The following is a 182376-nucleotide window of genomic DNA, read 5'->3' as shown; positions in this document are numbered from 1 at the left end:
ATCTTGGGGCTTATATAGGATGTTCTAGGTTCCGGCAAAAATTCAATGTTATAAATAATTGCTGGGAGTTGGTTGTACATAATTAAAAGACGAACGTTTACATCTTTAATTGTTTTCTGTAGTACCTCGAGTTCAACAAGAGACAAGTTCAACTGATTTGTTTGTACATTGAAGTTAAAAAGAATACAACCAACTCCAAAAAGAAACATTAACAATGTGTTGATCGTGTATCCTAGAGGGCGATACCATTCTAACCCAAATAAATGAGGGAAAGTAATTCTTTGGAGAGTGAGTAATAAACAAACTGTGATAAAGAAAAAACGAAATGCTTTTGGGTATGTGTTTAGCCGGAACACCGTTAATCCAAAAACAAGTAAGGCTCCCGCGTGGAACATTGCCGAAGGCATTGCCTTCCATAAAAATGATAGATCCGTTAACAATAAGGAAGCAAATATAATAAAAATAACATAATAAGATATATAGATTAGAGTAGGGCTAATTCTTTTGCTGAGAATTGGTAAAACCGCAGAAATGAGTAGATACGAAGAAATTAATGAAAATGTCTCAGCGAAAAAAAAGTATAATGTTTGGTTTGAATCTCCAAATAAAAATAAGGTTAGATTCCTTAATACGAGAACAGCCAAAAAAAAAGCCGTATAGGCTAATTTGACTTCCGATCTAGAGTGTTTGGAAAGGTAATAGATAATAATCGCCATCGAAGTATTGAATACTACCGAGATGACGGTAACGGCAAATATTACATTCATTTCAAATGGAAACATCGTTTTCGAATAACTCCGCTACCTGCTTTATCAATTGTTCGTTGTTAAATGGCTTTACCATCCAAGCATCGGCACCATTAAACAATGCGTTGGAAATAATATCTGGTTTGTCTTCTCCAGATAAAACAATGATCTTAAATTCTTTGTTTTTAATGATTTTTTTTGATTCTCGGATTAGGTTGACTCCACTTAATCCGGGCATATTGAAATCGAAAATTCCTAATCGAATGGAAGGATCAGAATTTAGAATTTCAATAGCCTTTTCTCCTGTGTCACAAGCTTGTACGGAATGTCCTTGACTGCTCAATGCCAGCCTAACAACATTTAAAACTGTAGGAGAATCATCTACGACTAGGATCGATAGCATTTTTATTATATAAGCTGGGAAATTAATTTAAGCAACGATTCATTTGCAAATGGTTTTACAAGCCATCCGATAGCACCAGCTTCCTTACCTTTGTTTTTCATTTCGTCACTAGATTCCGTGGTCAACATAACGATTTTCATGGATTTTCCATTTTCCGTTTTTAAAGCTTTTTCTGTCAGTTCAATGCCTGTCATACCCGGCATGTTCACATCAAAAATTCCGATGTCGAATCCTATGGTTTCTATCTTTTGAAGAGCTTCCATTCCGTTGTTAGCGGATGTGACTTCGTGACCTTCCGTTGTTAACACCAAGTTTAAAATTTTCAAAACTGCTGGTGCATCATCTACCGTTAATATTCTAGCCATTTTATTTCTCCTCTTCTATTAATGGGAATCGAATTGTTAAACATATATCTTTTGTGTTTTCGTTTCTGAAATTATTTTCAATATTATAGATCTGCACATTTGCCTGGTGTTGATCCATGATTTTTTTGACTAAAGGCAATCCAAGTCCAAATCGGAACTGTTCGAATTTAGCATAACTATCGTCGACGACAGATGAAATTCTGAAAAATGGTTCGAAAACAAAGGATTCTAATTTCTCTGGAATCCCGCTTGTTCCATCGTTATTTTGATAAGCGGGGTTAATTATTTTTAATTCCAGAAAATTTTCTTTATGAAAGAAAATTAAATAGATAACATCTTTATCTCTTGAGTATTTGATCGCATTAAGAAAAATTTCGCGAATTACATAAGAAAGTTTGATTTCATCAAAATGAATTTTTTTTCCAGAAACAGAACTTGGAATTTGGCTTAAGTTTATCTTTTGCGATTTGATTAAAAGAGCTTCGGCTAGAATTTCTGCTTCCTTTTGAATGATGGAAAGTAATTTTGTAGGAGATTCTTTTGTTTCGACAATATTCTCATCATCAATGACCGATTGAGATATGGACATACTATCAAACATACTCTTGGCAGCTTCATAGTTTTCCGATAACAAATCCATTACGGGTTTTGGTACAAAATAAATTTTGCCTTCCGAATCCAATTTACTTTTTGAAATAAGAATGCTGACAACACTCATCAAAGTTCCAATCCCACTACCTTGGAATAAACTGATATTCATTTGATGGATGATATCAGCTGCAATGTTTTCATTTTCTTTGTGAGATAATGACTTTTTCCAATCAAAGATATCCACCATTCGTTTATACAGATGGTTTTCTGCTTCGTTAATGAATTGAGATTTTTGTTTTGTCAGTAAAAATTGAAGGGAACGATCTAACGTAAATTGTAAATGGCTTATGTCAATGGGGGTTTGGATAAAATCATAAACCTTGTGTTGTTTTAATAAGGAAGCTGTAATATCCCATTTTGTAGTATCTGTAATGAGAATAATCAGTGTGTGAGGAAAATGTTTACTAAATTCTGAAAGTTTTTCTTTCGTTCCTTCATCCTCTACATCCGAAATATGAAAAATCAAAAAATGAAACTTTCCTTGCTCTAAGGCATGACGTATTTCTTGGAAATGACTGACTCTTTCGAATGTATATCCAATTTCTATTAGTGAATCTACAAGCGAATTCGTATGAATACTTTCGAGTAATAAACAATGCGGAATCATATGGACGCAATTTCCTTTATTTTATCAACGATCTCACCCAATGGCACTTGGTAAGTAACTGCACCGAGCTCAAAGGCTACCTTAGGCATTCCATAAACTACACAAGTTTCTTTGTTTTGCCCAATGGTTAGGCATCCTTGTGTTTTTAGTTGTAATAATCCTTTGGCTCCATCGCTCCCCATACCTGTTAGAATGATACCGATACTGTTTTCGGCTATGTCTTGTTCGGCGACGGATTCAAACAAAACATCTACAGAAGGTCTGTGCCCGTTTTTTTTATCGGTTTGAGAAACACGTGTGTAATAGTCGGGGCCGATTTTTTGAATCCCTAAATGGTAATTACCTGGCGCAATGTAAACATGTCCGACCTGGAGGAGTTCTTTATCTTTGGCTTCTTTCACTCGGACTTTCAATTCCGAATTGAGTCTTTGTGCGAATAGAGCTGTGAAATTTTCTGGCATATGTTGTGCCACAAGAATTGGTGGGAATGTTTCGTCCACATCATCTAATAACTTTCGTAAAGCGGTTGTCCCGCCCGTGGATGATCCAATAAAAATAAACTTTCTTTTGAAGTTTGTTTTTTGTTTTGCTTTGGTTTCGGTGGGAGTGAAAGTTTTGAATGAAGCACTGAGATTGGCAGTGTTAAAGTTTAAACATTCATAAAGTTTGGAAAGTAAGTCTTCTTTGGCCTCGATCAAACTTTCAGGAGTTCCAATCGGTTTGGTCACATAGTCAAAGGCACCTGCCTCTAATGCTTCTAAAGTGATACTGGCTCCTTCTGTTGTGGAAGAACTAAACATAATCACTGGCATTGGATATTGGGGGAGTAATTTTTTTAAAAAAGCAATACCATCCATACCTGGCATATGGACATCCAAAGTCATCACTTCTGGTTGTTTTTCGACAATCAAATCCCTGGCTTCGAAAGGATCGGCCGCTTCGCCGATGACTTCCCATTTTGGATCTGATTCAATCCAACGTTTGATCATACTTCTGACAGATCTTTGGTCATCTACAACGATTACAGTATGTTTTTTCATGTGTTAACCGATGTTAAGTGTTGGCTAATCAATTTTCTGACATCTAAAATAAGTCCTGCATGGCCGTTTCCAAGGATAGTGCAACCAGCAAGTCCATTGATGTTTTTAAAAATAGGAGATATGGGTTTGATTACAATCGACTGGCTTCCGAGAATTTCATCAAATACAATGCCCATTTGTTTTTCGTGTGATTCGGTAACGATGACATATTTTTCTTTTAATGTCCTTTGTTCGTTTAAATCAGAATCTTTTCCGAATAACAAGTTAATATCTACGATGGATATTTGGTTAGTTCTGTATTGGATGCTATGATTGTTTTTGTACAGTTCATTGATAGGTTCATTAGAAACATACATGGATTCTTTTACATCTACGGATGGTAAGATAAAATATGTATCTGATTTGCGAACCACAAGACCTTCGATAATGGCGAGTGTCAACGGAACACGAATGAGAAATGTAGTGCCTTGCCCATAAACAGAAAATACATCTACAAATCCTTTGAGTGTGGTTACATTCTTTCTAACAACATCAAGTCCAACACCCCTGCCGGATAAATCGGTGACTTCTTTGGCAGTCGAAAATCCAGGATGGAATAAAAAATCCCAAACTTCTTGGTCTTGGAGAATCTCTGCTTCGGAATATCCAATGAGCCCGAGAGAGATGGCTTTGTTTAGAATACGTTCTCTGCTGAGGCCTTTCCCATCGTCTCGCACTTCAATCCAAACTTCTTTTCCTGATTGGGTGGCTGTGAGTTGGATGGTTCCTTGTGTTTGTTTCCCTGCTTCTTTTCTTTCTTCAGGCGTTTCTAAACCATGGTCGATAGCATTACGGATGATATGTACAAGTGGATCATACATTTCTTCAATGATGGATTTATCAATTTCCGTATCTTCCCCAGAGATGATGAGTTGGACTTGTTTCCCCGTTTTTTTGGCTGTGTCTCTCACAAGTCTTTCCATTCGAGAAAAGACGCCGGCTATCGGAACCATACGAAGACTGAGAGTGATTTCTTGGAGGTTACGAATTAGTTTTTTTAACTGTAAGGCTGTTTTTTGAAAATTCTCTAACTTTAGTTTGGCGATATCTGGATGATCAGTCACCATCGGTTCGGTGATCACGATCTCTCCCACAATATCTAAAAGAGAATCTAACTTATCGGTATCGATCCGAATGTCTTTTTTTACGGCAGCTTTTTTGTCGTTTTTGGAGTTATCATCCGCTTTATGAATCTGGATGGTTTCTTTGACAACTGTCTCTGATGATTTTTGGAATAAACCAAATTCTTCTTCTTTTACTTGTTTGGAATCCGTTGTAAATAAACCAAATTCTTCTACTTCCTTGGGTTTTGGGTCCTCAGTAAACAATCCGAATTCTTCTTTTTTGTTTTCTTTGTGAAGGTTATCGCTAAAGAGACCAAATTCAGCTGTTGTTTGTTTGGCGGTCGGTTCCTCTGACGTTTGCTGTAATAGAAGTCGAATGGATTCGTTTTTTTGATTTAATTTATTTAAAAACTGAGTTTGTTCCTCAGAAAAAAAATCACCCCCAGAAGGAGCAGATTCTTCATGTTCAACAAGTTCATTGAGATGATCGAGAGCCGTGATTAAAAACTCGAGAGTGTCTTCATCCTGCGCCTCTGGATTCTTTCGTAAATAGTCTAAAAGATTTTCGGCTGCGTGGGCCATCTTTACTATGGCTGTTAGTCCAAAAAAACCGGAACTTCCTTTTACCGTATGGAAATGGCGGAATAAAGTATCTAGGAGGTCTCTCTCTACTAAACTACCATCGAGTGTTGATTTTTCGAAATGGAGTAACTCCTTTTCGATATTTTCTAGTGTTTCTCGTGCTTCTAGTAGGTATTCTAAAACGTCGTCTCTTTCCATGGATTAATTTCCCGGAATTTCCTTAATCAAATGAGTCTCTTCTTGGGTAAGTAATCTTTGTAAGTTGATCAGAATTTTAACCGTGTCTCCCACTCTCCCTGTGGCATAAATAAATCTTGAGGATTTGGATTCCCCAATTTTGGGAGCTAAGTCAATGTTCTCTACAGGAATTCTTAAAACATCGTTTACTGTGTCGACAATGAGGCCGAGAGGTAAACCATCTAATTCTACAAGTAAAACACAAGTTCTATCATGATATGGTTTGAATGGCATATCAAACCGCAACCTAACATCCATTACTGGAATAATTTTTCCTCGAATGTTGATGACACCTTTTAGAAAGGGAGCCGTTCCCGGGATGGTTGTGATCGCAGGAAGGGCAAGGATTTCTGTGAGATGACGAACTTCAAATGCATAATCCCTGTCTTCGAGACTAAAACAAAGATACAAGTCTCTCATGGTATCTTCGTCTGCATTCAAATCCCATGACTTTAATGTCTGACTCATATTCTGGCCTTACAATACAATTCTTGGTTTTTCGACTCGGGTGAGGGCGGTTGTTTTGGCACCATCCTCTTTGAGTTTGAAACCCATAATGACGGAACGCATGATTTCCACTTGGCGTTTTAAAGTTTCACTGGAGGCAGCCACTTCTTCTGCGGATGCCGCAGTAGTTGACGTAACAGTTGTTACTTGGTCTATCCCTTGTGTGATTTGTAAAACTGCTGATTTTTGTTCATGGATGGAAAGTGCTAGGCCTTTTGTGAGTTCACTTACGTTCTCTGCACTTTCGGAAATTTTTCCGAGAACCTCCGCGGTTTTTTCCGTCGCTTCATTACCCAATTTGACTTTTTTCATGGATGATTCAATGAGGAGTGTTGTTTCATCCGCAGCATTTGCACTTTTTTGCGCTAAATTTCGTACTTCTTCGGCAACAACAGCAAATCCTTTTCCATGTTGTCCCGCCCTTGCTGCTTCTACCGCAGCATTGAGTGCAAGGATATTGGTTTGAAAGGCAATGTCATTAATGACTTTATTGATTTTGGAAATTTGGTCAAAGGAACTACTGATTTCTCCCATAGCAGAAACTAAATCCTTCATTTTTGAATTTCCCTCAATCGCTTGTTTGGCGGTAGATTCAGAAAATTCTGTCATTTGTTCTGCATTTTCTGCATTTGCCAAGAAACTATTGCTGATCTCTGTGAGTGTTGCAGAGATTTCTTCCACAGCACTCGCTTGTTCACTAGCAGCTTCAGACAAAGATGTACTGGCATCGGCCAATTGTTGTGCACCCAGATCGACTTCTTGAGAGGTGAAATATAGTTTTTCGACAACCTCAGACAAATTGACTAACATTCGTTTTAAACTGAGACCTAATTGGTCACGTTCCGATTTGAGTGTAACTTCGGAACTTAAGTCAGAGTTGGCAATCCGTTCTAAGTGTTCGGCCCGTTCTTTGATAAAAGTAACAAGCTCCATAAATGCTTGCGAAAGTTGTTGGATTTCGTTTCCTTCTAAGTGTTTTCCTTGTTTCGATGTTTTATGTTTTGTATCTAAGTCTACATCCAAATCTCCAATGGAAACAGTTTGTGCGACTTCTACGATTTTTTTCATTGGTGCGGCAATGGAATCGGAAAAGAAGATGGCGATGACAAAAACAAAAACGAATGCAAGAATGACTACGGAAGAAACAATAACAAGTGAGCTATTAAATTGGTCTTCTGATTGATGGTATTCCTCTTTAGCAACTTTCAATTGTACTCGAATCAAATCATCCAAGTGATGGGTCAATGGTTCGAAGATAGGATACATATCTACATTGACAAATTTTTCGAGTTCTTCTTCATTTCTCGTTTCGAGCAGGATTTTGAGTTGTTTGACACCGGCTTTGAGGGGGGGGAATTCCTTTTCCATCTGATCGATGATCACTTTTTCTTCCGGAACAAGGTAGGTTCCTAAATAAACTTTCCAGATTTCGTCGGCTTTGGTTTCCGATTCGCGGATTGACTCTAATGCTTCCTCGACACTGATTTTTTTCGCACGTACTTTATTTGCTGAATCAACAATCCCAATCAGATAGGCATCGGATACTTCCTTAATCTGACTTATGGGGACCACACGGTCTTCGAATACGGTGTGGAGAGAGGCTAAAATCTGACTTGCCGAATAGAAACTGGCAGCTGCGACAACAATCATTAAAAGAATTGTTACCATAAAAGCCAAAAGTAATTTGACCCGAATTTTTAAATCATGAATCCATTTCATAGTTTTTCCCTAGAGGTGGACGGAAAGATACTTCGTATATGGTTTTAGTCAAGCCATTCCTAATATTAAAGTATAAAAAACCAATTTCGTTAGAATTGATTTAAAAAGTTTTGGAATAACCTAAGCTAACATAGAATAAATGGGCAGGGATGTTTTGTAAGGTATAAGCCTCTCTGAGCCAGGTTTTGACAATGCTGTCCCTTAGGGAATTGCCAGTGTTTATTTGTTCGATCGAATTTAGAATTGAGGTATTGTACGCACCGTAAATGCGCGAAGGATCGACCACTTTTCCGTCTTCGGAGCTACGATTCCAGTGCGATTTGTTCGGATCTCCTCCGGCATACCCAAAATAATTGTTTGTATCCCATAGATAGAGATCGGGCCGAAAGATATGAGCGAATTTGATAAAAAAGTCTCCAAAGAAGAACGAAGTCGATGTAGTGATGTCTTGGATTCCGTTCCGATTGTCCACCGCATTGTTTCCCATGGCATATCCAAGATTGAAATGAGGCATAATTCGAAAGAATTTCTCTTCCCTAAAGGTATAAGATCCACTGAGTGAGATATAATTTCTGCCGGACATAAGTCCGCCATTCTCTGTGGAGTATTGAGTATAGTATGAAATGGTCGGTTTGACGATTTTTAGAAAGGGGAGTTGCCAATGGACAAAGTATTCGTGCCACATAAGCCTGTGGATGGCGTCCGGATTGTTCGTATTAAACGTGTTATTCGGTCCTCCTGAGGTATGGAGATTTTGTTTTTGGGTTCCAGGTGCGAGAAGTGAATTTGACGTTTTTTGAAAGGTATTATAAAACCAAATCCCTACAGAAAACTCACCCCATTTTGTTGGATCAAACTGATAACTCATCGTAAAGAAGAGACCATCCGCTCTTCTGTTTCCGTTCGGTTCTTTTTTGGGTCCATATCCTTGGTTGGGACTGTAACCTAAACAAGGGTCGGATCCTTCGCCCGTGGAAATTCTTTCATGGACAGACTGTACGCAAGGGTCTTGGCCATAGGGATCAAAAAATTTCACCTCTTCTCCTAAATAAGAAGGACCAACTCCACCGGGACTCGACTGGAGAAGGCGTCTATCGGAGTCTCTATCGTCTCTATTTGTTAGTTGGAAATTTCCAAAGAGTGACCACATGAATTTTTTATCGGGTGACCAAACATTGATCGTGGGTTGGAGGGCGGGTGCATAAGTAAAACTTTGGTAGGCCGCATTATTCCTTCGGCTTTGTGACTCACCGACAAACGAATTTCCTCGCCAAAGGAAGTCCGACACAATCTCTGTATTCGTTTCTACAATCAGAGATTTTGGTTCTTCTGGTTTGGTTTCTGATAAGATCGGAAAGGAAAATACTAAAATCAGAAATAGGAAACTAAGGGTTTGGATTTTTGAGAAGGGATTGGAATAATTCACGGAATCTTCTGCCTCCTTCCTTTCGGATCGGGTCTTGTAACAGAGTTTCCGAACTTCCTTTTGAGGTTAAGATGACCTTATATTCTTTTTGTAATAACAAAACATGGACATACTGTGCGAAGGCTTCCGCATAAGTATCATCTGCATTTGTTGCTGCATATAAAGATACGAACTGCGTATTGGTGAGTTTTTTATAAAGAAATTTACCTTCAGGGAAAAGGGATAGGGTCGGAGTGTTTTGATAAAATTTGATTTTGTTTCTTTCGGGAAAAAAAGTAGCTTCGTAAGGAGAATAGGTTTCTGACCACCAAATTCCTTCGAAGAGAGGAAAGTTACGGAAGTCCCTTTGTTTTTCGGAAAAATCGGGGGCATGATTTTTAACGATGGATAAAATATGACCTAACTCGTGTAATAAGATAAAACGAGTTGCCGTTTCTTTGGAATTGTTATCATCTAAATGAATTTGGATAGAATTTTCCTTGGAAGGAAGAAAAGCCGTAGATTCTTTTTTGGATGCCCAAGTATTACCACCGTCTCCGAGTAGATCGGAATCCATATAAATAATGCCACCAATGGGTTTGCCTGCATCATCTCGCACAATGCCAGTAAGTCCTGTGGATCCTAAGTTTGTTACAAAGTAGATTCCATAGATCAGTGCGTCGGCAAGAGCGTTCACTTCTTTCGGAAGTGATTTCTCGATAAGATTCAGTTCCGATTTCCAACGGGAAAGATCTTTGGTGGGACTCGGAACATCACTAATTTCATCTATTTGATTGATGGCATTTAATGTATCCAATCGTTTGGAATCCAACGAATAAACACGATCCTTCCAGGTTCCCTGCAAAGAGGGAAGTTGGTTTGACTTTAAACCAATACTGTTTTTGGCCCAATCGGCATAGGGGTTTGTGGGAATCGAAAATGATGGGGGTGTACATACCCAAAAAAGGAAAGGAAGTAAGGATATGATGTAAGGATTCGATCGCATTTGCCGATTGTATTTCTATATGAAAGGATTTGTTGGTCTATGCTTTTTTTTCCCATGGATCCTTTTCGCTGAAATCAATCCATGGAATTTACGACCCGATGTGCGTATTTTAACTAGAAAAGAAGTGTCACATATTGTTTTGGAATCAAGACCTGACCATTTTCGAGTGACTCTCATTGTTTCTGAACGATTTCCTTACAATTATAAAGCCCTTTCTCACCCTTTTTTCTTTCGAATGGAAGATGAGAAAAAAGCTTTCGAACTTGCGAATCAAATGGACAAGTATTTGGATACTGGAAAAGCTTTCACCATCACCTTGAATGGATCAGAGATCCAAACTTTGGTATGGGGAGAACCCTGATTGACACGTTCCTTTTATTTATACTTCAAAGAAATCTTTCGTAAACCGACTAAATCAGAATGGGAAATTTTAAAATTAGTAGAAGCCCGTTATGATAAAGAATATACATTTTATATTTTTATCACACATATCATCGTTTATTCCTTACTGATTGCTCCACCGTTTTCGGAAATTCGAATGCAAGTTCTGCCTTATTTACTTGGGGTGTCGATTGCAAGACTGATTCTACTTGTGCAGTTTTATACAAGGAATGTTCCCATTCAAAGAGTCATTTACTTCAGTGGCATTGTGGCGGATGGACTCGTTTATCTTGTTTTTATTGTGGCGATGCATTCCTTTCCTTCATTGGGAGTTTTCTATTTATTAAATTCCTATTTGATGTCTTTTGTTTTTCCCATCCTTCTCTATAGTACAAGACTTGATCCTAAAGCTTGTATTCTCAGTGCTTTTTATTTTTCTGTTTTACATATAGTTTATATTTTTAACTTACCAACTGCGGTTTCCGATCAGTTTTCTTTTTTTAGTAAATACTTTTTGATCCTTGTGTATTGGGGGAGTGCTGCTCTTGGTACGGTGTTTGTTTTAAACAAAAGAAAAGATACTACTGATATGTACAATCTTTCCGAAGAAAAAAGATTTATGTTACATGAATTGGAGCTCGCAAAAAAAGTACAAGATGCACTTTTTCCTGGAAATATTAAAATTCCAAACCTTGCCTTCACGTATTATCGCAAAAGTCCGAATGTGATTGGGGGAGACTTCTTTGACTTCGTTCAACTCCGGGAAGGAAACGTCGGTGTGTTTTTAACTGATGTTGCGGGACACGGAATTTCTTCTGCTATGGTTGCCTCCATCATGAAGGTACTTGTTTCTACCATTCCTTATCGTTTCAAAACGGCTCCGGCAAAACTTATGGATTATTTAGATGATCGTTTGACAAATGATTTAAACAAATACCATGCATCCGCAATTTATCTATTCTTTGATTTTATTGAAAAAAAACTGACACTGGGAAACGCAGGACATCCGTATTTGATTTTGGCTCACAAAGGTGAGGACTACCAAGAATTAGAAACACAAGGTGCCATCCTTGGTTTTAATATCAAAATCCCACCCATATCTGAAAAGACTTTGCCCATTGCTCCGGGAGATCGTTTTTTTATCTATACTGACGGACTTATTGAATCCACAGATGCCGAAGGGAATAGTCTGGGAACGGAAGGACTCCTTGCACTTCTCAATCGCCATAGACAAAGTTCCAACATCAAAGAACTAGAAAAGAACCTTCTTTTCGAATTAAAATCCAACTACGGACTCGACAGTTTTTCTGATGACACCATGTTTCTAATCTTGGAAGTAGAAGAATAAGGAGAATTCATTTGTCTTTTTTAGATATTCAAATCAAATCCAATTTTGCTCTTGTCACCATCAAAAGGCCAGAAGCCCTCAATGCACTCAATGATGTAGTCATCACGGAAATCGGTGCCATGGTCGACGAACTGGAATCCAACAACGCGGTTCGCGGATTCATACTTACGGGTGAAGGGAAAGCTTTTGTCGCCGGTGCAGATATTGCCAAAATGAGAGAGTTCAACGTTCGCGAAGGACAGGCATTTTCGGAACTCGGCCAAACTGTTTTTAGAAAGATGGAACTCTCCGGTCTTATCTCCATCGCTGCCATCAATGGATTTTGTTTGGGTGGGGGAATGGAACTTGCTATGGCATGTGATATTCGTTATGCGGCAACTCCAGCCAAATTAGGCCTACCGGAAGTCACACTCGGTTTACTTCCAGGATTTGGTGGGTCTCAGAGACTGCCAAGACTGATTGGAGTCGGAAGAGCCACGGAACTCATTCTCTCTGGAGATATGATTTCTGCAGAAGAAGGATATAGATTGGGACTCATCAACAAAGTCACAGATCCAGCAGAACTATTGAATGAATCAGAAAAAACCATCACTACAATCCTTTCTCGTGGACCTAACGCGATCAAGGCGGCAAAAACTGCCATTCGCCAAGGATTGGAAACCAATATGGAAGGTGGACTCGAATGGGAAAAACAACTTTTCGGTGGCCGATTTGCTGATGAAGAAACCAAAGAAGGTCTCTCTGCCTTTTTAGAAAAAAGAAAACCAAACTTCAAAGGTTAATTTATGAAAACACGGATTGGAATTTTTCTTGTTCTATTGACTTTCTCTGTTTGTAAACAAGCAGAATCCTTTCCGTCGCAAACCAACACACCTGAGATCATTTTTGGGAGTGTTGCTGATCGTGCTTTAAAATTGGAAATTGCCAACACTCCTTCCACAAGAGCCACAGGCCTTATGTACCGGACCAAATTAGGAGAGGACGAAGGAATGCTTTTTGTTTTCCCTCGACCCGATCTTTTAAGTTTTTGGATGAAGAACACTCTCATTCCTTTATCGATTGGTTATTTTTCAGAAGATATGCGACTTTTAGAATCATTCGATATGAAACCAAACCAAACAGAAGAAGTCTACAATGCGCGAAGACCTGCGATGTATGCTTTAGAAGTCAATCAAGGTTGGTTCGCAAAACACAAAATAGGTAAGGATGCAGTCCTCACTTTGGAACGGAAAGTCAGCGCCCGCGATTAATTTTTTCGTTTTTACTTGAATCTCTGAAGACCATGGTTACTATTTTTTACCATGGTTGTCAACAATCCTCGTTTAATTACCCTATTATCGGAAGAACAAAAAGCCGACTTGGCTTCGATGGAAAAACAATTTGCCCATCATTTAGAATATACCATTGGTAAAAACAGATTTAATCTCAAAAACGAAGATATATACAAAGCACTAGGTCATACCATCAGAGATTTTTTAATCGATCGTTTGAATGTCACACACGAACGTTATCGAAATGAAAATCCCAAAAAAGTTTTTTATTTTTCCTTAGAGTTTCTTATGGGACGCACTCTTATGAATGCTCTCATCAATCTCGGGTTATACGAAACCATCCAAACGATGCTTCGGGGGATTGGTTTTGAACTTACCGATGTTTTGGAATTTGAAACCGATGCGGGTCTTGGGAACGGGGGGCTTGGACGGCTAGCGGCTTGTTTTTTAGATTCCATGGCCACTCTCAATGTTCCTGGATTTGGTTATGGAATTCGTTATGATTATGGAATTTTTAACCAAATCATTGCCAATGGAAACCAATTAGAAATGCCTGATCACTGGGATGCCGATGGAGTTCCTTATGAAGTGGTTCGTTCCGATATTTCCTTTTCTGTTGGGTTTTTTGGACATACGGAAACGAAAGTTTCAGGAAAAGGAAAAATCCAACACGACTGGGTTCCAGATGAAACAGTCTTAGCTTCTGCACATGATTATCCCATTCCCGGATTTAACACGAGTACGGTGAACTACTTACGACTTTGGGCTGCCAAATCTTCCGAAGAGTTCAATTTGGATTATTTCAATCATGGCGACTACATGAAAGCCGTACAAGATAAATCCATATCCGAAAATATTTCCAAAGTATTATATCCCAACGACACCACCGAACAAGGGAAGGTGCTTCGCCTCAAACAACAATACTTTATGGTTTGTGCCTCTCTCCAAGATATCTTAATTCAGTATCGTGAATCTACACAAAATCTAAAAGAACTTCCAAGCTACGTAGCCATTCAATTGAACGATACCCATCCAAGCATTGGAATTGCGGAACTTATGCGAATTTTCCTCGATTCTGAAGAAATGGACTGGGAACCGGCTTGGGAGATTGTCACCAAAGTATTTTCTTATACCAACCATACCGTTTTACCAGAAGCTTTGGAAACATGGAGGGTAGAACTTTTTGAAAAACTTCTTCCGAGGCATTTAGAAATCATTTATGAAATCAATCATCGATTTTTATCGGATGTTCGTAGCAAGGGTGTTCTATCGGAAGAGGAAATCAAAGAGGTCAGTATCATAGAAGAAAGCCATGAAAAACGAATCCGAATGGCAAACTTGGCCGTCATTGGTTCTTACCGCGTGAATGGTGTTGCGGAACTCCATTCGGAACTCATTAAAAAAACTATCTTCCAAGCCTTTACCAAAGTATTTCCTGAAAAGTTTAATAACAAAACCAATGGAATCACACCACGTCGTTGGTTACTCCAATCAAACCCTAGTTTGGCGAATTTAATTTCTAAACGAATTGGGAATGGTTTTACAACCGATTTATACAAATTAAAGGAATTGGAATCCTTTGTAGGAGATGCCGATTTCCAAAATGATTGGCGTAAAGTAAAACAAACAGCCAAAGAAGAGTTAACCAAACTCATCAAAAGTGAAACAGGAATCTCCATTGATCCCAAATCCATGATCGATGTACAAATCAAAAGGTTTCATGAATACAAACGCCAACTTTTAAATATCCTTAGAGTGATTGCCGAATACAGACGAATCAAAGAAAATCCTTCTCGTGTGATCACACCACGGACTGTGATTTTTGGGGGAAAGGCTGCTCCGGGATATTATATGGCCAAACTCATCATCAAACTCATCAACAATGTCGCTTGGGTGATCAACCGTGACCCGGATGTTGCTGATCGGTTGAAAGTGGTTTTTTTACCCAACTACCGAGTGAGCCTTGCGGAAAAAATCATTCCTGGAAGTAATTTATCGGAACAAATCTCTACGGCAGGAACGGAAGCTTCTGGAACCAGTAACATGAAATTTATGTTAAACGGTGCTTTGACCATTGGAACCTTGGATGGCGCCAATGTGGAAATTCTAGAAGAGGTGGGTGCGGAAAATATTTATATCTTTGGTCTCCACACAGAAGAAGTCTATCGTTTGAAGGAAGCCGGATACCAACCCGCTGATTTCATCCATCGGAATGAAGACCTCCACCGCGTCTTACTGATGATCCGTGAAAATTTATTTTCCATGGGAGAGCCTGGTATTTTTGGCCCCATCTATGATAGCCTGTATTATACAGACAGTTACCTCCTGATGGCTGATTTTGATGCTTATGATGCGACTCAGGAACTCGTAGCCCGGGACTATTTGGACGAGACCACCTGGACGAGAAAGTCCATATTGAATGTGGCTAGGTCTGGCAAATTTTCTTCCGACCGCACCATTCGGGAGTATGCCAAGGACATCTGGAAGGTTCCCCTCCTTGACACAGTTCCTCCTAAAACTATCTACAAATTGCCACAAAACTGAATCGACATAAAAGAACTAAGGTTGTATCGTTCCAAGGAAAGGGTCCCAAATGAGTAAAGGTTATATTATATGTGTCGATGATGAAATATCGGTATTGGAAACGCTTGCGGAACAACTTCTGGCTCGATTTGGCGAATCCCATATCATCGAGACGGCAAGCAGTGCCGAAGAAGCACTTTCCCTCATCGACGAAATCATCAGTAGCAACGACATCGTGGAGTTGATTGTTTCTGACCAAGTGATGCCTGGAATGAAAGGGGATCGATTTTTGGAGCAGGTGCACCACCGCCTTCCCGATGCGATCAAAATCCTTCTCACCGGCCAAGCGGGACTTGATTCGGCAATCTATGCTATTAATAACGGGGGACTCAGTCGGTATGTCGAAAAACCTTGGAACATTGAAGAACTATCCAAAGACATCAAAGACCTACTCGATAAGTTTCGGCAGAATTTGGAAAACCAACATCTCATCCAAGCCCTCAACCGTCGCATCATCGAATTGGAATCGCAGCAGCAGTAAAATTCCATCTCTAATTCTCGTTTTTCTTCTTCTTTCTCTTTCGCCTGTTTTTGGGAAAGAGAAAGAACTCACACCCGAACAAATTTCCAAAAAGAAAGATGTTCTTTCTAAAATCATTCGTTATGGCACAAGCCAAGAAAGAAAACAAGCGTTAGGTGAGCTCACAAGGTTTCCGAAAGAGAATGCGGGTGAACTTTATGAACTCATTGGCGAACAATTAAAAACTGAAAAAGATATGGGGATGAAGATTGTCCTCCTGAAAACCATTGGTGATTTGGATTTAAAGGATAACAAAGATACCATTATTTCTCTTTTTGAAGATTCCAATGAAGATGTTGCCAAACAAGCCGTAACTTCTGCTAAAAAAATGAAACTAGCGGAAGCCACAAATCCCTTACTTGAAAAAGTAAAAAAAGAAGACTTCACTAAAAACTCCAATTCACTCAGTTCGTACATCAGTGCTTTGGCGGACTTACCGGATGGAAAAGTGGCAGCCCCCTTTCTCGAAACCAAATTTCGGGAAAAGTTTAACAATGCAGATATGCGGGGCCAAATCGCCTTATACTTTGGAACCGTTTTATACTCGGATGCAGAATCGGCTCTTATGGAAGTGGCTTTTGATGAAATCCAACCCACAACGTTACGATGTTATTCGATGAATACTCTGGGTAAGTTAAAGTCCGAAAACGCCAAACCAAAGTTCTATGAACTTTTAGATTCCTTAAAGAAAACTGCCGGTAAATTGGACGCTAAAAAAGCCCAGTCTTTAAAGATCTATGCCATCGGTGCTCTTGTGACTATGGGCGATAAGGAAGTATTCCAGGAACTGAATGAATTTGCCCGGGATGATGATAGTATGGTGCGGCTCCGTGCGATTGAATTTATGGGAAGTTTGAAAGATCCAAAAGCTTTGGAGTTATTGGAATACAAACGCGACCGAGACCCGAGTCCCAAAGTGCAGAAGGCCGCAAAAAAAGCCATCGACCAAATCAATGGAAAAGACAGCCCTCCTGAGGAAGAAAAATCCGTAGAGGAAAAACCAGAAGAAGAACCCAAATGAAATTAAAGGTTTTCACTTCTTTTTTGACCTTTCTTTTGATTGTCTCTGGGATCTCTCTCCATTCCGAAGAAGATGGACGTTATACAGGCCCCATTCCGCGTTCCGAAAAACGGATCTTAGACGGGAAATCGGAATTTCAAAAGACAGGTGCTTTTCCCTTGGATTGGAAGTTATTTTATAAGGGAAAACAAGGGGATTTTGTTGTTTTTTATGATTTAAACGGAGATGAAATCCATTACCGGTACAGAAGGAATAAGTTCGATTTGGACGGCGAATTCTTTGTCAAAGATTTGTTTCCCGGAAATCCCTACCGTGTGAAGGGGGAATGGATTGGTTATTATTTTTATTCCATCGATGAGAGGGGAAAACGTTCTTCTCTTCCCACCCCCAAAAAACTACCAGCAGAACCCAAAGAGTTTATCGATAGGCAATCGGTTCCTATTTTTAAATTAATCGAATACATCGAAGTACGCACAGACGATCTTCTATACTAGAGATCGAATTTTTGTAATAACTGAAAGTTAATAAACAAAATGGGATTTGGATCCTTTTCTTTTTCCGAATAACTGATGTTTACTGAAATAAAGGGACTTACCCATTTGAGTTTGATGATCTCTTGTCTATCAGTTAGGTTGATATTAAAATCTGTGGCATAGGTCCAGTTTTCAAACCAAGCCCTGGTTTTGGGTTGGCCTTCTCGGAAGATGGCACTGAACTCCAGTAAGTTTCCGGTATCTATGGGGATGGCTAGTTTTCCTTCCCATTGGCCTCCATTTTCTCTCGATTCAAATCCAAAAGACACTACGGCTTTTTCCTTTCGCCATTCATAAAATGCGGCTCGTCCCATTTCCTTGTACTGGTAATTTCCTGATTCATTGTATTCGCGATACCGGTAGAGTAGGTTTCCCCATTCCGATAGAAAGAAGGGAAAAAATCCCGACCTCCCACTTTCATACCGATGTCCTTCCATGGAGCCTAAATACTCAAAGCCAAGGAAGTGTCGATAACTTCCACGCGTGTAACCTAGTGTTTGTGGGATCTCTGGTCTGACTTCTGAGGGTGAAACCATCCCGTATAACAAAGGTGAATCTCTATAAGCCGTGGCATCGAAAAAGAATTTGGATTCGGGTGATTCCGATTTTAAATAGAAAAATCCAACGGATTCTTTTTTATTCAGTATGGATTCTGATTGGACTCTATGGTTTCCCAAGTCTTTGGAATTCCAGGAATCATTGATGTATAAACTCGATTTATTTTCTCCCGCTGACCAAACGGCCGAATAGGATTTGTTTGGTGATGTAAAATAAAGTCCAGGATAAGCGGAGAATGCCGCCGAGTGATACATTCCGAATTCATATTCCTTTCCTTCTCGCAAGTATCGGTATCCTAAAAAGTTAGAAAACAAGATGGGTTGGGGGAGAGGAGATCCGGTTCTTTCCAACTGCGAGTAGAAGTTCGGATCTTTGGCAAAATAAAAATGAGGGATGGGTTTGTACCGATTCCCTGATGTGAATCGAAATTGTTGGAAGGTAAGATTGGCCCCATAGGAAAAGTCTTCATCCCGCTTTTCCAAAATCCAAATTTGTCCTTTCCCTCTTCCTCCGAAAAAAACAGAAGAATGGTTTTTCTCCTCTCTTGGCAAATACCGAACATCCAAGTTTTGGTAACTCATTCCGAAAAAAAGTTCATAAGCTGGACCAGTAAGGTTTGGAGACTTTGTCTGAGTATCCTTTTGTTTTTGGTTTTTCGGATTCCAATGGGGATTCAAGTTTTGTTGGGACCTGTTATTTTCGTTCAATCGTTGTTTGGTGGAGTAAACTGTGATTTGTTTGAGTTTCCAAACTTTGGAAACCAAGGAAGCATCCTTTCCTTTTAGGGATCTTTTCCACTGAATGAAATTTTCGGGAGATTGTTTGGCTTTTTCTTTCCAGGCTGCGGCCAAATGGGGAGGAAACCCGGCCTGCAAAAGTTCTGAGACGGAAACCTGATCCGGCTTTTTCTCTACGGCTTGCAAAGTCTGTACGAGAGAAATCCACAAAATAACCCCAATTTTCTGCCAATCCACCAGGATTGAGGTCTGAAATTTCGCTTTTTAGGCCTCATTCCGGTTGCTTTTTTTGAATAGGGACATATTTTATATCTCCCAAATCAAAAAATTCGGGCCTGGAACGGGTTTTGTCCCAGGTGGATGCTAAATTACTATATAGAAACCGATAAAAACGTGAAAAAAATATTGACTTAACTTCTCATATGTTAAGTAGTGTAAACAAGCGTTTAGTATATTATTGGTATTATTTTTTAGTTTTATGTCGTCTAAAATGATGACGGGGAGGAAAAACCTATGATCGTTCGATCCATCCAACAACCCGCTTACAACCGCCACAAGGACCAAGGCCTCGCAGGGCAAGGTCCGAAAAAGGGATTTTCCCAGAACCAAACTGGGAAGACTTTTGAGGATTATCTAATGGAAGCCTTCCAAGGGGAAGTGGTTCAAAATGGAGAGTGGGTATCGCCCAGCCTTTCTGATTTGGGCCAAAAGAACCTAAAGAGGATGTAGTTCCAAAATACCGGCTTCCGGTTCTAGAACTGGGAGCCATAGGCCGACAATCAAAGTATGGAGAAAGTATCCATACTTTGGGCTCTCGTTCGGCGTGACTATGCACTGCAGTATGCAGGATCCTTTTTAGGCATCTCCTGGATGTTTTTGCAGAACTTAGTCCTCATCAGTTTGTACGCACTGGTATTCCTGGTGCTCAATTTAAAAAACCCATCCACTCAAGAAGACTTCACGGCTTATCTTTTAACCGGACTTTTGTATTGGATTCCCATCCAAGAACTTCTTGTTCGTGGCACGGGAATTCTCACCGACAATCGTAGTTTGCTGAAACGATCAAGCCTCGGCATTGATTTGTTTTTATGGATTCCCTATGTCCAATTTCTCATCCATAGCCTTGTCACATCCATTCCCGTATTTATTTATTTGGCATATTCTGGAAAATTAAACCTTTCTGGAATCCTTCTTGGATATTTGATTTTGGTTTTCTCTGGATTGTATTTAATGTTACTTTTGCATTACTTATCTCGGTTGAATATTTTATTGAAAGATATTTCACCTTTGATCCGTTTGGTGAGCCAACTGATTTTTTGGGGAATTCCTGTTTTGTATTATCCAACAGGATATTTAAAAGAGTGGAACCGCCTAAATCCATTCACCATTCCCTTGGATATCTTTCGTACTTCCGTGATTCCGGGATATAGTCCTCAATTTGATTGGATTCAAATTTTACCTTTTCTGTTTTTTTTCTTCCTTGTGTATCTACTGGCGAAACGTAAATTCCAATCGGTGATTTTGGATCATCTTTAATTTTGATGGCTTCTGTTGTTTTAGAAAATCTTTCTAAGGACTACCATGGATTTTCAAAACCTTGGAAACGAATCCTTGCCGGACTTAGTTTTGGTTACTTCGGAATTGATTCAAAATTTACCGCCTTACAATCGATAGATTTAAAAGTGGGCTCCGGTGAAATCCTCGGTATCATTGGTAGGAATGGTGCCGGGAAATCAACACTTCTAAAACTAATCACAGGAGTTATCAGTAAAGACAAAGGGAACCTCGTTGTAAATGGATCGGTGCGAGCCCTTTTGGAACTCAGCGTTGGTTTCAATCCAGAACTTTCCGGGGAAGAAAATGTTTACTTCAATGGACTTGTTTGGGGTTACAAACCATCTGAAATCAAGGAACTCACTGATTCCATTTTTGAATTTGCCGAGCTGAATGAGTTTCGTAATTCTCCTTTAAAAAATTATAGTTCGGGAATGGCGATGCGACTTGGCTTTAGCCTGGCTACAGCCAAACGACCCGATATCTTAATTGTAGATGAAGCCTTGGCTGTAGGGGATGCTAGTTTCCAACAAAAATGCCTCAAACGAATCGATGAATTTTCAAAGTCTGGATCTTGTATTTTGGTTGTGAGCCATGACCTTGGACTTATCTCTTATTTTTGTACGAGAGCGGTTCTCTTAAATAAAGGTCGTTTATTATTTGATGGAAATCCGAAAGCTGCGATCGAAGAATATATGCACGTGTTAGCTGGTGCTACAGAACCTTCTTCAGCGCAAACATCCGCATCCATTCAGGACATTCGTATTTTCCTTAAAAATTCCAAGGGTTTAGAAACTCGCCATCATTTCCTGGGTGACAATGCCACCCTTCGGATCGAATTCCAATCAGCGATCCCCATCATCAATGGAACCATCGGTTTTCATATTGATAGCGAAAAGGGAATCCGGATCTTTGGAACCAACTCACACCATTTGGGGAAAGAAAATTTAAACTTTTCGGTGGGCGAAAGGTCCATTGTCGAATTTCAATTTCCCATCCAATTTAGCGAAGGAAAATACAGTTTAGGAGTTTCCATCCACAAAGGTGAATCTCATGTTGAGGGGAGTTATTTCTGGGGCGAATCCGTTTTCGATTTTGAGGTGGAACGAGGAAAAACTGGAAAATTTGTCGGTATTTGTCATCTTCCAACTGAATTTGCGATCCAAACCCTTCCCAAACCAGATTAGAAAAACAGTTTCCCTCAAAGGAAAAAACTAAATTCTGGAAATCCTATGAAAGTTTGTGTGGTCGGAACCGGATATGTAGGCCTCGTTGCAGGAACCTGCTTTGCTGAATATGGCAATGAAGTCATTTGTATTGATAAAGATGAAAAGAAAATTAGCGACCTAAAAAAAGGTATCATTCCCATCTATGAACCTGGGCTCACGGAACTTGTGGAACGAAACCACAAAGAAGGAAGACTCCAGTTTTCCACTTCATTGAAAGATGGTGTTGAGGCTTCCGAGTTTGTCTTTATTGCCGTCGGCACACCGACATCCGATAACGGATCTGCTGATCTACGATTTGTTTTTGCTGTGGCAGAAGAAGTCGGTAAAGCAATGAACGGATATAAAATCATCGTTGATAAATCCACGGTTCCCGTAGGAACCGCTGACCAAGTGAAGGCGATTGTTGCAAAAAACACAAAACAACCGTTTGATGTTGTTTCCAATCCCGAGTTTTTAAAAGAAGGGGCAGCCATTGATGACTTTATGAGACCCGAACGTGTTGTGATTGGTGCTGAGTCTGAAGTTGCTGCTAAAAAAATGAGCGAACTTTATTCTCCGTTTGTACTAAACGGAAATCCAATCATCACTATGAGCATTCGGTCTGCGGAACTCACAAAGTATGCATGTAACGCTTTCCTTGCGACAAAGATTTCCTTCGTGAATGAAATTGCAAATCTCTGCGATGCCCTTGGTGCAAACTATGATGATGTCAGAAAAGGAATGGGAACTGATTCGAGAATTGGTCGTCAGTTTTTATATGCAGGGATTGGATATGGTGGGTCTTGTTTTCCGAAAGATGTAAGAGCACTTCTACGCACGGCAGAAGAAGTCAATGCTCCAATGCATATCATTCAATCTGTGGAAGATGTAAACGAAAAACAGAAAACTCGTTTAACCGATAAAATTTTTGAACATTTTAAATCCACAGATATGAAAGGAAAAACTTTTGGGATTTGGGGATTGTCTTTCAAACCAGGAACAGATGATATGCGAGAAGCTCCATCCATTCCCCTTATTTATGAACTACATAAAAATGGTGCCAAAATCCAAGTATTTGATCCTGCTTCTATGGAAACATCGAAGTATTATTTTGATGGAAAGGTCGAATACAAAAAGGATGCTTATTCTGCTCTCCAAGGGGCAGATGCCATGTTGTTACTAACAGAATGGAGAGAATTTAGAGAGCCTGATTTTAATAAAATTAAGAGCCTATTAAAAAGCCCGTTAGTTTTCGATGGAAGAAACCAATACAAACCAACTCTTATGAATGAGTTAGGTTTTACGTATTATTCAATCGGGAACAGGTAAATTCTTTAGTTCTTATTTTGGTCCAGCCGGTAGAATTTTCGGTTGGACTAAAATCCTCTCTCAATTTCAGACAAAGCTTCATTACACATCGATTTATCCGTATCAGTTGTTAGTTGTGGTTTGATTTCCGTAAGGATAGACTTCGCAAGTTTCGATTCACCCGCATCTTTTAACGTCAATCCATAATACAATTTTGCAGTGACTTTGCGATTTGATGTGGGATAGAGTTCTAAATATTCCTTCCAGGATTTTACTGCAGATTCTTTCGGGCCATGAATGGACTTAACTAAGTTTAAGTTGAAATGTGCGTTTTCTTTTAAGATTGGTAAAGTATTGGATTTTTGAATGGTTTCTGTAAACTGGGATTCGGCTTTTTCAAATTCTTTGTTTTGAAAATATAACAATCCCAAACGGAAGTGGATGTCTGGACTATTTGCATTTCGCCTCAGTTCTGTTTTGAGGTAAGATTCAATGTTTGGTTCTTGCAGGATTCTTTTGGAGATATTCAGGATATCGTCTTTTGTGGCCAGTCCGGAAATTTTAGTCACATAATTTCCATCCCCATCCAAAAATAGAATCGTAGGATAACCTTCAATATTGTATTTCTTTCTTAGGTTGGGAAACTCTTCTCCGTCTAACCGAACTTTAACGAAACTATCTAACACTCGACTGACTTCTGGATCAGGGAAGATCTCTTTTTCTAAAACTAAACAGTAGGTGCACCAATCTGCAAATACATCCACAATGATAAATTTTTTGTCTTGTTTTGCCGTTTCGAATCCCTTTTGGATGGAACCCCCCCATGGAGATTCGGAAAACAAAGCACTCGTACAAAGAAGGAATAAAACAGGTAGAATCTTACGAACCATCCACTGAATCCTAATGTTTTTCCCTTCTTTTGAATAGTCAATTTTCGCTTTTTCGAAATGGAATGGGCAGTTTCCATGGTCGCTAGAAGGTCAAAATATGGAATTTTTACTGAAATTGGAAGAACTGCTACGCAAACGTAAGGAAGAATTGCCTGAAAAGTCTTATACTGCAGAACTCTTCCGCGATGGTGTTGACCGCATCCTCAAAAAAATTGGTGAAGAGGCCGGTGAGGTGATCATCGCCGCAAAAAATCCCAATGAAAAAGAACTCATTCATGAAATTGCCGACTTGGTATTTCATTTAGAAGTGCTTATGGTGGAAAAAGGAATTAGCCTTTCTACCATTGCAAAAGAATTGGAAAAACGCCACAGCTAAACTGATTGTTTCCCGTTGGAAACTAAATGAAGATATTCCTGTATTTACTTTACCCTCTGAGTTTACTCTACCAATTTCTTTTTTGGTGGATACAAAGAGGGATTACTTCTTTCCACTTACCTCATGTTTTAGTCATCAGTGTTGGCAACCTCACGGTAGGAGGAACTGGCAAAACTCCTTTTGTGCAATATCTCGTTCGCTTTTTTAAAGAAACATACCCTGGTTATGCGATTACCATTTTATCCAGAGGTTATAAAGCAGAAAAAAGCAAAGAAGGTGGTATTTTACCGAATGGACTTACTCCGAAGTTGTATGGAGATGAGCCGAGCCAACATAAAGAAATGTTTCCCGATGTACAGGTAATCATTGGCCGGGATAGAAAGAATTCTTTTCTTCTTTATAACCAAATCAAATCCAAAAAACATATCGTGATTTTGGATGATGGATTCCAACACAAAACCTTGTCTCGAGATTTTGATTTTGTTCTCTTGGATGCCAACTCTCCTTTTGGGAATGGATTGACCATCCCTTTGGGTTTTTTACGGGAACCTATCAGTCATAGCAAAAGAGCTGATGCGATGGTGTTTACTAAGATCACTTCTGAAAACAAAATCCATTTGGATAAACATAAAAAAGTTTTGAGCCAAAAGCGAATTTCCGTTCCTATCTTTCATTCTAGTTTCCAAGCGGAAGTGAAGGAAGTTTTATTAAATCAAAACTTAATTCAGAAATCATTCAAATCTAAATTGGATTCGAAATACTTTTTGGTCACTGGAGTTGGAAATCCAAAGAATGTTTATGAAACGGCAAAATCTACATTGATCCCGGAATCGATTCGAACCAAATTCTTTCCTGACCACTTTGAGTATACAACCGAATCCTTATTATCATTACTGAATGAAATAAAGACCGATGAGGCCTTAATCACAACCGAAAAAGATTGGATTAAGATGCGAACGGATATCCGTTTTATCGAAGAATTGCGTAAAAAAAATACTACGGTATTATTACTTTTGATCCAAGTTTCCGTAGATGAGGATAAGGAACTAAAGTCTATGTTAGCTGGTCTCGTTTCCACATACGAATCAAAAATCGGTCCGGCTTCAAAGAATTAAAGATTTTTTCTGATATATGCATATTGTTCGGTTCTCCTAAGATCGAGGAAACTAGTATCTCTGCGGAATATAAAGCATGGGTGAGCCCCCGTGATCCAAGCCCATTGAGAATTCCTACGGATTCATAATAAGGGATTTGCATATTTTTATTCGCATTCCTAAGCAGATTTTGGTATTTAACGGATAAATCCAGTTGAGAAATATCAGGCAATTTTCCAACAACGGGGCTTCTGTCTTGTGATTGTGTTCTGTAACTCACTCTAGTGGCAAACAAACGGGGGTTTTGTGATCCCCACTCGGAAGAAAGTTTTGGTAATTTTTTTAGCAAATCTATCCACATGGATTCCGATTCCTCTGGCCTAGATTCCTCTTCTAGTTTGAATTCATCAAAGGTCGCACCTAATACTTGGAATCCGCCAATCGCAGAAGTGATATAATCGCCATACAGAATTCCATGTGTATTTGTCTGTTTTTGTTCGGGAATTTTCAAAATTTGGCCCCGCACTTTTTTAAGAGGCAACCAGCCCAGATGAGGATCCTCTGCAAATTGATACCCTTGGCTTAGGAATAAATAATCGCTCTTAATCTCACCTTCCGATGTTTGGCAGAGAATTTTATGATCCTCTTTTGATTTTTCCCAAGCGAGTAACTTACAGGAAAATTTGGTTTGTGGATCTGCTAATCTAAGAATTTGTTTTGTAAGATCTACTGGGGAAATGGACTTTCCTTCGGGAAAGAATAGGGCAGGGGAATTTGAAAATGGTTCGATACTTTCCTTTACCAAATGGCTCGGGATTTGATGAGAAATGATGGAATGCGAATAACGATCGTATGATTCCTTCGTATCCATAAGAAAATAGATTCCATCTACATGAGGAACAAGATCTTTTAGGTGAAATTTTTTCCAAACAGATAGAAAATACTGAAACGCTGTTAGTGAGAATTCGGATTCGGCTGTTTTATGTTTGGTGAGAAAGGGATACACAACTCCAATCGGATTCCCGCTGGCATGTTTTGCAGGTCCTGAGTCCGAATCGATTAAAACTGTTTTGATGTTTTTCTCTTTTAGCGCCAAACAAATGCTAACACCTGCAATTCCTGCTCCCACAACAACGGCTGTCTTATCTTGAAAATTCATTTGGTTTTATTTTAAAAAACCGGAGATCATCTCGCGTTTCCGCCCGAATCCTTTTTTCTTTTCAACAACAAACCCGAGTTCGGTGAGATTCCTTCGTAAAAACCCTGCCGAGGAAAATGTGGCAAAACTTGTCCCAGACGCAGATTTTTCACGTAATGCTTTTAGAGTATCCAATGACCACATATCCGGGTTTTTTCCCGGTGAAAATCCATCTAAATACCAAGCATGGATCAAGGGAAAACTCGGAAGGCAAATTTTAACATCCTCCAAATAAACTTTTAAGGTAAATTGACTTGGATTGTTTTTGTGATTCCAGGTGTAAGTCCAAAGGTTTTGCGTCTGATCTTTTCCCCAAACATCGATTGCATTTTCATAAGAACGAATTAAAGCTTCAAACCAAAGACTTTTCCCTGGATAACTCTGATTGAGCGTAAGGAGTGTTTCCTTTGTTAGCGGGTATCCTTCAAGGCTGACAAACTCAACCGAGATAGGGTTGTTACATGATTTCCAAACATCCAAAGTAACAAATAGGTTGAGTCCCGATCCAAATCCCAATTCACCAATGTAGAAAGTGGATACATTTGTCTGTTCCAGTCTGGATTCAATGCCATTCCCGCTGACAAATACAAAATGAGACTCTTCATAGCCACCTTGTTTTGAAAAATAAATATCATCAAATAACTTAGAAACCGGGACTCCATCTTTAAATTCAATGGCAGTATCAGGTTGATTTTTTGGGGTAGGGGACATCATAGAAAGGCTATCCCCTATTTTCTGCCACTGGCTTACCTTGGAAACCGAATCTCTAAATCCACTCACTGAAAAAGGTAAGTCACTTACCTTTTTCAGGCACTTTCCTTTGAATCCCGCTTTCGATCTCTCTGGGTCCTTTTTTCTTTGGCCCCTTGTCCATGCCTTTGTCTTTTCCTGTATCCATCATCTGCCACCAGATCGAGAAGGAAGAGAGGATTGCTTTATACAAGAATCTCTCGAGTTCAGGGTTGTGATTCGCAATCCATCAAAAAGTAAGTTACTTACCAACGAAATCGAGGCACTAGCGTAACTCATTCTCCAAAGTGAGCCACTAACGAAAGAAACTCCCTCTCTTTCGAAATCCACTCACAAAGGTAAGCCACTTACCCAATCCAATCCAATCCGATCTCATCTTATCATCTCATCCCAATCCAACCCACCGTGTTCCTTGGATCCAGTGAAACCAATTCAGTTCCACTTACCCCATCTCCCCGTAAATCACTTGAATTTATTATGTCTCATAAAAAAGACTTTCCAAATCGAGGGTACTTTGCATATTTTTCCCAGGTTCGGGGGCGATTCTATGGATTTTGTAAAAATCCGAGGTAAAGACTTACAAGACTGCATCATGCAGATGAAAATGAAATACGGTCCAGAGGCACATCTCTATGACCAACGAGTGATCACGGAAGGTGGACTCTTTGGGACAGGGCTTATGGCTCAACGGATGTATGAAATTGATGTAGGTGTTCCCGAAAAACAAAATTCGAAAGAGAGAATTGAACGTAAGTTAAAGGATCTCAAAGAACTCATCAAACAAAAACAAAGAACCGAATCCCTTCCTGAATCAGGACTTGTAGCGATTGGATCCAACCAATCTTCTGCCATGGGAGTCGGGAACTCTCACCTTCGTAAAAAAAATATCGATGCGGTTCGTCCATTCTCAGAGCGCCGTCGTAGACAGAACCCCCCTGTTTATGAAATTGAAGCCGCGGAAGAAAGACCTGTTGGCCTTTCCCTTTCCGAAGCCAGAGACTCTGTTCTTGAAGTTGTCACTCCAAACAAACTGCAAGCCCCGGAAAGACACCCTCATATCCAAAAACTCGTGGATCGTTTGTTAAACGAAGGGATGACCCTTGGTTTTCTTGAGGAAATGGCAGTGGCCCTAGAACGCAGATTATCTGCTGTGGACCTCGCTCGTTATGCCAATGTTACAGATAAAGCAGTTACTTATCTAGAAGAACGAATCCAAATTGACTCAGATCTTTTTAGCGGAACTCCCCGTGGGAAACGTAAAATCATTTTCTTTGTAGGACCAACAGGATCTGGAAAAACCACTTCCATTGCAAAACTAGCTGCTAAGTACAGTCTGCACATGGGGAAAAAAGTTTCCCTTTATACAACAGACAACTACCGAATTGCAGCCATTGACCAACTTAAGTTTTATGCAGATGCGATGGGATTGCCATTCTATGCTGCCAAAGATTTACGAAAAATGAAAGAGACCATTCTTCGGGATGGATCTGAACTCATCTTGGTGGACACAGCAGGTTACTCTCACAGAAAGTCAGAAAACCTGGAAAAACTTCAGGAATTCTACCAAGTTTTTGGGGAAAAGGATTATATTGAAACGATCTTAGTGCTTTCCTCCACTGTATCCAAAGACAACGCTCTTGCTGTTGCCAAAGCGTATGAACCGGTCGGATACAAAAGAATTTTATTAACCAAGCTAGATGAAGCAGAATTTTTAGGTTCTGTAGTGGAATTGGCCGATACTATTCACAGGGAATTCGCATTCTTAAGTGTGGGCCAGGATGTTCCTTTTGATATCCTAAATGCCACGAAAAAACTTCTTGCCGAATGTGTGATTTTTCCGGAAAAATTGAAAGGGATAGCGGGCGAGGTCTTCGAAAAGACCGTGTAACGAGCGTCGTTATCCTTGAAACCTAGGGGTAACGATGGACCAAGCTGCAAATCTTAGAAAGCTCACTGAAACTGGTACTGGATTAAAACTTGTTCAACCTCAGGATGCAGTTAAAAAAACCAAAATCATTGCGGTAGCTTCCGGCAAGGGTGGAGTAGGGAAAAGTACAGTTTCTGTAAACCTTGCTATCTCCATTGCAAAGACCGGACTCAAAGTTTTGATCTTTGATGGTGACTTGGGTCTTGCCAATGTCAACGTTCTTCTCGGCATCATTCCGAAATACAATTTATACCATGTGGTGAAAGGCCACAAATCTCTGAAAGACATTGTGATCTCGACTCCAGAAGGTGTGGACATCATTGCTGGTGCGTCTGGGTATTCCCAATTAGCCAACCTCAACGAAACACAAAGAAACAATTTAATCAAAGGATTCGTAGAACTCGATCGTTATGATGTGATGATCATAGACACCGGTGCGGGTATCTCTGCCAATGTCATTGGTCTTGTGATGCCTGCCGATGAAGTGATTGTTGTTACCACACCAGAACCGACTTCCATTACCGACTCTTATGGCCTGATCAAGTCCATTGTTTCACAATCCAAAGACAAAAATCTCAAAATCATCGTAAACCGTGTGCGTTCTGCCATTGAAGGGAAAAAAGTTGCCGACCGAGTCATCGATATCTCTGGCCAATTTTTAGAAGTCCAAGTTGAGAACTTAGGATTTATCTTTCAAGATGAAGAGGTGGAGAAGTCCATCCGGGAACAAAAACCATTCATCATCGGAGCTCCTCGCTCTAAGGCAGCTGCTTGCCTCACAAGAGTCACTCACACCCTCTTACAAACGGAAGGTGGTTATGATGACGAAGAAGGCCTTACAGGTTTCTTTAAAAAATTCTTCAGCTTTGTGGACTCCAAAGAGAAGGAAATGCAAGAGGACATGGAGGATGGCAACTAAGTGCAGATCGGATTTGTACTGGGATTTGCAGTCCTTGGTGCCATCATTAGCACCACATGTGGGTTTCTTGTCGGCAACCGGCTGGGTTATATCCTCTTTGTCTCACTCATCTCTACATTTGCTTTCGGTGGTTTGGGGTTTGGAGTTTTCTCTGTCTTACAAAAGAAAGTCCCTGAATTTTTAGAATTCCTTAGTGTGTTTTCTATTGGCGGATTTGGTGGCGAAAGCCATTCCGATGACTATGACCACGAACATGGTGGTATGGAGCCATCTCGTTCTGAGTCCGTCGGTTCTGATGACTTTGGAGTCCAACCGATGGGGGACAATGTCATGGATGCAAAACTTGCCATGGCCAAGTCAGGAAAATTTGGAGATCACATCATTGTGGATAAAATTGCGATCAAAAACGAGCCAAAACTTATGGCAGAGGCGATTCGCACCATGATGGCCAAGGATGATACCCAAGAGGGTTGAAAAATTACTGTTTTTAGAGGACATAAGAAAAAATCCTCTTGTAATTTCCCTTTCTTTACGATTTTTTCTATAAAGTAAGAGATTCCGTACTTCGGTTCCCTATGTCAAGATTGCTAGACAAATACAATCAGTTTGATGAGACAGATCTTTGGAAAAAATACCGCGTCACAAAGGATGCGGAAATCCGAAGTTACCTTGTTGAAAAATATTCACCTCTCGTCAAACACGTGGCTGGGCGGATTGCGATCGGAATGCCTCAAAATGTCGAATTTGAAGACCTCGTCAGTTATGGCGTTTTTGGTCTGTTAGACGCTATTGAAAAGTTTGACCCTTCTCGCGAAATTAAATTCAAAACATATGCCATGACCCGAATCCGTGGGTCCATTTTTGACGAACTTAGAAGTGTGGACTGGATCCCTCGTTCCATTCGTCAAAAAGCAAAACAGTTAGAAAACATCATTGCCATGCTTGAGAACAAAGAAGGCAAAAAAGTGGATGATGAAGAGATCGCAAAAGAACTCGGCGTCTCCATGGAAGAATACAACTCACTCCTTGCAAAACTTTCTGGAACCTCTCTTGTTTCTTTAAATGATATTTGGTTTCTCGGTGATGAGAACGATGAAGTTTCCTTTATGGAAACTTTGGAATCTCCGATGAATATGAACCCAGACAATATCATCGAAAAAGAAGAAATCAAAAATGTAATCGTAGAAGCCATCCAATCCTTACCAGAAAAAGAAAAGAAAGTCATCGTACTCTATTATTATGAAGACCTCACTTTAAAAGAAATTGGTGAAGTTTTGGAAGTTACGGAATCTAGAATTTCCCAACTCCATACAAAAGCAGTCGCAAGACTCCGTAGTAAACTCTCTAAAGTAAAATCCGCGATCCAAAAAAGGTAATTGAATGTCTCTCACTGAATTTCTTACAGAGGAACTGAAAGAGTTCGACCGTAAGGAAAAAGAACAAGTGGAAGTCATTGCCGATACCATCGAAGAGTGTCTGGCAATTGCATCACAACACTTGGGCCGCAAAGTTCATGAAATTGATTATGCTGTTTTAAAAAGAGGAAAGAAGTCTTTATTCTTTTCCGAACCTTATCATATCCGTGCCTCCATCATTCCCGATGATATGTTACTTGATGAATTAAGTCTTTTAGACGAACATCTAACGGGTGGTAGTGGGAAATTAGTTTCCAAAGATTTAAAGGAACTCGTCACTCCTAAAAACAAAGATGGTCGGGTTGCTGTTAAAATTTACAGAACCGGTGTATTCATTACTGTATATCCGCCGAGTGGGGAAGGTCTTGCCATGTCCATGGCGGATGTTTCTAAAAAACTTTCCTTTCGTGGTGTGGCGGGTGTTGATCAAAATCTAATCAATAAAATCCTCAAAGAAAAAAAAGGGGAACCGGTTCTCATTTCAAATCAGAAACCAAAGGCTGGAAATGACTCTAGTTGCAACGTAGAAATTGCTCAAGAGAATATGAGAGCATTTGTGACTGTGTTTCCAGCAAGGCCAGGTGGTCGTGATTTGGAAGTGTCGGATATCGTAGCAGCACTCAAAGGGATGGGTGTGGCACATGGACTCAAAGAAGATGATATACGTAAGGCTCTAGAGGAAGATGTTCAGAACAAACCTTTCATTGGTGCGGAAGGTGATTTCCCAGTGAACGGTAAAAATGCGGAAATCAAATACTATGTTCGAACAGAAAAGAAAATCAACTTCAAAGAAGACCAATCGGGTCGTGTGGATTACAAAGACTTAGATATGATTGAAAACGTTGTCGTAGGACAACTCCTTGCCGAAAAACTTCCAGCAGAAAAAGGAAAGTTTGGACGCAACTTGTTTGGGATGGTCCTCGCTGCCAAAGACGGTTTGGATACAGAACTCAAACAAGGAAAAGGAACCATTCTTTCTGAAGACAAAATGCGTCTTACTGCAGAGGTCAACGGACAAGTGTTATACGCCGCTGGAAGACTTTCTGTGGAAACGGTGTATCGTATCAATGGAGATGTGGGAGTTCGTACAGGAAATGTTACCTTCCTTGGTTCTATCATCATCACAGGAAACGTAGAAGATAATTATTCAGTAAAAGCTGCCGGTAACATTGAAATTTATGGAACCGTTCAAAAGGCCATTGTCGAAGCCGATGGGGACATCATTGTCCGCCAAGGGGTTACGGGAAGGGAAGAGGCACGTGTGGAATCCACTGGCGGAAACATCGTTGCGAAGTTCATCCAGAACGCCACTTGTATTACAGAAAAAGACATCATTGTCCAAGAAGGAATTTTACATTCTCATTTGATGGCTGGGGGAAAAATTTCCTGCAAAGGAAAACGGGGCCAAATTGTAGGCGGGACCATCCAAGCCGCCCAACTCATTTCTGCCAAAATCATTGGTTCCCAAGCGAACCCCCAAACCGATCTCATCGTGGGAAACAATCCCAAGATCTTAAAACAGATTGGGGAATACGAAGAGAAGAGAAAAGAAAACCAGGACAAACTCGACCAACTCACAAAGACCATGCGCACCCTAAAGGCGAGAAAAGAAGCCGACCCTGCGAGCTTTACCGCCGAGCAGGATGCCCATTTACAGAAATTAGATGCCGGAACCAAGAAACTCGAAAAGCGGATTGCTGAGGCAGGGAAGGACATCCAAACCCTGACCGAATACATGGACGAACAGGCTGCCAATGGCCGTATTTCGGTCGAAAAGACCATTTTCCCAGGTGTTACCATCCGTATCCGTAATTCTGAGTTCAAACTCCGCCACGAGACCAAAGCAAAGACTTTCTACGAAGAAGAGTCCCAGGTCCGCAGTGCTCCTTACGAAGATCCAGATGAACAGAAAAATGACTGGAGAAAAAAGAGAGGGCGTGGTAAGTCTAAGAATTAAGAGGGTCTTTCGATGATTCTAAACGAAAACTTCGCTAGTATCGCCCACCACTACGATTTTGCACGTAGGGCCCAGGCAGAGAATCCCTTCACCCACCAAAACCAGGTGGTGGAATTGCAAAAGGTTGTGATCCAAACCCAAAACCGAGCCCAAACGGTTCCTGAAACAAAATCAGGGAACCTAAGTTCGGCGGCGAAACCGAAACAAGACAAAGAAAATTCGGTTTATGCTTATTCCAAAGAGGGAGTCATTTATGATCGTCCTAGTTTGGTTCGGGGATCTCGTTTTGATTTAAAAGCTTAAGTTCTCACTCCGGAATGTTGTTGGAAATGTTCTGTAGGAGAATGACATGGAACTCTTTTCCCTTGTTTTAATTAATTTATTATTTTGTGGGATGATGTATGTATTCATCTCGGCAAAAGTACAAAAAGCAGTCCAAGAATATTACGACAAAAAATTGAACAGGGCCATTGATATGGCCACACAGGAAACCATACGCGAGTTAGATGCTACCGTTGCGGTCATCGAATCGAAGATGGTGGCCCTTCGTTCTATGATGGAACGAGGAGAGATCCTCGTCAAAGAATTCAAACATTACCAAAATTCTGGACTTTCCATGAAATCGGAGTTAGTTCCTGAGCCAACCTTCGAAGAAGAACCTGTCCTTGATTTGAAAGAACAAAGAACAGGAATCGGCAAAATCTACCAAGCCAATCAAATTCCAGTTCCAACAACGGAGGCGGAAACCACAGAAGGGGCAGTCAACCAAGCGTTTGGAAAACTAGGTAAAGCTGTGAAAGGAATTTTTGGAATGGAAGCACTAACATCTCCTTCCGCAGAATCATTTGACAATTTGGAAGTGCCAACTTTTCAACCTAAGATGAATTATACGGTCGGTGGAAATCCATTTACAGAAGAAAAACCATCCGAATCCATTCGCAATGAACTAGTAGATGGATCTAAAAAACGAGAATTCCTAAACGAAGTATCCAAAGCCAATGATCCCGCCTTTGCTTCTTATCAAAAAATGAGTATGGATAAAGTGGATCTTTCGATTGAGTCGGCATTGGAAGAACTCACCGCATCAGCAACAAAGATTGATAAAGTGGTTCATCTCATCAAAAAAGGATACAAACACGATGAAATTTCAGAAGCGATGAATATCGGCATTCATGAAATTCATTTAATTGAAACGATTCGACTTGATCGATCTAGAAGAATCTAAAAATATGTTTCCATGTCTTCGTTTCCGGTACTCAATGTAGGTTTTTCGAACGTAGTATTTGTTTCGAAAATTCTGACCATCCTTCAGGCGGACTCTGCCGGTGCCAAAAGGCTTCGTTCGGAAGCCAAGTCGGAAAGCCGGCTGATCGATGCCACTGGGGGACGAAAGACAAGATCTGTTCTCGTTTTAGATTCCGGACATATCCTCCTCTCTGCAATCCGACCAGAAAGTTTATCCAAACGGCTAGAATCCGGGGATAACCATTTTGCTGAGGGAGAAGAGGAGTCTGAAGATTGAAAGTAAATCCTAATTTATATATTATCTCTTCTGTCGCTGGTGGAGGAAAGTCTACCATCATCTCAGAACTACTCGCCGAGTTTCCTGATTTTTATTTTTCCATTTCTTGTACCACACGAGAGCCAAGGCCTGGAGATGTGGAAGGCAAAACCTATTATTTTCTCTCTGTTCCTGAATTTAAAAAACGAATTGCCGATGGCGAGTTTTATGAATGGGCAGAAGTACATGGCAATTATTACGGAACTCCGAAAGGCCCCATCCTTGCTGCCATTCGGGAACACAGGGTAGCCCTTCTCGATTTGGATGTACAAGGTGCCAAGTCAGTCAAAGAACTACGACCTGAATCTGTGACTATATTTATTGAACCACCAAACCGAGAGATTTGGATTGAACGTTTGATCCGACGCGGAACCGATTCCAAAACAAGCATTGAACGAAGGATCGAAAATGGAATTCGGGAATTGGATGAAGCACCAAGCTTTGATTATGTGGTAGTCAATGATCGACTTGAAGACGCCATTGCAGACGTCAAAGCCATTCTCTTTCGAAAAGAATCTTAAAACAATCGGACAAACTAAGTTTTACGGTTCGTCGTTATCCTCGTCGATACTCTTTCCATAATTAGGAACATTCTTTGCTCCTGCATCCAACCATTTGTTGGAGATCACAGACCTTCTTTCGGCAGGAAAGAGTGTGAGAAGGTAGGTGGTGATGGTTTGCCTTCCATCCTCTTCGGCATCTCTATCCATTTGTTCAAACACTTCAATGATATCATAGTCTGGCCAATTGATTAACATATCTCTTGCCGACTCCGGTGGCATATTGGCTACCTTGTTTGCGAGTACCTTTACTTTTTCAGCGCGGGCATTCTCTTTTTTCAACTTGTCCGCCATTTCTTTTTCTTTACGTTGGATTCCTTCTTTGAGTTCTTCCAAACGTTCTTTGTCGGCGTGGAGCGAAGAAGATTTTTCTTCTAACTCACGTTTCATTTGTTCTAGTTCTTCGCGGTCAGCAATCAGTCTTTCTTTTGCCTTTTCCATCTCTAGTTTTTCTAGTTCCGTGGGAGAGAGAAGGTCTTGGTTGACTAATCCCGCTTGTTTTTTAAGAAACGGCAAATAGTCTTCGGCATTGATGACTTGGAAGTAATCAAAAACAAAAAATCCAATGGCGATCAAAAAGAAAATAAGTACGATTAAAAAGAAGGATCTTGTGCTATCAGTTACACTTGCCATTATGATTTCCCTTGTCCTAGGTAGAATTTTTCATAAAAATCACGAAGAGTTTTGAAGTCGGATGTCAGTTCATCACCCCCGTCTTCACGGTTCAGAATTTTGAAAGTTCTTGGAATTTTTTTAGATTTTGAAGGCCCATAACTTTCTGTCGAATCGAATAATGATTGTTTGCTTAGTTGAAGGTTAAATTCTTCAACTTCTCTTCGTTCCATTTTGTTTCGTTTTTTCTTCCATTCCGCAAATCGTTTGTCTTTCAAAACCTCGATTACCTTTTTATTCATTCGAGCAACCATCACATCTTTACGAACTAGGTTTACTTCTTCGTTTTGTGCAGTGATTCGTTCATCCAATTCCTCATTGCGTCGCATAAGGCCCTGGATGTATTGTTCGATGGAAAGGTAATCGGAAAGGCTTGTCCCCACTTTAGAGGAGGCAAGGATGGCTTCGTAGGAAGATTCAATTTCTCTTTCATTGGAATCTTTTTCACCAATGAGGGAATTGAGTTTGGAGACAACTAGGGAGAGCCGACGGATTTCTTCTTCTTCCCGCCAACCTCGTAATTTGAGAACTGTCTCTAAACTAAAACGAAATCGTTTCACACCTGTCTATTTCTTCGGTTCTGAATAATTTTTGTACTCTTTTTTACTCGTATTTTTAAAAAAATGAGTAAAACTTGCAATATTGTCTTATCAACACTTACATTTGATTGTTTCGGCGTTTGTCTTCTATAGCCTAACGGCTTTCCCATTGTTGGCAACACCTCCCTCCGAAATCGTACGCAAAAGCCAGGGAAACCCCGTCCACTTGGAAGGGGAATGGGAGTTCTATCCCCATACCTTCCTATCCGAATCCACAGAAATTCCTGAGAAGAAACTCCAAGTTTTGGTTCCTGGAATTTGGAATTCGGAGCTTGGCACTGGGAACGGATTTGGAACTTATCGATTGGTTTTAGAAAGGCCAGAGGGGACAGACCTAGATACAGTCTATGGGATCAAACTTGTGGATTTGGCTACGGCATCGCGTGTGTATTGGAATGGAAAACTTCTCGGTTCGTCCGGTGTGGTTTCCAAAATTCCCGAAGAGTCTATACCTTCTTATCAATTCCAATTTTATCCTCTTCCTTGGAAGGAAGGACCTAACGAACTTTTGGTGGAAATGTCAAATTTTCACCATGACAAAGGGGGAATGTGGGAGCCGCCTTACGTAGGTGAGTGGAAGAAACTCTTCAAAGAAAATGAAAAAGACTTAGCCTCGTCTTTATTTTTGGCAGGTGCCGTTTTCATCATCGCTTTATACCATTTTGGATTGTTCTATTTTAGACGTTCCGATAAAGGAAATTTACTTTTTGGGTTTGCAGCCTTTATTTTGGCTCTTCGGACTTTGTTCACGGGAGAAAGATTTGGATTCAATGAAATCTCACCTTATATCAGTTGGAACCTTTGCCTTCGAATTGAGTTTCTAACTTTCTATTTATCGCCCTATCTTTTCTTTGCTTTTTTTCGCGAGTTCTATCCCAATTTCTATCCACGTTGGATGCATCGAATTCTACTCGTTCCCACCTTTATCTTTGTCAGTTTTATTTTGGTTTTACCCACACCCATTTATACAAAGTTAAATGGATACTTTCATATTGTATTACTTTCCGGTATTCTTTTGATATTTCAAGGTGTGTTCCGTGCGGTTTTGGCGAAAAAAGAAAGTAGTCTGTTATTTGCCATCGGAATCATTTCTGTGGCGGTCGCTGCCTTTGTCGATTTACTCAATGCCTACCAAATTGTTTATACTGTGGAAGCCATTCCCATTGGGATTTTTGTATTTATATTAGTACAGTCTTTAACCCTCTCCAGGCGGTTTAGTAAGGCTTTTTCCGATGTGGAGTTACTTTCGAAAAGACTCCTTGCACTCGATAAACTAAAAGATGAATTCCTCGCAAATACTTCACATGAATTGAAAACACCTTTGAATGGAATCATTGGAATCGCCGAATCTATGTTTGATGGAATTGGTGGAAAGCTGAACCAAGAACAAAGGCAAAATTTAGGAATGATTGTCAGTTCCGGAAAACGTTTGTCTTCTCTTGTGGATGATATTTTGGACTTTTCCAAGATGAAAAATCGAGATTTGGATTTGGATCTCAAGGCCATTGATCTTCACCAAATTTGTGATTTGGTTCTTGTGATTTCCAGACCACTTTATTTCACAAAGAACCTAACAGTTCGGAACCACGTGCCCATGGATTTCCCTCCGATTCTAGGAGATGAAGCAAGACTCCAACAAATCCTATTCAATTTGATTGGGAATGCGATTAAGTTTACAGAGAAAGGTCGCATTGATGTTTCTGCTGAAATTATGGAAAGGATGTTGGTTCTTTCCATTAAAGACACAGGAATTGGAATTCCCAAAAATAAGTTTGCCGATATATTTAAATCCTTTGAACAAGTAGATGCATCCACCACACGTAAGTTTGGTGGGACTGGGCTTGGACTTGCCATCTCCAAACGTTTGGTGGAATTACACGGTGGAACGATTTGGGTGGAGTCTGTAGAAGGAGAAGGTTCTATGTTTCGATTCACTCTTCCTTTGGCAAGGGAAGGGGAAATCCCAATGGAAAAACCTCCTGTCAAAAAGACAGACTTATGGTTTGGGGGTGAGTCCCCGGAATTTGAACCCATTGAAGAAACCAGTGATGAGTATGATGGGGAAAAAATCAAAGTTCTTGTTGTGGATGATGAACCCATCAATCGTCAAGTTCTCAAAAATCATCTAACACTCATCGGTTGTGACGTACATGAAGCGGCCAATGGTGGAGATGCCATCCGTATGGTACGTGATGAAGGCCCATTTGAGCTGATGTTACTCGACATTATGATGCCAGGAATGAGTGGGTATGATGTTTGTACAGTTTTACGAGAGTCCTATTCCTTATACCAACTTCCAATTTTATTTTTAACAGCAAAAAATCAAATCACCGATATCATCGCTTCTTTAGAAGCCGGTGGAAATGATTATTTAGCAAAACCTTTCGACAAACGAGAGTTAATCTCTCGTGCCAAGAATTTGATCACTTTGAAAAAAGCGGTAGCTGAACAAAACAAATTCATTGCTTTTCAAAATGAGCTTGGTCTGGCAAGGAAACTCCAAAGTTCCATCCTTCCCGAAGAAGCCCCAAACATTGTCGGTATCAAAACAGAATTTTATTATGAACCCATGGACAGTGTAGGAGGGGACTTCTTTGATTTTCATGCCATTTCCGAGACGGAACTTGGTGTGATGGTGGCGGACGTTTCGGGCCATGGAATTCCCGCAGCTCTCATCTCTGCGATGTTAAAGATTGCCTTCTCCACGCAAGTGCGTTTATCGAGAGAACCTGCCCAACTCATGACCCAAATCAACTCTACCTTACTTGGAAAAATGAAGGGAGCGTTTCTCACGGCATCCTATATTTATATCAATCTAGAAACAAAAGAAATGATCCATGCACGCTGCGGCCATCCCCCGCTTATCATCAACCGGGTGGGGGAATCCAAATCAAAACTCAGTTTGCCACAAGGAAAACTCATTGGTTGGATTCCCGAATTAGACATCCAGGAAGATATTGTCCCTCTTCATTCTGGGGATCGAATTGTTTTGTACACGGATGGGATTACAGAAGCCACCAATGCGGAAAAAGAAATGATTGGTCAGGAAAATTGGGAAAACATTGTACAAAGATACAGTGGATATCCTATTTCTGAATCCAAACGGTTGTTACTCGAAAGGATCAAAGAATTTACTGGAAATCGATCTCCCGATGATGATGTAACGCTAGTGATCTTGGAGATTGATTAAAAATCATCCTCATTACGAGTCGAAGATTGTAGGATTTTTTCCAATCGTTTGATGGCATCGTTGTAACTTGATTTTTCTTCAATCCTTTGCCGGAGATAGTCATCAATTTGTGATTTTTTATCAATGGCCATATCTACCTTTTCATCAGCACCACGAACATAAGCATTAAGTAAGATGATATCTTCTGAGTTTTTATATTTGGAGATCAGTTCTCGCACAATCGAGGAACGCATATAATGGTTCTCGTTAACAATCTTTTGCATAAGCCTTGATAAAGAGGCTGGCACATCAATCGCAGGATAGTGGCTTTGTTCAGCTAGTTTTCTTGTGAGAACGATGTGTCCGTCAATAAATCCGCGCACCTTATCGGCGACAATATCATCCATATCATCTTCGGCATCGGTTAATACGGTATAAAATCCAGTAATCGAACCACCATTATGCGAAGTCCCCGCTCTCTCAACAAGTTTTGCCATCTTGGAGAATACGCTGGAGGCATATCCTTTTGTGACTACTGGTTCTCCAATCGAAAGTTCTCTCAGAGCTTCCGCATAACGAGTGAGAGAGTCCATATACAAATTGACAGACATTCCTTTCTCCCGGAAGTATTCGGCAGCAGAACAAGCTAAATTGGCGCAACTGACTTGTTCCATTTTGGATGAATCAGAGGTTGCCACAAATACAACGGACTTGGCCAAAGCCTCTTTCCCAAGTTCCACATGTAAGAATTCATTTACCTCGCGACCCCTCTCTCCAATCAGAGCCACTACGTTGACATCAGCGTTCGTATAACGAGCGATCATCCCGAGTAAACTTGACTTACCCACACCAGATCCAGAAAAAATTCCAATCCTTTGTCCCCGACCTACAGTCAACATTCCATCGATCGCACGAACACCAGTCTCTAAAATGTCGGTGATGGGAGGACGATCCAGTGGATTGAGGAATCGAGGTTCGGAGGCTCTTTCTTCTTTGGTAATGAGAATCCCTTTGCTATCGATAGGTTTACCAAGACCGTTTAACACGCGTCCTAAGAGCTCGGGTCCTGCATTGAGAGTGATTTGACGGCCGGATGAGAAGACAAAAGCATGGGGAAATATTTCTTGGGTGTCACCTAATGGCATTAAGGTGTAGAGATGGTCTTTAAAACCAACAAGGACACAGGCAAGATATCCTTTGTCCGACCCGCGTTCCACTTCTAAGATTTCGCCTACTTTGGAATCAGGAGGGCCTTGGGAATAAATGACATTGCCCACCACGGATACAACGACCCCACTTTTGCGAATGGGCTCAATTTTTTCGACGACATTCAGGTATTTGGAAATGGCATCGATATGTTCCGTAAATTTCTTTTCGATCATGGGGGCTTTTCACTCATCCAATCATGTGACATAATTAAATCAAGCGAATTGAGGGTGGGGAAGAGGTCGTTGCGGATATGCCGGAGCCCAAGATCCACCTGCTAGACTTGTTGGCCTAGCTTGAGAACACGGATTGACAAGGGCCAGGGTTCTGTTTCTTATTTCTAATCTTCGAAGGCTCCCGTCTATCCCAGACATAGGAGCCTCTGACAAAGAGAGAACCTACTTTGGCTTTAGCGGCAGAGTTTGATTTGGTCGATATTGGAGATTTGACGTGGAGTTGGCAATTTTTTGCCCAAGACTACATTCCCGCCTTCGCCGACACTCGCTGATTCGTAAGCCCACTTGCCGAAGTTTGTGGAGACGGTAAAACAATCAGGAAAGGATTTTGATTCTTGGATGTCGGTTCCGGCCCAAACCAAAATGCGGTCAGGAGTTCGGAGATAGAGTTTTTTCCCATCTTCGGCCCAGCGAATTCCATAAAGGGGGAGGGCCGTCCAAAAGTTGATGGGAAAACTTAGGATTTTTTTGTCAGAGAGTTGGATGAGATTTAATTCAAATTCTGAAAACTCCCCTTCCGAGGTGGGACTTGCTGTGACAAGAGCCACCAAGTTACCGTTAGGGGATGGAGCCATTTGGAATATGATTCGTTTTTCGGGAGTGGCTGGATAAGAGAAGGCCCCACCTTTTTCCGGATAAAGGGAGAGTGTTTGGTTTAAGGTTCCATATTCATCATCCTTTCCATATAACACAAATAAAGTGGAAGAACCAGTGTGATAAAAAATTCCATCTCCCAAAGACCAAGAAGGAAGGTCCCATTCCTTCACTGATTTACCGCCGGTAGATCCATTTTTTACCAATTTGATTTTACTTGTATAATTTCGTTTGTCTGTGGTTCCGTTTAAAGGATTCCAAGAATCTTTTTCTTCGTAAGCAACGGTAAGAACTAAGTTAAAGTTGGGATCGTTACTAGGAGAGACTTCTTCTGCCAATTGTGCATGGCGCCAGATCATTTGAGAGCATCCGATTAGGGTAAGGGCTAATATTGGTAGGAGAAACTTCATGACAAAAAAGATAGGCGAAAGGTTATGCCTGTAAACAAAAAAGGGGACCAAAGTCCCCTCTTAGTTAGAAAAATGCAGATAAAGGTTTATTTTCCTTTTTTTGCTTTAGCTTTTTCTTTGTTTTTTTGGTCAATTTCCGCTCTATGTGTATCGCAAAGTCTGTAAAGGATTCCTGTAACAGGATTTTTACGAGTGACTTTGGTTCCACAAACGATGCAAAGACCTTGAGCTCTTCTTCTTTTGTAGAGTTGTTGTACTCTTTCCGCTCCGGATGCTTTGTATTTAGAGATTTGAATTCTGAATCCTTTGAAAAGGTAATTTCCAATGGATTTTTCAGGATCTTTTTTCAAATCCTCTGCAATTTTGTCGATTTGTCCTGGTCCTACTTTTTGTGGTTCCATAGCTTTCTTTTCCTTTAAATTTGAAATTTTTATCTTTTTGACGAGGGAAAAACCCTTGCTCTAACAAAGGTATCTCTCTCCTCTCTAAAAAATTCAAGATATTTTTTCACCGAATAACAATTTTTTGATGTTTTGCGATGATTTTTTTTTCTAAAACGATTGATAGGTGATCGTTATTGTTTTTTGAATTTGATTTGAATTGCTTTAGGAAAACTAGGACAAGACTCAACACAAAGTCCACATCCAGTACAAGAGGATGATGCAAAAACAGGCAAATTTCCCTTAAATTTCACTGTTTTTTCGATAGGACAGGCAACAAAACAAACATTACAGGTAGGTTCACCAGTTTTTTCGTTAATGCAATGTTCTGTGATGGCCTTCGCCTTACCGAAATTTGGTTTTTCTCCGGACACTTCGTACGGTAGTAGAGCCTCTTCAGGACAAACACTAATACAAGGCCAATCCGTGCAGAGATGACATGCTTTAGCGTTCGGATCCAAATGAGGAAATATTTTGCCTGATTCGGGAACTGGGACAGGAAATAAAACGGCATAAGGACATGCAAAAATGCATTCATTACATCCCGTACAAAGAGAAAAAAAATCGGGAGCGGCACCGGGAGGTAGGGCGAGTGTCTGAAACATTCGCGTTTTGCGTTTCCGGACAGTTGTTTGTTTAGAGGTCGACTTTTCGTTGCTAGACGGTGGTTTTTTTTTGCGGGTGGATTTTGGTTTGGGAGTTTTTTCGTCTTCCCAAACTTCTTTAATGGCTTCGGTTAATTCGTCTGCCTTGTTAAATGTAAATTGAAAGACAGACTTAAAACCTTCGCGGAAAAGATCCTTTCGTTTCATCTAATCAGAGACTCTTTCGATTTGAGCACCCAAGGAACGGAGACGGGTATCAATCGATTCAAAACCTCTATCAATTTGAACAATATTGTGGATTTCGCTTTGGCCTTCGGCACAAAGAGCAGCAATGATCATCGCCATACCCGCACGGATATCGGGACTTGCGACCCTTTGCCCATACAAACGGTTGGCACCAATCACAATGGCTCTATGCGGATCACAGAGGATGATTTGAGCACCCATGGCAATGATGTTATCCACAAAGAAAAGCCTGGATTCAAAAAGTTTTTCGTGGATGAGGACTGTTCCTTTGCACTGCGTTGCGGTGACAAGGGCCACAGAGGTCATATCGGCGGGAAATCCTGGCCAAGGAGCATCATCAATTTTGGGAGTGGCACCATGGTAGTCGGGGATGATTTCCATCTTTTGGTCCGAAGGAACAAGGATTCCATTTTCGGTCGGTCTCACTTCAATTCCCAAACGGGAATAGACCATACGGATCATACGAATGTCTTCTGGATTGACATCGGTGATATGGATTTCTCCCCCAGTCACGGCCGCAAGACTAATAAACGATCCAATTTCCAAATAGTCAGATCCAATTCTATGTTTGAGTCCACCTAACGGAGAAGAGAGTTTGCTCACTCCTGAGATAGTTAAGTGGTTTGTGCCCACTCCTTCAATTTTGGCACCAGCGGCGTTTAAAAAACGACAAAGTCCTTGGACATGGGGTTCGGAGGCGGCGTTACGAATCGTTGTTAGGCCCTCTGCATATACGGCAGCCATCACCGCATTTTCTGTCGCAGTTACAGAGGCTTCGTCAAGTAAGATGTCTTTTCCCACCAAACGGTCTGCAGTGATCATATATCCGTCGGGAAACACTTCAATTTTGGCACCGAGTGCCTCTAAGGCAAGTAAGTGGGTGTCCATGCGACGACGGCCAATTTTATCCCCACCAGGTTTGGGAAGGAAGACCCTACCTGTGCGTGCCAGGATGGGTCCGGCCAGTGTCACTGCCCCTCGGAGCTGCGAACAAAGTTCATAAGGGAGATCCGATTTCACTGGATTTTTTTTCTGAAAGAGGTATGATCCTTTTGTATCGAGGGCTGTGATTTCCACTCCAATTTGGCGGAGGACTTCCATGAGTTTGAGAACATCGGCAATTTCGGGAAGGTTTTCCAGAATGACGTCCCCTTCCCAAAGAAGGAGGGCTCCGAGAAGCGGGAGCGCTTCGTTTTTATTCCCTTGGGGAACTACTGTCCCGTGGAGAGGATTTTTGCCGATAATTTTGAAGTAGGAGGAACTCACCTTGCTTCCATTCGACACAATACGGATATGAGGAAAAGTAAATTATGAATTTTATAGCACAAGTCGTTTGGATTTTTCCAAAATTTGATATTATCTACCTGTTTTACATCTTTCTTATGGGAGTTGCTGCCTTTATTTACGTGAAGGTGATGAATTATTTACAAAACAAACAATCGAGCGTTACCAATCACTGGGTTGAGTTCCAAAGATATGCCGCCGCCAGGAAGTGCACCCAACTCGAACTCAATATTCTCCATTCTTTTTACGACCACTTGAATGAGGATGAACAGGAATTTTATCTTTTGCCTGAAAATCGAAACAAACTAAAGAATGCTTTATATCGCTATTTCTTAAAATCGAACGGCAATACTACAGAAAAGGAAGTAGAGCTTTTTGATAAACTCTTTCGGTCTGGGGTGGAGTTCAAAAAGGAAATTCTTTCTCTCAATGATCTTTCTGTGGGTGAAGTGGCGGCTCTCGAAGCTGATGGCCGAGAGGAACTTACCTATGTGATGCAAAAAACAGCAGACGAACTCCTTTTGTCGATCAAAGGAATTTCTAAGGATTTACAAGTTCCAGGTAAGGAAGCAAAATTATATGTGTTCAGGCCAAGTAGCGGTGGTTATCTGCTCGAAGGAACCATTTTGCGAACTAATGAAAGTGGAGCCATTTTTCATTTTAATGGAAGGATTGAAAGGAAGGGAGAGTCTCATTTGATGTTAATGGATAAAGTATCCATTACGGTTTCCCCTTGGCCACCACCAGATGAAAAAAAACAAGTATTGGAACTAGATAAAAACAAACTTTTACTCACAGAAGAAAATATTGATAAACAATTAGAAGTATTAAAACGAATTGCTAAAGACCAAAAAGAAAACAACCAAAAACGATTTGAAATGAAAGAAACACCAACTACATTCATTACTATGTCGGAACGATTGTCCGATCGTGGCGTTTTGTTTACCTTTCCTTCGGGAATCTCTCAAGAAATTTGGAAACTTCAGGATCTTTGGGAAGTGAGTTTTAGTTTAGAAAATGGACCCATGTTTAATATACGAGCTAAGATGATGCCCACCAAACAAAAGTCAGATTTGTATTTGCTTCGTTATGTGGATGCCGACGAAACGGTGCGAAAAACTTTGTATGAAGAAATCCGCAAACGTGGTGGTGTCAGAGAAGTATTAACTTAAGAACTTACAATCTTTCAGGGAAGGCACCTTTGGATGGTGTCTTCGATCCCTTTTGTAATAAAATCAAATCCACTTTGGGAATCTCTTTTCCCGAGGTGAGTTTCTCGCCGAATGCTTCAAAGGATCCTTGGGTCAAAGAAAAAGACAACAAATACTGTAAGTTCGGAAGTTCCGGTAGTTTGATAAACGGAGTTCCGCCATGTAAGATGATGAATCGTTTGGTTGGATATTTTTTGGCAAGAGCGGCCACGGATAAAACTTCTGGTTCCGAAGTGGAATCAAAAAGATAAGTGGTGGTTTTGTTTTTAATTTGGGCCTGGAACGATTTAAAAGGAAGGGTGTTTATCTTTTTGGATTTTAGAGTTTCTTTTAAGCGATTGTTTTTCACAAAGGAAAGAGTTTCATCGATGAGAATTCCCGAAGTGACCAATGATTTGGGATAGGCACGGATGGAGTCTTCATTGATTTCTTTGACAAAGTTCTTGGACTCGGATAGTTTTCTGTATCTTTGGTTTCTTTCCAAATTCCAGTTGGTTAAGTATTCTTTTTGTTTTTGGTTTTCCTCATACACTTTAGGAAGGATGGAATTTTCATCATAAAGACCTAGTTCTAGTTTTTTACGAATTTGTTTTTGGACAGCTTCTTTGAGGATGTCATGTTCCTTTCCTTCTTTGTCTACATAACGGAACTCCCCATTTTGATACGCTTCACTCAATTGGGCTTTGAACTTACGAGCGGTTTCCCCCCAACTTGTCAGTAGAACAATATTGGCCCCAGCAAGGATGGTCAAAACTCCCGGTCTGTCCTTTTCATAATTTTTAGAGATGGCATGCATCTCCATCGCATCTGTAATAATGATTCCATCAAAGTTTAAGTTTTTTCGTAGAACATCGGTTAGTATGGTTTTGGAAAGAGTGGCAGGAAACTGCGGATCAATTTTGGGATACATGATATGAGCCGACATCACTGCTTCCGCCCCACCGGCAATGGATCTTTTGAAAGGAACCAGTTCCAATTGTTCTAACTCCTCCAAACTTTTATTAATGATAGGAAGGCCGAGATGACTATCCACTGTGGTATCTCCATGTCCAGGGAAGTGTTTGATGACAGGAAGGCATCCACCAGCTCGAGCTCCTCTTTCGTAAGCCACTGCCACGTTCGAAACTCGCTTGGAATCAGAACCAAACGAACGTGTGTTGATGACGGGGTTTAAAGGGTTGTTATTGATATCAAGAACGGGTGCAAAAAGAAAATTGAGTCCGAGGTTACGAAGTTCATAAGAAGTGACAAAACCTACAGTTTCTCCCCATTCGGTATTTCCTGTTTGTCCCACAGCCATGGCACCAGGGTAGGGAGTGATCCCATCTTGGACTCGGAACACACGCCCGCCTTCTTGGTCTGTGGAAATGAGAAAGGGGGAAAGGCCTTTGTCTTTGGCAGCCGATTGTAATCCGTTTGTGAGGGAGAGGATTTCTTCTTTTTTACCTAAGTTCTTTCCGAAGAGAATGATTCCGCCTGGTTTTGTTGCGGAAATCTCTTCAAGAGCAATCGCATCCACTGTCTTTTGGGGGATGGCAATGTGGATGGTTTGTCCCACAAGTTCTGCTTCTGTCATTGCATTCGTGATGGCCCATGCTTTTTCTTCCAACCAAACCTTACGTTCGTTGGCGGCAAGTTCGTTCAAATAAAATCCAAAACAATAGGAAGAGCCAAAAAATCCGAAAAGGAGGAAGAGGGAAAAGGATGTGCGAAGAAGAACTTTGTTCATAACGTATGATAGTACGATTTACGGACGGCTTTTCCGAGACAACCAAGAAAAATATCTCCTTTGTGGTAGAATCAATCGTCTGAGTCTCTGTGGATGATTTTTATAAAAACCTAAAACCAAGTCCTGATTTTAAAAATCTTTTTGAAGGCAGTATGCCCACAAAGGTTCCCGATGATTGGTTCATTCTGATTACAGACATTGTTGGGTCCACAAAGGCCATTGAAGAAGGACGTTATAAGGATGTGAACACGGCGGGAGGTCTTACTGCCATTGCCGTGGCCAATGTCTATGGACATATGGATTTTCCTTTTGTATTCGGTGGCGATGGAGTTACTTTTTTGCTTCCGATCAATTTATTATTTCCGATTCGTTCGGCCATTGCTGATACCATTTCGCAAGTGCAGTCTGCTTTTGGACTCGAGATGCGAGCAGGGATTGTTCCCGTTCAGGAATTGTATCACGCAGGTGCCGAATTATTTTTAAGTAAGTTTCGAGCTTCTGATCACTATGTCCAATGTTCTTTGTTTGGTGATGCTTTACCACTCGCAGAAAAGTGGATCAAAGAAGGAAAGGATGAGTCTTATCTCGTTCGCGTAAACGAAAAGATAATGCCTGCTGATTTTACTGGATTTACTTGTCGTTGGAAGGACATACCTAGTGAACGTGGTGAGATTGTATCTCTCATTGTTAAACCCATCCATAAAGATTTTGAAGTTTGTAAAAAGATAGTCACTCGTGTACTGAACTTCATTCGTTCGGAATACGGGGAAGAAGTAGACTACCATCCCTTACGCGTGACCAATATTGAACTGGATTCGGGCCCTTATCTGCGTAATGAAGCCCTCGCTCGTGTGGGCAAAGCCAGTGGCTTTAAGTTTTATCGGACACTCTTTGAGATTTGGATTGAAAGAACAGTGATGGCAATTGCTATGAAGTTTGGAATCCCTCTGCGCTCAGGACATTATTCCCTAAATAAATTAAAAGACTACCAGGTTCTTTCTGCTGACTTTCGTAAGTATGATGGAACTTTAAAGATGGTGATTGATGGATCCAAACAACATAGAGAAGGTCTTGTTAAATTTTTAGACCAGTTGGAAAAAGAGGGACTTCTTTGTTATGGAATTTATACATCGAACAGGTCGCTTATGACCTGTGTTTTGAAAGTAGCTTCCTCTGAGGAAGTTCACTTTGTGGATGGAGCTGACGGCGGTTTTGCTATGGCCGCCAAGTCTCTGAAAGAGAAGTTAAAGGTGTTGGTTTAAGTTTTGTTTATTGTTGCACACAGATGAGTTTCTTTTCCGCAGAACAAATGGACTCTTGGCTCGTGATACTCGTGGAGGATGCCATAGTCCAAGTTTGTCCATAAAGAAATGTTGCCGGTGTAGAAGGGCAGTTTTGGTAAGTAAACCCATTGCAGTTATGGATATAAGTTAATCCGTCCCCAGGACAAGTCGGTGGACTGGCTTGCGTCGCTGGTGTAAGAGTATTTGTCATCCCTGTCCAATATTGGTCTCCCGTTGTAGAAAAAGCTCTTCCTAAACTTGTTGGGTCAAATCCAGCGGAACCATTTGCGATGAATAACCTCGTGTGTTGATCACTACAGTTGGCATATCCAGATGAATTACATCGGTAATAATGGCGTAAAGCTGTTAACACCCAATTGGTTCCATTCGGAATTCGATCATTGGTCACACCACCGCCACTATTACTTACAATTAAAGCTTTGTATGTCCCAACCGGAACTCCAGCAGGTTTGTTATTATTACATGTATCATCAGCCGCAAATACACCTTGCGCAGTCATTTCCCCATTATAACTTCCTGAAGTGACAAAGATCGCTTTTCCTAAAGGTTCATCATCTTCATTAGTTATGGAATGATCACTCGGGTTTGTTGCGACCGAATAGTTGGTATCTGTGTTAGCAACCATCGCGAATCGAATATCAAAGACCTGGTTCCCGTCGGCAAAAGTATCATCTAAACCTGACACTGTAAAAGATTGTTTCTTTGTAGAACTTGCACAACCTGAATCTGATGCATTGCCTGGTTCTACCTCGCTATTCACAGGAAAGGTAATGGGAGATGTTGTGATCGTGCCACACTCTCCATGGGCACCTTCGTTTACGGTGTATGTCGATTTACAAGTTATATTGAGAACCACGGGTTGAGTCGGGTTATTTCCCCCCAAACAAACATGGACAGTTGCCACATTGGCAGTCCCTTCTCTAGGCGAACCTGTATGCGTTATATAGAAAGCTTTTTCGTCATCCGTAGTGGCAGCAAAAATATCGATTGGATCATAAGCTAAACCACCAGTGGAGGTTGCTGTGGTGATAGTCCAATTTTGAGTCAGGTCTACAATGATATCGTCCACATGAGTGAGAAGGATTTGGTTTGCCCCGCCTGACTCCATAAAGTTATAATTGGAAGTAGTGACAGTAACGGATGCGGGAACTGTTCCTTCGGTTGTATCTGAACTTATGACTCCAACAGTTGTATCTGATCCTGGATTTGATTGAGCGATCATCCAAATATTGGTAGATCCACCTTCTGCCGCAGATAAACGACCTCCAGTCGTTCCTAATGCTGACCCTGAAAAGTTACATGGTTGGAGAGAATGGGTTCCATCATTATCACAAGAGCGAATCGTAAATGTTGGCTCCGCCACCGTTGTATTGTATGTAGAGTCAGCTGAAGAAGCAACAAAGGAAACCGTATAGTCCGCATTCCCAGTGTTCGCTGAATCAGTTTTCCCTTCCACTTGAAATGTTTGGTATGTATTCCAGTTGGTGGTAGTATAAGTTAGAGTGGGAGTTAGGATTGTACATTTGTTTCCGCAGCTAGAAGAGAAAGTGAGTGTAACATCGTTAGTCGGTTTAGTTCGTAATTTTAATTGAAAGTTCGAGTATCTAGTACCGAATTGATTGCTTTCGTCTGTTGCAAACCTATTGATTGCTCCGCCTGCGGTTCCTGTTGTTCCTGTGGTTGCATCAAAACGTGAATAGGCATAACCTGGAACACTTTGATCTCGGTTATAGACCACAACATTTCTTGGTTTGATCCCGTTGTATTCTGAATCTGTGCTCGTTGTATTCCCAACTTCAATGGTATAAACTTTCAACCCATCGATTTCCAAATCATCAACAGATGTAACAATTACTGTTTGTTCTGTTGTGTTGGTGAAAGTTAATGTTTTCGGATTTGCAGTACCTTCTCTGTTACTTGCATTCACTGAATCATAAACTTCATTGATGGGAATGGTAACAGTGGCTGTGGGTGTGGTTCGTAATTTGATTTTGAATGTTCCATCCGTAGCGGTCGCTAATTGGCCAGGTTCTTCCATCACTCGAGATATATTGGAGACACGCACTCCCGGACCTTCATCATCCTCAATAGATACAGAAATATCGCAGGCATCCTTTCCCGAATAAGTTCCCGATGTTACGTTTCCACTTCCATCTTTTTGAACCATTGTTCCTAAGGCAACAGCCATGGGATCTACTGATGGATTTCTTATTCCATCATCATCTCTTGCAAATATAAAACACTGTCTTACCGCTGATCCACTCCCAGTGAAGGTGAGTTTGGAAGGCATAACTCCAGGTGCTGGTACCGATTGAGTGTAAGTGACTCGTGAACCATAGTTAGATGTGACTGAAACTGGAATTTCTACGGAACCTGTGAAAGGGGAATTGGGATAAATACAAGTTTCAAATGATTTGTAACCCCAGGATGTTCCATCGGCCACATCATCCACTTCGGTTAAACCGTTATCATTGGCTGCATTAAAAGTAGCTGTCACATCCCCATCTTCCACCAGTGACACCGCCTTCGTTGTTATCGTCACATCCGTTGAACAAGCCACCGTTGCTTCGTTTCCAAACAATCTGTCGAATCGTTCACTGAACCCAAAGAGGAAGGTATCACCCGCGGAGACCTGCCCACTACAATTTTGGAATGAGAATAAGGACAAAAGGAGGACCAGGAGGAAGGGGCGGATGTATTGGCGAACGTTCATAAATAATTTCCAGTCACGAGTCTTAAAACTAGTCCAATTCTTTGATTTTATCCATTATGAGCAACGAAAATCCTCTTCGTATGAAATTTTGATTTATCTACAGACAATAGTTAGTTGGTGAATGAAAAATAAGCAATTTGTAGCGGAATCCCAGAAGTGTTTTTTGTGGGAAGTCCCAATTTACATGGCAACTTTATGTTATAAAAGCTGATCATAGATTCCAAATGGTGTTAATTTTAGAATCTATAATTTATCAATTGATTTCAGCAGTTGCTTCGAATTATAAGGATTGTTGGCTTTATGCGTAAAAGAATACCCTTATCAATCCTAATCCATTCCACCTTCCTTTTGTTATTTGTTATCAATTGTAATAGTATTATAAAACAAGACTGGAAGGATTCAGTTGCTTTTCAAAAATTTTGCGGATGTGTCACTCCTAAAGAGGAGAAAGCCGGTGACTATTTGGGGAGTTTACCCGAAGGTTCTTTGGATAAAATGGGAACTTCCGAATATTTGGAGAAATTATATAAAGGTCTTCGCAATGATTTCGAACACTCTGGAACTCCATTTGAAGAAGTGGGAGGAAGTCTTGTTGGAAAAGGGGTCGAACTCAAACGAATCGAAGACGATGAAAAAAGGTTACGAGAACTTTTAATTGTGATCGATGGGGACGTAGCTTTCCCATCTGGAAAATCCACTCTCACTCCAAAAGCAAAAGAACTCATCGCCAAAGTTGGGGACGCTATGGAAGCATACCCTGAAACCAATTGTCGTATTGGTGGACACACAGATAGTGTGGGTGCATTCTCAATGAATCTCAAACTTAGTAAGGAACGTTCTCAATCCGTAAAACTTGAATTAAAGCTGATTCACAGAATTGTTGAAGCACGTTTTAAGGAAGTGGATGGTTTCGCTGATTTACACAAAATCGTAGATACGATGCTTGCAGAAAAGAAAAACCGTAGAACAGAAATTTATGTAGGGACGGTTCGCATTGTTTACTAACAAGAAAAACCTTTACCTTTTAAAATCCATTCGTATTGTTTTTATTTTATTTCTATTTGTTTCCTTTGTTTCTTTATCTGCAGAAGAAACTCCGAAAGAAGGACCAAGTCCTGAGGTAAAACAAGAAGGATCAGATACCGCAACCAAAACTTCTATTCCATTGGAAGACCGAGAAGATAATAAAACTCGGATGGATATTTTCAACCAAGTGTATGAACATCGTTTGATGTTACGTGGTGGTTGGGGGATTGGAAAATTATCCCCTGCGATCCTAAATGAAACAGGACCTGCTTGGTTTCAAAATTCTCTCTTTCGTCAAATCTCAGAACCTGGTGCCCCTCTTTCGATTCCTTATAAACCAGCCAAAGACCTGGGTGTGAATTCTCAGTTTTGGGACATTCGGTACGGTTATAAAAATAAATTCGAAATCCAGTTTGCAGAAGACACTTCGCTTGGTGTGTATAGCCGCGACCTTCCTGCCTCCAATAACTTTTTTTCTCCAAGAACGGATACGTATTGGGCCAGTTCCTTTGAAGGAAATCGTTTGCTTCGATTTGAAGGTGTGAGCCAACACTTACGCTTTTCTTACACCCATCCTTTTTCCAAAATTTTTATGATTGGGCCTTCCATCAATTTCCACCGTTATACGGAGAGAAATAATATATCCTATGGATCTTATTCTACAAGTAGACCTGAGGCTTCTGTTCCGAACAAAGTCACTTGGTCGATTGGAGGAGATGCCAACGCAGAATATTCCATGAGAGGGATTTTGCCGGGGATCTTTACGAAGTTCAAACTGCGTGATTGGTGGGAACTTCGTGCCCGTGTGGAACTACTCGATCGGAAGGGAAATTTTTCGGTGTTAGGTTCTCAAATCATGCAAGAAGCTTTTGCCGATGGAAGTTCTCACCTAAATGCTGTGGTTCCGGCTTATGGGGGAAAGGTAAGAGACAAGGGAACCATCATCAATCTCGAAACTTCCTTTCAATACTGCCGATTTACCTTGGATATTGGTATGATCCGCCAAGATGTCAAAAGAACTTACGAATCTTATTTAGGTGATACGGTCGGGAATGTTCCGAGAAGTGATTATTCGGCACGAAGTGTTTATATTGGATTTTCGGAAATGTCCGGTTCCATCAAACACACGATTACCGAATTTTACATCATGCCGGGAGTCTCCTTTTTCTACGACGCCGATAAGATTTACTAAACCTTCTCTTTTCGTCTGATGCCTGGATCCACGCAAAGACCTGTGGCCCATGGACTAAAAGAGCCTGCCTATTTCCGGCGTTAAAAATGTTTGATTTGTATCCTTTACAAACAATCTAATGATTGATGCCGTACATTATTTTTATTAGTTTATTCCTAGCCCTCGCTTGTGGGAATTCTTCCGACCAAACGAATCCAAGTTCCACTGCCGTCCAAGAATCGAATGGAACTAAGCGGATCATTTATTTTGGTGATTCGCTTACGGCGGGTCATGGGCTTCTTGATTTTGAGGATGCTTGGCCTCATGTTCTCACCAAACGAATCAATGCCGAAGGGTATTCTTACCAAATGACAAACGCCGGTGTCTCTGGAGATACCACTAGTGGCGGTCTTGGAAGATTGGAATGGGTTTTAGCGGAAAAACCCTCCATCTTTGTTCTCGAGTTAGGTGCTAATGATATGTTACGGGGAATCAGTCCCACGGTGACCAAAGAAAATCTTCGTTCTATGATTCGCCAAATCAAATCCCAATACCCATCCACCAAAATATTGTTAGTGGGAATGTATGCCACACCGAATATGGGGAAAAAATTTGCGACCGCCTTTAATTCTTTATATCCAGAACTGGCAAAAGAAGAGGATGTCCCGCTTGTGCCTTTTATTTTGGAAAAAGTGGCTTCCATTCGTAAACTCAACCAAAAGGATGGAATCCATCCCACAGAAGCCGGACATAAATTAGTGGCGGACACTGTGTATCCTTATCTCAAACCCTTACTCGTAAAATAATTTCTCTGGAGTCAAAATGACTAGTCCCTTTCCCATTCCTAGTTTTGCCGAACGTTGTAAATCGTCCGCGAAACAATCCTTTGGTGCCTCGTTTTCTCATCCCTTTGTTCGCGCTCTTGCCGACGGATCTCTCGATCCAAAAATCTTTCGGTTTTACCAAATCCAAGATGCTAAGTATTTGGAATCCTTTTCGGATGCCTGTGCCATTCTATCCACAAGAGTCACTGATCCCGATGACAAACTTTGGTTAATCGATGCCGCAAGGATGGCCCTTGTTGTGGAAAGCCAACTTCATATGGGCTATGGAAAGACTTTGGGTTATGATGCCAAGACCATTGCGGAAACAGAATCCACGCCGAACAATTTAGCTTACCAAAACCATATGATCGCCTCTGTTGTGAAAGGTTCGGTGGTAGAAGGATTTGCCGCCATTGCCCCTTGTCCTTGGCTCTACATTGATCTCGGCCAACATCTATTGAAAGAAAAAGGTGCCATCCCCGACGATCATCCTTATGCCTCTTGGCTTCTCATGTATTCTGATCCTGGGTTTAATGAATATATGACAAATCTTTTGGCTCGTTTGCAAAAGTATGCAGATCTCGCCGATGAGGATTCTAAAAAAAGAGCCGTTGCCGCATTCCAACAAAGTTGTAATTACGAATGGATGTTTTGGGAACAAGCCTGGACAGAACAAACTTGGCCTTCTCGTTAAACTACTATTAGTTGGTAGGTAAGTTTTCTATGTAATAGGAATTTGGGGGTGGCGGATTCGCCCATAACCTCCGAATTTCCTCCGCAATTTTCGTCTTTTTTCCTTGCCGATTTGTCCTGATTCCAAATGATGGTTTCACAAACCTTCTGCGGGAATAGCTCAGCGGTAGAGCATCTCCTTGCCAAGGAGAGGGTCGCGGGTTCAAGTCCCGTTTCCCGCTAATGAAGGTACGCTTCTTTTTCTTTCCACTACACTCTCTTTTTTTACACTGGATATAATACGATGGAATTTACGGCTAAAAAAAATAACAACGCTTCCTGCGACCTCAGCATTCAATTTAGCGCTGAAGAAGTCCGCACTGCCTACTCTAAGGCTTACAAAAATGCATCTGAGAAAGTAAAAATCCCCGGTTTTCGTCCCGGAAAAGCACCACTCAATATGGTCGAAAAGGTTCTCGGTGATTCGGTTATGGATGATGCAGCCAACATTATGCTAAACCAAGCCATGGCAGATCTTTTTGATAAATTGGAACACAAACCAATTCGTTTGCCACAGTTCCAAATGGAAACTTTTGATAAAAATACTGGTGCTAAAGCCAAAGCAACTTACGACACCAAACCAGAAGTCACCTTACCAAAGTTAAAGAAGATCAAAATCCAACCCAAAGAAATTAAAGTTTCTGATGCAGATATCCAAAAAGAATTGGAAGGAATCCAAAAAAATATGGCTCGTAACTCTTTGAAAGAAGAGGGCGAACCAGTAGAATCTGCAGATCTTTTAGAAATCAATTATAAGTTTAAAGAAGATGGGAAAGAATACCCGGAACAAGGCCAAGTGGGAAAATTCCAAATGGGAGCTCCGCAAAATCCTCCTGGTTTCGAAACCAATCTTCTTGGTATGAAACTAAACGAAACCAAAGAGTTTTCTTTTACTTATCCTGACTCTTATCCCCAGTCCCCTGAATCTGCTGGAAAAACAATTACTTACACTGTGACAGTTTCTGCTGTTTACAAAGTAACTTATCCAGACATCAATGATGACTTCGCATCAGAAGTGGATGGATCTGCCAACTTACAAGAGTTAAAAGAAAAAACCAAAAAACAATTATTGGAAATTTTCGCAAACGCACTCACAAAACGTGCGACTGATGATGCGTATAACGAAATCATCAAAGAATCCAAATTCATCATTCCTGAATCTTTGATTTATGAAGAAACAGAAACAGTTTTCCAAAACTTCATGCGTGAATTTGGCCTTCCTGTGACGAGCCTTGCCGACTACGCAAAACGTCTGAACAAGGAAGAAAAAGAAGTCCGAGAATCCTTCTCCAAAGCGGCGGAAAAACGCATCCAAACCTACATTTTGAAGCAGAAAATCGCGGAAGACCACAAAATCCAGATTTCTGACGAAGAAGTCGAGGCCGGATACGAAAAAGAGGCAACCCAACAAGGAATTACTGCCGAAACTCTGAAAAAAGAAGTCCAAAAGCAAAGGGCGGAAACCTTCTACCGTGACAAATTCCTGTTTGATAAAATCGACGAATTTGTATACGCTGAGGTAGAAAAGAAGTCGCCTAAGACTATTTCAACGGAAGAAGCAGAGAAAATTCTCAGCGGGAAAGAAGAGTAAACTATGTCTACACTTATGCCTTATGTAATTGAACAAACAAGCCGTGGCGAACGCCAATACGACATTTTTTCACGGCTTTTGAAAGATCGGATCATTTTCCTTGGATCTGCCATCGACGAAACTTATGCCAATGTCATTTCGGCACAACTTTTGTTTTTGGAAGCGGAGAATCCAGATCGCGACATTTATCTTTATATCAATAGCCCTGGTGGGTATGTGAGTTCTGGCCTTGCCATTTACGACACTATGCAACTCATCAAACCTGAAGTGAGAACCCTTTGTATTGGACAAGCGTCTTCCATGGCGGCACTTCTACTTGCGGGCGGCGCCAAAGGAAAACGTTCGGCACTTCCTAACTCTAGAATTATGTTACACCAACCTTATGGTGGAGCCGGTGGACAAGCTTCCGATATCGAAATCTCGGCAAAAGAAATCATAAAGATCAAAGACAAACTCATCGATCTTTATGGAAGGCACACAGGAAAAACTTCTGACCAGATCCGAAAAGACACGGAACGAAATTTTTTCATGAGTTCCGATGAAGCCAAAGAATACGGAATCATCGACAACGTCATCCAAGAACGCAAACAGATGCCACAAGCCTAAAGGGGGGCTAACTCCATGACCAAACGTGCAAGCCAAACGGGAAATCCCAGAGAAAAATTACATTGTTCTTTTTGCGGAAAGGCCCAAGACGAAGTAAGAAGGCTTGTCGCAGGTCCTGGTGTTTATATTTGTGATGAATGTATTTCTTTATGTAATGAAATCATCGCAGAAGAGCCGCAAGGTGGTGAAAAGACCGCCATTGTGGGTGATATCCCAAAACCAACAGAAATCAAAAAAATCTTAGACCAGTATGTGATTGGACAAGAACAAGCCAAAAAAGCTTTGGCTGTTGCTGTTTACAATCATTACAAAAGAATCTTTCATAACGAACGTAAGGCGGGAGATGTTGAATTGGAAAAATCCAATATCATGCTCATTGGTCCTACAGGTTCTGGAAAGACCCTCCTTGCACAAACACTTGCTCGGATTCTAAAAGTTCCTTTTGCTATCGTAGATGCAACGGCTCTTACGGAAGCGGGTTATGTGGGAGAGGATGTGGAAAACATCATTCTCAAGCTCATCCAAAACGCTGACAACGATGTGAAACGTGCGGAGATGGGAATCATCTACATCGACGAAATTGATAAAATCTCTCGTAAGTCTGACTCCGCTTCCATCACACGCGATGTGAGTGGAGAAGGGGTACAACAAGCACTCCTAAAAATCATTGAAGGGACTGTTGCCAATGTTCCACCACAAGGCGGAAGAAAACACCCTCACCAGGAATACATTCCCGTCGAAACCAAAAACATTCTCTTCATTTGTGGGGGAGCGTTTGTGGGCTTAAGTGACATCATCAAACAACGAGTTGGTGTAAAATCGATTGGTTTTCATTCCAATGAAATTGTAAACGATAAGGGTCGCAAAATCGAAGAAGGGGAATCTGTGGTCCACCATGTGATTCCAGATGACCTAATGAAGTTTGGCCTCATTCCAGAATTCATTGGACGACTTCCGATCATTGCCACTCTGGATGAACTCACCATCGAAAGTTTAAAATCTATTTTTACAGAACCAAAAAATTCTCTTCTCAAACAATATCAAAAGATGTTTGATATTGAGAATGTAAAACTCAAGTTCACTGAATCTGCGATTGAAGCCATTGCTCAAACCGCAATCAAACGCGAAAGTGGAGCTCGTGGTTTACGTGCGATTGTAGAAGAGATTATGATGGAGCTCATGTTCCAAATTCCATCTCGTAAAGATGTATTGGAAGTGGTTGTGACCGATGAAACCGTTCTTAAAAAAGAAGCTCCGATCACCATCTTAAAAGGTGATATCGAAAAGATCGCTTAAAGTTCCATTTACATTCTCTGGATTCAAAATTTGGATCTAGAGAAACGAAAGAGAACCTATCTTACCAGATAGGTTTTTGTTTTTTAGGGGTGCCATGATGGATTCTGCTCAAACAAAATACACAGAAATCTTTCCTTCTCTGCAAACTCAGATTCGATTTTTTGTTTTGCTTCTCAGTTTCTGTATTGAATTTTCATTTTCCCATTGCCATCTGCAAAAAGACTCTGGTCCCACATCCGCTCCCGTAGCCGAATCACCAGAGATGGAGCCACAAAAAACAAACCATCTCGAGTGGATCAAAATCAAAGAAACGGTTTGGATGCATCGAAGTTATGGTGAGTCTGGGGGACAGGTTTATCCGGCCAATGGGCTTGTGATACTAACCAATAAAGGTGCGGTTGTCATCGATACTCCTTGGACAGAATCCCAAACCGAAGAGTTGTTTCTGGATATCCAATCCCGATTCCAAAAAGAGATTCTTTATTTGATTGTGACACATGCACATAACGACCGTATGTCGGGAGTCCCTTCTTTTCAAAACAGAAACATTCCGGTTTATAGCACAGGTCTCACAGCAAAACTAGCAAAGGAGAGAGGGTTTGGAAACCCAAATCCAATCCTTGACATCCAAACAAGGCTTGCTGCCGGAAACCAGTGGATCGAAGTGTTCTATCCTGGCCATGGGCATTCTGTGGACAATATCGTGGTTTGGCTCCCAGAAACTCATATTCTCTTTGGAGGTTGTCTTGTGAAGGCCCTTGATGCCAAAGATCTAGGTTATATTAAAGAAGCAAACCTTGGGGAATGGGAAAATTCAGTGAAGAAGGTTCTCGCACGTTACCCAGATGCGGAAGTTGTGGTTCCTGGGCATGGAGATTGGGGGAAACTTGATTTACTACGCCATACGATTCGTTTACTTGTTTCGACGAACCACTAAGATAGAAAGTTTTTCCATCGGGTTTGTGAGGTTTCTTTCGGCTCCGAGGGCACTCATTTTTTTGGCAATCGCAAGTAACATCTGTCTAGGAGAACTTGGTCTTAAATCCAAAAGATAATCTACAAACTCTTCCATAATTTCAAAAGAAGTCAGCCCAAACTGGGTGAGAGTTCTGTCACTGGCCCAAACCAAATAATCACCAATCTCAATCCCATCAGCAATGGAAAGTGGGTGTTTGTGGTTGGGATACCAATGGTCGTCTCCACTTCCTTCAATTACTTGGATTCCATGATCCGAAAATTGAAAGATGGGCATGTCCATATAGTGGAGAAAGGACATCTTATCTTCTTTGTTTTGGATTACAAAGGCAGAAATTTTTAATTTCAAAAATGTAAACTGATGGAGAGCAATTTTTAGTTTTTCCAACATTTCTTCTGTAGAAAAAAGACCATCTCCAAAAGAAGAAACAATCCCGTGAATAAAAACCTTTTCAGAAGATTCTAAAATTCCCGGCTCCATATGTCCCGCAAGGATTCCAAAAATTCCATCTTTGGCTCTTACGATACGAATGTAGTCGGCTCCCGCATAACGCATCACTGATGGGAATACTGAAACATCAAATCCGGGAATTTTCGGGATCTGAATGTCTGGGATTTGTTTGTTTACGGATGCTGCTTGGTTTGTTTTCCAATCGAATTTGTTTTCAAATTGTTCTTCACCGAGACTTTCATCTCCTTGGAGAAGGGTAAAACGAACGGATTTATAAATTTTGTATTCGTCTGATTCGGGATTTAAGTTACGAATATCTTTCGGAAGTTCACTGTCCTGGATATGAGCGATTACATGGAGGATGTATTGGTATAAAAATCCAAGGAAATAATAAAGCAAAAATCCTGTGATGAGTGAAAATACAAAGGATGAGTAAATTCCCACCAAATTGAAGTTAAGTGTGTTTTCCCCTTTGGGATTTTGCCAATGTGTGAATGTAAATTCTGCAAATAAAAAATGAATGGAAAAGAATAAAAAACTAATGATTCCCAGGAGAACGGGAAGTTTAACTCGATAACTCATTTGCGATCTGTAGTTTCCAATACTTTCATAACAAGGGCAGAAAGGAAAAATAGAAAACTAAGAGGAACCAGTAACATCAACATAGAAAATACATCGGGTCCAGGGGATAGAACCGCAGACACAACCGCTATGATGAGCACTGCTTCCCTCCATCTAGAAATCAGAAAACGAGAAGAAAGGATTCCGATCCGCCCAAGTAAAATCAGAACAATGGGTAATTGAAAAGAGGCTCCAAACACTAGGTGCAAATTGAAAAACAAATCATAATATTCGTCAATCGGTAAATAGGGATCCACTCCATCGGGTCTGAGAACCACAAGAAAGACACGGAGGAAATTTTCAAAAACTGTGAACCAACAAAGGGCAAGGCCTGACCAAAAAAGTAAGGTAGAAAAAAGGATGATGAACTTTCCCCATTTTTCTGTGCGAGTGTCCACAGCTGGTGCCACAAAACCCCAAAGGATGTAGAGTAAGAACGGCAAAGAAACAAGGACCGAAAGAATGAAGGAAGTTTTGAGATAGATCAGAAACGGAGCCATGAGCTGGATCTGAAAGAAATGGGCATCTGGGCCTAGAACGGATTTGTAGGGTTGGATGAGTAAACTATGGATCTCACTTCCGAAATACAAAGTGGCGATCATAAAGACCGAGACCACCAAGATGGAATAAATCAATCTTTGGCGGAGTTCCTCTAAATGATCCCCCAGGGACATATACTTTTCCCTGGTTTCGGAATCCTCCGGCGGCGGAAGTGGAAGTGCAGTTCTCTTTTTCCCAGCCAAGGTTGCGGTCTTTTAAGCTTTTTTCTTTTTACCGGATTTGGAAGCAGATTGGGAAGACGATTTAGGTTCTTCCTGTGGGAAACTCGTTTGGGATGGTTCGTCTTCCCCGCCAGTTAGGGATTTACGAAATTCTTTGATTCCGGAACCCAAATCTTTGGCAAGGCTTGGTAGGCGTTTTCCACCAAAAAAAAGTAACGCTAAGAAGACGATGAGTGCAATCTCCCAAGGTCCCAAATTAAAAAAAGCAATAGGTGCTTGAAAAGAAAACGGATTGGATGGCATATTTCCCTCTTAAGGCAAGAGTTATGCAAACGAATCTAGAAGCAAGCGGAATGATAGAATTCTTTAAGGTCTTGCCCAATCTATTTTCCGGTGGAGTGTATCTAACAGATCCAAAAACCGGTCAGATTTTATTTTCGAACGATTTTTTTAAAAACAATTTGGGTTGTCATAAAACCATTGGGGAATGTTTGGAATCCGAACTTTTACAATGGGTCGCTGAAGAAGATCAGGTTAATTTTCGAGACTATTTTCTTTCTCCGAATAAACATTTTGATCGCGATACCATCCAAGGAGACTACCGGTTTCGTATGCCGAATGAAATTTTAGTTCGGTGGTTTCAATTTGAAAAAAGAAAAGTAAACATTCCGAATATGGATTCCCCACTTCAAATTGTTTTTGTTCGTGATGTGACCAATGAAAAAACAAACGAAATTAATATTGTAGAACAAATTCAATTTTTTCTCGGACTTTTTGAAAATGCCTCCGTTGGTATGGCCTTACAAGACTGGGAAGGTGGATACTTCCGTGTGAATCCTAGATTTACAGAAATCACAGGATATAGTTTTCAAAATTTAACGGATTTGAATATCAAACGGATTAAAGGCGAACCCGTATCCGAAGAGGAAATGGAATACTTTGGTTTTTTTAAAGAAGGGGCTGAAGAGTCTAGGTTAACGAGAAAGGATGGTCGCCGAATCAATGTTTATCGCCGGATCAGTGCTTTTAGGAACTCACAAGGAAAACCGGATTTTTATTATGTGTTTTTGGATGATGTTACCGAAAAAAAACAATTGGAATCCTACCAGTTACATTCCCAAAAAATGGAAACCATCGGAAGTTTGGCAACAAACATCGCCCACGATTTAAATAATTATCTCCAGCCAATACACGTATTTTCTCAGTTAGGTGAGGAGCAAATTCAATCAGGGACCTTTGATCAAAATAGAATTTTAGAGTATTTGGGGAAAATTAGAATGGGTGCCGATAATGCCCGTTCCATGATCCACCGAATCATCAAATACTCTAAGGTAAAAGACGAAAATTCTGCGGCCAAAGTGGAAATATCCTCGGTTGTAGAATCTACCATTCCCCTTGTGAACGCGGGGTTACCAAAAAATGTCGAAGCTCAATTCGATTTTCATAAATCTCCCCTTTATACGAAGTTAGATGCGGTTCGGTTTTCTAAAATTCTCTGTGAGTTGACTTCCGGTGGATTACTTGTTTGGGATGATAGGAAACGGGGCCTCGTTCAGATCAAAACTTCCCCGGTCGACGAATTCAAACTTTTAGTTTCTGTAGAATTTTCTGGGCTTTCTTTACCGAGCCTTTCTGGGCTCAATACACTTGATTTTGTGAATTTTGGGGATGAAGAATTCCAGTGGGCTGGGATGCACCTAATCAATCGTTATGTGAAAAACTGGGGTGGTGAGTTCTATATAGAAAAACCAGAACCAATGACAGTTCTCATTCATATCTTTCTACCTTTGGAAGAGGGGCAGATTGTATTTGGAATACCTAAATCACCCCAAGGTTATAACCCTAAGGATGTTTGGTCTGAGATTATCAAAAAAGAAATCTGGATTGTGGAAGATGACGAAGCCGCAAGTGAAGCCATTTGTTTTGTCCTTTCTCAAAAACAAGTGATACCCAAGGTCTTTCGGAGCGCTTCTGCAGCATTGGATCATCTAAAGACCAAAGTTCCCGATTTTATTTTATCGGACTACCGAATGCGAGAGATGAATGGCCTTGCTCTCATTCGTAAGATCAAAAAAGTAAATCCTGATCTTTCTTCTGTTTTGTATACGGGAAATATGGATGGGCTTGATTCTGAGGAATTGGACAACGAAGGGATATTGGTTCGTTCTAAACCAATATCCGTCGATGAACTTTATGAAACGATTTTGTTATCGTTTGGATTTCTTTGATTTTTTAACTTCCTCGGCTCCCGTGCTATCCTTTATAAATTGAATGAGTTCTTTTTCGATTAAATCCTTATCTGTTTTTACATACTTAGAAAGTAAAACATGAGATCCGTTTTCAATTTTTAGAATTTTGTTTTTAGGGTTGGGATTTGTTCCTGTTTGGATGGCATCATATACTTTTAACATCGCAGGAACAGAGGCCACAAAGTCATGTTCTCTTTCTGATTTGTAGTAGTACATGAGTAAGGTGGGTGCCGTAATCTTTGGGTAAGGATTTTCTTTGTCCATAAAGCGTTTTAAATCTAAAATGTTTTGGACTGCTGCATAGTATTGGTCTAAATACCAATACTTGGCCGATTCATCTCTTGGATCAGTTTTAGAAATTCTAATTTCCCCTTTGATGGCATTGATAAAAGATTTTCCCCAGTGGAATCGAAAGATATGAGCACTCGGATCATCAAAATCATAAAAGGGTGAGGCAAGAACCAGTGAGTCCACAAGATCGGGATGTTTCGTCGCCAAATAGGTTGCGATATTTCCTCCCATACTCGTTCCCACGAGCACAGTTTTCTCTCCCAGTTCTCTTGCATAAATCAAACTGTCTTCTGCATCTTGTAGATACTTTTGGAAATTGGTGTTGAGATGGTCTTCTACATTGGTTCCATGTCCCGGTAATCTTAAATAATAAGTATTGGCACCGAAGTATTCACTGAGTTTGTTTGTGACTTCTTCTCCTTCCCCTCGACTCGCACCAAATCCATGTATATAGATAATGACGATAGGTGTCTTTTCTTCTGAAACTCGAACGAGTAGTTCTTCGTTGTTAGGTCTTGTATTTTCTTTGACACTGGTCTCGAGTTCGTTTTGGTAGAAGGCATCAAAATTTTCGAATTTACGAGAGGAATCATAATTGTATTCACCGGTAGACCAGTTGTAAGTGGATACTAGGAATGAAGAAAGAATGAGAGTGATGGCAATCACCCATTTGATTATTATTCTCATCGAGGTTCTCTTGTTACGAAAGATAAATATAACAAATGCAGGAATTCTGTTACTAATTCAAGCCAATTTGTTTCTTTTCTGTCACAAACCGACAGAACCCGTCCGACTCTGGATGACGCCAGTCCCAGAAGTAGCAAAAACTGCCGCCGTGTATGGAGAAATTCAAAATCCCTATCCAGTTGATGTAGAAATTAACGCTGTTGTGAGTAACGGATACCAAACGGTCGATTTCCATGAAACGGTTTTAGAAGAAACTTCTGGAATTGTTCGGATGCGTAAGATGGATTATCCCATCAAACTAAAAAGGAACGATACCATTCTACTAACTCGGTCAGGAAAACATTTGATGTTATACGATAAATTAAAGTATTCGGGAGACTTGGAATTAAATTTTGAGTTTTCTAATGGAGAGAAAAGAACTGTGATTGTTGAGGAAAGGTCATTATGAATCGAAAATTTGTCTTAGTATTGTTAGTTGGTTTTTTTCTTTTTGGATGTGGCTCTGGATTGGAATTCACAGATCTTCCTATAGGTGGAAACATTGATGCCGTAGACAAAGAGGGACAGTCTGTTTCTTTAAAATCGTTTCCAGAACCTGTGCTTTTGGTTTTTTTCGGATATACATATTGTCCCGATTTTTGTCCGAACACACTAGCGAAGATCAAAGCTGCCGTAGAACCTTTGTCGGATCTGGAAAAAACAAAATTCAAAGTGGTTTTTATTTCTGTGGATCCAGTGCGAGATTCTCCGGAAACTGTCACAAAGTATGTAAGGTTTTATTTACCACAATCAGTGGGCTTTTCCTTTTCTCTTGATACTACAAAACAGATTGTAAAACAATATGCGGCTTATGTGGAAAAAACAGAAGACGGCCAAAGTTTTGACCATTCGACTTATATTTATGTTTTAGATAAGAATCGGAAGACTCGAAAACTAATCAAGTCCACCGATTCTAAAGAAGTGATCACAAAATCAATACAGCTGTTAAGCGGCAATTCCATTTAGGCGTAACAGAGCTTCAATCTCAGGATCTTTTCCATAAAAATCACGGAAAAGATCCATTGCATTCGCCGATCCACCTTTTTCTAAAACAGTTTTTCTGAAATGAGCGGCATGTTCTAAATCAAACACTCCTCGATCAACAAACGAATAGTAGGCGTTTGCGGAAAGTAGTTCTGCCCATTTGTAAGAATAGTATCCGGCGGCATACCCACCAGCAAAGATATGAGTGAAAGAATTTTGGAATTTGTTGTATTGAGGTGGGAATACCACACAGACCTCTTTTCTCACCTGGTCTAGGATTTCCTGCACCCGGGCTTCGTTTGGTTTCTCTTTATGGATGAGCATATCAAACTTAGCAAATTCTAACTGTCTTACCACACCCATGGCCGACATAAAGTTTTTGGCTTTTACCATGGTTTCAATGTAAGAATTGGGAATTGGTTCTTTCGTCTGGTAGTGTTTGGCGAAAAGTTCTAATACTTTTGGTTCGTAAGCAAAATTTTCTAAAAATTGGGATGGGAATTCAACCGCATCCCATTCTACACCGTTCACTCCACTCACAAAAGCTTCATTCACACGAGAGAGAAGGTGGTGGAGGGCATGACCTAATTCATGAAATAGGGTGACCACATCGCTTGGTCGAAGTAGGGATGGTTGTGTTGCCGTAGCTTTTGGGAAACTTGCGACAACAAAAGCAACAGGTAGTTCCGTTTTACCAGTTTCATCTTGGAAATGGGGTTTCCAGTTATGCATCCAGGCCCCCCCCTTTTTTTCGGTTCTAACTTCCAAATCCAAATACAGGCGAGATCTGGTTTCTCCTTCCACAACTAAATCATAACAAAGGACAGAGGGTTCCCAAACAGGAGTGTCCACTGGTTGGAACTGGATTCCTAAAAGTTTTTCTAGGAATTGAAAGGTTCCCAGAATGACGGTTTCTTTTTCTAAGTAGGGGCGGTAGATCTCTTCATCATAAGAAAAGGAATCTTTTTTGAGTTTTTCGGAATAATAAGTGAGGTCCCATGGCTCCAGAGTTGTATGGCCTAACTTTTTGGCATAACTTTTGATATCGTTTAGTTCTTGCACAGCGATAGGTTTTGCCTTCTTTGCTAGGTGGTCCAAGAATTCGATGACTTGTTCGGGAGTGTCTGCGACTTTAGTGGCCAAACTCAAATGAGAAAAAGTAGGAAAGCCTAGAAGTTTTGCTTCTTTATCACGGAGTTCCAAAATCTCTTCCATTAGTTTTCCGTTTTCTGGTGCTCTTGTGCAATAAGCATCATAGAGTTTTTTTCTAATTTCTCTATTTTCTCCATAGGTCATATAAGCAATGTAAGATGGGAAATGTAATGTGAATTGATAGGTTCCGTCTTCTTGTTTCGCAGAAATCTTTTCGCTTTCTGGAAGACCCGTTACGTCCGCTTCCGAAAGTTTCAGGGAAAAGGCATTGGTTGCGTTTAAAACATTTTGCGAAAATTGATTGGAAAGATCAGACTGTCTTATCCGAAGTTCTTTCAGTGCATCCTTAGTCTCAGGTTTAAGACCAACTCCTGACAATCGAAAGTCGCGGATTTCATTTTCTAAAACTTTCGCAGCTTCATGGTTTAGATTTGTTTCTGAGACCTGAATTTTTAAAAGAGTAGAAAAGATGTCTTCGTTTTGTCCAAGATCCGTATAGTAAACGCTTAGTTTTGGTAAAAGCCTACTATAGATGGTTTGGCTCTCTTCATTATTTTTAACTGAATTGAGATGAGAGATTTCTGTTACAAGATCACCCAACTCAGTTTGGATGCGTTGGTATGGTTTTACAAAATTTTGAAATGTTGGTTTGTCTATTTTTAATAAGGATTGGATGAAGTCTTTGTTAGACTCCATTTTCTCTAAAATGGTAGATTCTTTTTTGGGAAGATTTTCAGAATGAAATTCAGGAAACATAAAGGCCTCTATAGATTTAGACTCGATTTCAAATGGTTCTCCGCCAGTTTGGAAGTAGAGGGAAAGGATGCCACCGGAAAAAAGTAAAATTGTTTTCTTTGATGGAGTTTGCCATCTCTGTATGGGTTCGGTTCAGTTTCTTTTGAAAAGGAACAAATCAGAAAATATATACTTTTCTGCCATTGGTTCCGAGACCTTCCAATCTCTTCTGCCTAAAGATTCGTATTCGAATCTCCCAGATAGCATCCTCTTTTGGAAAGAGGGAACTTTGTATTTGGAATCCGATGCTGTTTTGCAAATCACTCGGGACTTAGGTTTCCCTTGGTTTTTGTTTTATGGATTTTATTTTGTTCCTCGTTTCCTCAGAAATCCCCTCTATAGGTTCATCGCCAAACACCGCTACCAATGGTTTGGCAAAGCAGAGGCCTGTATGATCCCTTCACCAAACATCCAAAAACGATTTTTGGATTAAGGACTGATTGTTTTTACAAGCCTAAGGGTTAATTTTTTATTCCGATCATAAGCATAGATTGGTAAAGGCTCTCCTATAATCTCCCAGCCTAGTCCAATCGCCTTCCAAGTCAGAAAATCAGATTCCGAAACAAGGAGATATCCTTGGGTGGTTTGGAGATCTTCTATGAGAATTTCCTGGATGGGTCTATGGTAATAATAAGCAAAACTTGGAATTCCATGAGCACCAAAGGAATGTAAGGTTGCATTTTGCGGAACTAGGTTTTGAACCGTGTTTGCTGCTCTTTTTGTATCCAATCGCATCTCGGCAAACTTTGGGAGTAGAACAAAGGAAATGACCGCGATCATTAAAAGCGAAACGGTAAGATACAACCTGTACATATAAATTTGGTTGTGTTTTCTTGCGAGTTGGTATCCAAGAAGGATGGCAAGGATGGGATAGGCCGATAGCGGGTAGGACGGGAGTTTACTTGCCAAACATTCATAAAAGATCCAAGAAAATCCAAGGCCTACGAGAAGGAATCGTTTGGGTGTGAAATGAGAATCCACTCCTTTCCAATTCCAGGGGAGGATATTTTTTAAGAGGGAAAGTCCCCCGGTTTTAAAATAAGCAATGAGTTTCCATCCGTTTTCATTGAGAAAAGAAAGATAGATTCTAGACCAAGGGAAGAGAGTGATCACAAATAACACTAAATAGGTGGCTGGTGGGCCTGATTGTCCAAAGACAGGATCTGTGGCCCGGCGTAAAATATACCAATCCAACATCCAACGAAGGAGTTCGCCATTATCTTTTTGCCAAGAAAGATAACCCCAAAGGAGAAGCGGTAGTAGGGAGATCGGAAGCCATAGAAATGGACTCAGTTTCCAAATTTGGGATCGGATTTGATTGACACTCAAAAGAAGGACACAGGTTCCTCCAAGAAAAATCAGGATGGGTGGTCCTTTGACAAGGAGGCCAAAACTCACGCTGAGCCAAAACAAAAAGACAAATCTCTTTTTTTGGGATTGGATCCAGTGGTAGAGAGAAACATATCCAACCATTCCAAAAAAGACTAGAAGAGAATCCACAAGTGCGATTTTTCCGTTCAGAGGAAAATACAAAGAAAAACTTAAGATACTAAAAGCATAAAGTGCTGTTCTTGATCCATACATAACGTTTGTCAGATGGTATGTTAATAAAGCAGTTCCTAAAATACAAAGAGCTGGAAAGAGTCGTAAGACCCATTCCGAAGCCCCAAAGATTTGGAATAAAGTGGCGCTCGTCCAAAAATGCAGTGGTGGTTTTCTATGCGGTGTAGAGTAAGGAAAGTCCATCGTTAGATAGTCACCTGTCTCCATCATGGAACGAGAAAAACCAGCATAGGCAGCCTCATCTTGGTCCACAAGAGGAGAGGAATTCCCATAGAATAAATATACAACGAGGATGCAGACTAGGATGAGGAAGGTGCGATGGACCGATAAGAATTTCACAGTCTCAAGGAAGAGAAAACCCACTTGGTTTGTCAAAGCAGAATTCTCTTCAGGGTTTTGTATCCATTTTGTAACAAAACTGGAATCAAATTGGAAAGAAAGATCGGTAGAGTTTGGGTATGCTTTTCAATGTTTCCGGTCCCATTGTCGACACAGATAGGCAAACAGTGCTAAGACCCTCCCTCTGGAAGTATCGGTATGCTTTCGTTCTTCTTCCTTTACTTGGAATTTTAGTTGTTTACCAACTAGCAGTTGTATTACTCCTTAGAAAGACTCTCGTTTTGTCCACATCCCCGTTTCAGGGATCAACCCTTATCAATCCCTACCAAAATTGGACTGGAGAGGGTCAGGAAAAAATATCCTTACATGCTCATTCCGATGAAGTTTGGTTTACCCCGGAAAGACATTCTGTATCGGAAATCCAATCGGAATACAAACGAGAAGGTTTTTCTAACATAGCCATCACAGACTATGGACAAATCTCCGAAACAGAAAATCCTGATTACATTCGCGGTTTAGAATGGGGACAAAATATAAAAAAACGCCATCTCCTTGCGATAGGAATTAAAAAATCCTTTTATGATTATTTTCCGGTTTATGCCACACGTGAAAATCTAAACTGGGTGATGGATCGTATGAAAAAGTTAGGTGGTTATGTCATCATTCCTCATCCCAAACTATTTGATTCTTTTTCTAGAGAAGAGATGTCGGCGATTGGTGGGTTCCAAGCCGTAGAAGTATACTCACCGTTTGGTGATGATCCAAAGATCTTGGATACTCTTCTTAGCCAAGGAAGGAATGTCCATTGTATGGCAAGTGATGATTTACATTATTTTTCAGAAACTTCGATCAAAGGATTTGACCAACCCGCTTGGAAGAATATCGTCCAAACTTTAGGGAATCAAAGAGGACGAAGGGGAGAAAGTTTTCTTCGTTATATTGTGACTGCAGAAGGAAGGAAAGACCAAACATCTGTTTTGGCTTCTTTGGAATCCGGTTCCTTTTATTGTGTTAAAAAATTCTTCCAAGGTGCTGAGGATCCAAAAGTTCCACGGGTTCAGGTAACCAAAAACAATACCATCCAACTGAATGCAAAAGAACGGTATTTGGAAATTCGTTTTATTGGACAAAAGGGAGAAGTTTTACAAGTGAATCCCGATACCAATCAGGCTGAATATACTTTTCAAGAGAAGGATTCCTATGTGCGGTTGGAAATGATAGCCCTCACTGGTTCCATCCTCTCCAACGCAATTTACAGAAGTCATTCTAATGAATGATCTAGCTTGCTAGATCACCAACCATTCCAATCAATCAACTCCCTAACCTTATTTAAAGGTTAGGTTTTGGTCTGAACCATCAAAAGCATCTAAAAAGGCTTTGGAAGTGGTTTCGTATTGTTTTACGGTCCCAAGTCCAGCCTGTCCGCTGATACTGGCACCAAAGGCTACATAGGTTCGGTTGAAAGCTTCATCCACAGACATAAAATCAGCCCCACCGACCGTAGGACTTGGATAGTCCGTTGGAACCGCAGCAGCCGAAAGTTGGTCTGTCACATAACCGTTGATATTAAAAATTCCATAAGACAATTGTGCCCCGGGCACTGCAGCTGCAGACAAATTACAAATGGTTTCTGGTCTTGCGGCACTCATGGTGAAAGTCGCTTTGGCAGTCGTTTGGAAAGGAGAATCAAACTTTTGCATATAAGCAAGGGCATAGTAAATTTGATCGCTGGATCCTGTCCCTTGGGCTGCATTACAAGCTGTCTTTAGATTGTCTAGATTTGTAGATCCGCTTGGGTTCACAGCTTTGAGTTTAGTAAAAGTCAAACGAACCACGGAACGAAAACAAAGTTGTCTTCCTGCATCCACTTCAGTTAGAACTACGCGACCATGTTTACTGATCCAACTGGAATTCTCTGGTCCGTTTCTCCAGGTATAGGTTTGGAATTTGGTTCCATAGATAGAATCGTTTCCTGTATAACTTTCAGTGATGACATCTCCCACATTGGCAAAAGCAGGATTTCCAAAATCAACCAAACGGTAATAAACCAAAGCTCCATCATTTCCTAGGGTAGTTTCTGGATCATCAAAGAACAGCTGTAAGGAGGGTGTTGAAGCACCACTCTTTTTGATTTCAAAAAAATGGTTAAATGTTTTGGTTCCTGTATAAGCTGTGGAACTGATTCCCGCTGTCGGTGTGCTGATTTTGATTGTGAGAGTTGCTGAACCAAAACCACTTAAATTGACATTGGTGAGTACATCGTTTCTTGGAGCGGAATTATTAAAGTATCCTGCATTTTTTAAGGCAAGGATGAGAGAATCGATAATCCCTGAATTCCCACGAGCCCAAGTCGCAGATTGGCGCACAAATCCCCAGTTGTCCGCACTGGTAGCAGACCAAAGTTTTTCGGAACCAATTCCTAGATGGACAGACTCACTAAAGAGAGTGGCGAGTTGTTTGTCCCGATTCAAACGTGTGAGGTTGTTAAAGTCAGCAACCTGAAGACTCACTCCCAAAAATAATAAAGAGTATAAAAACTTTTTCATGATTTACTCCGCAATCCCCTTCGGAACACAGATGGTAAACCCTGACTTAGGTCCAGAGCAACCAGCAGCTTGGTTGTAAGCCCAGACCGATAGGAGAAGACCACTGAGTAGATCGTCTTTTTTGTTATCTTCTTTCTCGAACAAGGAACAAGCAAGAAGGGTACTGAGTCCTAGAAGGGCGATGGGTTTAAGGATAAGAGTTCTCATACCTTTTATAACAAAAGATATGAGAAGTTTTTGCAAGAATTTATCGAGAGAGGATTTGGTATTCCCACTCCATGACAGGAGTTTGTTCGATAGGAGATGTCAGTGTGTTCGTCGCCACTACCATAGACCGTGCCAACGTTTTTGTTCCCGTCACAGCTGGAGGTAGTAGTCTGTAAAACGAATCTCCTGTTTTTCCGCGAAGTTGGAATTCTTTCCATTCTTCCCGAGAAGCAAATGCGCGGATTCTGTCTTTGGAAGGGGAGGATGCCGCTTTGAACGAAATTCGTTTGTCAGGAATGGTCACTTTGTCGCCTTTGCGAACAAAATTGTCGTTTTGGATTTGGTTGGGAAAAAGGAGGACTGGTTCCCCTTTTTGATTTTCTGGAACAAGAACTACATATACATAATTGTCTTCTGTGGATTCAATTTCGAAACGAATCGGTTCCCCGGCTACATAAGTAGGTTTTAGGGAATTGATTTTGAGTTGGGAATTGGATCCAGACCCTGTTTCCGAAAGGGCAAGGTAGATATTTTTTTTGTCCAAAAATCCTAGGAAGTCAGAAACTAAAGTTTTGGAGAGGCTTTCAGGAAGAGAGTTTCGGTATTCTAGTTTCTGGTGGAGGACATCGACAAACGATACCACCGCTTGTCCATCTTCCGTGGAAACCAGAACGAGTTTGTCTGTCCCTACGAGTTTTTGTAAATTAACGACAGTTTTCTGTGAAGGATTTCCTTCTTTGTCAAATTCCCAAACATCAGTGTCTCTTCCCTTAGTAGGAAGGGTAACCATTCCCCTGGATGTGGATTGGATTTGTTCTTTGATAAAATCTCTTAGGGCAATGTTGTCCTCAGTTTGGGAGATTGCCTCTACCGCAATTTTATAAACGGGGAGTCTTCCTATCTTATCCGAAGAAAAGATAGAAAGGGAGATGATAGAAGATAGGATTAAAAATTGTTTCATACTAATCTACCTTTCCTTGACCTTTGTACTCGTTCATGAGTTGGTCATTTTTTTCATACTGTTCTTTGATGCGTTGGTAGTTCTCTTCTTTAATGGCTTTGAATTCTTCAAAGATTCGCATTTTTTCTTTTACGAATTCATCTAAGATCTGTTTTTTCAAATCTTTTCCGGAGACTAGAACTTCTTCGTTTTCTGCTACGAGAGTTTGTTTTCCTTTTTTGTCAGGACTTACCGCAACAGTTCCTTCATTGACATAAACTCCTGTTTCCACCTTACTTAGGTCTTCATCCACGCCACCAAGATCGGGGGCAGCAGCAAGGAACTCGGTTCCCCTAACACCAGCAACAAAACTAGGATTGACCACACTCAGTTGGTTTTGGCTCGGAACGCCAGTTGCCGGCTTGTGAGCCTTTACAAATAACTTTCCACCGACCAGTTTCAAAGTGGTGGATTTTGATTTAGGGTTGAGTAGGTCTTCGATTTGTACGGAGGAAAATTTGGACAAACGAACGGTGGCCTGAGTTGCCAATTGGATTTCGCAAGTTCCATTTTCAGTAGTGATCGTATCTCCCTTTTTTAGGATACTACCTAACTTTACCGGCTCCTTTGCTTTTTTAAAACGTGGTCCGGATAGGTAGTTTGTTCCTTGGATGAAACTGATAATCCCCACTTCGTCGGCAACGAGGGTGGAGGTTACAAAAAGAAACAAAATGGGAGCAATAAATCGAATCATGCAACTTTTATAAAGGAACTTTCTCCTCTTACAAGTAAAAAAAACTAAAAAAAAAATCAGAAAAACCCCTACGAAGGAGTTATAAGGGACCAACTGGAAAATTCATCACCTATCGTTTGATATGTGGCATAAGACTTGGGTTCTCTGGATTTTGGCGGGAAGTCTATTGATTCCCCTACGGGCAGAGGGCAAATTGTTATGGGAAGACTGTGTTTGGATTGGGATGGAACGAAGTGGGAGTTTGGGTTTAGAACAAGTTCGTTCTGAAATTTTTCCTATCCTCACACGAGACAAATGGAAACAATACCTTCCTAAATTAGGGGTTCATTATTTTGGAATCTTTTCCAAGAACCAGGAACAAATCGACCAAGAATACCGGGACGTTCGTTTGCAAATCCAACAACTTCTGTATGATGGAGGAGAAACAGAAAGGGAAAAACAAAAAATCGAACTAAGAAGGCTCATTCATTCCGAAGAGAAAAAACTTCTACGAGAAAAGATATTTAAATCCATTTCTTTGTCCTATTTGCTTTTCAATAAACGACAGTTAATCGATTTAATTTACCAACTTAGGTCGACTCGTTACAAACTAGAAGGACAAAAAAGAGAAAAAGAATCAGAGATCGGTCTTTCTCCCCAAGGGGATTTGTATTTTCGTAAAACTTGGGAAGTTGAATTCCAATCCAAAAAGATCCATTCCGAATCAGCAAAGGAATTGGCTTACTTAGAACTAAAACAAGCCATGTCTTTGGATTCAGGTCAAAGTTTATCTTTGGAGAGGGGACTCACGGAACGCATTCGGTTATTGGATCCCACAAAAATCCAAATGGCTCCGAATGAAAATCATCCATTGCGAAAAAAATCTAGACTCCAGATGGAACTAGCAGAACTCGATGAAGAAAGTTTGGAGAATGATTGGAAACCGAAACTTGTATTAGGTGGTTATATTGGTAAAAACGGGAATGCTGGGTTTCCCCTACAGAATGAAATTTATGGACTGAGTCTTGGTGTCCAAGCCAATCTTGGTGGAACCAGCTTTCAATCCAATACCCAGAACGGGATCCAATCGGATGGGAATGGAATCCAAAGAATTCCTGGTTATGGCCCTCAACCCGTAGGCCCAGGTGAGAACTCCTTTCAAAGTGGATCCATCGGTTTGTTTGATGATTTGGGTCGGAACAAAAAAGTTTTCGATTCAAAAATGAATGTCGTGCAAGCCAAAACGGAGTGGAAACAATCGGAGATTGGTTTTCAAAACCAAATCCAATCCTTAGAAATCAAAGTAATTGAACTCTATCGTAAGTACAATCTGTACTTAGAAAATACAAAATCCAATCTCCACCAACTGAAGATCAAAAGGATGGAACAAAACCAAGGACTGATCTCGGCTTTGGAATACTTGAAGTCGGAAGAAGAGGTATTTGTTGGTATTGAAAATCTTTTGGATTTCTATTTCCAATACATTGCTACCGCATTGGAGCTTGTTTTGCTACTCGGGGAAAATCCTTTTGACAATCGTTATTATCAGTTGGAATCAAAACAAATCCCGAGTGATCTCACAGAGATTTTGGAAACTTGGAAAGAAAGTTTCCTTCAGGAAAATTCAAAAATAAAGGAACCAAAACTAAAAAAACAATACCCATTTTTTATGGAGGATTCGTATGAAACCCGTTAGATGGAATTGGTTCTGGATTTTTCTATTGTTTCCAATCTTGGTATTTGCTAGTTGTACATCGAATCTTGGTTCTTTGGAAGATTGGCTTGGGGTTTTAAATGTTTCAGACGCTCCCCGGGTTTTAACATTCACACCGACTTCGGATGCAAACAATGTAGATCCAAAAACAAATATTTCTATTGTATTCAGCCATCCCATGTCCATCCAGTCCTGTGTTTCTGGGTTTTCCTTAGAACCTGCCGTTCGTGGAAGTTTTGAAACCACAGACCTCACACTGAAGTTTTCACCGAAAGGGGAATTGCCATCGGGTGGATATATTGTTCGACTCACCAAACAATGTGAAGATAAATCCGGAAAAGATTTGGACCGGGTGTATACCATTCCCTTTCGAGTAGGGGAAAAAGAAATTCCGGAACCACCCACTGTTGCTTCCATTCTTGTTCTTTCGGGAACAGAGGTTGAATGTTTGGCCGGAGGAAATGCCGTTGATTTACTGTTAGATGATACATCGCCTGTTTGTTCGGGAACCCCCGGTCCCCCAGCAATCCAAGTTCGTTTCAGTAAACCGATGAACCAAGCAGAAATAGGCCTTGGTTTGCGAATGGAACCGGCCGTATCCTACAGGTTGGAATGGGAAAATCCTTCTCAGTTGAGAATTCTACCAGATTCTCTTTTTTTACCAGAAACAAGATACCATATCTTAATTCCAAAAGGTGTACATTCGTTAGATGGTGGTGAGTTTTCTGAAACCTTTCGGCAAGGTTTTTTAGTGGGTAATGTTTCCGATCCAGAAGTCATCGGGTTTGGTTTAGAATCTCAAAACTGTGGTTTGGGGATTCAAGAGTTAGGATCGACTACGGGGGCTCGTTGGGATTCCGGGATTTGTTTTTGGAGTGAGGGAATGCCTATTTTAAGTCCCCATGCTTACCAGTTTCGAGGAGGAGATGATACCACGGGTGATTCGGCGATCCCTTCCGCTTGTGCCGATGTGAATACCGATAATTTTCGGATCTTCTTCAACCAATTTATGGATACAACCTCTGTCATTGGAGCGACACGGCTTTCTAAAATTTCACCTCCATCCACAAACATTCGTTTGTCGTCTTGGGTTTGGTCTCATTGCCAAACGGTCCCTCCATTTGGTTGTCAGGAATTAACTTATTTGTATGCTGAAAGTGAAGCCAGTTGTAATGGATCATTATTTGGAAACATAACCACCGGCGGAGATTTTAATCTATCGGCTTCGGCTCTTGCACCAAATTTTTATCCCTATTATGAATTTCGATTGGAACAAGAAGCAAAATCTATTTTAGGAAAACGAATGAAGTCAGCTTTTGTCATTCAGGTGGAGGCCAAATGAAATTTTCCATCTTCTTGGTTTTGATTTTTTGTATTTCCTGTATTCCGATGTCTCGGGATGTAAAGACAGTCACCTATCCGATCCTTACGGGAAAAAAAGTATTACTCATCCATTCCCATCCTCCTGTTTTCTTCGATTCTTATTCTGAGGAAAGGGAAGTGAGTCTACGGATTTTGGAAGAATTAGAAGAGTCGGGATTCTCTGTTGTGTTAGGTGATAGAGTTTGGGAAGATATAACACAGCCTTCACGAATCGATGATCACTTACAGGTATTTCAAAATGGATTGAAGGATATGTCTCTAGACGATAGACCGAGAATCCAAATTTGGAAAGACCGGGCTGAAAGGATGGGAGCCTCCGATATATTTTTATTGCGATATCGTTTTTCCTCTGACTCAAAAACAAAACCAGTTCGTATGTTTTGGATCCATCTTCCTAAAAAAGAAATGATTCGTTTTGATTGGAATTGGAATCCAGAAAATCCATTCCCCTTTCGGGATTTGGTTCGTGAAATTTCAGGAGGAAAAAATGAAAACTAATGCCATATGTATTTTGTTAGCTGTAATTGTTTTTGGTTGTTCGCTGTCTTCCACATCCGATAAAAATGAATTTAAGATTTTGACAGAAGCCTTCCGCGCAGGACATTTAACGGTTGTCAGTTCTCTTTTAAAAGAGACTAAACACAGGAGGGAATTTACCGAAGAGGAAGGGATTCTTTATACCAAAACCTTGTTTTATTTGGGGGAATGGAAGGAGTTCTTTTCTTTTTGGTCCCAGTTAGAAAGGAAAACTCCGGAACTGGTATTACTCTATTTTAAAGCAGTTTTGATTTCGAATGAACGGGTCTCTGTTTTGAAAGAAGAAGAAACGAAACTTTTAGAATTAGTTCCCCTCTCTCCAGAAGCCTGTTTGTTGTATTTGAAAATTCACCAAGAGAGACTCCCGAAAAAACAGAAAAAACTATTTTTGGCCCAAAGGAAACAATTCCAAACCTTAATTGATAGACTTGATAAGGAATTAGGAGAATCAAAATGAAATGGTTTCTATGGTTTGCATTGGTGTATCAAAACTTTACTCGTGTTTGGAAGAGAGGATCCAACCAATTGTTTGGATTCCGAAAATCTCCGTATTTTTTTCTTACCGTTTATCTCTTTTTATACGCGTTCCACTGCCTCTGGAATTGGGATGAGTTTATGATTCTAAATCATAATTTAGAAATGAATGCCGCAAATTCAGGAAAACAAGTCTCTTTATGGAGTTTGTATCCCTTTCAAATCATTACTGTCATCCTATGTGCTGTTTTGTATTTCTTGGTTTGTTTTGGGATCAACTTTCTATTTTCCTTTGGCAAAGGAACCAAGGAAATATTCCGAACTAATGTTTGGGATTTCTTTCGGAATCTGATTCACCAGTTTTTTTTCTTTGTTTGTATTTTGTTTTTGGGAAATCAGTTTTTGGGATTTTTTGTGAATACAAATTACTATTCCACATTAGTGGTTATGTTTTGGACGGCCCTCTTTTTACTTTTTATCATTCAAAATGGAAAATTATATCGAAGGTTATTTGTATCCAGTGACCGTTCGGTTTTATTCATTTCACATAGTTTGGGTTATGTGAATCCCATCTTGTTTGTATTCTTTGTATTGGCATTGGCAAATGTATGAATTCCCAGTGGTTTCTTTTTTCTAAACTTTGGATTCGTAAATTTCTCATTTTGGGAGTTTTGTATTTTGCCACTTCTGTTCTTTACACGATTTTCTCTACGGTAGGAATTCGAAACAGGTTTCCTCTATTGGCAACTTATCTTTATTACCCAAGTCAATGGGAGAGTTTATCGGAAGTTTCGGCCATGGAAGCACCTAAACAAAGTTTTGTGTATATTCGGCCTCGTTTGCTTCTGGATAACAAAGTATTGGAATTTCCGGCAGTTGTAGAACCCACAAAAGAAATTCAATTACATCACAAACAAAGTGGACGGGTGAGAAAAATCTATGTGGAAGAGGGAAGTGTTGTCAAAGAAGGACAGATTCTTTTAGAAATTGATGATGAATTGTTGCGACTGGAAGGGGATAAGTTACGTCTCTCTCTTGAAATTGCCGGCTCCCAAGTGAATTTGGCTCTTGAAAAATGGAAACAGGCAGAAAGACAAGTAGAAGTCAAACTCCGAGAGATTGATAAAAAAACAGAATGGGTCGATTTGGCGGAAAAAGATTGGGCCCAAAGTCAAAACCTAACGGAGAGAAAAACCCTCCTTTGGAAACAAGGCTTTGTTTCTCTCACGGAATTAGAAAAATTTAAACAAGAAGAAGAATCAAAACACAGTCACTATAAAAATCTAATACGAGACCGCGAAAATCTTTTGACTGGAATGAGTTTGGGTTTGGGAACTGATACTCTTAGTTTTGGAGACAAACTAAAAATTTGGAAGGAAAAAAATACATCGATAGAAAGGACAGAATACGAACTCAGCCAATCTCACGAGAAAATCATTAAAAACCAAATTAAGTCGAATGAACAGTTGTTATCTGATGCTAAGTTACGCGCGCCCAAATCGGGTAAAATTTTAAAAATCCAAACCAAAGAAGGAGAACTCACCAACCAAATACCGGTTATGATTTTAATGGAGAAGGGGGAGCTCTCTGTTGGATTCCAAATTGGTGAATCCGACCTATCCAACTTTTCTCCAGGGAAGTCTGTTCTTTTTATTCCTTCGCAAGGAAATATACCTTCTATCAAAGGTAAGGTGGATCGTGTGGGAGGATTTTTAGATCCAAGGTCTCATAGTATTGGGATCAAAGTGCGATTGGAACCAAATTTGTTGATGATTCTACCTGGTATGTTCGGTCTTGTGCAGGTAAAACTTCTTGAAACTACAGAAAAAATTCTGATACCTTCTGCTTCCCTTCAGGGGGATGAAACTAGTGGATTTTATGTAAATATAAAACAAGGCACGGGGAATGAAAAAAGATTCATTCAATTCAAACCTTATTCTTTGAACGAATTGGAAATTCTATCAGGTCTTTCTTCGGAAGATGAAGTCGAATCCAGTTTGTCCTTATGAGTATGGCAGGTTATGTTCTTTCTTTATCCAAACACAAACGATTCTATTGGGTGGTTTTTCTTTCCTTTGGCATCGCTGTATTTTTTAGAATTCCCGAATTGGAAATTTGGCTTCTACCAAAACTGACCCCATCTCGGTATTATGTAGTCACTGAATATCCCAACCATTCTGCGGAAGACACGGATTTGATGGTAAGTCTTCCCATTTCGGAAATTTTATCTTCCGTTAAGTCTGTTGAACGGATTCGTACCATTTCGGAACATGGAAAGTCCATCATTCAGATTGATTTGTTGTTTGGTGCCTCCATTCCAGAATTTACAGACCAGTTATATCAAACCTTATTTGAAATTAAAGATAAACTTCCATTAGGTGTCGGAACTTCACGATTGTTAAGGGGAGAAACAATGGAAAGGCCCTTTATGGAAATCTTAATTCCAAAACTTGCCTCTAAGGATTCTGCCCGCTTTGGTTTCTTTTTGCAACAATTACAATTCCAGCTGGAAAGAATTGCAGGAGTTTCAGAAGTGCGAATGGTGGGAAAACCAAAACAATCTTCTTTTGTTTCTATCCATCCCGAAGTTTTGAATTTATATCCAATCAGCATTCGAGATTTAGAATCCCAAATCCAATCGGCAATGCGAGGTGGCTCCCTTGGAAAAATAGAAGGCTATATAAAGGATACGGAATTAAAGTTTTCACCAGAAATTCGTAGTCATGGAGATCTAAAAAAAATTCCCATTGATTTGGGAAATGGAAAGTCGACCCCACTAGGGACACTCGCAAAGATTTTTCAGTCGCCCTTACCACTGGAGAGGCTCACTCGCATTGACGGAAAAGATACAATCTATCTTGCCATCTTCACAGATTCGGAAGCAAATCCGCTTCGCGTTTCTTCGGAGATCCAAGAGAAATTGAAAACCTTTGAAGGGCCTTCTCCTCGTATTTTCTTTGATGTTTCCGCGGAACTACGAACGGCAATCCGGCAGTTTGTATTTAATCTAATTTGGGGGCTCGGTTTTGCATTTCTCTTTTCTTATTTTCTTTATCGCAGTTTTTTGCCCGCTTTATTCCTTTTTGTATCCGTTTTCTTTTCTTTAATTCTATTTTTCCATTTGATTTTATTATTTTCTATATCGATCAACTTACTCAGTTTAGGTGGAATTTCTGTTGGGATTGGTATGTTGTTTGATGCCAGTAATCTAACTGTTTTTTCGATTCGTAAACAAGGAAGCGGAGAAAACTCCAATATGAAGACGGTTGCAAAAGGAATCCAATCTGTTCTTGTTTCTCTTTTTTCATCTTCCTTTACGACCATTGCTGTTTTTATTCCTCTTTTGGTGTTCCCTATGGAATGGAAAGATTTTCTTTTTGATTCTGGGATTAGTATTGCCCTTTTAGTTTTTTGTTCCCTTGTTTCTTCTTTGTGGATCGTTCCTCTGCTTGCCGTCTCGTTTGATTCTTTTTTAAAAGAGAATGAGAAAGTTTCCAGCCAGGAAAATATCCTATTTCGTTTGTATGAGAGAACCTATCAATTGGGAAACGAATGGAATCCTAGGAGGAGGATCGCTGGTTTTTGTATTCTTTTGGTTTTCCTTGTTTTCTGTTTTCGATCGAAACTAGAAATTTTCCCCAAACAGCCGTCTGTGGGGATTCGTTTGGAAACCTCGCCTAAGCATAAACTTTCATTAGAAGAAGGACTGGGTTTTGTATCTAGTTTAGAAGAGAGAATTAAAAAGTTTGATTCGAAAATTTCTGTCTTAGCCCTCCCTTTGGATACGCAAGGATTAGAAACCTATCATCCTAAAAAAACAATTCCTATCCAATGGAAACTCTTGGGGGTAGAGAAAGAAGAAGAACTAAAAACACATCTATCGGAATTTTTATCGGTATCTGTTTGGGATTGGAAATGGGAACCGATTGCATCGGAAGTTTCCTTGGCCCTTCCTTTTGTTCCCATGGATTCGATTGTTTTTCTACATGAAAGTTGGGAGGAACTTCGGAGTTTTGCTTATGAATGGAAAAACCAAACCAATAAACTAAAGTTAAGTGGATATTTTGATTCGTTTCCAAAACAAATCACTCTGGAAGAGTGGTCTCGCTTATCCATTCCTGTCCCGGAACTGAATCCGAATGAAGAGGATTTGAAACAACGAATTTTATACGAACAAGTTCCCAAGTATTTAGGAGAGGTCGGCGATACAAACAAAGGAGATTTATATTTAGGAATCGAAAGTTCGCATTTTAGAGGTGGAATGGATTGGAAACGAACAGGTTTCAAATCAAAAACAAACGATTTGATCTATTCGGGATCCATCTTTACTACAAAGCAAAAACTAAGTTATGACCAGTTTTATCGAGAGTCTGGATTGTATTTTTTGGAATGGAGAGGGGAACATCGGGAATGGGATCCGATCCTCCCGAAGGATCATGGTGTTTCTGTGATTGAAATTTCTGCCAGCAAAGAAAGGAATCATTTCTTTTTGGTGCTATTGTTTTTACTTCTCATTGCCTTTGTTTTTATTTATTTGGCATTGGTTGGGATTTATGAATCCTTTGGAATTCCCATATTCTATCTCGGAATTTCAGTCTTTTATCTTTTGATCACAACCTCTTTTGTTTGGATTCTATTAGATTCCTTCCACTTAGGTCATTACATCGGACTTGTTGTTTTACTGGGACTTTCTGTGGATAGCATTTCTCTTTTTGGCGAAAGGTGGATGGAAATTCCCAAAGAGGTCCCTTTCTTCAAACGGAGAGAGTTAATTTTTCGTTGGTTGGTTTGGCCTATCCTTTTAAATTCCGGCACAACCATGATGGGGTTTTTACCAGTTATATTCTTTGGAACTTCCGGTTCGGAATTTTCAAGAGCCATCGCCTTGACGATGTTTGTTGGCATCCCCATTTCTTTGGTTTTTGTTTTTTATCTCTATCCTGTATTATTTTCATATTTTTTGAGAAAGAGACAATGAATCGCCTTTGGATTTTCCAGTTTCGGTATCGTATTTTGGCTTTGGTTCTGTTTTTTGTAACACTGTCTTTACTTTCTATCGATGGACTGATGTTTGGTGAGGAAGATTTCAGAGAAAAAGCGGAATCCATTCAAATCATCAACCATTGGCCAAACAAAACGGCTCTCCAAGTGGAAGAATCTCTTACCAAACCTTGGGAACAAATTTTAAGATCCATTTCTGGTTATAAGCAAATTGAATCCATATCGGAAGTCGGAAGTTCCATGATTCTTCTCGAATTACAAACTGGAATTCAAAAACAGGATATCATCAAATCCATTCGGAATGAATATCTATTGCAGAGACAAAGATTTCCTAAGGATTCTCTTTTTCCTCAGATCAAATCTACAAAATCAGAAGAGAGTTATATTCTCATCTTACAAAGAACGAGGAAAGGCTCCGATGCCACGCGGAAAGAATTGGAACAAAAGATTCGGACTTTGAAAGGTGTTTTGTCTTTTGTTCACCATGAGTACCTTGAAAAAGAAGTGATTTTACAAATCGAACCGGATTTGATCCAAACCACAGAACTTCCTTCCTTATCTCAAATTTTTTCGGCCATCAGAAACCATTCTTTTGGTTTTAGTTTGGATGGATTGTATGGGCATTGGTTTCAAAAAGATTTTCCAATCCATCCCAAGGACTGGTCACAGGTTGGCATTCCTTCTTTTTTGGGTGAAGGTTTAAAGATTTCTTCTTTGGGAGTTGTTTCTTTAAGGGAAAGAGAGGTCCGCCACGGAACAAGAATTAATGGGATCAGTTCTGAAACCATTATGATCAAAGCAGATAGTAGCACCTCCTTATATTCTATCACAAAGGAATTAAATTCCATCTTATCTATCAATAAGGATTGGACCTTGTTGTATTCGAGCCATGAAGATTTTATCAATGATTTATTTCGTTGGATTTGGCTTTTCTTTTTTGTAGATTTGGTTTTGATTTTCTTTGCTCTATTTTCGAAAAAAACAGGAAAGGAAACTATCAATGATCTACTTTCTTATTACGTAGCCCTTCTCTTATTTTTAGGATTTGCTAATCTAATAAACTATCCAATTGGTCGATCTATTTTGTTTTTCTGTCTAGTTTGGAAGTATCTGCTTGTTGTTTGTTCCATAAGAAAGATCCAGCAGTGGTTTTGGTCGATGGTTCCTTCGTATTGTGTTTTCTATGTATTTGTATTTTGGAATTGGATTCCAATGTCTTTTGCCATTCTCTCTTTATGCCATATCTATTTTTTACTGTCTTTTTTCTTCTTGAAGATTCTTATGAATTCTTTTCTTTCTTTTTCGATTCCCTCTATCGGATTTGATTTCATAAGATTTCTTTCCTTTTTTAAAAAGAAACAAGAGGTATCACAGTCGCAAGGATCAATTTGGGGAAAGATTTTGGTCTTTGGGTTCTTTATGCTGGGAGTGACAACCGCTCTCGTTTCAAGTTTTCGGTGGTATTCTCTCCATTCGTCTCAAGGAAGTATCCAGATGGGGAAATTGGAATTTCCCACTTCCATCTCCGAACAAGAATCCATTCGTATCACCAAACAGGTGGAAGATTCAATTTTAAAAAGGAATCTGACGGAACTACTTGTAGTTAAACAAAACACCTCCAGTGCCGATTTTTATTTTCGTTGGAACGAATTCGGTTTAAAAACCGGGATTCAAAATTTGCCTACCGAATCTGGGTATTTTCATATACTAGGTGGATCGGAAACTAACACAAACCAAACGATTCGTTTTTCGAATGCTAATACAGAAACCTTGGAAAAAACCATCCTGGGTCTCATTCCCTTGTTACATCACAAACCGGGTGTCGAAGAAGTTGTCCTTTGTTTTCAACCTTCTACAGAGGGACTTAGCTCCCATTCACCAACAATGTTTCAGAATTTGATTGGGTTCAATAGGGAGGAGTCCCTTCACGAAAGGGCATTAGGATTACAATCTGCCATTGTTGGAAAGATGGTATTAGAAAATCGATTAACAGATGTTCGTTTTGTTGTAAAACAAAAGAAAGAAATGGAACGATATGCAGAAGAACCTACTAAACTGAATTCGGGAACTTCCCTTTATAGTCAGTCGTTTACGGATTACCAAAAGATAAAAATTCCCGGAAGGATTTATCGTAAAAATGGAGAAACCAGTTTAGAGATCTTAGTGAAAGGAAAAGAAATCGAATGGGTAGAATTGAAATCTAAAATCCAAAAGTTTTTACAGAATGATGTGGTGAAACTTTCGGAAATGATACCTTCACTAGATTTAAAAAATCAATATCGTCCCATTTTTCTGTTTCTAGTTTTTGCTATTTTTCTTTATCGAAAAAAAGATAAAATGGGTTGGATTCTGCACTTGTTTTGTTTTTTGTTTCTTTGGCGATTGAATGTTTCTGTATTCGGTGATGATTATCTTTTGTTTGGTTCTGTCACCACCTTATTGTTATTTTTTGTTCTTTGGATCCCTCGTAAGACAATTAGTTTAGAAAAACAAATTCCATTCTGTATTCTACTTTTCGTTTCCTACTTCCTTCCTGGTGATGGCGGTCGATTTTTTATGAATGGTCTATTTTTGATTTTCAGTTTTTTTCTAATCCAGTCCCAAATCTTTCAAAAATGGAAAATTTTTAAAACCAAACATCTCTTTTGATACCTAAGAGAACTGAGGTTCTCCATGGTTTACAAATCCTCTTTCGATCGTTTACTATTAGTCACTATTAACTTCATTCTATTTCTTTTTGTTTGCACCCTACATGGACAGTCTCTTTCCGAATCCTGGTCTGTCCCAGGTTACCAGTCGTCCGACTATTCCGAGTTTTATGGGAATGTTTACTTTTCTAATTCTATGGAAGAATGGGATCACAGGGTGGAAGAAGTGTTGAGTTTTTCCATGAACCAATGGATGGAAAATGCAGATCGAATGGTAGAACAAATGTTGCTAGAGGAAAATGGGGAAGATCAATTTGTCTCCAATGAAGGATATATCGATGAGAGGAGGCGGTCTTTGTTTTCGGAAGTTGTTGTTTTGTATTCCGAATGGGAAAGGCAGCTCACCGAAGATTATTTTGAGAATCGGAATGCATTTTTACATAAATTGGAAACCGGCAAAGTGGATGCACTTTATCTGCAAAGAATCGGACAAGAATCATTATACGCGGAATATACGGAAGAGGAACGCAATCTCGCAGAAAACAGAAGTCGAATTTTGGAATCAGCAAGGGAATGGGAATTAGAATGGGGACAAACAAGACAAGATGGTTTGGACTCTTTTGCCAATTCCTTTTCACAATTGCAAACTGACTACGAAGACTACATTCGTTCTCTAGAAGAAACAGAAGATCAATTTTCCAATCATCTGAACGCAATTAATTCCTATAAGGGTACAATCAAAACAGCTCTACGTGAAGTAGTGTCTCAATTAAAGGTAGGTTTGGATTCTTCCTGTTCTATCACAACTGGCTGCCAATATAAAAATTTTGATGGGAGTTATAATGAAGCCGGTAAGATTTTTTCGAGATTCATTGGCGACCTTTCTGAGGAAATGAACCAATCCAATGTTGATCCTGATTCGATTCTCACTTCGATCTCGATAAGAATTCGTGATTTTTTATCTGACGAATCGAACCAAGCTTTTTCGGAATACCAGGTGTATCAGAAGAGGATTTATACTTACCAAACCGGGTTTCAAATTGATCTAGCTCAGTCGACTTCCGCATTTGATTTGGCTTCTGCTGAATGGAAGCTACGAAACCAAACCTATTACGATCTAACAAACGATATGAGGTATGAAAACTGGTTGAGTGGAGGTATCGGGGAAGTAGGAGTATTTTCTAATGTTTATGATTTAGAAATGCAAGGTATCTTACAATCCATCCATAACGGCGATTTTGGAAGACTCACTTCGATTATCAATAGTAAGTTAGGTGATGGAAGAAGGGTTCAATCTTTAGTAGCTGCCAATTTATATACAGACGCTTTCCATTTTATTAATAACCAAAAAATTGGAGATTTTTACATTCCTTTTGATGAGGCTCATCACACACATGGAAATCTGCTTTTGGATAGTCATCAAAAATATGGATATTGGAAAGCAGACAGATATGTAACAATTCTAACTCCCGGTAGCCATGACTTTCAAATGGGGGCCATTGGTTATTCGGTTCTTTATGAAATGTTTGATGAAAACTCCTCGAAAACATCTCTCTATTGGAAAGATAATTCTTCTCAATTAGGTGGTCAGTACAATCACTTCCAAAATACCTTGCTACCGGCGGTTTCCCATTGGGAATCGAAGGTAAAAGAATACGCAAACACATACGAAGGATGGAAAGAAAATCGAAGCAATTTGATCGCAGAAGCAAATGCAAAGTTAGAAGCCAATCGCCAGGAACTAGAACGTTCTAAAGAAGAGTGGTTACAACGTCTTGAGGAAGAAAAAAGAAACGGATGGAAATCTTGGGCTGATTTATATGAAGCGGGGGAAACAAAGAACATCTCTACTCCTTCTCTTTCGACTTGGACACCTAGCAAAAACTTGGAGGTGTTTGATAAAACTAAAGGCTTAGAGTTTCAATCTTTGGCAACATTCGAAGGATCGACCAATGGAATTCAAATTGGAGGGAATGGTCCTGGATTGTTGGAAGAATTTCAAAGAACCATCACGGGAGTTGGGCAATATGCATCAGTCATCCAGATGAATGCCGATTTAGAGAAGGTCAAACGAACAGAACAACAAAAGTTAATCAATCAAATGACCTACGAAATGAATTCGGAATCATTAGGTGGAAGAAAACTTACAAAAGAAGAAATGATAATACTTGGAACTTATGATTCTTCGTCACTTACGCAGGAAGAACAAATTCGATTTGGTTCTTGTTATGAAAATCCAGACGCTAACATTTGCAAAACATTATTGAGAAAAGCTTATGAAGTGACTATGGATTCCAATAACGGAGTCCTCACTTTAAAAAAAGAAATTCATAATGGATTACTTGCCGGAAAGAATACAGATGGGCAGTACAATGCAGGGAAAACAGAAGAAGTTCGACACATTCAAATGGGTTCCATTGGGAAAGTTTCTGTCAGTAGTGAAAAAGATTTTTTTACTGTTTGGAATGAGGAGGATTGGGAAAATTTATATGAGAAAAAAGAGGAGGTTACACGTTCTTTTCTTTCGAATTCTCTACAAAAAGATAAAAAGTCCCTTCATTCGAATCTAACTTCTATTCACGAGAAAGACTATCGGAATCAGGAATTGTTTTTAGCGAGAAAGGAATCACAGGAAAATAATGATTCTCTCATTCAGGAATTGGCAATTGCTTACTTAACTGGTGGGGCAGCGGGTATGAGGGCTTCTCTTACTGGAAAATTAGAATCAGCAATTAATGGAGAATTAGCGAAGGCTTGGATTAAAGCTACAGGTGGTCGCGAGTCCGATATCCAGATGGCAACCATGGCAATTGATTTTATGCGAGGTAGGATGAGCGCCAAAAAAATCCAATCACGTGATCAATTTGTTTCGATCAAAAATCCAATACAAGTTTTAGAGTCTATTGCTGCGAAAACTATTTCAAGTTCTTTCAGCATGTTAGATCAGATATCTTTTGGTGTAACAACGGTTTCTTTAAATGCGGCTATGTCTGCTTCCATGGGAATCACAAAAAAAATAATTGGAGAAAGACAGTATAATAATATTAACGAACAAATTGCGGGATCAGGAAAACGGTTACAAGAGATTAAAGCAAATGAACAAATGTTAGTTCAAAATGGAATCTCTATGGCGATCTCAAAAGGAACAGGAATTCCTACAGATGTCATTTCAAAATTTCTAGGTGATAAATACGGCCAAGTCAAAGCGAAACAAGCGAACAAAGCTATGGCAAAAAACCCAATGTATGATATGGGATCACAGATGATCGGAGCCTTCGGTGGGATGGTAAAGACGGCTACTGTTGCTTTAGGTGTTACCGAAGATGAGATTCAATCGATTATGGAGGATACCAATGGAGTTCTCCATGCAGGAAATAAAAATCTAAACGCATCAACTACTGAAAGTTTTGGTTATACCTTACAAGCTTTTGGTATGCAAGCAGGGTGGACAAAATACCAGAGCGCTTATCTAAATCTTCGAGATTCAAAAGCGGTTGTGGAAGAGCTTGGGAAAAAAGCACTCGCTAAAGAATTAGCAAAGTCTATGGGAATGGACGAAAATGGAGTGCGGCAAATTGTAGATTCAACTTATTCTTCCCAGCAAAAACAAAAATCGGATAAAAAAGCAAAGTCAAATGCAGTCCGGCAGACTGTAGTGAATGCGGCTTCTCTAGCGATCACTTTCGGTGCTAGTGGTGCATTGAGTGGAATGAGCTCCGTTCTCACAAAGATAGGGAAAGCAGTCAGTACGATGACGAGTGGAATTTTACCCGCGACAACGCAAGTCGGACAAGCAGTTGCTTCTACTTTCGTGCAAACGATGGCGGGAAGTCATGAAGGACCCAAAGGAGCAATGGCGGGTTTTGCCAATGGAGTGATCGGTGGAGTGACCCAAGGTATGGGGAAAATCCAATCAGGTGTTTTTAAAGGAATGATACCTGGAATTGGAGTTACCTATTCCGAACAAAATGGTTGGGGAGGATCTCTTGGGATTGGAAACGCAGTTAGCAATATGAGTGTTAGTTTCTCGGAGAAAGGAAATACTACTTTGCAAGCTTCCAAATCTCTTGGTGGCGGAGTGCAATTGGCTGCAGATATCACAACCAATGGAGCCGCGAATGTAGGTTTCAATTACAATCCTACAGGTAAGGGTCCAAGGAGTGATTGGAATTTTTCCATGATGTATGATTTAAATGGTAGTGGTCTGAGTGGAAGTATTGGTTACACCGATCCCAAATCAAAACTTGGACTAACATCGTCTATTGATCGTAACGGAATATCCACCTCATCAGAGTTACAAGGTGTGACTTTAGGAACAAATTCGAATGATGGTTTTCAAATTCAAGAAATGAATTTTGCAGAGCAAAATATTAATGCGGCTCAGGACGCGGGTGATTCTGGGGATGGGAAATCATTGGCTACTTCTGAAAATGATTCGGATGTTTTTTCTGACTTTGCTGAAGCTGCTGGAACTATGGGTTCTTTATTACTTGGGGGAGTTGGCTTGGGACTTGCCTTACGAAACCGATTGGGAGGAGGGCTTTCTGGACTTGCCTCCATTGGGTCTGATGCACAAACCATTTCGATTGGAGCCTCCTCTGATCAATCTTTTTTAGGAAGGATTACCAGCCCATTGAAAGCAGGTTTGCTACGATTCGGAGAATCGATATCGAGTTTCGCAGATGGTTATACGATTGAAAAAAATACAAATTATGACTCGAAAAAGGATACCACACCCAAATCACAAATACCAAACGATGAAATCAAAAAAATCCAATCCAGCGTAATTGATGATTATGGTAAAGACTCTCGTCTCGATACAGAAAAGAAACTCTACGAACTAAGAAAGGCAGGAGTGGATACAAGTGAAATTGAAGCAAAAATTAAAATACTCCGTGGTGGAAAAGATGTTCCTATTACTGCAGGGGTGAAAACGGAACTGAATGAATACATCCGTTTGCGAGAAGGGAATTCGCAGTATACATTCATTCCAGAAAAGACAATCTATATCCCCTCCACCGAGGCCTTAGCCGGGATCAACCTCAAACATGATCCCAAAAAAGAATCGAATGCGGCCTATTTGAAACGATTGGGCAATGAAATTTGTGAGGCTTCCCAAAATGTAGATCTCTCTACGAAAGAGTTAGTTACCGAACATGCGGTAAACGTGGCTAAACTTTTAGGGGAATCTCTGAAAGGGAAAATTTCTTATGAACAATATAAAATAATCGATGGTAAAGAAGTGGTATCAGCCGTAAATCCTGTAGATGCGAATGGGTTTCGGGCCGTGGATGGGGTCGACTGCATTCGGTTTATTGGTGCAGTTTTGAATGCTTCTGGAATCACGACCCCTGGAAGTTTTGCAAACTTAAATACGGATGTGTACCAAATGTCCGAAGAAATGAAAAATATGAATTTAGAATATAATAATCGAAATGTGCATAAAAATGGGGTGGAATACTTCCGTCAGGCCTCCAGCTTGATGAACTTAGTTTCCGATCGGATCACGACCAGTGAGGACTTGGCAAATCACAAAACGAATTTCAAACCTAAAGAACTCAGCGTGGGTCTGATTGGCATCACGAGGGCGGATAAGAATTTACCAGACAGCACGATTTCTGCAGTAAAGTCGGATCATGTTTATATGATTACTGGCAAAAGGTTTAATCAAGTGCTCGGTATTTTTGAATACCAGATTGCGGAATCTCGTGATGGTAAGGGGGTGGATAATAGATGGATTCGGTCCGAAAAAAATGAGGTTTTAACAACTGAATTGAAACAAATATTAAAAGCCAAGGGACTCTCTGCGAAGGAAATAACGGATAAAGTTAAAAAATTAAATAAAAACTTACAATCATCAGAAGAATCAAGTTATTTAATGCGATCAGAATTTTATGAATTAAAACCACAAGTTAGAGTCGAGGCAGGAAATGAAGTTTAAAATAATATTTTTAATGATAATACTTTTTAACCTTACAATCTGTAAAAAAAAAGAATCTATCGTGGAAGATGTAGAACCTTTTTATTTGGATGCATCTGAAGGTTGTCCCGTCACTGCAAAGAATCAGCCAAATTGTGTCACAATAAAAAATGAACTAAATTGTTATATGATGTTACAAGATGTGCGATTTCATAAAATGGATCAAGTATTCAACAACACAAACTGGACAAGCCCCGATTTTAATGAACATACATATAATTATTACGTTGATCAGAAAGGAAGTATTACAATTCTCGCCGGTGGGCCTTCTGAAGCAAGGGCAGAATATGAACATATCGGGGACGGTCGAGTTTATAAGGAGGGCAAGGATTGGATATATAAGCAAGAATGTGATCAAGAAAAATGTGAAAAGCTAAATTTCTCAATTGAATATATAAACTGTTCAGTCAGATATTATCAACATGATAACGAGCACCGATTGTTCCTTACCATTGGAAATCGCTACTATGATCATTACGATGAAATAGAAAAACGAAAATTTCTATCGATGGTTCTCCAAGATCCAGTGAAGCCACAAATCGAAAACGGATTCGAATTATATCTCGTCCCGCCACCACCTAAATAGAAATATATTTATTCCGAGCTAACCCCGCGCCAGCGATTAATCCGCAGCGACCATAGGAGCGAGGATACAAGCAAACCGAAGGTTTGACTTGGTGGATGAGCCTTGCGAATCCAACCTAAGTAAGGCGCCATGACAATCAGAAATAAATCTCCGAGAAAAGCTTAAAAGCAAAACCAACTGTGTGCGGAAATCCTTTCCCGTAGGGAAAGATTGTAGCGTAAAGCGCGGTCGCTTGAACCATTGAGGTAAGCTCCACCAAACAATTGCGAGGCGCCCAACTCTATACCAACCAATCCCTATCTACCTTTCTTCTCTTAACAAGTTTCCCGTTCCCCACGGTAGCGAGGCCAGGGATGGCCGTAGCTCGCCAGTCGGAACAGGATGTTCCGCTGGCAGGAGTGGGGGATGGGTAAACTTCATACCTTCCAAACATAAACAAAGTCGGTTCGGTCAGCCCAGGGGAGGGGGAACTCGGTTTTGTGGAGTTTGATGGATTCGGCTCTGAGGTATTCGCGAACGTCTCGGTCACGGAAGATGGTTTCGCTAAAGGAAACTTCCCCTGAGTTGGTGACTGATTGGATTTTAGCCGTATAGTTGACGGTGTTTCCGAAGTAATCGATATTGCTGTTTAAGTTTACGGCCAAGCAGTTTCCCGTGTGAATGGAAATTCGTATCCTAACGGGTGTATGTTGGTTTTCGGGATGGAACCATTCCTGCATTTCCTTGGCGGCCTTTAATGCTTGCAGCGGGTTTGAAAAACTAGCCATCACGGCATCACCAATGGTTTTTACAACAACACCACGAAAGTTTTGGATGATTTGGTTGGTTTTGATAAAGTGTTCACGCACTTGTAAAAAGGCACCATGGTCCCCTTCGGATTCATAGAACTTGGTCGAACCGACAATGTCCGTGAATAGAATGGTTTTGATTCCTATATCAAGTTGTAAATTGGTAGCGACAGCTTCTTCGGAAAAGAGGTCTCGAAATTCTTGGTAATTGAAAATTTCGGATGGTCGAAGGCTGATTTGGTCTTCGCTTCGTTCTTCTAAGACGATGGTAACATCGGAGTCGGATTCGTTTTCAAAAACTAAGTTTGGTTTTGGGGAAACTTTGATTTCTTCTTCTTTGGTTTCCGGAAGCCACAAAATATCTGTTTGTTGGTACGATTGTTTGATATCAACGAGGCGGTATTTTTTATCACCTTTTCTCCTGAGACGAAAAACTCCCGAACCAATGAGTAAATTGGAGGAAAATGATTTTTTAGCAGGAATTAGTTTTGTGAGAAGGATATGTTGTTTAGTGGCAGGTTCTGCTGCACAAAAAAATTGTTTTTCTATGATTCGGATGCTTGGGTGGAGGTGGAAGGTAACTTCGATAGAGTTCACGCCGGTGGTATCAAAATCTATTTCACAAACTTCGCATTCGTCTTTGGCGGGTAAGTCGCTCAGTCGAGTGAGGCTAGTTCGGACTCCCCGGCAATGGGGACAGACAATGTCCCAACTCAGAGTGAAGATTCCTAGCCGACAACCTTGTAAAAACAAAAATAAAATTTCGTCGGGGTCTAGATTTAAATTTCGACTCACTTCTTTGATGCGAATTCTGTCTAGGTCGTTATCAGATGCGGTTTTGATCCAATCGAAAACGGATTTGACCGCTTCTTTAGAAATCCCTTTGTTAATTAGGTTTTGCGTTTCTTTGTCCAGTTTTTCTGGATGAATCCATTGTGCCTCAGGAACAAAAGAAAATTCTTTTCCGGGGATAAGTGTTTTTTTTGGTTTTTTACGTTTGATCTCTTCTGTGATCTCATCAAAAGCTTTGCGAAAGGAAATTTCTAACTTTGGCATTGCATATTGCAAAAGTTTTCGCATAAAGAAATTTCTCGGAATCCAACCAAAATACAAATAAACTTTACATCTGGATTCACCTAACGTTTCTAAGATGATTCGGCTGCGGACATAATGACCAAATCCTTTGCTATAAATTCTTGCGTTTCCTATTTCTTTGAGATACTCCCATTCCCAAGGAACCTCTTCCCATTCCAATCGGAAACCAACTTGTCTGGTTTTACCCATTAGTTTCCCATCTTTTTCTTGGTAATCATACCTCGGCATCCCCACTCTTTTGTTGAGGGCAGAGGTATCAATTAAATGGGGCCACATTTCTTCTCTCGTGACAGGGAGGTCAAATTCCCAAAAGGAATCTATGGGCGTTGCGAGATTTTTCCACCTGTCTTCCCAAGGGTATTTTTGTAGTAAGGATTTTAAATCGATCATATTGGTTTTAGGAGGAGGCTCGCTTTCCCTCCATTTCCTTTGACTGTAAGTTCCCCTTCGGTATCCGAAATTTTTTCGGCATTGGAAAGTACAATTTGTACTCCATTGGGATAAACGAAACGAGGAACTTTGATGATACAGGGCTCTTGGATGGCTACGTCAGACAACCATTCAAAATGGAATTCGCGGGTTCCTAGATTGTATTTCATTTTAATCGGAGTTCCTTGGGTGAAGGCAGCATAAGGACGACAAAACCCTTCAATGGCACGTCCTCCTCCTCCATACACATCCGGATCAGAACCGGGAATGATTTGGTCTTTGGAGAATACACTGAGATCTTCTTGGTTCCAACCATCTCCTACCATCAAATCGTTTTCGTTTGATGCGGTGTAATTCCAGAGAGTGTTGGATAAAAAGAGATGATCCATCGCATTGTACATGGCATCGAGGGCCATCACATGCCGTTTCCAAATTTTAGGGGAGTGGTTTCCTTTTTTCCATTCTTTGTATGCCTTCCCATCTTGTAAGTCGAAGGGAATTCCGAATTCACCAATCAGGCTTGGGATTTTTCCAGGAACGGAATCAGCAGTGTTTTTAATGCGTGTGAGTTGGCGCACATACATGGCTTCGATTCCCGACTTACCAAATACGGGTCGTTTGGTGAGAGTGTCTATCGCAATGGGATAAAGAAAGGTTTTGTAAAGTAGAAGAAGGATATCATACCAATGGGCAGCGTTAACTGCAAGTTTCGGTGCCTCTCCATTCAAATGAGGATGGGTGAAGGCGTCAGAAGCTTCTCTTTCAATAAAGACCATCCAGTCTTTTCTAATCGCTTGGATGGTTTCGCCGACGGTGCGCATAAAAGGAATTAAGTAGTCCCGATCAAAGTCGATAGTCTTCCCATTAACCGTTTGGAAAAAATCATTTTTTTCGATAAAGGGAGTTCCGTCTTTCGTGATGGTGTAAGCTCCTTCCAATTGGAATGGATCTCCTGGTGATTCCGGTAACCAAATAGATACTTCGTTTTTGTTCACGGTGACTGTTTTTGTCGGAACAAATCCACCTTTCCAGACTTTGAGAGTGAGGTAAGGTAAATCAATGGAATGTCCATGAGATGAAAAGAGAGCATCGATCGGAGACCAACCTAGCCCTGGTTTGGCGGGATCTTCTTCCGTGTTTTTCAGTCCGCGGTCGTTCATGGCTCGACCAATAAATCCTTTCCCTGGTTCATTCAATGAATCAAAACCTAAAACAAAATCAAAACCTTTCACTCGTTCGGCAATTTGTTTCATACAACCGAGGTAATGATCTTGTAAGTAATCCTGAACATTTTTCCCATCAATGAGAAAGTTCGGTGCAAAATCCCTTCCTCCAAAAAACAAAGTCCAAAGAATGGCATTCCCAGCATAACTATAGTTTTGTGACCAGCACATAAGAGGATAGTTTTCTTCCTGGCGAATCCCAGGTCTTGTAAAGTCATAAGCCCTTTGCATAACAATCGCAGCATCGGCTTCCGAGAGTTTACGGTAATCAATTCCAAGTTTTTCAAAAATCCAACCGGGTGCCCCGTCACCACCGGTCATCCTTGACCATACATCTTGGTGGAAATCCACAAAAACATAAAAACCGTATTCGCCGGCCAAACGCACAATTTCGGTATAATAATCCAAATAGACTTCGTCGTATTCGTTCGGGCCTTTGTGTTCGACTGCTTCCCAAGTAGTTAATAAACGAAGAACATTGAATCCCCATTGTTTGAGTCTTGTGAAGTGGGTGTCTGCTTCGGAAAGAGGGAAGGGTCTGCCAATAAAACTAACTTCTTTATGATCTGAGAAATCGGTAGGGAACTGGGTTCCTCCATTAGGAAAGGGAACCTTGGTATCACCACCTAAGTTAATTCCGCGTAAAATTACTTTTCTACCGCTCGCATCTACAAACCATTCGCCTTGGGGTGAGAGTTTTTTTGGTGCCATCGATCTATTTTCCTGCCTCTAATTCGTTCGTTGGTTTTTCGGACTCAGCGTAGAGATTGAGATAACCGAGTAAAAAATAAAATACAATCAAAACTTCATCATCTTGAAAATAACATTGTAAAAGTCCAGAAAAGAAAAATCCAACTAGTCCATAAGTCATAAATCGAATTTTTTTAGGAATGTTTCCATTTAAAAGTGTGTAGAGGATAAACGCAAATAAGGTTAGATAAAGAATTCCTTGTGGTCCACCAAATACAGCTGTTAAATGAAAGTAATCATTGTGCGCATGCCCACGTTGAGTGACTTCGTAAAAGAAACTAAGCTCTTTGTTTTCTTTTTCTTTTTCTTTTCTTGAGATTTCGATTTCCTTATGGTAGTTCCCCGATCCAATTCCAAAAATTGGGTTTTTTTCTATCAGAGGGAAGGTGGAATCCCAAATAAAAGTCCTTCCCGAATCGGTATGTTTTTCCCCACCAAATAATGGGTCTACGACTCGTTTGACCGCATTTGTGGTTTTATAACCAGTAAAAACGACAATTAGAAATAGTAGGCTAAAGATCCCGATTCGTTTTAACATTTTTTTCGAAATGTCTTTATCAATAAAAACCAATATGTAAATTCCAAATAGGGTGCTTACGAGTGCTCCGAGAAGGGAAGATCTCGCATTGTTAAACAAAAACACCAGGGATACTAATAAAAGTAATATGCCGTTGATAGAAATTTTGAAAAAGGATTCTTTTTTATACCAAGAATCATACAATCGAAAGACAAAACCAGGAAAGATAAATGCGAGTAATCCACCAAAGGTAAGGTGGGTATTCATGAGTCCTATGGGAAGGTAGATATTTACATGAGTGATTTTGCCGTAATGGTGTTGGTAGGGCCAGGAGGCGGAGGTTTTATAAAGATCGGAAATCAATCTCGAAAGTCTTGTCATGGAAAAAATGGAGATAAAACCTGTGACTACGATCACTAGAGCAAAAATAAAAAAAGTTTTATAGAGGAATTTTTTATCTTCCGGTTTGATTCCTTGGACAGAGATAAATGCGGTAACAAGAAAGATATCTTTCATCTCATCACGGAACGCATGTTTGATGGAGTTTATGTCAAAGCCCGAAGCGGAGAAATGATACAAAACGGTTACAATTTGCCAAATATAAAATAAAAAGAGAATTTTGACCAAAGGACTTGTTAGTTTTGGTTTTTCTGGAAGTAGGAGGAAAAAAACAAAAGAGAGGAGTAAGAAAAGTTGGCTTAAGGAAACAGAAAGGGCACAGGAAATGATGGACAAGGCAAGAAACGAACGATAGATTCGGTAAAACATAACTTTGGATGAGACTAATGCTTTTCTCCAATTTGTAAAGAGGTAACAGTTGCGAGTCTTATATTTTTCCGATACTTTTTTGCCAAAAACCGACGGTGTAGCTGTTTCTATTAAGAATTTTTCTGAACTTTTGGCTTTGCGTGGGCACGAGTTCTGTATTTGTGCTCCGAAATACGGCGATGGGGACTTTGATCGGATGACTGACAACATCCAAGTGGTGCGTTTTCGCTCCGGATACCTACCGAGTTACCCCGATATCAAAGTGGTTTTGCCCTCTCCGGGAAAAATCAAACGGATCATTGAAGACTTTAAACCGGATCTCATTCATATCCACACGCCCGGACTTCTTGGACTTTATGCAGTGAACGCAGCTGAGAGATTTGGGGTTCCGACAATTGGAACCTACCATACCCTGATGGCAGAACAAGAAATGTATGTTTCTTTTTACCGGTTGTTCAAACTCGATAAACTTTTTTTCAAAGCCAATAAGTTTAAGAAAAAACTAAATATTGATGAGTTAGATAAAATTGTAAAATTTGATAACTTCAATATTCGTAAAAAAATCATCTTAAAAATTTGTAACGATATCTATAATCGTTGCGATGTGGTCATCTCCCCGAGCCATCTCATTAAGGAACAACTGATTGAATACGGAATCACTCGTCCCATTACTGTGGTATCTAATGGAATGGATTTAAAAAGATTTCAGGGAACACCAAAAACATATACTAGTGGAGAGTCTCCTAAGTTTTTACATGTGGGTCGAATCTCTTATGAAAAAAATTGTGATGTGGTTCTCAATGCCTTTAAGATCATTCATGAATCTTATCCTAAGGCAACACTTGCCATCATTGGTGAAGGCCCGGCCATTCCTTCCTTACAAAGACAAGCGGAACATTTAGGTATCCAGAATGCGGTTAGTTTTAAAGGATTTATCCCCAACGCTGTGTTACACGAAGAGTATCCCAAGTATGATGTGTTTTTGACAGCTTCCACTATGGAAACACAAGGTCTTGTAGTTTTAGAAGCCATTGCTTGTGGACTTCCTGCTGTGGGTGTGGATGCCTTTGCATTACCTGAACTCATCCGTCATGGAGAGAATGGATACATAGCCAAATCCTTTGATTCCAAAGCAATCGCACAAGGGGCTTTGGAAATTGTTCGTAATCCAGAAGAGTATGCTAAGTTTTCCAAAAATTCCATACAGGTTGCGTCGGGTCATGAAATGGAAAAATGTGTGGATACAATGGAAGAAGTTTATTCCAAAGTTGTTGAGGCAATGAAAGGAAAAGTGAAAAAATCAACAATCTTTGATTTGTTTTTTGATTTTATGCAATGACCAGTTTTATCAGCCTGGAAGTCCGCTCCGTCATGACGGGCTTTGCTATTTTTTTGACTTTCTATGCATACATTCCTTATATCCAAGGGATTCGTTTGGGAAAGATTAGGCCTCATGTATTTTCTTGGATCATTTGGGGAGTGACCACCTTTATCGTGTTCTTCGCACAAGTTGCCGGTAATGGAGGCCTTGGTGCCTTCCCCATTGGCGTGTCTGGGATCATCACTTCTCTTGTTGCTTATTTTGCTTATCGCAAACGAGGTGATATTGATATTACAAAATCAGATTGGTTTTTCTTTGGACTGGCACTTTCGAGTTTGCCGTTTTGGTTTTATTTTTCTAATCCACTGGCTGCAGTGGTTGTGTTATCGCTCGCCGATATTTTAGGTTTCATCCCTACCTTTCGCAAAGGGTATGTTCTCCCCAATTCCGAACCGCTTGGGTTCTATCTTATCTTTTTGTTTCGTAATTTCCTGGCGATCCTGGCATTAGCGGAATGGAATTTCACCACTTTGTTATTCCCAACCTCAGCTGGCATTGCTTGCCTTGTTTTTGTGATTATGGTAAAGATTCGAAAGTCGAATTTAGAAACTAATCTTTATCCGGAGCTGGATAAAAAATCACAGACTTAAGGATACGACCTTCTTCTGTATCTTCATAAACCACTTCGGCCTGTTTGCTACGAGCAGGCATATAGAGTTGGATGGTCTCTACAATCTCATAGGCACTCAATGTATAATCGAGTGCTTTGATCGCAAGTTCCACTCCCAAAAACCGTTCTCGAGTCACCGTTTTCGTATCTGTTTTTTTTGTTATGATGAGCCATTTGTAAAGTCTAGCTGACCTGTTGGTGTCCAAAAGATTTCCAATATCCAATTTCATTTGCGGAAGGATGGCCGGTGTTTGGTTGAACCTAACTTCGATTCCTCGAGAATGGGAATCACCAAGTCTTAAAGAAAGTTGTTTGTCAAAGAGTTCATCATCGATGTATTCGATACGATCACAAGTGGAATACACTGTGTTACATAAGTTCCCATAGTTTTTATGGAAGAAAAAAACCTGTAACACTTTACCTGTTGTCGGATGGTAAAGAACCTTGGCGTTGTAATGACCCATACGACCAAATTTGATCGCAGAACGAATCCGTTTGTATAAATTATAACTCAGTCCAAAAACATCCTTAACGATGGGAACATCTGTAAAGCCAATCCCTCTGGAAGCGATATAAAATGGTTCTAAGCTGACATGACCGTCTCTTCTTGCAATTTCACGTAAATATTCGGTGATATCATCCATCCGCGATTCACTGAGAGAAAGTGGGGAATCTAAATAATCCACGACCACCTTCCCACCGTTTTTCCCCAGTTCTTCCCACACCTCGGCCAAATACTTTCCGTCTTCTGTATAAGGAATTTTTTTACAATACAAGTCTTGGCATTTGATTTGTTCTTCGTAATCGGCCTTGTTTGGGGAAGGGAGATGGACCACTTGGAACTCGGAAGTAAAATCTTCTGCTTGGGCTTGTGCGGGAAAAGAAATCAGAGAAAGGAAAATACAAACTGTAACGGGAAGAATAAAATATACTTTCTGGATGGTTCGATACACAGGGAGATGAATCCTTACAGGAAAGAACGAGGAGAAACTTAGTTTGAATTGAATCTTCTTAGGAAACGTTGAAGTCATCTTTTCCTGTTGGAATAACATCGAAGTCTCCTTATTTTTTAGGTTCTGCTTAGAGGTTTACGTAAATCACCAAAGTGTATTTACATTTTGGATCAGTCGAATTCGACGAACAACGTCTAGTGGGTCAATCAGTTCCATACAAGCATGATCCCCTCGCCAACATTTGGTATTTCCATAAATGGAACAAGGCCTACATGGTAAGTCCACTTGCAAAACTCCCGAATCTTCTTGGGCAAAAGGTCCAAATCCAGAAAGGGGGTGAGTGGTCCCATAAATTCCAATCACTGGTTTTTTAAGAAGGGCTGCAATGTGAACGTTGGAACTATCCATTCCAATCATTACATCTAAGCGGTCCATAATCCCAAGTTCCCCGCGAATTCCTAAATTTCCACCTTGGACAATATGAGCGCGCTTTTGCTTGTCACGAAGGATTTCTAATTCTTTGGCTTCATCTTTTCCACCAAACAGGAATACGTTGCAATCTGGAAATTCATCGAGTAATACTTCCACCAGACGTTTGCATTTTTCAAAACTCCATTCTTTGAGAGCATGTCCGGCAAAGGGTGCAAACCCAAACCATTGTCCTTCCTTTTTATCGATGCCTACCGATTTCAAAAAGTCTTTGGCATAAATTTTAGATTCTCCATCCACATTGAGCCATGGGCCTTTGCGAACGGGAGCATCAAAGCCTGCTTTACGAAATACGTTTAAATAACGTTCGACGGTGTGGGGGAGTTGGTTTAATTTTTTATTATAACGTCTTGTTTGTTTTAACTTTTCGCGGCGACCTTTGATGATTTTGGAATAGGGTACACCTTGGCTGCGAAAAAGAAAGGCAATGAATCGTGAACGAACAGATCCATGTAAGTCGATGACATGACCGAAAGGTCCCAGTTTGGCAATGTCACGATACATCCTCCAAAGACCCAAAATCCCTTTGTATTTTTTTAGATTCATTCCTAAGACATTTAAATTAGGAATATTATAGAAAAATGGTGCGAAGTTTCCTCTAGTAACAACTGTCAGCTGAATATTGGAATATTTAGCTGCAATGGCAATCAGAGCAGGTGTCATTAAAGCCACATCCCCCATTGCCGAAAATCGTAGTACTAAGAGGTTTGTCATTTTTGATTCTTATACAATGACGGATTTAGATTCTGGTCATTATACATCTTCATTTGACGATAGACTTTGACTCGTTTCGTTCCTTCCGCATAGTCAAGAAAAAGTTCGTCCAAACATTTTTTCAAATCTTCCCTTTGGTCTAGGAGAATGTCTAGTTTTGCTTGGCATTTTGCTATATGTTCTTTGGTCGCTGAATCATCTTTTCTCGAAACCTGTTCTTCCATATGGTAGATTTTGAGTTCCAAGATACTCATCCGATCGAGTAACCATGCAGGAGATTCTGAATTCAAACGAGCATTTGGTTTTGGCGTAACGGAGCGAAACATTTCGATGGCAAAGTCATCGAGTTTTTCCACCATATCAGTTCTGTCTTGGTTTAGTTTGTCGATCCGTCGTTTGAGTGTTACGACATCTTCCAAAGCAATGTCCGGCCTTCGGATTTCGTCTTCAATATGCCATTGGATGGTATCGATGTGGTTCTTTTGGTAGAGAGTGGACTCAAGACTTCCTTCTGGGTAAGGATTTGGGTGTGGGGCTTCTTTTTTATGCCAATCCAGAACGGATTCCTGGAAAATAGAGACGGCTTTTGTGGCTTCCAATGCTTTCATATCGTAATGCAATTCATGATTTAATATGGTTTTTGGCGTTCAATCCAAATATTTCCCAGGTTTTTCGCTTTCTTTTGCCATCTTCTTCAGGCATTTGAATTCTCATGTGCCTAGTTGTGATTGCCTACAGGGTTCACCCCGAATTCCCTCTTGTGATTGTGTCGAACAGAGACGAATTTTTTGGAAGACCCACTGAATCTCTCCACCATTGGGAATCGAATCCTAAAATCCTTGCGGGGAAAGATTTAAAAGCAGGGGGAACTTGGCTCGGTGTGAATTCGCAAGGAAAGGTAGCCTTTCTTACCAATGTGCGCAATCTAAAGTTACCGCCTCATTCGAATCCAAAGTCTCGAGGTGGACTTGTTTTGGATTTTTTAAAGTCATCCAAGGAAGTGAATGCCAACCAGTACCGGGAGGAAGTTTTACGAACTGCCAAGGAGTATGAGGGTTTTAATTTATTTGTTTTTGATGGAGGAGTGGCAAGTTATGTAGGTGGGGATCCTTTGCAGTCTGAGATTTTAGAACCAGGGTTTCATGCGGTGAGTAATGCCAATTGGAATACGGTTTGGCCCAAAACAGAAAAGTTAAAACTTGCCGTTAAACAAGTGTTTGATTCTTTTCCAAAAGATCAGGACTGGACGAAAAATGTCACAACCGAATTTTTTCACTGGTTGGCCAATTCCGATCTTGTCAGTGAGGACTCACTTCTTCCCGATACAGGGATTGGATTGGAAAAAGAAAGGTATTTATCTTCGATACGAATTCGTGTTCCCGGTTATGGAACCAGGGCTTCGACTTTAGTATTTTATGGAAAGGAATCGGTGGAGGTAGTAGAGCGCACTTTCTCCGATCCGCTTTCTAATGAATTTACGGAACGGAGAGAGGTTTTATCGTTTAACGAATCTTAATCTTCCAATCGGAAATGATTCATCGGGAAAGCGGAAGTGATTTCTTTCACACCAGCTTTCACTTTGGATTCCCAAGTGGCATCACCAAAATGATCTAGGTAATCACAGATTAAATTTCCAACCGCTTCGATTTCTTTTTCTTTTAGTCCACGAGTGGTGAGGGCTGGTGTTCCGAGACGAATTCCCGAAGCGACTGCCGGCGGATTTTTATCAAATGGAATCGCGTTTTTATTTACAGTCACACCGATATGATCTAGGCCATTGGCAGCGTCGTTTCCTGTAAGTCCTTTTACGGAAACATCTAAAAGAACGATATGGTTGTCCGTTCCTCCAGACACCACTCGGAATCCACGTTTTTGAAATGTATCCGCAAGAACTTTCGCGTTCTTTACCACTTGTTGGATATAAGTTTTAAAATCCGGCTGGAGTGCTTCACCGAAAGCAACTGCTTTGGCAGCAATCACATGCATAAGAGGTCCCCCTTGGATTCCAGGGAATACTCTTGAGTTTAAAATCTTTTCATGTTCACTAGAGGAAAGGATCAGTCCCCCTCTTGGTCCACGTAATGTTTTATGAGTGGTGGTAGTAACAAAGTCACAAACACCAATCGGACTTGGGTGTTCACCAGCAACTACAAGACCTGAGATATGTGCAATGTCGGCCATAATCTTGGCACCGATTCCATTCGCAATTTCTTTGAATTTATTAAAATCAATGGTTCTTGGATAAGCGGAGGCACCGACAACAATGAGTTTTGGTTTGTGTTCTTTGGCAAGTTTTGCCACTTCATCGTAATTGATGGTTTCTGTTTTTTCATCCACTCCATAAGGGATTGGTTTAAAATATTTTCCGCTGATATTGACCGCACTACCATGAGTTAGGTGGCCACCATGCGCCAAATTCATACCAAGGAAACTATCTCCTGGTTCAAGAGTCGCAAGAAATACCGCCATATTCGCCTGAGCCCCGCTATGCGGTTGAACGTTTGCGTATTCAGCTCCGAACATTTTTTTTGCTCTTGCGATGGCTAGTTCTTCGACTTTGTCTGCGTTTTCACAACCATTGTAATAACGTTTTCCAGGATACCCTTCCGCATATTTATTAGTGAGAGTGGAATGGTAGGCTTCGAGAACGGGACGCGAAACAAAGTTTTCACTCGCAATCATTTCGAGGGAATGTTCTTGGCGTTCGTCTTCTTTTTTTAATGCAGCGTAAACTTCAGGATCTTGTTTTTCTAAATAACTCATGTGGGAATTTCTCTATGGAGTGTATATTCTGGATTTTGGTATTTCTTCTTACGAATAGATTCAGATTCTTGGAGCACGAGTTTCCGAAAAGTAGAAAAGTCTCGGCCAAAGAAGGAAATTTTTGAAAAATCTTCTGGATCTGGTTCTCCTAAATAGGAAAAAACTTCCCGTACGATATCTTTTGCCCAAATACTTTCCGAAAAAAAATCGGGCAGGGCTGTGAGAAACTCTTTATGGCTTCTTTCTTTGCGATAATCGGGTTCTTCCGGCGGATGGTGGAGGACTTCGGCCACTCTTTCAATTAAGGTTTCTTCCAAAATCAAAGTGCCATGTTGGACAATGCAGTTGCGTTTGCGAAACTGAGCATTGCCGGAAATCTTTTTAAAGATTCCATTTTTTTCTAAAACCAAATCGGATTTCCCTTTGGGGGAACAATGGATGTTTTGTCTTGCCAAAGATTTGGCAACAATACCGAGTAAAATATCATAGGAATCTTTGACCGGAAAGAGTTCTTTTCTTTCGTTTAGATTCACATAGATAGAATAATTTATATTTCCTGTGAGGGAATGAAATACGGTTCCCCCTCCCGAAGCCCGTCTGGCAATATAACAAAAATTAGGTTTTGGTTTTTTCTGGAATCCCTTGGTGCGGGCTTCCGTTTCATATCTGTTTACCACTTCTTCTTTGATATTGCGGAATGGATTTTCCGAAAGTCCGAGAATGATGGAATCTGGATTTTTCCAGAGCCTAACTCCCGCAGTGATATTTTGACTTACCAACTGGAGAGACAATGCCTCCTCAATCGCCAAATTGTAGTAAGGTGATCTTGGGGGAATTTGCGGAAAATAAAATACCTTAGAATTCACTCGTTGAAATATTTCTGTGAAGCTTCGTTTAAAAACTTTCGTTCGCTACGAGAAAGAGAATCCATTCCATTTTTGGAAATTTTTTCCAAAAGTTCATCCACTTTTGTTTTTGCATTTTCCCTTTTTGCCATTTCCTCTTGGTATCTTAAAAATCTACGTTTTTGTAAGTAACGCGAAAGGGACCAGGTAGGAAGGGAACCCACTTTCTTTTTCCATCCAGTGTAAACTTTCATTAAGAATAAACCTCCGATGGCTCCCCCTAAGTGAGCAAAGTGTGCCACTCGTTCTCCTTGGGCAAAAAGAACCATAAGCATTACAATCATTACAAAGTATTTGGCTCGCATGGGAAAAATGAGAAAAACAAGAAGTTCACGATTGGGCCAAGTCATCGCATAAGCCACAAGCAGACCATAAATACTGGCACTGGCGCCAACCACAAGGCCTTGCGGAATGCCAAAAAATTGAGCAAGCACGGTGCCGATGCCTCCTAAAAAGGCAGTGAATAAATAGAATTTTAAAAAGGCACGTTCTCCCCAAACTTCCGCAAGTTCTGAACCAAACATCCAAAGACTCAGCATATTAAAAAGTATATGAAGAAAACTTCCGTGGAGGAAGGCATAACTCAGGAGTTGCCAGACCCAACCACTAAAAACAAGCTCTGGCGTGAGGCCGAAGTAGAGTTCCATAATCGGAGAATGGAAAGCCAATTTCGTTGCCATCTGCAGGAGAAATAAAACTGCATTGATAATGATGAGAGTGCGTACAACGGGAACCATCGGAGGTCCAAATCGGAGTTCATATCCTGGGTAACGAGAGGCCATAAATTCAAGGTCGCAAATCTTGAGTGACAAGGAAAGTCGATTTCCTAGCATCGAGGAAGTGATTGTGCAACTCTACGGAGTCCGCGGCTCCATAGCGAGCCCCCTCCGAAACCAAGACTACCGCAAAAAAATTACCGATATTCTAGACCTCTACAGGCAAACGGGGGCTGGTATATCGGCGGATGAGTTTTGGCAAGACCTCCCTTACCATCTCAAATTTGTCACAGGATCAGACACAACTTGTGTTTCTGTCACGGACGACGAGGGAGAAATCTACATTTTGGATATGGGAACGGGACTTCGGAATTTGGGAGACGAACTCATCTCAGAATACCTTTCCAGTAAATTAAAAAGGACAATCTCTTTCTTTATCACCCATACCCATTGGGACCATATCCAAGGCCTTCCCTTTTTCAAACCCATTTACTTTCCTGACTTCTTACTTAATTTTTATTCTCCTTATTCAGATTTGGAGTCTCGTCTCCAGAAACAACAAGAACCTGAATATTTTCCGGTTCCTTTGGATGGGACAGGTTCTGCCAAAGACTTCAAACTTTTCTTTCCAGGAGATGTTTTGGAATTTGCTTCCGGTATGAAGGTGGAGTGTTACCCGCTGAAACACCCAGGCGGATCCTTTGCTTATAAGTTTACAAACCGGGCAGGCAAAATTTTTATCTTTGCAACAGACGCCGAGTTTACCGGAGCTGATATGGACTTAATCCATGAATGCCATCCATTTTTTGCCGATGCTGATTTACTGATACTCGACACCCAATACACGTTAGACGAATCTTTTTCAAAGTTTGATTGGGGTCATACTGCATATACTATGTCTGTGAACTGTGCCTCTTCTTGGAGAGTCAAAAATTTAGTTCTCACTCATCATGAGCCAAGTTACTCAGATGAAAAAATTTACGAAATTTATAATGATGCCAAACTCCACAAAGAGCAGTTAGGCGAAAAAAAATTAAAAATTCATTTAGCAAGGGAAGGATTGCGATTCCACCTATAATATTATGAACAAAGAAAAAACACTTCGAATCACTATCACTACATTCTTTAGCATTGCCCTCCTCGGTGGTTTCTTTTTTGGATATATCCTTTCCGAGGTAAACAAAGGAAAAGAGTTACAAAAGTTGGCTTCATACCAACCCACAACTCCAACCAAACTCTATGATTCCAATGGAGTTTTGTTTGCGGAACTCTATCGCCATAAACAAGAGTTATTAAAATATAGTGACATTCCTCCTCATGTGATTCATGCATTTCTTTCGGTTGAGGATGATAATTTTTTCAACCACTTTGGGATTGATTTTTTAGCCATTGTTCGAGCCGCGATTAAAAACGTATTTGCCGGACGGATTGTACAAGGTGGATCCACTCTCACCCAACAGTTAGCAAAAACCATCTTACAACAAAGGAAAAAAACCTTTGGCCGTAAATTCTTAGAAGCACTCCTCACCTTACAAATTGAACAAGAATATACCAAAGAAGAAATTTTAGAAATTTACTTTAACCTAATTTATTTAGGTCATGGAACGACAGGGCTTTCTTCCGCTGCCAATGTTTACTTTCAAAAAGATGTAAGAGATTTAAGCATCGCGGAAGCGGCAATGCTTGCAAGGCTTCCTAAAGCTCCTGTAACATATTCCCCTTTTAAAAATCCCAAAGAAGCGAAACAGGCTCATATGGTGGTCCTGGGTCTTATGGCGAAAAATGGTTTTATCCCGAAAGACCAAGTGCAAAAAATCCACGATGATTTTTGGGATCGGTATTGGCCAGTGGTCATCACACAATCTCCTTCTCGTTCTACCTGGGGAGCAAAACTAAACAGAGCTCCTTACTTTACAGAATGGGTGCGCCAAATTTTAGAGAAAGAACTTGGAGAAGAGGCCTTATATACTGGGGGTCTACGTGTTTATACAACGATTGATGTTAGAAAACAAGAGATCGCAGAAGAAGAACTTCGTAAAGGCCTAATTGAACAAGACAAATATGCATTTGGCGCAAACTTCCGTTATGTGGGAAGGGCAGACCGGGGCCTTGTTTCTTTATACAATTTATTTGGATCTATTTTTCCTGTGGGAGTTCCTTACGTAACCAGTTTGGATGATAGACAGGTATTCCGTCTTCATTTAGAAAAGGAAATGGCTCCGGCTCTCGAGCTTCTCACTGACTTTATTCCTTCGGAAAACGAAAGTTCGGCAGTCAAAGAATTCCAAAGATCTTCTCTTGTATTTTCTTCCAACTTACACGTAGAAGGTGCCATTGTCACAATCGACCACCAAACTGGTTATATCCAAACGATGGTGGGTGGTTCCCGGTTCTCTCCAAAAAATCAGTTCAACCGGGCCATGCAGGCAAGACGCCAAACCGGATCTGCCTTCAAACCTTTTGTTTATGCGGCAGCCATCCAAAATAGAGCCGTTGGTTCTGGAACGGGAATTATGGATGCTCCTCTCACAACGATTACAGAAGAAGGTGAAGGATATTCTCCGCAAGATATCTCTGGAGATTTCAGAGGGATGGTTCCACTTTCTCGTGCTTTGTCTTTATCGTTGAATATCGTTTCTGTCCAAGTGCTGATGAGAACAGGGACTGATGCCGTGATTGATTTTGCATCAAAAGTGACAAAAGCCAATAAAGCTCGGTTCCCTACAGGTCCTGCTTTGGCACTTGGTGTTGCGGAACTCACTCCTTATGAGATGGCACTTGGTTATTCGATCCTTGCAAACAAAGGAAAGGATGTAATTCCTTTTAGTGTTCGTTATGTTTTAAACCAAAGTGGAACTGTTGTTTACAACAAAGAGAAGGAAGTTCAAGAAACTCTTGCAGAAGAAGCAAAAAATGGATCCATCCAGATCATTCCTGAAGCGACTGCATATATCATTAAACAAATGTTAATTGGTGTGGCTATGGGGGGAACTCCGACACAAGCCCTTCGTGCCGCTGACAAAGGTAACTACAAAGGAGAGTCCGGTGGAAAAACGGGATCTACTTCTTCTTATACCAATGTTTGGTATGCAGGATTCGACCCGAAATACACGTCCATTGTATGGATGGGATTTGATAAATCCTCATTGTCTTTGGGAAAAGGAGTTACAGCAGCTGGGGTGGCAGCTCCGATTTGGGGAAAGATTTACTCGCGCTGGTACAACGAAGGTCCATACCCACTTTTTTATCCCAATGGTCGGGCAGAAGAGATCCCTGCCGATGTGGTGAAGGGTGCCACTTGTGCTTTCAATGGCCTTTCCCCAGGACCTAACTGTCCTTTGACTGGAAATTTATTTTTAAAGCCGATTACCATTGCTGGCCGAACTCTTGCGGTTCCTGGAGGTAGACAATGTGATGGAGACCGTGACCATTACCGCTCTATGGACCTCACCGACTTCCTCCAAAGAGAACTAGAAATCTCAGATGAGGAATTGAAGTAAATTTTCCACCCGTTTGTTTAGTAAGCTGCACGCAAAAGAAAGGAACTCACGAAGGTAAGTGGGTTTCCTTTTCCACCCGCTTGATTTAGAAAGCGGCACACAAAAGAAAGGGACGCGCTAAGGTAAGCGAGTTTCTTTTTCCACCGGCTTGATTTAGTAAGCCACACGCAAAAGAAAGGGACGCGCTAAGGTAACTGAGTTTCCTTTTCCACCTGCTTACCAATCCCAACTAACCCTCATCCTTCTCCGAATCGTAATTTCTTCCCGGGACCTCTTTTTTAGGCAATTTATTTCTAAATCAACATTTTGCGTACTATTTAGGCAATTTGGCCTCTCCTTCCTTCTCTAAATGGCCTGCTTTGGCTCTATTCCTGCCTTTTGGGCCAGGTTCTCCCTGGCACGATAGTTGCATTATAGTAAGCGAACCATTGGTTCGGAGGGAATATGAAAAAAGCAATCCTACCCATTCTAGTTTTGGCACTTACTGCTTCCATTTCAGCTGGAGAATCTTCATTCATGAATGAAGACCTGGATTCCCTCGTCAGCCAATACGACAAAGAAACTCTCACTGTCATCTCCAACGAACTTGTGAAATTAGCGAGTGAAGAAGAGGGAATGGGTGAGTTTGATTTAGCTTCCGGACATTATTCTCGTGCTATTAAAATTAGAGAAGCGATTGGGATGAGTGAACATAAAAGTTTCCCTTCGATCCAATACCTTGCAAGCCTTGCACATTCAAAAGCAGGTAACTTTTGTGAGGCATCTACACATGCAAAAAAAGCAAGTGAAGGTTTTCGCCAACATGGAATTACTAAATTCGAACAAAAAGCAAGTGTAGAACACAAAGAATACGCACGTGCTTGTGCGGTTGTGGTTTTCCGATAAAAACTATGTAATGATTCTTTCTAGAGATGGTTACCCTTTTTTGATTCTTCTTCGAATCAATCCAACTTCACGTGGTTGTACACGTGGGGTTGGAATTCTTTTTTCCCATACTTCAATTTAGCCTTTTCAAACAAACTCGACTTAGTATAGGGAAGGTTTGATTCCCAGGCAATTCCAAAGTTCGCTTCATTGTATCCTGACTCATATTGTAGCGGATAAAGCGATTTTCCGTCATAAAAATATAATAATCGGTGGTCCATCATCGAACTTCTGTTTTGTGGTTCGAGAGGGGAACAAGGAAAGAGTTTCGACCAATCTTTGTTAGGAAGAGATGGTGGAGGTGTTTTTATCTTTTGATTTGAATTGCATTCTAATTCGATCATATCGTTTGTTTGGAATAAAATCCAATCTCCCGATTTTTCAAAGGTTCCTCTTCCTTCTTTCTGTTGGAACTCAGAATGATCTTCATAGACCTTCCATTCACTCCAGGTTTTTGTGAATTTAGAGTTGGTTTGCAAATGGATTTCTTCTTTCCAATACAAATGAAATGTTTTGGATCCAAAAGCAGATTTTTTTTCGGCTGGTCGTGAATAGAATCCAAGTGCGATATTTTGATCCCTTGGAAAATCGGAAGGAAGAGAACGAATCCAATCTAATTTGGGAGCACACTGCAAACCAAAGAGTAGAACAGAAACGGAAAGAATGAGAACCATTCTTTCCGCTCTTTTGTGATAAACTTCAATTGTATGAAGCGAAGATTTAAAACTGGAAGTAGATAAAATCTTGTCCACCGTCTCCAAAGATTCCGAGTAATAATAAAATCACTACTGACAGAAAAGGAAGGAGGATATTTTGGTATGGTTTCAATTTTTCATAAACAAAGTTTGAATATTGGAACCAATTGAACATCAAACCGAGGGCAATGAAGGTCGGAAGTTCATCCACTCGACTTAAAGTTTCTCCGGTATTGCGGAAGGTCAAAACACCTTTGAAGATTTCAAAAGCCACATTCATCGATTCCTCACCCCTTGCGGCCGCTCGGAAAAAAACGCCGGAAAAGGTGAATATAATAAAGACTACAATGGTGCGAATGATTCCTACAAAAGGAAGGGAGTCTGGTAGGAATTTCTTTTTCCCTCGGTGTAAATACAGTGACCTTTCAATCCATATCAAGGCACCTAAATAAGCTCCCCAAAACACAAAGGCCCAATTGGCTCCATGCCACAAACCTCCGAGACACATTGTGATGAAAGAGTTTACGTTGGAGCGAAAGATGGATCCTTTACTACCTCCGAGTGGGATATAGATATAATCCCGAAGCCAAGAAGAAAGTGTAATATGCCATCTCGACCAAAGTTCCCGAAATGATTGGGAAAAAAATGGTCCTTGGAAGTTTTCTGGAATTTCATATCCAAGTAAATTTGCCGAACCTCGAGCCATATCCGTATATCCTGAAAAATCGCAATACACTTGTATGGCGAAGGCAAGAACACTGAAGAATATCGAAAAACTATCGAACTTAGCAGGATCCATAAAGATAGGGGATATGATTGGTGAAATGTTTTCTGCAATGATGACTTTCTTAAATAGACCACCAATGATGAGAAACAGACCTTTTTTCATTCGGTCTGAATCAATGGTTGGATTGTCTAGTTGCGGAAGGAAATCTTGGGAACGCATAATCGGTCCCGCAATCAATTGTGGGAAGAAGAGGATGAATAAAAAATAATCCACAGCGGACATTCTTTTTTCAATAATCCCTCTATGGATGTCTACTTGCACCGCAATGATTTGGAAGGTATAAAAACTAATGGCTAGTGGTAAAAATATACTCCAGGATCCAGAGATTTCTTTAAAAGCCGGATAACCGGTTAATGAAAATAAAGAACCTGTAAAGAAGTAGAAGTATTTAAAAAAACCTAAATTGACTAGGTTTAATGCCACAATCGCAAATAGTATTTGATTGTAAGGTTGTCCTTTTTCTTTTTTACGAAAGATCCATTCACTAAATCCGTAGTTGACGAGAATTACGATTAGGAAGTGAAACAAAAAAGGGAAACTAAAATAGGCGTAGAAAATTAAGGAAGATAAAACCAGTAAAGGTTTTCTTCCCTTTTGAGGAATGTTCCAGTAAATTAAATACGTGAAAGCAAAAAGTAATAAATAGGGAATAGAGTTAAATAACATTGATTAGTTGGCCCTGAAATTATAGATCCCAAAGATAAAGAAACTTAGCATTGGTACCTGTTCCTAAGATTTTATCAGCAATTCCTAAAGAAAAAGGATTTTTGTTACCTTCATTTGCTTGATAGATATTATCCACACGGCCTTTTCCTCTTTGGTAAGTAATCACACGAGGATTCCCGCTGCGGTTTCCTTGGAACTTGGGATGTTGCATCACTTGGTAAACAAAATCATCGAAGTATCCAATGAAATCAATCATACCTTCTTTTTTCGCTTGTTCTGCAGTAAAGATCCTTCCGTCACAAATTTCTTTGAGGCGAGTCTCTGCTACATTCGGTCTTCCTTTTTTGACGATTTCAAAAAAACGACCATACAAACTATCAATGATGGACTGAAGGATTTTTCTTTGTTCCCCAGTCATCTCTGTGATCGGAGATCCAAGAGCTTTGTTTGGGCCGGAAGTAAATGACTGATCCTTCACTCCAATTTTATCTAGACCTTCTTTCACATTGATCCCAGACATGATGACTCCGACAGATCCTGTAACAGTTGTTGGGTGAGCACCGATGGCATCTGTTGCCATTGCAATGTAGTAGGCACCACTTGCTGCTGTATCCATAAATCCGGCAAACACCGGAATTGATTTTCTGGTTTTAAATTTTAATACTTCTTGGTAAATGATGTCACTCGCAGTGACCGTTCCACCAGGAGAGTTGATTTTTAAAATCACACCCTTTACATCTGGGTCTCGTTCTGCATATTTTAGAGATTCTTTGATTCGAGCAACCATCGATTCCGTGGAAGTACCCAAAAAGGATTCTTTAGATTCATCAGAAATCATTCCTTCTATGGAGATGATAACGATTTTTTCTTGATCCCTTCCTGCGATGAGTTTCTCTTCGAAATCAGCCTTGCCACTTGGGGGTAACAAGTTCAGACTGTTCCCAATGACACAAGATTCGGCAAAGAGAACCGAAAGAAGAACGATACAAATGAAAAGAAAAGGCTTTCTTGAAGGCATACAAACCTTTCTAAGATGGCAAACTGTGACTTCAATCATTTTTGGGAGATAAATCTTGTACCAACTGAAAACAAAACAGTCTAGTTTTGAGACCCACCCGACCGGTGGCGGGCAATGGCTCGGTTTGCATCTCCATTCCCCTGTGGATGGGAAGTCAGTTTCTGTCGTTTCTGGCCACAAACCACCAGATCCTTTTTTTGCCTCTGGATCTTTTCTGATGTTTCCTTGGGTGAATCGTTTGGAACCCAATCCTTGGGCCAGAGAGCCGTTTTATCCCAGTACCCATTGGCTCACAGATGGGAATGGAATCCCATTACATGGCCTCTACCACAACCTTCCGAGGCATTTGGTAAAGGAAGAATTGAGTGAAAAGGAATCATATGCTGAATTCGAAATGGAAATCCCTTCCGTTTGGAAAGGTACATTCCTTTCTAAAATCCAGATCAAAGAATGTTATCGTCTCTTCCCATCAGAGTTAAAAATTATCTACCGATTGGTCAATGATTCGGATACAGAATTTCCCTTTGCCCTTGGAATCCATCCGTACTTTCGATGGAATGAAGATGAATCCATTGATGATTTATTTTTGTTTGGTTCTGGATTTCATAAAGTAAAGTTAGGGGATTATCTTTTACCAGAAAGGATTCAAAAAGAAGATATCATTCTCAATTCAGAAGAAACATTGATGGGAAAAAATCTTGATGATCTTTATGCATCCATCAATGGAGAAAATTCTTATATTGGTCTTTTCTCTATGAATAAAAAAGAAAAATTAATCATACAAGGTGGTGACTTCTACCAAGTATATACTCCACAAGATCGAAGATCTATAGCGATAGAACCTATGACAGGTACGGGAAATTTTTTACATTTCCCTGGTGGTAATCCTAAAACTATATCACCAAAGACAGAAAAACAGATAGAATTCTCCATTCGATTGGATCAATTTTAAAAATTTGCAACTCTTTATCGAACAATCTGTCTAATGTAAGAGAGGTTAGTCCAACAATGTCAGATGCCCTAGTGAACACATGTAAACAAATCAGTAAAAATTTATTGGAGATCAAGTATTTCGCTGAAAAGAAAAACACTAGCCGAACCTCTGTTTATCGAGCACTACAAGATAAAAAAATCAATGAAGTTGTTATTGGTAAAAACTCGCGTTTTATTATTTTAGATGATTCTGCGAAGAAGTGGAAACCTGGTAGACAGTCCTAAATTCCAGTTCCTTTCCTAAAAGATTTGGTTCTATCCATTGGGTTTTGATTGGGGATCTGTTTAGGTTCCATATTTGATCTGGAATTTGATTCCGCACTGTATCAGATAGTAAGGTTTCGAATCCAAAGTAGCGTAACAGATATTCGTCGCTCTTAGCTTCTAATAAATATCCAAGAAAACTGTGATACACCTTTCCTAAAGTTTTGTCGTTATCTTTGTCACGTGTTTTGACGTACATTTCTGCAAACTTAGGATAGGGAGCTTTGAATTCTTTTTTAGTCCACCGGTAGTGAATGGTTTTTAGATACCCTCGTCTAATGTAGACTTTCTTTTCTCCGTCATAAGTGAGAGGGTGGGCGGTCGTAAGATCCTCAGATTCCAAATCTAGATCCATACGCACCTTGATGAATTCTAAATCCAACCAAACAAGGGAAATAGGTCTTTTCCAAAAACGATTCCAAAGTTCTAATAGAAAGTTTTGTTTTTCTTTTTTATTTTTAGAATCAATTTGATCCCACAAAATATTAGTTAGTTTGTCTTTTTCTTTTTGGAAATACCAACGAGGTCGGACATAGGCCACAAGTCCTTGCCAAAACCGTAGTGTGACCCTTAAATCAAGTTCCAATCTAGATTTTTCTAAGGGCAAAGGTTCTGTTTTCCATCCCACCACAACGGCTGGTCGGAAGTATGAATACCCCTTATCTTCCCAATCCAAACAAATTTGTTTCAAACTTGTCTCAGAGATAGGGAGATGTTCTAAGGAAATCGAGACAGCTTGTGTTTTTGGGAATTTCCGCATTTTTTATTCTAATCGGTCGATCTATGATAACAAGATGAATGATTTAGCCTTTGAGAATCAAAGTTTTTTATGGGGGAATGAAGCCGGTCCCATTCGCATTCTCTCCGAATACCTCCATCCGAAATCGGAATTCCATTCTCATGGAATCACAGATACCATTGTTGTATTCGGATCGGCTAGAATCCCATCTCCCGAATCTCCGAAATCAAACCCTCCCACACCCTTGGATCATTTAAGTTCTTATTATGGAGAGGCGACTGCCTTTGCGAAACTCATCTCGGAGTGGGCGACCACAATCAAATCAGAAAGGCCTGGTCGTAACCTGAATATCTGCACCGGTGGGGGCCCGGGTATTATGGAAGCGGGAAACCGAGGAGCCAGAGAAGCAGGGGCAAAGTCTGTGGCCCTCAATATCGTCCTTCCTCACGAACAACATGTAAATCCTTATGTGGATCCAGAGCTTGCTTTCGAGTTTCATTATTTTTTCATGAGAAAACTTTGGTTTATGAAGACTTGTCGGGGAATGGTTGCCTTTCCTGGAGGGTTTGGAACCTTCGATGAACTTTTTGAAACCCTGACTCTAGTCCAGACAGGAAAAAAATCCAAAATTCCTATTCTTTTGTATGGGACAGAGTTTTGGACCCAGGTGATCAATTTCAAAAAACTAGCAGAGATGCGACTCATCTCAGAAGAAGACCTCCAACTTTTTGGATTTGCTGACAGTCCCGAAGAGGCACTTCGATTCTTTCAGGAAAAGATTCGTTTGGAATTGACCCATTCCACGGGTACAAAAACATAGCGAAACAAGGTAATAATTATGGCTAGAACATGTGTAGTAACCGGAAAAGGAACAACGGCAGGGAACAACGTATCCCATTCTCATAAAAAGAATCGCCGTATCTGGAAGGTGAATGTGATCACAAAGAAAATCTTTTTGGAAGACGAGAACCGTTGGGTTCGCGTTAAGATTTCTACACGTGCTTTGCGAACTCTTCGTAAAAAAGGTTTGAAAGTGGCAATTAAAGACCACGGCGGTGACATCACTGCGATCACTCCTAAAAAATACGCAGGGATCACTCCAAAAGCACAACCAGCGGCTTAAGTTTTTAAGACTGCTGTTTTGGATTGAAACAATCCAGAAAAACACCCAAAATCACCGAAGTCTACCGTCTCCTAGAGGCGGAGTTCGGTGAAGTAGAAACTCCCCTTTATTTTTCCAAACCTTATGAATTGGCCATTGCGGTCATTCTCAGTGCCCAATGTACAGACGAACGTGTGAATACAGTCACACCGGAACTCTTTCGTAGTTTTCCCACACTCGAATCTTTTGCCACAGCTCCTCTCTCCGCCATAGAGAAAAAAATCTTCTCCACAGGATTTTATAAAAACAAAGCCAAAAGCATCCAAGGATTTGCGCGTATGGTTCTCGGTGACTATGGTGGAAAAATTCCAGACACAATGGAGGAAGCGATCAAACTTCCTGGGTTTGGAAGAAAAACCGCAAATGTAGTCCTTGCCGAAATCTATGGAGTGGTGGAGGGCTTTGTGGTGGACACCCATGTGAAACGCCTCACTAAAAGATTGGGTTTCACTAAAAAAACAGATCCCGTACAAATTGAACGGGAAATGATAAAAATCACACCTAAGGAGATTTGCCGAAACCTATCTCTGTACCTAATATTTCTCGGTCGTAAGAATTGCCAAGCCCGCCGGACATTTTGTTCGACTTGTCCTCTTTCTTCCCTATGTCCTTCGTTTTCGGAGTAGGTTTCTCGAGTCCTTCTTCAGTTTCTGATTCCTTTCTTTGTTTCCAGGAACGATTCCTATCGGTTAAGTTGATCGATTCTAATTTATAATCCAATCGAATCAAATTTCGTTTCCGAAAGAATAAGTTCAAAGTTCCAAGCCTTCCATAATCTTTGGGACATTCGATTTGATGTACATTGGACAGATAACGAAACCTTGCTTGTGGTTTTCCTTCCACGAGTAGGAAGATGGAAAGGTCTGGATGGTTTTGCCAAGGAAGGAGAGGGATTTTTGTTTCGTCATCAGCACTCACGTAAACAATCCATCCATCATAGTCCTCGATATTTTTGACATCGATGAGTTCTTGGATGGAACCTAAACCTAGTTTTACGGGTCCATGATTCATCTCCCTCGGTTTTCCTAGGGTGAATCCATCGAAGGGAAATTCTAAAGGTTTGTCTTTCGGGGTAAAAGGGTACAACATGTACCCTTTCCCTCGTTTTAAATCCAAATCCATCTTTTCTCGTTCTACGAATCCAAGGAGGGCACTGAGTCCCCCCCGGCCGTCCTCGTCCATTCGTGTGAATAGTTCTTTGCCACAATGGAAAAAGATACGAAGGGGTCGGTCTTCCAGGCTCGGGTGAGCACTTCTGGTGTTAGTGGTGAGAAAAATCCCGAATGTAATACAGAGAAGCAGGTTTCTCCCAAGAAAAGAAAGACGGATATTCATAAATTAAGACCTTGGTTCTAAGAACGGAAGAAATCGAATCAGAATGAACCAAAAAACCTTCCGACTGTCTAATCTAAGGGCAGAAAGGATGCCATGAACTTCTTTAAAAACCTATTCCTCTACGCTAAAATGGTAAAATTTTCCCACACACTCCTTGCTCTCCCTTTTGCAGGGATTAGTTTCATCCTGGCCTATCTAGAATCCACCTTGGATACAGGGGATTTGCTGCGGATCGGGGCCCTAGTCCTTGTTTGTATGGTGAGCGCTCGCAGTGCCGCCATGGGTTTCAATCGATATGTGGATTCCGAAATCGATGAAAAGAACCCACGCACCCAAAATAGAGAAATCCCCTCGGGAAAAATCTCCAAACTATCGGCCCTGCTTTTTATCGGACTTTCTTCTTTTATTTTTATCTTTGCGAGTTTCTTCGTAAACAAACTGGCCTTCTTACTTTCTTTTCCGGCTCTTTTTGTTTTATTTCTGTATTCGCTCACCAAACGTTTTACTCTTTTTTGCCATTTGGTTTTGGGATTTGCAATTTCTTTGGCACCTCTCGGTGCTTGGATTGCCATCACAGAAACTGTGAATTTGGTTCCTGTATTATTTTCTTCCGGACTCTTATTTCATATTGCCGCCTTCGATGTGTTATATGCCATCCAAGATATGGACTTTGATGCCAAAGAAAAATTACATAGCATTCCTTCCAAACTCGGGGAAACCAAGTCTCGGGTCATTGCTCTTGTCCTTCATCTTCTTTCCTTAGTATTTTTTGTTTTTGCCGGAATCAGTGCTGGCCTTGGGGTGATGTATTTTCTCATCCTTTCTGTGATTGGAATTTTGGTTTTGTATGAACACAAAATTTCTTACCAATACAAATCCAAAGACCTACCGAAGGTTTTTTACCAAATCAATTCTTGGATCAGTGTGGTTTTGTTTCTTGCGATTCTTTTTGATAAATGGAACGAATTTTTATTAAAAGTCTCTTCTGGAATTAGTTTCCGATGAAACTCGTTGTGGGCCTTGCGGGAGCCAGTGGCAGTATTTATGCGGCTCGGTTCCTGCGCGCTTTGTCCGAGATAGAAGGCGAAACTTATATTACAGCAAGTCCCGCAGCTTTACGTATTTTTTCCGAAGAGTATGAAACGAAAGTCGAGTCGGCAGAAGACATCTTATCTTTTATAGAAACCAAGTGGAAAACAAAACCCAAACATAAATTCCATGTTCGTAATTTTTTTGATATAGGATCTGATATTGCCAGTGGATCGAATCGTTGGGATGCGATGGTGGTAGTTCCTTGTAGTATGAAGACTGTGGCTTCGATGTCGCAAGGCCTTACGGAAAATTTAATCGAAAGAGCCGCAGATGTTTCCTTGAAAGAAAGAAGGCGGCTCATTGTGGTTCCGAGAGAAACTCCTTACAACCGCATACACCTGAAAAATCTTTTAGCATTAGATGAAGCGGGGGCCATCATCCTTCCGGCCTCTCCCGGGTTCTACCAAATTCCAAAAACTTTGGACGACCTAGGAGATTTTATTGCGGGAAGGATATTCAATTTGCTAGGAATTGATCAAACTCTCTATCCTAAGTGGTTGGGGTAAAGTTTCGAAAGTAAGCGGTTGGTTTTCCATTCTCACCTAAACAGACATAGGTGATGTCACTTTCGATCACGGCCGACATTTTCCCTGTTTGTGGATTGTTGGTAATGGCCAAAGTCCGGGATGTGACCGAAGATTTTCCGTATTTTACGATTTTTCCATAAATTTGGATGATGTCTCCGGCTCTCGCAGGCGAGCGAAATACCACATTGTCCATACTCATCGTGACAATATTGGTATAACGAATTTTATTCATCACATACATTGCCATCCCCTCATCGATCCAGGAGAGCATTTTTCCCCCAAAAAGATTGTTATGGTAGTTCAAATCGTCAGGTTGGACCAGGTGTTGGGTGACCAGTTCCATATCGCGGAGTTTGTTCTGAATCGTGTCGACCATAAATACCAAAAAATATGTTTTCGATTTATTCGATACCAAAAACCCTAGAGAAAAGATTTCCGACATATGCACTCTTATTCTCACAAAAACATTCTAGACACCCTCCAATTTTCCAAAGAGGACTTGAACTTCCTCATTGAAAAAACGCAAAAAATGAATCACTTGCATGAATCAGGGAAGGCATTCGGAATTCTGAATGGAAAACTCCTTGCCTCCCTGTTTTTTGAAGCAAGCACCCGGACCAGACTCTCCTTTGAAGCGGCCATGGAAAGACTTGGGGGAAGGCTCATCTCAACCGTGGGGTTTCAGTTTTCTTCCATCTCCAAGGGAGAAACTCTTTATGACACCATGAAGATGATCGAAGCCTATGTGGACATCGCTGTCATCCGCCATCCTGTGGAAGGATCTTCTCGGATTGCGGCAGGGGCTGTGAACATTCCTGTCATCAATGCAGGAGATGGTGCCGGCCAACACCCCACCCAAGCCCTTCTCGATTTATATACGATTGTTTCTGAAAAAGGAAAGATCGATGGTTTGAACATCGCCTTCATTGGAGATTTGAAATACGGAAGGACCATCCATTCTCTCATCAATCTTCTCCGACATTACCCGGTTCATTTGTATCTCATCAGTCCAGAAGAACTGAGACTTCCTGAAAAATACAAAAAGAATTTGGAAGGGTATCCAATGACTTGGGAAGAAACCACTGACATCAAAGCGTTTTGGGATGCCGATGTAGCCTACGTCACAAGGATCCAAGAAGAAAGATTCCCGGATCACAGAGAATACGAAAAACTAAAAGATATTTATAAAGTGAATAAAGAACTGGTTCTTGCTTCCAAAAAAGACACAACCATCCTCCATCCACTCCCTCGTGTGAATGAACTCTCCACAGATGTAGATGATCTTCCGAATGCAGCTTACTTCCGTCAGGCGAAGTATGGTGTGGTGGTTCGAATGGCATTACTTTGTCTTAGTCTCGGAGTGGATTTTGACTAAAAAGATTTGGACATTAGCGGAAGCAAGAGAAGTCCTTCCACTTGTGCGAGACATCACTAGGGAATACTATTTAAGAGCCAGTGTTCTTGCAGATGATGTTCGGAACAAACTTCTCCCAGAAAATGTTCTAGAAGCCAAAGAAGAAGAAATTGGTGAGATTGTAAAACATTGGACCAATGAAATTTTGGCAATGAAGATCGATGTCAAAGGTTTGTGGCTGGTTGACTTTGATCATGGCAGCGGGTTCTACTGTTGGACTTGGGGCGAAGAAGATGTGTTATACGAACACGGTTATCATGAAGGATTTAGATCGAGAAAACTCATAGAGGAAAATAAAGAAGAAGATGACTCAGATAAATGAAAACTATTTAAAATTGAAAGCAGGATATTTGTTTCCTGAAATTGGAAGAAGGGTAAAAGTTTATTCCGATGCCAACCAAAGTGCTAAAATCATCCGTCTTGGAATTGGCGATGTCACTCTTCCTTTGGCACCTACCATTGTGAATGCTATGGTCGATGCCGCCAAAGAAATGGGAAGTTCCCAAGGTTTCCATGGATATGGTCCAGAACAAGGGTATTCTTTTCTGATTCAAAAGATCATTGCTCACGACTACACCGCACGTGGAGTTCAAATTGCAGAAGATGAAGTCTTTGTTTCCGACGGTTCTAAATGTGACTGTGGAAACATCCAAGAGATCTTTTCTTTAGATAGCAAAATTGCTGTAGTGGATCCTGTGTATCCGGTTTATGTGGATACAAACGTAATGGCGGGTCGCACAGGCGAAGTCGGGTCTGATGGACGATATGCAAATATCATTTATATGCCTGCCACAGAAGAAAATAATTTTGAACCGGATTTTCCGAAAGAAAAACCAGACATCATTTACCTTTGTTATCCAAACAACCCAACGGGGATGGTGGCAACTAAGGCTCGTTTAACGGAATGGGTAAACTTTGCTAAAAAAATTGGCAGTATCATCCTTTATGATTCGGCTTATGAATCTTTCATCCAAGATCCAGAAATCCCAAAATCTATTTATGAAATCCCAGGTGCTAAAGAAGTGGCTATGGAATTTAGATCCTTCTCTAAAACTGCCGGATTTACGGGAACACGCTGCGCTTATCTTGTGATCCCAAAAGACTTAAAAGGAAAAACAAAAGCCGGGGAAGAGATTAGTTTCAATTCCCTTTGGAATCGTCGTCACACCACCAAGTTCAATGGAGTGTCGTACGTAACACAAAAAGGTGCAGAGGCGATTTTTTCGACCCAAGGCCAAGTCGAAATCAAAGAACAAATTTCCTATTATATGCAGAATGCCAAACTCATCCGAGAAGGACTCGCAAAGGCAGGATACACGATATTTGGCGGAACGAACGCTCCTTACATTTGGTTAAAGACTCCGAAGGGTCTCAAATCTTGGGAATTTTTTGACGAACTTCTGAACAAAGCCCAAGTGGTCGGAACCCCTGGATCCGGATTTGGACCCGCGGGAGAGGGATATTTTCGACTTTCTGCCTTCGGAAAGCGAGAAGACGTCATTTCTGCACTAGAACGAATCCAAAAAATGTAAAATTTAGTCCTGGTTTTTCCTGTAGCTCCGATATATAAAACAAGGTAGAGCTATGGGAAAATGGAAATTCATCCTCTTTTTTGCAATGGTTGTGGGTCATATCTCACATATCAGTGCAGTATCTCCAGAACAAACGAATCTGGGGATTTTGATCTTTGAAAACAAAGAAAACTTAAATTTTATCAATGTGGCTCTCAGCAATTTGGCTCCTTCCCAAGAAGAGGCACAAAGCACAGGCCAGCCAGGTGCAGAAACTCCGGCTGCAGATCCTTCTAAAAAGAATTTGGACTTTGATTATTTCAAACTTTTGAAAGCAGCCAACCAATCTGACTTTAGTGGGAACATGTGGTACTTACAAAGTAACTATGTGTATGGATTTCGCCAACTCCGCCAAGCCCAAGGGGAACTAAAAGCTATCTTTGAAATCGTCCTTCAAAAATACATTGAAGATGCAAGAGCACTTCTCGAAGCCGCAGCTCCTACCATCATTCGTTCCAATGACAATAACGCCAAAGCATTGTTACGTTTAGGTTTCCGCGACTTACGTTCTTCTGAAGATCTTTATACAACAGGTCTTAACTCAAGCCCTCACCAATACCGTTACAAACTCACTCTTTATAAAGAGGGGATTCTCACTTTGCGCCGTGCCAAACGTTTTGCTATCCTTGCGATGATTTACAGCAAAACACCGGACGAAGACAAACCGGAATACCAATACCGTTCCAATGAAGATTTAAAAGATGCTCGTAACGAAGAAAAACAACGGAACTACGAGAAGGTGAGAGATACTCTCATCAACTTTGTGGAAAACAAAAGAATGGAAAGAACCGTGGTTCCTCCCGGTAATCCTGATGCAAAGCCATTGGATCTAATGGAACAACATGATGACAATTATGGATTCATTACTTCTAAAAAACTGGATTTGTTATTAGAAGCCAATGGTCAAATCAAAGAGACGGAAGGTGCAAGACGTGAGTCAGTTCCTCCCACTCCTAAGTTTGATGAAAACGGAAAAGCCATCTACCCAGAAGAAAAGAAAAAATAATATGAAGTGGGTGACCAGTGTTATTATTTTTGTTTTTGCTCTCACACTTGTGGCTAAAACTACAATGTCTTACAGGGAACGCAAAAAACAACTAGATGGAAAAATAACACTGGTTCTTGACATCAAAGAACAATTGAAGTTGGAACCAGAGATTGGCAAAACTTCAATTGAGACGATGCGCACACAAGTGGAAGAAACTTACCGCGGTGGCAACCGAGTGGAAATTGAAAAAACTCTTTCCATTGCAGAGGGAGACATCCATGCCACACAACGAAAACTCTGTTTTCCCATGGAAGAATCGGCAACGACGCTCTACCAAAAAGCCATGGGACAATGGATTTTGCTTGAGGGAGAAGATAAATCCGGTGCCAAACAATTGGAATGGGATACAAAAGAAAAAATCCAACGTTACCTTGTGATGGCAAAAACCGAAAAAGACCATGCAAAAGAGTATTTTTTATCCGGGAACTACCAACTTTCACTCCACACATACAAACGTTCGCTAGTTTACAGTCTTATGTCTTTACGATCCCAAAAAGTAGAGATCCCCGAAGATTACCAAACCGCTGATTCTGTTTGGGTTCAACCAATTTGGATGGGCCTTCATAAACAAAAGCAAAACACGATTCAAGAAAACTAAAATTTCGATTTTCACTGATAACAAATTCCAAAGAATGACTGCTTAGTGAAGTTCGAATCACTCTATCGTCATTTTCTGCTGACAAGAGCCACCCACCTTCCCGTCATTTCGGAAGCGGGGGAGTTGTTAGGTCTACTTTCCAAAGATCGTGTACACCGAGAGTTGTCCGATTTAGGAAGGGAAAGGGAAGACCTCGATCAAATTCCTTTAGACATCCTCGAAACAGAACTTCACGAAAACTTACTTTTGTATTTTAAAGAATCCACTCAGATCCCGGTCATTGGCCTGGATGGAGAAAAAAAAGACAATTGGGACAAACCTAGGTTCCTTGCCGCCTTTACCAAATTAGACTCTTCATTGATTCGTGATCCCAAATTGGAAGAAATCGAATCCAAACTCGAAAAGAAAAAAGAAAACGCGGACTCTGTCCAATGGTTTATGGAACTTATCCTTTCCCATTTCCCAGATGGGCTCATTGCAACGGATGTTACCGGTTCCACAGTTTTTTATAACGAAACCTTCGAGAATCATATCCTCACAAAGCCATTGTTTCGCGACTCACTCCAGCTAGCAGAAAAATACCTTCACAATCTTAATAGAGAAGTTCTCGCAACTTACTTAAAAGACCATGACATGAGTTTGGGTAAGGATGCTGATACAAATGTTTTATATACAAATTTAACGGAACTTAAGGTAACACTTAGGATCATCACTCTAAAAAAAGAGAAAAAGGTATTTGGATTTTTATATCACTTTTCGCCTTCCTCCTTTGCCCATCCTTCAGGAAATGGCGATTTGGAATTTCCAAATTTAGGGGATGCGTTTCGTTCCAAACTTCCTTTGGAATCGGTTTTGGAAGAAATGGAAGCGCATTACATCCATCAGTCGCTCGGAAGAAATTCGAACAATATTTCCCATACGGCCACTGAACTTGGGGTTCCGAGAACTACCTTACAAAACAGAATTCGATTTTTAAAACTCTCCGAACGGTTTCGTAGTGAAAACAAAGTGAAAACCGTGATCCCAAGAAAACGTTCGGAAAAACCGGAACCAAAACCAAAAAAGGCAACGGACAAAACCAAGCCGATTCCTTTTAAAAAGGCCAAAACCCTTAAGAAACCGGTAAAACCTTTGAAACCGCAAGGTCCGGCAAAGAAACAGAGCAAAAACCAAACCCAGGCGAGAAAAAAGGCAAAAAAAAGACGTTGACGAAAATGAAGGAAAAACGATTTTTTCCTTACCGTTTGAGAAAACACCTCCGCACTTCGCTGTTTCCCTTGCATACTTAACTTGCACAAATGGTTTCCCAAATTTAATCAAATACTCTAACAATCAATGTAGAACAATCTATGGCATCACGCAAACAAGACGAAATTCAAGTTAATCCTCCCGAAGAACCAACAGAATATACCAATGGCATCATGGACCAAGAAGATGGTTCCGAACCACCAAAACAATTTAAGAAGAAAAAAGGCCGATACGAAGGTCCCATTCCTCCTCCTCTTGATTTAGTAGAACTCAAGAAAAAAAACATCAATGAACTTGCTGACCTTGCGAAAGGTTTGGGAGTGGAAAACACTCATGGACTGAAGAAACAAAATTTGATGTTTGCTCTTCTCCAAGCACAAACCGAAAAAGACGGTCAAGTGCATGCTGCGGGCGTGATGGAAAGACTTCCTGATGGTTATGGCTTCTTAAGATCACCTGACTACAATTATGTGCCAGGTCCAGATGATATTTATGTATCTCCTTCACAAATCAAACTATTTGGTCTTCGCACAGGAGATACGGTTACTGGTCTTATCCGACCACCGAAAGAAGCAGAAAGATTCTTTGCTATGCTTCGAGTGGAATCCATCAACGGATTCCCGGTGGAAGTGGCTCAAAAAAGAAATTTATTTGATAACTTAACTCCTCTTTATCCAGACGAAAGAATCAATATGGAGTTTGATCCAAGCCATTTGGACACTCGAGTGATTGATCTTATGTGTCCGATTGGAAAAGGACAAAGGGCTCTGATTGTAGCGCCACCTAGAACGGGTAAAACGGTCCTTATGCAATCCATTGCCAATGCGATTACAAGAAACCACCCAGAAATCTTTCTCATCGTACTTCTCATCGATGAACGTCCGGAAGAAGTTACCGACATGGCTCGCCATGTTAAGGGTGAAGTGGTGAGTTCGACTTTTGATGAACCAGCACAACGCCACGTCCAAGTAGCTGAGATGGTCATCGAAAAAGCAAAACGACTTGTGGAACATGGAAAAGATGTGGTCATCCTACTTGATTCCATCACAAGACTTGCTCGTGCTTACAACCAAGTGGTTCCAACGTCCGGAAAAATCCTTTCTGGTGGTGTGGATTCCAACGCTCTTCATAAACCAAAACGTTTCTTTGGAGCAGCAAGAAATATCGAAGAGGGTGGGTCACTCACCATCATCGCTACGGCTCTCATTGACACTGGTTCCCGAATGGACGAGGTGATTTTTGAGGAATTTAAGGGAACGGGAAATATGGAAATCCATCTAGACCGAAAACTCGCTGACAAACGAATTTTCCCTGCCATTGACATCAACCGCTCGGGAACGAGAAAAGAGGAACTCCTACTTCCGCAGGATACCCTGACTCGTGTCTTTATCCTCCGAAAAGTACTTTCTCCCATGAGTATCACCGAAAGTATGGAACTATTGATTGAAAAAATGCGCGGCGCGAAGACCAACGACCAATTCCTCGCCAGCATGAATACTAACTAGAAGGGACCACCATGAAAACTGACATACATCCAAAATACGTTTCTGCAAAAATCAAATGCGCTTGTGGTACTGTGATCGAAACTAGATCCACTGCCGGGGATATCAGTGTGGAAATTTGTTCCAACTGCCACCCATTCTTTACTGGAAAATCCAAACTTTTGGATACAACAGGCCGCGTAGACAAATTCAAGAAAAAATACAAAATGAAGTAAGAGCACCTGCTCGCGCCCGTCTAATAATAAACAGGGGGAACACTCATGGCAGTAATGGACTTTGCTCGCTACAAAGAAATCAACGACCAAAGGATGAATTACCGTGAGATGGACGACGCCACCGTCGTCTCCTACTACCGCAACACAGGTTGCGGGGACGGGTACCGTATTTACTTGAAATTAAACGATAGTTTGGTTGTGGAAGACGCAAGTTACACTACAACTGGCTGCGGGTTCGGAATTGTGGCTCTTGCCATGGCAACCGAATACGCAAAAGGCAAATCCCTTTTAGAACTAAAGAACCTCACACCTGAAACTTTAGAAACTCTCTTTGAGTTTCCTGAAAGAAGAAAAAACTATCCTGAATCTGCTGTGGCTGCTCTCAAAAAAGCTGTAGAAGATTATGAATCGGGACAAGGTGTTCCCAAAGAAAACCGAATTACAAAATCCCAAACCATGGAACTTCTCCACAACCAAGGCCACCTTCGGGAAGCTAAGTTATCCAGTGTTATGTTGGAGAAAGAAAAAATGGATGGAGTGGATTTCAGCGGTGCTGACCTGCACAATGCCTTCTTACAAAACTCTAGTTTTGTGGGAGCTAACTTCCAAGGTGCCAACCTAAAGGCTTCTTTTTTTAACGGTGCCGACCTAAGAAATGCTAACTTTCGTGGGGCAGATCTTCGGTTTGCCAAACTTGCTTCTGCTAAAATTGAAGGTGCTGATTTTACTGACGCTATCTATGATATTGGAACACGAGTGGATCATAGCCAAATGTACATCTTTGATGTCATGAAAAAGGCAGGCAAAGACCTCTATTTGAAAAAAGAGGATGGGGAATGAAGCCAGGCGATAAGGCAAAACTCACAAAACCAACATTCCTAAACAAAGGCATATTTATTTTTACCGGATCCACAGTGGAAATCAAAGAAATCCAATCGGAGAAGGCCATTGTTGTTTATAATGATAAAGAAGGATATCCGCACGATTTAGAGATGGATCTAACGGATTTGGCCCCGCTTTCCTAAATCCGATTTTCTTGACACAAATCCAGAGAATCGTAACGTATTGTTAATCCAACTATGTTGATTCTAAGCCACCGTCAGGAAAATCACCTGCTTCTATCGATCCAAAGGGATGTCCTGATGGAAAACTCAAGAGAGTTTTACCAAGAATTTGAGAAGGCAATAGAAAGTCAGAATTTTGGAAAATTGACAATGGATTTCCATTCTGTAAAGTTTTTGGACTCGAGTGGGATTGGAGCTGTCATTAAGGCTTCATCTGCCCTCCACAATCGTGGTGTAGAAATCTTTGTCACCAACCTAAACAAAAACCTAAATTCCGTGTTCCGTCTTTCCGGACTCAACCACATTCTATCCATTTTGACTTTGGATGAATACCTTTCTAAATTTCCAGAGTTTCAAAAAACTCTTGAGGTATAAGCGTAATGAAACTCTATCGAATTTTTTCTCTTTTGATTCTATCCATCACTTTGAATTCCTGTGCGTCAGGTGTAAAGAGTCGCTCTCTTCTTTTTCGTAGCAATGAGTTTGCGATCTATACAGTCAGCAGAGACAAAATCAATCTAAAGTCAGAATCTTCGGTTTCCAAAACTTTTGCTCACCCTGTGGAAATCACAGAAGATAAAGTTTTGGATTTACTGGGGAACATTCGATTTCGTGAAGAAAGTTCTTACGGCGATGTAAACAGATATATATTCGAAGAAAAAGAAATCAAAGAATTTGCTTTAGACCTTGTGGATGGTTTGCAAAAGTTAAAACCAGACCAACTACTGCTTGTTATCTCTAAATACAACCCGGTTCGTTCTGTAGTTTCGCATTATGCAAGAACGGGATTTTATATTTGGTCTTCCGAAACTTCGATTGAAATCTTATTTGGGGAACTCCAAAAAGAAGTCACTTATGATGAACAAGGGAATTACTACGACTGGTCGAATATCCCTGACATCCCTTTCGAACATTTCCCTCAGTCCACATACATTTTACAAGGTCCAGGTTTTTCCTTTAAAAAAGTTTCCGGATTTCGCAATAAACATTGGTTAGTTTTTGATAAAACTGATTTGGCTAAATTGAAATTTGAAAAAAGAAAGAAAACTACGATCCCTGAGGTAACAAACTCAGTGGATGCGGATCTAAACCCAGGGAAAAAAATCTCTCGAGATGAAGAAGAGGGGATAGTAAACGAAGAATAAATTCTTGGTTTAGTCCTCTTTTCGGATCACCATTCTTTCTGTTTGGATGCTTCCGTCGGTTCCTAAGTAAAAATGTGTTTTCCCTACTAGGGAATTGATTCCCAATCGGTAGTTTTTTCCCGCTCCAAAACTAAGATCCACTCCCGGAAATACTTCTCTTTCCACATCCACAAAGGCATCGGGACTCGGTTCATAAGAACCGAGTGCAGTTTCAAACTGTTTGGATTCCATTTCCAAAACCTTGGTAAACTTTTCGTTCGCATCTTTTAGTTTGGTGATGGTTTCTTTTTCTTCCAAAGTCAGTTCTTTTTTTTGGCTTTTTTCTACAAGTTTTGTGAGAGCTAGTTGGACTTTGTGAAGTGTGATTTCTTTATCTGCAATGTCTTTTTTCATCCGGTTGAGTTCATCGAGTAACTCGGGCGGGGTTCCAATCGCAACTTTGGTTTTTGTTTCCACAACAGCTCCGAGTTTGGAACAGGTAAGTGAGTTTCCGGCAATGACCGTTCCCCCGATGACCTCTCCTCTCCCTCCGAGGACGCGAATGAAATCCTTGGCCGAAATTTCGGAATGCATTACTGCTTCCTCAACGAAGATACTTCCTTGGGCCGTGAGTTTTCCTTGTTCTACAAATTTGGCGTAGATATTTCCTTCCGATTCGATGTATCCTTCACCTCTTCCCATAAATCCACCAGAGAGAACAATATCACCTTTGGCTTTGAGAAAGGCTTTTCCCACTGAATTACGAATGATGATACTTCCGCTTGTGGTTAAGGAAAACCCGTCCCCAATTTTTTCCTCTACAATGATGGTTCCCGGGAAATCAATATTTCCTGTGGAATAATCAACAGCTTCCAGTTGGATCACTTCATCCACCTTGATTTCCCAAGAAGCGGTTAGAACGGGTCGGCCAGCAATTTTAGCGTACAGTTTGTCCTCTTTAATTTCCACATTGGGTCCTAGATTCCACTCTACTGATTTTTCTTCTTGGTAAGGGAGGATGGATCCATTCACGGTTTTTCCAAATTCCCCTTTTTTCGGTAGGATTCGTTCGGCAATTAGGTCACCGGGTTTTACTGATTGGATGACAGCAATATTTTTGTAGTCGATTCGTCCGTGTTCATCTTCTTCTAACTGAGGTTTGTTGTCGGATCGAAAGTGGATTTTGATTTCTCCATCTTTTCCAGGAATCGGAGGATATCCTTTTGCAATGATATAAGGAATAAAAAAATCGGGGTTTTTGATTTGTTTTTGAATGACGAGATCAATGATACCAACAGAAATTCCAACGGAAGCAATTTGTTCGCGTAACTGGTATTCGGTGAGAAGGGCGCCACCATGTTTTGGTGGATGTAGGATCATTTTGGCTTCCATATGATCTTCAGAGATCGTAATGTCTGCATAGGAACTGACAGGATCCCCTTTGGACCAAGTTCCAATTTCCACAGGTCTGTTTTCTGCGAGGGCTACTGCCTTTTTGATTTGTTCCTGGTTGTATCCTTCCACTCCAAAGAGTTGTACCCGAGCCAGTACGTCTTTATAATCGACCTTCTTTCCTTTGGGTCCCGGTTTTGTGATTTTTAATACGGCTTTGCCGGCGGAGTTTTCGATTTGGAAATATCCGTTTTCGGTCGCTTCTAAATCTTGGAGGATTCTATCTGTATAGGAGTCTGGGCCTGGCATTTAATTGTATTCTAATAAGTGAGATACGACGTCTTCTTCTCCATCCGTCTTTAGTTCTAACTTGGGAGTCATTCCATCGATCGTATTAATTAGAGTCAGCACTTCCTCAAATTGACAAGAAATTATTCGGGGAAGGTCAATATATGCCGAGCGGAAGTGAAGGTCCATTGCATTGACTAAATGTATATATTCCGCGAAATCACCACGATCTGTGTAAAGAATCGGAGTTTTAGCGTAGTAACATTCTGCAAGGATTCCGTATCCCGGTTTTGTACAAACATAATCGGCCGCCGCCACCAGATCTGGGTAATGTGATACTTCGGGGACAAGGATTCCATCTGTTTGGATTCCCGGAACTCCATAAGCCACTAACTGGATGGATTTAGGAAGGTTTCCTGTTTGTAGTTTGGTTCCTTCTAGGCCATAAGCTCCAAAGGACAAAAGAATATACGTGGTATCATCTCTAAATCCAAATTTTTGTCTGGCTTGTAATTTGGAGAGGGTTGGTTTTCTTCCCACAAGACCGATGTTAGTTGATTCTAAGAAAGCAGGCATGGGGCAAAAAAAAGGTAGGATCAAAGCTTCTGTTGCAAAACCATATTCCACTTCGATTTGGTCACTTAAGTTCCCAAAATAGGAATCGTCTTTGGCATAATTTCTATAAATAAAATCCCAAGTAAAGTTTCCAAGAAATACACTGGGGATTCCTGCCTCTAAGGCAATGGTGATAGGAAAAGAAGAACTGTCTGTAAGGATGAGTGTGATTCCGTTTTTTTTACAGTATTCGGTCTCTTCTTTTAGGAGTCTGGTTTTGTTTTTTTCAAAGGCCTGAAGTTCTTCTTTGGTAGTTTGTAAATCAATGGAGAGGGAGTTTTTTTGCGAAACTCCTACATCCAATTTGAGATCTCGTGTTTTGAGTTTGGGATGAGTGAAATCTAAAAAGGAAATTCTTGTGCTGACCAAATGGATTTCTTCAATGAATTCAGCTGCAAGTAATCGTTTGATGATATTTCCCGAACGACTGATATGGCCAAAACCGTGGCCTGAAATATAGAAGTAGAGTTTCATTTTTTTCTTTGTCGGATGGATTCGTATAAAACGATTCCACAAGACATGGCAAGGTTGAGTGAATCTGCTTCTCCAAGCATCGGTAGATGGAGAGTGTCATCGGAAAGTAATTTGGCATCGGGGCTTAGGCCGTACTGCTCACTTCCAAAAAGGAATACTGATTTTTCTTTCATATTCACGGAAGTATAAAGTGTTTTTCCTTCTGGTGTGACCGCATAACGTTTGTAACCTTTGGATTGGAATTTGTTAAGAACTTCTTTTAATTCTCCAATATAAACAGGTAAAGTGAATATGGTGCCGGTACTTGCCCGAACCACATTGGGATTAAAAAGATCAATGCGTGGATCTGTAACAATAACAAGACCCACTCCCGCCCCTTCGGCCGTTCGCAAAATGGTGCCTAGGTTTCCTGGTTTTTCCACACCTTCAATGATAAGGACTGGATTGGTATCCACTGATTTGATTTTTTCCCACGGCACATTAGCATCAGGTGTTTCAGCCACAGCAATGAGGCCATCGGGTCTATCTCTGTAAGAAATTTTTTCAAAAATTTTACGAGGAAGTTCGAATACGGGACAATGCACCGACTGAATCAATTGTTCTTCGTTTTCGCCGAGGAAACATTCGGGGGATATAAATAAACTAGTGATATTGACCGGTAAACAAGGGATCGATGATTCGGGATTACTTGAAATTGCTTTTTTGATTTCCCGATAACCTTCGATGAAGAATTTTTTTTCTTCATCGCGGTTTCTTTTTTCTTTGAGTCCCGCGACCCACTTCACCTTGGGGTTGGAAAAACTAGTGATGTATTGTCTTCGGTTTGGCATGGGCTTTACAAAGAATGGACTTTTTTATTTGGAGAAGAAAGTACAAAATCCAGCCGGATATTTTTTTCCCGATTTTTCAGGAATGAATAATTCGGATGTTTGGTAAACACCTTTGGTTTTGATTCGGGAAGAAAGAATCCTTTCTAATGTTAGGGGACTAAACCCTTGGCTATGGCAACTGAGGATGACAAATTCTGGTTTGGAATCAGAGAGTTCCATCAGGGCATCCATAAGTTCGGAGAGGTTTTCTTCAATTTTCCAAACCTCACCTTTGGATCCACGCCCAAAACTGGGTGGGTCGAGGATGAGTCCTTGGTATTTTTTTCCTCGTTTGATTTCTCGACGAATGAACTTCATGACATCATCTACAATCCAACGGACTGGTTTGGAATCAAGCCCTGAGAGTTTTGCATTTTCACGAGCCCAGTCCACCATACCTTTGGAAGCATCCACATGACAAACTCCCATGCCTGCATCCAAACAAGCGAGGGTAGATCCACCTGAATAAGCAAATAGATTTAGGACTTCGAGGCCTTGTTTCTTTTTTCCAATTTCTCGGATGCGGTTCCAATTGGTTTCTTGTTCTGGAAAAAGACCAATATGACCAAAGGGAGTGAGTTTGACTTTGAAAGTTAAGTTAGAAAATTCGATAGTAAAACTTTCGGGGACTTTCTTTTGGAAATTCCAATGCCCCGAGCCGGAATCATTTTTGATGTACTGGGCATGAAGGTCGTTCCAAATTTCCGGAGTCGCTTTTCCGTAAGCCGAAGTAGGGGAAGAACGAAGGAGTTTATAACCACCCACAATTTCCAATTTGGATAAATCACCTGAATCCAAGAGTTCGTAACTTTTTGTCATACCAATTCCAGAAAAATAAACGTTAGGTCGTCGTCCCACTCTTTTATTTCGGCTTTAGAAAACGACTCTAAATCCTGGATGAGTTTCCCTTTGAATAGATGGTTGGGTAGTTCCCTGTTGGCATTTAAAAATTCCAATAACCCGGATTCCCCATACATCTCTCCTGCGGGATTAAAACATTCCAAAACCCCGTCGCTTAGGATGAGGATTCGATCTTTAGGTTCCACTTTGTAGGTGGTTTCTTCAATTTGGATTTCGGGAAAAACTCCAATGATTTTGCCCTTAGGATGGACTTTGATGATCTCTCCACCGGCTCTTTGGAGATAAGCACTAGGGTGGCCGGCTCGTCCAAATCGCCATACCTTTGTGGATGTATTCAAATAAACATAGGAAGCCGTTACATACTGCGGATTGCAGTTCCCGTATAACACGCGGTTCATGCCTTCTAAAACTTGTTTGGGAGAGGAGATATTATCTTTTTGGGTGGTAAAGGCAACTTTTCCCATAGCAGAAATCAGGGAAGCGGGAATTCCATGTCCCGAAACATCACAAAGTACAATCCCTATTTCATAAGGATTGGGTGAGAAGTATTCGTAGAAGTCACCACCCACATCTTTCATGGGTAGGATATAAATTTGAATTTGTAAGTTCTTTACATTGGGAATGGTTTTGGGTAGGGACTGCATGAGAATGTCCCTGGAAATTTTTCTTTCTTTTCTAAGGCTTGTGACTTGGGCCAGAGCCATATCTTTTTCTTGTCGTAACAATTGGATGCGGTCCGCTAAAGCAAAAGCAAACAAGGTGATGTCCGCAAGAGATGCGATGGGAAATAACATCTCTTCTAAAAATGGATTGGAAGATAGGATTCCAAATTTCAGTAATCCATAGACAGTGCATGTAAGTAGTAATAAAACAAAAGCAATGGCGAAATAATAAAAGGAACGTAGGCTCCTCCAAATTCCCCAAACCAAAACACCAAGTAAACTGACACAGATCAATACAGAAAGGGAACTCACTCCGATAGAAGCTTGTGAGATCCCACCAAACAAAGCCACTACGGCATTCAGTAGAGCGAAATAACCGAGTAATCGGTAGAACCGGGCAATTCTTGGGATCCGAGCTTTTAGTTTTAAAAAGTTAGAAGTGAATAGAACAAAGAAAAAAAGACAGATACTGAAAAAAACAGGAATGCCTATCCGTTTCCAAAAATAGGAATCAGGAACAAAAAAATAACCCCAGAATCCGAGTAGGGAAAGTTGACCGAGACCAAAAAACAAAACATATCCAATATAATAAAAATAGTTTCTATCTCTTACAAAAAAGGCAATGGCGAGATTGTATAAAATGATGATTCCTAAACTTCCAAAAAAAAGTCCATAGGCCCACTGCGAGATATAGTCTTCTCGTTGGAGATTTCTCTGGTTTGTAAAAACAAATGCAAACTGTAGAGAGATTTCAGAGCGAATGGCCAGGAGGATGGTTTCCCTTTCATGCCCAACTCGAAAGACAAAATTTCTGTGGGGGATTTCTCTTTGAAACACGGGTTGGATATGACCTGATTTGGAGACGATGTATGTATTTCCATCGTGTTTGTGGAACAATTCCACAGAATCAATGTTATGTGCCTGGATGAGAAGTAATGGGTATTTTGCGGGATCGGGAAAATCTTTTGGATCTAGTTTTAACCAAAGAGTTCCTTTTAGAAATCCAAAGTTAACAAAATCATCATTAATCTTTTTAAAATCCCCTGTTTTTAAAACAGATTCTACGGGAACAGAAGAGCTGGGATCGATCCAATAAGTGAATTTGGTTGTATGGAGGATTCGTTCTCCAATGTCATTGGGTGTTTCTGAAAGAATTGGATTTGTAAAAAAGAAAGTCGAAAATAAAAGGAAGAGGAGTGTTTCGGCCGGGGATGTCTTTTTCAATTGGTAGGTCTTGGACAGGAGATTTTCATCCCCTGTCCTATTTCATTTAGGTGTTAAGCCTGTTTTTTTGCTGCTTCGTAAGAGATCTCTTGTGGGCCTGTGTAAATTTGTCTTGGTCGACCAATTTTTAAACTAGGATCCTCAATCATCTCTTTCCACTGCGCAATCCAACCTGGAAGTCTTCCCATAGCAAACATCACTGTAAACATATTGGTAGGAATTCCAAGGGCGCGGTAGATAATTCCAGAGTAGAAGTCTACGTTCGGATAGAGTTTTCTTTCTACAAAGTATGGATCGTTGAGTGCAGCTTCTTCCAATTCTTTGGCAATGTCAAGAAGTGGGTCTTTGATTCCAAGTTTGTTGAGAACTTTATCACAAGCGACTTTGATGATTTTGGCACGAGGGTCAAAGTTTTTGTAAACTCGGTGACCAAATCCATTCAATCGGAAACTGGAGTTTTTATCTTTGGCTTGTTCTACGATTTTTTTAACCGAGAGTCCGCTTTTTTTAATTCCTTCCAACATTTCCAATACTTCTTGGTTGGCTCCCCCGTGACGTGGTCCCCAAAGTGCAAGGATTCCGGCAGAGATCGCACCATACAAGTTAGCAAGGGAAGATCCCACCAAACGCACAGTAGATGTGGAACAGTTTTGTTCGTGATCTGCGTGAAGGATAAGGAGTAGGTTGAGTGCAGAAACAATTTCCGGATCGATATGGTAATCTTCCGCTGGAACCGCAAACATCATATTCATAAAGTTAGATGCATAATCTAACTCGTTGAGTGGGTGGATGATGGGTTGCCCAATGGATTTTTTATACGCATATGCTGCAATCGTTGGGAACTTTGCAAGGAGTCGAATGATGGAGATTTCTCTATGTTCCTCATTCATTGGATCATAACTATCTTGGTAGTATGTAGACAAACATCCCATCATACAAGACATGATTGCCATCGGGTGTCCATCTTTTGGAAAACCGTTGAACAGACGTTTGAGATCCTCATGGATCATTGTATGGTTGGTAATGGAGCTATTCCACTCTTTGAGTTGTGCGTCGTTTGGAAGTTTGCCGTAGATGAGTAAATAAGCTACTTCTGTAAAAGTAGACTTAGCGGCCAAATCATCAATAGGAATTCCGCGGTAACGGAGGATTCCCTGTTCTCCATCGAGAAAGGTAATATCACTGGTGCAAGCACCTGTATTTAAATAACCGGAATCAATCGTAACATAACCGGACAATTGGCGGAGTTTAGTAATATCAATTGCCTTCTCGTTTTCACTTCCCACTAAAATCGGAAGTTCGAACTCTTTTCCATCCACTTTCAGAATTGCCTTTTCGGACATATCTTCTCCTGTATATCTCTGTCTATTTCAAAGGATAGACAGAGGAAAGGGTGGGGAAAAGCCATTTTTTACAACTTATGGTATTTTTTCATGATGTCGTATGCGTAGAAATTCGAAACCACGATGCGACAGTAATCTCTCGACTCTTTGTAAGGAAGGTCTTCTAGAAAATGGTTAAAATCGCCTGAGTAAACGGCCTTCTTCCACTTCCGTAAATTTCCAGGGCCCCCGTTATACGCAATCGATGCCCATTTCAATTCGTTCCCGTTGGACTTCAAAAGATAGGCTAAAAATTTTGTCCCCAAACGGATGGAGGTTTCCGGTTCGTAGAGAGTGTAGGAAGAGATTCCCATCCGCGTTGCTAGCTCTTTGCCCGTAGCCGGCATAATTTGCATAAGCCCCCGGGCATTGGACCGGGAGGTAGCCGTTTCCTTAAAGAAGGATTCTTGTCGCATCAGAGCATAGACCTTGTCTTCTGAAATTTCGTTTTCGTTGGCATAACGTGAGACAATACTTTGGTGGGGTCTGGGATAAATTCGGACAGAGATGGATGTGGGGAGGAGGATGGGGTCATCCGGGATAAAATGCCTTTTGAGTAAGGATCTTGTATGAAACGCAGTATAATATGTGTTATATGTCAAGTCCCCGATCCCTACCAAAATTTCATCTTTTTCTTCTTCGGAAAGGTTTTCCCTTTTTACATGAAAGTTGACAAGGTTTAATCCCAAACTGTCTTCTCCCACGCGGAAGTATTCTTTGGCGAGGTTGAGAAGTTTATGTCCTTGGATTCGCGAACTCATGCCACCGAGTTTATTTCCTAGTTCATAAGAATCTTTCGGATACACAAATCCCAAATTGCGGCCAAGGATGGCATAGGATTCTTCTGGAATTCCTGCAGTATAAGATAAATATTCAAAAAGATATTCTTTATTGTATGTGGGATTGTCTGGTTTGTTTGATTCTTTGATGATGGATAAAAATTCTTCGCGGATCACACGAGTGTAATAAGAACCAGGGCAAAGGGCATAATAACGTTTCAGTTCTTTTTTTAATTTCTCTGTTTCGCCACTTTCTTTGAGTGATCGCAAATACCAATACACAAGTCGGCCCTTAACGGGTAGGTTTGGAATTTCCGCCAGTGCTCTTTCAAATTTTGCGAGAGGAGCATAGTTTGATTTTTCCCCTTTGCGATCCACAAGGTATTCGATAAGCCTATCTTGGTAAAAAAGATTAAAGGGATACTTTCCTAAATATAAAATTAGGTTTTCAAAATACAATTCCCGGTCCCCCAAACGGTCGTAAGAGGCCGCAAGAACTCGGTAGTATCCTGCATCTTTTCCAGGAAAAGTTTTTAAAAGTTCAATGGCAGCTTGGAATTTGTTTTGTTGGTATAAAATATCTGCCAGTGCAACGATAAAGGAAGAATCCATGTCCACAAAGGTTTTGTTGGAACGCAAAACCCGGAAAAGTTCGTTTGTTTTCCCTGTTTTTGTTAGTACAGTCGATAGATGTTTGAATCCTTCATAGTAAGCAAGTCTTGTGGAAAAAAGTTCGGGTCTTGTTTTAAACAAAGCTTCTTTGTCATTATGACTGATCGCGGGAAGAAGAATGGTGAGCTCTGACGGGGCCAGTTGCAAAATACTTCCCGAACCTTTGTATTTAGACCAATCGGCGGCGACCATATGAACTGTGGAGTCGGCAAGTCCGTCTCTTTGAAGAAGGTATATCCATTCTTCAGTGGCTGCTTTTTCATCACCTAAGATGAGTTTTGCTTTTCCAAATCTGTATTGTGTGTCGCCCGTGAGAAGATACCTTCTATGTGATTCTTGGATGGAATTGATTTTATCCAAAATCTCTTTCCATTGGTTGTTGGCAGCAAGGAGACGCACCAGTTCATCCAAGAGGCGGCGACAAATCGGATCCTCTTCCAAATTCAATCGGCTGAGGAATTGGATTCGTTCTGCAGGTGTTAGATAATTTCTTTGGGTAATTTCTGTGTATAATTTCCAATAACTCAGTTTGAATAGAGTGGTTTGGAAGGGCATGGTTTGTGTTAGGATTTTCCTAACTTCTTCTTCTGAGGATTCCGTAACAAAAACCCCGCGGACGAGAGAAATCAAATACCGAAATCGTTTCTCCTTGTCCCCGTTAGGTGATTTTTCATGAAATTCGATGAGGCTATACACTTCACTTTCACGAGAAGGATTTGTATTCCGAAAGTGATTTTCGATTTGTCCCCACTGGTGAGATTTGATTAAATATTGAAGGTCAGTTTCCGCAAATAGGGATGTTGTGAAAAAGAGAAGAATTCTACTTGCTAACCAAAAATGCCTCATGCATACTTCCTATGATTACGAATTTAGAGAGGGAAGGTTCCTCTCCTTATGAGCTTACAAACAGAATACAAACTGCAATGGCCGGAATATCGTATCGAATTCCACAAAAGGCCCGAACTTCCTAAAACGGCCACACTTTCCGAACTCTGGCCTAGTCTACGTGCCTTCTTTTCAGGCAATCAGTCTCGGTTTGCAAACTATCTCTTCTATTTATCGACCGATTTTTCCGGGGGGTTCAGCCTTTGTTCCGTTTTGGGCGAAAATGAGACCGCCAATCGGTTCAAAGACCCGCAATTGACGACACCGTCCCCATTTCCCGGCCAATCTTTAGACCAAATTTGGAAACTTTGCCAAAACCGAGAGTTTGAAGAGATGGAAAGAGAGGATTGGGAACTTGTGGGATATGGACTTTTGTATGCTGGTAAGATCGCCGAGTTTCGCAATTGGGTCTTAAAAACCAAAGAATTCTTCGGCCAAACCGATGACAATCGTCGGTTTTTGTTTTTACTGGGTTGGGAATCTTCCGAACTGCCTTATGAAAATACCGTTTTGCATGCGTTAGTTGAGTATGTCCAAGGGAAACGCGATTATTTGGATTTTAAAAGTCTCACCGATGCCGTAACTCTGGATTCCCATTGGCAAATCTCTGGGGTTCTTTTCCATGCCATTGAAATGGGATGGTTTGCGGGAGAAGAGACATTTCGGTTTTGGAAATTTTTCATTGGGTTTTACGAGGAATGGGAAGAGTGGGAGAAACAAAAATTCCGTTCTGTTTCTCTCGGAAAAATTCCTGCCTTCCCAGCCTTACGTTATGCCAAACGATACTTCCCAGAAGAAACCTTCTTACACTACCGAGAAGAATTAGAAACAAACCTTCGTGGGGGTTGGACTCATGGCAATGCGTTTGGATATGAATTGTCTCATGAAATGGATCCTTTTGTAGAAACCGTTGTACGATTTCGAAATGATGGATCTCGTTACGAAGATGAATTGAAAAACGAATTAATCACACGACCCTATTCGTATTTTATCAATTTGCAATTGGCTTCGATTGCTTTTGTGAAAAAGGAAAACGATAAGTTTTTAAATTTTTATAAAAAATCCGGTCGATTGAAATATTTACCTCTGGCCCTCAATTTGTATTGGCGTGTTTTGAAAATGGGTGGAGATGAAATTTTATCCCATTCCATTGAACGAACACTTGCGGCAACAGGGGAATCGACAAACATTCCGGAAGGTTGGGAATAAAATGCCACTCTCGCAAGAACAGATTATGGAACTCTCCAAATTGCAGAAAATGCTAAGGAATTTGGAGAAAATTGAAAGAAATGCCAAAAATGATCTGCAAAAGGAACGAGTTGCTTTCGACATTGAACGTTACAGACGTCGTATGCAAGAAGTTTCTCCTGAAGGAATTCCGGATAACTTAGAACAGACGATGCGAAATGCAAAAACCAGAGAGGAAAATCCGGAAAACCTCAAACATAAAATTATATCTCAATATCCGGTGATGAAAATCACTCCCAATTCCAATGATAGTGAAATCAACCAAATTGGAACTCTTGTGAATATTATGGATTTGGAATACATTCCTATCCTTGGAGATGGTCATATTAAATTCGATTATTCTCATGCAACAGAAAGAGACTCGGTTCTTAAGTATATGGAGAACTTACGAAGGAACATGAAGATCCTTGTGGAAACTGTCGAGGAATATGCCGCTGCCGACAAACAAGAGTTTCGTGAGCAGCTCTCTCGGATGAAAAACAAACAGTCCCGGATCTTCATTGCGGAATCCTTTGAAACCCTGGGTAAATTCAGGGACTTCCTCACTGCAGTGAATCATGACATCAAAGAAGGAAATAATGTCATTATGAACATGGAAGAGCCGATCAAATTCAATCCTAGGTTTGAAAAGGCCACGGTTTTGGAAGGTCGTTCGATCATGGAAGGGCTTCGTGAATTTCAAGAATTCGCAGAAGAGGCTTGTGATTTGATTCGACTCCCGTCTTTTCGAGGGTAAAAAAACCTTTTCATTCCCGGGGGGAAACGCACACTGTGAAAAATCACATACACGGACTCGCAAACGCATGGCATTAGTCAAAAATCAGACCGAAGTTACCAATTCAACTATTGGCGAGAATTCTTACTTCAACGGTAAATTCTTTATCAATGGATCCTTAAAAATTGACGGTAAATTCGAGGGAAAATCCCTCCAAGCCGAACACCTCTATATCGGTGTTACAGGAAAGGTCAAAACCAATATCACGGCTGCCAGCGTCATCGTAGAAGGAATTGTGGCAGGAAACGTTACCGCAAGAAACCGCGTGATGCTCCTTCCTACTTCCAAAATCCTTGGCGATATCAAAACTCCAGAACTCATCATCCAAAACGGGGTGATTCTAGAAGGACGTTGTATGATTTCCAACGACCTCAAACACAGTGCCAAAGACCTGATCGAATTGGAATACTCCAAAGATTCTTTAAGTGTTGAGAAAATTTTTGGGAAACAACCAAACGCAAAAGAATAATTGAAAACCATTCTGATTTCGGAAGGCGATCCAACAAGTATCAACTACGAACTTGTGGTTTCCGCCTTCCCTCTGTTGTTATCCTTAGGGAAACGCCACCGTATTTATTTCATCCGTGGCCCCCACAACCTCACGGTTCCCTCGCTCCCCAACCTCACCCAACCAATTGACGCACCCGGATTCTATTCTCTTCCTTGGTCGGATTCTAAAAAAACACGCCAGTTTACTCTCGGTAAACCTTCCGCCACCTCTGGTAGAATGGCCTACGATTCCCTTCTCGCCGCCATGGACTGGCAAAAGGAACTAGGGGCCGATCTCATCACCCTTCCTCTCTCCAAAGAGTGGGTGGGAAAAGCCGGGGTCAAAGGATTCCGCGGTCATACAGAAACCTTGGCCGAGTATTACAAACGACCTACCTTTATGATGATGTCCGGGGAAAAATTAAACGTAATTCCCTTAACCACCCATCTTCCCCTAAAAGACGTAGTGAAAGAATTGAAAAAGTTTTCTTGGACCGAACTTTCCAAAGCTCTTGTGCGTTCGCAGTTTTTAAAGAATCCAAAAATTGCTTATTTGGGCCTCAACCCGCATGCCGGGGAAGGTGGAAAGATTGGGGAAGAAGAATCGACCATCTTGTCAGTGGGTGCCAAAATTTTAAGAAAAGCAAAGTTTTCTGTGGAAGGACCCCTTTCTGCAGATTCTGCTTTTTTGCCAGGAGCCAAACCGTACGATTTGTATTTGGCAGGGTATCATGACCAGGGACTCATTCCATTTAAATTGCTTGAAGGGAAAAAGGGAGTTAACATAACCTTAGGACTGGATTTTACTCGTCTGTCCCCAGACCATGGGACAGCCTTTGACATCGCAGGAAAAGGGGTGGCAGATCCCACAGGACTCATCTCCTGTTTAGAACGACTCTCGGAGACGAAAGAAAAATAAATTCATGACACTATTGGAAACCGTAGCCTTTCCTGTTCTTTTCATTTGGTTTGTGGGCCTTCTTCTCACTCTCTTCCGGAGAGATTTGGAATCCCATTGGAAGTTCTTTTTCTTTCTCGTATTTTGTTTTTATTTGGTTCAATTCTTTCCTGAGTTTTGGGAAGGGGTGACACGATGGAAAGAAAATCCCAAAGCCGAAGCACTGCTGTGGATCTCTGCTATGGGAAATTCGATTTATGTATTTTTATTCTTTTTATGGCCTCTCGTTCTCATTCGAATTTATTATTCCGCATCCAATAACTTAAGTAAAACCTTGATTCCAGCGCTTGCTTATGGGACGGTTCTGTATTGGGCATTATTTTTTCTTTGGACCATGTATTCCAAAGAGTTCAATGGTTGGCTTCATCAAATTTTCACAATAAGTAAATAAAAAGGGCATACAATGGCAGTTCCATTTATAGATATCAAACGATTTGAACCAGGATTTTTGGACACCTGGAATGAAAAAGTAAAGTCCATGTCAGTAAACGCACAGTTTATCGGTGGAAACGAAGTTACAGATTTAGAAGCAGGACTTGCTTCCTTTGCAGAAACAAAGTATGCCATTGGTTGTGCTAATGGAACCGATGCATTGCAGCTTGCTCTTCGTGCTGTGGGTGTGGGTCGTGGTGATAAAGTTTTGTTACCGGACTCTACTTTTTGGGCGACCTTCGAAGCTGTTGTGAATGTGGGCGGGGATCCATACACCATTGATACAAATCCAGATGATTTACAAATGGATTTCCAAGTGTTTCAGGAAGCTGTAGAAAAAGTAAAACCAAAGGCTGCTCTTGTTGTCCATTTGTATGGTTGGGGAACGGCAAAGATTGAAGAACTTCGTAAATTTTGCAAAGAAAAGAACGTGGCTCTTATTGAAGATGGAGCACAATGTTTTGGTGTAAAGTTTAATGGAAAGTCATTATACAAAGATGCGTTAATCTCTACTACTTCTTTCTATCCTGCGAAGGTGTTAGGTGCTGCTGGTGACGGTGGTGCTGTGTTTACAAACGATGAAGAGTTATCTGTTGTGACTCGTAGACTTGTAAACCACGGAAGGACTTCTCATTATGAACATGGACTTGTGGGTTGGAACTCAAGACTTGATTCGCTGCAAGCTGCATTCCTCAATTTGTCTTTAAAACACCTACAAGCAAGAATTGATTCTCGTAAAAAATCACAAAACGTATACTACAAAGAACTTCCAGGACTTGGGATTGGAGTGATCCAACCACCGAAAGGTTATGACGAAAATGGATACTGTAACGTGACTTTGGTGAATCCGGAACTGCGTCCTAAAATCGAAGCAGTTCTCAAAGACAAAGGAATTGGATTTGGAAATATCTATCCTGGAGCCATGTCTGACCAACCCGGTGCCAAACCATACCTCATCGAAAGATTTGGAAAGGATGGAAATGCGCCTAGGATCTCCAAATCGGTTCTGAATTTCCCTCTGTTTGCTTATATGACAGATTCAGAACTGGATGAAGTGTTTAGTGCGATAAAGGCGTATAACGCGACCAAATAATGGAAAAGTTTAGAGTCGGAGTTTTTCTATTCTTCTTACTGATACTAGCGGTGCTTACTTTTAGTTTAACTAAAAGTTGGCGCCTCTATGACGATGGGTATGAAGTTACAGTAGAAACTCCGGAATCTAAAGAAAAAGACAATACTCCTGAACCTTCTGATAGTTTGGATTTGGAAGATGGGAATGGAAAGATTTATTGGAAACAATACTTTATCTATCCCCATGGTCTTGTGACTGAATCCGGTGGGTTTGGTCCCGATGGAATCTTATCTCATGCAAGGAATTTGTATTCTATCAATTTAAAAGATGGAAAGGTGCAAAAACTCTTTCCCCATGATGTTTACATCTGGGATTTTTTTGTCGGAGACTTTGCCAAAAAAACCGTTTCTAACACTATCGATGATCCCAAAGAAGATGTCCTGGCTTTGGAGAAAAAAATCATCATCTTGGCAGTCACAGAAGATAGTAACTTAGATGGGGTTTTAAATTATAAAGATCATAAATTGGTTTATCTTTTTGATCCAGAGACAGACAGACTGGAAACCGTTCTACCTGTGGGATTTCATTTTAGAAAGGTCGTTTACAATTCTGCAAAAAACCATCTAACGCTGGTTCTAGGAAAAAATCCTGATAAACAAGTGAATAAAAGAAGAAAACTCCCAGAACCAGAGAATAAACTGCATATCTTTGATTTTGATACAGTTTCGTTCAAGGGAGTTTTGAGCGGATCCTTGGAATGATTGTTTAATACTTACCGATTGCATCCATATTGAAAATAAACCCAAACTGAAATCCCGCATGGTTGATTGATTCTGAAGAGAATGCATTCGATTTAAGAATTTTGCGAGCCCCGAAAACTTCCAAAGAAAAACCAAATTCTGGAGTGACGTAGTAGTTCATCCCTAAAGCAACTCTACCACCAATTCCCGTCCCTGGGTGAGTGTAGGTAGGGTAGTATAAATTGTTCACTTGTCCTGTTCTATATTTGGCATCAAAATTGAGAATACTCACTTCTAATCCAACAAAGGGGTCAAACTTGTTCCTTGATAAAAAATGATAGTTAAGGCCGAGTCCATAGTTTCTATCTTTATAAAGTGTATTCGTGATGGGAACGGCTTCTACGTAATTTGTATATCCATTGAGGCTGTTTCGATCCGGAAAAGCGAGTTGGTTATTCCCTTGCGCCACGACGGACATAGTGCTATAAGAAATAAAAAATCCTAAGTGTTCGGTAAGTCCGTATTCCATAGACACCCTTCGTGTATTTCCTGCTTGGATTTTGTCATTCGGTAACGGAAAGTTTTGTGGGAAAGGAAGAACACCTAACATTCGTACGGGCATGATACCCAGAGTCGCTTGTGTACGGAGCCCGTTTTGATAAGCTTGTTCTCTTTGAACAAGACTCCCTCCTATATATGCGGTTTCTCCTCCAAGAACTGACATATAAAATCCACCTTTATAGAATCCATAAACTGGTTCCGGTCTTTGTGTTTGGGAATCAACTGCGAGAAAGGGACAAAAAAATAGGATAATAAAAATAAAGTTTAAAAGTGACAGTCGTTTGGTTGCATTTCTCATTTCAGAGAATTTAACGGCTGCTTGCTGGATTGTCAATTGTTTAATTCATATAAATTTTTGCTTATAGAAACGTTTTACGATCTTTAAAATAAAAAAGCCTTGAGATTTCGCTCAAGGCCCCATTCAAAACTAAGTTAGTTTGTAGTGAGATATCTTATTTTTAAGATAAGGCATCCTTTACTAAATCTTCTTGTTCTTTTAGGTGAGTGACCACGTGACCACAAGCAGGACTTGGGAACTCCGAACGACCTGCATAATGCAGACGTTTGTTCTCTGGCATTACCGCTTCAATTCGATCACGAACAAAGAACCAAGCTCCTTGGTTTTTTGGTTCTTCTTGTACCCATACAAATTTTTTCAGTTTTCCGTAGCTTGTAATCATTTGTTGGATATGGTTTTCTGGGAACGGATAGAGTTGTTCGATCCGCACTACAGCCACATTTTCTAACTTTTGAGCATCGATGGCTTTGCGTAGGTCGTAGTAAACTTTTCCAGAACAGAAAAGTAACTTCTCTACCTTTTCCGGTTTAGCCACTGGATCCGGAAGGATCTTTCTGAAGGCACCTGTCGTAATATCTTCCAAACTAGAAGCCGCATCTTTCAAACGAAGTAGGGACTTCGGTGTCATGATGATGAGAGGTTTTCTGAAACTTTGTAAGATTTGGCGACGTAAGATATGGAAATACTGTGCCGGTGTGGTTAGGTTTGCGACTTGGATATTGTCCAAAGCACAAAGTTGGAGGAATCGTTCTAATCTTGCCGAAGAGTGTTCCGGACCTTGTCCTTCATACCCGTGCGGCAGTAAACATACAAGTCCTGACATCCTTTGCCATTTGATTTCCGAACTGGAAATGAACTGGTCAAAGATCACCTGAGCATTGTTAGCAAAGTCGCCAAACTGAGCTTCCCACATCACAAGGCTATTCGGATCCGCAAGAGAATATCCATATTCAAATCCGAGACAAGAGTATTCCGAAAGGGAAGAGTTTACGATATCGATCTTGGCTTGTTTTTCACTGATATGATTGAGGAGAGTGAGTTTTTTCCCATTCACGATGTCGGAGAGAGTGGCATGTCTATGAGAGAAAGTTCCCCTTTGTGCATCTTGTCCACCGAGACGGATCGGAAATCCATTTTCTAAAATGGAACCAAAAGAAAGAGATTCTGCAAATCCCCAATCAATTGGTAATTCCCCCGCACCCATTTTTTTGCGATCTTCCAAAACTTTGATGTGTTTCGGATTCGCCGTGTATCCTTCGGGAAGGGTTGTGACTGCTTTAACAATCCCACCTAACTGTTGTTGGAGGAGTTGTGTGTGGACATCGGAATCCAAAGGTTCTTTTGTATACCTTGACCAAACGCCGCCCAGTGTATCCACGGTGATGCGAGTGTCTTTTTCTTTCGCTTGTTGGAAAGAAGTTTCGAGTCCTTGGGCAATTCCATCTTTAATGAACTGGATTTCGTCCGGAGTGATATCACCCCGTTGTAATAATTTTTGTTCGTAAATGCTGATGGTTTTTGGATGTTTTTTGATGATATCATACATCTGCGGTTGAGTGAAGGTTGGTTCATCGGTTTCGTTATGTCCAAGCCTTCTATAGCAGATAAGATCAATGATCACATCTTTTTTGAATTTTTGTCTGTATTCTAACGCAAGTTTTGTGACTCGGTAAGTCGCTTCTGGATCATCCCCGTTCACATGGAAGATCGGAACTTGGAATCCTTTCGCAAGGTCTGTAGCATACAAAGTAGATCTGGATTCACTCGGAAGAGTGGTAAATCCAATTTGGTTATTGATCACAATGTGGAAAGTTCCCCCCACTGTATAACCATCTAAGTTCATCATGTTGAGAGTTTCGGCAACCACACCTTGACCGGCAAAGGCAGCATCCCCATGGATGGCCACAGGCATAAACTTAGAACGATCGATGTCTTTTGCCATTTCTTGGCGAGCACGAACCGATCCAAAGATCACTGGATCCACTGCTTCTAAATGCGATGGGTTGAAGGCAAGAGAGAGTTTGACTTCTTTTCCATAATGGGTCATCACATTGTTGGAATACCCAAGGTGGTATTTTACGTCCGCATAACCGAGTTGGCCTGGGTTTAGTTTTTCTTCGAACTCAGCAAAGATAAGGCCCGCTGGTTTTCTGATAATATTTACGAGAACATTGAGTCGTCCTCTATGTGCCATACCAATGACAAGGGCATCCATTTTATGCCCACCTGCCTCTTCGACAAGAGTGTCAAGCATAGGGATCATTGTTTCCCCACCTTCGAGAGAGAATCTTTTTTTCCCTACGAATTTTTTGGCGAGGAAGTTTTCGAAACTATCCGCTTGGTAAAGTTTTTCAAACAAACGTAAGGCGATCTTTTTACTGATTGGTTCGTTGTTTGCTAGCGGCTCCATACGATTTTGTAACCACTCTCTTTCCTCGTCGTTCACAAGGTAGTAGTGTTCACAACCGATGGATCCGCAGTAGGTTTTTTCAAACCAATCGATGACATCTTTTAGTTTGGCTTTTCCTAAATTGGCAATCCCAGAATCCACTTCTGTTTCTAAGTCACTTGGTTTTAAGGCCTTAACTTTGAGATCAATGAATTCGCGATTGGGTTTGTTGATTCCGAGTGGATCGAGGTTTGCTGCTAAGTGGCCTTGTCTTCTGTAGGCGTTGAGAAGGTTGATGATACCGAAGTCGCTGAGTGAGGAACCTTTCCGGTGTTCCGTGGATGCATAATTTACATATCCATTTCCATTAAAACCGTTTCCGGTACTTCCACCGTTACTCGAAACGGAAGTCCTTTCCAGTTCATGGAAAAAATCGATCCAGTCTTTTGTGAGACCTTCCGGATCTTCTTTGAACAACTTGTAATACTCTTCCAATAATACGACGTTATCGCCGTATAAACTCATCATCTGGTCGGTTGTCATATACTCTCCCTAAAACAACAAAACAACGGTTCTACTACGAATGGATGGACCACTTTGCGTCGGCATCCATGGCTGCTTCCCGAAGTACTTCGGAAAGAGTCGGGTGGGCATGTGTGGAACGAGCGATGTCTTCCGCACTGGCACCAAATTCAAAGGCAATGGCGACTTCTGCGATCATGTCGGAAGCACGCGGCCCAACGATATAAACTCCCAGGAGTTTGTCTGTTTTTTTGTCAGCGATGACTTTGACTTGTCCATCCGTTTCGTTCATGGCTTTGGCACGAGCGTTCGGTTTGAACATGTATTTCCCCACTTTGTATTCAATGCCTTTGGCTTTTAATTCTTCTTCGCCAAGACCCACCCAAGCCACTTCGGGCCAAGTGTATACAATCCAAGGAATGGCTTTATAATTTACATGACCATACTTTCCACAAATGAGTTCAGCAACGGCAATCCCTTCATCTTCTGCTTTGTGAGCAAGCATAGGTCCATCGACCACGTCGCCAATCGCATAGATATTCGGAATGTTGGTTTGGAATTTATTGAGTTCTACTTTCACGCGACCGCGGTCTGTCATCTCGATTCCAATTTCTTTGGCACCGAGTCCGTCTGTGTTCGGTCGGCGACCGATGGAAACGAGAACCTTATCTCCTTCGAGAATGGATTTTTTTCCGTCTTTGCCTTCGATCTCTACTTCTACTTTTTTGCCCTTTACTTTGGCCCCATGGACTTTGGTTTCAAAGAGGAAGTTAATCCCTTGCTGGGTAAGAAGTCTTTCGGCAAGGCTTGCCATCGCTTGGTCAGCAGTTCCGAAAAGTCGTGGCATAAGCTCCACCACAGTGACTTTGGCACCAAGACGCAACCAAACCGATCCGAGTTCGAGTCCAATCACACCGGCACCTACAATGATTAGGTGTTCGGGAACCGAATCAAAACCAATCGCATGGTCAGAAGTCACAATATTTTTTCCATCCACAGGAAGGGGAGGAATTTCAATGGGTGTGGAGCCGGAAGCAATGATGATGTTCGTTCCGCTGATGGATTCTTTTTTTCCATCTTCGGCAGTGATCGAAACTTCGGTTTTCGAAACAAAACTAGCATGACCTAGGTAACGTGTGATTTTATTTTTTTTCATCAGGTAGTCAACACCGGATGTCACTTCTGTAACCACTTTGTCTTTACGAGCCATCATCTTTGCGATATCGATTTTTACATCTTTTACAGAGATTCCGTGATCGGCTAATTTATGTTTTGTTTTGTGGTATTCTTCAGAAGAATCGAGAAGGGCTTTGGAAGGAATACAACCCACGTTGAGACAAGTCCCCCCGAGAGTTTTTCTTTTTTCAATGATGGCTACTTTTTTACCCAGTTGCGCGGCACGAACTGCCGCTACATAACCACCGGGACCCGCACCAATGACAACGATATCATATTGTTCCATAAAACCTTATACCTCAAAGAGGAGTCTTGTAGGGTCCTCTACCATTTCTTTGATTTTAACGAGGAACTGAACTGCTTCCTTTCCATCCACAATTCTGTGGTCATAAGAAAGAGCTAAATACATCATAGGGCGAATGACAATTTGGTCGTTCACAACTACCGCGCGTTTGACGATATTGTGCATCCCAAGAATTCCGGATTGTGGAGGATTAAGGATTGGCGTCGACATCATCGAACCATAAACCCCACCGTTGGAGATAGAGAAAGTTCCACCTTCCATATCTTCGAGTGCGATTTTACCGTCTTTTACTTTGCCAGCAAGTCTTGCGATCTCTTGTTCCACGCCAGCAAAACTCAGTAGGTCGGCGTTACGCACAATCGGAACTACAAGGCCTTTCGGTCCACCTACAGCCACTCCGATATCATAGAAGTTTTTGTAGACGATGTCTGTTCCTCGGATCTCTGCATTGATGGCAGGAAAAGCTTTGAGAGAGGCAACCACTGCTTTTGTGAAGAGGGACATGAATCCAAGACCCACACCGTGAGTGTCTTTGAACTTGTCTTTGTATTTATTACGAAGTTCCATAATCGGAGACATATCCACTTCGTTAAACGTAGTGAGGATGGCTGCTGTATGTTGCGCTTGCACCAATCGATTAGCAATTGTTTGGCGTAGCTTTGTCATTGGAACGATAGTTTCTCTTGGGCCATTGTTCGTATTGACTACGACGGCTCTTGGGATTTCTGGACTTGCCGCTGCCTTAGGAGCAGAAGTAGTGCTTGCACCACCTTTTTCCAAAAATAGAATTACATCTTCTTTTGTGATTTGGCCGTTGCGACCGGTTCCTGTAATCTTCGTTACATCTAACTTATTTTCTTCGATGAGTTTGCGAGCAGCAGGAGGAAGTTCGTCATTCACTTTGCCTGTGTTAGGTTGCGCTGCCGGGGTTGCTGCTTGCGGAGCAGGTGTTCCCGAACTTGCGGGAGCTACTGCCACAGCACCTTCTTCAATGACACCCATGATGTCTCTTACATGAACCACATCTCCCACCTTTTTGGAGATGGATTTTAAGACTCCACTTGTCGGAGCAGGAATTTCTAATGAGACTTTGTCTGTTTCTAAAATAGCGAGCACTTCGTCTACTTTTACGGCATCGCCTTCTTTTTTGGTCCAAGCACTGATGGTTGCTTCGGTTACGGATTCCCCCATCTCGGGGACTTTGATTTCTATTGCCATGAAATATTCCTTAGCAGGTTTTTAGAGAAAAATAGCGTTTTTGAGGAGAGAGATCCCATTTGAATCTAAGACTACGGTAACTTGTGAGAAGGTAAAAACGCAAGCGGAAAAAACGAAAAGGCCTTGAGTTTCAGTTAGATTGCCTTGGCCTAGTGGTATGATCCGTTCTTTTCAAGGCCATACACCTTCTCTCCACCCTACGGCCTGGGTGGCACCCTCTGCCGACGTGCTTGGAAAAGTCACAATTGGCGAAGAGTCTTCCATTTGGTTCCAATGTGTACTCCGTGGTGACGTAAATACCATCACCATTGGCAAACATGTCAACATCCAAGACATGACTTTGGTACATGTGGCAAGAGATCTATTCCCCGTTACGATTGGAGATTATGTATCCATTGGCCATCATGCGACCATCCACGGTTGTGTTTTGAAAGACCATAGTTTTGTGGGGATGGGGGCTATGCTTATGGACGATGTGGAGATCGGCGAATGGTCCTTTGTGGGTGCCGGATCCCTTGTTCCTCCAGGAAAGAAAATTCCGCCGGGAGTTCTCATTATGGGCAGTCCCGCCAAAATCATCCGCGACATCACAGACAAAGACCGCGAGATCATCACACGCACGGCAAACAACTACGCGAAGTATAAAGAAAACTATCGCACAGAAGGAATTGGGGGCACCTCCCTTTCTTAACAGAAAGGGACCGGGCTATCCGCTCCAATCTTATCGCATCCGCGATAAGGATTTCCGCTTCTATCCCTTGTGCGGGGAATCCAAACCATTGAGGCGAAAGGATTCCTTTATTAATTCATGTTAGTTGAGATCTTGGCCTATTTTATCGTGACCGAATCTAAAATAAAGAATGTATGAGTGATGATATTTTTCCAATCCTCTTCTGGAAAATTGGGATGATACACTAAACTCATATTGATTCTGTAAGTTTCTTTTTTATCATTCTTTTGATAGAATGCGATTAGTTTCGTACCCAATACCTTTCCGGGTCCCAAAAGGATGGTCGTTTTGTCCGTTTTGAATTTTAGAATTTCCAACCATTTAACCATTTCATGGGGTGATTTCTCAAACTCATTGGTTTTGGCTTCTTCAACAAGTTGTTCAAATGTAAATCTACTTTCAGGAATAATGGAAACAGCAATCATAATGGAGAAACATTCTTTTTCATTTTGACAATCGATTCTAAAAAACGTAATTGGATATTTGTCTTGATTATGTAATGACTCCGATCGGTTTGCTAGGTTCGGAATCGAGATGGTCATGTCACCTACCACCTGTTTCTCAGCAGGTATGAATTTGACTCCTCGATAACTTTTATCAAGATTTGATTCTTGTTTGAACTTAAGATTGAAAACTGCTTTTTGGATTTCTTGTTTTACCGAATCAAAGTCATCAAATAAAAAAATAGTATAGAGATCGGGTAAGTCCTTTTTGTGAACTGCTGTAACAATGGAATATTTATAGCCTTGTCCAAATTCTGAAGTTGCCTCAAGAAAAAAATTGGCGCCCCAGTCCGCATTAAATAAAGACAATGTATCTGCGGATAAATCACTCTTATTGATTTTGTCCATACACTGGCATACGTTTGCTGCGGTGGTTAAGGCTTGTTGTTTGTACAATCCAATCTTTTCAAAATCAACGCCATCCATTTTGGGAGCCGGTAAACCAACGAAATAACGAATTTCAAGTTTCTTTATACTGTGTTTGATGGCATAATCATAATACAAATTTGGATTTTCTTTAGTCTCTATCTTTTGGAAGTCTCTGCTAAAGCTAAATTGGAATTGATAATCCTTTATTATTTTTTCAAAAGATTCGCCTTGCCATGTAAACAGGGAAAAACTTGGAAACAAAAATAAAAATATATAGAGGATGTTTGGTTTCATTTTACACCTTCAGTTTAGGCCAACTGGTAATTCACTTTCCTTAAATCACTGAACCGACAATCATCGAGATAAACGTAAAAGAATGTAAATAATTTTATTCCCCTTCCTAAAAAACGGTACAAAATGGTGAGTTTTAATTGGTAATTAATCCAGTTGACCAAAAGGCAGAAATTTAATTTTTATTCGATAGAGGACAAAGTTTGTACACAATCATTCGTTTCGAAAATGTAGAATTCGCACACGTTCAAGTAGAGAAGGGGGGACAAAAATCCTTTCCCTGTGGTTTCGATTCCTCCAAACACAGAATGGAAAAATCATCCCTAAGGTTGGATCTAAAAAAAATCCGAGTGGCTGTGGCTAAATCTGCCAACGCCGATTCTGATATCTGCGGAATCTGTGTGGGGGCTTTGTACTCCCTGTAACTTGGATGTCCGACTAGGTTGGAAATCCGCTTGCCGAAGCTTCTGCGGTTCGGTAGAACATCCTGAAGTTATGAAATTATCTTACCCATTGGCCTTGGTGTTTGCCTTAACATTCAGTTTTTCCTGCAACTTACATTACTTTTCCATAGCGAACAGAAACTCAGTCAATACAAACGCCAGTGAAATACTGATGCGGGGAAAGATACGATTCAATCTGATTCGTTCGGAAGAGGCAGCAAAACCAAATTTATATAATTCTTCCGTTGTCGAATATGAACTTGCAAAATCAGAATTGTTTGAACTGAGTAAAACTTCCAAATTAGATTTAACATACACATCATCCACGGGAATCAACTACGGAGGAATATCGACGGTTCTCTTCCTTCTCACCTTAGGTATATTCCCATCTCTAGAAGAATCTTATTCCAATGTAACCTTTACCCTTTCTGACAGAGATAGTCGAAAAATCATCCGGGATTATACTTACCCAATCCAAGGAAGAAGAATTATCTCTTGGTTAACCATTCCATTCTATATTGTTTTGCCTTTGGTTTCTGATTCATTCGACGGAGGAGCCAATAACACGACCTCTAGTTCCTCCATACGTCTGTTAGTGGAATCATTCGAAGCCGATTTTGTAAAAGATTGTAAGGAAAATCCGGAATTACTCCAAAAGTTTCAAACGCTTAGTAAAGAACTAATGGAGTTGTAAAATCTATAACAGATACTTTTGTTAGTTGACGATTTGATTCGTATTTTCAAAAGTTAGCTGGTGAAATTAGTATATTTGTTTTTGTTCACTTTTTTTTTGATTCAATGTAGCAATCTTGGAAAATCTGGGATTGGCGAAGAAACCATGCTTGGTCGGGATATTTATGATGAAACTTCCATATATCTCGGAATTTATGCCCAAGATTTAGCGAAAGATAGTTTCAATTTTTCCCGAAGGTTGTCAGACGTTGCATTACTGGCTCGTTGGCCTGATGCGATGGGTGTGAGTTATCAAAAAAGGGATTTGTCATTTAATCGAAAACAGGCGAAGGCTTGCATTGCTCTTTCCTCAAGTTACCTTCTCGCCACAAAAGATCCCACGAGGACTTTAGTCATTGCTGCCAGCTGCAAATTAGAACCAGTCGCAAACTATCCTGTTCATTAAAAACAAATCATGGTATAGGTTTTTGAATCCGAAAATCTTTCCATGAAGACAATTTCTTATTGATAAAGACAGTTTCGTAGATTCCCGTATACCCCCATTGACAAATATCAACAAGGTTTGTGAATAAAAAATGACAACCGAGTTGCTACAAAATCCCATATTCTTAGTTTATAGTATGTTAGTTGATAATTGTTGAATGATACTAAGTCCAGATATTCTATCTGGTTCACTCGGTAATACACTCAAGTATCATACTTAGGGATATAAATTTGAAAAATGTAAAAGTGAATTTAGTGGAAAATGTACTTACCGAGTCGGACGTTATCATCTCTCGCACCGATGCTAAGGGTTTGATTACCTATGTTTCTCCTGACTTTGCACGAATCTCCGAATACAGTGCAGAAGAAATGATCGGAAAACCACATAATATCGTGAGACATCCCGATATGCCGAGAGTTGTCTTTGCGGAACTTTGGGATTACATTAAGGTTGGCCTTCCTTGGACTGGGGCTGTGAAGAATAGAGCCAAATCAGGAAACTATTATTGGGTCGATGCTACCATAACCCCCATACTCAATGAAGAAAGGAAGGTTGTCGGTTTCGTATCCGTTCGGAAAAAGTTACCGGAAGCAAAAAAAGAATTTTATGACCAACTATACAAAAAGATGGGCAAAAGTTCTATTTTCTTTTGGAAAAAAAATAAGGTCGTTAAGAATCTACGAACCACCAAATTCATCGATGTTTTCCTTGTTGTTTTGATTTCTTTACCATTTTTAGTTCTCTTTTGGTTTCATTTTCCCGAAAAACCGTTGTACTGCGGTGTTTTGTTTATTTTGCAAACATTGATTGGTTCTGGTTTTATTCTGATTCTATCGCAGAAAAACAAAAAGTTACAGAAAGCTACAGAATCAGTGATTTCTGTGGCTTCCGGAAGATTTCAATATCCTGATCATTTCCAAAATGATAGTCGGGATGAAGTGAAAATCATGTTACTCTCTATGAAAAGTATGAGTATCAATCTTTGGGGAATCATTTCTCAAATCCAAAAGGCAAGTCATGTTTCCATCCGGATCTCTGAAGAATTGACTGATCTCACAAACCACTTTTTTACATCCACACGTTCGATGGCTTCGGGAAGTGAAGAGGCGGCAGCTTGTATGGAAGACCTTACTTCCGCGCTCACCAATATCAAACATATCACAGCGGATCATTCAGTCATCATGTCTGACATCAAAGATTATATGAATGCAGTGAATTTAAATTTGAGTGGAACACAAACTGCTCTAAAGGGTTTGGATGAGTTGTCAGTAGCCTCAACCAGAAAAGCCGATTTAGGAAAACAAAAAATTTCTGATTCTCTGGAAGGAATCGATGCGATCAAAAATGTTTCTAGTAAGATCTTAAATATTGTTTCCATCATTACAGAGATTGCGGATCGAACCAACTTACTTTCCTTAAACGCATCCATTGAGGCAGCAAGAGCAGGTAATGTCGGTGCTGGGTTTGCCATCGTCGCAAAAGAGATGATGAGTTTGAATGAACAAATTGCGGTTTCTGCCGAAGAAATCAAAAATTATGTAGATGAAACATTGTCAGTGATCAAGTCAACTTCGACAAAGGTACAAGAGGCTTCTTTGGAGATTTTTTCTTTATCTGATTTGTTTCATGAAATTAAATCCATTTTAAACAAAGTCACCGCTTCTTTGTATCACGACTTACAAGAATCCACTCGAGTTAAGTTTAAGTTGGAATCCGTGGACGAACAGGTTAAAAAAATTGACCACTCGGTTTTAGAAGCAGGAATTGCTTCCAAACAAATATCGAATATTTTGCTCGGATTGTCAGAACAGGCTCAAGTGATTGCTTTTAAATCGGAGACTCTCTATGAAAAAAGTTCTCTCGTGGTTTCCGAACCCAAAAAGATTATGGATTTAGTAGAGCACTATCACACCGGGAATAACGAAAGTTTGGAATTGATTCCTTAGATTGTTTCGACGATCCTGAACTTTGAGCCACTCCCCAATAGGAGAGTGGTTTATTGTTTTTGGTTTTTAGATTCGATCCACTAACAAAACTGTAACGTCGTCTGCAAATTCATTGGATCCCACATAGTCTCTTGCTTCTCGGATGAGTTCATCAGCAGACTTCTGGGTTTCAAGAGATTTTGATTTTTGGATGGCCTTTTGGAATAATTCTTCATCATAACGTTTGTTATGATCCTTAGACATATGTTCTGTGATCCCGTCTGTATACATCACAAGGCGATTCCCCGATGTGAATGGGAAAGTTTTTTCTTCATAAAACAAATCAGGAATGAGACCTAAGATTTTCCCTTTCACATCTAATTGGATTAAGGGTGAGTCCTTTTTATCTAGTAAAAATGGAGCGTGGTGGCCTGCATTGGCACAAAGGATGGTATTTGTTTTCAAATCAATGATTCCGTAAAACGCAGTAAGAAAGTTCCCTGCCAATTTCCCATACAACATATGGTTCAGTGTTGTTAAAAATAAAGAAGGGCTCAGTTTGATGTCAGGTTCAAAATTTTTTAGAACCATATGTGCCATTGCGGCAAGGACCGCTGCAGAAAGCCCATGACCAGATATGTCGGCAATCAAAATAGAAAATTTAGAATCTTCCAATTGGGTTACATCATAAAAATCCCCACCCACTTGTTCTAGAGGGATATGTGCCACACCATACGAGAGTTTGTCGGAGCTCGGCAGGATGGAAGGCATGATTTTTTTCATGATATTTTTCGCACGATTCAGTTCTTTTCCCGTATCCACAATTTGGTGGAAAAGTTGTGCATTTTTTATGGTGCTACTGAGTCTTGCTGCAATATTTGTGAGTAAGTCCAAATCAGAATGTTGGAAAGCATACCCGGAAAGTTTGTTATTGATACTAATGACGCCAAGTAATTCGTTTTGAAAGATCAATGGTGCGGAAATCAGAGATTTGGATTCAAATTTATAAGGGGAGAGTTTGTTGTAACGAGGATCCAAATCTAAGTTGTGGATGAGTAGGCTTTCTTTTTTTTCTGCCACCCAACCTGCGACTCCATTTCCGTAAGGAACTTTGATTTGATCATACGCATCTTCTGGAATTCCTTTTGCGGAAAGAATGCTCAATTCTTGTTTTTCGGAATTGGCAAGGTAGATTGTACCGGAAGAGGCACCTAAGTATTCCAAAACTCGATTCAGAATCCATTTTCCAAGTTCGTTTAAACTTTTTTCAGAAACAGAAAGTCTCTCAAATTCATATAACAATGATAATTCTAAGATACGTTTATCCAAACTATCTTTTATATTTGCATTTTGGATGGCAGTGGCTGCTACTTCGGAAAGAGAAATTAAATATTCTAAATCTGATGCATCAAAAATTCGATTGTTTGTTTTATTGATGACTTCTAGTGTTCCAATCAGCCTGTCCTCAACAAAAAGAGGAACACAGATAAGGGACTTGGTTTTGAATCCAGTACGTCTGTCCATACTCGCATTGAACCTTGGATCTTGATACGCGTCTTCCAAGGCAATGGGTTTTTTCTCGCGAGCCACCATTCCCACAATCCCTTCACCTAACTCTAACCTAGCGTATTCCTGGATGATCTCACCCTTTTCTCCAAGAGCCACTTCGCAATAGAGAAATTCCTCATCTTCTAAAAGAAAGAGGGAGCTTGCTTCCGCCTCTAATAGATCTTTGGAGTATAACATGATGAGTGGTAGAAGTTGGTGCAAATCAAGGTTTGCATTCAGAATGGAGGAAATATGGAGTAAGCTACGAAACTTACTGAGGCTAGTTTGCGAATCTAAGGACATGGGGTACAAACCTATTTTTCTCTTAGATTCCAATCCGTCGATTTAGAAATTCACTGCAGATTTTTTCCGAAGCCCGGAAATCGGTAGAAAAAATACTGAAAGATTCAGATTTTTGTGCATTTTGTAACATTTACACTCACTCTTATTGACTTGAATCAATGAGGAAAGGGTTGGTTGGATTTAGAATAATACCAAAGGATACGGAAATTTATGAAACTACCGAAACTAAAAACCTTGTATATTTGCCTTCTAGTCTTTATGGCCGTGGGTCTTTTGAATGTTTGTTCGGGACAAAAGACAGAAGAGGCAAAACTCACCTACGCACCTGAAGTTCCGCCTCATATCGATAGAACTAACGAAGCCAAAGTCATTGTAAATATGGAAACCGTGGAAGTTGTCGGCCGGCTTGCCGATGGCGTTGAATATACATTCTGGACCTTTGGAGGTTCTGTTCCTGGCCCCATGATCCGTGTCCGAGAAGGAGACGATGTAGAATTCCATTTAAAAAACCACCCTTCTAGTAAAATGCCGCATAACATTGATTTGCATGCAGTGACTGGGCAAGGTGGGGGAGCTGCAGCTTCGCTCACCATTCCTGGACACGCTTCAAAATTTTCTTTTAAAGCAATTAATCCTGGTTTGTATATTTATCATTGTGCAACTTCCCCTGTGGGTATGCATATTGCCAACGGTATGTATGGTTTGATTTTTGTGCAGCCAAAGGATGACCTTCCGAAAGTTGATAAAGAATACTATGTAGTACAAAGTGAGTTTTATACCAAAGGAAAAAATGGAGAACCTGGACTCCAACCATTTAGCATGGAAAAGGCGATCACTGAAATCCCTGATTATGTTGTTTTCAATGGTTCCGTGGGTTCTCTAGTAGAAGATCGTGCCATTACTGCTAAAGTGGGGGAAACTGTCCGTCTCTTTGTCGGAAATGGAGGCCCCAATTTGGTTTCTTCCTTTCATGTCATTGGAGAGATTTTTGATAACGTGTATACTGAAGGAGGAATCCTTCCGAACCAAAAGAATGTACAAACCACTTTAATTCCTGCGGGTGGTTCTGCAATTGTTGATTTTAAAGTAGAAGTCCCAGGAACCCTCATTCTCGTTGATCATTCTATCTTTAGAACATTTAACAAAGGTTCTCTGGGAATGCTAAAGGTAGAAGGAGAACCAAATGCTACTGTTTATTCAGGAAAACAGGATGATACTGTATATCTTCCGGAAGGACCTGCCATCCAAAGAATGATAACTGAAGTAAAACCGAAATCTTCAGCGAAAACTCCGAAAGAAATTTTGGCCAATGGAGAAAGGGTATATAAATCAGTTTGTGCTGCTTGTCATATGAAGGAAGGTCAGGGTGTTGTGGGAGTGTTCCCGCCGCTTGCTAAGTCGGATTATCTCAATGCAGACAAAGGTCGTGCCATTCAGATTTTAAAAAAAGGTTTGAGTGGGCCCATTACTGTGAATGGACAAAAATATAATAATGTAATGCCCCATTTAGAACTTTCCAATGAGGAAATTGCCAGTGTCCTAAGTTATGTTTATAACAACTGGGGAAACAAAGGGACTATGGTCACTGAGGCAGAAGTGAAATAAATTCAAAATTTAAGAGCCAAACAATGAATCGTTTATTCTTTTTTATCTTTTTGATTATATCGGTTTCTCTTTCCGGCGAGATGGTAAAAATCCCTGCCGGAAATTGGAGGCCTTTTTTAAAGGATACAGATTCTAAGTTAGGTGCTACAATTCGAATTAAAAGTTTTTTTTTGGATTCTTATCCCGTTACAAAGAAAGATTACTTTAAATTCATCCAAGAAAATCCTCAGTGGAAACCAGGAAAAATTTCTCCCCTCTTTGCAGATGCTGGTTATTTGGGAGATTGGAAGGGAAAACCACCTGAGGAACATCAAACTAATTCTCCAGTCACCTATGTTTCCTGGTTTTCTGCCAATGCTTATTGTTTATGGAAAAGTAAAAGACTTCCCAAAGAATCGGAATGGGAATATGCAGCCAGTATTCCTCCTACTTATAAAAATAATAAAGCAGTGGAGGCAGTGATTTTAGATTGGTATGGGGAACAAAAACCTGAGTTTCTTCCTTCGGTAGGTAAATACAAAAATAAATTTGGTGTATATGATCAACATGGAATGATTTGGGAGTGGGTGTATGATTTTAATAATACTTCGGTGACTGGAGATTCGAGACAAGATAGTGATTTAGAAAGCAACTTGTTTTGTGGTGGCGGTTCACTTAAGGCAAACGATTTTTCCAATTATGCATCGTATATGCGTTATGGGTACCGCGCGGGCCTAAAGGGTTGGTATACTGCAAAGTATTTAGGGTTTCGATGTGCATCAGATTTTAACATTAAGGATAATTCATTATGAAAATTTTATTTATTTTAAGAGTATCAATTCTTTTTCTTTTTTTGAATTTCTACGTTAGTTGTGATGATCATAATTCTCATGGAGATCATCACCATCACGGCGAAGATCCAATGCTTGCTGCCAGTGAAGGTTCGAATGCGGGACTTTTTGAATTAGGGTCGAGTTGGAAAACGGAGTCCAACCAAACTATATTCTTAAAACATTTCCAAGGTTCTCCTTTTGTCATTAGTATGTTTTATGCTTCGTGCCAGTCGGTTTGCCCAAGGCTCGTTGCTGATATGGAGTTGTTAGCCAAAAAAATAAAAGATAAAACGGGCAAAGATTCTCGTATGGTGCTTGTCAGTTTTGACTCAGAAAAAGACAATCCTAATGTTCTAAACGCATACAAGAAAAAAATGAAACTCGGAGAAAGTTGGACCTTTCTCTCCGGTAATGAAGAGGACGTACGTTTGTTGTCTGTTGTTCTCGGAATCAATTATAAAAAAATTTCGAATGGAGAATTCAATCATTCTGCAGTGTATAATTTGGTTTCTAAAAATGGATGGGTCGTTTCGCGGGTGGAAGGAGTAGGTTCCAACACTGACGCACTTGTTACTGAATACCAAAAATTGCAGTAATCAGTTTGATTTTCATTTAGTTAAAAATGAAAATGTTAGCTTTGGTTCCTTTGTCGTAGCACAAAGCTTCAACATTTTGTATGTTCTTTCGGCAAGAGTGTTTTGTTCGTCCCAAATCATTTGTTTATTATGAGTTGCTTTCTTTTTATCAAGTTTTTAACTATATCCAATATTTAGATTTGTTAGTTTAGGTGTGTGTATTGAATTCTTTCATTCCATTTCGTTTGTTCCGTTCTTTTGTCATAGTTTTTTGTATTTCTTGTTTTATCCTCTCCTGTAAAAAAGAATCAGACGAAAAAGAAGATTTGGTGACTCTCCTTGGGCTTGGGTTGTATGCCAGATCCTGTGCCGGACAAAACAGTTTTCCTTCGAGTGGCAGTGTTGGAGCCTTAACCAGATTACAAATCCAACCTTCGTTGGCCTCATCCGCCATTACTTCTTATAATAACCCACACCAGGTTTATCCTCCACAAGCGAGTGTTAGTCGAAAAAATATCCTTTCTGTATTTTATCCAGGAACGGGATCCAGCCCTTGCGAAATTGGTGCCATCTTACAACAAGGAGCCACGCGCGGATACCATGTCATTGGTCTCAGTTACCCGAATGGGGAAGCAGTGAATAGTCTTTGTAACCAAGGGGATGCAAGACTTGATACCAATTGTTTTGAAAATTTGCGGAATGAAGTGGTGACGGGAGCTGATGTATCGCCTTACGTATCGGTGGATGTGGCCAATTCCATCGAAGGAAGGTTACTCTCTCTCCTTCAGTATTTGGTATCATCAAGACCTGGTGAAGGTTGGGCGCAATTTATCACTGGAAATAGTATTAATTGGAATTTGGTTTATGTGGGAGGTCATTCCCAAGGAAGTGGTCACGCCGCTTATCATGGAAAACGCAGAGCCGTGGCCCGTGTTTCTATTTATAGCGGGGTTTCTGATTATAGTTTGCAGTTTTCTTCTCTTCCCACTTGGATGGGTGGGGCTCAAACTGCGCCGGCAAATTCCTATTATGGACTCATTCATGAAAACGACACAGTTGCCAACTTTAGCGGGAATGCAAACCAAGTAACAGATGCTTGGTTGAGTCAGTTCTCTATGACAGGGACACTTACAAATACCAGTGTCGGTGCACCTTATGCAAATAGCCATCGTTTGGTGACCAGCGCTTGTAATGGGATGGGAACGGCCGCTTTACATAGCTGTCCTATGACCAATGGATTCCAAACCATTTGGAACTATATTAGTTTTCCTTAGAATCTAGATTCTGTTTTTAAAATGGAGGAAGGCGTTTGAAAATCCATTCTGGGATGATCCGAATGATTTCCATGATGAAACGCCAAGGCCAACGAAGATAAACTAAATCTTTTTTCTCGAGTCCGGCTTTGACAATGAGTTCCGCGGCAACTTCCGGCTGTAAGGTGAGCCAAGGAATCAGGTTGTGTCCCTCGGACATCTTTGTATACACCGGTCCTAGTTGGATGGTTGAAATATGAACCCCTTTTGCAAATAAAAGAGACCGGAGTCCAGAAAGATAAGTTGTTAAACCGGCTTTGGCACTTCCGTAAATATAATTCATTTGTCGGCCGCGAATCCCAGCTACAGAGCTAATCGCAACAATGGTTCCCACTCCTTTCTCCTCCATATCCAGTGAGATGATATTGAGTAGTGACAGAGCTCCGGTGTAGTTTGTGTGAATGGTTTTTAGAAGTTCCGTTTGGTCTTCTCTGGCTTTCTTTTGGTCTTCGTAGTAACCGGCGACAAAAAAAACGATGGAAGGTTTGTCTTTTAAAGACTGATAGAATTTTGAATGAGAAGAAAAATTAGTGACATCCAATTCGTAGGTCTCTATCGAAATAGAATATTTGGATTTTAGTTTCGTTTTTATTTCATTTAACTTCTGTTTATTTCTCCCGGTTAAGGAAAGAAGGAATCCTCGTTTGGCTAAAGATTCTGCAATATGGATTCCAATATCGGAAGTGGCTCCAATGATGAGTGCGTGTTTCATTGATAAAAACCTTGGTTAAAATTAGATTCTAACCATATAAGAAAAACGCAATCGTTGTCACTGAAAATTCCACCATCCATCCACACTACCAGAGCCTGTGAAAGAAAAACTTTCTCCAATTTTTGGAACTTGTAGGTTGAGTTTTAAATCTTGAGAAGCAACAAGCACTCGTTTGATGGGATCATTCCAAGGATGAAGGGATAAAATGAATTTTCCCCAATGGACGGGAACAAAAGATTTGGCTCCAATGGTTTTTGCCGCCAAGGCTGTTTCTTCCGGTCGCATATGAATGAATGGCCAATCGTCACCGTATTGCCCACATTCTAAAAATGCCAAATCAAAAGGTCCATATTTTTTCCCAATGGTTTCAAAAACGGATCCGTATCCAGAATCACCACCCACAAATACTTTGTATTCTCCAATCCTTAAAACATAGGAACACCAGAGGCTTTTGTTTCTGAGTACACTTCGTCCAGAAAAATGTCGTGTGGGTGTGGCTGTGACGTTTAGGTTCGATACAATTTCTTTGGACTCAAACCAGTCCAACTCTACAATTTTTGAAAGTGGGACTCCCCAGGAAAGGAGATGCGCCGATACACCTAACGGAACAACGATGGTTTTTGTTTTGGGATGTAGTTTGAGGATTGTTTCATAATCTAAGTGGTCATAATGATCATGAGTGATAAGTAGGATGTCCAAATCAGGCATATCCTCTGGTAAATAAATATCTGTTCCTTCAAAGGATTGAACGGCAAAGGGAACCGGGGACGCATAACCAGAAAAAACGGGATCCACTAAAATCTTTTTTCCTTCGGCAAGTAAAAGATAAGAAGAATGTCCAAACCAAATGTATTGCGGTTTGGTTGCATCCAGTTCCTTTAAATTGACTTTTACGGAGGGAACGGGAGAGGAGGGCCGAATGGAATTTGGTTTTTGCCAATATTTGATGGCCATTTTAAAATAAGAACTGTTAGGTGCGAGCATCTCTGTATGTTCTAAGTTTTGAAAACTACCAGATTGAAAGTGTTCTGACCTGGAAATCCGTTTGAGAAGGTCGCCGTGGGGAAGTTTGCCGAGAGTTGTAGCCAAAATTTTAATCCTTATTTATTGGACTGTAACAAGTCCCTTTTCGCCCATTTTCGAATCATGAAATCGAGATCTCTCATCAGAAGTGGTTTTGTCATAAAATCATCCATGCCGGCAGAAAGGCATCGGTGTTTTTCTTCTTCCATCACGTTGGCGGTAAGGGCTATGATTACAGGCTGTTTTGTGATGGTTTGTGACTGACGAATGCATTTAGCGACAGTGATTCCATCCATATCCGGCATTTGGATGTCGACAAATAACAAATCTGGACTTTCGGAACGAACCATATCCAGCGTTTTTTCTCCATTCTCAGCCTGTAAGTTGGTATATCCCAGCTTTTTCAAAAATAGGTTGGAGACTTTTTGACTGATCGGGTCATCGTCGGCGACCAAAATCTTTAAAGGATATTTTTCTGCCAAAGAAGAGTCTGTATTTCTTTTTTGGTTTTGGGTCGCCACATCCGAGGTTTGTTCTGACTTTAAGGATTCTAATCCAATTTGTGCGGAAAATTGAAATGTGAAATTGGATCCTCTTCCATAAACACTTTGAACGGAAATGGATCCTCCCATCTCTTCTATTAATTTCTTAGTGATGGCAAGACCGAGTCCTGTTCCTATTGTTTTTTCTGTTAGGTGGGAGTGGACTTGTGAGAACGGTTGGAACAAAACTCCCATTCGGTCTTCTGGAATCCCAATCCCTGTATCTTTTACAGAAACTTTCAATCGAACCATATCTTCTTTTAAAGTAATGGTTTCAACAAGAACAGTGATGGCACCTTTTTCTGTAAATTTGACCGCGTTACTAATTAGATTGGTCAAAACTTGCGCAAACCGCCTTTGGTCTGTGATCAGCAAGGCGGGTGGTGGATTTAAAAATTCTAATTCAATTTTGAGTTGATTGGGATCTGTTTGCGCTTTGAAAAGATTGATACAATCCTTCATGAATTTTTGTAGTGGGACCGGTTCTGAATGTAATTCAAATTGACCAGCCTCCAATTTGCTTAAATCCAAAATGTCGTTGATCAGTAATAAAAGATTGTCGCCGCTAAATTGAATTAGGTTTAAGTATTCTTTTTGTTCCTCAGATAAATTGGTTTGTTGTAATAACTGAGTCATTCCCAAAACTCCGTTCATGGGAGTTCTGATTTCATGACTCATTGTGGAAAGAAAATTGGTTTTGAAATTTACTTTTGCTTCTGCACTTTCTTTTTCTTGTTTGAGTCTTTCTTTGTTTTTGAAATTTTGTATCATCCTGTCTGCAATGAATAGAGCTTGTGAAAGACCAAATACAAGAAATCCGTATTGTGCAAGATAGGCGGTTCCTTTTTTTGCAAACTCAGTGAGGATGTCTAAAGAAAATAAACACATGGTAGCAATCACAGAAAACAAAAACAAACGACTTCCAGGTACCTTTAAAAAAACACCATGAATGATGGGGTAAAGTAACCCAAAAAGAGCAAGAAGTGATAAAAGTAAATGGAGAGCTAAAAATTTAGAAAAAGTAAGTAGATCGAGGGGGAGGGCAAAGAATAATAAAGATGCCACAACGAAGTTTACACGATAAATGGTTTTGTATCTTTCTTCATTATAAATTTCTTTCACATACAAAACAAAAGCAAGATACAACAGAACAAAACTAATCCCATTGATCCGGACCATAATTTCATAGGCGCCTAAAGGAAGATAATTATAGATAAACCGAGTTTCTCCGATGCTTAATAAACGCATCGACGCTAAAAAACAAACAGCTGCAAATAGGATATGGGTTTTTTCATCTCTCCAAAAAATGTATAAAACAAAATGAAAGAATGCTAAAGTGAGTAGGGAAGTTAATACAAAAATATCTCTGCCAATGGTTTCTAGATAGGATTTGCCTATTCCTGAATGTGTTCCTAAAGTATAAGGTGTTGCCACACCGCAGATATGATAATGGAAACAAGAAATTTTTAAGGACAGTTTGATTTCGTGGTCTTTCGAGTCGGGTAAGGCTACGGTTTGGATATTGAGATGGGGGACTTCTGCGGCGAAACTCTCTCCAATGATTCCCGATTTGTATATGGTTTCTTCACCCACAAGAATTTCAAAAGCATTGCGAGTCACACCATTTTGCAGATACAATGTTTTTGTATTTTCGGGAACTAGGATGGTTAGGCTCAAACGAGCAAATCCTGTTGGATATTTTTCTAAAGAAGAATTGCTCCAGTGTCCTGGAACGACCGTGAATTCATTACTAGGAGAATCTTTGTCTGGATTCCAATTTTTCCAATCGATCCTCCATTCGCCATTGAGGGAAACATTCCCCATAGTTTCAAAGTTCCAACCACGAAGATCCAAGACAGCTTTCTTAGCAAGAGGAGGATTTGCGATCTTACTGGGTCCACAACCGAAGGCCGTCGTGATCAGTAAAATCAAAAGGAAGATTGGTTTTTGTATCCGCATTGCCTTCCTCTTATTGGACGAAAGAAAACAAGTAAATCAATGAACTTTATGAAAAGGACATCCACCGCCTTACATAGGCAAGAGCCCAATCAAACAGGTTCGGTTTTCGTAGATATCCTAGTTTCAAAAGGTTTTCTTTATTTTGAAAGCCTTTTAGTTTATCAGGATTTACTAAATTAAAAATAGTATCAATCCGGTTCCCTTGGGTAGTAAAAATTTGGACAACGCTCGGTCCATCTTCGGAATACCCAATGAGAGCCAGAGAGCCGTTGGCATACCCAAAATAGATTTCTGTGGATTTTGATGCCTTTGCCGTGGTTCTTGTCAGTAGTGAGATTACCCTTTGGATTCCAGGAATCGGGATCCTTGCTGCATGCACTTTCCCTCCACCGTCAGAAAATGCAACTACATCCTCTTTGAGTAAGTTGGCGAGTGATTTTGTGTCTTGGTTGTAACAAGCAAAACTAAATTCCAATAGTAGTCTGGAATGGAGTTTTGGGTCTGGATCAAATTTTTTCTTTCGAGATTGGATCGCATTGCGAGCCCGACTCAAAATCTGTCTGCAATTGTCTGTATTTTTCCCTACGATCTCCGAAATGGATTCATAATCAAAATCGAATAACTCTCGTAAGATGAAAACGGCTCGTTCGGTTGGATTGAGTGTCTCTAAAATCACCAAAAAAGCAAAATTAATCTTTTCATCATCAAAAACGTTCGCAGTCTCTGGTATAGGTTCGGGTAAATACGGGCCGATGTAGGATTCTTTTTTTCTGGATGCTTTTTTTAAAAGATCAAAGGCAAGTCTTGCCGTGATACTTCCTAAATAAGATTTATGATTTTGGATTGTCGACTTTTCGGCGGAGAGCCATCTTAGATAACTCTCCTGGACAATGTCTTCTGCATCCACATAACTTCCTGTAATGCGGTAGGCTATGGAGAAAAGATAATGTTTCCATTCTAGAAAAAATTCTAGATCATTCATACCACCAGATCTCCTGCCACCATTGGTTTTGAAATGCGTTTTTCTTTTTCCAAGATCGGATTTCCTTTGGGCCAAAAGTAAAATCGAAAGGGAAGATTTTTTTCCATCATTAGAGAGAAAATCGTGAACCTATTGACAAGTTCTTTAATGAAAGCTCCCCACTTACCTTTGATGATCCATTCTTTTGGTTTGTCATCACCATGAGTCATTTGGATGAGACCATCCTCTCGTCCCAGGGACATACATCGACCCGCAAATTGGAATGAAAAGGGAGATAAGTTTTTTCCCTGTATCACATTGGCAAGGTGGTCCGCAATGTAAGCACCCATCGGTAAAGCAGTCACACAACCCATACGTAAGATAGAATTTTCTAAATAGGCAGAATCGCCGGCAACAAAAACTTCAGGATATTCTAAGGAACGAAGGAAGGGGTCTACGTAAATTCGGTTTTGGGAATTGGTTTTAAACCCGGATTCTTTCGGAAGAGAAGAACTTTGAAATCCCGTACAATTGATGATACAATCAAAGGACCGTTTGGTTTGATTTTCAAACTGGATTTCATTCCCTTCGATTTTATCTATTTTCGTTTTATCCAAAACCTCGATTTCATTTTTTAATAGATAAGTGTGCAAATATTCTTTTGCCTTTTTAGAAAAGGAAGATCCGAGTTCGCTACGATCAATGAGGGTTACCCTAGACTTCGGATAAAAATATTTCCATTCGGTAGCCATTTCGAGACCGGTAAGTCCACTTCCAATGATACAAAGATTTTGAATTTTAGATATCTCTTTTCTTTTTAGAAATTCTAAAACAGCATCTTTGGATTGGATGGAATTTTCTTTTGTTTGGATTTTTCGAATCTCAGAACTTCCCAGAGCAATGACCAAATAATCATAATGGACATTTTGGTTTTTGGCTTCAATGATTACTGTTTTTTCTTTGGGGAGAATGCCAGTAACCTTTGTTTGTAAAAAGTTAACATTGGTTCGGAGAAGGTCTCGAATCAAAATTTCTTTTTTTAAACCAGCGGATGCAGTTTCGTGATACCTTATTCTTTCCTTAAACCCTGAGGATTCAGAAATTAGAACAATTTCAGCATCTTTCACTTGTTTGTCTAAACGGTTGGCCGCGATGATCCCTGCATACCCTGCACCTAAAATCAATATTTTTGGTTTCATTTTTTTACCTCGTGATAAAGACGAGATAGGCCTAGAGTTTTGTGACAGGGTTTATGAAAAAATTTCAGCTTGATTTAACAGCTGATACTATCCAGGATCACTCATGCAGAAATTGAATGGGAAATATCATTTTATTTTTATTGGAATTATATTGTTTTTCCCCTTTTCCTTGGTTTATGGAGAAGGTTTTGATCGTGGGAATCTGATTTTTTATGGTAATGGTGCCTTTGGAATTGGAGACAATTCGGGAACCTTGGAGAAAAAGGTCGAAAAAACAAATTTCCCTAATTTTCTAGTATTGAACTCCCCTTATGCGGACGCCGCATCCAATTTCATGAATTATTATGCTCTACAAAATGTTTTCAAACACCAGACAGATCTTTCTAGCCGAGTTGGTGAATTAGGATTTGAGTATGGACTTTTCCGATATTTTGGAATTGGACTTTCGGTTTCGAATCAAACCATCACTGCTTCCAATTTTCGATCGGTTGACGAAAGATTCGTTATACTTTATTCTTTATTAGGTTCGGATTATGGCGCCTTACTAAATCGATTGAATCAAGGTGAATATTATAATATAGCAACGCAAAAACGAAGAGATGTGTTTAACTCTACTTCTGGCGATCTCAGTTTATTTTTCCATTTTCAACCCAATGACCCAGTAGACCCTTATATCAGAGTTGGTGGAGGTGCTGGATATGAACGATTGTTTGGAGGTGCCACCAATCGTGTATTTGGTGCCATTGGTTTTCGGTATCATTTGAATGAAAGGTTTTTCTTAAATGCAGAGTTAGAACATTCAAATGTCTATATGGTGAATTATGATCCACCAAACTCCGGACATAAAAATAAAGGAAACTTTGAAGAAAGTTTTTTCAAATTTGGAATGGGAGTGAGTGTTTCTCTTTCTGGATCTAAAACCCAAGAACCGGAAAACAAAATGGAAACCGTTTCCAGTGCTGTCGGCTCGCAAATTCCCATACAAACGAAGGAACCTGTATCCGAAACTAAACTAGATCGTTTTGTTTTCCTTGCGAGTGAAATCTTCGATTTACCAACGAGCCATATCCATTTGGAAGGTCGAGCCCGTTTGGATGCCATTGCTCGTAGTTTGGAAAATGAATACAAAGAATTTGATGTCCAAGTGATTACTTATACTACTCCTTTCAGAGAAGATGTTCCCGGAAATTATGAAAACTATGATTTAGGATTTGAACGTTCCCAGGCCATTTCTCGAGTTCTCCGTGAAAAGGGAGTTAACTCCAGAAGGATCATTGATTCCACACAAGGCTCAGCCATGTACAATGTGGATTCTAAAGAAAAAGTGGTGATTGAGCTTAGAAAAAAGAATAAATAGTTTTTCTAAAGCCCAATCCTTTTGAACCAACTTAAACCTTGGCGCTAACGCTTGTTCCTTGGTTTAGTTCCAAAAGTTGTTCTGTTTGTCTACGGCTTGTTATACAAATTTCTGGATTCTCTTTCATGGATTCACCAAAACTAGGAATCATTGTTTTTAATTTTGTTTTCCATTCGGGTGATTGCATTTCTTTGGGAAAACAATCTGCCAATACTTCTAACATAATGGAAACAGATGTGGAGGCGCCGGGACTAGCTCCGAGTAGGGCTGCAAGGGATCCATCTTTTGCGGAAACAACTTCGGTTCCAAATTCTAGAACTCCACCTTCTTCTTCATCTTTTTTGATGACTTGTACTCTTTGGCCTGCCACTACCAATTCCCAGTCTTCTGATTTTACTTCTGGAAAGTATTCTTTTAGAGCTTCAATCCGATCTTCATGTGACTGCATGGCTTGACTGATTAGATATTTTGTTAAAGGAAGGTTGTGCATTCCGGCTGACAACATAGGAAAAATATTATCAAATTCCAAAGACTTCACTAAATCTAGATACGATCCTTTTTTTAAGAATTTGGTCGTAAAACCAGCGTAAGGTCCAAATAATAATTCTTTTTTTCCTTCAATGATCCTTGTATCCAAATGAGGAACAGACATAGGAGGGGAACCAACATTGGCCTTCCCATATACTTTTGCAAAATGTTGTTTGATCACATCTCGATTGCGACATCGTAACCATTGACCACTCACTGGAAATCCACCGAATCCCGCTGCCTCAGGAATATCAGATTTTTCTAAGAGGGGAAGGCTTCCCCCACCAGCGCCAATAAATACAAATTTGGCTTCATGGTGTTCCTTTTCGTGAGTTTGGATATTATTTGAAGTTAGGTGCCAAAATCCATTCTCACTACGTTCCAAATCTTTCACATCTTCAAAGTAATGGACGTGCACATCGGGAAAACTTTCCAAATACCGAAACATGGAGCGAGTGAGACTTCCAAAGTTAACATCGGTTCCTAATTCCATTTTGGTTGCGGCAATTGGTTCTGCGTTGTCCCTACCTTTCATCACAAGGGGAAGCCATTCGGTTAGGGTGGATTCGTCTTCTGTATAAACTAAATCCTTAAAAAGTTCATATTTTTTTAAGGCCTCAAAACGTTTGCGGAGAAAGGAAACATTTTCTTCTCCCCAAACAAAACTATAATGAGGAACGGAATGAATGAATTCATCGGCATCTATGATTCGTTTGGTGCCAACAAGGTAGGCCCAAAATTCTTTGGAAATTTCATACCACTCTGCAATTTGGAGGGCTTTTTTGGTTTGGATGGAACCATCTTCGTTTTCAATGGTATAGTTTAATTCGCAGAATGCAGAATGTCCGGTACCTGCATTGTTCCAAGCATTGGAACTTTCGCGTGCTGCCGCGTCTAACCTTTCCAATACAGTGATTGTTAGGTGGGGTGCGAGTTCTTTCAAAAGAACTCCTAGGGTGGCACTCATAATTCCGGCACCAATCAGTATCACATCGGACTTCGTTCTAACTGTATCTTTTTCTTTCATCCTCTACCTTCTGGCTATTTATTGACAACTTTCGTGATTCCCATTCTGTCCAAAGACTAGGGTAACTTAATTGAAAGCATTCTTCCTATTTTTGTCCGTTCTGACATCCTTACTTGGATTTATCTATTATTATTCTACCTTTCGTTTGATTTCAGGACTTTCACTGAATGGGCCGGTCGTAACAATGATTTTACTAGGGATTGGGGCTCTTGTTTTGCTCGTTCCACTGACTTATGTTTTGAGTCGAACCTCAAAACGGGAAAAAACTCAGACCTTTTTTGCCTATGTCACTTTCACTAACTTCGGATTTTTTTCCATCCTCTTCACTTTGGTCCTTCTTATGGATTTTTTACGTTGGGTTGATCTCGGGATTGTTACGCATTATTCGCAAATTTTATTTTCCAGTTTGATTCATTTTGGATTTCCTCTGGACGGAGTGACCGAAGTCAAAAACTTTAGTTTGGCTTTTTCTACCATAGTGGCCGCGACCGCCCTGAGTTCTCTTGGGTTTTTCAACGCTCATGTTCGCCTCTTATACAAACGAGTTACCATACCCGTGAATGATCTACATCCCGATTTACAAGGCTTTAAAATTGTACAAATCTCAGATGTACACATTGGTCCTACGATCAAAGAAAAATTTTTAAGACGAGTTGTAAAACGGATCAATCTGCAAAAGCCGGATGCAGTTGTGATCACTGGAGATTTGGTAGATGGACCTGCCTCCACTCTCAAACACCATCTCAAACCTTTGGCTGACATTCAGTCGAAGTATGGAACATTTTATGTAACAGGAAATCATGAATACTATTCGGGAGTTCTTTCTTGGTTACCGGAGATTCAAAACTTAGGTGTCCATATTTTACTCAATCAAAATCAAATTTTAAATGTGGGCAAAGCCAAATTACTTATGGCTGGCGTGACTGATCTAAATGCAGGCAGTATCATCAAGTCCCACCAAACAAATCCTAAGCGAGCTATGGAAGGAGGAGAAAATTGTGATTATAAAATTCTACTCGCACACCAACCCAATAGTATTTACGAAGCAAGTGATGCCGGGTTCCAATTACAAATTTCAGGACATACGCACGGAGGCCAATTTTTTCCTGGAAATTTGCTGATTTATTTTGCACAGAAGTTTGTCTCTGGCCTTCATAAGTATAAAAATTCGCTAATATATGTTAGTCGGGGGACTGGGTATTGGGGCCCTCCATTTCGGCTGGGTGCACCTTCTGAAATTTCCATTCTAGAACTCAAGTCTGCTTGATTTTTCCTAATGATTAGGATACTCCTGATTTTCGAATCCTGAACGCTTGCGGGCGTTTGTTCCCTTGGGAAAAAAATTAACTAAAGTAGATGAAGTCTCTTCCGATTTTCTAAACTATTGACAAACGAGACGGCGGATCACAAGCGAATGAATCAGAATTTACTCATCAGGAAGTTGACAGTTGCTATTGAAGCTCCCTTATACTTACTCATTTTTCCTTATTTTATTAACTTTTGCCTGTTTGCCTCACGTTTTGATACAGAGACCCTCATTCAATTAGGAATCTTAGGAACTCTCCTTTCCCTAGTCCCCTTGGTGATCGGTGTTGGCCTTAGAAATCGACGGCTCAAACGATTGTTAGCCTACTCGAAAGACACAGATCTTAAAACACGGGAAGGTTTAAAGAAAGGACTTTTAGAACATCCGCATTGGGAGGGTCGAGTGATCCTCATTCGTTGGACAGTTTCTATTTTTGGATTTTCTTTTATGGCAGTAACTCTACTTGGGCTTCCTTGGATAGAAATTCTGGCGCTTCCTTATGCCTGTGTAATGCTTCTACCCATCATCTATTTGGCCTTTTATTTTCAAACAGAAGTGTATTTGAGCCCTGTACTTAAGGCCAAAGAGTTATCTACTGTTCTTTTAGATGAAACCAAGATTCGTATCTTTGGTGTATTCCAAAGAAATCTATTTACAATGATTGCCGTGGCACTTTTACCGATGTTAACTTTTGGTTATTATTTGTTCTTGATTCTATTAACAGAGTTTCGATCTCCTTATTGGTTTTATCAAATGCCCATTGTTTTTATCATGATGGTTGTGATCATCATTTATGCGGCTTATGTCGGAAGTAAATCTTTAAAAGAAGATATTGATAACCTAAACCATTCCATTGAAAAGTTATCCAAGGGGGAACTTTCGGAGACCATCCCCCAACTTTCTGCAACAAACTTAAGTCATACGATCACCAAATTGAATTTATTTATGGAGTCCTTACGCCAATACTTTCGAACAGCAAAGGATGAAGCAGTATCTCTTTTAGCCACTTCCAAGTTAATTTTGGATAAAGGTGGAGTGATTGATTCTCAGGTCAGTTCAGAAAAAAACAAACTCGATTCTACTTTAGAATCCGTAAACCAAATCCAAAGCCTTTCACGAGCAACCTACGAACGTGTACTTTCGCAAAAAGATAAAACCAATTTTTTGGCCACAGAACTCACTCGTGTCACTGATGAGATGACAAACCTTTCTATCAAAGCGGAGGATTTGGCAAAGAACACGGTCCATTCGATTGGTACTGTGCAGGTGGCAAAGGATGCCATCCAATCTGCCTATGAAAAGGTAGAAGTGATGAACCAAATGAGTGAAGATATCAAAGCTACGATCTCCATAGTCGAAGATATTTCTGATCGTGTGAATTTACTTTCTCTGAATGCATCCATTGAAGCGGCAAGGGCAGGGTCTATGGGGCGAGGTTTTGCTGTGGTTGCAGGCGAAGTCTCTCGCCTTGCCGATGAAACGGCAAAAAATATTGAAGACATCAAACGAGTGGTGAAGTTATCCCAAGTGGCCTCCAAAGAAAGTTTGGAATCCATGAAAGAAATCATTTCTACCAATGAAGATGTAAAATCAAAATTTGAAGAGATATCAAAAGTGGTTCAGATGTTTGGTCGCACCAGTGAAACCAGTTCCGAAAATGTAAAATCCTTAAAAGATCTTGTGGGTGAGTTCCAACGCGATGCAGAACAAATCACTTCGGAGATGAAATTACAAACAGGTTATACCGAAGAATCCAATACCAACTTACAAGAGTTATGGGAAAATCATTCCAAAATCTCCACAACTTTTGGCGAAATTTCCGAAGAAGCCAATCGTTTGCAAAAGGTATCTGATTCTATGGAAAGGATTGTCTCCAGGTTTCGGTTTTGAAACCATCCGATACAACGGATCATTGCAAAAGAATTTGAATTGTTGCTATTTCTGAGGAATTGGCGTTGGATTTTGACCTCTGCATAGAATCTATGTCTCCTAATCTAGGAATGGAAGAATGTATGCTAGTAAATCTTTTATTTGTAAAAGATTCTAGATATATTGCGTTTTTCATCGGATTTGTTAAGAGTTGAAAGTTGGGATTTTTCCGTGGACTACTAAAAACGGAGATCCTCAAAAAATTACTTTCATTCCAAGCTGTCTTATTGTTTGTTCTTAAATCAAACGATAACATTCAAAAATATGATCAAACAAGCTCTTCATAGACTCTTTTCTTTTAACATCCGTACTCAGTTGATGATCTTTATTTTTTTAGTTCTCAATTTAGTACTAGGCCCAATTTTTTATCTCGTCTACCAATCTGCTAAAGGCCAAATCATAAATCTTGGTGCAGAGTTGTTTAAAACCTTAGCAACTGATTCAGTAGCAGTCATTGATTTGTTAAATGAGGATGTGAAGGCCGGAAAAATAAATTTAGAGGATGCCAAAGAAAGAGCCAGGATATATATTTTGGGTCCTAAAGGCCCTGATGGGGTTCGCGATTTGTCTAAAGGAAAAATGTCCGCCAAATTGGATATGAGGGTTTGGGCATCTCAACCGAATGGTGTTTTTACAATGAACCCTTTCAACATTGAAGGAGTTAATCTTTGGGATTACCAGGTAGATGGAAAATATACCGTAAGAGACACTTGGTCAAATAAGGAAAGAACAGGAAAAATAGTTTATGAATTATGGCAAGAGGGGAAGGAACCGACTCATTCTTGGATTGCTTATCAGATCTATTACGAACCTTGGGATTGGATTGTTGGTTCTGGCGGTAGAGAAACTATTTTTTATGAAGAGCGTCTTAAATCACTTTCCTATTTATTTCTATTCGGTGCTATATTTGCGTCCATCATCTCATTAGTATTTTCCTATTTCTTTGCCGCTATCTTCGCACGGAAAATTGCTCAGGTGAAGTCATTAATTGGAAAAGCGAGAGAAGGTGATTTGACTTCAAAGTCAACCAATGTATATAGAGATGAGATTGGATCACTGCTTACTGATTTTGATCAAATGACAAATAGTTTGCGAACTATGATTCAGGTTGTTTCACAATCCTCGCGTGAAGTTCTAAAATCAGCAGATCAGTTGATCGAGAGTGCGAATGGCTCTGCTAATGTAGCTGCTACGATTTCAGAATCAATGACCCAAGTGCGAAGTAATTCAAATATCCAATTGGAAGCTTTTTCTGAAAATAAATCTGCAGTTGAAGAAAACACTCTTGCGATCACAAAAATTGCAGAGGCCACTTATGTGGTTTCGGAATTGTCAAATGGTGTTTTGGAAAAAGTAGAAGAAGGTCAAGACATCGTAAGAAAAACGATTCATCAGATGGAGATCATCAATTCCTCAGTGAATGGAATTTCTTCAAGTATCAATACGCTTGGAGCAAACTCGAAAGCCATTGGACAAATCGTTGAAACGATCAATCAGATTGCAAGCCAAACGAATCTACTTGCTCTGAATGCAGCAATAGAAGCAGCGAGAGCAGGAGAGGAAGGAAAAGGTTTTGCTGTTGTTGCCGATGAAGTCAGAAAATTAGCAGAACGATCCGAAAGGGCAACTAGACAAATTTCGGTAATCATCGATGAAATCCAAAAAAACACACTTGATTCCATTCAGATGATGGAAAAAGGAAATCAGGATGTGGGAGTTGGAGTAGAGATGGTGAATGTTGTCGGAAATACCTTTCAGTTGATTATCTCTGCAATTAAGAAAGTCAATGATGAAATCCATGGTGTTTCCTCGACTACAGAAGAAATATCTGCTAGTACTGAAGAACTCAATGCAAACACAGTTCAATTGATTGAGCTAACTAACATTATTAATGAAAATACAAAAGAAGTTTCGATTTCCTCGGTTTCTCAATTGTCCGAAGTATCGGCTGTAAAAGAAGCTGCGAATCGATTGAGTGAGCTTGCAAAAGATTTAAATCAAGAAATCGGTAAGTTTAAGATTTGAGCTACTTTTTGAAAAATAGAAACCTTCGTTTTCTTTTAAAAAACGAAGGTTGTGTCTGATTCGATTCGATAGACCGATTATTTTACCGATAGAATAACAAAGTCATTTCCTTTAATTCCATCTCTGTTTATAGTCCCGATGCAAAATAGAAACTACGAGAATCCGTTTGGCCGGCAGAATCTGTGACCCTTAATAGGAATGTCCACCCTGGTCCAAACCATCCAGTTGCCCCACCAATGAGAAGTCCTGAATTTGAATCCAACCAAGAGTGAGTCGGTAGACCACCTTCGTATGTCCAGTAGTAAGGTGGTGTTCCTCCTGTAGCAACAAACTGAAAGTCCCAAGGCAAAAACCAACGACCGGCAGGACAATGAATTTGGTCAATGGCACCACAGTCTGCAATGATATTCGGTCTTTGTGGTGGAGGGACTAAGGCGGTGAGTGTCGCACCGATATTGATTCGTCCGCATCCAAAGTATTCTCTATCGGTTGCAGGATTTCCGGTTTGCGTTAATGGTTTCGCCTGACTACACATAGCTCTTAAAATATCTTTGGGATGGTAATTGGAATCAACAGAAAGGATTAGAGCCGCAAGGCCAGAAACCATTGGGGCTGCCATCGACGTTCCCGTTTTGAATAAATAAATACCATTCGTGGATGTAGACAAAATATCTGTACCTGGTGCCGCTATATCTACTTTTCCAAAATTGGAATTATAAAATTTGCTCGTAAAAGAAGATGAGGAATCTAAGTTTCCTACTGAAATCACTTCATTAAATGAAGCAGGATAAAAAGCTTGAGATTCTGCAGTTCCGGGATAGCCAGAAAACCTTTTACCATGATTCCCTGCCGCTGCAACAACAACTACGCGTTTGGCCTCAGCATAGCGAACAGCATCTTTCTCTAATGAATGCGTCAGGGCTCTTACGAGGCATCCCCATTGGCAGTATTCGTAGCCATAGCCACCTAGGCTCATGTTAATAACTTTGGCTCCAGCATTTACAGCATCAAGAATACCATATGCGATTAAACGATCAGTGGATGTTGCCTGGTTTAGAATATCCGGATAGAAAACATTGATGGAGATAATTGGATTTGACCAAGTGATCCCAGCAACACCGATTCCATTATTGGTGGCAGCTCCAATGGTTCCTGCGACATGAGTTCCATGATCCCAACCATTTTCCCCATTGAATAAAGGCCTGGATATAGCCGAATGAGTGACACATTCGTATGGAAAGATTCCCCAGTGATAGCAGGTGGCAGGTTCAAAGGATCGGTTTTGAATGATCTTTCCTGTTAAGTCAGGATGCGTATCATCAATCCCCGAATCGATCACTGCAATTTTTACTCCCGGTGAACCTGTTGTGATATTCCAGCCGTTATAGGCATTAATAGCTGTTAAATAGTTAACTTGGAATTTATTGCAAAAGAAACAGTTTTTATCAGCATCTGGATCGTTCGGAACGGCATCTACTTGCGATTTTGTATTCGTTGTTATCGATTCAATCTCTGGTATGTTTGCTAGGGCAAAGTTGACTTGAAGCAAATCTACTTTTGCTTCAAAAAGAAGGAAGTAGGTTCGGTCTAGGCCAACGAGTTGGGCTGTTTCTGAATCTACATTGGTTGTATCTGAAATAAATGGCAAAATGCTGAGAACCGAATATTTTTCTAAGATAAGATCAATTTCTTTGATTCCCACTTTCTTGGAATCAAAGTCTGCGATCGGGTTTTTCAGTTTCAGTTTCAGGATTAGGATTCCAGGAGTGTAGGGCAGCTCAAATGTTGCCTTAGTGATCTCTGCGATTTGATTTGGTAGAGAGAATTCATTTCCAGAACTAATATATCGTAACTGACTTAAGTCGAAATTGATTTTTAGAATCGTAGTAAGGCCTGTTAGTATTTCAAAACTACCTAACATCTCAATGGTTGCTCCCGTAGATAAATGGAATCCAAAAGAATTACCATTCACATCAACTTTCCCTTGGTTAGAATCTAAAATCAATTTGATTGATTTGTATCTTCCGCTAGGTATTTGGGGTAATGAAGCAATTCCTGGGGCTTGGTTTCCAAACATGAGAAGATCAACTTTGTTTGGAATAAATCCAGTTTCGATCTCTAATTCATCTTCCGAAGTGAAGATCATATTTTTGATATTGACCTCCCGTTTGTTTGGAGTGATTTTCCCGATCAAAGGCGATGAGTTTCCGTAAATTGAATTTGTATCAGGTAAATTGGTATACGAGCCAATGATTGCCACTTTACCAACCTGCGCGCCACTTGGATTGATTTGGTATTCTCCTGACTTTATTTTTTCTGCTACGATACTTGCTTGGATTTCTCCTCCCGCCCGGATAGGATCCTTATTTTCTTCAGGCGAGTTTGTCGGAGGAGTTATGTAAAATAAGGACGTGAATAAGCCATCATTGTTGGATGATTTTTTGTTACAATCTATCGTAATGATAGATGAAATTACGATTAATAAGAATATTATTGTTTTTTGAATTATCTTTGTTGTTCGCATGGATAAGTAAAACTGAATATAACGAATGTTTGAGTCAACGTCTTTTGTAGTTAATGTTAAAAACCGGGCGATGGTTTATTGTTAGCGGACGCTAGTTTGTTTTTTATTCCATCGCAGACTTTATGTTTGGTTATGAACTATATTCAATTTGCATTCGAGTGTTGTTGGGGGGGGCATATAACGGACGCTATGTTTTCGTTCACTCGTCCTTGTTGCGTTGCTTAGGAGACATAAAAATTGTTTTCCGTTCTGGATTTCCCTCCCTTTTCCTACTTTGCCATTGAGTCTTTCTTCGTAAAAAAAACGCAAATTGTCTCATAAATCTGGATAATTTTTATAAAATGGGTTTGACTTGGGGTGTACATTCCCAATGATGGTGAAACGGTGATTGAGTTAAGCCCGGAAGGGAACTGATTCGAATGCTAATTAAGATCTTTTACAACATACACAGTAGCGTGACTCCAAGACAATTCTAGCGAGAAAAAACCGAGGGAATG

The 182376-nt window shown here is 40.4% G+C and carries 159 protein-coding genes, 1 tRNA gene and 1 pseudogene; 94 read left to right on the top strand and 67 right to left on the bottom strand.

The features are described from left to right. The 10 genes and pseudogenes from JWG41_RS06655 to JWG41_RS06610 all read right to left on the bottom strand — a co-directional run. A pseudogene (locus JWG41_RS06655) lies at positions 1-782 on the bottom strand (PAS domain-containing sensor histidine kinase); the annotation flags it as partial. Beyond that, entirely contained in the window at positions 769-1149 is a 381-nt protein-coding gene (locus JWG41_RS06650) for a response regulator (RefSeq protein ID WP_205269147.1), read from the bottom strand. The pseudogene JWG41_RS06655 and the gene JWG41_RS06650, both read right to left, overlap by 14 nt. Positions 1150-1154: 5 nt before the next feature. Beyond that, positions 1155-1514: a response regulator gene (locus JWG41_RS06645; protein WP_205269146.1), complete on the bottom strand. Its 360-nt coding sequence runs from the start codon at positions 1512-1514 to the stop codon at positions 1155-1157. Position 1515: 1 nt separating this feature from the next. Next, a complete protein-coding gene (locus tag JWG41_RS06640) occupies positions 1516-2772 on the bottom strand; it encodes a hybrid sensor histidine kinase/response regulator (protein ID WP_205269145.1) in 1257 nt (418 codons plus the stop codon). Next, positions 2769-3812: a protein-glutamate methylesterase/protein-glutamine glutaminase gene (locus tag JWG41_RS06635; protein WP_205269144.1), complete on the bottom strand. Its 1044-nt coding sequence runs from the start codon at positions 3810-3812 to the stop codon at positions 2769-2771. Before JWG41_RS06635 ends, JWG41_RS06640 begins: the two co-directional genes overlap by 4 nt. Continuing rightward, positions 3809-5695, bottom strand: a complete 1887-nt coding sequence (locus tag JWG41_RS06630; protein WP_205269143.1) for a chemotaxis protein CheA — start codon at positions 5693-5695, stop codon at positions 3809-3811. The genes JWG41_RS06635 and JWG41_RS06630 overlap by 4 nt, the downstream gene beginning before the upstream one ends. Positions 5696-5698: 3 nt before the next feature. Next, on the bottom strand, positions 5699-6202 hold the full coding sequence (locus JWG41_RS06625) for a chemotaxis protein CheW (protein WP_205269142.1): 504 nt from the start codon (positions 6200-6202) through the stop codon (positions 5699-5701). A 9-nt stretch (positions 6203-6211) separates the two neighbouring features. Further along, on the bottom strand, positions 6212-7960 hold the full coding sequence (locus JWG41_RS06620; RefSeq protein ID WP_205269141.1) for a HAMP domain-containing methyl-accepting chemotaxis protein: 1749 nt from the start codon (positions 7958-7960) through the stop codon (positions 6212-6214). Between the two features lie 100 nt (positions 7961-8060). Beyond that, the gene (locus tag JWG41_RS06615; protein WP_205269140.1) at positions 8061-9386 is read right to left on the bottom strand and encodes a hypothetical protein; all 1326 of its coding nucleotides are present in this window, start codon (positions 9384-9386) and stop codon (positions 8061-8063) included. After that, positions 9346-10371: a hypothetical protein gene (locus JWG41_RS06610; RefSeq protein WP_205269139.1), complete on the bottom strand. Its 1026-nt coding sequence runs from the start codon at positions 10369-10371 to the stop codon at positions 9346-9348. The genes JWG41_RS06615 and JWG41_RS06610 overlap by 41 nt, the downstream gene beginning before the upstream one ends. A 100-nt stretch (positions 10372-10471) precedes the next feature. Here JWG41_RS06610 and JWG41_RS06605 point away from each other — a divergent pair, with 100 nt between their 5' ends. The 8 genes from JWG41_RS06605 to JWG41_RS06570 are packed head-to-tail and all read left to right on the top strand — an operon-like array spanning position 10472 to position 17989. Next, the gene (locus JWG41_RS06605; protein ID WP_408611744.1) at positions 10472-10732 is read left to right on the top strand and encodes a hypothetical protein; all 261 of its coding nucleotides are present in this window, start codon (positions 10472-10474) and stop codon (positions 10730-10732) included. Then, on the top strand, positions 10733-12100 hold the full coding sequence (locus tag JWG41_RS06600; RefSeq protein WP_205269137.1) for a PP2C family protein-serine/threonine phosphatase: 1368 nt from the start codon (positions 10733-10735) through the stop codon (positions 12098-12100). Positions 12101-12105: 5 nt separating this feature from the next. Next, positions 12106-12882, top strand: coding sequence for an enoyl-CoA hydratase-related protein (locus JWG41_RS06595; protein ID WP_408611745.1), 777 nt, complete (start codon positions 12106-12108; stop codon positions 12880-12882). Positions 12883-12885: 3 nt separating this feature from the next. Further along, the gene (locus JWG41_RS06590) at positions 12886-13350 is read left to right on the top strand and encodes a DUF192 domain-containing protein (protein ID WP_205269135.1); all 465 of its coding nucleotides are present in this window, start codon (positions 12886-12888) and stop codon (positions 13348-13350) included. A gap of 51 nt (positions 13351-13401) precedes the next feature. Beyond that, positions 13402-15915 carry a glycogen/starch/alpha-glucan phosphorylase gene (locus JWG41_RS06585; RefSeq protein ID WP_205269134.1) on the top strand — a complete coding sequence of 838 codons (2514 nt, stop codon included), beginning with the start codon at positions 13402-13404 and terminating at the stop codon, positions 15913-15915. 49 nt (positions 15916-15964) lie between these two features. Beyond that, positions 15965-16435: a response regulator gene (locus tag JWG41_RS06580; RefSeq protein WP_135577409.1), complete on the top strand. Its 471-nt coding sequence runs from the start codon at positions 15965-15967 to the stop codon at positions 16433-16435. Continuing rightward, complete coding sequence (locus JWG41_RS21210) at positions 16350-17495, top strand: HEAT repeat domain-containing protein (RefSeq protein ID WP_332461282.1); 1146 nt, start codon at positions 16350-16352, stop codon at positions 17493-17495. The genes JWG41_RS06580 and JWG41_RS21210 overlap by 86 nt, the downstream gene beginning before the upstream one ends. Beyond that, entirely contained in the window at positions 17492-17989 is a 498-nt protein-coding gene (locus JWG41_RS06570) for an LIC_11959 family protein (RefSeq protein WP_205269133.1), read from the top strand. The genes JWG41_RS21210 and JWG41_RS06570 overlap by 4 nt, the downstream gene beginning before the upstream one ends. On the opposite strand, the gene JWG41_RS06565 is transcribed toward JWG41_RS06570, so the two are convergent. Next, positions 17986-19533: a hypothetical protein gene (locus JWG41_RS06565; protein ID WP_205269132.1), complete on the bottom strand. Its 1548-nt coding sequence runs from the start codon at positions 19531-19533 to the stop codon at positions 17986-17988. The genes JWG41_RS06570 and JWG41_RS06565 overlap by 4 nt on opposite strands. Before the next feature lie 303 nt (positions 19534-19836). Between JWG41_RS06565 and JWG41_RS06560 the strand changes: the two genes are divergently transcribed. Genes JWG41_RS06560 through JWG41_RS06545 form a run of 4 tightly spaced genes read left to right on the top strand, consistent with a single transcriptional unit; the run spans position 19837 to position 23414 of the window. Next, entirely contained in the window at positions 19837-20052 is a 216-nt protein-coding gene (locus JWG41_RS06560; protein WP_205269131.1) for an LIC12298 family protein, read from the top strand. Positions 20053-20109: 57 nt separating this feature from the next. Continuing rightward, positions 20110-20859: an ABC transporter permease gene (locus tag JWG41_RS06555; protein ID WP_205269130.1), complete on the top strand. Its 750-nt coding sequence runs from the start codon at positions 20110-20112 to the stop codon at positions 20857-20859. A gap of 5 nt (positions 20860-20864) precedes the next feature. Next, entirely contained in the window at positions 20865-22064 is a 1200-nt protein-coding gene (locus JWG41_RS06550) for an ABC transporter ATP-binding protein (RefSeq protein ID WP_205269129.1), read from the top strand. A 45-nt stretch (positions 22065-22109) separates the two neighbouring features. Further along, positions 22110-23414, top strand: a complete 1305-nt coding sequence (locus tag JWG41_RS06545; RefSeq protein WP_205269128.1) for a UDP-glucose dehydrogenase family protein — start codon at positions 22110-22112, stop codon at positions 23412-23414. 47 nt (positions 23415-23461) lie between these two features. On the opposite strand, the gene JWG41_RS06540 is transcribed toward JWG41_RS06545, so the two are convergent. After that, entirely contained in the window at positions 23462-24283 is an 822-nt protein-coding gene (locus JWG41_RS06540) for a thioredoxin fold domain-containing protein (protein WP_205269127.1), read from the bottom strand. A 97-nt stretch (positions 24284-24380) separates the two neighbouring features. Here JWG41_RS06540 and hisE point away from each other — a divergent pair, with 97 nt between their 5' ends. Together hisE and lpxK are read left to right on the top strand one after the other, a co-directional pair. Next, complete coding sequence (gene hisE, locus JWG41_RS06535) at positions 24381-24659, top strand: phosphoribosyl-ATP diphosphatase (RefSeq protein ID WP_002989187.1); 279 nt, start codon at positions 24381-24383, stop codon at positions 24657-24659. A 26-nt stretch (positions 24660-24685) separates the two neighbouring features. Next, positions 24686-25774: a tetraacyldisaccharide 4'-kinase gene (gene lpxK / locus JWG41_RS06530; RefSeq protein WP_205269126.1), complete on the top strand. Its 1089-nt coding sequence runs from the start codon at positions 24686-24688 to the stop codon at positions 25772-25774. Here the strand turns inward: lpxK and mnmC1 are convergent. Both mnmC1 and mnmC2 read right to left on the bottom strand, forming a co-directional pair. Beyond that, complete coding sequence (gene mnmC1, locus JWG41_RS06525; protein WP_205269125.1) at positions 25713-26912, bottom strand: FAD-dependent 5-carboxymethylaminomethyl-2-thiouridine(34) oxidoreductase MnmC1; 1200 nt, start codon at positions 26910-26912, stop codon at positions 25713-25715. The two genes, lpxK and mnmC1, sit on opposite strands and share 62 nt — an antisense overlap. Positions 26913-26918: 6 nt before the next feature. Continuing rightward, entirely contained in the window at positions 26919-27665 is a 747-nt protein-coding gene (gene mnmC2 / locus JWG41_RS06520; protein ID WP_205269124.1) for a tRNA (5-methylaminomethyl-2-thiouridine)(34)-methyltransferase MnmC2, read from the bottom strand. A 583-nt stretch (positions 27666-28248) separates the two neighbouring features. Between mnmC2 and flhF the strand changes: the two genes are divergently transcribed. From flhF to JWG41_RS06475, 9 genes are all read left to right on the top strand, one after another. Then, a complete protein-coding gene (gene flhF / locus JWG41_RS06515; protein WP_205269123.1) occupies positions 28249-29589 on the top strand; it encodes a flagellar biosynthesis GTPase FlhF in 1341 nt (446 codons plus the stop codon). 34 nt (positions 29590-29623) lie between these two features. Then, positions 29624-30547, top strand: a complete 924-nt coding sequence (locus tag JWG41_RS06510) for a MinD/ParA family protein (protein WP_205269122.1) — start codon at positions 29624-29626, stop codon at positions 30545-30547. Continuing rightward, positions 30548-31021, top strand: a complete 474-nt coding sequence (locus JWG41_RS06505; protein WP_205269121.1) for a hypothetical protein — start codon at positions 30548-30550, stop codon at positions 31019-31021. Between the two features lie 101 nt (positions 31022-31122). Then, on the top strand, positions 31123-31923 hold the full coding sequence (gene whiG / locus JWG41_RS06500; protein ID WP_004785020.1) for an RNA polymerase sigma factor WhiG: 801 nt from the start codon (positions 31123-31125) through the stop codon (positions 31921-31923). Positions 31924-31927: 4 nt separating this feature from the next. Further along, positions 31928-33919, top strand: a complete 1992-nt coding sequence (locus tag JWG41_RS06495; RefSeq protein WP_205269120.1) for a FapA family protein — start codon at positions 31928-31930, stop codon at positions 33917-33919. A gap of 12 nt (positions 33920-33931) precedes the next feature. Continuing rightward, positions 33932-34222, top strand: a complete 291-nt coding sequence (locus tag JWG41_RS06490; RefSeq protein WP_205269119.1) for a hypothetical protein — start codon at positions 33932-33934, stop codon at positions 34220-34222. A gap of 46 nt (positions 34223-34268) precedes the next feature. Next, positions 34269-35144 (top strand): hypothetical protein, encoded by an 876-nt coding sequence (locus tag JWG41_RS06485; protein ID WP_205269118.1) that lies wholly within the window; start codon positions 34269-34271, stop codon positions 35142-35144. A gap of 12 nt (positions 35145-35156) precedes the next feature. Beyond that, a complete protein-coding gene (locus JWG41_RS06480) occupies positions 35157-35441 on the top strand; it encodes a DUF370 domain-containing protein (RefSeq protein ID WP_015681102.1) in 285 nt (94 codons plus the stop codon). Next, positions 35438-36001 (top strand): guanylate kinase, encoded by a 564-nt coding sequence (locus JWG41_RS06475; RefSeq protein ID WP_205269117.1) that lies wholly within the window; start codon positions 35438-35440, stop codon positions 35999-36001. The genes JWG41_RS06480 and JWG41_RS06475 overlap by 4 nt, the downstream gene beginning before the upstream one ends. A gap of 21 nt (positions 36002-36022) precedes the next feature. Here JWG41_RS06475 and JWG41_RS06470 read toward each other — a convergent pair whose 3' ends face one another. Both JWG41_RS06470 and JWG41_RS06465 read right to left on the bottom strand, forming a co-directional pair. Then, on the bottom strand, positions 36023-36673 hold the full coding sequence (locus JWG41_RS06470; RefSeq protein WP_205269116.1) for a periplasmic-type flagellar collar protein FlbB: 651 nt from the start codon (positions 36671-36673) through the stop codon (positions 36023-36025). Then, on the bottom strand, positions 36673-37272 hold the full coding sequence (locus tag JWG41_RS06465) for a flagellar FliJ family protein (RefSeq protein WP_205269115.1): 600 nt from the start codon (positions 37270-37272) through the stop codon (positions 36673-36675). Before JWG41_RS06465 ends, JWG41_RS06470 begins: the two co-directional genes overlap by 1 nt. A gap of 82 nt (positions 37273-37354) precedes the next feature. Here JWG41_RS06465 and JWG41_RS06460 point away from each other — a divergent pair, with 82 nt between their 5' ends. Then, entirely contained in the window at positions 37355-40501 is a 3147-nt protein-coding gene (locus JWG41_RS06460) for a SpoIIE family protein phosphatase (protein WP_205269114.1), read from the top strand. On the opposite strand, the gene JWG41_RS06455 is transcribed toward JWG41_RS06460, so the two are convergent. From JWG41_RS06455 to murA, 5 genes are all read right to left on the bottom strand, one after another. Continuing rightward, entirely contained in the window at positions 40498-41862 is a 1365-nt protein-coding gene (locus JWG41_RS06455) for a FliI/YscN family ATPase (RefSeq protein WP_205269113.1), read from the bottom strand. The two genes, JWG41_RS06460 and JWG41_RS06455, sit on opposite strands and share 4 nt — an antisense overlap. Before the next feature lie 233 nt (positions 41863-42095). Continuing rightward, on the bottom strand, positions 42096-42875 hold the full coding sequence (locus tag JWG41_RS06450; protein ID WP_205269112.1) for a hypothetical protein: 780 nt from the start codon (positions 42873-42875) through the stop codon (positions 42096-42098). 137 nt (positions 42876-43012) lie between these two features. Next, positions 43013-43327, bottom strand: a complete 315-nt coding sequence (locus JWG41_RS06445) for an LIC10235 family protein (protein ID WP_002973161.1) — start codon at positions 43325-43327, stop codon at positions 43013-43015. Between the two features lie 173 nt (positions 43328-43500). After that, positions 43501-44178, bottom strand: a complete 678-nt coding sequence (locus JWG41_RS06440) for a 4Fe-4S dicluster domain-containing protein (RefSeq protein WP_205269111.1) — start codon at positions 44176-44178, stop codon at positions 43501-43503. Then, positions 44179-45483 carry a UDP-N-acetylglucosamine 1-carboxyvinyltransferase gene (gene murA / locus JWG41_RS06435; protein WP_205269110.1) on the bottom strand — a complete coding sequence of 435 codons (1305 nt, stop codon included), beginning with the start codon at positions 45481-45483 and terminating at the stop codon, positions 44179-44181. Positions 45484-45527: 44 nt separating this feature from the next. Here murA and JWG41_RS06430 point away from each other — a divergent pair, with 44 nt between their 5' ends. Further along, entirely contained in the window at positions 45528-46673 is a 1146-nt protein-coding gene (locus tag JWG41_RS06430) for a hypothetical protein (protein ID WP_205269109.1), read from the top strand. 4 nt (positions 46674-46677) lie between these two features. Here JWG41_RS06430 and JWG41_RS06425 read toward each other — a convergent pair whose 3' ends face one another. Continuing rightward, a complete protein-coding gene (locus JWG41_RS06425) occupies positions 46678-48441 on the bottom strand; it encodes a glycoside hydrolase family 3 protein (RefSeq protein WP_205269108.1) in 1764 nt (587 codons plus the stop codon). 89 nt (positions 48442-48530) lie between these two features. Here JWG41_RS06425 and JWG41_RS06420 point away from each other — a divergent pair, with 89 nt between their 5' ends. Next, entirely contained in the window at positions 48531-49703 is a 1173-nt protein-coding gene (locus JWG41_RS06420) for a DUF3095 domain-containing protein (RefSeq protein WP_205269107.1), read from the top strand. A gap of 7 nt (positions 49704-49710) precedes the next feature. Here JWG41_RS06420 and JWG41_RS06415 read toward each other — a convergent pair whose 3' ends face one another. Beyond that, entirely contained in the window at positions 49711-52458 is a 2748-nt protein-coding gene (locus JWG41_RS06415; RefSeq protein ID WP_205269106.1) for a hypothetical protein, read from the bottom strand. A 300-nt stretch (positions 52459-52758) separates the two neighbouring features. On the opposite strand from JWG41_RS06415, the gene JWG41_RS06410 reads away from it, so the two are divergent. From JWG41_RS06410 to bla, 9 genes are all read left to right on the top strand, one after another. Next, positions 52759-53463, top strand: a complete 705-nt coding sequence (locus JWG41_RS06410; protein ID WP_205269105.1) for an OmpA family protein — start codon at positions 52759-52761, stop codon at positions 53461-53463. Further along, entirely contained in the window at positions 53453-54676 is a 1224-nt protein-coding gene (locus JWG41_RS06405) for a hypothetical protein (RefSeq protein ID WP_205269104.1), read from the top strand. Before JWG41_RS06410 ends, JWG41_RS06405 begins: the two co-directional genes overlap by 11 nt. Before the next feature lie 125 nt (positions 54677-54801). Next, positions 54802-55461: an arylesterase gene (locus JWG41_RS06400; RefSeq protein WP_205269103.1), complete on the top strand. Its 660-nt coding sequence runs from the start codon at positions 54802-54804 to the stop codon at positions 55459-55461. A 16-nt stretch (positions 55462-55477) separates the two neighbouring features. Next, positions 55478-56173, top strand: coding sequence for a TenA family protein (locus tag JWG41_RS06395; protein ID WP_205269102.1), 696 nt, complete (start codon positions 55478-55480; stop codon positions 56171-56173). A 148-nt stretch (positions 56174-56321) separates the two neighbouring features. Then, positions 56322-56393 (top strand) — tRNA-Gly (locus JWG41_RS06390). Between the two features lie 62 nt (positions 56394-56455). Continuing rightward, a complete protein-coding gene (gene tig / locus JWG41_RS06385; RefSeq protein WP_205269101.1) occupies positions 56456-57802 on the top strand; it encodes a trigger factor in 1347 nt (448 codons plus the stop codon). 3 nt (positions 57803-57805) lie between these two features. After that, positions 57806-58408, top strand: coding sequence for an ATP-dependent Clp endopeptidase proteolytic subunit ClpP (gene clpP / locus JWG41_RS06380; protein ID WP_205269100.1), 603 nt, complete (start codon positions 57806-57808; stop codon positions 58406-58408). Between the two features lie 15 nt (positions 58409-58423). Continuing rightward, on the top strand, positions 58424-59704 hold the full coding sequence (gene clpX / locus JWG41_RS06375) for an ATP-dependent Clp protease ATP-binding subunit ClpX (RefSeq protein ID WP_205269099.1): 1281 nt from the start codon (positions 58424-58426) through the stop codon (positions 59702-59704). Positions 59705-59798: 94 nt separating this feature from the next. Next, positions 59799-60641, top strand: a complete 843-nt coding sequence (gene bla / locus JWG41_RS06370; RefSeq protein ID WP_232373777.1) for a subclass B1 metallo-beta-lactamase — start codon at positions 59799-59801, stop codon at positions 60639-60641. Here the strand turns inward: bla and rktP are convergent. From rktP to JWG41_RS06355, 3 genes are all read right to left on the bottom strand, one after another. Further along, a complete protein-coding gene (gene rktP, locus JWG41_RS06365; protein ID WP_205269098.1) occupies positions 60618-61712 on the bottom strand; it encodes an Arg-Lys translocation region protein phosphatase RktP in 1095 nt (364 codons plus the stop codon). The two genes, bla and rktP, sit on opposite strands and share 24 nt — an antisense overlap. After that, positions 61709-62425, bottom strand: a complete 717-nt coding sequence (gene tatC, locus JWG41_RS06360; protein WP_232373776.1) for a twin-arginine translocase subunit TatC — start codon at positions 62423-62425, stop codon at positions 61709-61711. Before tatC ends, rktP begins: the two co-directional genes overlap by 4 nt. Positions 62426-62506: 81 nt before the next feature. Then, a complete protein-coding gene (locus JWG41_RS06355) occupies positions 62507-62776 on the bottom strand; it encodes a Sec-independent protein translocase subunit TatA/TatB (protein WP_205269096.1) in 270 nt (89 codons plus the stop codon). 23 nt (positions 62777-62799) lie between these two features. On the opposite strand from JWG41_RS06355, the gene JWG41_RS06350 reads away from it, so the two are divergent. Beyond that, on the top strand, positions 62800-64701 hold the full coding sequence (locus tag JWG41_RS06350; RefSeq protein ID WP_205269095.1) for a hybrid sensor histidine kinase/response regulator: 1902 nt from the start codon (positions 62800-62802) through the stop codon (positions 64699-64701). On the opposite strand, the gene JWG41_RS06345 is transcribed toward JWG41_RS06350, so the two are convergent. Further along, entirely contained in the window at positions 64681-65700 is a 1020-nt protein-coding gene (locus JWG41_RS06345; RefSeq protein WP_205269094.1) for an alpha/beta hydrolase, read from the bottom strand. The two genes, JWG41_RS06350 and JWG41_RS06345, sit on opposite strands and share 21 nt — an antisense overlap. 10 nt (positions 65701-65710) lie before the next feature. Between JWG41_RS06345 and JWG41_RS06340 the strand changes: the two genes are divergently transcribed. Continuing rightward, positions 65711-66148 carry a copper chaperone PCu(A)C gene (locus tag JWG41_RS06340; RefSeq protein WP_232373774.1) on the top strand — a complete coding sequence of 146 codons (438 nt, stop codon included), beginning with the start codon at positions 65711-65713 and terminating at the stop codon, positions 66146-66148. After that, complete coding sequence (locus JWG41_RS06335; protein ID WP_205269092.1) at positions 66145-66705, top strand: SCO family protein; 561 nt, start codon at positions 66145-66147, stop codon at positions 66703-66705. The genes JWG41_RS06340 and JWG41_RS06335 overlap by 4 nt, the downstream gene beginning before the upstream one ends. On the opposite strand, the gene JWG41_RS06330 is transcribed toward JWG41_RS06335, so the two are convergent. Further along, the gene (locus JWG41_RS06330) at positions 66685-68631 is read right to left on the bottom strand and encodes a M3 family metallopeptidase (protein ID WP_205269091.1); all 1947 of its coding nucleotides are present in this window, start codon (positions 68629-68631) and stop codon (positions 66685-66687) included. The two genes, JWG41_RS06335 and JWG41_RS06330, sit on opposite strands and share 21 nt — an antisense overlap. Before the next feature lie 67 nt (positions 68632-68698). Here JWG41_RS06330 and JWG41_RS06325 point away from each other — a divergent pair, with 67 nt between their 5' ends. Next, complete coding sequence (locus tag JWG41_RS06325) at positions 68699-69103, top strand: thiol-disulfide oxidoreductase DCC family protein (protein ID WP_205269090.1); 405 nt, start codon at positions 68699-68701, stop codon at positions 69101-69103. Here the strand turns inward: JWG41_RS06325 and JWG41_RS06320 are convergent. Then, positions 69100-70608 (bottom strand): ArnT family glycosyltransferase, encoded by a 1509-nt coding sequence (locus JWG41_RS06320; RefSeq protein WP_205269089.1) that lies wholly within the window; start codon positions 70606-70608, stop codon positions 69100-69102. The two genes, JWG41_RS06325 and JWG41_RS06320, sit on opposite strands and share 4 nt — an antisense overlap. An 83-nt stretch (positions 70609-70691) precedes the next feature. Between JWG41_RS06320 and JWG41_RS06315 the strand changes: the two genes are divergently transcribed. Next, positions 70692-71849 carry a phosphoesterase gene (locus JWG41_RS06315; protein WP_205269088.1) on the top strand — a complete coding sequence of 386 codons (1158 nt, stop codon included), beginning with the start codon at positions 70692-70694 and terminating at the stop codon, positions 71847-71849. A 48-nt stretch (positions 71850-71897) separates the two neighbouring features. Here the strand turns inward: JWG41_RS06315 and JWG41_RS06310 are convergent, their stop codons facing one another. From JWG41_RS06310 to JWG41_RS06295, 4 genes are read right to left on the bottom strand one after another with little or no spacing between them, the layout of a single operon-like run. Then, the gene (locus JWG41_RS06310; protein ID WP_205269087.1) at positions 71898-73118 is read right to left on the bottom strand and encodes an LIC_12337 family protein; all 1221 of its coding nucleotides are present in this window, start codon (positions 73116-73118) and stop codon (positions 71898-71900) included. A gap of 3 nt (positions 73119-73121) precedes the next feature. After that, a complete protein-coding gene (locus JWG41_RS06305; protein WP_205269086.1) occupies positions 73122-73325 on the bottom strand; it encodes a hypothetical protein in 204 nt (67 codons plus the stop codon). Between the two features lie 40 nt (positions 73326-73365). Then, entirely contained in the window at positions 73366-74286 is a 921-nt protein-coding gene (locus JWG41_RS06300; RefSeq protein WP_205269085.1) for a DUF4384 domain-containing protein, read from the bottom strand. Position 74287: 1 nt separating this feature from the next. Continuing rightward, positions 74288-75019 carry a FecR domain-containing protein gene (locus tag JWG41_RS06295; RefSeq protein ID WP_205269084.1) on the bottom strand — a complete coding sequence of 244 codons (732 nt, stop codon included), beginning with the start codon at positions 75017-75019 and terminating at the stop codon, positions 74288-74290. A gap of 121 nt (positions 75020-75140) precedes the next feature. On the opposite strand from JWG41_RS06295, the gene JWG41_RS06290 reads away from it, so the two are divergent. The 10 genes from JWG41_RS06290 to JWG41_RS06245 are packed head-to-tail and all read left to right on the top strand — an operon-like array spanning position 75141 to position 93321. Beyond that, complete coding sequence (locus JWG41_RS06290) at positions 75141-76694, top strand: TolC family protein (protein WP_205269083.1); 1554 nt, start codon at positions 75141-75143, stop codon at positions 76692-76694. Then, on the top strand, positions 76681-78054 hold the full coding sequence (locus JWG41_RS06285) for an Ig-like domain-containing domain (RefSeq protein ID WP_205269082.1): 1374 nt from the start codon (positions 76681-76683) through the stop codon (positions 78052-78054). Before JWG41_RS06290 ends, JWG41_RS06285 begins: the two co-directional genes overlap by 14 nt. Further along, a complete protein-coding gene (locus tag JWG41_RS06280; protein WP_205269081.1) occupies positions 78051-78593 on the top strand; it encodes a hypothetical protein in 543 nt (180 codons plus the stop codon). The genes JWG41_RS06285 and JWG41_RS06280 overlap by 4 nt, the downstream gene beginning before the upstream one ends. Then, positions 78583-79089, top strand: a complete 507-nt coding sequence (locus tag JWG41_RS06275; RefSeq protein WP_205269080.1) for a hypothetical protein — start codon at positions 78583-78585, stop codon at positions 79087-79089. The genes JWG41_RS06280 and JWG41_RS06275 overlap by 11 nt, the downstream gene beginning before the upstream one ends. Then, positions 79086-79718: a hypothetical protein gene (locus JWG41_RS06270; protein WP_232373767.1), complete on the top strand. Its 633-nt coding sequence runs from the start codon at positions 79086-79088 to the stop codon at positions 79716-79718. Before JWG41_RS06275 ends, JWG41_RS06270 begins: the two co-directional genes overlap by 4 nt. Continuing rightward, the gene (locus JWG41_RS06265; RefSeq protein ID WP_205269079.1) at positions 79715-81115 is read left to right on the top strand and encodes an efflux RND transporter periplasmic adaptor subunit; all 1401 of its coding nucleotides are present in this window, start codon (positions 79715-79717) and stop codon (positions 81113-81115) included. Before JWG41_RS06270 ends, JWG41_RS06265 begins: the two co-directional genes overlap by 4 nt. A 2-nt stretch (positions 81116-81117) precedes the next feature. After that, the gene (locus tag JWG41_RS06260) at positions 81118-84084 is read left to right on the top strand and encodes an efflux RND transporter permease subunit (RefSeq protein WP_232373765.1); all 2967 of its coding nucleotides are present in this window, start codon (positions 81118-81120) and stop codon (positions 84082-84084) included. Further along, positions 84081-86756 carry an efflux RND transporter permease subunit gene (locus JWG41_RS06255; RefSeq protein ID WP_205269077.1) on the top strand — a complete coding sequence of 892 codons (2676 nt, stop codon included), beginning with the start codon at positions 84081-84083 and terminating at the stop codon, positions 86754-86756. Before JWG41_RS06260 ends, JWG41_RS06255 begins: the two co-directional genes overlap by 4 nt. Positions 86757-86780: 24 nt before the next feature. Continuing rightward, a complete protein-coding gene (locus JWG41_RS06250; protein WP_205269076.1) occupies positions 86781-92696 on the top strand; it encodes a TIGR04388 family protein in 5916 nt (1971 codons plus the stop codon). Beyond that, positions 92686-93321, top strand: a complete 636-nt coding sequence (locus JWG41_RS06245; RefSeq protein ID WP_205269075.1) for a hypothetical protein — start codon at positions 92686-92688, stop codon at positions 93319-93321. The genes JWG41_RS06250 and JWG41_RS06245 overlap by 11 nt, the downstream gene beginning before the upstream one ends. 416 nt (positions 93322-93737) lie before the next feature. On the opposite strand, the gene JWG41_RS06240 is transcribed toward JWG41_RS06245, so the two are convergent. The 3 genes from JWG41_RS06240 to JWG41_RS06230 are packed head-to-tail and all read right to left on the bottom strand — an operon-like array spanning position 93738 to position 98891. Next, positions 93738-95594, bottom strand: a complete 1857-nt coding sequence (locus tag JWG41_RS06240; protein WP_205269074.1) for an adenylate/guanylate cyclase domain-containing protein — start codon at positions 95592-95594, stop codon at positions 93738-93740. Continuing rightward, complete coding sequence (locus tag JWG41_RS06235; RefSeq protein WP_205269073.1) at positions 95591-97567, bottom strand: glycoside hydrolase family 5 protein; 1977 nt, start codon at positions 97565-97567, stop codon at positions 95591-95593. Before JWG41_RS06235 ends, JWG41_RS06240 begins: the two co-directional genes overlap by 4 nt. A 4-nt stretch (positions 97568-97571) precedes the next feature. Further along, on the bottom strand, positions 97572-98891 hold the full coding sequence (locus JWG41_RS06230) for an O-antigen ligase family protein (RefSeq protein WP_205269072.1): 1320 nt from the start codon (positions 98889-98891) through the stop codon (positions 97572-97574). 49 nt (positions 98892-98940) lie between these two features. Between JWG41_RS06230 and JWG41_RS06225 the strand changes: the two genes are divergently transcribed. Together JWG41_RS06225 and JWG41_RS06220 are read left to right on the top strand one after the other, a co-directional pair. After that, positions 98941-100230, top strand: a complete 1290-nt coding sequence (locus tag JWG41_RS06225) for a glycosyltransferase (RefSeq protein ID WP_205269071.1) — start codon at positions 98941-98943, stop codon at positions 100228-100230. Continuing rightward, positions 100227-100862, top strand: a complete 636-nt coding sequence (locus tag JWG41_RS06220; RefSeq protein ID WP_205269070.1) for a hypothetical protein — start codon at positions 100227-100229, stop codon at positions 100860-100862. Before JWG41_RS06225 ends, JWG41_RS06220 begins: the two co-directional genes overlap by 4 nt. Here the strand turns inward: JWG41_RS06220 and JWG41_RS06215 are convergent. The 3 genes from JWG41_RS06215 to JWG41_RS06205 are packed head-to-tail and all read right to left on the bottom strand — an operon-like array spanning position 100822 to position 103646. Next, the gene (locus JWG41_RS06215; protein WP_205269069.1) at positions 100822-101934 is read right to left on the bottom strand and encodes a hypothetical protein; all 1113 of its coding nucleotides are present in this window, start codon (positions 101932-101934) and stop codon (positions 100822-100824) included. The genes JWG41_RS06220 and JWG41_RS06215 overlap by 41 nt on opposite strands. Before the next feature lie 45 nt (positions 101935-101979). Next, positions 101980-103038 carry a glycosyltransferase family 9 protein gene (locus tag JWG41_RS06210; protein ID WP_332461281.1) on the bottom strand — a complete coding sequence of 353 codons (1059 nt, stop codon included), beginning with the start codon at positions 103036-103038 and terminating at the stop codon, positions 101980-101982. Continuing rightward, positions 103035-103646, bottom strand: coding sequence for a DUF4254 domain-containing protein (locus tag JWG41_RS06205; RefSeq protein WP_205269068.1), 612 nt, complete (start codon positions 103644-103646; stop codon positions 103035-103037). The genes JWG41_RS06210 and JWG41_RS06205 overlap by 4 nt, the downstream gene beginning before the upstream one ends. Positions 103647-103750: 104 nt before the next feature. Between JWG41_RS06205 and JWG41_RS06200 the strand changes: the two genes are divergently transcribed. Beyond that, positions 103751-104554, top strand: coding sequence for an NRDE family protein (locus JWG41_RS06200; RefSeq protein WP_205269067.1), 804 nt, complete (start codon positions 103751-103753; stop codon positions 104552-104554). Here JWG41_RS06200 and glyA read toward each other — a convergent pair. From glyA to JWG41_RS06185, 3 genes are read right to left on the bottom strand one after another with little or no spacing between them, the layout of a single operon-like run. Then, positions 104551-105801: a serine hydroxymethyltransferase gene (gene glyA, locus JWG41_RS06195; protein ID WP_205269066.1), complete on the bottom strand. Its 1251-nt coding sequence runs from the start codon at positions 105799-105801 to the stop codon at positions 104551-104553. The genes JWG41_RS06200 and glyA overlap by 4 nt on opposite strands. Then, on the bottom strand, positions 105798-106667 hold the full coding sequence (locus tag JWG41_RS06190) for a lipoate--protein ligase family protein (protein ID WP_205269065.1): 870 nt from the start codon (positions 106665-106667) through the stop codon (positions 105798-105800). The genes glyA and JWG41_RS06190 overlap by 4 nt, the downstream gene beginning before the upstream one ends. Then, a complete protein-coding gene (locus tag JWG41_RS06185) occupies positions 106664-107488 on the bottom strand; it encodes a rhomboid family intramembrane serine protease (protein ID WP_205269152.1) in 825 nt (274 codons plus the stop codon). The genes JWG41_RS06190 and JWG41_RS06185 overlap by 4 nt, the downstream gene beginning before the upstream one ends. A gap of 58 nt (positions 107489-107546) precedes the next feature. On the opposite strand from JWG41_RS06185, the gene JWG41_RS06180 reads away from it, so the two are divergent. From JWG41_RS06180 to JWG41_RS06170, 3 genes are all read left to right on the top strand, one after another. After that, positions 107547-108500, top strand: a complete 954-nt coding sequence (locus JWG41_RS06180) for an MBL fold metallo-hydrolase (RefSeq protein WP_205269151.1) — start codon at positions 107547-107549, stop codon at positions 108498-108500. A 4-nt stretch (positions 108501-108504) separates the two neighbouring features. Then, complete coding sequence (locus JWG41_RS06175) at positions 108505-110922, top strand: penicillin-binding protein 1A (protein WP_205269064.1); 2418 nt, start codon at positions 108505-108507, stop codon at positions 110920-110922. 444 nt (positions 110923-111366) lie between these two features. Further along, complete coding sequence (locus JWG41_RS06170) at positions 111367-111807, top strand: tetratricopeptide repeat protein (protein WP_205269063.1); 441 nt, start codon at positions 111367-111369, stop codon at positions 111805-111807. 56 nt (positions 111808-111863) lie between these two features. Here the strand turns inward: JWG41_RS06170 and JWG41_RS06165 are convergent, their stop codons facing one another. From JWG41_RS06165 to sppA, 3 genes are read right to left on the bottom strand one after another with little or no spacing between them, the layout of a single operon-like run. Further along, positions 111864-112520 carry a hypothetical protein gene (locus JWG41_RS06165; protein ID WP_205269150.1) on the bottom strand — a complete coding sequence of 219 codons (657 nt, stop codon included), beginning with the start codon at positions 112518-112520 and terminating at the stop codon, positions 111864-111866. Positions 112521-112566: 46 nt separating this feature from the next. Beyond that, positions 112567-113994, bottom strand: a complete 1428-nt coding sequence (locus JWG41_RS06160) for an MBOAT family O-acyltransferase (protein WP_205269062.1) — start codon at positions 113992-113994, stop codon at positions 112567-112569. 19 nt (positions 113995-114013) lie between these two features. Beyond that, entirely contained in the window at positions 114014-115012 is a 999-nt protein-coding gene (sppA, locus tag JWG41_RS06155) for a signal peptide peptidase SppA (protein ID WP_205269061.1), read from the bottom strand. A 55-nt stretch (positions 115013-115067) separates the two neighbouring features. On the opposite strand from sppA, the gene JWG41_RS06150 reads away from it, so the two are divergent. After that, a complete protein-coding gene (locus JWG41_RS06150) occupies positions 115068-115964 on the top strand; it encodes an aldose 1-epimerase (RefSeq protein WP_205269060.1) in 897 nt (298 codons plus the stop codon). Positions 115965-116180: 216 nt separating this feature from the next. Here the strand turns inward: JWG41_RS06150 and JWG41_RS06145 are convergent, their stop codons facing one another. After that, positions 116181-117029 (bottom strand): hypothetical protein, encoded by an 849-nt coding sequence (locus JWG41_RS06145; RefSeq protein WP_205269059.1) that lies wholly within the window; start codon positions 117027-117029, stop codon positions 116181-116183. A gap of 34 nt (positions 117030-117063) precedes the next feature. On the opposite strand from JWG41_RS06145, the gene JWG41_RS06140 reads away from it, so the two are divergent. The 5 genes from JWG41_RS06140 to JWG41_RS06120 all read left to right on the top strand — a co-directional run bounded on the left by JWG41_RS06140 (position 117064) and on the right by JWG41_RS06120 (position 121103). Continuing rightward, positions 117064-117828 carry an LOG family protein gene (locus tag JWG41_RS06140; RefSeq protein WP_205269058.1) on the top strand — a complete coding sequence of 255 codons (765 nt, stop codon included), beginning with the start codon at positions 117064-117066 and terminating at the stop codon, positions 117826-117828. 18 nt (positions 117829-117846) lie between these two features. Continuing rightward, entirely contained in the window at positions 117847-118131 is a 285-nt protein-coding gene (gene rpmB, locus JWG41_RS06135; protein WP_205269057.1) for a 50S ribosomal protein L28, read from the top strand. Between the two features lie 23 nt (positions 118132-118154). After that, a complete protein-coding gene (locus JWG41_RS06130; RefSeq protein ID WP_205269056.1) occupies positions 118155-118796 on the top strand; it encodes an endonuclease III domain-containing protein in 642 nt (213 codons plus the stop codon). Between the two features lie 802 nt (positions 118797-119598). After that, positions 119599-120510: a UbiA-like polyprenyltransferase gene (locus JWG41_RS06125; protein WP_205269055.1), complete on the top strand. Its 912-nt coding sequence runs from the start codon at positions 119599-119601 to the stop codon at positions 120508-120510. Next, positions 120507-121103: a UbiX family flavin prenyltransferase gene (locus tag JWG41_RS06120; RefSeq protein WP_205269054.1), complete on the top strand. Its 597-nt coding sequence runs from the start codon at positions 120507-120509 to the stop codon at positions 121101-121103. Before JWG41_RS06125 ends, JWG41_RS06120 begins: the two co-directional genes overlap by 4 nt. On the opposite strand, the gene JWG41_RS06115 is transcribed toward JWG41_RS06120, so the two are convergent. Next, positions 121087-121500: an acyl-CoA thioesterase gene (locus JWG41_RS06115; protein WP_002973064.1), complete on the bottom strand. Its 414-nt coding sequence runs from the start codon at positions 121498-121500 to the stop codon at positions 121087-121089. The genes JWG41_RS06120 and JWG41_RS06115 overlap by 17 nt on opposite strands. Before the next feature lie 66 nt (positions 121501-121566). Here JWG41_RS06115 and pyrB point away from each other — a divergent pair, with 66 nt between their 5' ends. The 12 genes from pyrB (at position 121567) to JWG41_RS06055 (ending at position 130929) form a co-directional block, all read left to right on the top strand. Further along, positions 121567-122499 (top strand): aspartate carbamoyltransferase, encoded by a 933-nt coding sequence (pyrB, locus tag JWG41_RS06110; RefSeq protein ID WP_205269053.1) that lies wholly within the window; start codon positions 121567-121569, stop codon positions 122497-122499. Further along, positions 122492-122860, top strand: coding sequence for a DUF2203 domain-containing protein (locus JWG41_RS06105; RefSeq protein ID WP_205269052.1), 369 nt, complete (start codon positions 122492-122494; stop codon positions 122858-122860). Before pyrB ends, JWG41_RS06105 begins: the two co-directional genes overlap by 8 nt. After that, positions 122844-124070, top strand: coding sequence for an LL-diaminopimelate aminotransferase (locus JWG41_RS06100; RefSeq protein WP_205269051.1), 1227 nt, complete (start codon positions 122844-122846; stop codon positions 124068-124070). The genes JWG41_RS06105 and JWG41_RS06100 overlap by 17 nt, the downstream gene beginning before the upstream one ends. A gap of 52 nt (positions 124071-124122) precedes the next feature. Then, positions 124123-125115 carry an adhesin OmpL37 family surface protein gene (locus tag JWG41_RS06095; protein ID WP_205269050.1) on the top strand — a complete coding sequence of 331 codons (993 nt, stop codon included), beginning with the start codon at positions 124123-124125 and terminating at the stop codon, positions 125113-125115. A 1-nt stretch (position 125116) separates the two neighbouring features. Beyond that, a complete protein-coding gene (locus JWG41_RS06090; RefSeq protein WP_205269049.1) occupies positions 125117-125755 on the top strand; it encodes a hypothetical protein in 639 nt (212 codons plus the stop codon). 45 nt (positions 125756-125800) lie between these two features. Further along, on the top strand, positions 125801-126964 hold the full coding sequence (locus JWG41_RS06085) for a helix-turn-helix domain-containing protein (RefSeq protein WP_205269048.1): 1164 nt from the start codon (positions 125801-125803) through the stop codon (positions 126962-126964). Positions 126965-127104: 140 nt separating this feature from the next. Beyond that, complete coding sequence (gene rho, locus JWG41_RS06080; protein WP_205269047.1) at positions 127105-128508, top strand: transcription termination factor Rho; 1404 nt, start codon at positions 127105-127107, stop codon at positions 128506-128508. Positions 128509-128519: 11 nt separating this feature from the next. Further along, positions 128520-128720 carry a 50S ribosomal protein L31 gene (gene rpmE, locus JWG41_RS06075; protein ID WP_205269046.1) on the top strand — a complete coding sequence of 67 codons (201 nt, stop codon included), beginning with the start codon at positions 128520-128522 and terminating at the stop codon, positions 128718-128720. 45 nt (positions 128721-128765) lie between these two features. Continuing rightward, the gene (locus JWG41_RS06070; protein ID WP_205269045.1) at positions 128766-129560 is read left to right on the top strand and encodes a pentapeptide repeat-containing protein; all 795 of its coding nucleotides are present in this window, start codon (positions 128766-128768) and stop codon (positions 129558-129560) included. Then, on the top strand, positions 129557-129745 hold the full coding sequence (locus JWG41_RS06065) for a hypothetical protein (RefSeq protein WP_205269044.1): 189 nt from the start codon (positions 129557-129559) through the stop codon (positions 129743-129745). The genes JWG41_RS06070 and JWG41_RS06065 overlap by 4 nt, the downstream gene beginning before the upstream one ends. A gap of 54 nt (positions 129746-129799) precedes the next feature. Further along, positions 129800-130159, top strand: a complete 360-nt coding sequence (locus tag JWG41_RS06060) for an STAS domain-containing protein (RefSeq protein WP_039937354.1) — start codon at positions 129800-129802, stop codon at positions 130157-130159. A 5-nt stretch (positions 130160-130164) separates the two neighbouring features. Beyond that, positions 130165-130929 carry an LA_1326/LA_4305 family lipoprotein gene (locus tag JWG41_RS06055; RefSeq protein ID WP_205269043.1) on the top strand — a complete coding sequence of 255 codons (765 nt, stop codon included), beginning with the start codon at positions 130165-130167 and terminating at the stop codon, positions 130927-130929. Between the two features lie 9 nt (positions 130930-130938). On the opposite strand, the gene JWG41_RS06050 is transcribed toward JWG41_RS06055, so the two are convergent. The 7 genes from JWG41_RS06050 to JWG41_RS06020 form a co-directional block, all read right to left on the bottom strand. Then, complete coding sequence (locus JWG41_RS06050) at positions 130939-132609, bottom strand: DUF342 domain-containing protein (protein ID WP_205269042.1); 1671 nt, start codon at positions 132607-132609, stop codon at positions 130939-130941. Beyond that, complete coding sequence (locus JWG41_RS06045; protein WP_205269041.1) at positions 132610-133677, bottom strand: glycosyl transferase; 1068 nt, start codon at positions 133675-133677, stop codon at positions 132610-132612. It lies immediately after the preceding gene. Then, the gene (locus tag JWG41_RS06040) at positions 133674-134507 is read right to left on the bottom strand and encodes a TrmH family RNA methyltransferase (protein WP_205269040.1); all 834 of its coding nucleotides are present in this window, start codon (positions 134505-134507) and stop codon (positions 133674-133676) included. The genes JWG41_RS06045 and JWG41_RS06040 overlap by 4 nt, the downstream gene beginning before the upstream one ends. Before the next feature lie 24 nt (positions 134508-134531). After that, entirely contained in the window at positions 134532-135365 is an 834-nt protein-coding gene (locus JWG41_RS06035; RefSeq protein ID WP_205269039.1) for a class I SAM-dependent methyltransferase, read from the bottom strand. After that, positions 135362-137293: a SpoIIE family protein phosphatase gene (locus JWG41_RS06030; RefSeq protein WP_205269038.1), complete on the bottom strand. Its 1932-nt coding sequence runs from the start codon at positions 137291-137293 to the stop codon at positions 135362-135364. Before JWG41_RS06030 ends, JWG41_RS06035 begins: the two co-directional genes overlap by 4 nt. A gap of 53 nt (positions 137294-137346) precedes the next feature. Further along, on the bottom strand, positions 137347-138636 hold the full coding sequence (locus tag JWG41_RS06025) for a citrate synthase (protein WP_205269037.1): 1290 nt from the start codon (positions 138634-138636) through the stop codon (positions 137347-137349). Positions 138637-138704: 68 nt separating this feature from the next. Further along, entirely contained in the window at positions 138705-140972 is a 2268-nt protein-coding gene (locus JWG41_RS06020) for a lytic transglycosylase domain-containing protein (protein WP_205269036.1), read from the bottom strand. Between the two features lie 48 nt (positions 140973-141020). On the opposite strand from JWG41_RS06020, the gene JWG41_RS06015 reads away from it, so the two are divergent. The 7 genes from JWG41_RS06015 to JWG41_RS05985 all read left to right on the top strand — a co-directional run bounded on the left by JWG41_RS06015 (position 141021) and on the right by JWG41_RS05985 (position 146746). Then, positions 141021-142220 carry an LBF_1011 family protein gene (locus JWG41_RS06015; RefSeq protein ID WP_205269035.1) on the top strand — a complete coding sequence of 400 codons (1200 nt, stop codon included), beginning with the start codon at positions 141021-141023 and terminating at the stop codon, positions 142218-142220. Between the two features lies 1 nt (position 142221). Continuing rightward, entirely contained in the window at positions 142222-142995 is a 774-nt protein-coding gene (locus JWG41_RS06010) for a hypothetical protein (protein ID WP_205269034.1), read from the top strand. 67 nt (positions 142996-143062) lie between these two features. Further along, positions 143063-143503 carry a bactofilin family protein gene (locus JWG41_RS06005; RefSeq protein WP_002989231.1) on the top strand — a complete coding sequence of 147 codons (441 nt, stop codon included), beginning with the start codon at positions 143063-143065 and terminating at the stop codon, positions 143501-143503. Further along, positions 143504-144442 (top strand): PdxA family dehydrogenase, encoded by a 939-nt coding sequence (locus JWG41_RS06000; RefSeq protein WP_205269033.1) that lies wholly within the window; start codon positions 143504-143506, stop codon positions 144440-144442. Between the two features lie 4 nt (positions 144443-144446). Continuing rightward, complete coding sequence (locus tag JWG41_RS05995; protein ID WP_205269032.1) at positions 144447-144872, top strand: hypothetical protein; 426 nt, start codon at positions 144447-144449, stop codon at positions 144870-144872. Between the two features lie 12 nt (positions 144873-144884). Next, complete coding sequence (locus JWG41_RS05990; RefSeq protein WP_205269031.1) at positions 144885-146006, top strand: DegT/DnrJ/EryC1/StrS aminotransferase family protein; 1122 nt, start codon at positions 144885-144887, stop codon at positions 146004-146006. Next, entirely contained in the window at positions 146006-146746 is a 741-nt protein-coding gene (locus JWG41_RS05985) for a hypothetical protein (RefSeq protein ID WP_205269030.1), read from the top strand. The genes JWG41_RS05990 and JWG41_RS05985 overlap by 1 nt, the downstream gene beginning before the upstream one ends. Before the next feature lie 4 nt (positions 146747-146750). On the opposite strand, the gene JWG41_RS05980 is transcribed toward JWG41_RS05985, so the two are convergent. From JWG41_RS05980 to odhB, 4 genes are all read right to left on the bottom strand, one after another. Beyond that, on the bottom strand, positions 146751-147620 hold the full coding sequence (locus JWG41_RS05980; RefSeq protein ID WP_232373761.1) for a hypothetical protein: 870 nt from the start codon (positions 147618-147620) through the stop codon (positions 146751-146753). Between the two features lie 124 nt (positions 147621-147744). After that, on the bottom strand, positions 147745-150516 hold the full coding sequence (locus JWG41_RS05975; protein ID WP_205269029.1) for a 2-oxoglutarate dehydrogenase E1 component: 2772 nt from the start codon (positions 150514-150516) through the stop codon (positions 147745-147747). Between the two features lie 34 nt (positions 150517-150550). Beyond that, positions 150551-151957, bottom strand: a complete 1407-nt coding sequence (gene lpdA, locus JWG41_RS05970) for a dihydrolipoyl dehydrogenase (protein ID WP_205269028.1) — start codon at positions 151955-151957, stop codon at positions 150551-150553. 6 nt (positions 151958-151963) lie between these two features. After that, the gene (gene odhB / locus JWG41_RS05965) at positions 151964-153193 is read right to left on the bottom strand and encodes a 2-oxoglutarate dehydrogenase complex dihydrolipoyllysine-residue succinyltransferase (RefSeq protein ID WP_205269027.1); all 1230 of its coding nucleotides are present in this window, start codon (positions 153191-153193) and stop codon (positions 151964-151966) included. Between the two features lie 157 nt (positions 153194-153350). Between odhB and JWG41_RS05960 the strand changes: the two genes are divergently transcribed. Continuing rightward, positions 153351-153884, top strand: coding sequence for a gamma carbonic anhydrase family protein (locus JWG41_RS05960; protein WP_039927404.1), 534 nt, complete (start codon positions 153351-153353; stop codon positions 153882-153884). Between the two features lie 137 nt (positions 153885-154021). Here JWG41_RS05960 and JWG41_RS05955 read toward each other — a convergent pair whose 3' ends face one another. Then, positions 154022-155089, bottom strand: coding sequence for a hypothetical protein (locus JWG41_RS05955; RefSeq protein WP_205269026.1), 1068 nt, complete (start codon positions 155087-155089; stop codon positions 154022-154024). Positions 155090-155289: 200 nt separating this feature from the next. On the opposite strand from JWG41_RS05955, the gene JWG41_RS05950 reads away from it, so the two are divergent. From JWG41_RS05950 to JWG41_RS05935, 4 genes are all read left to right on the top strand, one after another. Beyond that, entirely contained in the window at positions 155290-155511 is a 222-nt protein-coding gene (locus tag JWG41_RS05950) for a hypothetical protein (RefSeq protein WP_205269025.1), read from the top strand. 70 nt (positions 155512-155581) lie between these two features. Further along, entirely contained in the window at positions 155582-156223 is a 642-nt protein-coding gene (locus JWG41_RS05945; protein ID WP_205269024.1) for a hypothetical protein, read from the top strand. 60 nt (positions 156224-156283) lie between these two features. Continuing rightward, on the top strand, positions 156284-156667 hold the full coding sequence (locus tag JWG41_RS05940) for a hypothetical protein (protein ID WP_205269023.1): 384 nt from the start codon (positions 156284-156286) through the stop codon (positions 156665-156667). A 269-nt stretch (positions 156668-156936) separates the two neighbouring features. Then, the gene (locus JWG41_RS05935) at positions 156937-158652 is read left to right on the top strand and encodes a methyl-accepting chemotaxis protein (protein WP_205269022.1); all 1716 of its coding nucleotides are present in this window, start codon (positions 156937-156939) and stop codon (positions 158650-158652) included. Between the two features lie 66 nt (positions 158653-158718). On the opposite strand, the gene JWG41_RS05930 is transcribed toward JWG41_RS05935, so the two are convergent. Next, on the bottom strand, positions 158719-160482 hold the full coding sequence (locus JWG41_RS05930) for a GAF domain-containing SpoIIE family protein phosphatase (RefSeq protein ID WP_205269021.1): 1764 nt from the start codon (positions 160480-160482) through the stop codon (positions 158719-158721). Positions 160483-160692: 210 nt separating this feature from the next. Between JWG41_RS05930 and nirK the strand changes: the two genes are divergently transcribed. The 4 genes from nirK (at position 160693) to JWG41_RS05910 (ending at position 164748) form a co-directional block, all read left to right on the top strand. Then, positions 160693-162087 (top strand): copper-containing nitrite reductase, encoded by a 1395-nt coding sequence (gene nirK, locus JWG41_RS05925; RefSeq protein WP_205269020.1) that lies wholly within the window; start codon positions 160693-160695, stop codon positions 162085-162087. A 23-nt stretch (positions 162088-162110) separates the two neighbouring features. Next, the gene (locus JWG41_RS05920) at positions 162111-162878 is read left to right on the top strand and encodes a formylglycine-generating enzyme family protein (protein WP_205269019.1); all 768 of its coding nucleotides are present in this window, start codon (positions 162111-162113) and stop codon (positions 162876-162878) included. Further along, positions 162875-163495, top strand: a complete 621-nt coding sequence (locus tag JWG41_RS05915) for an SCO family protein (protein ID WP_205269018.1) — start codon at positions 162875-162877, stop codon at positions 163493-163495. Before JWG41_RS05920 ends, JWG41_RS05915 begins: the two co-directional genes overlap by 4 nt. A 200-nt stretch (positions 163496-163695) precedes the next feature. Then, positions 163696-164748 (top strand): BPSS1187 family protein, encoded by a 1053-nt coding sequence (locus JWG41_RS05910; RefSeq protein ID WP_205269017.1) that lies wholly within the window; start codon positions 163696-163698, stop codon positions 164746-164748. 16 nt (positions 164749-164764) lie between these two features. Here the strand turns inward: JWG41_RS05910 and JWG41_RS05905 are convergent, their stop codons facing one another. Genes JWG41_RS05905 through JWG41_RS05885 form a run of 5 tightly spaced genes read right to left on the bottom strand, consistent with a single transcriptional unit; the run spans position 164765 to position 171183 of the window. After that, complete coding sequence (locus JWG41_RS05905) at positions 164765-165499, bottom strand: SDR family NAD(P)-dependent oxidoreductase (RefSeq protein WP_205269016.1); 735 nt, start codon at positions 165497-165499, stop codon at positions 164765-164767. A 57-nt stretch (positions 165500-165556) separates the two neighbouring features. After that, the gene (locus tag JWG41_RS05900) at positions 165557-166588 is read right to left on the bottom strand and encodes an MBL fold metallo-hydrolase (protein ID WP_205269015.1); all 1032 of its coding nucleotides are present in this window, start codon (positions 166586-166588) and stop codon (positions 165557-165559) included. Positions 166589-166599: 11 nt separating this feature from the next. Continuing rightward, the gene (locus JWG41_RS05895) at positions 166600-169023 is read right to left on the bottom strand and encodes an ATP-binding protein (protein WP_205269014.1); all 2424 of its coding nucleotides are present in this window, start codon (positions 169021-169023) and stop codon (positions 166600-166602) included. Positions 169024-169069: 46 nt separating this feature from the next. Further along, positions 169070-170005, bottom strand: coding sequence for a sigma-70 family RNA polymerase sigma factor (locus tag JWG41_RS05890; RefSeq protein ID WP_205269013.1), 936 nt, complete (start codon positions 170003-170005; stop codon positions 169070-169072). Beyond that, positions 170002-171183 (bottom strand): NAD(P)/FAD-dependent oxidoreductase, encoded by a 1182-nt coding sequence (locus JWG41_RS05885; RefSeq protein WP_205269012.1) that lies wholly within the window; start codon positions 171181-171183, stop codon positions 170002-170004. Before JWG41_RS05885 ends, JWG41_RS05890 begins: the two co-directional genes overlap by 4 nt. 103 nt (positions 171184-171286) lie before the next feature. On the opposite strand from JWG41_RS05885, the gene JWG41_RS05880 reads away from it, so the two are divergent. Beyond that, positions 171287-172540 carry an OmpA family protein gene (locus tag JWG41_RS05880; RefSeq protein WP_205269011.1) on the top strand — a complete coding sequence of 418 codons (1254 nt, stop codon included), beginning with the start codon at positions 171287-171289 and terminating at the stop codon, positions 172538-172540. A 31-nt stretch (positions 172541-172571) separates the two neighbouring features. Here the strand turns inward: JWG41_RS05880 and JWG41_RS05875 are convergent, their stop codons facing one another. Continuing rightward, on the bottom strand, positions 172572-174095 hold the full coding sequence (locus JWG41_RS05875; RefSeq protein WP_205269010.1) for a malate:quinone oxidoreductase: 1524 nt from the start codon (positions 174093-174095) through the stop codon (positions 172572-172574). Between the two features lie 70 nt (positions 174096-174165). Between JWG41_RS05875 and JWG41_RS05870 the strand changes: the two genes are divergently transcribed. The 3 genes from JWG41_RS05870 (at position 174166) to JWG41_RS05860 (ending at position 179355) form a co-directional block, all read left to right on the top strand. Then, a complete protein-coding gene (locus tag JWG41_RS05870; protein WP_205269009.1) occupies positions 174166-175362 on the top strand; it encodes a metallophosphoesterase in 1197 nt (398 codons plus the stop codon). Between the two features lie 147 nt (positions 175363-175509). Then, complete coding sequence (locus JWG41_RS05865) at positions 175510-177291, top strand: methyl-accepting chemotaxis protein (protein ID WP_205269008.1); 1782 nt, start codon at positions 175510-175512, stop codon at positions 177289-177291. Between the two features lie 303 nt (positions 177292-177594). Then, positions 177595-179355 carry a methyl-accepting chemotaxis protein gene (locus JWG41_RS05860; RefSeq protein WP_232373760.1) on the top strand — a complete coding sequence of 587 codons (1761 nt, stop codon included), beginning with the start codon at positions 177595-177597 and terminating at the stop codon, positions 179353-179355. A gap of 127 nt (positions 179356-179482) precedes the next feature. Here the strand turns inward: JWG41_RS05860 and JWG41_RS05855 are convergent, their stop codons facing one another. Further along, complete coding sequence (locus JWG41_RS05855; RefSeq protein ID WP_205269007.1) at positions 179483-181615, bottom strand: S8 family peptidase; 2133 nt, start codon at positions 181613-181615, stop codon at positions 179483-179485. Positions 181616-182376 lie beyond the last annotated feature (761 nt).

The sequence above is a fragment of the Leptospira chreensis genome, assembly GCF_016919165.1.
GTDB classification, from domain to species: domain Bacteria; phylum Spirochaetota; class Leptospiria; order Leptospirales; family Leptospiraceae; genus Leptospira_A; species Leptospira_A chreensis.
This window is presented reverse-complemented; position numbering and strand designations above follow the sequence as displayed.

Excerpts from the sequence above, each read along its gene's own strand:
- pyrB (WP_205269053.1), top strand. The coding sequence starts at position 121,567 with ATGCACTCTTATTCTCACAAAAACATTCTAGACACCCTCCAATTTTCC.
- lpxK (WP_205269126.1), top strand. The coding sequence starts at position 24,686 with ATGAAGATATTCCTGTATTTACTTTACCCTCTGAGTTTACTCTACCAA.
- JWG41_RS06645 (WP_205269146.1), bottom strand. The coding sequence starts at position 1,514 with ATGGCTAGAATATTAACGGTAGATGATGCACCAGCAGTTTTGAAAATT.
- JWG41_RS06555 (WP_205269130.1), top strand. The coding sequence starts at position 20,110 with ATGGAGAAAGTATCCATACTTTGGGCTCTCGTTCGGCGTGACTATGCA.
- JWG41_RS05880 (WP_205269011.1), top strand. The coding sequence starts at position 171,287 with ATGCAGAAATTGAATGGGAAATATCATTTTATTTTTATTGGAATTATA.
- JWG41_RS06120 (WP_205269054.1), top strand. The coding sequence starts at position 120,507 with ATGAAACTCGTTGTGGGCCTTGCGGGAGCCAGTGGCAGTATTTATGCG.
- JWG41_RS06200 (WP_205269067.1), top strand. The coding sequence starts at position 103,751 with ATGTGCCTAGTTGTGATTGCCTACAGGGTTCACCCCGAATTCCCTCTT.
- whiG (WP_004785020.1), top strand. The coding sequence starts at position 31,123 with ATGTCAAGATTGCTAGACAAATACAATCAGTTTGATGAGACAGATCTT.
- JWG41_RS06125 (WP_205269055.1), top strand. The coding sequence starts at position 119,599 with ATGAACTTCTTTAAAAACCTATTCCTCTACGCTAAAATGGTAAAATTT.
- JWG41_RS06145 (WP_205269059.1), bottom strand. The coding sequence starts at position 117,029 with ATGCGGAAATTCCCAAAAACACAAGCTGTCTCGATTTCCTTAGAACAT.
- tatC (WP_232373776.1), bottom strand. The coding sequence starts at position 62,425 with ATGTCCCTGGGGGATCATTTAGAGGAACTCCGCCAAAGATTGATTTAT.
- JWG41_RS06010 (WP_205269034.1), top strand. The coding sequence starts at position 142,222 with ATGCCACTCTCGCAAGAACAGATTATGGAACTCTCCAAATTGCAGAAA.
- JWG41_RS06490 (WP_205269119.1), top strand. The coding sequence starts at position 33,932 with ATGATTCTAAACGAAAACTTCGCTAGTATCGCCCACCACTACGATTTT.
- JWG41_RS06285 (WP_205269082.1), top strand. The coding sequence starts at position 76,681 with ATGAAACCCGTTAGATGGAATTGGTTCTGGATTTTTCTATTGTTTCCA.
- JWG41_RS05860 (WP_232373760.1), top strand. The coding sequence starts at position 177,595 with ATGATCAAACAAGCTCTTCATAGACTCTTTTCTTTTAACATCCGTACT.
- JWG41_RS06250 (WP_205269076.1), top strand. The coding sequence starts at position 86,781 with ATGGTTTACAAATCCTCTTTCGATCGTTTACTATTAGTCACTATTAAC.
- JWG41_RS05995 (WP_205269032.1), top strand. The coding sequence starts at position 144,447 with ATGACACTATTGGAAACCGTAGCCTTTCCTGTTCTTTTCATTTGGTTT.
- JWG41_RS05955 (WP_205269026.1), bottom strand. The coding sequence starts at position 155,089 with ATGAAACCAAACATCCTCTATATATTTTTATTTTTGTTTCCAAGTTTT.
- JWG41_RS06040 (WP_205269040.1), bottom strand. The coding sequence starts at position 134,507 with ATGCCAAACCGAAGACAATACATCACTAGTTTTTCCAACCCCAAGGTG.
- JWG41_RS06260 (WP_232373765.1), top strand. The coding sequence starts at position 81,118 with ATGGCAGGTTATGTTCTTTCTTTATCCAAACACAAACGATTCTATTGG.
- JWG41_RS06095 (WP_205269050.1), top strand. The coding sequence starts at position 124,123 with ATGGGAAAATGGAAATTCATCCTCTTTTTTGCAATGGTTGTGGGTCAT.
- JWG41_RS06015 (WP_205269035.1), top strand. The coding sequence starts at position 141,021 with ATGAGCTTACAAACAGAATACAAACTGCAATGGCCGGAATATCGTATC.
- JWG41_RS06165 (WP_205269150.1), bottom strand. The coding sequence starts at position 112,520 with ATGGTTCTCATTCTTTCCGTTTCTGTTCTACTCTTTGGTTTGCAGTGT.
- JWG41_RS06350 (WP_205269095.1), top strand. The coding sequence starts at position 62,800 with ATGCAAACGAATCTAGAAGCAAGCGGAATGATAGAATTCTTTAAGGTC.
- JWG41_RS06140 (WP_205269058.1), top strand. The coding sequence starts at position 117,064 with ATGAATGATTTAGCCTTTGAGAATCAAAGTTTTTTATGGGGGAATGAA.
- glyA (WP_205269066.1), bottom strand. The coding sequence starts at position 105,801 with ATGAGTTATTTAGAAAAACAAGATCCTGAAGTTTACGCTGCATTAAAA.
- JWG41_RS06445 (WP_002973161.1), bottom strand. The coding sequence starts at position 43,327 with ATGGAACCACAAAAAGTAGGACCAGGACAAATCGACAAAATTGCAGAG.
- clpX (WP_205269099.1), top strand. The coding sequence starts at position 58,424 with ATGACCAAACGTGCAAGCCAAACGGGAAATCCCAGAGAAAAATTACAT.
- JWG41_RS05975 (WP_205269029.1), bottom strand. The coding sequence starts at position 150,516 with ATGACAACCGACCAGATGATGAGTTTATACGGCGATAACGTCGTATTA.
- JWG41_RS06410 (WP_205269105.1), top strand. The coding sequence starts at position 52,759 with ATGCGTAAAAGAATACCCTTATCAATCCTAATCCATTCCACCTTCCTT.
- JWG41_RS06300 (WP_205269085.1), bottom strand. The coding sequence starts at position 74,286 with ATGAAACAATTTTTAATCCTATCTTCTATCATCTCCCTTTCTATCTTT.
- JWG41_RS05945 (WP_205269024.1), top strand. The coding sequence starts at position 155,582 with ATGAAATTATCTTACCCATTGGCCTTGGTGTTTGCCTTAACATTCAGT.
- JWG41_RS06355 (WP_205269096.1), bottom strand. The coding sequence starts at position 62,776 with ATGCCATCCAATCCGTTTTCTTTTCAAGCACCTATTGCTTTTTTTAAT.
- bla (WP_232373777.1), top strand. The coding sequence starts at position 59,799 with ATGATGGATTCTGCTCAAACAAAATACACAGAAATCTTTCCTTCTCTG.
- JWG41_RS06090 (WP_205269049.1), top strand. The coding sequence starts at position 125,117 with ATGAAGTGGGTGACCAGTGTTATTATTTTTGTTTTTGCTCTCACACTT.
- JWG41_RS05895 (WP_205269014.1), bottom strand. The coding sequence starts at position 169,023 with ATGCGGATACAAAAACCAATCTTCCTTTTGATTTTACTGATCACGACG.
- JWG41_RS06345 (WP_205269094.1), bottom strand. The coding sequence starts at position 65,700 with ATGAGAATAATAATCAAATGGGTGATTGCCATCACTCTCATTCTTTCT.
- JWG41_RS06610 (WP_205269139.1), bottom strand. The coding sequence starts at position 10,371 with ATGCGATCGAATCCTTACATCATATCCTTACTTCCTTTCCTTTTTTGG.
- mnmC2 (WP_205269124.1), bottom strand. The coding sequence starts at position 27,665 with ATGATGTCCCCTACCCCAAAAAATCAACCTGATACTGCCATTGAATTT.
- JWG41_RS06230 (WP_205269072.1), bottom strand. The coding sequence starts at position 98,891 with ATGTTTTACCGAATCTATCGTTCGTTTCTTGCCTTGTCCATCATTTCC.
- JWG41_RS06020 (WP_205269036.1), bottom strand. The coding sequence starts at position 140,972 with ATGAGGCATTTTTGGTTAGCAAGTAGAATTCTTCTCTTTTTCACAACA.
- JWG41_RS06280 (WP_205269081.1), top strand. The coding sequence starts at position 78,051 with ATGAAATTTTCCATCTTCTTGGTTTTGATTTTTTGTATTTCCTGTATT.
- lpdA (WP_205269028.1), bottom strand. The coding sequence starts at position 151,957 with ATGGAACAATATGATATCGTTGTCATTGGTGCGGGTCCCGGTGGTTAT.
- JWG41_RS06055 (WP_205269043.1), top strand. The coding sequence starts at position 130,165 with ATGAAACTCTATCGAATTTTTTCTCTTTTGATTCTATCCATCACTTTG.
- JWG41_RS06115 (WP_002973064.1), bottom strand. The coding sequence starts at position 121,500 with ATGGTCGACACGATTCAGAACAAACTCCGCGATATGGAACTGGTCACC.
- JWG41_RS06400 (WP_205269103.1), top strand. The coding sequence starts at position 54,802 with ATGCCGTACATTATTTTTATTAGTTTATTCCTAGCCCTCGCTTGTGGG.
- JWG41_RS06275 (WP_205269080.1), top strand. The coding sequence starts at position 78,583 with ATGAAAACTAATGCCATATGTATTTTGTTAGCTGTAATTGTTTTTGGT.
- JWG41_RS06050 (WP_205269042.1), bottom strand. The coding sequence starts at position 132,609 with ATGCCAGGCCCAGACTCCTATACAGATAGAATCCTCCAAGATTTAGAA.
- JWG41_RS05890 (WP_205269013.1), bottom strand. The coding sequence starts at position 170,005 with ATGAATGATCTAGAATTTTTTCTAGAATGGAAACATTATCTTTTCTCC.
- JWG41_RS06485 (WP_205269118.1), top strand. The coding sequence starts at position 34,269 with ATGGAACTCTTTTCCCTTGTTTTAATTAATTTATTATTTTGTGGGATG.
- JWG41_RS06625 (WP_205269142.1), bottom strand. The coding sequence starts at position 6,202 with ATGAGTCAGACATTAAAGTCATGGGATTTGAATGCAGACGAAGATACC.
- JWG41_RS05875 (WP_205269010.1), bottom strand. The coding sequence starts at position 174,095 with ATGAAAGAAAAAGATACAGTTAGAACGAAGTCCGATGTGATACTGATT.
- JWG41_RS06035 (WP_205269039.1), bottom strand. The coding sequence starts at position 135,365 with ATGACAAAAAGTTACGAACTCTTGGATTCAGGTGATTTATCCAAATTG.
- rho (WP_205269047.1), top strand. The coding sequence starts at position 127,105 with ATGGCATCACGCAAACAAGACGAAATTCAAGTTAATCCTCCCGAAGAA.
- JWG41_RS06205 (WP_205269068.1), bottom strand. The coding sequence starts at position 103,646 with ATGAAAGCATTGGAAGCCACAAAAGCCGTCTCTATTTTCCAGGAATCC.
- JWG41_RS06470 (WP_205269116.1), bottom strand. The coding sequence starts at position 36,673 with ATGGCAAGTGTAACTGATAGCACAAGATCCTTCTTTTTAATCGTACTT.
- sppA (WP_205269061.1), bottom strand. The coding sequence starts at position 115,012 with ATGCCTTCAAGAAAGCCTTTTCTTTTCATTTGTATCGTTCTTCTTTCG.
- JWG41_RS06480 (WP_015681102.1), top strand. The coding sequence starts at position 35,157 with ATGTCTTCGTTTCCGGTACTCAATGTAGGTTTTTCGAACGTAGTATTT.
- JWG41_RS06310 (WP_205269087.1), bottom strand. The coding sequence starts at position 73,118 with ATGAAAAAGTTTTTATACTCTTTATTATTTTTGGGAGTGAGTCTTCAG.
- JWG41_RS06440 (WP_205269111.1), bottom strand. The coding sequence starts at position 44,178 with ATGAAACGAAAGGATCTTTTCCGCGAAGGTTTTAAGTCTGTCTTTCAA.
- JWG41_RS06045 (WP_205269041.1), bottom strand. The coding sequence starts at position 133,677 with ATGAAACTCTACTTCTATATTTCAGGCCACGGTTTTGGCCATATCAGT.
- JWG41_RS06220 (WP_205269070.1), top strand. The coding sequence starts at position 100,227 with ATGACCAGTTTTATCAGCCTGGAAGTCCGCTCCGTCATGACGGGCTTT.
- JWG41_RS06065 (WP_205269044.1), top strand. The coding sequence starts at position 129,557 with ATGAAGCCAGGCGATAAGGCAAAACTCACAAAACCAACATTCCTAAAC.
- JWG41_RS06545 (WP_205269128.1), top strand. The coding sequence starts at position 22,110 with ATGAAAGTTTGTGTGGTCGGAACCGGATATGTAGGCCTCGTTGCAGGA.
- JWG41_RS06210 (WP_332461281.1), bottom strand. The coding sequence starts at position 103,038 with ATGACAAACCTCTTAGTACTACGATTTTCGGCAATGGGGGATGTGGCT.
- JWG41_RS06585 (WP_205269134.1), top strand. The coding sequence starts at position 13,402 with ATGGTTGTCAACAATCCTCGTTTAATTACCCTATTATCGGAAGAACAA.
- JWG41_RS06070 (WP_205269045.1), top strand. The coding sequence starts at position 128,766 with ATGGCAGTAATGGACTTTGCTCGCTACAAAGAAATCAACGACCAAAGG.
- JWG41_RS06325 (WP_205269090.1), top strand. The coding sequence starts at position 68,699 with ATGCCACCGGAAAAAAGTAAAATTGTTTTCTTTGATGGAGTTTGCCAT.
- JWG41_RS06265 (WP_205269079.1), top strand. The coding sequence starts at position 79,715 with ATGAATTCCCAGTGGTTTCTTTTTTCTAAACTTTGGATTCGTAAATTT.
- JWG41_RS06215 (WP_205269069.1), bottom strand. The coding sequence starts at position 101,934 with ATGTTATTCCAACAGGAAAAGATGACTTCAACGTTTCCTAAGAAGATT.
- JWG41_RS05915 (WP_205269018.1), top strand. The coding sequence starts at position 162,875 with ATGAAAATTTTATTTATTTTAAGAGTATCAATTCTTTTTCTTTTTTTG.
- JWG41_RS06160 (WP_205269062.1), bottom strand. The coding sequence starts at position 113,994 with ATGTTATTTAACTCTATTCCCTATTTATTACTTTTTGCTTTCACGTAT.
- hisE (WP_002989187.1), top strand. The coding sequence starts at position 24,381 with ATGGAATTTTTACTGAAATTGGAAGAACTGCTACGCAAACGTAAGGAA.
- JWG41_RS06450 (WP_205269112.1), bottom strand. The coding sequence starts at position 42,875 with ATGATCTGGCGCCATGCACAATTGGCAGAAGAAGTCTCTCCTAGTAAC.
- JWG41_RS06335 (WP_205269092.1), top strand. The coding sequence starts at position 66,145 with ATGAATCGAAAATTTGTCTTAGTATTGTTAGTTGGTTTTTTTCTTTTT.
- JWG41_RS06100 (WP_205269051.1), top strand. The coding sequence starts at position 122,844 with ATGACTCAGATAAATGAAAACTATTTAAAATTGAAAGCAGGATATTTG.
- JWG41_RS06175 (WP_205269064.1), top strand. The coding sequence starts at position 108,505 with ATGAACAAAGAAAAAACACTTCGAATCACTATCACTACATTCTTTAGC.
- JWG41_RS06630 (WP_205269143.1), bottom strand. The coding sequence starts at position 5,695 with ATGGAAAGAGACGACGTTTTAGAATACCTACTAGAAGCACGAGAAACA.
- nirK (WP_205269020.1), top strand. The coding sequence starts at position 160,693 with ATGAAACTACCGAAACTAAAAACCTTGTATATTTGCCTTCTAGTCTTT.
- JWG41_RS06495 (WP_205269120.1), top strand. The coding sequence starts at position 31,928 with ATGTCTCTCACTGAATTTCTTACAGAGGAACTGAAAGAGTTCGACCGT.
- JWG41_RS06540 (WP_205269127.1), bottom strand. The coding sequence starts at position 24,283 with ATGGTTCGTAAGATTCTACCTGTTTTATTCCTTCTTTGTACGAGTGCT.
- JWG41_RS06640 (WP_205269145.1), bottom strand. The coding sequence starts at position 2,772 with ATGATTCCGCATTGTTTATTACTCGAAAGTATTCATACGAATTCGCTT.
- JWG41_RS06240 (WP_205269074.1), bottom strand. The coding sequence starts at position 95,594 with ATGATCGATTTAAAATCCTTACTACAAAAATACCCTTGGGAAGACAGG.
- JWG41_RS06025 (WP_205269037.1), bottom strand. The coding sequence starts at position 138,636 with ATGTCCGAAAAGGCAATTCTGAAAGTGGATGGAAAAGAGTTCGAACTT.
- tig (WP_205269101.1), top strand. The coding sequence starts at position 56,456 with ATGGAATTTACGGCTAAAAAAAATAACAACGCTTCCTGCGACCTCAGC.
- JWG41_RS06060 (WP_039937354.1), top strand. The coding sequence starts at position 129,800 with ATGTTGATTCTAAGCCACCGTCAGGAAAATCACCTGCTTCTATCGATC.
- JWG41_RS06295 (WP_205269084.1), bottom strand. The coding sequence starts at position 75,019 with ATGATTCGATTTATTGCTCCCATTTTGTTTCTTTTTGTAACCTCCACC.
- JWG41_RS06430 (WP_205269109.1), top strand. The coding sequence starts at position 45,528 with ATGAATTTTATAGCACAAGTCGTTTGGATTTTTCCAAAATTTGATATT.
- JWG41_RS06255 (WP_205269077.1), top strand. The coding sequence starts at position 84,081 with ATGAATCGCCTTTGGATTTTCCAGTTTCGGTATCGTATTTTGGCTTTG.
- JWG41_RS06315 (WP_205269088.1), top strand. The coding sequence starts at position 70,692 with ATGCTTTTCAATGTTTCCGGTCCCATTGTCGACACAGATAGGCAAACA.
- JWG41_RS06415 (WP_205269106.1), bottom strand. The coding sequence starts at position 52,458 with ATGAACGTTCGCCAATACATCCGCCCCTTCCTCCTGGTCCTCCTTTTG.
- JWG41_RS05905 (WP_205269016.1), bottom strand. The coding sequence starts at position 165,499 with ATGAAACACGCACTCATCATTGGAGCCACTTCCGATATTGGAATCCAT.
- JWG41_RS05930 (WP_205269021.1), bottom strand. The coding sequence starts at position 160,482 with ATGTCCTTAGATTCGCAAACTAGCCTCAGTAAGTTTCGTAGCTTACTC.
- JWG41_RS06455 (WP_205269113.1), bottom strand. The coding sequence starts at position 41,862 with ATGATCGAAAAGAAATTTACGGAACATATCGATGCCATTTCCAAATAC.
- JWG41_RS06560 (WP_205269131.1), top strand. The coding sequence starts at position 19,837 with ATGATCGTTCGATCCATCCAACAACCCGCTTACAACCGCCACAAGGAC.
- JWG41_RS06580 (WP_135577409.1), top strand. The coding sequence starts at position 15,965 with ATGAGTAAAGGTTATATTATATGTGTCGATGATGAAATATCGGTATTG.
- JWG41_RS06235 (WP_205269073.1), bottom strand. The coding sequence starts at position 97,567 with ATGGCACCAAAAAAACTCTCACCCCAAGGCGAATGGTTTGTAGATGCG.
- rktP (WP_205269098.1), bottom strand. The coding sequence starts at position 61,712 with ATGAGTTATCGAGTTAAACTTCCCGTTCTCCTGGGAATCATTAGTTTT.
- flhF (WP_205269123.1), top strand. The coding sequence starts at position 28,249 with ATGGATTTTGTAAAAATCCGAGGTAAAGACTTACAAGACTGCATCATG.
- JWG41_RS05985 (WP_205269030.1), top strand. The coding sequence starts at position 146,006 with ATGGAAAAGTTTAGAGTCGGAGTTTTTCTATTCTTCTTACTGATACTA.
- JWG41_RS06590 (WP_205269135.1), top strand. The coding sequence starts at position 12,886 with ATGAAAACACGGATTGGAATTTTTCTTGTTCTATTGACTTTCTCTGTT.
- odhB (WP_205269027.1), bottom strand. The coding sequence starts at position 153,193 with ATGGCAATAGAAATCAAAGTCCCCGAGATGGGGGAATCCGTAACCGAA.
- JWG41_RS06290 (WP_205269083.1), top strand. The coding sequence starts at position 75,141 with ATGTGGCATAAGACTTGGGTTCTCTGGATTTTGGCGGGAAGTCTATTG.
- JWG41_RS06005 (WP_002989231.1), top strand. The coding sequence starts at position 143,063 with ATGGCATTAGTCAAAAATCAGACCGAAGTTACCAATTCAACTATTGGC.
- JWG41_RS06185 (WP_205269152.1), bottom strand. The coding sequence starts at position 107,488 with ATGGCCTCTCGTTACCCAGGATATGAACTCCGATTTGGACCTCCGATG.
- JWG41_RS06650 (WP_205269147.1), bottom strand. The coding sequence starts at position 1,149 with ATGCTATCGATCCTAGTCGTAGATGATTCTCCTACAGTTTTAAATGTT.
- JWG41_RS05885 (WP_205269012.1), bottom strand. The coding sequence starts at position 171,183 with ATGAAACCAAAAATATTGATTTTAGGTGCAGGGTATGCAGGGATCATC.
- JWG41_RS06550 (WP_205269129.1), top strand. The coding sequence starts at position 20,865 with ATGGCTTCTGTTGTTTTAGAAAATCTTTCTAAGGACTACCATGGATTT.
- JWG41_RS06510 (WP_205269122.1), top strand. The coding sequence starts at position 29,624 with ATGGACCAAGCTGCAAATCTTAGAAAGCTCACTGAAACTGGTACTGGA.
- rpmE (WP_205269046.1), top strand. The coding sequence starts at position 128,520 with ATGAAAACTGACATACATCCAAAATACGTTTCTGCAAAAATCAAATGC.
- JWG41_RS06425 (WP_205269108.1), bottom strand. The coding sequence starts at position 48,441 with ATGAACAAAGTTCTTCTTCGCACATCCTTTTCCCTCTTCCTCCTTTTC.
- JWG41_RS05960 (WP_039927404.1), top strand. The coding sequence starts at position 153,351 with ATGATCCGTTCTTTTCAAGGCCATACACCTTCTCTCCACCCTACGGCC.
- JWG41_RS06330 (WP_205269091.1), bottom strand. The coding sequence starts at position 68,631 with ATGTTTCCTGAATTTCATTCTGAAAATCTTCCCAAAAAAGAATCTACC.
- JWG41_RS06270 (WP_232373767.1), top strand. The coding sequence starts at position 79,086 with ATGAAATGGTTTCTATGGTTTGCATTGGTGTATCAAAACTTTACTCGT.
- rpmB (WP_205269057.1), top strand. The coding sequence starts at position 117,847 with ATGGCTAGAACATGTGTAGTAACCGGAAAAGGAACAACGGCAGGGAAC.
- JWG41_RS05990 (WP_205269031.1), top strand. The coding sequence starts at position 144,885 with ATGGCAGTTCCATTTATAGATATCAAACGATTTGAACCAGGATTTTTG.
- JWG41_RS06395 (WP_205269102.1), top strand. The coding sequence starts at position 55,478 with ATGACTAGTCCCTTTCCCATTCCTAGTTTTGCCGAACGTTGTAAATCG.
- JWG41_RS05920 (WP_205269019.1), top strand. The coding sequence starts at position 162,111 with ATGAATCGTTTATTCTTTTTTATCTTTTTGATTATATCGGTTTCTCTT.
- JWG41_RS05865 (WP_205269008.1), top strand. The coding sequence starts at position 175,510 with ATGAATCAGAATTTACTCATCAGGAAGTTGACAGTTGCTATTGAAGCT.
- clpP (WP_205269100.1), top strand. The coding sequence starts at position 57,806 with ATGTCTACACTTATGCCTTATGTAATTGAACAAACAAGCCGTGGCGAA.
- JWG41_RS06305 (WP_205269086.1), bottom strand. The coding sequence starts at position 73,325 with ATGAGAACTCTTATCCTTAAACCCATCGCCCTTCTAGGACTCAGTACC.
- JWG41_RS06570 (WP_205269133.1), top strand. The coding sequence starts at position 17,492 with ATGAAATTAAAGGTTTTCACTTCTTTTTTGACCTTTCTTTTGATTGTC.
- mnmC1 (WP_205269125.1), bottom strand. The coding sequence starts at position 26,912 with ATGAATTTTCAAGATAAGACAGCCGTTGTTGTGGGAGCAGGAATTGCA.
- JWG41_RS06245 (WP_205269075.1), top strand. The coding sequence starts at position 92,686 with ATGAAGTTTAAAATAATATTTTTAATGATAATACTTTTTAACCTTACA.
- JWG41_RS06170 (WP_205269063.1), top strand. The coding sequence starts at position 111,367 with ATGAAAAAAGCAATCCTACCCATTCTAGTTTTGGCACTTACTGCTTCC.
- JWG41_RS06620 (WP_205269141.1), bottom strand. The coding sequence starts at position 7,960 with ATGAAATGGATTCATGATTTAAAAATTCGGGTCAAATTACTTTTGGCT.
- JWG41_RS06635 (WP_205269144.1), bottom strand. The coding sequence starts at position 3,812 with ATGAAAAAACATACTGTAATCGTTGTAGATGACCAAAGATCTGTCAGA.